This window comes from Methylobacterium sp. 275MFSha3.1 (assembly GCF_900108435.1).
Lineage (GTDB): Bacteria > Pseudomonadota > Alphaproteobacteria > Rhizobiales > Beijerinckiaceae > Methylobacterium.
Genome location: NZ_FNWP01000004.1, coordinates 1 through 225819, shown reverse-complemented (window position 1 = coordinate 225819; position 225819 = coordinate 1). Strand labels below are relative to the sequence as shown.

The window sequence follows — 225819 nt, the reverse complement described above, 5'->3', positions numbered from 1 at the left end:
ATGGACGCGGCGCTCCCGGACGGCTCCCTCGCGGCGATCGAGGCCGCGGCGATCCACGCCGACTGGCTGGACAGCGCGGCCGACCGCTACGACCGGCGGGTCCATCGCCGCATCGTGGCCGGCCGGGGCGCGACGGCCGCGGGCTACATCCGCACGATGCGCCGGCGGGCCGCGCTGATCGCCGCCTTCGACCGGCACCTCGCCCCGCTCGACGTGCTGGCGCTCCCGGCGACCGCCGCGACGGCGCCGCTCACCGCCCCGCTGGCGGCGGACGACGCGGCCTTCCTGGCGGCCAATCGCCTGATGCTGCGCAACACCGCCTTCGGCAACTTCTTCGATCTCACCGGCCTGTCCCTGCCGATGCCGGGCCTGCCCCGGCCGGCGGGCCTGATGCTGCTGGCCCGGCACGGACAGGACCGCCGGCTCCTGGCAATCGGGGCCGGGATCGAGGCCGCGCTGGCGGGGTGAGCGCCCCGCGCGGCCCGGGCCCGCTCAGCGGATCTGGCGGGACAGCGCCACGCCGAGGCGCTCCGCGCCGATCTTCGGCTGGCCGCCGGCCACGAAGACGACGAGATCCTTGCCCGGATTGACGACGACCACGCTGTTGAAGCCGTCGGTCCCCCCGACCTTCAGGAAGACCGGCCGCTGGCCCGCGTCCGGGTCGCCGATCTCCTCGATCCAGGCCATGCCCTGCCGGAAGGTCTGTCCCTCCGGCTGGTAGAGCGGCGTCATCGCCTTGCGCAGCGCCCGGGTGAGCGCTGGCGGCACGGGCGCGCCGTTCACCGCCTCGTGCCCGAGCGCCGCCTCGCCGAAGGCGAGCATGTCGGTGGCGGTCGAGCGAAGCGCTCCCGCGGCGTACCACGCGAAGACCGGCCAGGGCATGACCGGCTGGCCCTCCATCCCGTAGCCCTGCGCGAGACGCGCGCGGTCGGCCGGCTTCACGGTGACCGCCGTGCTGGTCATCCCGAGCGGCCCGGTGATCCGCTCGTGCACGAGGCTCTCCCACGGCGCGCCGAGACGTTCGGAGAGAACGTAGCCGAGCAGGCCGATGCCGGCATTCGAGTACCGGTAGGGGGCGGGCAGGGCGCAGCCGCCCGCCTCGGATCCCTCCGGGCTCCAGCGCGACACCCAGGCCAGGAACGCTTCCGGCGGGTAGGTCCGGACGCTGCGCTCCGCCAGGGCACGCGGCAGGTCGCCCGGCAGCGTCGGCATCCCCGAGGTGAAGTTGGCGAGCTGCAGCGGCGTGATCTGGGCCGTGCAGGGCCGGAGTCGCAGGTTCGGCAACAGCTCCTGCAGCGGCGTGTCGGGACGCAGGCGGCCCGCATCGACGGCCTCGGCGAACAGCGCGGTCGTGAACACCTTGGTGATCGAGCCGATCTCCACGATCGTGTCGGACCGGTAGGGCGCGCCGCCGGCCCCGTTGAACCCGAAGTAGCTGCGCCGCCCCCGGTGGCTCACGCCCACGATCAGGCCCGGGATCGCCCCGCGCGCGACCCAGGCGCCGGCCAAGCGCTCGACGACCGGCCGCAGCGCGTCCACCTCCGCGCCGGCCGCGAGGTCGGCCGGGCGCCCGGCCCCCTCACCGAAGCCGTCCTGCGCGCCGCCGGGACCGGCGGCGAGCGCGAGGACGAGGGCGGCGAGGCCGGCCGTCACGATGGGTCGAGACCGTCCGCCGGCCCGACGATCCATGCTGTTCATGGTCCTCCTCCCGATCCGTCACCGGCGCGCCGGGTGCGTCAGATTGGAACGGATGCATTGACGAACACTGAATACAGAACGGAAATCGCGCGGCTCATAAATGATGATGCGTAGTTGATACAGTTATTGACTGAATGCGGGCCATTGACATTAATCTTGGCTCGCAAGCAGCATGATGCACGATCCGGACGCGGACAGCGCGCCGGTCGCGGGAGGATCACGCCGTGCATTTCATGCGGATGATGGGGCTCGTGGCCCTTGTGTTGAGCGGCCTGGGCCTGGCGGGCCCGGCGTCGGCGGCCCCGCTCTCACCGGCGCCGCTGGCCGGCGACGCGAGCGGGCTGACCCGGGTCGGCTACTGGTGCGGGCCCGGATTCCACCTCAACCCGTGGGGCCGGTGCGTCCCGAACGCCCGCCGGTTCTACGGCCCGGGCCCGGCCTTCTACGGAGCCCGCTACTACGGAGGCCGGCGCTTCTACCGGACCTACAACTATCGCTGGCACCGCAATTACCGCTGGCATCGCAACTATCGCTGGCACCGCAACTATCATTGGCATCGCAGCTACCACTGGCGTCGCCGCTGACGAACGCGCCGGCGGCGCTCCGGACGGTCTCGCCCGGAGCGCCGCCGGCCCCACATACCGCTTCCCAGATCCGCGGCCGGCCGGACAGCGGCCACCGCGGCGCCGTATTCGGAGACCTGTGACGATGCGCCTCCCGCTGATTGCCTTCGCGACCGCGATTGCCCTGACCACGGGGGCGGCGGCGCAATCCGTGCCGGAGCCACCCATCCAGAGCCCGCAGGACGCCGCCTGCCGCGAGCAGGCGCGGGCCCAGATCTTCAGCTACCCCAACCCGAACAACCTCAGCCTCTACGACCTCGGTTCGCAGATCTGGCACCTGTGCATGGCGTCCTATCACGGCCGCGGCCCCAACCCCGGCCGCACCGATCAGCGCTTCTAGGCAGCGCTTCCAGGCAGCGCTTCCAGGACGGCCCCGGGCCGCGGTCGCGGCCGCCGGGATGGCCTCTCGAGACAGCTCAGCGGAACCGATCATGACGAGCAAGCTCCGCGGCACCGGGCAGCACGGCCACGCACCGCCCGTCGCGCCCGATGCGGGCCGGCGCGCGTTCCTCGGGGCCGCGGCGCTCGGCGTGGCGCTGTCGACCGGCGCGCGCCCCGCGTCGGCGACCACCGCCGCGCCGGCCACGGCCGCGGACGAGACCTTCATGCGGGCGGCCATCGCCGAGGCGCGCCGCGCCGACTTCCCGTTCGGCGCCGTCATCGTCGCGGAGGGCGAGATCCGCGCCCGGGGCCTGAATCTCGGGAAGCAGCAGCGCGATCCCACGGCGCACGGCGAGATGGTGGCGATCCGCCGCTTCCTCGCGGAGCACGGGCCGGAGGCGCTGCGGGGGACGACCCTCTACACGTCCGGCGAACCCTGCGCGATGTGCATGGGCGCGATCGTCTGGTGCGGGATCTCGCGCGTCGTATTCGCCGCCTCGCTGCAGCAGCTCGCCACGAAGATCGACCAGATCATGATCACCTGCACGGAGGTCGCGGACCGGTCGGCGTTCCGCCCGATCGCGATCACGGGCGGCGTCCTGGCGGAGGAGGCGCTCGCGCTCTTTCCGCCCGGCGACCGCCCGTCCAAGTAAGGGACTGGAAGACGGCTCGGGCGACCGCCCGCGCGGCCCGGCAATCCGGTGGGACGCGGCCGTCGCTCCCCCGGAGGTCCCGCCGCATCCCACCGGATTGCCGGGCCGCCCGCCCTGGTGCACCCTGCCGGCGATTCCCGGACCTCGCCCCGAGCCCCCGCCTCGGGCGCCCGGGGATCGCGGGACCGCCTGCGCCGGGCGGCGATCCCGGAGGGCCGACAGGGCCGACCGGCAGGGAGCCGTCGCATGAGCGCAGCCACACCGTCGACCGTCGCGGACCGGGATACGGACCCCGCCGATCGCGCCGCGATCCGCGCGATGCGCGTCGACCTCGCGGCCGCCTACCGGCTGATCCACCGGCTGGGCCTCGACGACAGCATCTACACCCACATCTCGGCGCGGCTGCCGGGCGCCGGGCACCGGTTCCTGATCAACCCCTACGGGATGCGCTTCGAGGAGGTGTCGCCGGAGAACCTCGTCACCGTCGACATCGACGGGAAGGTGCTCGAGGATCCGATGGGGCTCGGCATCAACCCGGCCGGGTTCACGATCCACAGCGCCATCCACGCCGCGCGCCACGACGCGATCTGCGTGCTGCACACCCACACGGTCGCGGGCGTGGCGGTCTCCTGCCAGGAGGAGGGGCTCCTGCCCCTGAACCAGTGGTCGATGCAGTTCACGGGGCGCGTCGCCTACCACGCCTACGAGGGCATCGCCCTCGACCTCGACGAGCGGGAGCGGCTGGTGGCCGATCTCGGCGACAAGCCCGTGATGGTGCTGCGCAACCACGGCCTGCTGACCTGCGGCCGCACGGTCGGCGAGGCGTTCCGGCTGATGCACAACATGGAGCGCTCGTGCCGGGCGCAGCTGGCGATCCAGGCGGCGGGCGCGCCGGTGATCCGGCCCTCCTCCGCCATCGCCACCAAGACCGCCGGGCAGTACGCCGCCGGCTACGACCGCGTCGTGGTCCAGGGGGCGCCCGACAACGAGTGGGCGGCATTCAAGCGGATGCTGGCGCGGACGGATCCGGATTTCTTCGCGAACGGCTGAGGGCGGCACGGCCGCCGGCTGAGCCGTTCGGTCGATGCGCCGCTCTCCGTCATCGCGAGCGCGGCGAAGCGACCCAGGGCAGCGCGACGTCCGACCTCGTCACGCCGACCGGACTGCTTCGCTCCACCCGCAACGACGGCGGTGCCGCGATCGGCGACGGCGTGAGACGTCGAGCGGGCGTCTCCCGCTCAGCAGGAGCGAGACGCCGCAGCACGGGCCTCACCCGTCTGCCCAGGCCCCGCTCGACCGGTAGGTCTGCTTGAGGAACGCGATGAAGGCCCGGGTCTTGGCCGGCACGAAGGCCCGGCTCGGGTAGACCGCGAAGATGCCGGCCGAGGCCGCCGCCGCGTAGGCCGGCAGCACCACCTCCAGCAGGCCGTCGCGCAGCTCCGCGTGCACGTCCCAGGTGGAGCGCAGCGCGATTCCGAGGCCGCCGATCACGGCCTCGCGCACCACCTCGTTGGAATGGGTGCGCAGCGGCCCCGACGCGCCGACCGTGCAGGGGCCCTCCGGCCCGACCAGCCGCCAGGGATTCTGGTTCTCGGTGGCGAGGCAGACATGGCCGCGCAGGTCGTCGAGGCTACGCGGCCGCCCGGCCGCGTCGAGGTAGCTCGGCCGCGCGCAAAGGACCCGCTGCACCGGCGCGAGGCGCACCGCCGTCAGCCCGGAACTCTCCAGCGCGCCGACCCGGATCGCGAGGTCGTAGCCGCGCTCGACGATCGACTCGAAATCGTCGCTCAGCTCCAAGTTGAGCACGATGCCGGGATGGAGGGCGAAGAAGGCCCGCAGGTGCGGGACGATGTGCAGGCGCCCGAAGGAGCTCGGCGCCGTGACCCGGAGCGTCCCCCGCGCCCGCGTCGCCGTCTGCGACACGAGGCTCTCGGCCTCCGCGATGGCGTCGACGATCGGGGCGATCCGCTCGAAGAAGGCCGCCCCGACATCCGTGGGCGCCACCCGCCGCGTGGTGCGATGCAGCAGGCGCACGGCGAGCCGTTCTTCCAGCCGCTTCAGCCGCTTCGACACCACCGCGACCGACAGGCCGAGCTCCGAGCCGGCCTGGGTGAGGCTGCCGGTGCGGACCACCCGGGCGAAGATCTCCAAGTCGCTCTGGTCGTGCATTGTCAACGCTGCGGAAAAAATCAAATCCCTTTTGCCGCCTTTCTCGCGGATGCCAAGCGATCTATCGAGGGGACATCAAAAATTTTTCACGGCGTGTTCGATTTTTTCTGACGCGCGTCGCCACGCATCCCCGAGGATCGCCATGTCGAAGCTCGTCGTCGCCGAGGATCTCCGCACCTTCGTCTCCGAGGAAGCGCTGCCCGGGACCGGTCTCTCGGCCGACCAGTTCTGGTCGGGCTTCGCCGCGATCGTCCGCGATCTCGCACCGCACAACCGGGCGCTGCTCGACCAGCGCGACGGCCTCCAGGCGGACATCGATTCCTGGCACCGCGACCATCGCGGCCAGCCGCACGATCCGGCGGCCTACGCGGCCTACCTGACGCGGATCGGCTACCTGCAGCCGGAGCCCGAGACCGTGCGGGTGACCACCGAGAACGTGGACGCGGAGATCGCCGCCATCGCCGGGCCGCAGCTCGTGGTGCCGATCTCCAACGCCCGCTACGCGCTGAACGCCGCCAATGCCCGCTGGGGCAGCCTCTACGACGCTCTCTACGGCACCGACGCGATCCCGCAGGACGGCGAGCTCGCGCCCGGCGCCGGGTTCAACCCGGCCCGCGGCGCCGCGGTGGTGGCCAGGACCAAGGCGTTCCTCGACGCGACCGCGCCGCTGAGCGTCGGCTCCTGGGCGGATGCCGTGGGCTTCTCGGTGACGGACGGCCGCCTGGCCGCCGATCTCGGCGCCGGTCGCAGCGCCGGCCTGACCGGATCGTCCGCCTTCGCGGGCTACACCGGCGACGCCGCGGCGCCGACCGCGCTCCTGCTGCGCCACAACGGCCTGCACATCGAGGTCGTCATCGACCGCGCGAGCCCGATCGGCCGCACCGACCCGGCCGGCATCGCCGACGTGGTGCTGGAGGCCGCCCTCTCGACCATCATGGACATGGAGGATTCGGTGGCGGCCGTGGACTCGGCCGACAAGGTCGCGGTCTACCGGAGCTGGCTCGGCCTGATGCGCGGTGATCTGACCGCCACCCTGTCCAAGGGCGGCCGCACGGTCGAGCGGCGGCTCGCCGAGGACCGGACCTTCACGGCCCCCGACGGCGGGCGCCTGACCCTGCCGGGCCGGTCGCTGATGCTGGTCCGGCATGTCGGCCACCACATGTACACCGACGCCGTGACCCTCGACGGCGCCGAGATCCCGGAGACGATCCTCGACGCGGCCGTCACCGCGCTGATCGCCCTGCACGACCTGAAGGGCACCGGTCCGCTCCGCAACAGCCGGACCGGCTCGGTCTACATGGTCAAGCCCAAGCTGCACGGTCCCGACGAGGTCGCCTTCGCGGTGGCGCTGTTCGGGCGGGTCGAGGCGCTGGTCGGCCTCGCGCCGCGGACGCTCAAGATCGGCGTCATGGACGAGGAGCGGCGCACGACGCTCAACCTCAAGGCGGCGATCGCCGCGGCGTCGGACCGGCTGTTCTTCATCAACACCGGCTTCCTCGACCGGACCGGCGACGAGATCCACACCTCGCTGGAAGCGGGTCCGGTGGTCCGCAAGGACGCCATGAAGGCGACCGCCTGGATCCAGGCCTATGAGGACGGCAACGTCGATGCCGGCCTCGCCTGCGGCCTGCCCGGCCACGCGCAGATCGGCAAGGGCATGTGGGCCGCCCCCGACCGGATGGCGGCGATGCTCGACGCCAAGGGCGCCCACCCGGAGGCGGGCGCCAACACCGCCTGGGTGCCGTCGCCGACCGCCGCGACGCTCCACGCGCTCCACTACCATCAGGTGGATGTCCGCGCCCGCCAGGCGGCGCTCGCCGGCCGGGCGCCCGCGACCCGCGCCGCCATGCTGACCCTGCCCCTCGCCGAGGGCGCGTTCGCGCCGGAGGCGGTGCGGGAGGAGCTCGACAACAATTGCCAGGGGATCCTGGGCTACGTGGTCCGCTGGGTCGACCAGGGCGTCGGCTGCTCCAAGGTGCCGGACATCCACGAGGTCGGGCTGATGGAGGACCGCGCCACCCTGCGGATCTCCAGCCAGCACATCGCCAACTGGCTGCGCCACGGGATCGTGGATCGCGACGAGGTCGCCGCGGCCCTGCGGCGCATGGCCGAGGTCGTCGATCGCCAGAACGCCGGCGACCCGGCCTACCGGCCGATGGCCCCGGGCTTCGACGGGCCGGCCTTCCGCGCCGCCGAGGCCCTGGTCTTCGAGGGCGCCGGCCAGCCGAACGGCTACACCGAGTTCGTGCTGCACCGGTTCCGCCGGGAGGCGAAGCGCCTGGACGCCCGCGTTCGGGCGGCCTGAGGCCGCTCCCGGATCCCGGACGCGCAGCGCCCCGAGACCGCCCCGGGCCCGCCCCAAGACCGCCCCGGGCCCGCCGACGGCCTGCGCGGCCTGAAACGCCGCGCCGCGGATCTGCCAGGGTTCGCGGCCTCTGCCGGTCGGGACGGGCCGACCGGTCAACGCCGCTGCCACGCCTCGGCCACGCCGCGCCGGTCAGCGGCGCTTGCGGGTCATCACGTAGACCAGCAGGTTCGCCACCGCCCGGTAGAATTCCGCCGGGATCGCCTGGTTGACCTCGACATGGTCGTACATCGCCCGGGTGAGCGCCTTGTCGACGACGACCTCGATCCGGTGCTTCTCGGCGATCTCGCGGATGCGGAGGGCGATCAGGTCCGCGCCCTTGGCCAGAACCGTCGGAGCGTCGTTCTCGCTCTGGTCGTAGCGCAGCGCGATCGCGTAGTGCGTCGGGTTCGCCAGGATCATGGTGGCGCGGGGCACCGCCGCCATCATCTGCTTGCGCAGCCGGTCCTGCGCCAGCGAGCGCATCTTCGCCTTCACGAGCGGGTCGCCCTCGAGCTGCTTGAACTCGTCCTTCACCTCCTGCCGCGACATCCGCAGGTCGCGCTGCCAGCGCACGCGGGTCCAGACCAGGTCGCCGGCGACCAGCGCGATCGTCGCGACGCTCACGGCCGAGACGAGGCGCACCGACAGGGTCAGCAGGAATTCGGGCAACCCGACTGGATCCACGAACATGACATTGACGATCTCGTGGCGATCCGCGTGCAGGACCATGTAGGACATGCCGCCGATCGCGAAGAACTTGAACAGATTTTTCCCGAACTCGATGAACCCCTGCAGACTGAAGAGCCGATTCCAGCCGGCGACGGGGGAGATGCGGGACCATTTCGGCTGGATCCGATCGAACACCACGCGCGGCGCGTTCTGGAAGATCGAGGCGGCGATGCCGGCCACGAGCAGGATGACCAGGACCGGCAGCAGGAAGCGGCCCATCTCCAGGGCGAGGGCGTGGACGAGGCGCATCGCGTCGTGGCTCGTCTCCACGCTGAAGTTGCGCGGCTGCTCCAAGATCAGCGCGAGCCTCTGCACCAGCGGCAGCCCCTGATCCCGCGCCACGAAGACCAGGAAGATCAGCAGTCCCAGGATGGAGGCGAAGACGGGCGCTTCCCGCGAGAACGGCGTGTTTCCTTCCGCGATCGCGTCGCTGATCTTCTTCTCGCTCGCCGCCTCGGTCTTGCTCTCCCTGTCCTCAGACATCGCGGCGCCCCGAACTCGGGCCGCCGACGGCACCGCGCCGGTCGGCTCGGCGGGACGCGTCCGCCGGAGCGGCGCCCCGGAGCCGTCCCCGACCGGGGACGGTGCTAGCGGAAGTAGGTCTCATCCGAGTCGGCCGGGGTGAGTTCGATCTCGCCGCGCGACGCCATCTCGAGCGCTTGGTCGGTGATCGCGCGGCGCGCGTCGAGCACGTCCCGCTGGGCGGCGGGCTCGCCTCCCTCCAGCTCGTGCTCGACGAGGCGCCGGGCGCGGGCGGTCAGCGCGCTGAGCACGACGTTCCGCAACGGCCCGTTCGTGCCCTTCAGGGCGAGGATGACCTTCTCGTGCGGGACCTGATCGAAGAGCGTCGTCCGCGCCCGCGGCGTCATGTGGATGATGTCGTCGAAGGTGAAGAGCAGGCTCTTCAGGATCTCGGCCGATTTCGGGCGCGTCTGCGTGAGGTTGTCCAGGACCTCCTCCATGCTCTGGCGCTCCATCTTGTTGACGATGTCGGCCATGCGCGAGTGGGTATCCGCCGCGGCATTGCGCGCCAGGTTGATCATGAAGTCCTCGTGGATGGTCTGCTCGATCATCTTCATGGTCGCGTCGACGATCGGCTTGAACGTCAGCATCCGCCGCATGACGCCGTTGCGCAGCGGCGCCGGCAACTGCGCCATCACCTTGGCGGCGCAGGCCGGCTTGACCTTGGACAGCACGAGCGCCGCGGTCTGAGGATGCTCCTTGATCAGGTAGCCCGCCAGGGCGGTCTCGGACCCGTTGGAGATGCGGTCCCAGATCGAGCGGCGTACATGCTCACCCGGGCCGGGATCGACGAAGCGCGGATCTGGCGCGTCGAGGGCGCCGCGGACCGGACGCCGCGCAACGCCGCGGATCCGAAGGCTCCGGAGAACCGGCGGATCGAGATTCTCCTGCAGGGATCTCCAGGATGAAGGTGTCCCGGACCGGGCGGATCGTGGCGGCCGCCCTCGGCCTGCTCATCGCGGGGAGGGCCGCCCCCGTCGCCGCGGAACCGGCGGGCGGCCCTCCCGCCGCCCCGGCCGCCGACCCGCAGGCGCCGACGGGCGATCCGGTGCAGTGGGTGCGCACGCTCCAGTTGCTGCAGGATCGGGTCGCCGCCGGCTCCCGGGCCGCCCACGAGAGCCAGCCGCTGCTGATCGCCCGGATCAACGCGGATCTCCTGGCCGCCCCGCCCGAGATCTGGGGCCGCCGGAGCAATCTCCGGGCCGCGATCACCTTCGCCCTCAGCGGCGGCGGTCCTTCCGTCCTGCGCCGGCTGACGGCTCAGGACGGCCTCGGCGAGCCCGAAGCGACGCTCGCGCGCGGGGCGCTCGCCTATGTCGAGGGGCGGGAGGCCGAGGCGCGGCGCCTGCTCCAGGACGTCGACACGACGGATCTGCCGCCGACGCTCGCGGGCGCCATCGGCCTGACGCAGGCGTCGCTCGCCGTGCCCGACCAGCCGATCCGGGCGATCGCCCTGCTCGACCGCGTCCGGGTGCTGCTGCCGGGCACTCTGACCGAGGAGGGCGCCCTGCGCCGCGAGATCTTCACCCTCGGTCAGATCGGCGACCTGAAGACGTTCGAGGCGCTGGCGATCCAGTACCTGCGCCGCTTCCCGCACTCGATCTACGCGGGCAACTTCCGGCAGCGACTGGCCTATCAGCTGACGCAGTTCGATATCGGCCACGACGCGGAGCGCTTCGCGACCCTCAACAGGATCCTGGACGAGCTCGGTCCCGAGAGCCGGCGCGACCTGTATCTGGTGGTCGCCCAGACGGCGATCCAGGCGGGTCAGACGGCCGCCGCGCTCCGCGCCAGCGAGAAGGCCCTCGCGCTGTGCGCGCCCGGAAGCGCGGAGGCGACCCGGGGCCAGCTCTACCGGGCTGCCGCCGAGATCGTGAGCCTGGCGACCTTCGAGTCCGGGTCGCGGACGCTGAGATCGCTCGACAGGGCCAAGCTCACGGCCCGCGACATGCCCCTCCTCGAGACGGCCCTCTCGACCACCGAGGCGATCGGACGCGGGCTCGCCGGCCGGCCCGGCCTGCCGGAGGCCGACGCCGCCGCGAAGCCGGCGCGGGCGGCGCCGGATCCCGCCGACGGGCCCGCGAGCCTGATCCCGAAGGCGCAGGCCACGATCGACCGGATCGATCTGATGCTCAGCAAGGCGACCCCGTGAACACGATCTCCACCGCGGTCCAGAAACCCGTCCCCAAACCCGATCGGGATGTCGCACCGTCCCCGCATCCGGCGGCCGACCTTCAGGCGCTGCCGGATCCGGCGGTGCGGGGCGCCTTCGACCTCGTCCTGCGCGCGGTCTCAGGGGGAACTCCCGCGGCCCGACCCGAGACCGACGGGGGTGAGATGGACGAACCGGAGGGCGCGACCGGGGAGGATCGGCGGCCCGAAGCCGGCGCATCGCCCGCGCCGCCGCCGTCACCGGGCGATCCCGGCAGCGCCGCCGCGGCGCTCGCCGAGATCCTGAGCGCGGCCGTCCTGTCGGCCCGTCCGGAACTGCCCGCGGGACACGGAACCGGTGCTCCGGGACCGGCCCCATCCGCCGCATCCCCGGCGGGCCCCGACGCGGCCCCGGAGACCAGCCTCGTGGGAAATCTCGAGGCAGCCCGCGCGGACGCGTCGCCGCGCGCCGGGCCGAGCCCGGGCACCCTGCTGCAGGGCGGCCCCCCGCAGGTCGAGGTTCTCGACCGGGCGGTTCACTTCAAGCCCGTCCTGCCCGAGGCGGCCCGCCACGCCCTCCCGGCCGCCGCAGCGGCAACGTCCCCGTTGCCGACCGTCCCGGACGCGGCGGACGCTCAGCCTCGACCCGTCCGCCCCGGACCGGTGGCTCCGGCCGTCGCCGGGCCCGATCCTGCTCCGATCGCGCCGGCCGCCCAGATCGCCGCCCAGATTGCCGCGCAAGTCGCCACCCAGATCGCCGGGACGGTCGCCGGGAAGGTGAACGCAGCGCCGCCGAAGGCGACGGTCGCCCTCGCGACCGATCCCGAGCCTCGAGCCGGCGATGCGTCGGCCCGCGCCGATGCGTCGGCCCGCACCGCGACGGGGATCGATGGGCCGGGGGGGCTCACGGCACGCGAGGACAACCGTTCCCGCTCCGGCATCGCCGGACTCCTCCTCGCCCCCACCGGCCGGCAGGGGCCGCCGGGCGTCCCCATCCCGGGTCCCGGCAACGGATCCGGGACCGAGCCGGCCCGACTCGCCGCCGTCCTGCCGACGATCGCGGCGGCCATCACGGAGGAGATCGAGCGCGCGACCGCAGCCGGACCGGAGCGTCGCGTCGGCGCCGATCCGGCGATCCCCGCGGCTCAGGACGGGCCGCTCCGGGTGCTCAAGATCCAGCTCCGGCCGGAGAGCCTCGGGATCGTCACGGTGGAATTGCGGCTCGTCGACGGTCAGCTCGAGACCCATCTGCGCGCCGCGCGTCCCGAGACGGCGGCGATGCTGCAGCGGGATTCGGCGATCCTCACCGAACTGCTCAAGCACGCGCATTACCGGCCCGAGATCATTGTCGAGCCGGTTCGCCCCGGCGACGCCGGGTTCTCCGCGGGCGGATCACCGTCCCAGGGCCAATCCGGGCTCACCGACGGCGGCGCCCGGCCGGGTCACGGCGGGGACGGGCAGCGGCAGGCAGACCAGCGCGCGGCGCAGCGGCCGACGCTCGGCAGGCGCGACGGGGAGCGGACAGATGAGACGGTACGTCCTCGCGACGGCGGCGTTTATCTGTAGCGCCGCCCCGGTCGCCGGGACCGTGTGCGAGGCCGAGATGGGCCGTGCCGCGGCCCGTTACGGCGTGCCCCTCGGCGTGCTCTACGCGGTCGGCCTCACGGAGACGGGTAAGCGCGGCTCGCTCCAGCCCTACGCCATGAACATCGAAGGGGCGGCCTATTTCGCGACCGGGCCCCAGGACGTGCTGGCCCACTTCGCCGCGGCGCGCCGCCGGGGCGCGCGCCTGATCGATCTCGGCTGCATGCAGATCAACCACCACTATCACGGCGAGAAGTTCGCCTCGGTCGAGGCCATGATCGACCCGCGCACGAACGTGGACTACGCGACGCAATTTCTCCGGGATCTGAAGCGGCGGGAGGGCAGCTGGACGATGGCCGTGGCGCGCTATCATGCCGGCCCGCACAACAACGCCGCGCAGAAGATCTACATCTGCCGGGTCGTGGCCAACATGGTCGCCACGGGCTTCGGCCAGTGGACGCCGGCCGCGGCGCATTTCTGCCGGTGATCGTCCCGGCCGGGGCGGAAGAATGCGGACCGGGCCCCGCCAGGGAACCAACCGAAGGACCGGGCCCTTTCGGCAGAGGCCCCGTCACCGGCCCGGAGGAGCCGCATGACCAACGCCCCAGACCCGCCGGAAGGACCGCCCGGGAAGACGGCGCTGCTGGTTGTCCTCACCCTCACGGCCGTTGCCGCCGCCGCGTACGTTCTGATCCACATGGACTAGGTTGCCCGGCGACGCCCCTACAGGGTCCGACAATTCCCGTAGCTGACCTTGACGTCGTTGCGCTCCTCGGGATTGAGCTGCGCCTCGACGAAGTTCATCTTGTTGAGGTCGATCAGAAGGAAGTAGACGCCGTTCTGACACTTGATCGCGTTGCGCGGCGTGCGCTCGTTCAGCCGCGGCGAGGCCGTCTGGCACTCGTAATAGTCGGAGCGCCCGGCCGAGATCACGGTCAGCAGGCCGCCGCTGGAGACCAGCGAGAATGTCCGGGCCTTCTGGGATTGCGGTTTGGCGCCTTCGGGTGCGGCGACATCGAGACTGGTCGACGCCTCCACCGTACACGTCATCGGACGGCGCAGCTGGGGGACCGCGGGCGTGATGCTCAGCAGGAGGAGCGCACCAGCGAGCGCTACCCGTTCGGCGATCATCGGCGAGGGATCCGTGATTCGTGGGTAGTTTCTACCCAGAAGCTAGACCGTTATCCGTCCTTGTAAATGCCGCCTGCTCGGATCGGTGGGCCGATCAACAGATTTGCCGCCCGCTCCATTGCATCGCGCCAAGGATTACGGGCCAGGCCGGTTCTTCCGCCGGGACCCGATCCGACCGGAATGCCGGCGAAGCGCGCTCTAATCCTCCAGGGCGTCCGGATTGTCGTTGGCGGCCGGATCGGGATCGCGCCGCGCCGCGATCTCCGTACCGATCTCCATGAGCAGCAATCGGGACAGGAGCTGCATCGTCGCCGTGCCGTGCGCGGCCACGAGTTGATGGGCTAGGATCGTCGCCTCCACCATGCGGTCAAAACCGTCGTCGTCGGACATGGCGGTGCAGTAACCTGGTTGAATGCCGAGCATACAACTTAAAGGTAAGGATCCGGTTCGACCGCCCGCGCAGAAACAGGATTTCCCATGATCCCGACCGTCCAGGCCGACGCGCTCCTGGGGAGACTGGCCGAGGCCCTGGGGAGCCCGGTCGCGATCTTCTTCGCCGGATGCGCGCCCGCGGCCGGGCGCGCATCCGGGGACGCGTCGCCGGATTGCGACGCGCTGCCGACGCTGGAACTGCTCCGTCTGTGGGAATCGCTGCGGGAGCCGGTGAGCCGGCAGCGGGTGCTGGCCACCGCCCGGCAGGAGGCCCGAACCCTGCGGGCGAGCCGCGCCGAGGACGCGGCGGCCGGCTGACCGGAACTCGGCGCGCAGATCCGGGACGCGGCTGTCGGATCGGGCCGCCTGGATCAGGGGCCCGCGGCGGGCGGCGCGGGTACGGCCGCGAAGGTCAGGGCCGTCGCGGGCAGGGCGGGCGTGGCCGGCCTGTCCTGCTGAGCCGGCTTCTCCGGCTTCTCCAGCTTGGCCGTGCGCCTGTCGCGCTTCTCGTAGAAGGCGTTGCCGCCGGCGACGGCCACGTAGTGCATGTTCGTGTAGGGGAAGCGGTGGCCCGCGGTGTGGAAGAACATCGCCTTCCCGACCTTCGGGTGCCGCTCGCCGGCCAGGACGGCGTCGGCGGCGTCGGCGACCTTCTGCAGGTCCTTCTCCTGCATCGGCTTGGTGAGGACGCCCGGCGCGAACTGGCCCGGCTGCCCGACCACCGCGCAGATGCCGCCCGGGAAGATCGCGTTCTCGAGCCGGTTCATCACGACCGTGCCGACGGCGACCAGCCCGTCGCTGTCGCTCCTGTTCGACTCGAAGTACATGGCGCGGCCCAGACAATCGCGCTCGGCGTCGCTGACGACCATCGGCGGCTTGCGGTCGGGGATCGATCCCGTCGTGAGCACCGGCGACGCGGTGTTGCAGGCCCCCAGGCCGCCGGCCGCCGCCAGAACGATCAGTGCAGGACCGACCTTCGTCCTCTCGCTACCCCGCATGCATCCGCGCTCCGTGCTCCTCCAGCCTGACCAGCCGGGCGGTGTTCCGCTCCAACCGGACGAAGGCCAAGCTTGACGGCACGTTCGCGGCGAGGATGTGGCGAGGCTGTCCCGTTTCGGGACCGGACCGGGAGCCTCAGTGCTGGCCCTGACCCGCGGCCAGGACGGTCACGCCCAGGGCGATCACCCCGATGCCCACCAGCATCGTCGGGTTGAGCGCCTCGCCGTACAGCCACGCGCCGCCGAGCGCCGCGCCGATCATGCCGATCCCCGACCAGATCGCGTAGACCACGCCGATCGGCAGCATGTCCATGCTGGTCGACATCAGCCACAGGGCGGTGCCGTAACCGAGCGCCACGATCACCGTCGGCCCCGGGCGGGTGAGGCCGTCGGCGGCCTTCAGCGCCAGGGTGGCGGTCACCTCCGCGCCGATGGCGAGCCCGAGGATCAGGTACGGATTCATGGCACGGCGGACTTTCGGGCTGCGCGGGCTGGGTGAGTCGGGCGGTCGAGGCGTGTAGAACCAGGTTCGAATCGGACGCCCGCGCGGACGGGGCGGCGCTGGGCCGGCCCGGATCCGCGTCGAAACGGCCGCGGACGTCGGCGGTCGCCGGACACAAGGCCACAGATCCGTGAACATTTCCGAACCGGCGGCTCGCCGCTTCGCGGGCGACGGACCGGCCCGGCGCCGGGGCCGATTGGGGCTTTCGTTAAGGCCTGCTGATCATGGTGACCGCGCGCCGTCCCGCCCCGGGGCCGGCCGCGCGACAGCGACGATCCAGAGCGACACAGATCCAGCATGACCGCGTCCTTGGCGATCCCGGATTCTCCGGCCCGCGCGCGCCGGGGCCGCCGCTGGGGCGCGATCGCCGCGGCGGGCGGCGCCGCGATCGCGGGCTGCGCCTGGACCGCGGCCGCGCTGATCAACGTCCCCGATCCCGTCACCCTGACGGCGCTCGCGGTCATCGAGCCGTCGTCGGTGGGCACGTGGTTCCCGAGCCGGATCGTCCAGGCCCCGGCCCGGGCGAGCGACCTGCCGGCGCGGCCGCGCCCGATCCTCGACCGCGTCCCCTGGAAGGGCAAGACAGTCCCGCTGATGACGGTGCTGGAGGCGACCCACACCAACGCGTTCCTGGTGCTGCAGGACGGCGTCCTGATCCACGAGTGGCAGCGCGCAGGCACCGGACCGGAGACGCTGTTCCCCTCGTGGTCGGTGGCGAAGTCCATCGTCTCGCTGCTTGTCGGCGCCGCGGTGGCGCGGGGTCAGCTCGCCGAGACCGACCGGGTCTCCACCCTCCTGCCCGAGCTGCGGAACGGCGCGGTCTTCGGCCAGATCACCGTGCGCAACCTCCTCGACATGGCGAGCGGCATCGCCGTGCCGGAGAACTACGACCCCCGGCATCCCCTGACCGGCACCGCCGGCATGTACCTGACGCGCGATCTCACGGCCTTCGTGCGCGACAACGCCCACCTGGCGTTCAAGCCCGGCACCAAGGGCCGCTACCGCAGCATCGACACCGAGCTGCTCGGCCTGATCCTCGCCCGGGTCGAGGGCAAGCCGCTGGCCGACATCCTCTCGGAGCGGATCTGGAAGCCGATGGGCGCCCAGGCCGATGCCACCTGGAACCTCGACCGGCCCGGCGGCATCGAGAAGGCGTTCTGCTGCATCAACGCGACGGCCCGCGACTTCGCCCGCCTCGGCCTTCTGGTGGCCGACCAGGGCCGGTCGGGCGATCACCGCATCATCCCGGGCCGCTGGATCGAGCGGATCATGACGCCGGCCCGGCGCGACGTCGACGGCTGGCAGTACTCGGCCCAGTGGTGGCACGCCCCGGGCGGCGAGGACGACGACATCTCGGCGATCGGCGTCTACGGCCAGTACATCTACGTGAACCGCGCGACCGGCACGGTGATCGTGAAGCTCAGCGACCACGGCGCCGAGCAGGACGAGGTCGACACGCTGGCGGTGATGCAGGCCATCGCGGGCGACCTCGCCGCCGGCCGCCCCGCCGCCCGCAAGGACCCCTGAGCGGGCGACCGCGGTCCCGAGTCCCGATCGGGCCGGGATCGGGCCGGGATCAGGCTTCTGTCGGGCCAGCTCCCGGCACGGAGGGCTGCCGGGCGATCGGGCTCAGGGGCGCGAGGTCCCGCGCCCGCCAGTTGCGCAGGAGCCGCCAGCCGACCCGCTTCCAGGCGATCGACGGCACCGGCGAGGCCGGATCCACGAGGGCGCTCAGCGCCCGCGTGTAATCGAGCACGAGGCCCGGGGTCCAGGTCATGGACCGCGCCCCGTTGCGCAGGAAGGCCGCCGCCCAGAACTCCGGCGTGGTCAGCGCCGCCGCGAGCCGCCGCCAGGGATGCCCGCCGCGGCTGAACGCGCCCTCCACGGCGATGTCCAGCGCCCGCGCCACCGTGGTGGAGCAGTTGCGGCTGATGAAGTTGTAGGTGGTGTCGCGGCTGTACTGCGCCCAGAACGCCCGCAGCCGGGCGGCGTCGATGCCGTTCAGCGTCACCGCCACCGTCGCGGGGCACCAGTCCGCCACCTCCGCGGCGTGCGAGGGCAGGAAGCGCCCGGGCACGTCGTTCTCCGGGCCCGCGCGCAGGCTCGAGCGCAGGTTGGCGGGGGAGCGGTCGATCTCCACCGCGGGGTAGTGGCTGACGTAGAGGTCGTCGCCCTGCTGCAGGGCCGCGTGGCCGGTGGAGAAGCGCCCGGCCTTGTCGACGGAGGCGACGTAGCGCCGGATCAGCCGCTGGCCGGCGGGGGTGGTCGCCTGCCCGGTGGGCGTCCAGACATAGACCGTCAGGCTGCCGGGCTCGTCGCCGCCGACCGACACGACCGACACGGCCGGCTCGGCGGTGCCCAAGCGCCGGGTGCGCAGCCCGACCAGCGCGAGGTTGGCGCCGTTCAGGATCAGGAACATGCCGATGCAGTAGCCGACCGTGCCGGCGTACCAGGTCGGCCAGGGCTGGAGATGGAACAGGCCGAAGGCGATGCTGAGGCCGCCGAGGGCGACCGACATCCGCCAGCCAGCGAATTTCAGCAGGCCGGCGATCGTGATCCGGACGAGGCCGTCGACCACGAAGGCGACGCCGAAGATCATGGCGAGCAGGAAGGTGCTGTGCTTCGTGGCCATCATGATCAGCACGGCCATGACCGACAGCAGCGCGCCCTTGGCGAGGCGCAGGCGGCGCGCGGCGCCGATCGCGGACGCGCCGACGAGGAGGGAACTCACGCCCTCGGCCAGGAGGATCAGGCCGAACCACCGGTCCGGGACGTGGAGCGCACCGTCGAGGGAATCGATCACCACCAGGAGGCCGAGCGACGACCACAGCAGGCCGGTGGCGGCGATGAGGTGCCAGTGACGGCGGACCGCGGCCCGGCCGACGAGCAGCATCCAGAGGGGCGGCATCCGGCCGCCGACCGCGTCCGCGGCGCCCGGTCCGGGCGCTTCGAGCGCGGAGAGCGCGCGCGGGATAGTGGTCGCACAGGGTCCGGACATAGGGGTCGCCCTCGATAGCGCGCGTCGACGGGCCTCTCGCACGGATGCCGCCGTGCCGTCACGGCCGGAACGAGGCTCCCGACGCGCGAGCGTTTCGCGACGCGCCCGGCGCGCACGATCCACGCCTTGCCTGAGAACTTTGTTAATCGCGGCCCGGTCGCGGCGCCAGCGCCCGCGGAGAGGCCGTGGAGAAGCGCCACGGCCCCCGGGATCCCGTCGCGCGCCGCCCGACCGATGGTCAGCAGGGACGCGGGCCGCGGTCCGATCGACCCGTAACCGGGCGGCATCCGCGATCCGTCCCTGTCTCCGCCGCTGATTCGCGCCCCTGCAGCCCGTCATCGCGCGGCCGTTCGCAGTCATCGCGGACAGCCTCACGGACCGGAGGCCGAAACTGCGCACTGTTTGCGAGACGCCGCAGGCCTGGCAACTTCATGTTGCCTCGCAAGAACAGAAAATGTTCAAAGAACATCCTAAGATAAAGTATAGACAAAATAGACAGTTTTTGTATAGTTACGCGCCAATCTTGGCACACTCGAAGCAATTCGGCGCATGCTTGGGCGGTAAAATCTGATCCTAGCCTCAGCTTTATCGATGCGCCGGTTTTCATGCCTCGAATTTCGGTACTGGGGGATTCATGAATACCATCGATCTGAACGAAAAGACCTCGGACCTGAACACAGACCTGATCAAGTGCACGGCATCACTGGTCGCGGCCTACGTGTCTCGGAATGCGGTGGGCGTGGGCGACCTGCCGGTTCTGATCGACCAGGTGCACACGGCCATATCGGTGCTGCAGGGCGGCGGCTCGGGATCCGGTCCCGGCTGGACCGGCCCGACGGCGGCGCAGATCGAGGCTTCGATCCAGCAGGACGGCCTGATCAGCTTCATCGACGGCCGGTCCTACAAGACCCTGAAGCGTCACCTCACGGCGCACGGCCTCACGCCGGAGCGTTACCGGGCGAAGTACGGCCTGCCGGCCGACTACCCGATGGTGGCCCCGGGCTACGCCGCCAAGCGCTCGGAGATCGCCAAGGCGATCCAGCTCGGACACAAGGCGGCCTGAGGCGGCCAGGCCCGCACCGCCCTGGATCGGCGGCCCCGTCCGGGCCGCCGCGGGACACGGGCGCGGGAATGCCTGACGGCGGATCGCCCGATCCGCCCGTCCCGGTCTCCGCGCTGGGGTCGGGGGGCCCCCGGGGGGGGCCAGCGCGGAGACCGACCCCGATGACCCGGTGGGGCGGGGCAGGGCGGATCCCGCGAGCGCCCGTCGGCCGCGCGGGCCGCTCAGACCCGGGCGACCGCCAGGGTCCCGTCATCGATGGGGACGAACCGGACGCCCGCCCGGCGCAGCGCCTCGACCGCGTGCAGGCGGGACCGGCTTCCCCGATGCTCGCTGTCCTCTTCCAGACGCCGCACGGTGGAATGCGACAGGCCGCTCGCCTGAGCGAGCTCCATCATCGACCAGTCGAGGAGCGCCCGCGCGGCCCGCAGGTGGTGGCCGCTCACGGAATGCTCCAGCCCCTCGTGCAGGCCGCCGGGGGGCGGGGCGTGGTTGCGGACGGGGTATTTGAGCCCGCAGCGCCCCAGATAGGTCCCGTCCGGATCCCAGACGGGCATCGTGAGGATCCGGAAGTGCCAGAGCTCGCCGTTGGCGAGGCGCTCGTGGGCGCCCCCCTGGAAGAACGCCCGCCGCTCGATCTGCTCCAGGGCCGCCGCCCGGAAGCCCGCGCGCTCCTCGGGAACGATCAGGATATACGGCTCGGCGCAGATCTCCTCCAGCGGGAGCCCGTGGACCTGGGCGACGGCGAACGGGATGTCCCGGACGCGGTCGAGCCCCATCGAGAAGGTCGTGATGTGCTCCGTGAGGTAGAGCGCGCTCTGCCGGCGGCGCTCTTCCTGCCGCAGGCGCGCCAGCTGCTCGCGGTCGCTCACGTCGAGCGCCGTGCCGCTGAGGGCGACGGGCCGCCCCTCCGCCGAGACGCGCACCTCCATCGTCAGCGAGAGCGTGCGCACCGTGCCGTTCGTCCGGATCACCCGGACGATGACCTCGCGGGGCACGTGCCCCTGCCGGATGTCCGCCAGCGCCGGCATGAGAGACCGGTCCTCGGGATGGATCAGGCTCAGCAACAGGTCGTAGCGCGCCTTCGCGGCGTTCGGAACGAGCCCGAGCAGCCGGTAGAACCCGGGCGACCAGACCTGCTCCTCGCCCGCGAAGATCCAGCTCCAGGCCCCACTCACGCCCCGACTTTCCGTGAGAGTCAGGAACTCTCCCGACGAGAAAGTCAGAGCGCTTAAAGCAGTATGGAACATCTCAGCACCGTTCGAACCGTATCACCGTTCCCGCCGCTCGGCCACGAGAATTTTTTCGGCACAACACTTCACCATTCATCCGGAATGTCTTCAGATCCGGCACGTATCTCCATCGAGATGGCGCCCGCGATCGACAAACATCTTGCATCGACATTCCAGCCCGAGGCGGTTTGTTCCCGATCGAACGGATTCGTTCCTGCCGCGCTGTGAACGGAGGTTTCCGGGATCCTCGACCGCATCCCGCCCCTCCGCGCGTTCGGCACACACCGTCACGACAGCAACGCGACCGGATCTCGCTCGATAATGACCGCTGTCGCGAAGGATGTTCTCTGACCTTCGGTGTTTAAGAATGGTGATTTTCCGCTCCGGCATTGAATCGAACTTTAGAAAAGCGCAACCTCGAGATTATATGACGATTCATGCACGCATATTACAGATTTTATTGCGAATTCTATTGATTGCATAGAACACATAATCGGTCATGGTGCGTATATTACAATACGTTTGCCAAATTATCGATATGCAAATCCCACGAAATCGAGCGACTGGCGCGCTGATCCTTGGATCGTCGAGGCTCCTCAGACGGGCGCGCGACGGGGCCACGCGAGCGCGGCCGGCGCGGCGAGGTCGGGACCGGTGGCGATTGACAGGCCGGGCCGTACAATGCGGGGACACGGGGTCGCGCACCGGGAGGAACCGCATGAGGGTCGCCTGCATCGGCGAGTGCATGGTCGAACTGTCCGAACGCCCGGACGGGAATCTGGTCCGGGGCTTCGGCGGCGACACGCTGAACACCGCGCTCTACCTCGCGCGCCTCGGCGTCGCGGTGGACTACGTGACCGCGCTGGGCGACGACATCTGGAGCGACGAGATGGCGGCGGCCTGGGGCCGCGAGGGCATCGGCCTCGACCGGGTCCGGCGCCTGCAGGGCCGGATGCCGGGCCTCTACATCATCCGCACGGATGCCGACGGCGAGCGCAGCTTCCACTACTGGCGCGACCGGGCCGCCGCCCGGGACCTCTTCACCGAGCCGGGCGCCGCCGAGACGGAGGCGGAGCTGGAGCGCTACGACCTCGTCTACCTGTCCGGCATCAGCCTCTCGCTCTACGGCGAGACCGGGCGCGCCGTGCTGTTCGAGACGCTGTCGCGCCTGCGGGAGCGGGGCGGGCAGGTCGCCTTCGACACCAATTACCGTCCCCGCGGCTGGCCCGACCGGGACGAGGCCTGGGCGGCCTTCCGCGCGGCCCTGGACCTCGCCGACGTGATCTTCGCCTCGGCCGAGGATCTGGACTGGCTGTTCGGCGCGGCGGGCGAGGACGAGGTGCTGCGCCACCGCGACCGGGCCGAGATCGTGCTCAAGACCTCGGACGGATCCGGCCCCGTCGCCCGGGTGCTGCACGGCCGGGCCGACACCGCGGTGTCGGCCGGGCGGGCCGCGCGGGTCGTCGACACGACGGCGGCGGGCGACAGTTTCGCGGCGGGCTACCTCGCGGCGCGCATCGCCGGGCTGGCACCGGAAGCCGCCGCCGCCGAGGCGCACCGCCTGGCCGGGGCGGTGATCGGGCATCGCGGCGCCGTGATTCCCCGGGACGCGATGCCGGTCCCCGCCGCCCGACCGCCGGGTGCGGACGCCTGAGGGAGGCGGGGCCGCCCTTGAGGCGGACAAGCGCAACCGCTACCTCTCTGCCAGCGGGGGACGGCTCCCGCAGCGTCATCGCCGCGCGTGGTGCGGCCGAGAGGGCACCCGTGGCGCCGATTCCCCCGCCGATCCAGGTTCCCGAACCCGACGCCGCGGCGGGCGGCGGCGCGCCGAAGACGCGGGTCAGCGCGCGCGGCCGGCTGCGCACCTATTTCCTCACCGGAATCATCGTCGCCGGCCCGCTCGCCATCACGGCCTACATCACGTGGTGGTTCATCGCGCTGATCGACTCGTTCGTGAAGCCGCTGGTGCCGGCGAGCTACCTGCCGGACCATTACCTGCCGTTCTCGATCCCGGGCCTCGGCCTCGTGATCGCGTTCCTGGCGGTGACGCTGCTGGGCTTCCTCACGGCGAACCTCGTCGGACGCTCGGTGATCGAGTTCGGCGAGGTCCTGCTGGCGCGGACCCCCGTGATCTCCGGCCTCTACAAGGGCCTGCGGCAGATCTTCGAGACGCTGTTCTCGGCCAACGGCACCTCGTTCCGCACGGTGGGGCTCGTGGAGTTCCCCGTGAAGGGCACGTGGTCAGTGGTGTTCCTGTCCGCCCCGGCGGCCCACGAGGTCGAGGGGGCGCTGCGGGCCCGGGGGGCGCCGGCGGACGACCTCGTCGGCGTCTTCCTGCCCTGCGCGCCCAACCCGACCACGGGCTTCTTCTTCTACCTGCCGCGCGCGGAGGTGGTGGAGCTCGCCATCAGCGTCGACGACGCCGCCAAGCTGGTGATGTCGGCCGGGGTGATCCAGCCGGAGGACCCGCAGGGCCGCCTCAACGCCATGGCGGCCACCTTGCGGACGGCCCAGCAGGCCGGCGGACCGCTGCCCCGCCGGGAGCCGCAGGACGCGTGATGCGGCGCCCGGTCGCCGGCTTCGTCGCCGTCTCGGCGGCCTGAGCCACCCCGTCTCGCGCCACGGTGCAGGACGTCCCGCTGCCCCGGGTCGCTGCGCTGCGCTCGCGATGACGGCAGCGTCGACCGGAACCGTCGAAGCGGGGACGACCTCCGGGTCCGCTCAAGGGGCCGTCCCCGAGGCGCCGGCGCGCGATCCAGGCCTCCTGCGCGCCGAGCTCACCGCTCCTCGGCTTGCGGGAGACCGTGGGATTGGCGGCCATCGTCCACGAGAAAGGCCGCCCCGCGCGCGCGGGACGGCCCTGAAATGATCAGACTGCTATCGGCTCAGCGCTGCAGCGAGGCGGTCTGCGGCGCGATGGTCGGCGGCGTCGCCTGCGCGACCGTCACGGCGCTGCGGGGCGCCGTCGGGCCCCAGCCGGAGGCGCATTGCAGGGTGAGGGCGAGGCCCAGCGCGATGCAGAGCCCGTTAGCGGCCAGCCAGAAGGGCCGGGACGCCCGACGCACGGCGGCCTGCAGCTCGTCCGCGGTCTTGCCCGCCGCCTCGGCGGCGCGATCCGAGATCGGCAGGAGCCAGGGCTCGGTCGGCAGGGCGTGGGCACCGGCCATCTCGTGGGAGCCCGGCAGGCCTTGGAACAGTCCGTTCGACATGTCCGTCCTCCAGATTCGTCCGTGATGTCCCGGCTTACCGGGCCATTCGTTCATCTCCAGTTAAGGGAAGAATATGGCTGATGCAAGGTCACGAGGCCTGTCCGGAGCCTCCCGGACCGCCCGTACGGCGCCGCCAAGCTTCCGCGCGATCCCGTCAAACCTCTGAAACGAAACACTTTTCCAGAGAGCCTGTGACATCGGCGCATCGGAGTACCGATCCGGTCGCGCGGCGGCGATTCCGGATCCGGCCGTTCAGGAAGGCCGGACTTTCCTGAACGAATCCGTTCAGGAAACCGTTCATCCGGCCCCGATCAGCCGGATCGCGGCCTCCCGCTCGAACAGGTAGAGCAGCACCCGCAGCGCCTGTCCCCGCGGACTCTTGAGGCCGGGATCGCGCTCCACGATCATCCGCGCGTCGTCGCGGGCGGCCTCCAGCAGGGCGGCGTCGCTCTCCAGCCGCGCCAGCCGGAACGCCGCCATGCCGGATTGGCGGGTTCCGAGCACCTCGCCCTCGCCGCGCAGCTTCAGATCGGCCTCGGCGATGCGGAAGCCGTCCTCGCTCGCGCGCATCATCTCCAGCCGGGCCCGGGACACCTGCCCGAGGGGCCCCCGGTAGAGCAGCAGGCACGAGGAGGCCTTCGAGCCGCGCCCGACCCGGCCGCGGAGCTGGTGCAGCTGCGCCAGCCCGAAGCGCTCCGCGTGCTCGATCACCATGATGGTGGCCTCGGGCACGTCGACCCCGACCTCCACCACCGTGGTCGAGACCAGGAGCTCGGTCTCCCCGGCGGCGAACCGCGCCATGGCGGCGTCCTTCTCGGGGCCGGGCATCTTGCCGTGGATCAGCCCGACCGCGTCGCCGAAGTGCTTCCGCAGATCGTCGAAGCGCTCGGCCGCGGCGGCGAGGTCGACGAACTCCGATTCCTCCACCAGGGGGCAGATCCAGTAGACCCGCTCGCCCCCGGCGATCGCGCGCGCCAGCCCGGCCACGACCTCGTCGATCCGCTCGGTCGGCAGGGTGATCGTCCGGATCGGCTGGCGGCCGGCGGGCTTCTCGTCGAGGATCGAGACGTCCATGTCGCCGAAGAAGGTCAGCGCCAGGGTGCGGGGGATCGGCGTCGCGGTCATGACCAGGAAGTCCACCGCCTCGCCCTTGGCGCCGAGCGCGAGGCGCTGGTGGACGCCGAACCGGTGCTGCTCGTCCACCACCGCGAGGCCGAGGTCGCGGAACGTCACCGCCTCCTGGAACAGGGCGTGGGTGCCGACGAGGATATCGATCTCGCCCGCGGCGAGGTCGGCGAGCGTGCTTTTCCGCTCCGCGGCCCGGTCGCGGCCGGTCATCAGGCGCAGGCGCAGGGGACCGGCCAGCGGTCTCAGCCGCTCGAAATGCTGCCGCGCCAGGATCTCGGTGGGCGCCATCAGGGCGGCCTGACGCCCGGCCTCGACCGCCGAGGCCATGGCGAGCAGGGCCACCGCGGTCTTGCCCGCGCCGACATCGCCCTGGAGCAGGCGCAGCATCCGCCGGGGCGCCGCGAGGTCGGCGCGGATCTCCGCCACCGCCCGGCTTTGCGCGCCGGTCAGCGCGAAGGGGAGGGCGGCCTCGAGGCGCCCGCTCAGGGCGCCGTCGCCGGCATTGACCCGGCCGGCCTTGCGCCGCTGGCGGGCGCGCAAGAGGGCAAGCGCCAGCTGCGAGGCGAGGAGCTCGTCGTAGGCGAGCCGCTTCCGGGACGGCGTCGCGGGCGGCGGCTGGAGCGGGTCCTCGGCCTTCGGGGGCGCCTCCTCGGGGCGGTGCTCGAGGCGGAGCGCGTCCGCGAAGGCGGGCAGGCGGTTCCGCTCCAGCCAGGCCGCGTCCTGCCATTCCGGCAGGACCGGCAGCCGGTCGAGGGCCGCGACCGCGAGCTTGTTGATCGCCCGGGAGGTCAGCCCCTCGGTGGCGCCGTAGACCGGCTCGACGGCGGGGAGTTCCGCGAGGCCCGCCTCGTCCACGATCCGCGACGGGTGGACCATCTGGCGGGTGCCGTCCCAGAGGTCGATCCGGCCGGTGATGTAGCGGTGCGACCCGAGCGGCAGCATCTTCTCCACCCGGGCGCGGGGCATGCCGAAGAAGACCAGGGAGATGTCGCCGGAGGCATCCTCCACCAGCACCCGGTGCGGGCGCCGGCCGGGCCCGGCCTGGGCCGGGCGGTGCGCCACCACGGTGACGCCGATCGTCACCGGCTCGCCGGTGGGGGCCTCGCTGATCGAGCCCATGAGCTTCCGCGCCACGCCGCCCTGGGGCAGGTGGAACAGCAGGTCCACGACCCGGGCCTCGCGCTCGGGGGTGCCGAGCAGCTTCTCGATGAGCGGCGCCATCTTCGGCCCGATCCCCGGCAGGGCGCGGGCCGGCGCGAAGAGCGGGTCGAGGATGCTCGGCCGCAGGGGCGGGGCGACGGCAGGCGCGGGGGCGGCCTCCGCCGCCGGCGCCTCGGCCGCGTCGGAATCCTTCAAGGCCGGGTCCTGAGTCGCGCGTGCATCTGTCATGGCGGTTCGGCGGACATGGTGCCGGAGGCGCCTTATCATCCGGTGCATCCCGGCGCGCCAGTGCGGCAGGATGGAGACCGAACCCGGAGACCGAATCCATGGCCCGCGACTTCCTGCCGGGTTTCGACCGGCACCGGATCGAGACCGCGCCCGGCGTGACGATCAACGCCCGCTCGGCCGGGTCCGGGCCGCCGGTGCTGCTCCTGCACGGCCATCCGCAGACCCTGTCGACCTGGCTCCACGTCGCGCCGCGCCTCGCCGAGCGGCACGCCGTGGTGGCGATGGACCTGCGCGGCTACGGCGATTCGGCCAAACCCCCGGGCGGCGAGCGCCACGTCGCCTATTCCAAGCGCGCCATGGCGGCCGACGCGGTGGCGGTGATGCGGGCGCTCGGCCACGAAAGGTTCGCGGTGGTCGGCCACGATCGGGGCGGGCGCGTCGCCCACCGCCTCGCCCTGGATCATGCGCAGGCCGTGGAGCGGATCGCCGTGTTCGACATCGCGCCGACCGCGACCATGTACGCGCGCACCGACAAGGATTTCGCCACACGCTATTTCTGGTGGTTCTTCTTCATCCAGCCCTATCCCCTCCCGGAGACGCTGATCGGGGCCGATCCGGAATACTTCCTGCGCCACCACGTCGAGGGCCAGTCGAAGACCCCCGGCTCGACCCCGCCGGAGCTCTTCGCCGAGTACTTGCGCTGCTATTCCGACCCGGCGTGCCGCCACGCGATCTGCGAGGATTACCGGGCGGCCGCCGGGATCGACCTGGAGCACGACGCGGCCGATGCCGAGGCCCGGATCACCGCGCCGCTGCTGGCGCTCTGGGGCGCGAAGGGCGTGGTCGGCCGGACCTACGACGTGCTGGAGACGTGGCGCGAGAAGGCGACCGACGTCTCGGGCCGGGCGCTGGATTGCGGCCACACCCTCCAGGAGGAGCGGCCGGACGCGGTTCTCTCGGAGCTTGCGGCGTTCCTGGGTTGACGGGCTGCGGCGCCGTGGCCCCGCGTCGCCGGTCTTGGCAGATCCGCTGAAAAGCGCAGATACGAGACGTGCCGGGCTCGCGAACAGCGTCCCCGGTTGATGACTTCGACACCGCCGTCATCGCGAGCGGAGCGAAGCGACCCAGGGTGGCACCACGCTTCCTGACGTCCCGCTGCCCCGGGTCGCTCCGCTCGCGATGACGGGGCCGCGCATCAACCGGAACCTTGGGAAGCCCGACGCCACACTGTCCCGAGTGGGACGCGTCGATCGTGCAGGACACCATGCCGGAGGACACAAACACCGTCTTCGAGGTCGCCGTGGTCGGGGCCGGGGCCGCGGGGCTCGCCGCCGCCCTGGCGGTCGCCCGCGAAGGGATCCCCACGGCGCTGGTCGGGCGCCACGCCCCGGTGGCGGACGGACGGACCGTCGCGCTCCTCGACGGGTCGGTGCGCTTCCTGGACGCGCTCGGCGCCTGGGAGGCGGCGGCGCCGCACGCGAGCCCGCTCTGCACGCTGCAGATCGTCGACGACACCGGCAGCCTGTTCCGGCCGCCGCCGGCGCGGTTCCGCGCCGCCGAGATCGGCCTCGACGCCTTCGGGTGGAACGTCGAGAGCGCCCGCTTGGTCGAGAGCCTGCGCGCCCGCGCCCGGGCGCAGGACAACCTCACCCTGGTCGAGGCGGACGCCGCCGGCGCCGTGCCCGGCGAGGCGGCGGCCCGCGTCGCGCTGGCGGACGGGCGTGCCGTCGAGGCCCGGCTCGTGGTGGGGGCCGATGGGGCCCGCTCGCCGCTGCGGGCCGCCAGCGGCGTCCGCGTGCGCGACTGGACCTACCCGCAGAGCGCCATCACCACGATCCTGGCCCACGCGCGCCCGCACCGCGACGTCTCCACCGAGTTCCACACCCGGTCGGGGCCCTTCACCCTGGTGCCGCTGCCCGGCGGCCACCGGTCCAGCCTCGTCTGGGTGACCGGGGAGGGGGCGGCCCGGCGGCTCGCCGCCCTCGACGACGCGGCGCTGGGGCAGGCGGTGGAGCGGCAGGCCCGGGCGATGCTCGGCGCCATGCGGGTCGACGGCCCCCGCGGCCTCGTGCCGATGCGCGGCCTCGCGGTGGCGACCCCCGTGGCCCCGCGGCTGGCGCTGATCGGGGAGGCGGCCCACGTCTTCCCGCCGATCGGCGCGCAGGGGCTCAATCTCGGCCTGCGCGACGCCGCGACCCTGCGCGACGCGGTGCTGGCCGCCGCCCGCGACCGCCGCGATCCCGGCGCGCGCGCCGTGCTCGACGGCTACGCGCGGGCGCGCCGCGTCGACACGGCCGCGCGCACCGCCGCGGTCGATCTCCTCAACCGCAGCCTGCTCACCGACCTGCTGCCGGTCGACGCGCTGCGCGGTCTCGGCCTGCTGGCGATGACGCAGCTCGGACCGCTGCGGCGCCTGGTGATGCGGGAGGGCGTGCTGCCCCGGATCGGCGCACCGGAGCTGATGCGCGCGGCGCGCTAGGACCGTTCCCGATCGTCTCGCGCCAGCGGCGCCCCCTTTCCCGCGCGGGAGAGGGGATCCGCGCCTCGTGCGGCACCGGCAGTGACAGGGAGCAGTGGGACGGCGTTTCCCGGAGGCGGACTCAGTCCCGACGCGAGCGCCCGGACGCCGCGACCTCGGCGCGCGCCGGAGGGGGCCTCAGAGATCCGGCTGGGCGGCGACGTAGGCGCCGAGCCGGGTCGCGAGATCGACCGGGCCGCCGCCTCGGGCCTCGCCCGAATCACCGATGAGGATCACCGGGATGCCGCGCTCGCGCAGCTGGCCGCGGAGGCGGGCCGCGCGGCGGGCGTAGGCGGGATTCCGGCGGGTGGGCGCCTGGAGCAGCACGGCCGCCGGACGGGCGATCACGGTCAGGACGTCGTCGGCCGCCTCCATCGAGGCGGTCACGCTCGCGTATCCGAGGCTGGCCAGCTCGCCCGAGAGGGACCGGTCCACGGCGCGGACGCCGTCGTCGACCACGAGCACTTGTTGCAGCGCACCCATAAGCTTGAGCGGTACTCCATCCCGGACGGCTTGGAAAGATAGCCGTCACGACAATCCGATGCAGAACCCGCGAAGAGGCGGATCGGATCCGTCGGTTCGTGTGCAGATGCGAGATTATCCGCGCCGCCTGAGTGCCGGATGAACCGGCGATCGTCCGCCGTTCAGGCGGAGGGGACGGTCGCGACGGTGGCGGCGATCACCGCGACCGCCCCGTTCGCGCCCCCGTCCGCGCGCCCGTCCGCGCGGAGCGGGCGGAAGCCCGTGCTTCGCCACGCCAGGGGGTCCGTCGCCGGGATCGCGCCGCGGGTGAGCGGGGAGGCCGCGCAGGCCGCCCCCCGGCAGGCGAGGTCGCCGTCGGCGCCGGCGGCGAGGTCCAGGAGGTCGCGGGGCAGGAAGGCCTGCCCGGGCTCGGCCAGGGTCGCGGCGAGGTCGTCCGGGCCGGGGCGGGTCAGCACGAGCGCCTCACCCAGGACCAGCGAATCGAGGCGCTGCGGGCCCGCGGGCCCGGCGCCCCGCGGGGTCAGCCGGGCGGGCGCGCGGTGGACCACGTCGAGGACCCGGACGGTCCAGGGCAGCGGCAGGGCGGCGAGGGCCGATTCGACCCGCGCCGGGACCACCAGCCGGGTCGGAACCGGCCGCAGCAGGGCGGCGCGGAACCCGGTCTCGTCGAAGGGCAGAACGGTCTCCAGGCCGGCGCCGGCCGCCAGGGCGGTGCCCAGGCCGGTCACGAGGCCGCGCAGGTCGTGGCCGGGCAGGAGCGTCAGGACCCGCTCGTCCGCGGTCAGGGGCAGCGCGTCGAGATGGGCGGCGACCGCCGCCGCCAGCGCCGCGGCGGTGCGGTAGACCGGCCGGCCGGGATCGCCGCCCGCGAAGGTGACGAGGCCGCGGCCCGGCGCCGGCTCGACCACGCCCCGCTCCAGGGCCATCGCGTCGAGGCTGATCACGCCGTCCGGCACGCTCGGGCCGAAGGCCGCGAGGTAGCGCAGGGCGAAATGGCGCATGGCCGCGCGGGTGAGGTCCTCGGCGGGCCGGCGCGCGCCGCGGCGGCCCTCCGTCAGCACGGCCACGAGGCCCGCGGCCTCGATCCCGGCGGAGAGCTCCGCCTCGTCCCAGAGGGCGGGCATCGCGCAGGGCAGGTGGCCGGCCGCCTCGACGGCGAGGTGGGCGAGGGCCGATTCGGCACCGCCCGAATACCACAGCCCGATCCGGCTGCCGGCCGGGAGCCGCCACGCGGCGATCCCGCGGGCGAGCCGCCCGACGATCTCGGCGGCGGCCGCGTAGGTCCAGGTGATGGACGGGCGCCCGCACCACGCGACCCGGTCCCCCGAATCACGCAGGAGGGTGCGCTGCGGGCCCGCCAGGGCGGCGGCGAACAGGCGGGTCGCGAGACCGTCGGACAGGCGTCCGGACAGGACTCCGGACAGGCCGTCGGGCGCGTCCTCGGATCGCGCGGACGCGTCCGGTGCGGCGTCTTCCGCCCACTCCGCCACCGCCAACGCGCTCAAACCCGCCGCCCCCGCCGATCCTGCAGAACGCCTATCATCTCGGCCCGACAGGGTTAACCGACCGCTAAGAGCGGCCGCGCCGCCGATCGCTGCCGGAGGGCGTCCGGAAGGCCTTCGGCGGCGTCCGGCGGCGCGGCCCGATCACGCGCTCGTGCCTCGCGGCCGCGCAACGTCGCGCTTGCGGCCGGGCGGATGGGAGCCTATCGGGGGCCGGGCGCGGTCGGGACGGTTCCGACAGCTTCCCCGGCCGCGGTGTCATGCCTTCGCCTCATTCGAGGGGAAAGGCAGGCCGCCCGGTCGCCGGGGAGAGGGATGCGCGCAGACGGCGCCCGTCCCGCCCGATGGCCGGACCGATTCATCCGGAGTTCCGGGCGGCGCGCCAACGCGGCGGGCAGCCGGACGCTCCGGCGGACCTGCCGCCAGGCCGGCTCCGCATCCTGCCAGCCACACCACGTCTCTTCCAAGGGGTCAGAGCCGATGTCCTTCACCCGCACCGCGACGCTCGCCCGCGCCGCCCTCCTCGGCCTCGCGGGCCTCGGTCTCGCGGCCGCGCCGGCCCTGGCGCAGCCGAAGAAGCCCGCCGCGCCCGCGCCGGCCGCCCCGGCGCCGACCGCCCCGGGCACCCCCGCGGCCAACACCCCGGCCGCCCAGACGGGCCCGCAGATCGTCGCGGTGAAGTCCGAGCCGAGCCAGGCCGACTGGACCAAGGTCTGCGGCAAGGACCAGGGTTCGGGCACCGACATCTGCTACACGACCCGCGACTTCGTGTCCGACCAGGGCCAGCCGGTGCTGGCCGTGGCGGTCTACGAGATGAAGAACGCCGCCCAGAAGCAGGAGGTGCGCGTGGTGCGCTACCTGCTGCCGCTCGGCCTGCTGCTGCAGCCGGGCATCCGCTTCAGCGTCGACGGCCAGGCGGCGACCGCCGGCCGCTTCGCGGTCTGCTTCCCGAACGGCTGCTTCGCCGAGGCCGGCGGCGTCGATGCCGGCGTGATCGCCGCGATGAAGAAGGGCACGACCCTGAACGTCTCGGTTCAGAACCAGACCCAGCGCGAGGTCACCTTCGCGGTGCCGCTGGCCGGCTTCGGCAAGGCCTTCGACGGCCCGGCCATCGACCCGAAGGTCCTCGAGGAACAGCAGAAGAAGCTCCAGGCGGAGCTGGAGAAGCGCTCCGAGGATATGCGCAAGAAGCTCGAGCAGCAGCAGGGCGCCGCCCCGGCCGCCGGCGCGGCTCCGGCGCCGGCCCCGGCCGCCAAGTAAGCGCCATCGACCCGCCGCGCGGCGGGTCCGTACCGGGGGCCGGGCCGCGAGGTCCGGCCCTTCGCGTTAGAGCCGCCCGGCGACGGGACCTAACGCGTCCCCGGGGTCGCCGAAGCCGGCTGGACGATCAGCACGCGCAGGTCCTGGTCGGGCACGTAGTCCCGGGCCTCCCAGCGGAACGTGGTCGGCCCGGTCTTCCGGATGTCCGTGCGGCAGAAGCTGACGACCGCCTCCGGGCTGCCCTTGTCGACCGTCAGGGTGAAGCGCCCGATCGGCGCGGCCCAGTTGCGCGCCGTGGTGACGATGTAGGGCACCACGGTCGCCCGCAGGGTGCCGCCGGGATCCGGCGCCTTCGCGTGCAGGCGCCGGATCGCCGCGAGCCCCGCCTCGTCCAGGCAGTAGGTCGCCCGGTAGGCCGCCCGGGATGCCGCCTTCGGGTCGAGCAGGTGGAAACCGGTCACCGGCGCGTAGCTGTGCGCGATGCGGACCTCCTGCCCGGGCGGGAAGGTCTGGAGCCAGTGGAACTTGGCCTCGCCGCGCCACAGCCCCTCGGTCATCCGGTCCGGCGTGTCGGGGACGTCGGGGAAGAGCCCGGCCTTGACCAGCGCGGCCCATTCGGGCGCGCCGATCCGCTTGGCCGCCGCGCTGATCGCCTCGAAGCGCAGCGGGTTCAGCGGCAGGCCGTGACGGCGCAGCAGGTCCGTCACCTCGCGCTCGCCCACGAAGGCGCGCTCCTCCAGCTCGGGCTCGAGGGGCTTGTCGTCCACCGTGACGGTGAAGCCGACGAAGTTCGGGCTGTCGGGCCGGGGCAGCGCCAGGGCCGAGAAGCTGAGTTCCCGCCCGTCGATCGGCGGCAGCGGGAAGGCGATCCGGACCGTGCGCGCCTCCTGAACCTGATTGCGGAACAGGTAGGACACGTTGATCCGGTCGCGGGCGATCGACAGGTCCTCGCTCACCAGCGCGATCCCGGGCTCGCGCCGCAGGACGAGGCCGCCGGCATCGAGTTCGGCCGCGCTGTCGTTGGCGCGCGCCGTGCCCGTGAGCAGGCCAGCGAGCAGGCCAGCGCGCAGGAACGCGGCGGCGAAGCGGGGTTTGGCGACTATCGGGCGGGCTCGTCCGACGGCACGGGCCGTCGCGGCAGACGAGCGCCCGCCGCTTGCCAGGACCTTCACGGACCGGGCGCCTCAGTTCGTGGCGCGGTCGCGCATCCGGTACGCGCCGGCGGCGTCGCGCTCGAACATCTCGGCGATGCCGGCGTGGCGCAGGGCCTCGCCCGACGTGTCGGGCAGGAGGTTCTGTTCCGACACGTAGGCCACGTACTCGGTCTCGGCGTTCTCGGCGAGCAGGTGGTAGAACGGCTGGTCCTTGCGCGGCCGGACCTCCTCGGGGATCGACAGCCACCATTCCTCGGTGTTGTCGAACACCGGGTCGACGTCGAACACGACGCCCCGGAACGGGTAGATCCGGTGGCGCACCACGGCGCCGATCGCGAATTTCGCGGTTCTCAGTGTTACGTCCGACATGGTTCAACCCGTCCAGATCGGACAGATAGGTCCGATGACGGATCGTGTCACCCGGTCGCCGCGGAAGTCGGCGTTTCCGCGGCGCGGGCCAAGCGGTCCCGGACGGCGATCGCCTCCGGCAGCGGTTGCCACGGGACGGTCATCTCGGCGATGCGCCCGGCCGCGTCGAGGCGCCGCTCATCCATCCCGTCGAGCCGGTGCGGGCCGGCCGCCGCGTCGAAGAAGGCGGCGGCGTGCGCGGGGCCTTCCAGGATCGCGCGGCTCTCGAAGGCGTCGACCACCGGCCGGATCGCCGCCGTCCCGCGTACGGGCTCGGCGGCGAGCGGGGTGTTGAGCACGCCCCCCTCGGCCATCTGCGCCAGCACGGCGTCCCGGTCCTTCGCCGCCAGGGCGGCCGCGAAGGCGCGAACGCGGGTGAGGTCCATCGGAGGTCCCTACGGGATCCGGATGCCGAGCTCGGTCGCGATCGCCCGGGCGGTGGCCTCGCGCCGGGCCGTGATGTCGGCCGCCGCCGCCCGCACCCGCGCCACGGTGTCCGGGGAGGCCGTGTGGGGCGTGCCGCTGTCGAAAGGGGGCTCGGGGGCGTACTGGATGCCGAGCTGGATGGTCCGGGCGGCCTCCTCGCCGCGCAGCGCGGCGGCGAGCTGCAGCGCCCCGTCGATGCCCGCGGTGACGCCGGCCGCGAACACCCAGGTGCGCCCGTCCGCGTCGCGGTCGATCACCACGCGCGCGTCCACCGGCTCGGCGCCGAAGAACGGCAGCAGGTGCACGGCGTTCCAGTAGGTCGTGGCCCGCCGCCCGACCAGCAGGCCGGCCGCGCCGAGGATCAGGGCGCCGGTGCAGACCGAGAGGACGTGGCCGGCCCCGGCCGCCTGGTCGCGGATCCAGCCGAGCACGGCCGGGTCCCGCATCAGGGCCTCCTGGCCCGTGCCGCCCGGGACGTGCAGCACGTCGAGCCGCGGGGCTTCCGCGAGCGTGGCATCCGGCAGCATCCGGAGGCCGCGGACGTCGCGGACGGGCTCCGGGCCCGGCGCGTAGACCCGGTAGGTGCTGTTGGGCACCCGGGACAGGACCTCGAACGGGCCGGTGAGGTCGATCTGGTCCAGCCCCTCGAACAGGAGCGAGCCGATCTGCAGGTGGGTGTCGGGCGGGATCATGCCGGGCCTCCGTGGTGGACAGGGTGATCCTAACGCGTCAGGATCTGGCCGAAATGCCAAAGAGCCCTCGTTTCTCGCCAGATCCGCCGCGCCCGGTCGAGGTGCTGGCCTTCCCGTCGGTGCAGCTCCTCGACGTGGCCGGGCCGCTCCAGGTCTTCGCCACCGCCAACGAGCACGGCGGCGCCGGGATGCCCTACGCGCCGCGGGTGATTGCGGCCGGCGACCCGGGGCTCACCGCCTCGGCGGGCCTGCGGCTGGTCGCCGACCCATTGCCGGAACCCGAAGCGCCGGTGGACACGCTGGTGATCGCGGGCGGCCCCGGCGTCGTCGCGGCCTGCGACGACGCCGCCCTGGTGGCCTGGGTGCGGGCCCGGGCGGGCCGGGCCCGCCGGGTCGCTTCGGTCTGCACCGGCGCGTTCCTGCTCGGGGCGGCGGGGCTCCTCGACGGGCGGCGGGCCGTGACCCACTGGAAGCATTGCGGGGCGCTCGCCGCCCGCTACCGGCGCGCCCGGATCGAGCCCGACCCGATCTTCGTGCGCGACGGCCCGGTCTGGTCCTCGGCGGGGGTGACGGCGGGCATCGACCTGGCCCTGGCGCTGGTCGAGGAGGATCTCGGCCGCGCGACCGCGCTGACGGTGGCGCGCCACCTCGTGATGTTCCTCAAGCGCCCCGGCGGGCAGGCGCAGTTCAGCGCGGCGCTGGCGCTGCAGGCGGGCGAGGAGCGGTTCGGGCGGCTCCACGCCTACATCGCCGACAACCTGTCCGGCGACCTGTCGCTGCCGGCGCTCGCCGCGGCGGCCGGGATGAGCGCGCGCAGCCTGAGCCGGCACTATCACGCGGCGACCGGTCTGACCCCGGCCAGGGCCGTGGAGCGCCTGCGGGTGGAGGCGGCGCGGCGCGCGCTGGCCGAGACGGCGCAACCGGTCAAGCGCGTCGCCCGGACCTGCGGCTTCGGCTCCGAGGAGACGATGCGGCGCAGCTTCCTGCGGCACGTCGCGGCGACACCGCAGGAGTACCGGGCGCGGTTCGGCGGGTGATCACACGGTCTCGCGGCGTTCAAGAGCCGCCAGGATGGTCTCGCGCACGCCTTCAAGATGTTTGTGGATGTCCGCATTCGGGATGCGGAGGAGGGCGAAGCCGAGCGACTCAAGGATTTCGGTCCGCGCGGCATCCCGAGCGATCTCGGCGTCCGTCGAATGCGTCGCCCCGTCCACCTCGACGATGAGTCCGGCCTCGATGCAGGCGAAGTCGATGATGAATCGGTCGATCGGGTGCTGTCGGCGAAACTTCCATTCGTTCAGGGCGCGGTTTCGCAGGACGCGCCAGAGCTTGGCTTCGGCCGAGGTTTGAGTGCGGCGCAGGTTGCGGGCCTGCGGGATTGACTTATTCACCGCCCGGCTCCGGCAGTTCGGCCGCTCATTCAGCGAATGATTTGGCCGTTCCGCTTGCGTGGGCCTGTCTCGACGAACCTCTCGGATCGGACGTCGACGCTGGCGGCAAAGCGCGACGCGCCCCCTCTCCCGTGCGGGAGAGGGTTGGGGTGAGGGTCGAGAAAGTCCAGGATAGGGCACGCCGTCGACGCGCGTGTAGGCACACGCCTTCTTCGGACAGACTTGATCCCTCACCCTGTCCCTCTCCCGCACGGGAGAGGGGACCCGCGCTTCATCCTGCCGCTGCTGTGCCGCACACGATGCGCCAATCGAGTAGTCCGCACGGGAAAGGCGTATCGCGGGCTCGGTAACCCTCACCCCAGCTTGTACACTGCCGCCAGCTCCGGGTCCTTCGCGGCCACGAGCTTCGCCAGGTCCACGATGACCTTGGCCTGCTTCCAGGTGGCGTCGTCCTGCATCTTGCCGTCGAGCATCACGGCGCCGGTGCCGTCCGGCATGGCCTCGACGATCCGGGCCGCGAAGGCGACCTCGGCCGGGTCCGGCGCGAAGACCCGCTTGGCGATCGCCACCTGGCTCGGGTGCAGCGTCCAGGCGCCGGCGCAGCCCATCAGGAAGGCGTTGCGGAACTGCGCCTCGCAGGCGTCGCCGTCGGAGAAGTCGCCGAACGGGCCGTAGAAGGCCTTGATGCCGTTGGCCATGCAGGCGTCCACCATCCTGGCGATGGTGTAGTGCCAGAGATCCTGCTGGGCGGTGGCGCGGGGGGCATCGCCGGAGAGATCGCTGAGCACCCGGTAATCCGGGTGGCCGCCACCGACCCGGGTGGTCTTCATGCCGCGCGACGCCGCGAGGTCCGCCGGCCCGAGGCTCATGCCGTGCATCCGCGGCGAGGCCGACGCGATCGCGTCGACGTTGGCGACGCCCTCGGCGGTCTCCAGGATCGCGTGGACCAGGATCGGCTTCGTCACCCCGTGGCGCGCCTCGAGCTGGGCGAGCAGCTGGTCGACGTAGTGGATGTCCCACGGTCCCTCGACCTTGGGCACCATCACGACGTCGAGCTTGTCGCCGACCTCGGCCACGATCGTGAACAGGTCGTCCAAGATCCAGGGCGAGTTGAGGGCGTTGATCCGGGTCCAGAGGCCGGTGCCGGTGGCGGCGAAATCGGTGGCCTGGGCCATGGCGACGAAGCCCTTGCGGGCCGCCTCCTTCTGGTCGGCCGGGACCGCGTCCTCCAGGTTGCCCAGCACCACGTCGACGGTCCCGGCGAGGTCCGGCACGCGGGCGCGGACCTTGTCGTTGTGGGGCGGCACGAAGTGGATCATCCGCTCCAGCCGCACCGGCAGTTCGCGGAACGGGGCCGGCGCGCCGGTGGCGAGGGGCTGGAAGAAGCGGCGGGGCAGTTTCATCGGGTGCCTCTTGTCAGGGCTGGCGTCTGAGCCCCGTTAAGGCAGCTTGGGCGGGCGCGTAAAGCCGCGCCGCGCGGAAGTGATCTCGGACTTTCGTGACGCTCGGGCTTCCGGCCCGGCGCGCCGCAGGGCCCGCGGAGCCTCAGCCCCGGCCGCCCCGGCGCCCGGCGAGGCCGATCCGGTTGAGGATGCCGCCGCCGTCGCCGCTGCCGGCCACCACCACGAGGCGCCGGACCTCGCCCCGCAGGAAGGCCTGCAGGAAGCGGTTGTAGTCGCGGAACGAGACGCAGCCGTTCGAGGCGCCGGGCTGCCGCAGCATGTAGGTGTGGGCCAGCAGGCCGTCGCGGCCGTGGATCGCGGCGCTGCCGCCCACCGGGTTGAGCCGGATCGCCCGGACCCCGTGGAACAGGCGCTCGCGCTCGGTCAGCGTGTAGGTGCCGGGCGGGGTCGAGCCGCGCATGCGCAGGTGGACGTAGCGCGGGTTGTCCATGTGCTCGCCGAGGCCGGAATGGGCCTCCAGCACCTCGCCGGAGGGCAGCGTCACCGTGCGGGCGGTGATGTCGTAGACGGCCGTTCCGGCCACCGAATCGGGCTCCGGGCTGATCCGGGTGCGCGGCGCCTCCTGCGGCAGGGCGTCCGGGCTGGCATAGGCCAGTGCCTGACGGGGCTCCTGGCGGCTGTCCTGAGACGGCGCCGCGGCGCCGACGCCGAACAGCTTCTCGAAGAAGGACGGCTCCTCGGCCATCGCAGCGCGGAACACGTCGCGGGTCCGGGGCAGGGCGCGGCTCGCCACCCGCGCGGGCGGCGCCGGTGCGCGCCGCAACTCGGGCGGGCGGCCCACCGGCAGCGGCACGAGGGCGGGAACGGGGGCGGGTGCGAGGGCGGCGGGCGTGGGCTCGGCCGCGGCCATCCGGACCGGCGCCCCCGTCCCCTTCTCGCCGGTCCTGTCCGCGACTCTCTCGGCGACTTTCTCTGCAGCTTTGGCCTGGGCCATCCGGACCTGGGCGGCCCGCGCCCGCTCCGCCTGCGCGACCTGCCGGGCGATCTCCCGGACCGCCGGGGACGGGGCGGCGGCGACCTGGAAGCCGGCGACCGGCGGGGTTTCGCCCCCGAAGGCCGTGGCGGTGCCGGCGCCCAGCGCCGGGCTCCGGTCGAGCATCCAGGCGAGGCTCGGCCGCGGCGCCGCCGCGGCCTGCGGGACCGCGACGGCGGCCGGCCCGGCCGCCGCGACGGACTCCGCCTCGGGGCGGGCCGGCCCCTGCGGGTGGCTGAACACGGCCCAGCCGGCGAGGCTCACGCCGGTGAGGGCGATGAGCGTCGTCAGCCGGGCGCGGCGACGGGCGCGCCGCATGGCGCTCGGGTAGGGCGCCCGGGTGCGGACGACCGGGTCGTAGGCGGTCTCGACGTAGCTGGGGCGCGGGGGCGCCGGTCGCCGGGATTCCGCGCTCGGATACGCGGTCTGGAACGCGGCGAGGGACAACGCAGCCTGGGCCATTCGGGAACTCGCGTACGCGCTTCCCCTGGGCAGCCGCCGCCGTTCGCCCGCGAGAGCCGTTCTCGCGCACGTGGCCCGGGTCACCCGTCTGGGGAGGACATCAACCGTCCACCCCATTAAGCCGTGCTGTGGTTAATCCCCGCTAAAGAGACAGTTTCCGCGGGCGTTCCCGTGTTGGGACACAGCCTCAGGTGGCCCGATTCGGCGCGTCCCCGGCCGCGTCGGCCGCCGGCTCCATCGGCCCGTGCCGGCGCGCGACCAGCAGGCAGAGCAGGGCCACCGGCACGCCGATGAGGGACGTGCCGACGAAGAACCACGCGAACCCGGTCCACTCGATCACGAAGCCCGAGAACCCCGCGAGCAGGCTGCCGGGCAGGGCGCAGAGCGAGGTCAGCAGGGCGTACTGGCTCGCCGCGTGGGCGGTGGCCGAGAGCCGCGACATGTAGGTGATCAGCACGATCGACGCGAAGGCGTAGGCGAAGCCGTCGATCCCGACGGTCAGCGCGAAGGTCCAGAACGCCGCGCCGCCGTGGCCGCCGTGCCAGGCGAGGTAGGCCAGCGCGAGGTGGGAGGCCGAGGCCGTCACGGTGCCGATGAGCAGGCTCGCCATCATGCCGATCCGCGGGATGATGGCGCTCGCCAGGAAGGTGCCCCCGAGCGCGATCCAGAAGCCGAACAGCTTCGTCACCGTCGCGATGTCGGTGTTGGTGTAGCCGAGCGTCTTGAACAGCGGGATCGCCATGGCGTTCGAGACGTAGCCGGGCATCCGGAAGCCCGCGACCAGCGCCAGCACCGGCAGGGCGAGCGGCCCGAGCCGGGCGAGGAGGTCGCGGATCGGCGCCCAGACGGTCTCGACGAAGCCGCCGGTGGCGGGGGTCTCGGGGACGGGGGGTTCGGGCGCCAGCAGGGCCGCGACCGTGCCGGGCGCCATGAGCGCGGCCATGCACAGGTAGGCCACGCGCCAGCCATACGCGTCGGACAGGTAGAGCGCGCCGGCGCCGGCCGCGAGGTTGCCGATCCGGAAGCCGATCTCGGCCCAGGACGACATCAGCGCCTGCTGCTCGGGCGGCGCGGCGGTGATGCGCCAGCCGTCGATCACCACGTCCTGGGTGGCGCCCGCGACGCCGAGCGCCAGGGAGAACGCCACCGTCCAGGCGAGCCAGTGGGCCGGGTCGCCGAAGGCGACGCCCGCCAGCGCCAGGGCGACGAGGATCTGCGTGGCGACGATCCAGCCGCGGCGCCGCCCGAGCCAGCGGCCGATGAGCGGCGCGTCGTGGCGGTCGAGGAAGGGGGCCCAGAGGAACTTGAGCTTGTAGGCGATGGTGAGCTCGCTCATCAGCCCGATCGTGGCGAGCGGCACCTTCGCCTGGACGAGCCACGCCGACTGCGTCGCGTAGACGAGCAGGAACGGGATACCCTGCGCGAAGCCGAGCCCCAGCACCGCGGCGACGCGCCGGTCGGTGAACAGGGGCGTGAGGAAGGCGCCCGGCGCGGCCTTCACCGGCTCGGGCGCGCCGGTGATCGGCGCCGGGTCTGCCATCCACGCGTCTCCTCAAGCCGCCCCGCAGGATGAGGGGTCTCGCCGGGGCGCGACGCCCCCGCCCCTCACGCCGCCTTCTTCCCCCGCTCGGCGATCTTCACGAGACTGCGCAGCACCTCGGTGGCGGTCTTGAGCCGGGCCGGGACCGTGTTCAGCTCGCGCACGAACACCACGCTCATGTCGGGCCGCACCTTCGCGAACGACGCCTGCTCGGCGACGAAGGCCACGAGCCCCTGCGGGTTGGCGTAGGAGCGGTCGCGGAAATGGACCACCACACCCTTCGGCCCGGCCTCGACCTTCTCGACGTTCGCCTTGAGGCAGAGGATCTTGATCGTGCCGATCTTGAGGAGCTGCTCCACCTCCGGCGGCAGCGGCCCGAACCGGTCGATCAGCTCGGCGCCGAAGCTCTCCATCTCGGCATCGTCCTGGATGGTTGCGAGCCGCCGGTAGAGCGCCAGCCGGACGCCCAGATCCTCGACGTAATCCTCCGGGATCGTCACGGGCGCGCCCAGCGCGATGGTCGGCGACCACGCCTCCTCGGGCACGTCCTCGATGCCGGCCTTGAGCGCGGTGACCGCGTCCTCCAGCATCTGCTGGTAGAGCTCGTAGCCGACCTCCTTGATGTGGCCCGACTGCGCGTCGCCGAGCAGGTTGCCGGCGCCGCGGATGTCGAGGTCGTGGGAGGCGAGCTGGAAGCCCGCGCCCAACGTGTCGAGGCTCTGGAGCACCTTGAGGCGCTGCTCGGCCTGGGCGGTGAGCTGGCGGTTCGCCGGGGTCGTGAACAGCGCGTAGGCGCGCGCCTTCGAGCGCCCGACCCGGCCGCGCAGCTGGTAGAGCTGCGCGAGGCCGAACATGTCGGCCCGGTGGACGATCAGCGTGTTGGCGGTGGGGATGTCGAGGCCGGATTCCACGATCGTGGTCGAGAGCAGGACGTCGAACTTGCCCTCGTAGAAGGCCGTCATCACGTCCTCGAGCTGGCCGGCCGCCATCTGGCCGTGGGCGACCGCGACCTTGATCTCGGGCATCTCGGCGTCGAGGAATTTCTTGACCTCGGCTAGATCCTCGATCCGCGGCACGACGTAGAAGGACTGGCCGCCGCGGTAGCGCTCGCGCAGCAGGGCCTCGCGGATGGTCAGCGGGTCGAACGGCGTCACGAAGGTGCGCACCACCAGCCGGTCGACCGGCGGGGTGGCGATGATCGAGAGCTCGCGAACCCCCGTCATGGCGAGCTGCAGCGTGCGCGGGATCGGCGTCGCCGAGAGCGTCAGCACGTGGACGTCCGCCTGGAGCGCCTTCAGCCGCTCCTTGTGGGCGACGCCGAAATGCTGCTCCTCGTCCACGATGATCAGGCCGAGATCCTTGAAGGCGATGTTCTTCGCCAAGAGGGCGTGGGTGCCGACCACGATGTCGACCGTGCCGGCGATGAGCCCGGCGCGGGTCTGCTTCATCTCCCCCGCCGAGACGAAGCGGGAGAGCTGCGCCACCTGGACCGGCAGCCCTTTGAAGCGCTCGGCGAAGGTCCGGTAGTGCTGGCGGGCCAGCAGCGTGGTCGGAACGATCACCGCCACCTGCTTGCCGGAGATCGCCGCCGCGAAGGCGGCGCGGAGCGCCACCTCGGTCTTGCCGAAGCCGACATCGCCGCAGACCAGCCGGTCCATCGGACGCCCGGCATTGAGGTCGTCCAGCACCGCGTCGATGGCGTTGGCCTGATCCTCGGTCTCCTCGAACGGGAAGCGGGCGGCGAACTCGCCGTAGAGCCCCTCGGGCGCCTGCAGGGACGGGGCCTTCCGGACGAAGCGCTGGGCCGCGACCTTGATCAGCTCGCCCGCCATCTCGAGGATGCGGCGCTTCATCTTGGCCTTGCGGGCCTGCCACGCGCCGCCGCCGAGCCGGTCGAGGGCGACCTCGGAATCCTCCGAGCCGTAGCGGGTCAGGAGCTCGATATTCTCCACCGGCAGGAGCAGCAGGCCGCCGGTGTATTGCAGTTCCAGGCAATCGTGCGGGGCGCCGGCGGCGTGGATCGTCTTGAGGCCGACGAACCGGCCGATGCCGTGGTCGGCGTGGACCACGAGGTCGCCGGGCTGGAGCGCCTGCACCTCCAGGATCACGTCCTGGGGCCGCTTGGCCTTGCGCTTCTGGCGGACCAGCCTGTCGCCCAGGATATCGCCCTCGGAGACGACGGCGAGTTCGCCCGCGGTGAAGCCCGCCTCCAGGCCCCAGACAGCCACGGCCGCGTCGGTTCCGCGCTTGAGCGCGTAGACGTCGGTGAGCCGGGTGATCGCCACGGGCTTCCTCAGGCCGTGGTCGGTGAGCACGCCGCAGAGCCGGTCGCGGGACCCGTCGGACCAGGCTCCCAGGATCACGTGATGACCGGATCCCTGGAGATCGCGGATATGCGCCACCGCGGCGTCGAACACGCTGGCATTCTCGTCGGCCCGCTCGGGGGCGAAGCTCCGTCCGGCCTTGGCGCCGCAATCGATCACCGCGCGCTCGGACGATTCGGGCTGCGCGAACGGGGTCAGCCGCGCCACGGTGGCGGTGCCGATCCGCTCCTTCAGCTCGTTCGGCGTCAGGTAGAGGGCGCGGGGCGGCAGGGGCTTGTAGGGGGCGACGCCGGGCTGCGGCGTCTTCATCGCGCCCTCGCGGGCCTGGTAATAGTCCTGGACGAGCGCGATCCGCTCGGCGGCAGCGTCCTCCACCTGCGGGTCGAAGACCAGCGGCACGCCGCCGAGGTAGTCGAACAGCGTGTCGAGGTGGTCGTAGAACAGCGGCATCCAGTGCTCGAGGCCGGCGTAGCGCCGCCCCTCGCTCACCGTCTCGTAGAGCCGGTCGTCCCGGGTCGCCGCCCCGAAGCTCTGGATGTAGTTCTGGCGGAAGCGGCGGATGGTCTCCGTGGTGAGCTGGACCTCGCTCATCGGCATCAGGTCGAGCGAGCGGAGCTGCCCGGTGGTGCGCTGCGTCTCCGGGTCGAAGGCGCGGATCGATTCCAGCGTGTCGCCGAAGAAGTCGAGGCGGATCGGGGCCGGCAGGCCGGGGGGCGACAGGTCGAGGATGCCGCCGCGGACCGCGTACTCGCCGGTGTCGCGCACCGTCCCGGTGCGCAGGAAGCCGTTGGCCTCGACCCAGGCCACCACGTCGTCCATCGACACGACGTTGCCGATCGCCGCCGAGAACGCCTCCTTGGCGATGTGGGCGCGGGGCGGGACCCGCTGCACCAGGGCGTTGACCGTGGTGCAGAGGATGCGCGGGCGGTCCTCGGCCGAGCGGGTGCGGGCGAGGCGGGCGAGCGCCGTCATCCGGGCGGCGGCGACCGCCGTCGTCGGCGAGACCCGGTCGTAGGGCTGGCAGTCCCAGGCCGGCAGGCTCATCACGTCCATCTCGGGCGCGACGAAGCCGAGGGCCGCCTGGAAGGCCGCCGAGCGCCCGGAATCGCGCGCCACGTGGACCAGCACCGCCGGCGCGTCGACGGTGGGCGCCAGGGCGCGGGCGAGGTCGGCGAGCGCCAGCGCGTCGAAGCCCTCCGGGGCGTTCGCCAGGACCGGGCTGTCGCCGCGCTTGAGGGCGTCGATCGCCCGGGCTAGCGCGGAGGATTTCGGCAGCGCGAAGCGCGCGACCTGCGGCTTGGCGGCGGGGGCGGGGGGCTTCGGCTGAGGCTTGGCCATCGGGTCTTTCGCGGGAAATCCCGCCGGGCGCGTCAGGGGAGGAGGTCGGGTGGCGTTAGCCGATCGGGCCGCCGCGATAAAGCGTCCCCGGGGTCACGGCCGAAGGCCCTATAGGGCGGTCCCGCTGCGGCAGGGAACAGTGGTCGTCCTCGCGAGCGCAGCGAAGCGATCCAGCAGCGCCACGCTGACCAAGGACGCGCTGCCCTGGGTCACTTCGCTGCGCTCGTGATCACGGAGCGGGCCGCATCGGCCGAGAGCTTCGATCGAAGGCGATGGCGATCCTCGTCGCCGCCCCTCAGGCGTCCGGCCCGACGATCTCCGCCAGCGCCGCCTCGACCCGGCCGCGGAAGAAGTCCGCGTTGGGCATGGACTCGGTCATCGCGGCGGCGCGCGCCGTCGCCTGCCGGAGGATCTCTCCGCGCAGCGCCGGATCGGAGCGCTCCATCATCTCCAGCATGATCCGCACCACCAGCTCGGTGGCGATCGACCGGGCCGGGTGGTCGTAGTTGGGCTTGGGCTCGTTCATCGCGGGCTCTCTCGACCGGTCGCTCTCAGGAATGGATCGGCGCGTCGTGCCGGTGGAACGCGCGCACGCGCTGCCAGACCGACGTGTCGTAATTCGAGGGCGTCTCGACCTCGCCGGTCAGCCACTTGAACAGGTCCCGGTCCGGCACCTCGATCAGCGCCTCGAACTGGTCGAGCTCCGCCTCCGACAGCTCGCAGATCTCGGCATCGGCGAAGCGGCCCATGATCAGGTCCATCTCGCGGATGCCCCGGTGCCAGGCGCGGTAGAGGAGGCGGCGGCGGCGCGGATCGAGATCGGCGCTCGTGCGGGTGGTGCCGGACATGCGGTCGGACCTCGGCTCGGACAACGGGCAGGGCCTAGATAGGCGCCCGGGTCCGGCGGATCCAGAACGGGGCGGCCGCCGGGCGGGTTACAACCGGAGCGCGAGAGAACAAAAACAAATTGCCTCCGGCGGGCGCTCCGTTATCTCGGGCTGCAACGCCCCCGAGTGGGGCGGCGAGCGGGAGTACGACGATGCCGAAGGCGATCCGGGTCTACGAGTACGGCGGCCCCGAGGTGATGCGCTTCGAGGACGTGCCCCTGGCCGAGCCGGGCCCCGGGCAGATCCGGGTCAAGCAGGCCGCCATCGGCGTCAACTTCATCGACATCTACTTCCGCACCGGCGCCTACAAGTCCCCGCACATGCCCTACACCCCCGGCAAGGAGGGCGCCGGCACCGTCACGGCGGTGGGCGAGGGCGTCACCCAGTTCAAGCCGGGCGACCGGGTCGCGTACGGCTCGGTGGCGGACGGCTGCTACGCCGAGGAGCCGGTGATCCCGGCCTCCGCGGCCGTGCCGATCCCCGACGGCGTCGACGAGACGACCGCCGCCGCCATGATGCTCAAGGGCCTGACCGTCGAGTACCTGCTGCACCGGACCTACGCGGTGAAGCCCGGCGACACGATCCTGTGGCAGGCGGCCGCCGGCGGCGTCGGCCTGATCGCCTGCCAGTGGGCCAAGCACCTCGGCGCCACCGTGATCGGCACCGCCGGCAGCCCCGAGAAGGCGGAGCTCGCCAAGCGGAACGGCTGCGACCACGTCATCCTCTACCGCGAGGAGGACGTGGCCAAGCGCGTGCGCGAGATCACCGGCGGCAAAGGCGTGCCGGTGGTCTACGACGGCGTCGGGCAGGCGACCCTGATGGGCTCGCTGGACAGCCTCGCGCCGCTCGGCCTGCTGGCGAGCTTCGGCTCGGCCTCCGGGGCGATCACCGGGCTCGACCTCGGCCTGCTGGCCCCGCGCGGGTCGCTCTACGTGACGCGCCCGACGCTCGCGACCTTCTCGTCGAACCGCGCCACCCTGGAGGAGGCGGCCGCCCGCCTGTTCAAGGTGGTCCGCGACGGCGCGGTGAAGATCGCGGTCAACGCCACCTACCCGCTGGCCGAGGCGCAGCAGGTCCACCGCGACCTCGCGGGCCGGGAGACCACCGGCTCGATCGTGATGCTGCCGTAGGGAGCGGCCGTGACGCCCGGCAACGCCGACCTGCTTCTCGTCGTCGATGTGCAGGTCGACTTCCTGCCGGGCGGGGCGCTCCCCGTCCCGGGGGGCGACGCGGTGATCGGCCCGATCAACGACCTCCAGCACCGCTTCCGGCACGTGGTGCTGATGCAGGACTGGCATCCGGCCGATCACGTCTCCTTCGCCGAGACCCATCCGGGGCGGGCCCCGTTCGAGACCGTGACGCTGCCCTACGGGCCGCAGGTGCTGTGGCCGCGCCACTGCGTCCAGGGCAGCCCCGGGGCCGCCTTCGCGCCGGACCTCGCCACCGACCGGGCGAGCCTGGTGGTGCGCAAGGGGCTGGATCCGCGGGTCGACAGCTACTCGGCCTTCCTGGAAGCCGACCGGGCCACGCGCACCGGCCTCGCCGGGGCGCTCCGGGAGCGCGGCATCACCCGCGTCGCGGTGTGCGGCCTCGCCACCGATTTCTGCGTCGCCTGGAGCGCGCTCGACGCGCGCGACGCGGGGTTCGACGTCCTCGTGGTGGCGGACGCGGTGCGCGGGATCGACGTGGACGGGTCGCTCGCGCGGGCCTGGGCGCGGATGGAGGCGGCGGGCGTCCGCCGGATCGCGGCGGCGGAGATCGGCTGATGGCGTGCGGGGACCGGGAGGCGAACCGCCGCACGCCGCGCGGGAGACCGGCCCCGCGCCGACGCGTTGGCCCGACATCAGCATCCGACAGGAGCCTGCATGTCATCCAAGCACCCGAAGACCGACACGCCCACGGACGCCGACCTCAAGGGCAATCCCGGGATCGGCACCTCGAAGGGGATGAGCGGCGCCGACCCTGCGGATCTGCAGGCGGATTCGACCTTCGAGGGCGACGTCGACAACGAGACGAAGCTCGATGGCGGCATCGACCCCGACCACCGGCCGCGCAAGAACGCGTGACCGGATGCCCGGGCCGGTGCGGCCCGGGTCGATCTCAGCGACTGCGCGCCGGCGCCTTCGGCCGCTGCGGTGCGGGGGCTGCGGGCCTGGCGCTCGGGCCGCCTGCCGGAACGTAGACCTGGGCCGGGCTCGCGGTGTAGCCCCGGAGCTGGGCCGCGTTGGCGGCCCCGAAAGCGGATGTGCCGTCCGCGCGGGCGGCGCCCGCCGCGATGGCCGATAGAAGCGCGGAGGCCAGGGCCAGGCGGGCGTGCTTCGGCATCGACAGGGTCCTTGTGTTCGCGCGGGCTCGAGAAACCCTGATCCGGATCGCTCCGCTCTGCGATCGACCCGGCCTTCCCGACGTGCGGAACCGCACAGGCGCCGTGTCGTGCATGACGGCGGCGGCTCTATCGCTTTCCGGTTGATCGCTTCCCCACCGTCGTCGTTGCGAGTGGAGCGAGGCGATCCAGGGCCAGAGCCACGCTGACCGATGTCCTGCTGCCCGGGGTCACTTCCCTGCGCCCGTGATGACGGAGCGTGGGCCTGCCCCGGAGGCCGTGTCAGAGCGCCAGCCCGAGCTGGAGCGGCGCCTCGGGCGCGTCCTGCGCGAAGCCCGACAGCGACACCCCGATCAGCCGCGCGCTGCGGCGCAGGGGGAACAGGCCGGCGAGCAGGTCGAGGCCGATCCGCTCCAGGGCGGCCCGGTCGGCCACCGGCACGGCGAGGGACTTCGCCCGGGTGACCTGCGCGAAATCCGAGAACTTGAGCTTCAGGGTCACGGTCCGGGCGCGCATGCCCTTGGCGTCGGCACCCGCCCAGACCTTGTCGAACAGCGGCGCCAGCCGGGCGGCCAGGACCTCGAAGGCGGCGGTGTCGTCCGAGAAGGTGGTCTCGGCCCCGATCGACTTGCGCACCCGGTGGGCGCGGACCGGCCGCGCGTCGATCCCGCGGGCGACCGCGTGGTAGTAGGCGCCCGCGGAGCCGAAGGTCTCGCGCAGGCGCTCCGGCGTCCAGGCGCGCAGATCCGCCCCGGTCTCGATCCCGAGCCGCTTCATCTTCGCCTCGGTGACCGGGCCGACGCCGTGGAACCGGCCGATCGGCAGCGCCGCCACGAAGTCCGGCCCCATGGCGGGGGTGATGACGAACAGGGCGTCGGGCTTGCGGTGGTCGGACGCCACCTTGGCGAGGAACTTGTTGTACGAGACCCCGGCCGAGGCGATGAGTCCGGTCCGTTCCAGGATCTCGGCCCGGATCGCCTTCGCCACGGCCGTCGCCGTCGGGAGGCCCTGGAGGTTCTCGGTGACGTCGAGATAGGCCTCGTCGAGGGCCACCGGCTCGATGATGGCCGTGTGCCGGGCGAAGACCGCCCGGATCTCCTCGGAGACCGCCCGGTAGACCTCGAAGCGCGGCTTCACGAACAGCAGGTCCGGGCACAGCCGCCGCGCGGTGGCCGACGGCATGGCGGAGCGGACACCGAATTTTCGGGCCTCGTAGCTCGCAGCGGCCACCACCCCGCGCTCCCGGGAGCCGCCGACCGCCAGCGGCCGGCCGCGCAGCGACGGGTCGTCGCGCTGCTCCACGGAGGCGTAGAACGCGTCCATGTCGATGTGGATGATCTTTCGGAGCGCGACCTCCGGATCCATCGCCGCCTCGGGTCCCGACCAAGTTCCTGATCTGTTCCGAAAGACCGCGCGGGGCGGGCGGGGTCAAGCCGCGCCGGACGCGGCGTCAACAGGAGTCCGGTCCGCGCCCGTCATCGCGAGCGTAGCGCGACGTCCCCGAGCGCAGCGCATCCCTGGATTGCTTCGCTGCGCTCGCAAAGACGGGGTCTGCCGTCAGGCGACGCTGCCGTAGAGGTCGTAGGCCTCGGCCCGGTCGATCTTCACCGTGACGATGTCGCCGACCCGCACCGGGCGCCGGAACGCGGCGTGGACGGTCCCGTCGATCTCCGGTGCGTCGGCCTTGGACCGGCCCCGCGCCACCCCGCCCTCGACGGAATCGACGATGACGGGCAGCCGCTTGCCGACCTTGGCCCGCTGCAGCCGGAGCGCGATGCCGTTCTGGGTCTCCATGAACCGGCGCTTGCGCTCGGCCTTCACCGCCGGCGGCACGAGGTCGCCCAGCGCGTTGGCGGTGGCGCCGGCCACCGGCTCGTACTCGAAGCAGCCGACCCGATCGAGCTTGGCCTCCTGCAGCCAAGCGAGCAGCTCCTCGAACTCGGCCTCGGTCTCGCCGGGGAAGCCGACGATGAAGGTCGAGCGGATCGCGAGGTCCGGGCAGGTCTGCCGCCAGCTGCGGATCCGGTCGAGCTGGCGCTCCTGGTTGCCGGGGCGGCGCATGCGCTTGAGCACGGAGGGGCTCGCGTGCTGGAGCGGCATGTCGAGGTAGGGCAGCACCTTGCCCTCGGCCATCAGCGGGATGACCTCGTCCACGTGCGGGTAGGGGTAGACGTAGTGCAGCCGCACCCAGGCGCCGAGCTCGCCGAGTTCCTTGGTGAGGTCGTAGAACTTGGCGCGGACCTGGCGGTCGCGCCACGGGCTCTCACTGTAACGGATATCGACGCCGTAGGCGCTGGTGTCCTGGCTGACGACCAGCAGCTCCTTCACGCCGGCCTTCACCAGCTTCTCGGCCTCGCGCAGCACGTCGGCGGCGGGGCGGCTGACGAGGTTCCCGCGCAAGCTCGGGATGATGCAGAAGCTGCAGCGGTTGCTGCACCCCTCCGAGATCTTCAGGTAGGCGTAGTGGCGCGGGGTGAGCTTGATCCCCTGCGGCGGCACGAGGTCGAGGAACGGGTCGTGGGCCGGCGGCACCGCCTCGTGGACGGCCGCCACCACCGACTCGTAGGCCTGGGGCCCGGTCACCGCCAGGAGGTCGGGGTACTTCTCGCGGATCTCCTCCGGCTGCGCGCCCATGCAGCCGGTGACGATGACGCGGCCGTTCTCCGCCATGGCCTCGCCGATGGCCGAGAGCGACTCTGCCTTGGCGGAATCGAGGAAGCCGCAGGTGTTGACGATCACCACGTCGGCGCCGTCGTGCCGCCGGGCCAGCTCGTAGCCCTCGGCGCGCAGATGGGTGAGGATCCGCTCGGAATCGACCAGCGCCTTCGGGCAGCCCAGCGAGACGAACGAGATTTTCGGGGCGGCGCCGGGAGCGGGGCCGCGGGGAGCGGGCGTGGCGGTCATGGCATTCGGGTCGGACAGTCCGGCGGGGCGATCGGCCGCCCGGCGCGCGGGACCAGGAATTCGGGGTCGCGCTCCTATACAGGCTCCCGCGCCTCCGCGCGAGGCCGGCCGCCGCAGGGGTGCCCGGCCCTGCGCGCGAGCCTGAGCTTAGGCGCAGATCCTATCGTTACGGCAGAGCTTTACGGCGGTCTTCTCAGATCCCACATCAGGATTGGACGGCGCGGCCCTGCGCCCCGGACACGGCCCGCCCGCGCGCGGCGGCGGGGCCTGCGTGGAACTGCCGCTTCCCCCGCGGCATCGCCTGTGCGACGGCAGCGGATGACGCACAGCCCGAGGATAACGGCCCCGAACCCGGTCATGTGGACCCGAGAGATCCCCTTCATCGATCCCGTCGCGGCGGCGGCCCGGCTGCGCGCCCTGCCCGGGCTCGCCTTCCTCGACAGCGCCATGCGGCACGACCCGCTGGGGCGGCACTCGATCGTGGCCGCCGACCCGTTCGCGCGGTTCCGCTACCGCGACGGGCGCGCGACCCTCGACGGGAGGCCGGTGGCGGGCGGCCCGATGGCCGCGCTCCGGGCCTGCCTCGAACCCTACCGGCTCGAGGCAGGCCCGGAGCCGTTCCCCGGCGGGGCGATCGGGTACCTCGCCTACGATCTCGGCGCGGCGCTGGAGCGGGTGGCGCCGCCCGCCCGGCGGGCGGGGCTCACCGACGACATCGCGCTGAACTTCTACGACACCGCGCTGGTCGTCGACCACGCCGCCGGCACGGGCCGGCTCGTCGCCACGGGTTTCCCCGAGACCGCGCCGGACGCGCGGCGGGCCCGCGCGGAGGCGCGGCTCACCCGCTTCGCCGACCTGCTCGGCGGCGTGGAGCCGCCGGTCCCGGCCCCCGCCCGGCCGGCCCAGCCGCTCGCGTGGCGCTCGAACTTCGACCGCCAAAGCTATGAAGAAGCAGTCGAAAAGGTCCGCGCCTACATCCGGGCCGGCGACATCTACCAGGCCAACATCGCCCAGCGCTTCGTCGCCGACCTGCCGGCCGGCTTCGACCCGTTCGCCCTCTACCGGCGGCTGCGCGAGACCAACCCGGCGACCTTTGGGGCCTACCTGGAACAGGAGGGCCTGACCGTCGCCTCGTCCTCGCCGGAGCGGTTCATCCGCCTCGACGGGCGGCACGTGGAGACGCGCCCGATCAAGGGCACCGCCCGCCGCCTCGACGACCCGGCGGCCGACCGGGCGGCGGCCGAGGCGCTCCAGGCCAGCGTCAAGGAGCGGGCCGAGAACGTCATGATCGTCGACCTGTTGCGCAACGACCTGTCGCGGGTCTGCCGGCCGGGCACCGTCGCCGTGCCGACCCTGTGCGGCCTGGAGACCTACGCCAACGTCCACCATCTGGTGTCGGTGGTGACCGGCGACCTCCGCGACGGGCTCGACGCCCTCGACCTCCTGGAAGGGACCTTCCCGGGCGGCTCGATCACGGGCGCGCCGAAGATCCGCGCCATGGACATCATCACGGAGATCGAGGGCGACGCGCGGGAACTCTACTGCGGCGCCATCGGCCGGATCGGCTTCGACGGGGCGCTCGACACGTCGATCGCGATCCGCACCGTGTTCATGGACGACCGGCAGGCGGTCCTGCAGGCCGGGGGCGGGGTGACGCTGCTGTCGGAGCCCGGCCCGGAATACGACGAGACCCTGGCCAAGGCCGCCCGCGTGTTCGAGGCCTTCGCATGATCCTCGTCCTCGACAATTACGACTCGTTCGTCTTCAATGTCGTCCGTTACCTGGAGGAGCTCGGCGAGACGGTCCGGGTCGTGCGCAACAACGCGCTGGACGTCCCCGGCATCCGGGCGCTGGAGCCGGAGGCCCTGGTGGTCTCGCCCGGGCCCTGCACCCCCGCGGAGGCCGGGATCTCCCTGCCGGCGATCCGCGACCTGTCGGGCGCGGTGCCGATCCTCGGCGTCTGCCTCGGCCATCAGGCGATCGGCGCGGCCTTCGGCGGCACGGTCGCGCGGGCACAGCGCCCCCTCCACGGGCAGATGACGCCGATCGCCCATACCGGCGAGCGCCTGTTTTCCGGAATCCCGGCGCCGATGCGGGTCGGGCGCTACCACTCGCTGGTCGTGAATCCCGGCCCCGACATGGAAAGACACCTCTCGGTCGACGCGGTCTCGCAGGAGGGGGAGGTGATGGCGCTGTCGCACCGGACTCACCCGACCTACGGCATCCAGTTCCACCCGGAATCGGTCCTGACCGAGGGCGGCCACGCCCTGTTCGCCAATTTCCTGGATCTCGCCCGCGCGTGGCGGGAGAGGCCGGAGGGGCGCCGCGATGCTGTGGCGTGACGGGGCGCTTCTGCCCGGAACCACGGCTCCGCTCGACCACACCGACCGCGGCCTGACGCTCGGCGACGGCCTGTTCGACACCGCACTGGCGCTCGGCGGCCGCGTCGCCTTCGAGGACGCCCATATCGCCCGGCTCGTGGCCTCCGCGGAGACGCTGGGGATCCCCGCCGAACCCGAGCGGATCCGTGCGGCCATGCGGGATCTCGCGGGTCAGGGGGAGCGGCTCGCGATCCGGACCACGCTGACGCGCGGCTCCGGCCCGCGCGGCCTGAGGCCGCCGGACGCGCCGAACCCGACCCTGTTCGCCACCGCGGCCGCGAGCGCCAGGGCCGCGTCCTTCGCGCCCCTGCGCCTGTGGCCGACGGCCATCGCCCGCAACGACACCTCCCCCGCCGCCCGCCTGAAGACGCTGGGCTATCTCGACGCGGTGCTGGCCGCCCGCGAGGCCGCCGCCGCGGGGTTCGACGAGGCGCTGTTCCGCAACACCCGGGGCCGCGTCGCCTGCGCGGGCACCGGCAATCTCTTCGCCCTGTTCGGCGCCAATCTGGTGACGCCCCCGCTCGGGGACGGCGTGCTCGCCGGCATCGTGCGGGCGGAGGTGCTGGGTCTCGCCGCCGGATGCGGGCTGCGGGCCGAGGAACGGTCGCTCGGCCTGCCCGATCTCCTCGGCGCGGAGGCCGTGTTCCTGACCAACTCCCTGCGGCTCCTGGCCCCCGTGACGGCCATCGGCGGCACGGCCTTCCCGAGCGCCGGCCATCCGGCGGTGACCCGCCTCGTGGCGGCCCTGCGCGCCCGCCTGGCGCAGGCCTGCGGCGTCACGGAGGACGCGGTCGCGTGACCGAGGGGGCGATCGAGGCGTCAATCGAGACTTGGCGGCGCCGGCTGCGCTACGCGCTCGCGGCGATCTACGGGTTCATCGGCGTGGTCCACCTCGTGGCGACCGACGCGATGCTGCCGCTCATGCCCGACTGGGTGCCGCAGCCGCGGCTCGTCATCCTGGCGACCGGCCTGTGCGAGATCGCGGGCGCGGTCGGCCTCCTCACCGGGCGGTTCCGCCGGGCGGCCGCGCTCGGCCTCGCCCTCTACGCGGTCTGCGTCTACCCGGCGAACCTCAAGCACGCGTTCGAGCACGTCCACGTCGAGGGCATCCCGGATTCCTGGTGGTACCACGGGCCGCGGCTCGCGTTTCAGCCGGTCTTCGTCTGGGCGGCGCTCTGGGCCGGCGGCCTGATCGACTGGCCGTTCGGCGGCCGCCGCGGGTCCGGACAGGGCGCGACCGAGATCTCCGGTGATCCGGCACGGCCGCCGAAAGGTCCGGATCCCGACGCGCCGGCAACCATCCGCGAACCTTGATCACAGGATCCCGGGATCCCCGGATCCCGGCAGGCTTTGATCCCAGGATCCTGGCCGATCGACCGGCCGGAAGCCGCCGCGCGGGCCGGAAGACCGGTCGGCCCGGCGGCGATACGGGCGGACGACATGCCGAAGCGCCGCGACCCGGGCCGATCGCCCCCGCCTCCGCCGGACGCGGTGCCGGAGACCGTGCCGGACCGCGACGCGGTGGAGCGCGCCCTGGAAACGGTCCTCGACCGCCTGCGCCCGAAGCCGGGCGGCGCGCCGCGGGGCAGCCGGAAGCCGCGCCCGGACGGGGCGGGCGGCTGAGCCCCGAAAGGTTCCTCCACAGGGCGAAGATATCGCCCGGATACGGCCGGCCGGACCGGAGTTCCCCGGAGGACGCCGCCGAACACGGCGCGTGGACCCCAGCGGAGACAGACCGAATGGCCAAGCAGAAGACGCTGCAGGACGCCTTCTACGAGACCCTGAAGGACGTCTACTACGCCGAGAAGCAGTCGGTGAAAGCCCTCAAGAAATCCGCCAAGGCGGCGGAGCACGACGAGCTGCGCCAGGCCTTCGAGACCCACGCCGAGGAGAGCGCCCAGCAGGTGGAGCGCCTGACGCAGGTCTTCGAGATCATCGGCAAGCCGGCCCGGGCCAAGACCTGCGAGGCGATGCAGGGCATCGTCTCGGAGATGGAGGAGGACCTCGACGACTTCGCCGACAGCCCGGCCGCCGACGCGGTGCTGGCCGCCTGCGCCCAGGCGGTGGAGCACTACGAGATCGCCCGCTACGGCACCCTGAAGACCTGGGCAGCCCAGCTCGGCTACGCGGACGCCGCCGAGCTCCTGGACGAGACCCTGCAGGAGGAGAAGCGGACCGACGCGCTGCTCTCGAAGATCGCCGAGTCGATCAACGCCGCGGGCGAGCCCGGCGGGGCGGAGCCGGACGCGGAGCCGTCGAAGGGCCGGGGGAAGAAGGCCGCCTGACCGCGCACCGGCCGCGCGGGCGGGCCGGCGCCCCCGGGCGCCGGTTCGCCGCGGCCCCGGGGGCGACGTCAGTTCGCCGTCAGTTCGTCTTCTCGATGGCGCTCAGCGGCGTCCAGTAGCAGCGATCCTGCGTGTCCTTCAGGGCGAGGCAGCCGTAGCTCATCGTCCGGGACTCGAGCCGGACCTCCTCGCCGGGCTTGAACGACCGGCACTCGCCGCTGGCGAGGCTGCCCTGCAGCAGCTGGCCGAACCCGGACTCGTCGCCCGCCATGACCAGCTTGAACAGGCGGTCCGTGACCTCCTGGGTGTGGCAGCCGAACCGCTCCTGGAGGATCGTCTCGGCCGCGGCGGGCCGGGACAGGGCGGCGGTGACGGCGAGGGCGGCGAGGACGGGCAGGGTGAAGCGCATGCGCGGAACATATCCGCGCGCCGCGACGTGTCGAGCCCTCGCCGCGCGGGGGCGCCGCGGAGGATCGCCGCGGGGATCGCCGCGAAGGCAGCCGGCCCGGTCGGGCGGCGCGTCCGGGCGAGGGCCGATCCGCGCTACCCGGCGACGGGCCTGACCACGACGTCCTCGGCGTAGACGAGGGTTGCCATGACGCCGGACCGGATCCGATCGAAGACCGCGTCGAGATCCCCGACGCTCTGCATCAGCACGGCGCACGAGAGGGCGACGATCTGCGGGGTGCGCTCCGTCCCTTCGGCGAGGAACTCGCGGATCGCGTCGACGAGGGACGCGGTGGCGTCCGCCTCCGCGGAGACGTCGAGGACGTGCAGGCAATCCTGCCGCAGGGACACGAGATCGCCGTCCACGACCGAGACCCATTGCCGGTTGTGATCGTAGATGAGCCAGCGCACCGACCCCGCCGCCACGGGGGCCAGTCCCGCGAGGTAGCGCCGAGCGGCCGCGTCGTCGAACATGGCACGGGTTTAACGCCCGCCCGCCGGAACGCCAACGCGTCGGATCACCGTTTCGGAGCCCGACGGATCCGCCGCGACGAGCCGGCATCTCGGGCCGCGAGCGAGCGGGCAGGGCGGGGCGGGGCGGGGCGGCCTGACAGCGCCGCTACGCCTGTCCCGCCGCCTCGTCGCGCTTGGCCGCCTGCCACGCCGCCTCCATGGCGGCGAGGTCGGAGCGGCCGAGGGCGCCCCCGGACGCCGCGAGATGCCGCGCCATGGCGGCGAAGCGCCGCTCGAACTTGGCGGTGCCGTCGCGCAGGGCGGTCTCCGGGTCGATCCCGGCGTGCCGCGCGAGGTTCGCCACCGAGAACAGGAGGTCGCCGATCTCCTCGGACAGGGCCTCCGGGTCGCCCGCCGCCAGGGCCTCGGCGACCTCGTCGGTCTCCTCGCGGACCTTGTCGACGACCTGGGCGGCGTCGTCCCAGTCGAAGCCGTAGGCGGCCGCCCGCCGGGAGATCTTCTCCGCCCGGGCGAGGGCCGGCAGCGCCCGCGCGACGCCGCCGAGGGGGTCGGGCGCCGGGTCCGGCGCGAGCCCCGCGTCCCGCCGCTCCGCCTGCCGGGCCGCCCGCTCCTGCGCCTTGATCGCCGCCCACTGGGCCTCGACCGCCGCGGGGTCGCGCAGGGGCGAGCCGGCAGGCAGGGGCGCGCCGTCCGGGGTGAAGACGTGGGGGTGGCGCCGGACCAGCTTGTCACCGATAGCGCGGGCCACGTCGTCGAACGCGAAGGCGCCCCGCTCCTCGGCCATGCGGGCGTGGAACACCACCTGGAGCAGCAGGTCGCCGAGCTCGTCGCGCAGGTCGCCGAGGTCCCCCCGCGCCACCGCGTCGGCGACCTCGTAGGCCTCCTCGATCGTGTAGGGCACGATGGTGGCGAAGCTCTGCGCCACGTCCCAGGGGCAGCCGGCGACGGGATCGCGCAGGGTCGCCATCAGGCGCAGGAGCCGGCCCAGGGGCGCCTCCGCGGCGGGATCGGCGTCCCGCCCCCCGCTCGCCCCGGACCGGCCCGCGTCGCGTGTCTCGCTCATGCGGACGGGGTTAGCGCACGGCGCGGCGCAGGGAAATGCGTCTCGCGGATCGCCGGGCCTCAGCGCAGGGCCTCAGACCCGGCTCGGGTCGCGCTCGCGCACCTGCTCGGCCTGCAGGCCGTTCAGGTAGCCGGTGAGGCGGCCGCTGACCGCCGGGTCGGCGCACTGCACCCAGAGCGGCGCCGGGAGGGCGCGGACGGGCAGGCGTAGCAGGAAGGCCTCGGCCGAGAGGGCCGCCTCCCGCTCGGAGGCGGCGGCCAGGAGGCGCGCGCCCGCCTGCGTGCCGATCAGGATCGCGATCGTGCTCATGGCAGCTCTCCCGGCAGCTCGCTCGGCCGCGCTCTCGGCCTCTCCGGGCCGCGCCCGTGCGGGACAACGGCGCGCGGGCCGCGGGCGTTGCACGGCGCGCCAATCTGCGTGGCCCTCAGCTCGTCGGTCGGACGCAGAGCGGCTCCCGGGCCAGCGCCAGGGTGAACGACCACAGGATCCGGCCGAGGGAATCGGTCAGCACCGCCCCGGTCAGGAGCATGTTGGCGGCGGTCCGGCACAGGTCGCGGGCGCGGCGGATCGCCGTCTCCGCGTCGTCCGCCTCCAGGCGGTCGCTGGCGAAGGCGAGGCCGCAGCGGCCGTCCGCGTGCTCGAGGGTGCGTCGGAGGTGATAGGCCGGCATCGCTTGGACCCACGCGAGGCGAATCACCGGCCGCCCGCGGCGCGGGCGGGAGCGGCTGGCCAAGCTAGCGGCCCGGCGCGGGCCCGCGACTGATCCAGATCAAGCCGACGCGCATCCGCCGCCGTCCGGTCACGTCCCGGTGTCGCAGGCTGTCGCAGGGTACGCCCGCCGCCGCCGGCCGCTGCGGGAGGTCCGCGCGAGGCCGTGCCGGGTCTTGTTCCAGCGCAGCGGCGCCCGGACCAGCTCGATCAGCGCCAGCCACGCGGCGAGGCTGACCAGCAGGAAGTAGACCGGCATCCACGGGACCGACCGGGCGAGGTCCCCCCAGCCGCGCCGGGCGCAGCCGACGAGGGCGGGCAGGACCAGGGCGGCGAGCCCCGTCCCGAACAGCGTGATGGCGAGCCCCGTGGAGAGGTTGTCCAGGAAGACGGGGGCGGCCGGGATGTCCCGGACCAGGAAGGACCACGCCGCCGCGGCGAGGCAGGCCGGGTAGGCGAGCGCAGAGACCACCGTCCCGGGGACCAGGGCGGCGGCGCAGAGCGTCTCCAGGCCGCCGAGCCTGCGGGCGTTGGCCAGCGGGTGCCGCCCGTGGGTGAGGCTCGTCTGGACCAGGCCCTTCAGCCAGCGGGTGCGCTGGCCGAGCCAGGGCCCGAGGCGGGCCGGCGCCTCCTCGAAGGTAGGGCTGGGAAGGTCGCCGACGGTGTAGCCCGCCAGCGCGAGGCGCAGGCCGAGATCCGCGTCCTCGGTGACGTTGTGGGCGTCCCAGCCGTGCAGAGCCCGCACCACGACGGTGCGCAGGTGCATCGAGGTGCCGCCCAGCGGGACCGGCAGGCCGCAGCGGGCGAAGGCCGGGTTCAGCACGTCGAACAGCCCGGCATATTCGAGGGCGAAGGCACGGGCGAGGCGCGAATCGCCGGCATTGTCGATCACGAGCCGCCCCTGGAGGCAGGCGGTCCGCGCGGGCAGGCGCGCGAACAGGGCGGCCGCCAGCCGCAGTTGCCCGGGATCGGGCACGTCCTCGGCGTCGTAGACCGTGATCAGGGTGCCGCGGGCCAGCGGCAGCGCGGCGTTGAGCGCCCGCGGCTTGGTGCGCGGGCCGCCCGGCGGCACCGTGATCACCTCGAACCGGGCCGGGAGGGTGTCGCGGGGGAGGGCCGCGGCGGTCTCCGCGTCGTCCGCCTCGAGCAGCAGCTTGATGTCGAGCTTGGCGGCCGGATAGTCGAGGGCGGAGAGCGCCCTGAGCAGGTCCGGCACCACCGCCGCCTCGCGGTGGAGGGGGACGAGGATCGTGTAGACCGGCAGGTCGGCCTCGGCGAGGGGCACCACCGCCTCCGCGGCGACCGGAGCCGCGATGGCGAGGGCCGCGATCCGCAGGGTCGCCATGGCCAGGAACAGGACCTGCCCGGCCGTCATCACCGCGCGCGCCAGCGGGGCCGGCAGCGCCGCACACAGGCAGAGCGCGGCGGTCCCGCCGAGGGCGAGGACCAGCAGCCAGCGGAAGGCCGGCTCGGGGGCGGCCGCCCACTCGGGGCCGTGCCGCCGCAGGTCGTGCGCCGCGTGATCCGCCACCTGCCCGGGCACGGACGCGAACACGGCCTCGCGCAGGCGGGTAGGGCTGGTGATCGCCGGCACGGCGGCGTGGCCAGCGGCGTGGCCAGCGGCGCGGCCGGCGGCGTCGAGGAGGTCCGCGATCGCCCGCCCGCGGGGCGCCAGGACCCAGGGCGCCACCGCGCCCGGCGCCAGCGGCGCGAGGCCGGCCACGAGGCTGTCGGGGAAGCGCAGGCCCAGGCCGAACGGGATCGGGCCGTCGAGGTAGGGGGCGCCGAGCGCCCGGGCCAGGGCCGCGTAGTAGGCCGATTCCGCGATCAGGCCGGCATTCATCAGCGCGGTCGCCGCGTCGGTCCCGGCCGCGGTCGCCGCGGCGGCGGCCCGGGCCAGCAGCCGCGCGTCGACGCCCTCGTCCAGCAGGAAGGCGATCTCCGGCGGCAGGCCCTCCGGCCCCGCGGGCGGGCGCTGGAACGACACGCCGCGCGCTCCCCCGGCGGCCCGAGGACGTGGTAGAGGAGGGGGGTGAGCCAGTCCCCGCCCCCGCGCTCCGAGAGGAGCACCGCCCCGTCCCCGTCGTCAAGAGGCGATAGGACAGCCATCCCATCCCGGATCGCGGCGGCCGCGGTCGCGGCGCTCCTCGCGGGGCCGGCCGCCGCCGCGGCGCTCCTCGCGGGGCCGGCCGCCGCCGCGGCGCCCCCGGCCGCGCCGGCCACGGGCGTCACCGCCACCCCCGCCGTCACGATCCCGGATTTCTGGAACCCGCGCAGCCGGGGCGAGCGCGTGGAGGCGCCGCAGACCGGCCGGGCGGTCCGCTTCCTCACGGACGACGAGTTCCCGCCGCTGCACTTCGCCGGCCCCGACGGCAACCCGACGGGCTTCGTGGTCGAGCTCGCCCGGGCGGTCTGCGAGAAGCTGACGATCACCTGCACGGTGCAGGCGCGCCGCTTCGACACCCTGCTCGACGCCCTCGACGGCAAGCAGGGCGACGTGGTCGCGGCCGCCATCCCGCTGACCGCGTCCCTGCGGTCGCGATTCCTGGCGACGCGGCCGTATTTCCGCTGGCCGGCGCGCTTCGCGGCCCGGGCCGACAAGGGCCTGCCGGTCCCCTCCGCGGCGGCGCTCGCCGGCCGCAGCGTCGGGGTCATCGCCGGCAGCGCCCACGCGGCCTACCTCAAGGCGTTCTTCCCGAAGGCCGTGCCGAAGGACTTCACCGATCTCACGGCGGCCGAGAGCGCGCTCAAGCGCGGCGAGATCGACTACCTGTTCGCCGACGGCCTCAACCTCGCCCTGTTCGTCGGCGGCCAGGACGCGGAGAGTTGCTGCGCGCTCACCGGCGGCGACTACCTCGAGAACCGCTATTTCGGGGAGGGGATCGGCCTGATCACCCGCCAGGAGGACGCCGCCCTCTCCCGGGCGCTGGACGACGCGCTCCAGCGGGTCTGGGACGACGGCAAGTACACCGAGCTGTACCTGCGGTTCTTCCCCGTCAGCCCGTTCTGAGGGCTTTCGTCGCCACCAGGAATGGGTATCCTGCTGCCGGCTTCGGTTGTCGGACGGCACGCGGACGGCACCGTGGCGGATCTGCTCGAGCAGGGGGTGGCGAAGGCGCGACCCGTCCCCGGACCCTCAGGACGAGAGCGCCCGGCTCATGCTGGCCTTCGCGGGGGACGAGGCCCCGGTTTACCGGTTCACCCCGGAGGAAGAGGCGGAACTCGACGAATCCGGGGCCGCCGAGGCGCGCGGCGATCGCGCCACCGATGCGGAGATCCGCGCCATCTGGGCCAAGATTCGGCGCCGAGAGCCTGTTCGACTCGGGACTTCCCCTCCTCGCCCTCATCCTGAGGTGCCGCGCAGCGGCCTCGAAGGAGAGCTCCAGCCAGCGCAGCGGTCACTGGAGGGCTCCTTCGAGGCCTCCGCTGCGCTGCGGCACCTCAGGATGAGGGCGAGATTCGGAGATCCGGGATTCGCGATTCAGCCTGGCACGCGTAGGAAGCCGAGCGGATCGGGCGTGCGTCTGCCAAGCCGAAACCGGCCCACGCTGTCATAGGCCGCACGCACAGGCCTCACGCGCGAGCCCGCGATGGAACCCCGCATTGCACCTCCGGGCGTTCCGCTCCGATGCGAACCGCTCTAGGGTGCGCGCTCCCCAACGCGTTCAGCCCTGAAGATCGTCTCCAACGACATGCCCGCCGCTCCCCCAGCCCTGACCCTCGACGCCGACGTGATCGAGGCCGCCGCCAACGCCGCCGCCTGGCCCTTCGAGGAGGCGCGCAAGCTCGTGGCGCGGCTGGAGAAATCCGGCAAGACCGAGGTGCTGTTCGAGACCGGCTACGGCCCGTCGGGCCTGCCGCATATCGGCACGTTCGGCGAGGTCGCCCGCACCTCCATGGTGCGCCACGCCTTCCGGGTGCTCACCCGCGACGCGGTGCCGACCCGGCTGATCGCCTTCTCGGACGACATGGACGGGCTGCGCAAGGTTCCCGACAACGTCCCGAACCGGGAGATGCTGGCCGCGCACCTCAACCAGCCGCTCACCCGCGTGCCGGACCCGTTCGGCACCCACGACAGCTTCGGCGCGCACAACAACGCCGAGTTGCGCCGCTTCCTCGACGCCTTCGGCTTCAGTTACGAGTTCCGCTCGGCGACCGAGTGCTACCGCGCGGGCGTGTTCGACGCGACGCTGCTGCGCGTGCTGGAGCGCTACGATTCCGTGATGGAGATCATGCTGCCGTCGCTGCGGGCCGAGCGCTCGGCGAGCTACTCGCCGTTCCTGCCGCTCCACCCGGTCACCGGCCACGTGATGCAGGTGCCGATCGACGAGGTGAGGGCGGAGAGCGGCACGATCGTGTGGCGCGATCCCGCCACGGGCGAGCGCTACGAGACTCCGGTGACCGGCGGCCACGCCAAGCTGCAGTGGAAGCCCGACTGGGCGATGCGCTGGGTGGCGCTCGGCGTCGATTACGAGATGGCCGGCAAGGACCTGATCGATTCGGTCAAGCTCTCGGCCAAGATCGCCCGGGCGCTCGGCGGCGAGCCGCCGGAGGGCTTCAACTACGAGCTGTTCCTCGACGAGAAGGGCCAGAAGATCTCCAAGTCGAAGGGCAACGGCCTGACGATTGACGCGTGGCTCACCTACGGCACGCCGGAATCGCTCGCCCTGTTCATGTACAACAAGCCGCGCGAGGCCAAGCGCCTGTTCTTCGACGTGATCCCCCGGCACGTCGACGAGTATATCGGCTTCCTCGACCGCTACGCCGGCCAGGACGCGAAGCTGCGGCTGGGCAACCCGGTCTGGCACCTCCACGCCGGCAACCCGCCGGAGCCCGAGAAGGTCGAAGGCGCGAGCCTGACCCTCGCGATGCTGCTCAACCTCGCCGCGGTGGCCAACACCGAGGACCCGGCGGTGCTGTGGGGCTTCATCCGCCGCTACGCGCCGCAGACCGGGCCGGAGACCCATCCGGGCCTCGACCGGCTGGTGAAGCACGCCCTGAAGTTCTTCTCGGACTTCGTGCGGCCGGCCAAGACCTACCGGGCGCCGACGCCCGAGGAGCGGGCCGCCCTGGAGGACCTGTCGGAGACGCTCGGGGACCATGCCGGCTCGACCGACCCGGAGGCCCTGCAGGCGGCGGTCTACGAGGTCGGCCGGCGCCACTTCCCCGACACGTCCGGCAAGGCCAAGAGCCCGGACGGGCGGCCCGGCGTGTCGCAGGCGTGGTTCACGAGCCTCTACAACGTGCTGTTCGGCGAGGCGCGCGGACCCCGGTTCGGCTCCTTCGTGGCCCTCTACGGCGTCGACGAGACCCGGGGCCTGATCGCCTCGGCGCTGTCGGGGGCGCTGGTCGCCGAGCACGAAGCCTTCGCGGCCGGCAAGGCCGCCCCGGTCGCGTGAGGGCGCAATGATCGTCGACGAGCTCGCCGCGCTGGAGGCGCTCTACAGCGCGCCCCTGGCACCCGCCTCGACGGTGAAGGTGGCGGCCGCGATCACGCCGGACTACGCGGCGCTGATCGCGGCCTCGCCCTTCGCGGTGCTGGCGACCGCCGGTCCCGAGGGGCTCGATTGCAGCCCGCGCGGGGACCGGCCGGGCTTCGTGCGGGTCGCCGACCCGCGCACGCTGATCCTGCCCGACCGGCGGGGCAACAACCGGATCGACTCGCTCCGCAACGTCGTGCGCGACCCGCGGGTGGCGCTGCTGTTCCTGATCCCGGGATCCGGCACGACGCTGCGGGTGAACGGCCGGGCGGTGATCTCGGCCGACCCGGACCTGCTCGCCTCGTTCCGGGTCGACGGCCACGCGCCGCGCACCGCCCTCGTGATCACCGTCGCGGAGGTGTACTTCCAGTGCGCCCGGGCGATCATCCGGGCCGGACTGTGGGATCCGGAAGCCCGCGTCGACCCGGGAAGCCTGCCGACGCCGGGGGCGATCCTGGCGGCGCTGACCGCGGGCGAGGTCGGCGGCCAGCGCTACGACGCGGAATGGCCGGAGCGGGCGGCCAAGTCGATGTGGTGAGGGTGGCGTCCGCGACATCCCCGTCCTTGCGGGCGGAGCGGAGCGATCCGGTGTCGCGCCACCTTCGGGGATGTCGCGCCGCCCTGGGTCGCTTCGCTGCGCTCGCGATGACGGAGCGTCACCTCATCCCACCAGCGCGAGATCCCGCGTCTCGGTGTCGGGGATGACGTCGACCTCGACCTTGAGGCGCTGCTTGCCCGAGCCGCTGACGATGCCGTCGACCGGCGCCACGTCGCCGTAATCGCGGCCGCGGGCCACCACGATGTGGTCGTCCCGCACCGCGACGCCGTTGGTCGGGTCGAGGCCGAGCCAGCCGGTGCCGCACCAGACCGCCACCCAGGCGTGGCTCGCATCCGCCCCGCGCAGGCGCGGGCGGCCGGGCGGCGGCACCGTGCGCAGGTAGCCGCTGACATAGGCCGCGGGCAGGCCCATGCCGCGCAGGGCCGCGATCATCACGTGGGCGAAGTCCTGGCAGACCCCGGCCCGGAGCGCGAAGGAGTCGGCGAGCGGCGTCGAGACGGTGGTGGCCTTGGAATCAAAGCGGAAATCCCGGCCGATCCGCAGCATCAGGTCGTGGGCCGCCCCGTAGGCGCTGCGGCCGGCGGCGAAGCTCGGCCGCGCGTAGTCGGTGATCGCGGGCAGCAGCGGCACCCGGCCGCTCGGGAACAGGAAATGCACCGGCGCCCGGCCGCCGAGGTCGCGCCCGGCGAGAACGGCGTCGCGGACCCGCTCCCAGGCCATCCCGGATTCGGGCGGCGGCGGGGCCGGGCGCTCGACCCGCACGGTGGAGAGCGCCTCGACGCTGAAGGTGGTGTGGGGCGTCTCCAGGGTGATCGCCACCGCGTCGATCCCGAGATAGTCGCGCCGCATCACCGCGCGGGCGGGGCTCGGGTCGATCGTGACCGCGCTCGCCAGCACGCTCTGGCCCTCGCAATCCTGCGGTTTGAGCCGCAGGGTGCAGCGGGCGAAGTGCACCGGCCGGCCGTAGCGGTAGGCGGTGCGGTGGCGCAGCGTGTAGATCATCCCGGCCACCGCCCATCGCGACGTCCGTCGCCTGCGGTCGCCGGCAAGCGCGAAGGCGCGCCGCAGCCCGTGCTGCGGATCGTCCTTGAGGCGGCAGCGTCAAGGACACACAGCATCAAGCCAGCCCCGTCAGCTTCTCGGGGCGCAGCGCGTTCGGCCCGGTGGGGAAATAGCGGGCCGCGATGCCGTCGGCGAGGCGCTCGAGGTCGGTCGCGAGCGCGGTCAGGCGCACGGCGTCGAAATCCGCGGCCTCGCCGCTGCGCAACTCCGCCAGGATCCGGGTCGCGAGGCGGCAATGGGGCTCGGGGATCCCGTCCGCGGCGAGCGCCGGCAGGTCGGCGAGGTGCCGGGTGATCGCCTCCGCCTGGAAGGCGATCGAGCGCGGGTTGTAGGGGTCGAGCAGCACCATGTCGCGCACGGGGTCGAGGGCCGCCCCCTGCAGGTAGCGCCGCCCGTAGCTGATCTGCGAATCGCACAGGGACAGCATCACCCCGAGGCAGCCGGGGGTCGCCTCGTCGTTGGCGAAGGCCAGCGCGAAGGCGCCGGTGTTGATCGCCCGCTCGATCCGCCGCCCGAGCTCGATGAAGTGCCAGCCCTCGGCGCGGCTCATGTTCTCGTGGGTGAGGCCGGCGAGCGCCGCGAGCTGGCTCAGGGCCCGCTCGGCCCGGCCCGCGAGCTGCGACTCGGTGAAGGCCCGCTCGGTGTTGAGGGACAGGAACTCGTTCAGGTCGGCGAGCACCCGCCACGCCTCGCCCGACAGGCGGGCGCGGAGCGCGGCGGCGTTGCGGCGGGCCGCGATGACGTGGGACCGGGCCGAGCCCGGCCGGTCGCGCCCGGCCAGCGCCTCCTGGGCGAGGCGGGCGGTCGGCAGGTCGGCGGCCGCGATGGCGCCCCACTCGTGCAGCAGCGCCCGGAGCGCCAGGGCCGCCGGCGTGTCGAGGGCGCCCGAGATGTCGGTCCCGACGGCGTCGCCGACGCTGCGCAGGTGGGCGAGCACCAGCCGGATCACCGCCTCGCCGCGCTCCAGGTAGCGGCCGAGCCAGAACAGGCCGTCGGCGGCCCGGGCGGGTAGGTGCCCGCCGACCCGCCGCACCCGCGGCGCCGCCTGCGTGCCGATCAGGGGCGCGGCGACCGGCTCCTCGGACAGGACCCAGACGTCGGCGGAGCGGATGCCGAGCCGCAGCTCGATCGGGTCGACGTCCTCGCGCTCCGAGACCCGGCAGAAGCCGCCGGGCATGACCTGCCAGCCGAGGGGCGTCCGCGCGGCGAAGACGCGGACCACGAAGGGGCGGGGCGTCAGGAACAGGCCGTCCGGGCCGCGCTCCCAGCCCGGCATCGTCGAGAGCGGCGCCGCCTCCTGGGCGACGTAGTCGAAGGGCCGGTCGCGCAGGGCCGCCACGACCCGCTCGCGCTCGGCTGCCAGGACCGGGCCCGCCAGGATCGCGTCGCGCCCCGCCCCGCGCTGGGGCGTGGCGGCCGGGCGCAGGATCAGGCTGTCGAGGTTGGCCCGCGCGTGCGCCAGGCCCTCGAGGTCGCCGCACCACCACGCGCGCGGATGGCCGAGCCGCAGGGGCTCGCCGAGGACGCGCCGGGCGATGCCGTCGAGGTAGGGGGCGAGGGCGGCCGACTCGACGAGCCCCGCGCCCGGCATGTTGGCCATCACCAGGGAGCCGTTGCGCAGGGCGTCGAGGATGCCGGGCACGCCGAGGCGCGAGGCCGGGTTCAGCTCCAGGGGGTCGAGGAAGTCGGCGTCGATCCGCCGCCACAGGGCGTCGGCCCGCTTCAGGCCCGAGACGGTGCGCACGTGCAGGCGCCCGTCGCGCATGACGAGGTCGTCGCCCTCCACCAGCATCAGGCCGAGGTAGCGGGCGAGCGCCGCCTGCTCGACGTAGGTGCTGCTGTAGGGGCCGGAGGTCAGCAGGCAGATCCGCGGGTCGGCGCGCTCCGCCCCCAGCGCCAGCCCGTCGCGGAACGCCTGGAAGAAGGCCGGCAGGCGCTCGACGTGGAGGTCCTGGAAGAAGTCCGGGAAGGTCCGGGCCAGGACCATGCGGTTCTCCAGCGCCCAGCCGAGGCCCGAGGGCGCCTGGGTCCGGTCGGCGAGCACCTGCCAGCGCCCGTCCGGTCCCCGGCCGAGATCGGCCGCGTAGAGCTTGAGGTAGTGGCCGCCGGGGGGCGCGACCCCGTGGAGCGGGTGCAGGAACTCGGGCGTGCCGGCCACGATCGCGGCGGGGAGGAGCCCCTCGGCGACCAGCCGGCCCTCGCCGTAGGCGTCGGCGAGGATCGCCTCCATCAGCTCCGCGCGCTGGACGATGCCGGCGCTGAGCGCCGCCCATTCCGGCCCCTCGATCACCAGGGGCAGGCAGCCCAGCGGCCAGGGGTGCTCGCGCTGGTCGCCGGCGATGCGGAACGAGATGCCCGCGTCCCGGATGTGCCGCTCCGCCGCGACGAACCGGGCCATGATCTCCGGCTCGGTGAGGCCGCCGAGACGGTCGAGCAGGCGCGGCCACGCCCCGCGGGGCGCGCCGTCGGCGCCCAGGAACTCGTCCGGCCGGCCGGGGGCGGGGCGGTAGCCCGCGCTCCAGCGGGCGACGCGCTCGCGCGCGCCCTCCGGCCGCTCGGCCCGGCCGCGGCTGCCCGCGAGCGCCGCCTCCATCACGGATCCCGGGTCATCGCGGCTCGCGGATCCACGCAGCGTGGACGACGACGCGGCCGCAGAGCGGAGCGCGGGTCCCTCTCCCGCACGGGAGCGGGGGCGGGGGCGGGGGCGCGTCGCGCTCTGTCGACCGCGCCGGTGTCCGCCCCGGATGTCCGAACATCGCGGGTCATTGCGGGGCCGGCGTCCGCAGGTCGAGGGTCAGCGGGAACTCGGCGCTCGATTCCGGGCGGGGCATCTCCAGCCGGCCCGGCGTGTGGCCGTTCGGCTGGAACCGGGCGAGGCGCCGCCCCTCCGCCTCGTAGGCGTTGACCGGGTGGGTCTCGTAGTTGCGCCCGCCCGGATGGGCGACGTGGTAGCGGCAGCCGCCGAGGGAGCGGCCGCTCCAGGCGTCGAGGATGTCGAAGGTCAGCGGCGAGTGCGCGGGGATCGTCGGATGCAGGGAGGAGGCCGGCTGCCACGCCTTGAAGCGCAGGCCCGCCACGGCCTCGCCGCCGCGGCCGGTGGAGGTCATGGGCAGGCGGCGGCCGTTGCAGGCGATGACGTGCCGCTCGGGCACGAAGCCCTCGACCCTGACCTGCAGCCGCTCGACCGAGCTGTCCACGAAGCGCACGGTGCCCCCGCTGGTCCCTTCCTCGCCCATCACGTGCCAGGGCTCCAGCGCCTGGCGGAGTTCCATCCGGACCCCGCCCTGCTCGACCGTGCCGAAGACCGGGAACCGGAACAGGGCCTGCGCCTCGAAGGCGACCGGATCGAAATCGTACCCCGCCGCCCGGAGATCCTCCAGCACCGCGAGGAAGTCGGACCAGAGGAAATGCGGCAGCATGAACCGATCGTGGAGGTTCGTGCCCCAGCGGACACAGCCGCCGGTCTGCGGCTCGCGCCACAGCCACGCCACGAGGGCGCGGAGCAGGAGCTGCTGCGCGAGGCTCATCCGCGCGTCCGGCGGCATCTCGAAGGCGCGGAACTCCAGGAGGCCGAGGCGCCCGGTCGGGCCGTCCGGCGAGTACAGCTTGTCGATGCAGATCTCGGCCCGGTGGGTATTGCCGGTGACGTCGACGAGGATGTTGCGGAAGATCCGGTCGACGAGCCAGCGCGGGATGTTGGGCGCGTCCGGGGCCGGCACCTGGGCCAGCGCGATCTCCAGCTCGTAGAGCCCGTCGTGGCGGGCCTCGTCCATGCGCGGCGCCTGGCTCGTGGGCCCGATATAGAGGCCCGAGAACAGGTACGAGAGCGCGGGGTGGCGCTGCCAGTAGAGCACGAGGCTCTTGAGCAGGTCGGGCCGGCGCAGGAACGGGGAATCGTCCGGCGTGACGCCGCCCATGACCACGTGGTTGCCGCCGCCGGTGCCGGTGTGGCGCCCGTCGGTCATGAACTTTTCCGCGCCGAGCCGGGTCTGGCGGGCCTCGGCGTAGAGGTCGGCGGTGATGGCGACCGCCTCCCGCCACGAGGCGGCCGGGTGGACGTTCACCTCGATCACGCCGGGATCGGGCGTCACCTTGATGACGCCGATCCGCGGGTCGTAGGGCGGCTCGTAGCCCTCGAGGTGGATCGGCAGCTTCAGCGCGGCGGCGGCCGCCTCCAGGTGGCCGGCGAGTTCGAGATACTCGTCGGCGCGCTGCACCGGCGGCATGAACACCCGCACCACCCCGTCCCGGGGCTCGAACGACAGGGCCGTGCGCACCGCCACGCCGGTGACGCCGGCGCCGTTGACCACCGCGGCGCCGGGGTGTCCGTCGGGGAGGGCGGCGCGGGGGTCCAGGGGATCCTGCGGCTGGTAGTAAGGATAGTGCTCCGGCGGCACGTAGGGCAGGGACGACAGCGGCAGGCGGAAGCCCACCGGCGAGTCCCCCGGCACCAGGAAGGCGGCGCCGCGCCGGAAGTCCCACTTCTCCGAGATCCAGACGCGGTCGGCCTCGCCGCCCTTGCCGGTGGGCAGGCTCGCCAGCGGCAGGACGTAGCCGGCCGCCTCCCCGAGGCCCCGCGCGTAGACCCGCCTGATCCGGGCGTCGAACTCCACCGAGCCCGACTTGGCGTCGGCCGGCGTGACGTTGACCGGCAGCGCCGCGGTCTTCCGCTCCCAGAGCTCCCCGTCCTCGAAGGCCGGGAAGACGTAGTCGGCGAGGCCGAGGCGGCGGGCCAGCGCGTCGGCGAGCGCCTCGGCCTGCGCGATGGTGGCGTGCCCCGCCTCCCCGGCGGCCACCTCCGGCGCGATCAGGTCCGGGTCGCGCCAGATCGGCTTGCCGTCCTTGCGCCAGTAGAGCGCGAAGGCCCAGCGGGGCAGGCTCTCGCCGGGATACCACTTGCCCTGACCGTAATGGAGCAGCCCCCCCGGGCCGAACCGGTCGCGCAGGCGCCGGATCAGCTGGTCGGCGAGCCCGCGCTTGGTCGGGCCGACGGCCGCGATGTTCCACTCGGGCGATTCGAAATCGTCCACCGACACGAAGGTCGGCTCGCCGCCCATGGTCAGCCGCACGTCCTGCGCGGCGAGGTCGGCGTCGACCCGCTCGCCCAGCGCGTCCATGGCGGTCCAGACGTCCTCCGAGAACGGCTTGGTGATCCGCGGCGTCTCGGCGACGCGGGTGATCGTCATCGCGAAGTCGAAGGTGGTCTCGGCCGGCTCCATCGCCCCCGAGATCGGCGCGGCCGAGTGGTAGTGCGGCGTCGCGGCGAGCGGGATGTGGCCCTCGCCGGTGAGCAGGCCCGACGTGGCGTCCATGCCGACCCAGCCGGCGCCCGGCAGGTAGACCTCGGCCCAGGCGTGCAGGTCGGTGAAGTCCGCCGACGCGCCGGTCGGCCCGTCGACCGCGGTCGTGTCGGGCACGAGCTGGATCAGGTAGCCGGAGACGAACCGGGCGGCGAGGCCGATCCGGCGCAGCACCTGCACGAGCAGCCACGCCGAGTCGCGGCAGGAGCCGCTCTTCAGCCGCAGGGTCTCGGCGGGGGTCTGCACGCCCGGCTCCATGCGGACGCCGTAGGCGGTCTCCCGGGCGATCAGGCCGTTCAGCGCCACCAGGAACTGGACCGTGCTGGTCTCCTCCGGGAGACGGGCCAGCAGCGCCTCCATCTCGGGACAATCCGCGTCGACGGGCGTGAGATACGGGGCCAGCTCCCCAGCGAGGGCGGGGTCGTACGCGAAGGGCCGGACCTGGGCGTAATCCTCCACGAAGAAGTCGAACGGGTTGATCACCGCCATGTCGGCCGTGAGGTCGACCTCGATCCTCAGCTCGTCGGTCTTCTCGGGGAAGACCAGGCGGGCGAGCCAGTTGCCGCTCGGATCCTGTTGCCAGTTCAGGAAGTGGTTGGCGGGCGTCACCGTGAGCGCGTAGGCCGGGACCTTGGTACGGGCGTGGGGGGCCGGGCGCAGGCGGATCACCTGGGGGCCCAGGCTGATCGGCCGGTCGTAGCGGTAATGCGTGACGTGGTGCAGGGCGGCTCTGATCGACACGATGGCTCCGTCGAAAGGATCGAACGCGGTCGCGCTGCCGGTCCCTGGCGCCGGCGCCCACCGCACGGTTATGCGACACGGATCGCGCAACAAGCAATTTCCGTGCGTCGCCCGGCCGTCCGGGCCGCTGGCAGGAACTTTGCCGCCCGGCCCCGCTTGACCGGCAGGTGGGCCGGCCGCCGGCCCGGGACTGCGCGATGAAGATCTTCCAGTGCCAGGCCTGCGACCAGCCGGTCACCTTCGAGGCGACCGCCTGCGAGAGCTGCGCGCGGCCGCTGGGCTACGCCTGCGCGGTCCACGAGGTCTCGGCGCTGGAGCCGCAGGGGCTCTCGGCCCACCCGCTGATGGGCGGCGCGCAGATCTTCCACGCCTACGCGGATCCCGGCCGGCGCTACCGGCTGTGCAACAACGCCCTCGCGCAGGCCTGCAACTGGCTGGTGCCGGAGGACAGCCCCGACATCTACTGCACCGCCTGCCGCCACAACCGCGTGGTGCCGGACCTGTCGCAGCCTTGGAACCTCGCCCGCTGGCGCCAGATCGAGGCGGCCAAGCACCGGCTGTTCTACTCGCTGCTGCGCCTGGAACTGCCGCTCGCCACCCGCGCCCAGTACACGGACGGGCTGGCCTTCGACTTCCTGGTCGACCCGTCCGAGAGCGTCTCCGGCGGGCCGCCGGTGCTGACGGGCCACATCAACGGCCTGATCACCATGAACATCGCCGAGGCCGACGACGTCGAGCGGGAGCGCCGCCGGATCCTGTTCGGCGAGCATTACCGCACGCTGCTCGGCCATTTCCGGCATGAGATCGGGCATTACTTCTGGTACCTGCTGGTGCTGAACAGCCCCGACTGGGACGCCTTCCGGGCGCTGTTCGGCGACGAGCGCCGCGACTACGTCCAGGCCCTGCAGGACCACTACGCGAGGGGCGCCCCCGCCGACTGGGACGAGGCCTACGTCTCGGCCTACGCTACGGCCCATCCGTGGGAGGATTTCGCCGAGACCTTCGCGCATTACCTGCACATCGTCGACACGGTGGAGACCGCCTCGACCTTCGAGCTGCACGTGCGCCCGCGCCTGCGCCAGCGGGGGCCTTCCGGGCCGCAGGCGCCGACCGTGATCGACTTCGACCCGTACAACACGGCCGACCTCGACCGGCTGATCGCCGCGTGGCTGCCGCTCACCTACGCGATCAACTCGCTGTCCCACAGCATGGGCCAGCCGGCGCTCTACCCGTTCAAGCTGACACCCGCGGTGATCGCCAAGCTCGCCTTCGTGCACGAGCGGGTCTACGCCTCCCGCACCGGCACCCTGCCGGATGCCGGCGCGGCGGGCGCCGAGATGCTCCGCGCGGTGATCCTGGGCCTGCGCCAGAAGGTGGCGGCGCCGACGGCGTGAGGGTGGCGGTCGCGGCAGACACAACGTCTCTGCGAGCGTCTCCGCGAGCGGCGCGAGGCGACGACGGTCGGAGGGGCGCCTCACGCCCCCCCGTGCCGCTCCGCGAAGGCGCGGAACGCCGCGAGCGTCTCGGCGCTGACGTGGTGCTCGATCCCCTCCGCGTCCCGCCGCGCGGTCTCGGGGCTCACCCCCAGCGCGCACAGGAAGCGCTCGACGATGCGGTGGCGCTCCCGGGCCTGGGCGGCGAGCCGGCGGCCGGCCTCGGTCAGGAACACGCCGCGATAGGGCCGCTGCTGGACGAACCCGTCCTCGCACAGGCGTTTCAGCATCTTGGCGACGGTCGGCTGCGCCACGCCGAGCCGGGCCGCGATGTCCACCTGCCGCGCCTCGCCGCCGTCGCCGATCAGGTCGTCGATCAGCTCGACGTAATCCTCCACGAGTTCCGAGCGCCGGGCCTCGCGGGCCTGGCGGAAGCTCTCCACGTGGCGCTCGGGATCGACCAGCGCGGTCTCGGGCGAGCCCGGCTCGGACGGTTCCTGCATCGGCTCTCCCCCACCGCGGCTCGCGCGGGCCGCCCCGACCCCTGTCTAGCAAACACCGCCACCTCGAGGGGAGTCCCGCGGGGCCGATACCGGCGGCCGCTGCCGGCCCCTTGAATCCTGGCCGCGAACCCTGAATATAGCCTCCGCTATATCTTTGAGGAGAGGGTTGAGCATGGTGGCGCCGAACGCCGCGACGGCCCCCGGGCGCGCCGCGCCCGGGGCGATGAGCCGGCGGACCGAGGGCGCCATCCGCGACGTCCTCGACGGCCGTCCCGGCGGCCGGGCCCGGTTCCTGCTGTTCGCCGGCCCCGCCGTGACGGCGTCGATCGCCTACATGGACCCGGGCAATTTCGCGACCAACATCCAGGCCGGCGCCCGCTACGGCTACGGCCTGCTCTGGGTGGTGCTGCTCGCGAACCTGACGGCGATGCTGTTCCAGGCCCTGTCGGCCAAGCTCGGCATCGTCACGGGCAAGAACCTCGCCGAGCACTGCCGGGACGCGACAACGCGGCCGGTGCGCCTCGCCCTGTGGGGCATCAGCGAGGTCGCCGCCATGGCGACCGACCTCGCGGAGTTCCTCGGCGGCGCGATCGGCCTGTCGCTGCTCACCGGCATGCCGCTCATGGCCGGCATGGCGATCACCGCGGTGGTCACCTACGCGATCCTGCTCCTGGAGCACGAGGGCTTCCGGCCGCTGGAGATCGCCATCGGCGCGATGGTCGGCACGATCGGCCTCTGCTACGCGGTCGAGCTCCTGATCGCGCCCGTGGCCTGGGGCGAGGCCGCCAAGGGCCTCGTCACCCCGCGGATCCCGGACGCGCAGGCGCTCACCATCGCGGTCGGGATCATCGGCGCCACCGTGATGCCGCACGCGCTGTTCCTGCATTCGGGCCTGACCCAGGGCCGGGGCAATCCCCGCACCGAGGCCGACCGGCGCCTGCTGGTCCGCTACTCGAACCGCGAGGTGGTGGTGGCGCTGCTGCTGGCGGGCCTCGTCAACATGGCGATGGTGATCATGGCGGCGGCCGCCTTCCACGTCGGCCACAGCGAGGTGGCGGAGATCGGCGAGGCCTACCGCACCCTGACGCCGCTCCTCGGGCCCGCCGCGGGGGCGGCCTTCCTGGTGTCGCTGCTCGCATCCGGGATCTCCTCCTCGGTGGTGGGCACGCTCGCCGGGCAATTGGTGATGCAGGGCTTCACCGGCTGGCGCATCCCGCTCCTCGTCCGCCGGCTCGTGACCATGCTGCCGGCCTTCGCGGTGGTGGCGATCGGCGTCGACCCGACGCAGGCGCTGGTCCTGTCGCAGGTGGTGCTGTCACTCGCCCTGCCGGTGCCGATGGTGGCCCTGGTGGTGTTCACCCGGCGCCGCAGCGTGATGGGCCCCTTCGCCAACGGGCCGCTCACCCAGGCCGCGGCCGTGGCGGGGGCCGCCCTGGTGCTCGCCCTCAACATGGTGCTGCTGGCGGTCGCCTTCGGGGTGCCGGTGCCGGGGCTGGAGTGAGAGCTTCGCCGGCAGATCCACCGGCAGCCCTGACGACGGCCCCGCTCAGGTCGCCCGCACCACCACCTCCACGAGGTTGGCGCCCCCCGACCGGATCCCGGCCTCGATCGCCGGGGCGATGTCGGCCGCCCGGGTCACCCGCCGGGCGGGCACGCCCATCGAGGCGGCCAGCGCCGGGAAGTCGATCCGCGGGTCGGTGAGGTCCATGGCGATGAAGCGGTTGGCGCGCACCGAGGCGTAGTGCGCCTGGCCCTTCATGAAGGTCTTGAGGATGTTGTACTCGGCGTTGTTGATCACCACGAAGGTGACCGGCAGCTTCTCGTGCGCCGCCGTCCAGAGGGCCTGCGGCGAGTACAGCGCGGCCCCGTCGCCGACCACGCAGACCACGGGCGCCCGGTCGAGCCCGAGGGAGAAGCCGACCGCGGCCGGCATGCCCCAGCCGAGCACGCCGCCGCGCATCGCCGCGTACTGGTGCGCGGAGGGGCTGTCGAGGAAGGTGCGCAGGTGGGTGAGCGTCGCGGGCGCCTCGTCCACGATGGTGGTCTCGGCCCCGACCGCGCGGGCGACCTCCCGGGCGGCGACCAGCGGCGCGATCACCGGATCCTCGAAGGCCGCGTCGGCGGCGGCGGCGAGCTTCGCCCGGCGCTCGGCCCGGGCGGTCACCGCCTGGGCGCGCAGGCCCGCGAAGGCGTCGGCCCGGTCGGCGAGGCGGGGCGCGAGCAGCGGCAGCAGGGCGTCGAGGGAGGCGCGGATGTCGCCCACCGTCGACAGGCAGGTGGCGTAGGTGCGCCCGAGGTCGCGCACGTCCGCCGAGAGCTGGAACACCTGCACCCCCGGCGGCACCGCCGAGACCTCCGAGTAGAGCACGGTGATCAGCGACTTGCCGCCGAGCGCGAACACCGCGTCGTAGCGCCCGAGGATGTCGGCGATGGCGTCGGCCCGGGTCGGCAGGTTCCCGGCCCAGAGCGGGTGCGCGGTGGGGAAGGGGATGTGGGCCGGCCAGGACGAGCCGTAGACCGGCGCCGCCAGCAGGTCGGCGAGCGCCACCATCTGCGCCGAGGCGTCCGAGGCGTCGATCTCGTCGCCCGCGATCAGCGCGAGGCGGCCCGGCGCGATGGCGGCGAGCTTCTCCGCGAGGCGGTCGAGGGAGCCCGCCACGGCCCGCTGGTCGATGGTCGAGGTCTCGCCGGCCGGCACCGCCGACAGCGCCTCCATCACGTCCATGGGCAGGGACAGGAAGACCGGCCCGGAGGGGGCGGCCCCCGCGTCGTGGAAGGCCCGGCGCAGCAGGATCGGGATCTGGTCCGGGCTCGTCACCTCGCGGGCCCACTTCATCACCGGGTCGGCGATGGCGACGAGGTCGCCCATCAGCAGCGGGTCGGTCAGGGCGTGGCGGAGATCCTGCTGCCCGGCGGTGACCACCAGCGGCGTGCCGGAGACCTGGGAATTCACCAGCCCGCCCATGGCGTGGCCGAGGCCGCCCGCCGTGTGCAGGTTGAGGAAGGCGGGCCGGCGGGCGCCCTGCGCGTAGCCGTCCGCCATCGCCACGGCGGTCGCCTCCTGCAAGGCGAGGATGTAGGCGATGTCCGGCGCCTCGGTGAGCGCGTCGATGAGCGGCAACTCGGTGGTGCCGGGATTGCCGAAGATGTAGCGCACGCCCTCCGAGCGCAGCACCTCCACCAAGAGGTCGGCGCCCCGGCGGCGGCCGGCGGTCTCCACGGTCTCGATCGGCATGCCCTGTCCTCTCCGACGGAATCAGCCGGAGGCTACCCCATGGGCGGACCGGGGCAATGCCGGCACCGCCCCCCCCCGCCGCCCCGCGCCGGGCGGCGACCGATCGGCAACCGATCGGCAGGCTTTTCGGCGTAGCCTCCGGCCGGGACGCGCCCGCGCCCCCGGGCGCAGGCCTGCCGATCCACGCCACCGACCAGGACGACACATCATGCGGATCGCGGCGCCCCTCGCGCTCCTCGCCACCCTGGTGGCTCCCCCGATAGCCCTCCTGGGCCTCGCCGCGGACGCGCGGGCGCAGGGGCTCGAGCGCGGGGCCCAGGAGGGCGCCTCGCGCGGCGAGGAGATGGCGGGCCCCCTCGGGGCGATCGTCGGCGGCGCGATCGGGGCGGCCGTGGGCACCGCCAACGGCATCCTCGGCGTCGACCGGCGGGAGCGGTTCCGCATCTACGCCCGCGGCGAGCGCCGCCCCTCCATCGCGCTCGCGGGACCCGTGCGGGTCGGCACGGTGCTCCCGGAGGACGGCATCGTGTACTACGATGTCCCGCGGGAGTTCGCTCTGCCGGATTACAGCTACACGATCGTCAACGACCACCCGGTCCTCGTCGACCCGCGCTCGCGCCGGATCGTGGAGGTGATCGACTGACGGCCCGGGCGGCCGGCCGGGGATCCGGCGCGAGGGAGAGGGCGAGCCGATGCCGAGAAGGATGGGGATCCGGGCGGTGCTCCCGTCGGCGCTCCCGGTGACGGGCCTGGTGACGGGCCTGGTGACGGGATGAGCGCGCGCGACGCCGCGGATGCCGGACGGCGGCACTGGTTCTACGACAGCCGGATCCTGGTCTGCATCTTCTGCCTGCTCGCGGTCATGGTCATCTTCTGGCAGGTGAGCCGGTTCGAGGGTTTCCAGCCGATCTTCACCTGCGCGCGCAATCAGGACGTCGATCGCGACCTGCTCTCCGTCGGGATGCGCGCCTGCATGGGCGACGCGCCCTCGCAGGCCGCCCAGGCGCGCTGCATGCACGTCGTCTACCTGCTGGCCTGCACGGACGAGCGGTGGCGCTGACGTCGCCGCGCGCGGGCCCGTCCGCGGCGGGGCGGGTTCCGCTCAGGCGCGCAGCTCCGCCACGAAGGCCCGGATGAACGGCGGCAACCCGTCGAGGTCGCGCAGGCACAGGGTCAGGTCGCGCCGCGCCCAGGCGTCGGCGAGGGGCACCACCGCGAGGGCGAGGCCCTGCGCGGCGCGGGCGGCGGCGCTCTCCGGCAGGATCGCCAGCCCGACCCGCGCCTCGACGAGCCGGCAGACGGCGTCGAAGTCCCGGAGCTGGACCCGCAGGCGCATCGGCCGCCCCTCGCGCACCGCCTGGGCGACGAGGAAGCGGCTGATGGCGCTGCGCCGGTCGAGGCCGACGAGGTCGTGGCCGAGCACCTCGGCGAACGGGATGGTCCCGCGCGCGGCCAGGGGATGGTCCCGGGCCGCCACCAGCACGAACCGGTCCTCCCGGAACGGGAAGGTCTGCAGCGAGCCGGTATCCACCGTGCCGGACAGGATGCCGAGATCGGCCGCCCCCTCGGCCACCAGACCGACGATCTCCTCGGAGGTGCGCTCGTCGATCTCGACGCCGATCCCGGGGTGATCGGCCAGGAAGGCCGAGAGCGCCTCCGGCAGGAATTCGGTGAGCGCGTTGGTGTTGGCCAGCACCCGGATCTGCCCGAAGGCGCTCCCCGAGAAGGCCGCCATCTCCTCGCGCAGGCGCTCCACCCCGGCCAGGACCTCCCGGGCATGGACGAGGAGCGCGCGCCCGGCCGGGGTCGGGCTGACGCCCTGCCGGCCCCGGGTCAGCAGGGCGGCGCCGAGGGATTCCTCCATCAGCCGGATCCGCGTCGAGGCGGCCGCCAGGGCGAGGTTCGCCCGCGCGGCCCCGTGGGTGATCGAGCCGGCCTCGACCACGTGCCGGAACAGGCCGAGATCGACGAGATCGAACCGCATCATCGCGAAGGCGCCTCCCGCCGCGCCGTCCGGCCGGCGCGTCCCGGGCCGCCCGGGACCCGTCCTGATCCGCGTCTCCGTCGGGGGGCTTGGCGACCGCGTCAACCCCGCCATCCCGGGGCCGCGCCGGGGCCGCCGCGGCGATCCCGGTTACAGACACGCCGATCCCTCAGGCGCCCCGGAGCGGGCGAAGCCAACTCTCCGCGGGTCGATCGTCGCGGCCCCACCGGTCTCCGACAAACGAAGACCCGAATTCGCACCCGCCAAGGCTCCGAGTAAAGTAAATCTCCTCAATATAGCCGAGAACGACGATTTACCGCCCGTTAATGCCGCATCCTTCAATGCTGCTCGACAGTCTTGCGAGGCGTCGCGGCGATGGTTCCTGTGTCGACATACCCGGTCCGGCGGCCGCCCCGGGATCGCCTGCGCCGGCCCGGGAGCCGCTGATGGACGCGCTCCTCGTCGACGACAGCGCCACCATGCGGATGCGGCTGCGCCTGCTGCTGGAGGCCAAGCCCGACGTGTCCGTCACCGATCACGGCGACCCGGTCGCCGCCATGGTCGAGGCGCGGACGCGGGCCTTCGACCTCGTCCTGGTCGACTGCCACATGCCCGACATCGACGGGATCGCCTTCATCCGGCAGATGCGGACCATCCCGCACTACGCCCAGGTGCCCATCGTGATGGTCACCAGCGACATCTCGGACGCGGTGCGGCTCGCCGCCCTGGAGGCCGGGGCGACCGATTTCCTCGACAAGTCCATGCAGGGCGTCGAGCTCACCGTCCGCCTGCGCAACCTGATCCGGCTCGCCCGGGCGGTGCGGCGGCTGGCCGAGCAGGCCGCTTGGCTCGACGGCGAGGTGGAGGCCGCCCTGCGCCACATGCGCGAGCGCGAGGAGGAGATCATCTTCCGCCTCGCGCTGGCGGTCGAGTACCGCGACAACGACACCGGCGATCACACGTGGCGGGTGGCCCGCTACAGCCAGATCGTGGCCGAGGGGCTCGGGCTGGCGCCGGAGATCTGCCGCAACCTCTACCTCGCGGCGCCGCTGCACGATGTCGGCAAGGTCGGCATCCCGGACGGCGTCCTGCTGAAGCCCGGCCGGCTCGACCGGGACGAGTTCGACCTCGTCAAGACGCACCCCGCGATCGGCCGGCGCATCCTGGGCGGGAGCGCCTCCGAGCTGATCCGGCTGGCCGCGGAGATCGCCGAGTTCCACCACGAGAAGTGGGACGGCGGCGGCTACCCGCACGGGCTCGCCGGCGCCGCCATTCCCCTCTCGGCCCGGATCGTCGCGGTGGCGGACGTGTTCGACGCCCTGACCACGGCGCGGCCCTACAAGGACGCGATGCCCTTCGAGGCGGCCCTGGACTGCATCCGCGCCGAGAGCGGCCGCCATTTCGACCCCGACTGCGTGGCGGCGTTCTGCGCGCGCTTCCCGGACATCCGCGTCGCCGGCGGGCGGACCCGGGCGGGCATGCGGCCGAGCGCCGGGCCGGTCACGGAACCCTGGGCCCGGGTCCCGACCCTCCTGCGCGAGGTCGCCCCCGCGGCGCCCGACCCGACGGGGTGGCGCGCCGACACCCTCGACAGGATCCTGGAGCCGTCATCGGCCCTGTCGGCGAACCCGGAGGCGTTTGCGCCGTTGATCCCCGACCCGCACGGATCACGGACGGAGCCGGACCATGACCCCGACCTGGAAGACGCTGCCGGAGATCGCCCTGGCGCACGGGATCTCCCTGGAGGATGCCCAGCGCCTCGTGGACGGGGCGAACTGCCCGAAGGTCTTCCGCGCGGACGGCACCGTCTACCTCATCTGAGCCCGTCCCATCCGGGCGCGTCCCATGCGGGCGCGTCCCATGCGGGTGCATCCCATGCGGGTGCATCCCATGCGGGCGCGCCCCGCGAGGCCGTCCCGGGCGGATGACGCGCGGCCCGGCGGGCCCTAACCTGCCGGCATGCGCATCGTCCACACGCCCGATTCGAGCCGGCACGATCCCGAGCGCTACATGCGCCGCGGCGCGCCGATCCCGCATCCCGAGCAGGCGGCCCGCTACGCGATCCTGCGGGACGCGGCCGTCCGGGGCGGCCACGACCTCGCCGAGCCGGCCGATCACGGCCTCGACCCGATCCGGGCGGTGCACGATCCCGACTACGTGGCGTTCCTGGCCGAGGCCTGGGCGCGCCGGGACGCGATCCCCGGCATCGGCGACGAGATCCTGACCGGGGCCTTCGCCCGGCCGCAGATGCACCGGAAGCCCGCCGGCCTCCTCGGGCGCCTGGGCCTCTACACCGCCGACACCTCGACGCCGATCCGCGCCGGCACCTGGGCGGCGGTCTACGGATCGGCGCAGTGCGCGGTCGCGGCCGCCGACGCTGCGCTGGCGGCGGGGCACGCCTACGCCCTGTGCCGCCCGCCCGGCCACCACGCCTACGCGGATTCCGCCGGCGGCTTCTGCTTCCTCAACAACAGCGCCATCGCGGCCGAGCGGATGCGCGCCGCGACCGGCGGCCCGGTGGCGATCCTCGACATCGACGTCCATCACGGCAACGGCACGCAGGGGATCTTCTACGCCCGCGCCGACGTGCTGACCGTCTCGGTCCACGCCGACCCGTCCGACTACTTCCCGTTCTTCGCCGGCTACGCCGACGAGACCGGCGCCGGGGCGGGGGCGGGGTTCAACCGCAACCTGCCGCTGCCGCCGGGCTCGGGGGACGCGCCCTGGCTCGAGGCCGTCGAGGCGGGCCTCGCGGTGATCGCCGCGCACCGGCCCCGGGCGCTCGTGGTGGCGCTCGGCCTCGACGCCGCCGCGGACGACCCGATCGGCGCCCTCGCGGTCTCCCGGGGGGGCTTCGTCGGGGCGGCGGAGCGGATCGCCCGGGCCGGGCTGCCCACGGCCCTGGTCCAGGAGGGCGGCTACCTCTGCGCGGCCCTGCCGGACAACCTCGCGGCCTTCCTCGCCGCCTTCGACGCTGCGCGCTGACCCGCGCGCCGCGGGCGCCGATGTGAAGGCGCGATGGGAAGGCGTGATGCGATCGTGATCGCCGGGGCGCCGGATCGGCCGCCCAGATATGGTCGACCCGATGCCACAACCGACCTATCAGGGCGGGGCGGGCGCCGCAGACGCGTCCCGGGCGGGAGGAGCGGGCGATGGACGCGGGCGACGTGGGCATGCGCGAGGCGGCCGGCGCACCGTGGCACGCGGGTCTCACCCGGCGCCACTGGCGGATCCTGTGGGGCAGCTATCTCGGCTGGATCTTCGACGGCTACGAGGCGGTGGCCCTGGTCTACGCCCTGCGCCCGGCGCTGGCCTCGATCCTCACCCCCGAGCAGGCCCAGGCGCCGGCCTTCTACGTGGGCCTCGCCATCGGCATCACGCTGCTCGGCTGGGGGATCGGCGGCCTGATCGGCGGGATCGCGGCCGACTACATCGGCCGCAAGCGCATGATGATGGTGTCGATCCTGGGCTACGCGCTGTTCACGGGGCTCACCGCCTTCGCGGAGAGCTTCACGCAGCTCGCCGTCCTGCGCTTCATCACCGGGCTCGCCATCGGCTCGGAATGGTCCACCGGCATCGCCCTCGTGGCCGAGACCTGGCCGAACCGGGCCCGCCCGAAGGGCTGCGGCTTCCTGCAATCGGGCTTCGGCGGCGGCGCGGTGCTCGCCGCCATCGTGTGGGCCGTGCTCGCCGCCACCGAGCCCCTGGGCGCGGAATCCTGGCGGATCCTGTTCGCGCTGGGCGCGCTGCCGGCCTTCGTGTGCCTGTACCTGCGCCGGGCGCTGGAGGAATCCGAGCAGTGGATGCGGGCGCTCAAGGCGCAGCGCTGGGCGGCCACCGCGGAGGACGCGGACCGGGCCCCGCGGAGCGCGCGGCGCCCGTTCTCCCTGACGGAGATCTTCCGCGAGCCCGAGAGCCGGCGGCGGGTCCTCCTCGCCACGCTCCTGTCCTTCGCCACCACGGTGGGCTGGTGGGCGGTCTCGTCCTGGCTGCCGGTCTACACGGAGGGGCTCGCCAAGGCCGCGGGCGCGCCGGCCAATGTCTGGGGCCCGCGCATGGGCATCGTCTACAATATCGGGGCGATCACCGCCTACGTGATCTCGGGCTTCGTGGCCGACGCGATCGGGCGCCGCGCCTTCCTGCTCGTGACCTATACCGGCTGCATCGCCACGTCGCTCGCCTGCTACCTCTGGACCGGCGGGCTGGTGCCGTTCATGGCGCTCGCCTTCCTGAACGGGTTCTTCACCCTGGGCTTCGCCTTCTCGTGGATGGCGATCTACCTCGCGGAGCTGTTCACCCCGGCGGTCCGGGCGACGGCGTCGAGCGCGGTCTTCAACGGCGCGCGGCTGATCGCCTGGATCTTCCCGATCCTGGCCGGCCAGATCGTGACCGCCTTCGGGGGCGTCGCCGCGGCGGCGCTGACCCTGTCGAGCGTCTACGTGATCGGCCTCGTCGTGCCGTGGTTCATGCCGGAGACGCGGGGCCGGCCGCTGCCGGAATAGGTCGGACCGGCCCCCGCTCGGTCGGAGCGGGGGCCGGTCCTGGTCCTAGTCCTCGTCGTCCTCGTCCTGGTGCCGGCCCTTGAGCTTGGCGAAGACCGAATCGGCGTCGAGCCGCTCCTCGCGGCCGCCGTGATCGTCCTCGTGGTCCCGCTCGTCGGCGTCGCGGGCCGTGGAGACCTCGGTCGGCAGCAGCGAGGCGCCGGATTCGGCCGCCACCGCGGCCGGGCGGTCGGCCGCCGCGCGCTGGACCTCGAAATCGAGGTTGATCTGGGTGGTCAGGCCGAGGGTGACCGGGTCCATCGGCTGGAGCGAGCCCGAGTTCCAGTGGGTGCGCTCGCGGATCTGCTGGATCGTCGACTTGGTGGTGCCCACGAGCCGGATGATCTGCGAATCCTTCAGCTCGGGGTGGTTGCGCAGCAGCCACAGGATGGCGTTCGGCCGGTCCTGGCGGCGGGAGAGGGGGGTGTAGCGCGGGCCCTTGGTGGTGCGCTTCACCTCCGGCAGCTTCACCTTCGAGACGGCGGGCTTGAGCTTGTAGTGCGGCGCCTTCTGGGCCTTCTCGATCTCGTCGCGGGTGAGCTGGCCGGTGGAGACCGGGTCGAGCCCCTTGATGCCGGCCGCGACCTCGCCGTCGGCGATGCCCTTCACCTCCAGCGGGTGCAGCTTGCAGAAATCGGCGATCTGCTCGAAGGCGAGCGAGGTGTTCTCGACCAGCCAGACGGCGGTCGCCTTCGGCATCAGCGGACCCTGGGACATGCTTCTCGTGCTCCGGCCTGGCGGGACGGGGGCCGGGCATCGGGCCGCGGGCTCCGGATGACCGATCCGGATGTCCCGTCTCACGCTGTCGAATGGGGATGACGCACTATAGGCCCGGGCGGGGAGGGGCGCAATCGCGGGTTGGACCCGTTCGGAGCCCGGCGTGCCGATTCTACCGGCGGCCGGATCACCGGCGCCGACTGGTCGCCCTCAGCGCGGGCGCACCCCGTCGAGGAACAGCCGCACCGCCGCCTGCCGCCGCCGCTCCTGCGCCTCCGGGTCGGTGGCGATGCCGTAGAGGGTCGCTTGGGATGACCGGCCGAGGACGAGGCTGAGGAACAGGTCGGCCGCGATCTCGGGATCCGCCACGGCGATCCGCCCGCGCCGGGCGAAGGCGTCGAGCAGCTGCGCCACGGCGCGCACGCCGCGCAGCCAGCCCTCCTCATGGGCGAGGCGGGCGAGCTCGGGGAACTGCAGCGCCTGGGCCACGAGGTTGCGCTTGAGCATCGCCGCGCCCGGCGACTGCCCGTGGGCCAGCAGGGTGCGGCTTAGATCCTCCAGGGCGGTCTCGACGTCGTCGCTCCCGCCCTGCGCGGCCTGGGCCTCGGCCGCGGCGGAGAGCGGCGCCAGCCACGCGGCGATCCGCTCGCGCAGGACCGCCTCGAACAGGGCCCGCTTGTCGCGGTAGCGCGCGTAGACCGTCGGCTTGCTCATCCCGGCGGCCTCGGCCACCGCGTCGATGGAGGTGGCGTCGAAGCCGCGCTCCAGGAACAGGGTCGTGGCGACGGCGATCAGGTGCGCCTCGCGCCGGGCCGCCTCCGCGCGGGTCGGCCGGCCGCCGCGCCGCGGTCCCGCCTCCACCCGCTCGATCTCCGTGACCGTCACCCCGCGATCCTCCTTGCTCACCACCGCCGTTCGTCTTATTAAAACGATACCGTACCGTTTTGATTCTGGCCAGACCCGATGGACGCACGTCGCAGCGACAGCTTCAAGAGCGCCGACCCGGTCGCGGGTGCGCCGGTCACCGCCCCGACCACCGCGGCTGTCACGCCCCCGGTCTCCGCGCCGGTCCCGGCCACCGTCTCCGCACCGGCGCCGCGCCGCCGCCGCGCGCGGATCGTGCTGCCCCTCCTCGGCCTGCTCGCGCTGGGCGGGACCGGGACCTACGGCTGGCACTGGTGGAGTGTCGGGCGCTTCCTCGAGGTGACCGACGACGCCTATCTCCAGTCCGACAAGGTCACGGTGGCGCCGCGCATCGCCGGCACCGTCGCGGCGGTGCTGGTCGGCGACAACCAGCCGGTGAAGGCCGGGGACGTCATCGCCCGCCTGGACGACCGGTCCTACCGGGTCCAGCTCAGGCAGGCCGAGGCCGAGGTCGAGAAGGACCGGGCGCAGATCCTGGGCGTCGCCTCGGCGATCGTCCAGCAGCGGGCGCAGGTCGCCTCGTCGCGGGCCGACCTCGCCAACGCCGAGGCCGCCCTCACCTTCGCGCAGCAGGAATACACCCGCTACCAGAACCTGCTGCAGACCGGGTCCGGCACGGTGCAGCGCCAGCAGCAGGCGGAGTCCGACCTGCGCCAGCGCCACGCCGCCCGCGACAAGGCCGCCGCCTCGCTCGACGCCGCGCAGAAGCAGATCGACAGCCTGAAGGCGCTCGAGGCCAGCACCCGCGCGAGCCTGGAGGGCGCGCAGGCCAAGGTCGAGGGGGTGAGGCTCGACCTGAGCTACACCACCATCGTGGCGCCGATCGACGGCGTGGCCGGCGACCGGGCGCTGCGGATCGGGCAGGTCGTCTCGGCCGGCACCGGGCTCCTGACCCTCGTGCCGATGGGCCGCGACATCTACCTCGTGGCGAACTTCAAGGAGACCCAGACCGGCCGCATGGTCGAGGGCCAGCGCGTCACCTTCACGGTCGACGCCTTCGGCGACCACGCGTTCCGGGGCCGGATCGAGAGCTTCTCCCCGGGCACCGGCTCGCAATTCGCGCTGCTGCCGCCGGAGAACGCCACCGGCAACTTCACCAAGGTGGTGCAGCGCGTGCCGGTGCGCGTCGCCCTCGACCCGTCGGATCCGCTCATCGCCCGCCTGCGCCCGGGCCTGTCGGTGGAGGCCACGGTCCACACCCAGGATCCGGTCGAGCCGGTGCGGCCCGCCCGGCCGAGGCCCGCTCCGGCCCTCGTCAGCGAGGCCCTGCCCCGATGAGTCCGGCCCCGATGAGTCCGGCCCCGACGAGCCCCGTGCCGGCCGTGGCCGTGCCCGAGGCGAAGGCGAGCGCCCGGGACTGGCTCGCCGTGTTCGGCGCGATCCTCGGCGCCTTCACGGCGATCCTCGACATCCAGATCACCAACGCGTCGCTCGCCGACATCCAGGGGGCGCTCGGCGCCTCCACCGAGGAGGGCAGCTGGATCTCCACCGCCTACCTGATGGCCGAGATCATCGTGATCCCGCTCACCGGCTGGCTGTCCTCGGTGATCGGCCTGCGCCGCTACCTCGCGGTGAACACCATGCTGTTCACCGCCTTCTCGCTGGCCTGCGCGCTGTCGACGACCTTGGGCCAGATGATCCTGTTCCGGGCCGGCCAGGGTTTTACCGGCGGCGTGCTGATCCCCACCGCCATCGTGATCGTGCGCACCCGGCTCTCGAAGGCGCAGCAGCCCATCGGCATCGCGCTGTTCGGGCTGACCGCGACCTTCGCGCCCGCGATCGGCCCGACGGTCGGCGGCTGGCTCACCGACAACCTGTCGTGGCACTACATCTTCTACCTGAACCTGATCTTCGGACCCGTGGCGGCGGCGATCCAGCTCGGCGCCTTCGACAGCGTGCCGGCGCGCTGGGGCGAGCTGCTCAAGGGCGACTGGATCGGCATCGGCCTGATGGCGATCGGCCTGCCGGCCCTGACCTACGTGCTGGAGGAGGGCCAGCGCAAGGACTGGTTCGGCTCGCAGGTCATCGTGAACATGTCGCTGCTGGCGGTGGCCGGCATCGCCGGCTTCATCGTCCGCGAGCTCACGACCGAGCGCCCGTTCATCAACCTGCGGGTCCTGGCCAACCGCTCGGTCGGCGGCGCCTGCGTGCTGATGACCGTGCTGGGCGCGGTCTCGTTCGGGTCGATCTACATCATCCCGGTCTACTGCGCGCAGATCCAGGGCTACAACGCCCAGCAGATCGGCTACGTGGTGATGTGGTCGGGCCTGCCGCAGCTCGTCCTCTTCCCGATGATGCCGCTGCTGATGCGGACCTTCGACGCCCGGGTGCTGGTGGTCACCGGCACGCTGTTCTTCATCGCGAGCTGCTGGATCAACGTCGGCCTGACCCACGATGTCGGCGCCGACCAGCTGATCCTGCCGCAGCTGATGCGGGCCGTCGGCCAGCCGCTCTTCACCATCCCGCTGTCGCAGCTCTCCACCGTCGGCCTCGCCCCGCGCGACACCGCGGACGCCTCCGCCCTGTCGAACATGATGCGCAACCTCGGCGGCTCGATCGGCATCGCCATGCTGTCGACGATGATCGACCGGCGGGAGCACTTCCACTTCTCGATGCTGGCCGAAGCGATCACCGTCAACGCCACCCGCACCCAGGACCGGCTCGCGGCGCTCGCCGCCGGGATGCACGCCCGCATCGCCGACCCGCTGGCCGCCAAGGGCGTCGCGCTGGGCCAGCTCGCCGCCCAGGTCCGCCGCGAGGCCTACGTGATGGCCTACGCGGACGGGTTCTGGCTGGTGGGCGTGAGCCTCGTGGCGAGCCTCGCCGTGGTGGCCATCCTCAAGAAGCCGCAGCGCGCCGCCGGGCCTGTGGAGGCGCACTGAGCGGCCGGGGTCCTACCGCCCCGGCAGGTTGTGGACGATCGGGAAGAACGTGTCCTTCCAGTCCTTGGGCTCGGTCTTGATGGTCTTCATCGCGTGGAAGTGCCGGGCCTGGAGCATGATGCCGTAGGGCGTGGTGGAGAAGTTCGTCCCGGGCTCCTTCATGATCTCGACCAGGGTCTCGGGGGGCGTCTTCTCGTTGGTGGCCGCGACGTAGTCCTTGGCGGCCTTCAGCGGATCCCGGGCGATCTCGGCATTGGCCTCGTCGATGGCGGCCACGATGGCGGCGGCGAGCTTCGGGTTGCGGTTGTACCAGCCGGTCCGGGCGTAGAAGATCGCGTTGCTCACCGGCTCGCCGACCATCTCGTAGGAGTTGAGCACCTTGTGGATCGCCGGGTCCTGCAGCTCGCGCTGCTGGAACGGCGGCAGCGAGAAGTGGCTGTTGACCTCGTTGTGCGGGCTCGCCAGCGCCGCCACGGCGTCGGGATGGCCGAGCTGGACGGTGAGCGGGTCGAGCTTGGTGGCGTTCTCGGGCCCGAACGCCTTCTTGGCGGCGATCTGCAGCAGCACAGCCTGGGACGAGACCTTCACGGAGGGCAGGGCGATCTTGTCCTTGGACGAGAAGTCCTTGAGTTCCTTCACGTCCGGATTGCGGGTGAGCAGCATCATCGGCGTGGTGCCGACCCCGCACAGGCCCTTCACGTCGCCCTTGGTGCGGTCGTTGAGCAGCAGCATGTTGGTCGAGCCACTGTCGACGATGTCGATGTTGCCCGAGAGCAGCGCGTCGTTGCCGGCGGCGCCGCTCGTCAGGTTGACCCACTCCACCGTGACGTCCCCGAGGCCCGCGGCCTTGGCGTGCTTCTCGATCAGCTTGTGCTGCTCGGCCAGCACCGCGGGCAGGTAGACGAAGCCCGGCTGCCGGCTGATCCGGACCTTGGCATCGTCGGCCCGGGCGGGGGTGGCGAGCGCCAGCCCGGCCAGTAGGAGGACCGATCCCGCCCGCAGGAGCCGACGCCGGCCCGGCAGCAGCGAGCCCGTCCGAGACGTACGCACCATGACGCTTCTCCCTGTGGCCCGGCGCGATCCTGAGCGGCGCCGGGCTTTCGTTGGACGGGGAGTGGACAGGCTCGGGCCGGCGCGCGCAAGGCCGTCTTCACGCTCCGCTAACGCAGAAGCTGCAAAATATCGCAGGTTGAAATCATCTTCTTGCAATCATCATCGCGGGGGCGCGGGTGAAGATCGGGCTCGGAGCGAAGCTCCACACCATCACGGCCACCGCGCTGGTCGGCATCGTCGCGGTCTCGGGCATCGGGCTCGTCAGCCTGAAATCCCAGGTCGAGCAGGACCGGATGGCCAAGACGCGGAACCTCACGGACGTCGCCTACGGGGTCGCGGCCTATTTCGAGGGCGAGGAGCGGGCCGGGCGCCTGTCCCGGGCGGACGCGCAAGGCGCCGCGATCCGGGCCCTCAAGGCCCTGCGCTACGACGACAAGGAGTACTTCTGGGTCAACGACATGCAGCCCCGCATGGTCGCCCACCCGATCAAGCCCGAACTGGAGGGCAAGGATCTCGCCGCCGTGCAGGATCCCACCGGCAAGCGCCTGTTCGTCGACTTCGTCGAGACGGTGAAGCGGCAGGGGCAGGGCTTCGTCGACTATTACTGGCCGAAGCCCGGCGCCGACGCCCCCGTGCCGAAGCTCTCCTACGTGCGCGGCTTCGCCCCCTGGGGCTGGGTGATCGGCACCGGCATCTACGCCGACGACACCGCGGCGATCCTGCGGGACGCGGCCTGGAAGGCGGCGGCCGGCATGCTCGTGGTGGTGGCGCTGATCGGCCTGCTCGCGGCGCTGATCGGCCGGCGGCTGACGCGGCCGCTGCGCGCGCTGAACGGCGCCATGCACCGCCTCGCGGCCGGCGAGACCGCCGTGCCGGTGCCGGCACGGGAGCGCCGGGACGAGATCGGCGCCATGGCGGGCGCCGTGCAGGTGTTCAAGGACGCGCTGATCGCCAAGGCCGAGACCGACGCCCGCGCCGCCGCCAGCGCCGACGGGGATGCCCGGCGGGCCGCCGCCCTCGACCGGCTGACCCGGTCCTTCGAGACCCGGGCCGGGACCCTGAGCCGCGGCCTCGCGACGGCGGCCGCCGACCTCGAGGCGACGGCGCGGACGCTGACCGTCACGGCCGCCCACACCACCGAGCGCACCGGCGCGGTGGCCGCGCAGGCGGCCGGCACCTCCGCCGACGTCCAGACCGCCGCGGCGGCCACCGAGGAGATGTCGGCCTCGGTCCAGGAGATTGCCGGGCAGGTGAACCGCGCCTCGGAGATCGCCGGGCAGGCCGCGATCAGCACGCGCCAGGGCGAGGCGACCGTGCGGGCGCTCGCCGCCGGCACCGAGAAGATCGGCGACGTGGTCGGGCTGATCGCCTCGATCGCCGGCCAGACCAACCTGCTGGCGCTCAACGCCACGATCGAAGCGGCCCGCGCGGGCGCGGCCGGGCGCGGCTTCGCGGTCGTCGCCTCCGAGGTGAAGGCGCTGGCCGAGCAGACCGCCAAGGCGACCGAGGAGATCTCCGGTCAGATCGGCCGGATCCAGGGCGAGACCCGGGACGCGGTCGCGGCGATCGGCGCGGTCGGCCGGACCATCGAGGAGATGCGCGGCATCGCGGTCGGGGTCGCGGCCGCCATGGAGGAGCAGAACGCCGCCATCCAGGAGATCGTCCGCGGCGTGGCGAGCGCCGCCACCGGGGCGCAGGGCGTGTCCGAGAACGTCGTCGACCTGCGCCGCGGCGCCGACGAGACCGGCAGCGCCTCCGAGCAGGTGCTGGCGGCCGCACGCGACCTCACCCGCGGCTCGGACGAGCTCGACCACGCCGTGAAGGCCTTCCTGGCGGAGGTCCAGGCTGCCTGAGGGCGCGGCCTGAGGGTGGCCTGAGGAGCGGGGCCCCGCGGGCGGGCAGGGCGGCGCTCAGCCCGCGGAGAAGCCCCGGACCGCGGCCCGCACCAGCGCGTCGATCATCGGCCGCACGTCGCTGACCCCGAGGGGACCCAGGCTGCCGAGATCGGCGAGATAGGTCATGCCGTGGACGCTGGACCACAGCGCCCGCGCCATCACGGGGATCGCCGCCTCGCCGAGGCGGCCGCCGTCGCGCAGCACCCCCTCCAGGATCCCGAACAGGGCCGCGATGTCGGCCTGCACCGAGTCCGGCGCCGCCACCGTGCGACGCTCGAAGATCGCCGCCCAGGCGGCGTGGTGCTCGGCCGCGAAGGCGAGATACGCGTCGGCCAGGCACAGGAGCCGCGCCTCTGTCTCCCGCGACGGACAGGCCGCCAGCGCCCCCGCGAGGGTGTCCCGGAGCCGGCGCATGGTGACGGCGTTCGCCTCCAGGCGCAGCACTTCCAGGCTGTCGAACTGCGTGTAGACCGAGCCGACCGCCGTGCCGGCCCGCTCCGCGACGCCGCGGGCGGTCAGCGCCGCCGCGCCGCCCGCGTTCAGGATCGCCACCGCGGCCGCGATCAGGGCCTGGCGATCGGCCGCCCGATCGCCGGGCTCCTTCCGCGGCCGCCCCCTCACTTTTTTATGAACCTCGTTCATTTTATCCCTTGCGGCCCGGCACGTCCCGTGTTTACTTGTTTCATGAACGACGTTCAATCAAATCCGGACGCGGTCCGGCCCGTCGTTCCCGCGAGGTGAACCGTGATGAGGACCCTCTCCTTCCTGATGCGCGGCGTGATCGCCGACAACGCCCAGGCGATCCACGACGCCCATGCCGTGACGATCCTGCGCCAGCAGATCCGGGACGCCGCCGGCGCCCTGGCGACCGCCCGGCGGGAACTCGCCGTCGCCATGGCCTACCACGCCGCCGAGGCGCGCGCCCTCGACGCCATCGGCACCCGCATCGACACCCTGTCGGACGGGGCGCGGCGGGCGCTCAGCGACGGGCGCGAGGATCTCGGGACCGAGGCGGCGATCCACATCGCCGCCCTGGAGGACGAGCGGGCCGACCGCCGGGCCGCCGCCGAGCGCTTCGCCGCGGAGGTCGAGCGGCTGAAGCGCCTGGTCGCGCAGGGCGGCGAACGCCTGCGGGACCTCGACCGCGGGCTCCAGACCGCCCGCACCACCGAGGCGCTGCGGCGGGCCGGACTGGAGGGCCGCCGGGTGACGACCCTGTCGGCGGGGGCGCTCGGGGAGGCCGAGCGGACGCTGGCGCGCCTGCGCGAGCGGCAGGCGGCCGAGGCGGACGTCGCCGCCGCGCTGACCGAGCTCGAGGCCGAGGCCGCGGGCGGGATCGAGGCCGATCTCGAGGCGGCGGGCTACGGCCGCCCCCGCACCGACCCGCGGGCCGTGCTCGACCGCCTCAGGGCCGGCGCCTGACCGGCGCCGCACCGCTTCCCCTTCGATCCTTCCTCAGGAGACCGCACCATGACACCGCAGATGCCCCATACCGGCGCCTGGAAGACCTTCACGCTGGTCAGCTTCGCCGTCGCCGCCGCCATGCTGACGTTCGGCATCTTCTTCCTGCCCGCCGACATCTGGATCAAGGGCTACCTCGCCATGGCGTCGCTGTTCCTCACGGGCACGACCTTCACCCTGGCCAAGACCCTGCGCGACGAGCACGAGGCGAAGCGGCTGATCAACAAGATCGAGGACGCCGCCACGGAGCGCGTCCTGCGCGAGGTGGTGCCGGGTCGGCTCTGAGGCCCGGCAGGCCCGCGCCCCGACCCGGGCGGCGCGCGTCCCGGGTCGGGGAGGCGGCGCGCGGCGGAGCGCGGCACCTCCCCCGGATCGCTCACGTCGCGGCGTCCAGGAACCCGGCCACGACCCTGGCGAATTCCGGGGTCCGCAGGTAGCCGTAGGATTTGTGCCGGTTCTCGGCGCCGTCCGGCCTCCGGTAGGCGTTGATCACCGGTACGTCCCGCACCCGCACCCCGGCGGCGTTCGGCGCGTAGAGGGCCGCGAGGTCGTCGCCCACCGTGGCGATGTCCTGGCGATCCATCAGGTTGGTCCATGCGGCGAGCGCCGCAGGCACCCGGAGATCGCCGTGCTCGTCGGCGAGCTTCAGCTTCAATTCGGCGAGCCCGAGGGGCGCGCCAAGGGTGACGAGGTCGCAGCGGGGCATCGGCGTCCCGTCCGCCTCGGCGGCGCGCAGCACGTCGTAGGCGATCAGGCCGCCCATCGAGTGCGCGGCGATCAGCACGGTGTCGGATGCGGCCGCCGCCAGGGCATCGCGCAGGCGCGCCCGCGCCGCCGCCCGGAAGTCCGCGTCCTCGTAGTAGCCCCAGAGGTCGTCGAGGCGGTATTCCAGGATCAGGTCGTCCACCGGCGTCAGCCCGGCGGCCTCCTGCAGGTGCGACAGGCCGCGGTAGATCCGGTCGGTGAGGGTCGGCTCGGCGCGCTCCGGCTCCCCCGCCGGGGAGGGGAACGGCCCGAGGCCGTGATCGGGGCGGTAGGGCTCGCGGTTGCGGTCGCCCGCGAGCGGCTGCGGGTAGCGCAGGTCGGCCCAGTAGACGAAGGTGAAGGGCAGATCGGGCTCCGCGACCCGGAGCCCGAGATTGCGGTCGAGCCCCTCGCGGATCGCGGCGCGCCACCAGGCGGCCTTCTCGTCCCGGGGCGGCTTGTTGGCGAGCCCGTGGATGCCGATGATGTGCGTCCGACCCAGTGTCCGCTCCCAGACCGACGAGAGTGCCGGCCGGGCAAGATAGGGCCGCCCCGCGCGGACGGAACTGCGGCTTAGTTTCCGCGCGGCCCGCCGTCACGCCGCTGCCCTCCGCCGTCACCTGGCCGTCACCTCGCCGTCACGCCCGCCGATACCCCATTGCCACGCGGCCGCTCCGCCATAGCTGCGCTGCGGGAACCGGATCGGGCCCGGGGCCTTCTCCCACGACAGATGATCCTGCCGCGCTTGCGTCCCGGTCGCGCGGCCAATGACGAGGACGGTGGCCCGATGCGGCGCGCCCACAGCATGGATTTCGGGGCCGAGATGGTCGGGGGCGGCGTCCGCTTCGCCCTCTGGGCGCCCACCGCCCGGAGCGTCGACCTCGTCGTCGACGGCGTCGACCACCCGCTGCCCGAATCCGGCGGCGGCTGGCGCCGCACGGCCCTGCCGGGGGTGAAGCCCGGCGCCCGCTACGGCTTCCGCGTCGACGGCGACCTCGTCGTGCCCGATCCCGCCTCCCGCTTCCAGCCGGACGACGTCTCGGGCCTCAGCGAGGTGATCGACCCGCGGAGCTTCGAGTGGTCCGACGCGGGCTGGACCGGGCGGCCCTTCGAGGAGGCGGTGATCTACGAGTGCCATGTCGGCACCGCGACGCCGGAGGGCACCTATGCCGGCCTGCAGGCCCGGCTTCCCGACCTCAAGGCGCTCGGCGTCACCGCCCTCGAGCTGCTGCCGCTCGCCGACTTCAAGGGCTCGCGCAACTGGGGCTACGACGGCGTCCAGCCCTACGCGCCGGACGGCGCCTACGGTCGACCGGACGACCTCAAGCGCCTGATCGACGCCGCCCACGGGCTCGGCCTGATGGTCTATCTCGACGCGGTCTACAACCACTTCGGGCCGGCCGGGAACTACCTCCACGCCTATGCCGGGACGTTCTTCACCGAGCGCCACCAGACCCCCTGGGGCGCGGGCATCAACTTCGACGGCAAGGAGAGCGGCGCCACGGTGCGGCAGTTCTTCATCCAGAACGCCCTGTACTGGCTGGAGGAGTACCATTTCGACGGCCTGCGCTTCGACGCCGTCCACGCCATCCTCGACGATTCGCCCCGCCACTTCCTGGCCGAGCTCGGCGAGACGGTCCGGAGGATCTTCCCGAACCGGCAGATCCACCTGATGCTGGAGAACGAGGCCAACCAGGCCCGCTGGCTGGAGCGCGACGCCGCCGGGCGCCCGAAGATGCACGACGCCCAGTGGGCCGACGACCTGCACCATTGCTGGCACGTCCTGCTGACGGGCGAGGACGCCGGCTACTATAAAAGTTTTGCCGACAAACCGGTCGCCCACCTGGCCCGCTGCCTCGCCGAGGGCTTCGCCTACCAGGGCGAGCCCTTCCCGACGCTCGACAACCACCCGCGCGGCGAGCCCTCCGGGCACCTGCCACCCTCCGCCTTCGTGACCTTCCTGCAGAACCACGATCAGGTCGGCAACCGGGCGCTCGGCGAGCGGCTCAACCACCTCGCGGATCCCAAGAAACTCGACCTCGCCCGGGCCGGGCTCCTCCTGGCACCGCAGATCCCGATGCTCTGGATGGGCGAGGAATGGTCGGCCTCGGCGCCGTTCCTGTTCTTCGTCGACTTCGCGCCCGACGCGGACCTGAACAAGGCGGTGCGCGACGGACGCCGCCGGGAGTTCAAGAGCTTCGCGGCCTTCGCGGACGACACCTCCAAGATCCCGGACCCGACCGAGGCCGAGACCTTCGCGGCCTCGAAGCTCGACTGGTCCGAGCGGGAGCGCTCGCCCCACCGCGAGGTGCTGGCCGAGACGACGCGGCTCCTGGGGCTGCGCCGCGACGTGGTCGTGCCCCTGGCGAAGTCCGGCTACGACGGCGCCGCCGCCGCGATGCCGCGCCCGGACGTGGTCGACTGCACGTGGCGCTTCGGCACCGGCACCCTGCGCTTCGTCGCCAATGTCGGGACCGAACCCTTCGCGCTGGATCCGGGCGGTGCCCGGCCGGTCTGGACCAACGCCCCGGACGGGGCCGGACGCGATCTCCCGTCCTGGACGGGCGTGTTCCTGACGGAGTCCCGCGCGTGAGCCGCCTCGAGACACTCGCCGACCTCGTCGGCGTCGCCCCCGGCTACACCGACGCCTTCGGCCAGCCCGTCGAGACGTCGCTGGAGGTGCGCCGCGGCCTGCTGGCGGCCCTCGGCTTCGCGGTGGAGGACGAGGCGGCGATCGCCGCGAGCCTCGCGGAGGTCGAGCGCCTGCGCCGCGGCCTGATCCCGCCGCTCCTGCCGGTGGAGGCCCGCCGGGCCGCCCGGGTGCCGGTGCGCCCGCCGGACGGCGCGCCCCACACCCTGGTCTGGCGCCTCGTCGACGAGCGCGGCGCCGCTCGTGAGGGCCGGGCCAACCCGCAGGGGTCGGAGCCCGGCTTCGAGCTGCCGCCGCTGACCCCGGGCTATCACCGCCTCACCGTCCAGGCCGGGCAGACCCGCACCGAATCCTGGGTGATCGCCGCGCCGCAGCGCTGCTGGCGCCCGCGGCCCTACACGGAGGAGGGCGCCTCCGACTGGGGCATGGCCGCCCAACTCTACGGACTGCGCTCGGCCACCAATATCGGCATCGGCACCTACGCGGATGCCGGCGAGGCCGCCCGCGAGGCCGCCCTGCGCGGGGCGGCGTTCTTGGGGCTCAGCCCGGTCCACGCCCTGTTCGGCTCCGACCGGACCAAGATCTCGCCCTACTCGCCCTCCTCGCGGCTGTTCCTGGAGACGCTGTTCATCGCCCCGCGCAGCCTGCCGGGGCTCGCGGGCTCCCGGGCCGAGGCGCTGCTCGCCGAGCGCGCGGACGCGATCACGGCTCTGCGCGAGGCTGCCCTCGTCGACCACCAGGGCGTCCACGACGTGCTCGACCCGGTGCTCCGGGTGCTCTGGGCCGAGTCGCCGGCCCGGGCCGGCACCGACGCGGGCTTCGAGCAGTTCCGCCAGGAGGGCGGGGAGGATCTCGAAGCGCACGCCCTGTTCGAGGCGCTGTCCGAGCATTTCCGGGGGCAGGGGGCGCACTGGCTGGGCGACTGGCCGGAGGCGTATCGCCGCGCCGGCACGGAGGCGGTCCGAGCCTTCGCGGCGGAGAACGCGGACCTCGTCGGCTACCACGCATGGCTGCAGTACCTCGCCGACCGGCAGCTCGCCGAGGCCTCAGCGGCGGCGCTCGGGGCCGGCATGCGGGTCGGGCTCTACCGCGACCTCGCGGTCGGCGCCGACCGGGGCGGCTCCGAGATCTGGTCGCATCCCGAGCGCTTCGCCGACAAGGTGTCGATCGGCGCGCCGCCGGACCTGCTCGCACCGAAGGGCCAGAACTGGGGCCTGCCGGCCTTCGATCCGCTGGCGATGGAGCGCGACGGGCTCGCGGCCTTCCGGGCCCTGGTCCAGGCCAACATGCGCCACGCCGGCGCGATCCGGATCGACCACGCCTTCCAGCTCGCCCGCCTGTTCCTGATCCCGCTGGGGGCGGGGGCCCAGGCCGGCGCCTACGTGGCCATGCCGTTCGAGCCGATGCTGGCGGTGCTGCGGCTGGAGAGCCACCGCAACAAGTGCCTCGTCATCGCGGAGGATCTCGGCACGGCGCCGGAAGGCTTCTCCGACGCGCTGATGCGGGCCGGGGTGCTGAGCTACCGGATCCTCGCCTTCGAGCGCGAGGCCGACGGACGCTTCAAGCCGCCCTCGGCCTACCCGCGGGACGCGCTCACCGCCATCACCACCCACGACCTGCCGACCTTCGTCGGCTGGTGGCGCGGGGTCGACACCGACACCCGCCAGTCGCTCGGCCTCTACGATCAGGAGCGGGCCGAGGTCGAGCGGGGCGAGCGCGTCGTCGAGCGCCGCCGCCTCGCCGAGGCGCTGGCGGCCGAGCAGCTGCTGCCCTCCGCCGAGCCGCCGGATTCCGCGCCCTTCGAGGCCGCCGCCCGCTACCTCGCCCGCGCGCCCGCGATGCTCACCGCCGTCCAGTACGAGGACGTGGTCTCGGAACTCGCCCAGGCCAACGTGCCCGGCTCGACCGAGGGCTACCCGAACTGGCGGCGCAAGCTCGACCGGGATCTCGTGGACATCGCCGCCCCCGGCGGGCCGCTGGCGAAGCTCGCGGCGTCCCTCTCGGCCGAGGCGCGGGGCCCGCGCTCGGGCGCCGCGCGGCTCGCCGCGCCGCCGCCGCGCGCGACCTACCGGCTGCAGTTCCACAAGGACTTCACCTTCGCGGATGCGGGCCGGATCGTCCCCTACCTGCACCGGCTCGGGATCAGCCACGTCTACGCCTCGCCGCTCCAGAAGGCGCGGCCCGGCTCGACCCACGGCTACGACATCGTCGATCACGGCGCGATCAACCCGGAGCTCGGCGGCGAGGAGGGCTTCATCGCGCTCTCCGAGACGCTCCACGCCCACGGGATCAAGCTCCTGCTCGACATCGTCCCGAACCACATGGGCGTCGGCGGCTCCGACAATCCGTGGTGGCTCTCGGTGCTCGAATGGGGTTCCCTGTCGCCCTTCGCCGACGCCTTCGACATCGACTGGCAGCGGCTCGGGGCCGGGCGCAACCTCGTGATCCCATTCCTCGGCGACCGCTACGGTGAGGCCCTGGAGAAGGGCACGCTGGAGCTGAAGTTCGACCCCGAGACCGGCGCCTTCAGCGTCTGGCACTACGAGCACCAGCTGCCGATCCGCCCCTTGAGCTACCCGACCATCCTCAACCGGGTGATCGCCGCGATCGGGGCGGTGGACGACGACACCACCGCGGAACTGCTCGCCATCTCCGAGCGGCTGCGGGCGATGTCGATCGATACCGACGAGACCCGCCGCAAAGGCTTCCCCGAGGAGGCCGAGGGGCTGAAGCGCCGGCTCGCCGAGATCTACGGCGTGTCGCCGCTGATCCAGGAGGCCACCGCCAGCACGCTGGCGCTGCTCAACGGCTTCAAAGGCCGCCCGGACAGTTTCGGGCCGTTGCACCGGCTGCTGGAGGCGCAGGCCTACCGGCTGGCCCACTGGCGGGTGGCGTCGAGCGACATCAACTACCGCCGCTTCTTCGACGTGAACTCGCTCGCCGGCCTGCGGGTCGAGCTGTCCGACATCTTCCACCGCTCGCACGAGACCGTGTTCCGGCACGTCCGCGAGGGCCGGATCGACGGCCTGCGCATCGACCATATCGACGGCCTCGCCGACCCGCTGGGCTACGCAAGGGCGCTCCAGGCGGCTGTCGGACCGGGCTTCTACGTCGTCGTCGAGAAGATCCTGGAGCCGGGCGAGCGGCTGCGGCCCTGGCCGGTGGCCGGGACCACGGGCTACGACGTGCTCAACCAGCTCGACGGGATCCTGGTCGACAAGAGCCGGCGCGGGAAAATCGAGCGGCTCTACACCTGGGCCACGGGGTTCGACGAGCCCTACGGCTTCCAGCTCCGCGCCGCCAAGGCCGAGATCCTCGAGATCAGCTTCGCGAGCGAGCTGGAGGTGCTGACCACCGACCTCAAGGAGGTCGCCGACGCCGACCGGCGCACCCGCGACTTCACCGTCAACGCGCTCCGCCGGGCGCTGATCGAGATCATCGCGCGCTTCCCGACCTACCGGAGCTACCTGCCGTCGGATCTGGAGGAGGGCGAGGTCGAGCCCGAGGATGTCCGCCTGATCGAGGGCGCCGTCGCCAAGGCCAAGCGCTGGTCGAGCCTGCCGGACCGCTCGGTCCACGACTTCGCCGCCGACGTCCTGCTCGGTCGGGTCGAGACGGCGGGCCCCGGCCGGCCGGACCCGCGGGTGGTGCTGCGCTTCCGCCGCCGGTTCCAGCAGCTCACCGGCCCGGTCATGGCCAAGAGCCTGGAGGACACGCTGTTCTACCGCTACGCCTGTCTCCTCGGCCTCAACGAGGTCGGCGGCGATCCGGGCGAGTACGGGATCGACGCGGAGCACTTCCACGATCTGCAGATCGCCCGCGCCCGGGACTGGCCGAGCGCCATGATCACCACCGCGACCCACGACACCAAGCGGGGCGAGGATGCCCGCACGCGGCTGCTCGCCCTCTCGGAGATCCCCGAGGAATGGGCCAGGGCCTGGGACTTGTGGCAGCGGGTCGCCGGCCCGCACCTCGCCCGGATCGACGGCGAGCCGGCCCCGGACGCCAACGACCAGTGGATGTTCTTCCAGGCGATCCTGGGCGCCTGGCCGCTGGAGCTTCTGGAGCGGGACGAGGCCGGGGCGATCGCGGATTTCCGGGACCGGCTGATCGCCTACGGCGAGAAGGCCATGCGGGAGGGCAAGCGCCGGTCGAGCTGGGTCAACGTCGACGAGGTCTACGAGGGCGCGGTCAAGCGGCTGTTCACGGCGCTGATCGCCCCGGGCTCGGATTTCCTGAGCGCGCTCAGGCCCTTCGCCCGGCGTCTCGCCCATCTCGGCATGCTGGCGAGCCTCGGCCGGACGGTTCTGAAATGCACCCTGCCGGGCCTGCCCGACACCTACCAGGGCACCGAGATCTGGGACTTCTCCTTCGTCGACCCCGACAACCGCCGCCCGGTGGACTACCCGGCGCTGGAACGGATGCTGGAGGAGGGCGGGGCGCCCGCGGAGCTGCTGGGCCACTGGCCGGACGGGCGGGTCAAGCAGGCGACGCTGACGCGGCTCCTCGCCGAGCGGGCCGAGCGCCCGGACTTCTACGCCAGCGCCGCCTACGAGCCCGTCGCGGCCACCGGCGCCCGGGCCGACCACGTCATCGCCTACCGGCGGACCGACCCCGTCCAAGAGGGCGGCGACCTGTTCGTGGCGGTGCCGCGGCTGGTGGCGGGCTTCGTCGGGGACGCCGTCTGGTCGGGCGAGGCCTTCGCGGGCACCCGGGTCGACCTCGGGGCCGGCACCCGCTGGCGGGACCTCGCATCGGGGCGGGTGGTCCAGGGGGAGGGGGCCGATCTCGGCGCTCTCCTGCGCGACCTCCCCTACGCGGTGCTGCGGCGGGAACCGTGACCGCGCCGTCATCGCGAGCGGAGCGAGGCGACCCAGGGCAGCGCGACCTGGATCAGCGTGGCGCCGCTCGCAGAGACGGCGGCGGTCCGGGCGCGTCTTCCGGTGGCTCCTCCGCAGCCCTGTCACGCGACTCTGCTGAGACACGTCGGACCGGATCGCGCGGCACAGCCCGGCGGTTCGGGCGTTACGACACTGGGAACGGGAGCCGAGAGGCAGCATGAACGCACCGACCAAAGCCGCTGCGACGTCCGGGGCCGCGGCCGTCCTGCCGGCCGCGCTGGCCCCCCGGGCCGAGGGGCCGCGGATCTACAACCTGTTCCCGCTCCTGGTCGGGCGCGTCTCGGACTGGACGGCCGAGTTGCCGCGGATCGCCGCCCTCGGCTTCGACTGGGTCTACCTCAACCCGTTCCACCAGACCGGCGGCTCGCGGAGCCTCTACGCGGTCGCCGATCCCGAGCGCCTCGACGAGCGGTTCCGCGACCCCGACGGCACGCCCGACGACGAGCAGATCCGCCGCTTCTGCACCGCCGCCGCGGCGCTGGGCCTGTCGGTGATGACCGACCTCGTGATCAACCACACCGCCGACAACGCCCGGCTCGCCACCGAGCGGCCCGACCTGTTCATGAAGGAGCCCGACGGCTCGATCATGCACCCGGCCGCCGTCGACCCGGACGACCCGTCGATCCGCACCGTCTGGGGCGACCTGGCCGAGCTCGACTACCACACCCCCTCCGTCCGGGACGAACTCACCCGGATCTGGGGCGCCTACGTGGCGCATCTCCAGGGCCTCGGCGTGAAGGGCTTCCGGTGCGACGCCGCCTACAAGGTGCCACCGGAGACCTGGCGGGTGCTGATCGGGCAGGCCAAGAGCCAAGACCCCGCATGCCTGTTCGCCGCCGAGACCCTGGGCTGCACCTTCGAGGAGGCCCGGGCCACGGCCGGCGCCGGCTTCGACTACCTGTTCAACTCCTTCGCGTGGTGGGACCTGAGGAAGCCCTGGGCGCTCGAGCAGTACGAGCGCCTGCGGGTGCTGGCGCCCTCGATCGCCTTCCCCGAGAACCACGACATGACGCGGCTCGCCGCCGAGATCGGCGGCGGCCCGGAGGCGGTGGCGGCGCATCTGCGCACCCGCTACGCGCTCGCGGCCTTCTTCTCGGCCGGCGTCCTCATGCCGATCGGCTACGAGTGGGGCTACCGGCGGGCGCTGCACGTGGTCGAGACCACCCCGCGCGACCGCGAGAACGAGACCGGCATCGACATCTCCGGCTCCATTCGGGCGATCAACGCCCTGCGGGCGGAGCTGCCGGCCGCCAATGTCGAGGGCGCGCAGATCCGGATCTCGGCCCCCGACAGCGATCTGGTGGCGCTCGCCCGCTTCGACACCGGCCACCCGGCCTCGGCGCGGCACGGGTTGATCGTGCTCTACAACCCGACCGACCGGCCGGTGCCGGTCGAGGCCGGCGCGCTCGTCGCCCGCACCGGCGGGATGCTCGGCGCCTTCGTCGACCGGACCCCGGAGGCCGAGCCGATCGCGTTCCATCCCGGCAGCGCCATCGACCTGATGCCGGGCGAGTTGCGCATCCTCGCGGCCAGCGCCCAGGAGCTCGCCCGCCAGCCGGCGCGCGGCACCCCGGACGGGGAGGGAAGGGTGGTGATCGAGGCGGTCAGCCCCGAGATCGACGGCGGTCGCTCGGCGGTGAAGCGGATCGTCGGCGAGTCCCTGCGGGTCGAGGCCGACATCTTCTCCGACGGCCACGAGATCATCGACGCCGCGATCCTGTCGCGGGTCGCCGGCACCGAGGCGTCTGGAGGCGAGACTTGGCGCGAGGACCCGATGGTCTTCGTCGACAACGACCGCTGGGCCGGGCACTTCCCCCTGGAGCGGAACGCCCGCTACGAGTTCACCCTGATCGCGTGGCGCGACGCGTTCTCGTCCTGGGTGCGCGACACCCTGAAGAAGCGCGCCGCCGGCGTCGACGTCCGCTTGGAAACGATCGAGGGCGTGGCGCTCGTCGGGACCGCGGCCTCGCTCGCCCGGACCCGCGGCGGCCGCGACGCCGAGCGCCTCGCCGCGCTCGTGGCCGCGCTCGCCGCCGAGGAGACCGGCTCGGCCGCCCAGCTCGACCGGATCCTCGCCCCCGACGCGTCGAGCCTCGTGCGCCGGAACGCCGAGCGGGTGAACCTGACCCGCTATCCGGTGACCCTGCCGGTGATCGCCGACCGCCTCGCGGCCCGGTTCTCCGCCTGGTACGAGATCTTCCCGCGCTCCCAGTCGATGGACGTGAACCGCCACGGCACCTTCGACGACGTCATCCGGCGCCTGCCCGAGATCCGCGAGCTCGGCTTCGACGTTCTCTACTTCACGCCGATCCACCCCGTGGGTCGGACCAACCGCAAGGGGAAGAACAACACCCTCAAGGCCGAGCCCGGCGATGTCGGCTCGGTCTACGCGGTGGGCGCCGAGGAGGGCGGCCACGAGGCCGTGCATCCCGACCTCGGCACGCTCGCGGATTTCGAGCGGCTGGTCGCGGCGAGCCACGCCTACGGCATGGAGATCGCCCTCGACTTCGCGATCCAGTGCTCGCCGGACCATCCCTGGATCAAGAACCACCCGGAATGGTTCGAGTGGCGCCCCGACGGCACCCTGAAATTCGCCGAGAACCCGCCGAAGAAGTACGAGGACATCTCGAACGTCCACTTCTACGGGGGCGCCCTGCCCTCGCTCTGGATCGAGCTGCGCGACATCCTGCTCGGCTGGTGCGCGCGCGGTGTGCGCATCTTCCGGGTCGACAACCCGCACACCAAGCCGATCCCGTTCTGGGAATGGGTGATCGGCGAGGTCAACGGCCGCTACCCGGACGCGATCTTCCTCGCCGAGGCCTTCACCCGGCCGAAGATGATGAAGAAGCTCGCCAAGGCCGGCTACCAGCAGAGCTACACCTACTTCACGTGGCGCAACACCAAGCAGGAGCTCACCGACTACGCCCTGGAGCTGGCCGGCGAGATGGGCGAGTACTACCGCCCGAACTTCTTCGCCAACACGCCCGACATCAACCCGTACTTCCTCCAGACCAGCGGGCGGGCGGGGTTCGTCATCCGCGGCACGCTCGCCGCGACCCTGTCGTCGGTCTACGGCATCTACAACGGCTTCGAGCTGTGCGAGGCCGCGCCGTACCCGGGCAAGGAGGAGTATCTCAACTCCGAGAAATACGAGCTGAAGGCCTGGGACTACGACCGGCCGGGCAACATCCGCGAGCACATCGTCAAGCTCAACAGGATCCGGCGCGAGAATCCCGCTCTCTGGGATTTCCGCAACGTGACCTTCACGGGCGCCTGGAACGACAACATCATCGCCTACGCCAAGGCGACGCCGGAGCGCGACAACTGCGTCTTCACCATGGTCAACCTCGACCCGAAGAACCGCCAGGAATGCACCTACGAGGTGCCGCTCTGGCTGTTCGGCCTGCCCGACGACGGCGCCGTCGAGGTCGAGGACCTGCTCCAGGGCTACACGTTCGAGTTGCGCGGCAAGACCCACCGCATCGCCCTCGATCCGGCCGAGCGATCCTGCGTGATCTGGCGCCTCCGGGCGCCGCGGCGGGTTGCGGGCTGAGGCCGCGCGTGGCACTCGGCCATGGCCCTTGAATGCGGCGGCGGGAATTCCCGCCGCCGACCCTCGCACCCGCGCGGCGGCCCGCCGCCCGCGCCCCGGCCGGGTCCCCCGCCGGTCCCGTCAGACTCGACCGATGAGGCAGCGACGCGATGATCGATCGCAGCGACCCGCAATGGTACCGTGACGCCATCATCTACCAGATCCACGTCAAGTCGTTCTTCGACTCGAACAACGACGGGATCGGGGATTTCGAGGGCCTGACCCAGCGCCTCGACTACGTGCGCGATCTCGGCGTGACGGCGATCTGGCTGATGCCGTTCTATCCCTCGCCGCTGCGCGACGACGGCTACGACATCGCCGATTACCGGGACATCAACCCGTCCTACGGGACCATGGAGGACTTCAAGGCCTTCGTGGAGGCGGCGCACGAGCGCGGTCTGCGGGTCATCACCGAGCTCGTCATCAACCACACCTCGGACCAGCACCCCTGGTTCCAGGCCGCCCGCGAGGCCCCTCCCGGCTCGCCCGAGCGCGACTTCTACGTCTGGTCGGACACCGACGAGCCGTACAAGGACACGCGGATCATCTTCCTCGACACCGAGGCGTCGAACTGGACCTGGGACCCGGTCGCCAAGCAGTATTTCTGGCACCGGTTCTACAGTCACCAGCCGGATCTCAACTTCGACAACCCGAAGGTGCTGGAAGCGGTCATCGACGTGATGCGCTACTGGCTCGACATGGGCGTCGACGGCCTGCGGCTCGACGCGATCCCCTACCTGATCGAGCGCGACGGCACGAACTGCGAGAACCTCGCCGAGACCCACGACGTCATCAAGGCGATCCGCGCCGCGCTGGACGCGAGCTACCCCGACCGGATGCTGCTCGCCGAGGCCAACCAGTGGCCCGAGGAGACCGCGCAGTATTTCGGCGACGGCGACGAGTGCCACATGGCGTTCCATTTCCCGCTGATGCCGCGGATGTACATGGCGATCGCCCGGGAGGACCGGCACCCGATCACCGACATCATGCGCCAGACCCCGGAAATCCCGGAGGGCTGCCAGTGGGCGATCTTCCTGCGCAACCACGACGAGCTGACGCTCGAGATGGTCACGGCCGAGGAGCGTGACTACCTCTGGTCGTTCTACGCCGCCGAGCGGCGCGCCCGGATCAACCTCGGCATCCGCCGACGCCTCGCGCCGCTCCTCGAGAACGACCGGCGCAAGATCGAGCTGATGAAGTCCCTCGTCCTGTCGATGCCCGGCACGCCGGTGCTCTACTACGGCGACGAGGTCGGCATGGGCGACAACATCTACCTCGGCGACCGCGACGGCGTGCGCACGCCGATGCAGTGGTCGCCCGACCGCAACGGCGGCTTCTCGCGGGCGAATCCCCAGAAGCTGTTCCTGCCGGCGATCCAGGACCCGATCTACGGGTTCGACGCGATCAACGTCGAGGCGCAGACCCAGGCCCAGACGAGCCTGCTGAACTGGACGCGGCGCATGATCGCGATCCGCAACAACAGCGTCGCGCTGGGGCGCGGCACCATCCAGTTCCTGTACCCGTCGAACCGGAAGGTGCTCGCCTGGATCCGCGAGCACGAGGACGAGCGGATCCTGTGCGTGGCGAACCTGTCGCGCGCGCCGCAGGCGGTGCAGCTCGACCTGTCGGAGCTGCGCACCGCGGTGCCGATCGAGCTGACCGGTGGCACCGAGTTCCCGCCGATCGGCGACCTGCCCTACCTGCTGACCCTGCCGTCCTACGGCTTCTACTGGTTCTCCTTGAGCGCCGCCCGGTCGGGGGTGATCGGCCCGCAGCAGGAGCCGCCCGAGCTGTTCACCCTCGTGCTCACCGGCGGGATCGAGACCCTGATGAGCGGGCGCGAGCGCGTCGCCTTCGAGCGCACCGTGGTGCCGCCGTTCCTGACGAGCCGGCGCTGGTTCGGCGCCAAGGGCTCGCGGATCAAGGCCACGAAGGTCGTCGACTGCGCCGCCCTGAAGGACGTCGACGGCAGCGCGCGCTTCCTGCTGCCGCGGCTGCAGGTGCAGCTCGCCAGCGGCGAGACCCAGGAATACTTCGTGCCCGTGGGCGTCGAGGAGGGCCGCGAGGACGAGACCCTCATGCCCTTCGCGGTGGCGCGGGTGCGCCGGGGGCCGCGCACCGGCCTGCTCTACGGGGCGGCCGGCTCCAACGACTTCGCCGCCTGCCTGATCGACGACATGCGGCAGGCCCGCGAGATCCCCACGGAGACCGGGCGGCTCGTCTTCGCCGTCACCTCGGCCTTCGACCCGGACGTCACGGTCGACGTGGCCGACATCCGCCGGCTCTCGGGCGAGCAGAGCAACACCTCGATCGCCATCGGCTCGAAGATGATGCTCAAGCTGCTGCGCCGCCTGCAGCCGGGCCTGCATCCCGAGATCGAGGTCGGCCGCTTCCTCACCGAGCAGGCGGGGTTCTCGAACACCCCCGCCCTGCTCGGCACCCTGGAGCACGTCGCCGAGGACGGCACCCGGACCGCCCTGGCGGTCCTGCAGAAGTTCGTGATGAACCAGGGCGACGCCTGGACCCTGATGCTGGAGGGCCTGCGCCGGGACTTCGAGACCGTGGTGCTCACGCCCGAGAGCGAGGCCGCGACCCCCGAGGAGGCGTTCCAGGCCCACCGGCCCTGGGCCGACCTGCTCGGCCGGCGCACCGCCGAGCTGCACGCGGCGCTCGCCATCGAGACCGACGACCCGGCCTTCGCGGCCGAGCCGTTCACCGGGGACGACCTCGCCGTGCTGGCGCGCGACGCCCGCCACCAGGCCGAGCGCGCCTTCCGGGCGCTCAAGGGCCTCGCCGACCGCGGCCTCGACGCCGGCAAGCCGGCCTGCGCGGAGCTCGGCCAGCGCCGGGGCGAGGTCGAGGCGCTGATCGCCGCGCTCACCGAAGCGCCGGTCCGGGGCGCCCACAAGACCCGCATCCACGGCGACTACCACCTGGGCCAGGTGCTGGTCGCCGAGAACGACCTGATCATCGTCGACTTCGAGGGCGAGCCCTCGCGCCCGGCCGACGAGCGCCGGGCCAAGTCGATGCCCCTGCGGGACGTCGCCGGGCTGATGCGCTCCTTCGCGTACGGCGCCGAGACGGTGATCCGGGAGATCACCGCACGGTTCGCCGATTCGGAGGAGCGGGCGCGGGACGCGGCGACCGCGTGGCGCGGCATGATCGAGGCGGCGTTCCTCGCCGGCTACGAGACCGCGGTCGAGGGCTCCCGGGCGGCGGTGACCGATCCGGAGAGCCGGACCCGTCTGCTGCGCCTCTGCCTGCTGACCAAGGCGCTCTACGAGGTCGACTACGAGGCCAACAACCGGCCGGACTGGATCGAAATCCCCGCCCGTGGGGTTCTCACCATTCTGGACACGGACGGACACGAGCCCGGAGCATCTGAATGACGGCGATCGACGAGACCTTCGCACGACGGGCCGACCCGGGCGCGGGGACGGCGCGGACCGCGGATGTCCCGGGCTCCGGCGCCGCGCAGCCGCCGAGCGTCCACCCGGACGCGATCGCCGCGCTGATGGCCGCCAACCACGGCGACCCCTTCGCGGTGCTCGGGCCCCACCGGGTCGGGCCGAAGGCCTGGGAGGTGCGCGCCGTGCTGCCCGAGGCGCGGGCCGCCACCCTGGTGATGGACGGCCGCACCGCGCCCTTCGAGAAGCGCCATCCGGACGGGTTCTGGGTCGCGAAGGCCGAGGGCGAGCACCGGCCCCTCTACGAGATCGAGGTCGAGTCCTGGGACGGGACGAAGCGCCGCCGCTACGACCCCTACGGCTTCGGCTCCTCGATCGAGCAGTACGACGTGGCGGCGCTCCGCGAGGTCGGCACCAACCTCGTCTACCGGATGCTCGGCGCGCAGTCGGGGCAGCTCGACGGCATCGACGGCTTCCGCTTCGCCGTCTGGGCGCCCAACGCCCGCAAGGTCAGCGTCGTCGGCGACTTCAACGACTGGGACGGGCGGCGCCACCCGATGCGCCTCTGGCAGGACGGCGGCATCTGGGAGCTGTTCGTGCCGGGCCTCAAGTCCGGCGTGCGCTACAAGTTCGAGATCCGCGGCCCCGACGGATCCCTGGTCCCGCTCAAGGCCGACCCGGTCGCCTTCGCGGCCCAGCACCCGCCGGAGACCGCCTCGGTCACCCACGGGACGGGCGACTTCGACTGGCGCGATTCCGGCTGGATGAGCACCCGCGGCGCCAAGGACCCGCGCCACGCGGCGATCTCGATCTACGAGGTCCATCTCGGCTCCTGGGCGCGGGTGCCCGAGGAGGGCAACCGCTACCTCACCTACAAGGAACTCGGCGACCGGCTGATCCCCTACGTCAAGGATCTGGGCTTCACCCATATCGAGATGCTGCCGATCACCGAGTTCCCGTTCGACGGGTCCTGGGGCTACCAGCCGGTCTCGCTCTTCGCGCCGACGAGCCGCTTCGGAAGCCCTGAGGACTTCGCGGCCTTCGTGGACGCGGCCCACGAGGCCGGCATCGGCGTGCTGCTCGACTGGGTGCCGGGCCACTTCCCGCTCGACGCCCACGGGCTCGGCCTGTTCGACGGCACCCACCTCTACGAGCACGCCGACCCGCGCCAGGGCTTCCACCAGGACTGGGGCACCTACATTTACAATTTCGGGCGGACCGAGGTCGCGACGTTCCTCGCCGCCAACGCCCGGTTCTGGCTGGAGCACTACCACCTCGACGGCCTGCGCGTGGACGCCGTGGCGTCGATGCTCTACCTCGACTACTCGCGCCGCCAGGGCGAGTGGATCCCGAACCGCTACGGCGGCAACGAGAACCTCGACGCCATCGACTTCCTGCGCAAGACCAACGAGGCGACCTACAGCCACGCCCCGGGGACGATCACGGTGGCGGAGGAATCGACCTCCTGGCCGGGCGTCTCGCACCCGACCTACACGGGCGGCCTCGGCTTCGGCTTCAAGTGGAACATGGGCTGGATGCACGACACCCTGCATTTCATGCAGGAGGATCCGATCCATCGCCGCTACCACCACCACAACCTGACCTTCGGGCTGCTCTACGCCTTCTCGGAGAATTTCATTCTGCCGCTCTCCCACGACGAGGTCGTGCACGGGAAGGGCTCGCTGCTCGGCAAGATGCCGGGCGACCGCTGGCAGAAATTCGCGAATCTCCGGGCCTATTACGGCTTCATGTGGGGGCATCCCGGCAAGAAGCTGCTGTTCATGGGCGGCGAGTTCGGCCAGGAGCGGGAGTGGAACCACGACAACAGCCTGGACTGGCACCTCCTGGACGATCCCCTGCACAAGGGCGTCCAGAGCGTGATCCGCGACCTGAACCGGCTCTACGTCTCGACCCCGGCCCTCTACGGCCGCGACGTCGAGCATACCGGCTTCCAGTGGCTGGTGGCGGACGACCAGGACAACAGCGTCATCGCCTGGGCCCGCAAGGGTGCCAAGCCCGGCGAGGTGGCGATCGTGGTGTCGAACTTCACGCCGGTGCCGCGCGAGGGCTACCGGATCGGCGTGCCGCAGGCGGGTTTCTATCGCGAGGCGTTCAACTCGGATGCCGGGGTCTACGGTGGGTCCAACCTGGGCAACCAGGGCGGCCGCCACACCGACGATCAGGCGAGCCACGGCCAGGGTCAGAGCCTGTCGCTGACCCTGCCGCCGCTCGCCACGATGATCTTCCTGCTGGAGGGGTGAGGAGACTTTCGCCTTCGCCCAGGCGTCACCGCGTCGTCCCGGGGCCGCGCAGCGGAGCCCGGGATCCAGGCCCGCCGGCGGTCAAGGTCCGCACCGACGGCGGTCCGGGTTGCCCCCCTCCGGCATATCCGTCCGGGTCCGGCTGCGACGCCCCGGGACGACGGGCGCGGTGAAGCGGCGCGAGGGGAAGCGCCCGCGCCGTTGGCAGAGATGATCTGACCCGACCGGACCTCCCCGCCCCGCAGGGGGGCCCGCGAGAAATCCCTACGCCGCCCGCCAGCGCAGCCCGACGCTGTTGCCGATGGCCCGGCCGTAGAGCCCGGCATAGTCCTCGGCGGCCCGGTCCCAGCCGAAATGGGCCGCCATGGCCCGCCGCCGCATGGCGTTGAGGCGCTTCTTCTGGCCGAAGGCCTCCAGCGCCCGCCGCACCGCCGCCCCGAAGGAGGCGGCCGAGGCCTCCCCGAAGGTGAAGCCCGTCACGCCGTCCTCGACCGTGTCGGCGAGGCCGCCGGTCCGGCGCACGATCGGCAGGGAGCCGAAGCGCTGCGCGTACATCTGGGCGAGGCCGCAAGGCTCGAAGCGCGAGGGCATCAGCAGGAAGTCGCTGCCGGCGAACATCCGCCGGGCCTGCGCCTCCTCGAAGCCGACATGCACGCCGACCGCGTCGGGATGGCGCTGGGCGAGGCCGCGGAGCGCCTGCTCGAACCGGCCCTCGCCCTGGCCGATCACCACGAGCTGGCCGCCCCCGGCCACGATGGTCTCGGCCGCCTGCAGGCTCAGGTCGATGCCCTTCTGGTGCACGAGGCGCGACACGATGGCGAAGAGCGGCCCGCGGGAGACCGCGAGGCCGAATTGCTGGCGCACCGCCTCGGTGTTGGCGCGCTTGCCCTTCCAGTCGTCGATCTCGAAGCGCGTGGCGAGGTGCGGGTCGGTGGTCGGATCCCAGGTCTCGTCGATGCCGTTCAGGATGCCGGCGAGCCGGCCCTGGCCGGCACGGGTGCGCAGCAGCCCGTCGAGGCCGCAGCCCAGCTCGGGCGTCTGGATCTCCCGGGCGTAGGTCTCGCTCACCGTGGTGACCTGCGAGGCGTAGAAGATGCCGGCCTTCAGGAAGGAGAGCTGTCCGTAGAACTCGGCGCCGTCGACCTGGAAGGCCGAGTCCGGCACGCCGAGCCGGGGCAGGGCGTCCCGGGGAAACAGGCCCTGGTAGGCGAGGTTGTGGATGGTCAGCACGCTCGGGACCCGCCGGCCGCGCCACGCGAGATAGGCCGGCGCCAGGGCCGCCTGCCAGTCGTTGAGGTGCAGGATGTCGGCCGCCCAGTCGGGATCGGCGCCGGTGGCGAGGTCCGCCGCCGCGAGGCTGAGGCGGGCGAAGCGCAGGTCGTTGTCGCCGAAATCGCCGTGCTGGTCGCCGTAGGGCGTGCCGTCGCGCTCGTAGAGGTCGGGGCTGAGCAGGACGTAGATCCGCAGGCCGTCGGCCGCCTCGACCAGGCCGAGGTCGCAGGCGGGAATGCCCGCGAAGCCCTCGAGGCGGGCGACGACCGGGATCTCCGGGAAGGCGGCCCGGACCTGCCGGTAGCCCGGGATCAGGACGCGGATGTCGTAGTGCGGGACCAGGGCCCGGGGCAGGGCGGCCGAGACCTCGCCGAGGCCACCGGTCTTCACGAAATCCGCCATCTCGGGCGTCGCGTAGAGGATGCGGCGGCGCAGCGAGGCCGGCCGGGCCGGAACCGGTACGGGACCGACGCCGTTCCCCTCGCCGGACGACCACTCGGCGAAGGGACCACCACGGCGCGCATCGAGCATCAGCATTGATCCTGGCCGGGCGGAATGCCCCGGTCTGGCAGTCGACCGGGCAGGCACGGCTGTCACGATCTCAACCACGGCCAATGCTCCTTCGCCGCGACGGTTCCGTTGCGACGCACAAAATAGGCCACCGTGGTGATTAAGCGTCACTTACCTATGTGGCATCGCAGCGAGAAATCGCGCCGCCACGGCGGATTTCTGCCGCTGGATACAGATCTTCGGACCGGAACGACGGTGCCCGGCGTAACCGGACGGGTCCCGCTCGTCCGTCTTCGCCCGATCGGCGGTGCCCGCCGAGCCCCTGATTCGGTCCCCGGCCTGACGGGTGCCGGAGCCGAGGCGGCCTCGCGTCACCCGGCGCGGTGCAGAATCACCCCCTCGGCGGGCTCCAGTGCGAGGGTGAGGCCGGCCGGCTCGCCCGCGCGCCCCGGACGGGTCGAGAGCAGCACGGTCCAGGCCCCCTCGGGCAGCGGCAGGTCCTGCGACGCCGCGCCGAAATTCAGGAGCACGCGCAGGACGGCCCCGTCGGCGAAGCGCTCGTAGGCGAACACCTCGGCGTTGCCCAGCGGCACTTCCCGGTAGCCGCCCACGGCGAGCGCCGCGTGGTCGCGGCGCAGAGCGAGCAGCCGCCGGTGCAGGGTGAGCATCGAGCCCGGGTCCGAGCGCTGGCCCTCGACGTTGCAGGCGGCCCAATCCGCCGCCAGCGGCAGCCAGGGCTCGGCGGTGGAGAAGCCGGCCTGGGGACTGTCGTCCCACTGCATCGGCGTGCGCTCCGGGTCGCGGCCGTGCCCGGGCTCGTTGTGCTCCCAGGGATCCCGGGCGCGGTCCGGGGGAATTGGCACGTGGCCGAGGCCGATCTCGTCGCCGTAGTAGAGGGTCGGCGTGCCCCGAAGGGTCAGCAGCAGCATCGCGGCGATGCGGGCCTGCGCCGACCCGACCCGCGCGGCGATGCGCGGCTGGTCGTGGTTGCCCAGCACCCAGTTCGGCCAGCCGCCCTCGGGCAGGGCCGCCTCGTACTGCGCCACGAGGTCGGCCACCGCGTCGGCCCGCCACGGGGTCTGGATCAGCTGGAAATTGAACGGCAGGTCGGCCCCGGTCAGGTCCGGGCCGTAATAGGCGACGAGCCGCTCCACCGGCAGGTAGATCTCGCCGATCAGCACCCGCTCGCCGTACTGGCGCAGCACCGCCCGCATCCCGGCGATCACGTCGAAGATCTCGGGCCGGTCGGCGGAGTAGACCTGGGTGAAGCGGTTGATCTCGGGCGAGCCCGGCGCGTAGTCGGGATTGGCCGGGTTGTCGCGGAATCCCGCATCCTTCATCAGGTGCCAGATCACGTCGACCCGGAACCCGTCGACTCCGCGCTCCAGCCAGAAGCGGAGCACGTCGTGCATGGCCGCCCGCACCGCGGGGTTGCGCCAGTTCAGGTCCGGCTGCTCCGCCAGGAAGGCGTGGTAGTAGTACTGGCCGGTGGTCTCATCCAGCGTCCAGGCCGGGCCGCCGAAATTCGACAGCCAGTTGTTGGGCGGGCCGCCGCCGGGCGCCGGGTCGCGCCAGATGTACCAGTCCCGCTTCGGGCTCGCGCGCGACGACCGGCTCTCGGAGAACCAGGGATGCGCAATCGAGGAGTGGTTCGGCACGAAGTCGAGGATCACCTTCAGCCGACGCCGATGGGCCTCCGCCACGAGGGCGTCGAAATCGGCCAGCGTGCCGAACAGCGGGTCGATCCCGCAGTAATCCGCCACGTCGTAGCCGAAATCGGCCATGGGCGAGGGGTAGACCGGCGAGATCCACACGGCGTCGACCCCTAGCCATGCGAGGTAGTCCAGCCGCGCCGTGATGCCCGGCAGGTCGCCGACACCGTCGCCGTTCGTGTCCTGAAAGGAGCGCGGATAGACTTGGTAGACGGTCCCGCGCTTCCACCAGACGGTGTCGGTCATGCTGCGCCCCTCGCATCGGCGGCCCACGCTTAACCGCTGACCCGCGCGCTGGCGACCGGTGACGGATGCGCCGAGAGCGCGCGCCGCGCGCGAAACGCCCCGACGCGGCGTCGCCCAGGGAATGGCTGCGGCCCCCAAAACCTGTGCGCATGCCCCTCACGCAGGGCGACGCCGCGCGGCTGTGCCTGGAATGTCACGCCGCCCTGCCATATCTCCTCCGGCGTGTCCGTGCGCTCCGCCGGAGCGGCGCTGCCACGACTTCGCCGGAAGCCGACCGCATCGTCGGACGCTTCGGGGCACGGATCGCCCGTCCGTTCATGCGGCGGCAATCCATCAAAAGAGATAATCCGCCCACGATACCCCCGGCGCTAGAATCCGGGGCGACGACTTTGGGGGACCCGCACGTGTTGAACGATGTTCTGACCCGGCCTGTGCCACAAGATGTCTCGCGCGACGAGCGCGCAACCGAGGCGTCCGCCCCGGCCGCCTGGACCGCCCCGGTGCTGTCCGGCAGCGGCGACGCGGTGGTGGACCTGCGCGAGGCGATCCGCGCCAAGCTCACCTTCACGCTCGGCCGCACGCCCGAGACCGCCCGCCCGCGCGACTGGTTCGCCGCGACGGCGCTGGCCCTGCGCGAGCGGATCGTGGCCGCCGCGCTGGCCTCCGAGCGGAGCGTGCCGAACAAGCGCGTCTACTACCTGTCGCTGGAATTCCTGATCGGCCGGCTGATGTCGGACGCGCTGAACAATCTCGGCCTCACCGAGACGACCCGCGGCGCGCTCCGGGAGCTCGGGATCGATCTCGATGCCGTGCAGGACGCCGAGCCCGACGCGGCCCTGGGCAATGGCGGCCTCGGGCGGCTCGCCGCCTGCTTCATGGAGAGCATGGCCAGCATCGGCATCCCGGCCATGGGCTACGGCATCCGCTACGACCACGGCCTGTTCCGCCAGTCCTTCGAGGACGGCTGGCAGCGCGAGGCGCCGGAGACCTGGCTGGCCGAGGGCAACCCCTGGGAATTCGCCCGGCCCGAGGCGACCTACGCGATCGGCTTCGGCGGCACCGTCACGCTGTCCTCGCCGGAGGAGGGCGTGATCCGGCGCCACTGGCAGCCGGCCGAGACCGTGCGGGCGGTGGCCCACGACGTGCCGGTGGTCGGCTGGCGCGGCCGCCACGTCAACGGCCTGCGCCTCTGGAAGGCCGAGGCCGGCGAGCCCGTCGACCTCGCCCGCTTCAACGGCGGCGACCACGTCGGCGCGGTCGCGGCGCGGATGCGCGCCGAGGCGATCTCGCGGGTGCTCTACCCGAGCGATTCCTCGGCCGAGGGCCAGGAGCTGCGCCTGCGCCAGGAATACTTCTTCACCGCGGCCTCGATCCAGGATCTCGTGGCCCGCCACGTGGCCGAGCGCGGTGACGTCCGGTCCCTGCCGGACCACGCGGCGATCCAGCTCAACGACACGCACCCGGCCATCGCGGTGCCGGAGCTGATGCGCGTCCTGCTCGACGTCTACGGCCTCTCCTGGGAGGATGCGTGGCACGTCACCACGCACACGCTGCACTACACGAACCACACCCTCCTGCCCGAGGCCCTGGAGACCTGGCCGGTGGAGCTGATGGAGCGGCTGCTGCCGCGCCACATGCAGATCATCTACCTGATCAACTGGATGCACCTGGAGGAGCAGGCCAAGCACGGCCGGCAGGAATCGGCGGATGCCGCGGCCTACCTCGCGTCGATCTCGCTGATCGACGAGTCGCACGGGCGGCGGGTGCGGATGGGGCACCTCGCCTTCCACGGCGCGCGCCGGGTCAACGGCGTCTCGGCCCTGCACACGGACCTGATGCGCTCGACGGTCTTCTCCGACCTGCACGCGCTGGATCCGGACAAGATCGTCAACAAGACCAACGGCATCACCTTCCGCCGCTGGTTCCACAACGCCAATCCCGGCCTCACCCGGCTCGCCGTGGAGACGGTGGGCGCCGGCGTGCTGGACAATCCCGAGCTGCTCCGGGGCCTCGAGGCCCATGCCGAGGACCCGGCCTTCGTGGCGCGCTACGCGGCCGTGCGCCGGGAGCGCAAGGAGGCCCTGGCGGCGATCATCGCCGAGCGCACCGGCATCGACGTCGATCCGGCCGCGCTGTTCGACATCCAGGTCAAGCGCATCCACGAGTACAAGCGCCAACTCCTCAACGTGGTCGAGACCGTGGCGCTCTACCAGGCGATCAAGGCCGAGCCGCACCGGGACTGGACGCCCCGGGTGAAGATCTTCGCCGGCAAGGCGGCGCCGAGCTACGTCCAGGCCAAGCTGATCATCAAGCTCGCCTGCGACGTCGCCAAGGCGGTGAACGACGATCCCGAGGTCGCGGACCGGCTGAAGGTGGTGTTCCTGCCGAACTACTCGGTGAGCCTCGCCGAATCGATCATCCCGGCCGCCGACCTGTCCGAGCAGATCTCCACCGCCGGCATGGAGGCCTCGGGCACCGGCAATATGAAGTTCGCCCTCAACGGCGCGCTCACGGTGGGGACCCTCGACGGCGCCAACATCGAGATCCGCGACCATGTCGGGGCGGACAACATCTTCATCTTCGGCCTGGAGGCCGACGGCGTCCGCGCCCGGCAGGCCGAGCCGGACTACGCGGCCCGGGCGATCCAGGCCTCGCCGCGGCTGGCCGCCGCCCTCGACATGATCGCCTCGGGACGGTTCTCGCCGGAGGAGCCGGGCCGGTTCCGGCCGCTCACCGACGACCTGCGCCGGCGCGACCAGTACCTGCTCACCGCCGATTTCGACGATTACTGGCGGGTGCAGCGGTCGATCGACGCCGCGTGGCGCGATCCCCGCGGCTGGTGGGCGAAGGCGATCCGCAACACCGCCCGCATGGCGTGGTTCTCCTCCGATCGCGCCATGCGCGAGTACGCCGAGGAGATCTGGCGGGTCCGCCTGGGCTGAGTCGCCACCGGCCCGCTCCCGCGCGGGAGCGGGCCGCGCCGCCCTCAGGCCGCGCGCACGTTGGCCAGGAACCGCCCGACCTCCGCCGCGAGCCCCTCGGACTGACGGGACAGGGCGGTGGCGGCCGTGAGCACGCGGTCGGCCGCGACCCCCGTCCGATCGGAGGCCTCGGCCACCCCGGCGATGGTGCCGGTGACCTCCGCGGCGCCCCGCGTCGCCTCGGCGACGGTGCGCACGATCTCCCGGGTCGCGGCGCCCTGCTCCTCCACGGCCGCGGCGATCGCGATCGCCACCCCGTTGATCTCGCGGATCCGGTCGATGATCGCGCCGATGGCGCCGACCGCGGATCCGGTGACGCCCTGGATCCGGCCGATCTGCGCGGCGATCCCGTCGGTCGCCCGCGCGGTCTTCTCGGCCAGGGCCTTCACCTCGCCCGCCACGACCGCGAAGCCGCGGCCTGCTTCGCCGGCCCGCGCCGCCTCGATGGTGGCGTTGAGGGCCAGCAGGTTGGTCTGCTCGGCGATGGACGCGATCAGCCGCACCACCTCGCCGATCTCGGAGGCCGCCTGCCGCAGCTCGGCCACGAGCCCGGCGGTCTGGTCGGCCTCGCCGACCGCCTGCTGGGCGAGCGCGGACGAGCCGCCCGCCTGACGGCCGATCGCCCGGATGGCGCTGCCGAGCCGCTCGGTCGCGGCCGCCACCGTGCCGATGTTGACCGCCGCCGCCTCGGCCGCCAGCGCCACCGCGCCGGACTGGCTGGCCGTCTCCTGGGCGGTCGCGGTCATCTGGTGGGCGGTGCCCTCGAGTTCGCCCGCGGCGGTCGAGACCCGGTCCACGATCCTGGCCACAGCCGCCTCGAAGGTCCGGGCGAGGCCCATCGTGGCGTCCTTGCGGGCCGCGGCCGCGGCGGCGTCCGCGCGCCGCCGGCCCTCGGCTTCCGCCTCGGCGTTGCGGATGATCAAGCTCCGGATCGCCTCGACCGCCCGGCCGACCGCTCCGATCTCGTCGCCGCGCCGCGCCTCCGCGATCGTGGCGGCGCCGTCGCCCTGCGCCACGCGCCGCAGCGCGGCGACGAGGCGGTGGAGCGGCCGCGTGACACCGACCACGACGATGGCCGCGGAGAGTCCCAGGGCGACGAGCAGGCCCGCCACCGTGGCGCCGATCAGGACCGTCCGGGCCTGCTCGGCCCCCTGCTGCGTGGCGATCTTCGCCTCGCCGAGGCGGGCCGCCGCCGCCGCCTCGTACGCCTGGGCCGCGCGGTCGAACTGCGCCCGGACCTCCCGGCTGGCGACCACGCCGACCTGGATCGCCGCCGGCCGGTCATTCCGGAGCGCGAGGTAGTTGGAGCGGTCGAGCAGGTCGAAATAGTCCCGGGCGACGGTGCCGATCTGGCGCTGCAGCGCCGCGATCTCAGCGCGCCGCGAGCCCTGTTCCAGCGTCTCGATGCCGTCGGCCACGGCCTTGACGGAGGCGTCGTAGCGCTTGCGGAAGAGGGGGATGTCGCCTTTCGGCTCGCCGATGATGAGATTGCGGTTCATGAGCGCCGCATCGACGAATTTTTCGCGGACACGTGAGAAGATCTCGAGCCTCGCGAAATAGTAATCCACCAAAAATCTATCTCTCTCCTCGATCGCTCTGAGTTCTCTGAGCGAGTACGCGGCAGAGGCGGCGCACACGATCACCATGAACAAGAGCGGCGCGGACATTTTTACATGCAGGTTCGCATCGCGCAGGATCCGCATTCCGTTCGATCTCCGCCGGCGTCACCGGCACAGCTTATCACACGCCGCGAAGAGGAATCCACGATCGATCACATCACTCTTCGCCCGCACGAGGACACGAACCGATACAGAAACTGAATTGATAAGTATAGAAATCGAGAAATTGAATGCCATAAAGGTGCGTTATTCAAACGCTCGTGCCTGCATGACTATGCCCGAACGGGGCCGGGGTCAGGCGCCTCGGACGAGCCCGAGCCGCAATCCGACGCGGCGCAGGCCGCGCCGCAGCCGGTGAAGCTGGCGCGCGGCGCGCGGCGCGAGGCCGAGTCTGCGCCGGCAGACGACGTGCGACACGCGCCCGATCCGCGGGCCCGGATCCGGCGCGCCCTTGCGCAGGACGATGTCCGGGCGCTCCGCCGACTGCGCGATCGTCAGCGCGCGCGCCGCCGGGAGAGTCATGCTGCGGAACATCGCGCGCGTGTAGTAGGAGAACGCGTCGTAGGCGACGAGGGTCCGCGCCCGCCCGGTCGCCGGGTCCTCGACCGTCAGCGTGCCCGCCCGCGGCCCGTAGGTCACGAGGAGCCCGATCACGTCGCGGGGGCGCCCCAGGGGAACGGCGACGCGCGTGCCCTCCGGGATCTCCAGGAAGTCCAGCGGGATGCCGTTGCGGCGCAGGGCGAACCCGCAGGTCAGGCCGGGCAGGGCGCGCAGCGGCAGGGCCTCGAACCGGCCCGGCAGGGTCCGGAACCGCTCGATATAGGCCCGCCCCGGCGGCGGTGCGCGCAGGAAGCTGTAGACCAGGGTGCCGTAGAGGTCGGCGCCCGCCGGCGTGACGTGGGTCGCGTCCTTCAGCAGGTAGGTGATGTCGCCCGCGCCCGCGGCCGCCACCGGAGCGGCGATGTCGAGATAGGGGATCCCGTAGAGGGCGCGGTACTCCGCCAGCAGGCCGGCGACGGGCTCGGCCGCGTAGTCGACGCCGCCCTGGTGGAGGTTGAGGAAAGCGACGGGCAGGTCCCGCCGGGCGGTCGCCGCGAGGATGTCGTCGAGATAGGCCCGCATCGTCGCGCCGTCGAAGTAGCGGACGTTGCCGGTGAACAGCTCGAGGAGGACGCGGTCGCAGGGGATCGCGTCCAGGATCTCGTCGATCAGCGCGGCGATGGAGGGCAGGGAATGGCCGCCCCAGCCGCTGCGGAGGAACGTGACCGGGCGCCCCTCGGCCTCGGCCAGGGCGTTGGCCCGCTCGACGTAGCCCGGCAGCTCCGTGACGCTGTAGCCGAGGCAGAGGACGCGGACCATCGGGGCTCGGATCGGGCTCAGGATCGGCCCCGTGCGGCCGGCCCGGCGCCGGTAGCAGCCGGGCGCCGCCGCGTCGAGGCGACGCCGGTCAGTCGATCACGATCGGGTAGCAGCGGGCGCCCACCGCGGCGGCGAGCACCTGCACGGCGCCGACCGTCGAGTGGTCGCCCGCCACGTGGACCACGTCGGTGGCGCGCAGGCTCGGCAGGTGGGCGCTGAGCGGGCCGGAGCGCACGTCCGGCGGCCGCTGGCGGCCGCGATCGGCGCAGAGCACGATCCGGCCGACGCCGGTGCGGCGCAGCCAGTCCAGGCTCTCGCGCATGTAGAGGTCCAGGGCGTCGCGGGCGCCGACGGCCAGGGCCATCTCGCGGGCGGGCTCGACGTAGCGGGCCGCCCGGGCGATCGCCCAGATCGCGCCGAAGCCGGCGCCGGCCGCCACCAGCACGAGCCGGCCGCCCCCGGGGCGGTACTGCCCCCGGCCGACGGGGCCCTTGAGACGCACCGGCTGGTCGAGGCGGAGCCCGTCGAGGGGATCGCCCTCGGGGTCGCGGGCGACGTGAAACACCACGTCGTTGATCTCGGTCGTGCCGTCGAGCCGCAGGGTCGGGGACAGCGTCCGCGTCGGCAGACCCGCGAAGGTCACCAGCGCCTGGTGGCCGGGCTCGCCGGTCGGGCGCCGGGTCAGGGTCGCGACGATCTCGAGGATGCCGGGACTGAGCCGGCGGATCTCCGTGACCGTGCCCTTGCGGACGGCGACCGGCGGCGGCGGCGCCTCCTCCTGACCCTGGATCGGGGCGCCGGGCAGGGCCGGGCGCAGGGCCTCGGCCCGGGCCCGCCGGGCCGGGTGCCGGCGGCCGGACGGCGCCGCGCTGCCCTGAGCGATCCCCTGAGCGATCCCCTGGCCGGCGAGCAGGTTGCCGGACTGCGCCTGCAGCGGCGCGATCATGCCCTCGGCCAGCGCCGCCTCCAGCGGCGTGTCGCCGGTCGAGACGCGGACCGACCGACCGTTGACGACGAGCGAGCAGCGCGCGCCCATGGCTCTCCCCCGCATGCCCTGGTGACGGATCAGCGGGCGCGGATCAGGAGCGAGTCGACCAGGGCCGCCCAGCGCTCGCGGGTCGCGCGGACATCGTCGGTCGGGGCCGATTCGGTGAGGAGCTGGCGCTGCGCCCGCAGCGACTCGACCTCCTGCCGCTGGGCCCGGAGTACCGCCTTCATCACCTGCAGCTCGGTCTCGAGGCGGGCGATCTCGTCGGCCTCGTCCCGCGCCTCCGCGTCGTCCGCGGCCTCGTCGGCGTAGGCGTCGGCGAACGCGTCGACGCGGCGCGGGTCGCGGAGGGGCATCCTAGTCCGGACCTGCTGCTCCAGCCGGACCGGCCGGGCCATCAGGCGGCGCACGAGGTCAGAGCCGCCTGCCTGCTGGTAACGCCGTGCCGCCTCGGCCATCCGACCCATCCCCTGCGCGGGCGCTGAAGGACCCGTCTATCAACAGGAGCTTGATCCGACATGGTTAAGGCGGACTTAACAATGCGCTTAAGATTTTATTTACCGATCAGCACCTTACGGGCGACATTCCCGGCACGTTCCTCGTGACGTTCCCGGAGCGTTCAGCCCTCTGATTTCGGGGTGCGTCGGCCGAGCCGAGCGGTCGCGAAGCGGCGGTGCGCCTCCAGACGCTCCCGATCATACACGTCTGCCGTGGTGCGCGACTTGGTGTGGCCGGCGACCTTCGCGGCATCGTCCGTCAGCGCGCCACCGCCGCGGCCCTCGGTGATCGCCGAAGCGCGCAGATCCCGGCTCCACAGCTCCGCTGGCAGGCCGGCGGCCGTTCGGACCCGCTTCCAGGCCGAGAGGAACTGCTGATCTCTGTAGGGCAGCCCGCTCACCTCGTTGACGATCAGCGGCCCGGAGCGCGCCTCGTCCGGCACGCATGCCAACTCCTCGAGCACCATCGGGCACAGCCGCAGGTCGATCAGCACCTCGGCGCCGCTGCTCGCCCGCGTCTTCGACGGCGTGTAGCGCAGCACCAGGTCCTCGCCGATGTGCCGCCATTCGAGGCCGGCCCATTTGCTCTGCCCGTGGACGATTGAGCAGATCGTCGGGTCCTGCAGCGGGTACCACTGTCCGGACACGTCCCACTGCCGAAGCGCGGTCTCGAACTGGACGGCGTAGCAGAGCGCCAGCGAGGGCCGCTCCAGCGCGTGCGCGGCGGCGATCGCGCGCCGCACCTGGTCGACGGTGGCGTACATGCTGCGCGGCCGCGGCACCGGCACCCGCAGCTCGCGGATGTCGTCGCGCAGGGTCCGGCAGGATCGATGCCCGGCCACGATGCAGAAGGTGAGGGCGGACTTCAGCACCGCGAGGCGCGTCTGTCCCGCCGCCGGCTTGCTGCCCGCCTCAGACCAGCCGGCATGCCAGCGCTTCACGTGGAGGCCGGTCACGGCGTCGACGCGCACGTCGCCGACCTCCGCCTCCAGGCGGCGCAGGTAGTGCAGATACGGGCGACGCGACGCCGGCCGGAGCCCGTGAAACGGCGACTCCTCGTGCTGCTGGTAGATGCGCAGCACGCTGCCGATCGTGCCGTCGAAGGCAAGGGGATCGCGCCGCAGGCCGTCCAGCCACGCGAGCATGTCGTTCTGCAGGCGCTGGCATTGGTCGACGAGCAGCTCGGGCGTGTCGAGGTAGCGCGTCAGCGGGACGGTGCCGCTCGGGTAGCCGCGGCTCACGGCCTCGGGGGAGGGGATCCAGTACGCTGCCCAGCCGCCGCGGCGCGGCCGGAATTTCAGGCCCGGCGCCTTGATCGAGGGCTTGTCCATCTCGATGGCTCCTGCTGCCCAGATGAGTCGGTGGGCGCGCGGCCTGCGGGACCATACTGGCGATCGTAGAAGTCCCGAACGGCCGGGACGTAGCGCTTGCCGTAGAGGCTGGTTTGGCGCGGGAATCCGTGCGCCTCCAGGCTCGCCACGCTCGCGCACCACGCGCGCTTGTCGGCATCGTCGGGCCCGACCACCGCCTCGGCGATGTCCCGGTCGGTCGCGAACAGCGGCAGGTCGTCGAAGGTGAGGGCGGGGCGGCCGGCGCGGGTGCTGCGGGCTCGATCGGTCACGGTGCGTCCCCCTCGCCTGCCGGCCACAGATTGCCGGCCTGGGACACCGCCTCTTGGAAGGTCGACCACGTCAGGTCCGGGTAGAGCCGGCCGATCCGGCGCATGGCCGCCGGCAGGTCCTCGATGTCGACCATCTCGGACAGGATCGTCGCGACGCCGGCAGCGATCTCCGCGCGGCGCTCCGGGCCCGGCTCCGGCCTGGGCGGCAGCGCCTCGGCGCGCAGCTCGGCGAGCCGCAGGTCGAGCAGCTCCAGCGCGATCAGGGCGCCGCGCTCGATCTCCTCGCCGGTGGCCCTGGGCCAGGCCGCGCGGACCGAGGCGGCATAGGACTCGCCGGGCGCGCCCGGCATCTCGGCGCGCTCAGCCAGGAACGCCGCGATCGCGGGTGCATGGTCGACGGCGATCATGCTGCGCTCCCGTGGTCGTCGAGACCGGCATTGTATCGGTGCGCGCCGGCGCCCACCCACTCGACCACCGTCGCTTCGCCGTCGGCATCCGGCTCCAGATCCGGATCGCCGTCCAAGGCGTCGAGGCGGGCGACCAAGCCGTCGACGACGTCGAGGGCCGCCTCAAGCGCACGCGACAGCTCGCGGCGCAGCGCGGTCACCGGATCCGGCCGCGGACCGGGGAAGGGGAGGACGGCGGCGCTCACGCGGCAGCCACCGGCTGGCCGAGACGATCGACGCCGGCCAACGCGAGCCCGGTGTCCACGACGGTGCGGACGAGCAGGTCATCCCACTCCAGCCAGAAGGGCTCCCGGTCCCACGCTCCGACGTGCCATGTGGCCATCGCCCGGAGCATGACAGCAAAGCCTTCGAGCGTCTGTGGCCGCAAGCGAGTGATCTGCTCGCACAGAGCGTCGGACTCGTCGGCAAGGCGGTTGCCACGCCGGATCACTGGCTCGTGCCGCCCGCCGAGCCGCTCGGCGAGCTCGTCGGCCGCAGCGTTTCCGCGCAAACGTGCTGCCTTCATCGCGTCCGCGTTCTTCTCGAACGCTCGATCGCGCGCAGCGCTGGCGGCCTCGTAGTCGGGCCGGAAGGCGAACCAGGTCGCGTTGTTGGCATCGAGCTCGCGGCCGAGCCGCAGCAGTTCGGCGTCGGGATGCGTCCCGCCGGCCATCGCCGGGAACGCCGCAGTGAGCGCCGGCGCGGACAAGCCTGCCAGTACGGTGCGCCGGCAGGGCCCGCCGCCGACCATCCGGGCGATCGCCGCCTCGGCGTGTGCGGGTTCGGGCTTGAGGGGAGGGGCTACACGATCAGGAACGCGGACGGACGATGCGGGCATGGGAGGGCTCCACCGCTGAGGCGATGTCGCAAGCTAAACTTGCATGCCGCGCTTGGCAAGTGATACTTGCGTCAGTCGGTCCGAACGACTTTGTGGATCGACATCGCCTGCTGCGAGGCGATGCGGATCACGCTTCTGGGGTTCGTGTGCGCGATTGTGAGATGCTCAGGATCGTATTTTTCTAGACGCCCAAAATAACATTTCTGCATATCGAACGCATTGAGGTTAGATCCAGAAAATCTGTCAAAATCTGCGGCTCGTATAATCACATCATCACCGATGCGAGGAACTCCGCGCGCATCAACATATACCATCGACAATTTCTTATAATCTGGCTCCATCTTACTGTCCATAATTGCCAACATATAAATACTTTCGCTCTTCGGCGCGTCGGCTGGGCGCCCTAGCATCAGTGATGGTCGCTCAGTGATGAAAAAGTAGTCCATCTCTGGGGCAGCCACCGTCATGTACAATGGAACAACGTCATCATCAGCGATCAGGCCATGCTGCGAGCCCACTTCGCTGCGTTTTCGATCAACGGTCTCAGAAAAAGCGCCATCCAATGTGGCGTGGTAATCGTCGTATCCGTTAACAAACTTCAACTCACCGCGAGAGGCGGCTTCTAAATCAATGTGATATAGCTGACATATACTGATAAGATTTTCAGTCGACGGTGCATTCCGGTCGGTTTCCCATAGACCGACCGCCGTCCTTGTTACGCTCAGTCTATCAGCGATAGCTTGCTGGCTGATTTTCCAGCGAAGCCGCGCAGCTCTGAGCACCATTCCGAGTGTGTTCGCCATCATGCAATTAGAAGGGAAGCCCCGCTAGCATCCATGCAAGAATAGCTTGCGTACGCAAGCGGAACCTGCCATCAGAGCCACATGAACGCATCTGAGATTCGGATGGCCGCGTCCGCAGTTGGCGGCTTGAACGAGCTGGCTAAGCGGCTCGGCGTTTCGCGTCAGGCTCTGCAGCAATGGGAGCAGGTCCCATCCAAGCGAGTGATCGAGCTTGAGCGCATCCTTGGGGTTCACCGCTCGCGCATCCGCCCGGACCTTTATCCTGTCGAAGAGGGTCAGATCGAGGCACGGGCTTGATGCCGGCCTCACCCCTCCAGCCGCATCAGCGCCTCAGCGACGCTGCTGAGCAGCGCAGCTGTCTCCCGTCCGCCCGGCGTCCGGCTCTGATCGTCCAACCGGTTTGCCAGCCGCTCCAGCGTCGCCGCCCGGTCGCTGACCGGCAGCACGCCGATCAGGTCGACCACCAGGATAGCCAGCACCTCGGCAACCGCCCTAGCGCTGACCAATCCATCTCTCCCGTCCGGTCCTGCCGACCACCCATGCCCGCCAAGACTACGGCGGCCGGCAGATCCCGGATCGCTGTTCCTGTTCGCCTGTCGGACCTCCATCGCTGTGCTCCCTTGCTGCGATCAGCATCGAAGCACGGGAGAGCGTCGGAATGTCCGAATACCCTTCGGAGTGTCGCCGCATGAGCGCCGTGGCCCTCGACCCGCATGCCGAGATGAGCGGCCTGCTGCGGGAGATCGCCGGGCCGGCCGGGCTGGTGAAGGCCCGGATCCGCGCCGCAGCGCGCGCGCTGGGCTGGTCCTACAGCCGCACGAAAGACCTCTGGTACGCCGATCCGCGCACCCGCGTGGATCCGCCCGAACTCCTCCAGGCCCGGGCCACCGTCTCGGCCTTCGCCAGCACGCCCGTGGAGATGGACCTTGAGCGACTCCGATCCCTGGAAAGCGAGGTCGCCGAACTCCGCGCCTTCATGGCAGCGACGCTTCGCCGAATGGAGGGCGCGTCGGCTGATCCGGCGCAGCATCACGGTGCTGGATCAGGCCCGAGCCCAGGCGGCCGCGCTGAAGGCGCGAGCCTTCGCGATCGCGCCGTGGCTGAGGGCGCCTGAGGACCCTCGCTGAACCCACCCCTGAAACGCGAACCGCCGCCCCGGTTGGCCCCGGAAGCGGCGGAGGAGGTGTCCATGCATTCTCGCAACGCAGAACGTAGCGCGCGGCCCGGTGCGTCGGCAAGGGTCCGGCCCGATTATGCCAATGGCGGCATAGGCTTCGACGGCTACATCCCGCGCGCCCGGCTCGCGGAGCTCTCGCGTACCGGTAGCGCTCATCTGCGTCCGATCTACGCCGCGATGCTGAACCCCGGCATCGGCTTCCTCGTGGTTGGACAGAACTGCGGCCCGTTCGCCGTCGAGAGACGAGGCAGTTTGGTCGGGCTCATCGCCGACGACACGGACCGCTCGCTCGGGCCGGCAGGCTTCCATCGCAAGTCGATCCGGCGGCTGGCCGCGCAGGCGCGCAGCATCACGCTGATCTCCTCGGACATCGTGCCCGACCTCTACGCCGCCGCGGCCGCCCTGGCGGTCGCGGGCTTCTGCACCCTCATCGTCGAGACCAGGCCGGAGCAAGAGGCCGCGTGGCTGGACCTGCTGAAGGTCGCGGCGCCGCAGGCCAACATGCTGGTCTGCACCGTGGCGGCTGGCAACGCTTGATCGACCTCGGCACCATAGCTCGAGCCACGAGCGGCCGGATCAGCGGCAGGGACGTGCTGGTGCGCGCGCCCGGTCACTCGGCGCGAGATGCCTCGCTCTCGATCACGGTCGACCCCAACGCGCCGGACGGCTTCGTGGTGCACAGCTTCGCCGGCGACGATCCGCTCGCCGCCAAGGACTGGGTCCGCGAGCGCCTAGGCCTGCCGGCTGCCACCCGACGCGAACGGCGGCCGTCACGCGGAAACGGGCAGAGCCGGCCGGCCGCCCGGCGGCCGCCGGTGAAACTCGCCGCTGCACCGATTCCCGTCATGACGCCGCTGGAGCCGGGTGTCCGCTGGGGACTGCAGGCGGTCGGCGAGCCGGAGCCGCCGCCCGTGGCCGGCGAGATCCCCGGTCGGCGCCACGCCTACCGCCGGGCCGGGCAGATCGTCCGGATGAAGATCAAGAAGACCCGGGGCGCGCCCTTCATCGACTTCTACCTCGTGCGGGACGTCGAGGCCCGGGTGACAGGCTGGCAGGCCCAGAAGCCCGAGGGATACGAGCCGGTCCCGTACGTCGCAGCGCTCGACCCCTTCGACCCCGAACTCGCGGCCGACACGGTGTTCTGGCCAGAGGGTGAGAAGGACGTCGACACGCTCGCCCGGCTCGGCCTCCCGGCCTTCACCTTTGGCGGCGCCCAGGACGTGCCCGACGGTTGCGCCGAGCTGCTCGCGGGCCGGGACGTCGTGATCCTGGCCGACAACGATGCCGCCGGACGCAGCTGCGCCGAGAAGAAGATCGAGGCCTGTGCAGCGTCGGCGGCCCGGGTGCGGATCGTGCACTTCACCGACGTCCCCGAGAAGGGCGACGTCTCGGACTGGATCGAGGCCGGCGGCACCCCCGAGGAACTGTGGGAGCGGATCGAGGCGGCCGAGACGATCGAGGGGGCGAGCACCGAGGCGCTGCTGATGGGCTTCGCCTTCGACGGGGATGCCGCGCCCGAGCCGCCGCGCTACCTCGTCAAGAACCTGCTGCCGGCCGAAGGCGTCGCGATCCTCGGCGGGCAGTCCGGGGCCGGCAAGACGTTCACCGGCATCGACCTCGCCGTGTCGCTGGGGACGGGCGAGCCGTTCTTCGGGCGCCGGATCCTCGAGCGGGTCGGCACGCTGGTCCTCGCCGCCGAGGGTGCCGGCACAATGGCCGGGCGGATCAGCGCCGCGCGCCTACACCGGTCGGATCGGAATCGGCTGCCGATCGCATGGCTGGGTGCGGTCCCGAACCTCGCCGACGCGAAGGAGGTGCAGGCGCTGCAGCCGAAGATACACGCCGTGAACGAGAGGATGCTCGAGCAGTTCGGCGTGCGTCTCGGCCTGATCGTGATCGACACCCTCGCCGCGGCGTTCGCACTGGCCGACGAGAACGATGCGGCCGAGGCTCAGCAAGCGCTCCGCCACATGCGCATGCTCGGCGAGCCGATCGGGGCCCTGGTGCTGCCGATCCACCACTACGGCAAGAGCGAGGACACCGGCCTGCGCGGCTCCTCGGCCTACCGCGGCGGCGCCGACGCCGTGCTGAGCGTGCTCGCCAACCGCAACCACGTCACGGGCGAGGTCGCGGAGCGCTCCCTCAACCTCGCGAAGAACCGGCATGGAGAGGAGGGACCGATCGCCGGGTTTGATCTCCGGTTCGTCGAGCTCGGCATCGACGACGACGGAGAACCGTTCGGCGCCTGCGTCGTCGAACCCGCGCTGGACCAGCCGCTCACCACGACGCGCCAGCGTCCGCAGAAAGATCCTCTGCCGATCGTCGCCCTAAAGGGCGCCTTCGCCGAGGTGCTGCAGACCCATGGCCGGGACGTGCAGGTGCGGGGCGACGGGGAGCTGGTGCGGGCGATCACCGTCGAGGAGCTGCGGCCAGAATTCCGGCGCCGCTACGCGACCGGCGAGACTGACGGCGACAAGGCCGCGAACACGGTCCGCCAAGCGCTCAAGAGAGCGCTGGCGGCATGCCCGAAGCACGGGTTCCGGACCGCGGTCTGGGCCGGGGAGGAGTGGCTATGGAAAGCCTGACCGTGACAGGCGTGACACGCGTGACAAGCGGCAAATGTCACGCCTGTCACGCCCCCCGACACTGTGACAGGAAGCGTGACATCGAGGGGGTCCCCCACGTAGTGGGGCCCCCTCCGTGTCACGCCTGTCACGCGGGGCTGAGTTTCGACCGGGCAGGGAAAACCCTGAAGGTTCAGATCCTCAGCTCGCGGAACGGGGTGAGGGCGGTCGAGGAGGCGAGGATCGGGATGAACCGCGCCACGGGTCCGTGTCGAGGCAAACCGCAAGAGCGGTTCGACCAATCACCCGCCAGCGTCGAGGGCCCCGTCGCCCGCCTGCTCGTCGATCGCGGCCTTCGCGGCGGTCAGGACCTTCCGGAGCTGGTGGCTCACGGCGTTGCGGATCGCCGCGTCCCGGCCGATCGCGTCCAGTGCCTCTCCTCCGCCTGGGCCGACCCCGAGACGGTCCTGCACGGCGGCCTCTGCCGCTGCGAACGCCGCCGCGGCGAGCTGCGGGTCCCGGTTGGCGACCTCTCGGGCGAAGGTCACCATAGCGGTGCGGAACACGCCGACGGCGGTCGCGAACGGCGCTTCGGTCTGCCCGTGATCAGCCTCGAAGATCATGGTCCGTCTCCTCCGGATCAGGCCATCACAACCCGGCGGAGAGGCCGCCGGTGCCGCGACCGCGCGACACCGCCGGTGGAGTGTTCTGCGCGCGGTCGCCGTCGCCGAGGCTATGCGAGCGCCTGCGGGTGAGGGGAGGGCGTGCCGGAATACCTATCGGGCTGCAACGGGCAGCCGTTGTGCGACTTCCTGTGCGCCAGGCTCCGCCGGACGGCGGGACCGCTGTAGGTCCCGAGGATCAGGATCCGCCCGTGGCACGCTGGGCAACGCTTCACCGCTGACGCGTGCTGGACTGCTGCTTCATCCAAGCTGACAGCGCGCCAACCGTCCTCGATCTTCACTTCGCAGGTCGCTGGCTTCGTCATCGACCGGGGGTGCCATGTCGAGGCGGCCGCTACCAGGGTGGTGATGCCACACCTGAAGCCTTCGTCCGCTTCTCGCCTTCACCCAGAGCCACCATTGCCCGTGAGCCGATCCTAATAGTCCTCGACCGGAGCGAATCACCAAGCACCAGCCCATCGAGGAACAACCACCGGCGACTCGTGACTCTGATTTTGGATCACTCCTGCGGCGACCTGATTCAAGTTTTGAACAAGGTGGCTTAGATCCCGTGCGATCAAGCACGTAAAATACTACTAATTGAGCATTTGAAGGCTTCGCTTGCCTGGCTTTATGCCATAGGGCAACGGAAATGTGCTTCTCGGAATCGGTACGGACTAAGATTTATTCAGGCACAGACCTCCAGAAGAAAATTCCGTCAAATACTTCGCCGCCACGGTGTGATTTTAGGATGTTAGAAGTGAATCCCGTTGCTATGGCCATAAATTTCCGGAAAAAATCAATTTCACGCCCCGCTCTGCCCCTCGTCATTGCAGCAGTCGTAGCAGCTATCACCATCTGGATACCGATTTATCTGTACTCCGGGCGGATAATCTGGCTTTGGTAGAATGTTCCGACGCACTAATTATTGCGGCCGTAGCTCAAGTAAGAACCAACAAGAAAACCAGCTTGGTGGGCGAGAAGATAGGCAAACAAGAGCATTAATTGCAAAACGCCGAAGCCGGTGGTTTGTACGGCAAGAAGGATTACACCGAAAAAAATTGTAGCTGATGACATTAAAAGAGTGAATATGTTGAAACCCCACCCGAGAATCAACCCAGCGAGAAACAACAAAGCTGCGATTAGCATTTTACTCGCCCGACACCGCCTAAATAACTAAAATTTTATGCTTTCGGCGCTAGCTAGGTTGCTGAGTTATTAACTCGCCAGGCCGGTCATCGATCGCTCGCCTTTTTGAGACAAGCGGTCATTTTCTCGAAACTATAACCTTGGTTAACAAATAATTACGAGCGTTTAGGGGATTTGAACCATCGCTCGCTTCGAACGCCCCTCTGGTCAGGCAGTCGGCCTATCCCGGAGACCTGCCCAAGCAGGGAACGAATTATCTTGACCATGCTCAAGAGCGCGGGGGAGGACAGATAACGTCGCCCGCGTCGGACCCTGGGCGGCAGAAAGGCTGGCCCTTGTCCGCAGAGCCCTTGAACCCCGACACCATGCCGCGCGCGCCGTCCCCCGATCGAGGCCGCGAGGCGGTCGGTCCCCGGAAAGCCACTGCCGCTCGCCGCACCGCGGTTGCCCCGGTACCGCTGGCGAGCCCCGCCGTCGTCCAGCCGGGCGGCGGCGCGACACGCCGCGTCGACCTCCTGGCCGCAGAGCGTGGCAACGACCGGATCACCGAGGCGCAGTACCTCGTTGGCCGGATGATCCAGGCCGCGTTCGAGCGCGGCTCCGGCGCGCGCCTCGGTTCGGGTACCTGGAACGATGCGCCGGCCTCCGGCACCAGCGCGGCGCAGGACCTCGCGATGATCCTGAAGATGGAGGATGCCGAGCGCATCCGCCGGTTCATGGCGCGCCTGGAGCAGGAGATCGGCCGCTCGGGCGCGCGCTTCCTCCGCGCGATCCTCGCAGACGGCCACACCTTCAAGAGCTACGCGGCGGCGCGCGGCCGGACGGGCGAGATGGGCGTGCGCTCGATCGCCGAGCACTTCCGGCTCCTCCTCGAGGCGCTGACCGAGGCGCAGCACACCGCCACGGGGCCAAATCGATCTCCGATCCGCGGCGGCCCGTGCTGAGCAGGCGCATCACGCCCATTGCCAGAAGTCGCGCACTTGCCGAGCTGTCGTTGCCGTAGGAGTCCATTGGGAATTCGGAACGGCAGCAAATGGCACCCCGTATCCTGGGGCCCATATGACGTTGTCCTGTCCGAGCGTAACTATCGACTCGATACTTGCGCCGGCCTTGTCTAATTCTTCGACATAATCTTGCGCATTAAATCCTGGACGTATTGTGAGGCGGAAGCATAGCAAGAGATTACGACGACCTCTGGTCGCAAGCTGCATCTGCTGCTGCACCCAAGCTTGCGGTTGAGGTGGATTGGTCCCCTCGTTCACTGAGCTGACTGTGGCGTGGGCAAGATGAAGCCATTGGCCGTTTCGGAGCTCAACTCGCGCATCCCGACCGTTCCCCACACCGGTCAGCGCTCTTACCACGGAGCCTTTGCGGACCTCCTTTTCTCCGACAAGGACCCAGCAGTGCAGCTTCGGCATCAGGAACACTCCCCTTTGATCCATCGTCGCAGTTGACAGTCGGGGGGTAAACCGCCGAAAATCATCACTGTCACGAAACGTGTGCCCGGAACCTCGCGGTTGCCGGGCCTTTTCGTATCCGCAGGCACGTCACCGCCCGCTTGGGACGGGACCGACGCAAGACGCGATCAGCGCCCGCCTGCCGTCACCGCCAGAACCGAGCCGTCCGCCGTCGCCACCTCCGGTGACGATCGCGCGCGGCCGGGCGGCGGCACCTCCCCCAGTACCGTCGACGCCGCTACTCGCGCCCCGAGCCGGAGCTCCGGTTTCGGGGCGCTCCTTTTCGTAGCCGAGGCCGCGGCAGAGAAGTGGCCTTATCTTCCCCGGAGCTTTCACCGTGTCCGACGACGCCCCCTTGATCGAGAGCTGGGCGGCTCGTTCGGCGAGCCCGCACACCCGTCGGAAGTACCGCGCGACCGCTCAGCGCTTCCTCGCCCATCTCGGCCGGCCGCTCGACACCGCGACGCTGGCCGACCTGCAGGCCTACCTCGCCACGCTCGACGGGAAGGCCTCCGCGACCCGGGCGAACGCCGCCGCAGCGCTGAAGTCCCTCTTCAGCTTCGCGCAGGAGACCGGGGCGCTGGTCGTGAACGTCGGCAAGGCGCTCAAGGCCCCGCCGGTCAAGAACACGCTCGCCGAGCGGATCCTCGCCGAGCCGGACGCCATGTGCATGATCGCGCTGGAGCGGGACCCGCGGAACCGGGCCTTCCTGACGCTGCTCTACGGCGCAGGCCTGCGGATCTCGGAGGGAATCGGGCTCCGCTGGCGCGACCTCGCCGCCCGCGACGGATCCGGGCAGGCGACGGTCTACGGCAAGGGCGGCAAGACGCGAATCGTGCTCCTGTCCGCCAACACGTGGAAGCTCGTCCAGGCGCTGCAGGATGCACCCGAGCCGGACGCCTTCGTGTTCCGGGCGCAGCCGAGCGGGCGCGGCCTCAGCCTGACCCAGGCGCATCGCATCGTGAAGCGGGCCGCGGCGCGCGCCGGCCTCTCGGCCGATGTGTCAGCGCACTGGCTTCGGCACGCCCACGCCAGCCACGCGCTCGATCGAGGCGCGCCGATTCACCTGGTGCAGGCCACGCTCGGGCACGCGAGCGTCAGCACCACAGGCAGATACCTGCACGCCCGACCGTCCGAGAGCTCGGCGAAGTTCCTGGGCGTGTAGCAGCGGATCCGGCCTGAGCGGGTCGGCAGAGATGGCGCGAGGCGCTCTCTGACGGGGCAAGCGGCCCCCTCGAACAACGGAAAGCACGGCTCCCCGCCTCGCGTCGACATTCGTCACGGGGGGTCAAGCCGTGCGCGGGCCGCATCATCACAGCCAGAGAGAACACCATGCCGAAGAAGCGCATCACCGCAGGCGTCACCGTCGCCGTGCCAGATGAGGAGCACGGCCCTGCTGTCGCGTTCCACGCCCCGCCTGGGACGGAGATTATCCTGGAGGCGGACGAAGCGGATCGGATCATCGCCCGCTGGGGTGGCGAAGTTCTGGAGGTGATCCCGGACGAGCCCGGCGCATCGCCGAATGCCCGCCTTGCCCGCTCGTGAGACCCGGAGCCGCCCCATGAAGTCCCAATCGAAGATCGCGGCCGTACGCACGGCCACCACCGTCCGTGCCGATATCGAGGCCCTGGACGAAGCCGCTCGCCCCCGTGTCGCCATGCTCGCCGAGCTGGAGGGCGAGCGCCCCGGGCTTGTCGAGGCCGGCAAGGTTGACGCGATCGTTGCGCTGGACGCCCGGATCAGCCGCGCCCGCATCGAGGGCGAGGTGGACGCCACCCGCCGAGGCAAGCTCGTGGCCGAGCACGAAGCCCTCGACGCGGCCGAGCGGTACGCCTCCGAGCAGGGTGTCCGCCGGCAGGCCTACAAGGCCGCGCGCGAGGCGGCCGAGGAAGCCGCGCGCCTCTACCGCGAGGAGTATCCGCGTCTCGCCCGCGAGCTGGCCGAGCTGCTGGCCCGCACGACGGAGATCGGCAAGCAGATCGAGGCGGCCAACGCCCGCCGGCCGGACGGCGCGGGGCTGATCTCCATGGAGTTCGAGCCGTTCCGCGGGCGTGCCGAAATCCGGCCGAAGACCCGCAAGATCAAGCGGCACGTCTGGGTCAACAAGAAGACCGGCGAGGAAGCGCTCATCCGCCAGGATGGCGAGCAGTACGACCGCTGCGTGAAGGAGGAGGAGATCACCTCCCCCGGTGCCATGGCGATCCCGCACGTGCCGCTGCGCAACCTCGTGTCGCTGCCGGGCCTCGGCTTCGGCGATGCGCCGTTCTGGGCTCCGCATGGCGGCTTCCTGGCACCGCCCGGCTCCGGCGTTCACGGTGCCGACTTCCTCAGCGCTCACCAGTACTCGGCCGCGCCGGCCAACCCGCCCCTCGGCGGCGGCGCGCCGCGCTCCATGGCGCATCTCGGCGGGAGGTCCTGACCATGGCAGAGCATCAGACCCGCCACCGGAAGGCCCGGCTGCGCTCCGCCTCGTTCGATGCCGACGCCTACACGATCGAGGTCGTGTGGACGACTGGTGCGCGCGCGCCGATGTACGACGCCTGGACCGGGGAGGGCTTCCTGGAGGAGCTGTCCCTGAAGTCGGGCCACGTGCGGCTTGAGCGGCTGAACGCCGGCGCGCCGTTCATCGACACCCACGACAGCTCCGAATGCTCGCGCGTGGTCGGGAGCGTGGTCCGCGGTTCGGCGCGCGTCGAGGGCGGAAAGGGCATCTGCACGGTGCAGCTCTCCCGGGCCCGCGGCGTCGCCGACACGGTGCAGAAGATCCGCGAGGGCGTGATCCGCAACGTCAGCGTCGGCTACTGGGTCCACAGGCACGAGAACCTGCCGGACGAGGGCGACGAGCAGGTGAAGATCGCCGTCGACTGGGAGCCGCTAGAGATCTCCGCGGTGCCCGTGCCGGCCGACGCCGGCGCGCAGATCCGCTCGGCCCGGGGCGGCCGACGCGCCGCGCCCAAGCCGATGTCCGAGATCGAGCAAGGCCAGGCACACTTCGCCCGCCTCCTCGGCAAGCCGATCCCGAAGCGCACGCCCAGCTCGCAGGAGCGGGCGTTGGCCGTGATGCAGCGCATGCGCGGATCGACGCCGGCCAGCGAGCAGAGGGCGGCACGCGACGCCAAGGCGCGCGAGGCGGCCGAGCGCGCGGCCGGTGCGAAGATGGCGCGGAGCATGAAGCGCAAGGGCTACCTGCTCGGCCGATGAGAGAGACGCCCCCCGCCCTGTACGCCGCGATCTGCGCAGTCGTGGAGGCGGCCGAGCCGCTGCACGAAGCGATCGAGAACCCCGGCTTCGCCAAGATGGCCCGCGACGGCATCGCCGTCTGGGCGCTCAACAAGGGCTTCGAGCTGACCCACGACCAGGTCGTGACGCTGGCCGGTGCCCTCGACCTCATCATGTTCGCGCTTCAGCCGGTCGCGAGCGAGGCGAGACACTGAGCCCCATCTGTACCGGACGTCTCAGTCAGACGTCCGGTACAATCAACTTTTCAGACTACCTCGACGATAATGTAATCGAAGACCTGCATCTGGCTCCTGACCCCGCCTCTACAAAAATGATTAGCCGGAGCGGGCTCGATGATCAGCTTGCCATGATCCTTCACATCAACAGTAACGCGTGGTCCGTTGCGCGCGCTGACGACGCCGCTGGCGCGCTTTCCCGCCATATACTCGATCCGGAATACGTGGCCGACCTCAGGAATCGTCGGATGCCCGGGCTGTGGGGTGGGGATGAGATAGAGGCAACTCCCTGCGGTGAGGGGCGAGACAGATTGAACATCCCAATTCTCTGGCATGAGCCACGTCCTTTCCGCGACGCACGACAACGTCGCCTGGCGCCATAGCGGCCTCACCGGAAAAGGTCACGGCTGCCCCATACCGCGGGTCCTTCCGGGAGGGGGGTGCCGGTGAGGGGAATTCGGACCCCATCGGTTCACCCTCTGAGAAATTTTCAAACCCGAGGCAGCATCAGCACCCCCCGAGCAATCGCGGGAAGGATTTCGCATGCAGACACATAGCCTTAGCCAAGCCGCGACCCTGCTGGGGGTGCACAGGAACACGCTATCCCAATGGCTGCGGGAAGGCTGCCCGGCCATCGAGAAAGCCGATCGCGAGCGCGGTGTCGAGTGGCAGCTCTCGCTTCCCGACATCGTCGATTGGCGGATCGAGCGCGCCGTCGCCAGCGTGGCCGCGGCAAGCGGCGGAGACGGCACGGCCGTCACGAAGGAAGAGGCGGATCGCCGCCGGTCCGTCGCACTCGCGACCATGGCGGAGATCGATCTGGACGAGCGCCTGAAGAGCGTGGTGTCGCGTGAGGATGCTGTCGCCGACATGAGCGTCTTCTGCCAAGCCCTGCGCGGGCAGATCGACAGCGCGTTCAGCAAGATAGCGGCGCGGTGCAGCACGATGCAGTCGCCCACCGAGATCGAGACCATGTGCCGCGCTGAATGGAATCGAGCGATGAAGGTCGCCCAGGAGGAGCTGCGCCGCCGCTGGGACCTCCGGATGGCGGGTGAAGCGGTGACCGACTTCCCGACCGAATAGGCCCCCGGCGCCTGAGCGCCTCGCCCACCCCTTCCACCCCTGCCGGCGGCCTCGGCGTCGCCTCCCGCCATCCGGGCCGCTCACGGCTTCGGAGCGGCATCCCCATGCCCAGAGACCGCCCGTGCCGAATCCCAATCTAATCTGCGAAGTCCGCGCCAACGGCGGAGTGTTCCGCGACTGGCTGACCATTGAGGCGAGCCAGTCGGTCGACAAGAGCTGGATGCGCACCTTCAGCCTGACGTGCGCCGAACCGGACAGCCCGGGCAGCAAGCGGAAGACTGCCTCGGGGCAGTCCTGGGCCTCGGCGGCCAAGTCGGTGTCCGACGTCCTGGTGCCGGGTACGCGTGTCGACATCACCCTCGCGGGACAGCCGTTCATCACGCAGGGCCTGATTGGCCAGCGCCAGGCGGCGTACGATGCGAACCGCCACGCGGTGCGGGTCACCGGTTTCTCCAAGTCCGAGATCACGAACCTCGCCTCGGCCGACGCCGGCACGGGGCAGTTCCGCGGCTACAAGCTCGACGCAATCGCTAACCGGCTGCTCAAGCCCTACGGCCTCAAGTTCCGGGTAGAGAGCGGGCCCCCCGGCTGGGACACACCGTTCCCGAACGTCGTCATCCGCCATGGCGAGACGGCCTTCTCCGCGATCTCCCGCCTGTGCCGTCAGCGCGGCATGTGGTTCTGGTCCGACCCGAACGGCGACCTCGTGGCGGGGATCGGGCAGCAGGAAGCGGCCGGGATCGTGTTCGAGGAAGGCGTCAACATCCTCTCGGCCAACTGCTCGCTGGACTGGCAGGGGGCCGAGACCGCCATCCTGGACGCGCAGCAGTGGGGCTCGGACCATCTGAGCGGCCGTCAGGCCGCCGAGATCTCAGCGCAGTCGAAGTTCGGCGGCGGCAATCCCATGCCCGGCACGTTCCGTCAGGTCCTGGCCGAGATGCCCCTGTCGCAGCAGGAGTTGCAGCTGCGGACCAAGATGGAGGTGATGGCCATGCAGACCGCCCTCATGCGGGTGAAGCTGGCCTACCAGGGGTGGCTCAACCCGGCCGGGGCGCTGTGGGACATGGCCGACATGGTGACGGTGAAGTCGCCGATGCTGTTCCCGGTCCAGGACGCCAAGCTCGACCTCAAGCTGTTCGGCGTGACCCATACCCAGACCCCGGATGGACAGACCACGAGCGCGATCGACCTCGTGAACCTGGCCGCCTTCCAGCAGCGGTATCCCGACGCCACGAAGTCGGACGGGTTCTTCAACGTGCCGTCGTCCGATCCGAAGCCGTCGCCGGCCGCGTGAAACGTCAATTCCCTTGAATGGAATTACGAATGACCTGAAATCAAACGACTACGCTTGAACATGAAATACTATTGCAATTCAATACTATCCAACGTTGTCATGCTAAAGTAAATCGAGTTCTCGATCAGATTCATCGCTTGTTCCACAAATGGGGCCGCAAATGTCAATAATTGAAACACTCGGTTCAGCGGACGCACAAAAAATTTTAGATGAAAAAGAGATTGTAAAGCGAGTTCTTTCCGGAGACACGCCGAACAAAATTGCATATGATTTATGCGTAAAGATTAGCGTCGTCTACTTAGCGCTTAGATTGGCATTCCCACCGACCGAATTGAGTATCAGCTCAGAACGCGCTACAGCTAGGTTCAGCTCAGCTTAGCCCCATTCGCGACATGTACCTCACCAACTTAGTAATAATAAATAACGGCGCAATTAGTCGCCTTGAACTAGAGCCGCAGATTAAAGAAGATGGATCACCGAAGCCGATTGTGCTTGTAGGAACAAATGGATCAGGCAAAACAAGCGTTCTATCTACAATCGCCGATGCTTTGGTTGAATACGCATCTCTACACTACCAGCGGGTTACTCCTCTCGAAGGAGCGGGTCATAAATATTTTAAAGTCCTGGGCGGAAGATCTATAAAAGAGGGGTGCAATCACATCGTAGAATTAGCTCGGTTTAGCAGCGGCGAAAACCACATATACTATAAAGCCAAAGCCGGGAATATTGAGCCGGCCGCATTAGGTTTAGACGCCGCAACTTTCGGACCGGCATTAATTTGGCCCCCGTCTGGCAACACGAAAGAGGTAGTCGGAGATCCTGGCGGTGTTGCGACCAACATCGAGAGCGGCACGTATATCTATTTTCCCTCATCCAGAAATGAGATTCCACATTGGATTAACAGCGAGATCTTGGAAGACGACCCAGATCAAGACTTACAAGTTAGATTTAGTACTCGCCTCAAGAATCCTCTTGTGGTGACGTCCGCACTTCAACGGCTGAAGCCTTGGATTGTGGACCTGCTCCTGGATGGGTCTTTCGACTTAAATACAATTTTGTCCCTTCAGGGGGCAGCTATGCCTGCGGAATTCCTACAGAGCAAAATAGCCTCTAATATCACTCTACAAACTCTAAATAATCTGTTGCGGACCATTATGCGAGATCCGGAGGTCTTTATAGCGCGAACAAACCGCGCTTCCGGAGACAGGCGACTTGCGGTTGGAAAGCAAGGCGCGGTTCATATTCCGACCTTGGACAATCTTTCGACCGGACAATCAACATTACTTTCGATATTCGGGAGCATATTGGCTCATTCGGAAACGAGACGAATCGACATCAATCCCCAAGATATAAGCGGCATAATATTAATTGACGAGGTTGATGCGCATCTACATGCCGAATTGCAATATGAGGTCCTCCCCTCACTAATTGCGACGTTTCCTCGCATACAATTCATTATGACATCTCATGCGCCATTATTCCCCCTGGGGATGGAACGTCAATTTGGAAAAGACGGCTTTCAACTCATCGAAATGCCTACCGGTGTAACAATAGAAGCTGAACGCTTCCGGGAATTTGAAGATTCGTATAACTACTTTGCGCAGACAAAATCATTCGAAGCCGACATACGATCAAAACTTTCAGCTGCGGCACGTCCGATTGTGCTATGCGAAGGAGAGACTGATCCACTGTACATTCGGACCGCTGCAGAACTCCTAGGATATACTGATCTTGTGACGAATGTTGATTTCGAATATATAGGAGTCCGAACAGGGCGGGGTAGCGTTGGATCCGGAAAAGACAATCTCACCGCGGCCTTCAACTTTCTGCGCAATAATCCGCAGTTTGTTAAGTCGAAAACCGTCCTCCTTTATGATCGAGACGCCAAGAAACTTAATGAAAGTTTTGGAGATATACACGTTCGATCGCTGCCAAAAAACTACTCAAACACTGAAAGATCGGATGGCATCGAGAATATGCTACCCGCCGGAGCAATCGATGAAATCTTCTATAGGCAACGCGTCATCGACAAAGGGGGCGATACAACTACAATCAGATCGCTCGACAAAGCAGCACTTGCAGAGCATCTATGCACAGTCACACGGGACAAAAACAATTTCGAATTTTTCAGATCGACTCTTCAGGATCTCCGAGGCCTCCTACTTTAGGTGGAGTTCTGTAGGAAGAGAAAGCCCACGCTTTGCGAATGCACGCCAGCGCGCTCCTGCGAGCGCGTCAGAGGAACGTACCTCAATGATTGCAGCAACTTATCCTTGAGGCGAACTTAAACCGATCCGCGACTTTCGCCGGATCGGAGCCCTGCGGCGGCCCTCAGGCCATCCGCACGCGCGCTCGCGCGCCGCTCACGCGGCGTCCGCGGCCGCCGCCTTCATCACTTGGGCAACCAGCGCGTAGGTCTGGGTCCAGGCCTCCCGGACCTCCGGGGTGAAGTCCGCGCCGAGGCCCTGCTCCAGGGTCCACAGCAGGGCCGCCCCCACAGGCGCGTAGTGGGCGTCCTGCGTGCCGTAGGCCACGTGCTTGCGCCCGAGATCCTGGAGCGCGGGCACCACGGTCTCCGGATGGTTCAGGTTGGCCACCGCCAGCCCGAGCATGGCCATCAGCTTCTGCTTCTGCTCCGTCATGTCCGCGGGGAAGAGGGGGCGCACCTGCGGGGCGACCGCGAACAGGCGGCCGTAGAACAGGTCGGCCGCCGTCCCGGCGATCGGCCGCACCTTCGCGAAGCTGTCCTGCACGAGCCTGATCTGGTCCGGAGTCATTGCGTCACCTGCCGCCGCGTGGATCGTTGGTCGGCAGGATACCGGACTGGCCCGTCGGGACCGAATCTCAGGCCGCTTCCGGGGCGGCCCCGACGATCTGGCGGGCCTGCAGCATGGTCATCGGCTCGCCGAAGGCCGGGCCGAGGGCGTACTCGCAGCCGAGACCGGCGAGCGCCTGGGCGTCGGCCTCGGACTCGCAGCCCTCCGCCACAATGGCGAGGTTCAGCTCGCTCGCCATGCGCACGATGGAGCGCAGGATCGCGGTCTGCCCGGTGCCGATCTGGCGCACGAAGGTCGCGTCGACCTTGATCGTGTCGAACGGGAAGCGCTGGAGATAGGAGAGGGCCGAGTAGCCGGTGCCGAAATCCGACAGGCACAGGCCGGCGCCGAGGTCGTGGATCCGCGCCAGCATCTGGGCGGCGTATTCCGGGTTCTCCATCACGAGGCTCTCGCTGAATTCCAGCTTGAGCGAGCCGGGCAGGGCCCCGGAGCGGGCCAGAACGGTCTTCACGTCGTGCAGGAGGTCGTGGCGCAGGAGCTGGCGCGAGGACAGGTTGCAGGCCGCGAAGATCGGCGGCTCGACCTCCAGGGAGCGCTGCCACGCCGCGAGTTCGAGAGCCGTGCGCTCCAGGGCGAAGATGCCGAGATTGACCACGTAGCCGCTCTCCTCGGCGAGCGGCAGGAAGGTCGAGGCGGGGATGCGCCCGAGCTTCGGGTGGTCCCAGCGCAGCACGGTCTCGAACCCCGCCACGGTGCGGTCCTCGAGCCGCACCACCGGCAGGAACAGCACCCGCAGCTCGTTGCGCTCGATCGCCTTGCGCAGGTCGCTCTCCAGCATCAGCCGGTCCGAGCGGTCGGTGCGCATGTGGGCGCGGAACACCTCGATCCGGTCGCCGCCGTTGCGCTTGGCCTGGATCATGGCGATCTCGGCGCTCTTGAACACCTCGTCGCGCTTCAGGTTGGCGCCGGCCTCGTAGAGGGCGAGGCCGATCGAGACGGTCAGGAAGATCTCGCGGTCCGCGTAGGTGATCGGCGTGGCGATCGCCCGGCGGATCATCTCGGCGAAGGCCAGGATCCGGTCCGGGTCGCGCTCGGAGAGGAGGATCACCGCGAACTCGTCGCCGGCGACCCGGGCCAGCGTGTCCTGCGGGCGCAGCAGGCGGCCGAGGCGGCGCGACAGGGTCAGCAGGATCGAGTCGCCCGCCGACAGGCCGATCGCGTCGTTGATGCCCTTGAACCGGTCGACGTCGAGGACGATCACGGTGGGCTTGAGGCGCTGGTCCTGGCCGGCGAAGGCCAGCGCCGCGTCGAGGCGGTCGCCGAACAATTCGCGGTTCGGCAGGCCGGTCAGGCTGTCGTGCACGGCGTCGTGGAGCAGGCGCTCCTCGGCGGTCTTGATCTCGGTGACGTCCGCGATGGTGCCGACCACCCGGATCACCTCGCCGTCGGCGCCGATCACCGGCCGCGCCTTCAGCCGGTACCAGAAGAACGTGCCGGCCTCCGAGCGCAGTCGGAAATCGTGGACGATGCGGCCGCGCCGCTCCTCGATCACCGTGTCGAGGGCCGCCGAGTAGCGCTCCACGTCGAAGGGGTGGAGCGCGCCCAGCCAGTTGGTGGCCGGCCCCTCCAGGGTGCCGCGGGCGAGGCCGAGCTGGCCCTCGATCTCCGGGCCGACGAAGACCCGGTCGGCGGGCACGTCCCAGTCGAACACCACGTCGCCGGCGCCGGTCAGCGCCAGCGCCCGCCGCTCCGTGTCGGAGACCAAGCTGTGGCTGAGGCCGCCGCCCGCGAAGGCGTGCTGGAGCACCGTGAAGCCGATCAGCATCACGATCAGCACGAGGCCGCCGATCAGGGCCGGCTGCACGAGGTCGCTGCCGATCTGGCCGGTAACCGCGAAGCCCGCCGCCGTCACCCAGACGACGAGCAGGAGCCAGGTCGGCACCAGCAGGATCGCCCGGTCGTAGCCGTTATGGGCGGCGAGGTAGACGATCAGCAGCAGGCCGATCCCGGCCACCGCGGCGATCGAGATCCGCGCCACGCCCGCCGCCACCGGCGGGTCGAACACCGCGAGCCCGACGAGGCCTGCCAGGAAGGCGAGCCAGAAGAACGCCACGTGGCTGTAGCGCACGTGCCAGCGGGCGAGGTTGAGATAGGCGAACAGGAAGACCAGCAGCGTCGCCCCGAGCACCGCCTCCGCGGAGGCCCGATAGACCCGCTCGGCGAGCTCGGTGACCGGGAACACCCGCTGCAGGAAGCCGAAATCGATGCAGGCATAGGCCAGCACCGACCACGCGAGCGCGGCGGCGGCCGGGAAGATGATCGCGCCCTTGACCACGAACACGATGGTCAGGAACAGGGCCAGCAGGCCACTGATCCCGATGATGATGCCCTTGTAGAGGGTCAGGCCGGCGGTCTTGCGGCGGTAGGCGTCCTGGTCCCAGAGGCGCAGCTGGGGGACGTTGGAGCCGCGCAGCTCGGCCACGTAGGTGACGGTGGCGCCGGGATCGAGCGTGATGGTGAACTGGTCGGCCTCCGGGTTCTCGTCCCGCTCGGGCCGGATGCCCTGGCTCGCCGTGATGGCGGCGATGCGCGAGCCGCCGAGATCGGGCCAGATCACCCCGGAATCGACCAGCCGGAAATGCGGGGCGACCAGGATGCGGTCGATCTGCTCGTCGGTGTCGTTGGTGAGCGCGAACACGATCCAGTCGGGCCGGGCGCCGGCGTCGCGCGCCTTCACGACGATGCGCCGAACGATGCCGTCCTTGCCGGGCGCCGTGGAGATCTGGATCAGGTCGCCGTCGGAGCGGTAGCGCTCGATCGCGGTGGTCAGGTCGATCACCGGCGCGTCGAGGGTGACGCGGACCGCCTCCACGGCCTGGGCGGGCGCGCTCGCGGCGAGCGTGAGCGCGAGGGCACCGACGAGACCGCCGACCAGGGTCAGGAGGAGGGCGAGGATGCGCAAGGGTGTCTTGACTTCCGGCCGTGCGAGCTTCGGCATCGGCCGCCCGGGCGGCCTCGATCGATAGGCGCGGACCTGACCTGGGGCAAGGTCGCCCCGGGGCCGGTCCACCGCCCGCGGATCGCGCCCCTTTGCGGCCAAATCAAGTTGGGCGGGGCGGGGGCCGGCCGTTGCGGGGGGGCTCCGCTCGCAAAGACGGTGGCGCGGCGACCGACCGAAACTACCCTACGCCCCCCGGAGCGCGCCCGCGATCCTGTCGAGGGCGGGCAGCTTGCGGATCGGGCCGATCGCCGCCAGCGTCGGCGTGCCCTGCAGCATCGCGGCCGCCGCGGCGCGGACGTCCTCGACCGTGACGGCGTCGACCTTGTCGATCACCTCCCCGGCGGGAATCACCCGGCCCCAGGCCAGGATCTGGCGGGCGTTGCGCTCGATGCGCCCGCCCGGCGTCTCCAGGGCCGAGAGCAGCGAGACCTTCAGCTGCGCCTTGGCGCGGGCGATCTCGGTGGCGTCGAGGTCGCGGGCCGCCCGGGCGGTGGCCGCCAGGGTCACGTCGACGAGCTCGGGCAGGTCCGCCCCGGCGGTGCCGGCGCCGATTCCGAACAGGCCGCAATCGGAGAAGGGCCAGTGGAAGGCCTGGATCTCGTAGGCGAGGCCGCGGGTCTCGCGCACCTCCTGCCAGAGCCGCGAGGTCAGGCCGCCGCCCAGCACCTGCGCGAACATGTGGAGTGCGTAGTAGCGGTCGTCCCGGAAGGAGAGGCCCGGCAGGCCGATCACCACGTTGGCCTGCTCGAGCTTGCGCGGCATCCGCCGCTCGCCGCCGCCGTAAACGCCCGGCACCGCCGTGGGGGCGGACTTGGCGGGGAGGGCGCCGAAATGGCGCTCGGCCGCCGCCACGATCGCCTCGTGGGTCACGGCCCCGGCGCCCGCCACGACGATGCGGTCGGGCGTGTATTCCCGGTCGAGATAGGCGCGGATCCCGGCCTCGTCGAAGCTCCGGATCGTCTCGGGCCGCCCGAGGATCGGCCGGCCGACCGGCTGGTCCGGGAAGGCCGCCTCCGTGAAGGCGTCGTAGACCACGTCGTCCGGCGTGTCCTCGACGGCGGCGTATTCCTGCAGGATGACGCCTTTCTCCCGGGCGAGCTCGCCCGCGTCGAACACCGAGTCGGTGAGGATGTCGCCGATTACGTCGAGGGCGAGGCCGGCATCCTCGCCGAGCACCCGGGCGGTGTAGCTGGTGCCCTCCGTGGAGGTGGCGGCGTTGATCTCGCCGCCGACATTCTCGATCTCTTCCGCGATCTTCTGCGCCGACCGGGTGCGGGTGCCCTTGAAGGCCATGTGCTCGATGAGGTGGGACAGGCCCGCCTCGTCGGCGCGCTCGTTGCGCGAGCCGGCGCCGACCCAGACGCCAAGGCTCGCGGTGGCGACCCCGGGCATCGGCTCGGTCACCACCGTCACGCCGTTGTCGAGCCGCGTGGTGCGCAGGGACGGCGAGGCGGCGTGGGTGGAGAAATGCTGGTTCATCGACGCCTCGTCGCGGAGGGGGCCGGATGCGGCGCGGGTCCCCGCTCCCGCACGGGAGAGGGGGCGCGTCGCGTGACGCGCGCCGGGCTCACGCACCCCTCGTGATGCGGGCGCGCTCGCGGATGAGCGCCTCCAGGGCGGCCTGGTCGTTGGCGACCCGGGTCAGGCGCTCGGGCCGGTCCATCAGATCGGCGAGGTGCGGGGGCAGGGCGGGGCGCAGGCCGCCGGTCGCCCGGGCGACCGCGTCCGGGAACTTTGCCGGATGCGCGGTGGCGAGGGCGACGACCGGGGTCGCCGGGTCCCGCTCCAGGAGCCGCCGCCCGGCCCGGACGCCGATGGCGCTGTGGGGATCGAGCACCACGCCGGTGGCGGCCTGGGTCAGGGCGATCTCCGCCATGACGTCGGGCTCCGGCACCGCCACGGCGTCGAACTCCGCCCGCACCGTCGCCAGCACCTCGGGGTTCAGCGAGAACCCGCCGGACTGCTTCAGACCGGCCATCAGCCGCGACAGGGACGCGGCGTCGCGCCCCAGCGCCTCAAACAGCAGCCGCTCGAAGTTCGACGAGATCTGGATGTCCATGGAGGGCGAGGTGGTGGGGACCACGCCGCGCAGCTCGTAGGCGCCGTGCTCCAGGGTCCGCACCAGGATGTCGTTGGCGTTGGTGCCGATCATCAGCCGCTCGACCGGCAGGCCCATCTGCTTGGCGACCCAGCCGGCGAGCACGTCGCCGAAATTGCCGGTCGGCACCGCGAAGGAGACCGGGCGGTGGGGGGAGCCCAGCGCCACAGCGCTGGTGAAGTAGTAGACCGCCTGCGCCGCGACCCGGGCCCAGTTGATCGAGTTGACGCCGGACAGCCGCACCGCGTCGGCGAAATCGGCGTGCTGGAACAGGGCTTTGACGAGGTTCTGGCAATCGTCGAACGTGCCGTCGACGGCCAGCGCGTGGACGTTCTGCGCCGGCACCGAGGTCATCTGCCGCCGCTGCACCTCCGAGACCCGCCCGTGCGGGTAGAGGATGAACACGTCGACCCGGTCGAGGCCGCCGAAGGCCTCCACGGCGGCGGAGCCCGTGTCGCCCGAGGTCGCGCCCACGATGGTGGCGCGGGCGCCACGCTCGGCCAGGACGTGGTCCATCAGCCGCCCGAGCAGCTGCATCGCCACGTCCTTGAAGGCGAGCGTCGGCCCGTGGAAGAGTTCCAGCAGGAACAGGTTGTCGTCGAGCTGGGTCAGCGGGCAGACCGCCGGGTGGCGGAACGTCGCGTAGGCCGCGTCGATCATCCGGTCGAGGTCCGGCCCGGCGACGTCGCCGTCGATCAGCGGGCGCAGCACCCTTTTGGCGGCCTCCGCGTAGGGCCGGCCCGCCAGGGCGGCGATCTCCGAACGGCCGATCTGCGGCCAGGTCTGCGGCACGTAGAGCCCGCCGTCGCGGGCGAGGCCCGCCAGGAGCGCGTCCGAGAACGAGAGCGGCGCGGCCGCGCCGCGAGTCGAGACGTGGAGCACGGGGTCCTCCGAGGGAAGGCGCCCCCTCTACACGATGCCGGCGGACCTGTCGAAAGCCGAGCGCCGCCGCCCTGGCTGCCGGGCGCGCACGGGGCGGGGCCGGCGGTTTAACCGGGGCTGAACGGGCCGGTTCAGGGCCGGTTGCCCGGCCGCGTCCTAGAGCCGGACCGCCCCGCGGCCCCTGAGCCGCCGGGGCGGATCCCGTCTCGGAGAGAGCCGACATGACCCGAATCATCGCCCTCGCGGGCGTCGCGGCACTGCTGTCCGGCACCGTCGCCTTCGCGCAGGCCCCGCCGCCGCCGCCCGGCGGCCCGAGGCCCGGCCCCGAGGCCGGCGCGCCACCCCCGCCCCCCGGCGACCCGCGCCGCGGTCCCGGCCCGGACGGCCCCCCGCCGCCTCCGCCTCCGCCTCCGCCGTCGCGGGCTGCCCACATCGTGCTGGAGCGCGGCGACGTGCGGGTCGACGTGAAGTGCGCCGACGACGACACGACCAAGGCCTGCGCCGACGTCACCCTGCAGATGCTCGAGAAGCTCGGGACGTTCCGGCCCTGAGCTCGGCCTCCGCGCCCGCCGTGCCGGCGGCGGGCGCCCCTCGGGGGCGCGCTCTCCTGCGCGCTCTCCTGCGCGCGTCCTCAGGCGCGCGTGCCGGGCGCCTTGATGAGGCGGCAGCCGGTGATGCGCCACTGCCCGTCCGCGTCGCGGGCGAGGCTGTACTCGGCCGTCCAGTCGACGCCGTACTCGTCCTGGATCGCCACAGACTGGACCACGCCCGCCGGGTCCGTGTCCCGCGCCTCGCCGAACACGAAGCTGCGGTGGCGGTAGACCGGACGGTACTGGTTCCGGACCATGCCGATGAACAGGTCGGCATTCGGGAACAGCTCCCGGATCCCGGGCGCGGCCTGCTCGTAGGCGGTCTGCGCGTCGTCGCGGCCGAGCGCCTGCTCCTGCTTGGCGATGACCGCCCGGGCCGCCGCGCGCCCCGCCTCGTCGGCCGCCACCGGCCCCGCGAGACCGAGGACGAGGAGCAGGGCGGGCCACGCGCGCATCGCTGTCACTCCGGCAAGGTCAGGCAAGGTCCGGCAGGGTCGGACCGAGATCCGTCATCGTCACGGGAAGATGGTCTTCGCCACGCCCACGACAATGTTTGTGACCCTGCCGACAGTGATCGCCGCACCGTCACCGCATCGTGACCGATCATCGCGCCGCGCGGAAGCGCGGGCCGGCGGGAAGGCGCGGCCGGACGGGAAGCGCGCATGGGTTGGGCAGGCATCGCGCCCTGGTTGTGCAAGTCGCTGGAAAGATAGGCATTTTCGCGCCCGACGGGCGCCGCGGGTTTGACCCTCCGCGGCGGTTTTGCGAGCCTCCGCTTGCCGACTCGGTTCCGGCGGGGGACCGACCGGGCGGAGCGCGGGACGACGATGCAGAGCCACGCGGACGACAGCGCCGATGCCCGTCCGGCACAGGCCATGAGTGTCGGGGTGTTCATCCCCATCGGCAACAACGGCTGGCTGCTGTCGGAGAACGCCCCGCAGTACCGCCCGAGCTTCGCGCTCAACAAGGCGATCACCCTGAAGGCGGAGGGCTACGGGCTCGACTTCGCCCTGTCGATGATCAAGCTCCGCGGCTTCGGCGGCAAGACCGAGTTCTGGGACCACAACCTCGAATCCTTCACCCTGATGGCGGGGCTCGCCGCCGTCACCACCCGGATCCGGCTGTTCGCCACCGCGGCGACCCTGTGCCTGCCGCCCGCCATCGTGGCGCGCATGGCCGCGACCATCGATTCGATCTCCGACGGGCGCTTCGGCCTGAACCTCGTCACCGGCTGGCAGAAGCCGGAATACGACCAGATGGGCCTGTGGCCGGGCGACGACTACTTTGCCAAACGCTACGACTACCTGGCCGAGTACGCCCAGATCCTGCGCGACCTGTGGGAGACGGGCGCCAGCGACCGCAAGGGCACGTATTTCCAGATGAACGATTGCCGGCTGAGCCCCCGGCCGCAGGCGCCGGTGAAGATCATCTGCGCCGGCCAGAGCGGCGCCGGACTGGCCTTCACGGCGCAGTACGCCGACTACAATTTCTGTCTGGGCAAGGGGCTCAACACGCCGACCGCCTTCGCGCCCGTGGTGGAGACGCTCGCCGAGGCCGGCGCGCGGACCGGGCGGCGGGTGACCGCCTTCGCGCTGTTCATGATCATCGCCGACGAGACCGACGACGCCGCCATGGCGACCTGGGCGCACTACAAGGCGGGCGCGGATGCCGAGGCGATCGCGTGGCTCGGCGTCCAGGGCGCGGCCGACACCAAGTCCGGCAGCGACACCAACGTGCGCCAGCTCGCCGACCCGACCTCGGCGGTGAACCTCAACATGGGCACCCTGGTGGGCAGCTACGCCAGCGTGGCCGCGATGCTCGACGCCGTCATGACCATCGACGGCGTCGAGGGCGTGCTGCTCGTCTTCGACGATTTCCTCAAGGGCCTCGACGATTTCGGGACCCGGATCCAGCCCCTGATGCGGTCGCGCCGGCACGTGACGGCGGCGGCACTGCCCGAGGTCGCCTGATGGACCGCCCGATGGACCGCCCGATGGATTGCCAGATGGATCGCCCCGCCGGATTCCGCGACGCCCAGGGCCGGCACGGCGGCGTCGTCCTGCCGGCCCGCCCGGAGCCGATCGCCCTCGATCCCGCGACCACGGTCCTCATCGTGGTGGACGTCCAGAACGCCTACGCGAGCCCGGGCGGCTACCTCGACCGGGCCGGCTTCGACGTCTCGGGCACCGGCCCGGTGATCGCCCGGATCGCCCGGGCGGTGGCGGCGGCGCGATCCGCCGGCATCCCGGTCCTGTGGTTCCAGAACGGCTGGGACCCGGCCTATGTCGAGGCCGGTGGCCCGGGCTCGCCGAACTGGCACAAATCCAACGCCCTCAAGACGATGCGGCGGAATCCTGAAGCGAACGCGCAGCTGCTCGCCAAGGGATCCTGGGACTACGCGCTGGTGGACGCCCTGAGGCCGGAGCCCGGCGACATCGTGATGGGCAAGCCGCGCTACAGCGGCTTCTACAACACGCCCCTCGACAGCACCCTGCGGGCCCGGGGCGTGACCACGCTGGTCTTCACCGGCATCGCCACCAACGTCTGCGTCGAGTCGACGCTGCGGGACGGGTTCCACCGGGAGTATTTCGGGATCGTGCTGGCCGACGCCACGCACCAGGCGGGGCCGGAGAGCCTGCAGCACGCGGCGCTCGCCAACATCGAGACCTTCTTCGGCTGGGTCTCGGACGTCGCCGCCTTCGAGGCCGCCCTCGGGGCGTCCTCACACGCCGGGATCGATACATATGGCGGTACATCCGGCGGCGATCTGGCCGGATAAGTGCATCGCGCGCCCGGCCGGTGACCGGCAGGGTGCGCGAAGACCGCCGCGACGCGGCCTCCCGCGCGGCCTGCCCGGCCCGGCCGACAGGTCGCGCGCGGGAGGCGCAGGGAATGCCCAAGCAGGTCGTGATACCGCCGGGGACCGGCAAGCCGCTGGCCCCCTACGTGCCGGGCACCCTGGCCGACGGGATCCTGTACGTCTCGGGCACGCTGCCGCTCGATGCGGAGGCCAACGTGGTCCATGCCGGCGACGCGGCGGCCCAGACCCGCCACGTGCTGGAGACCATCCGGGGCGTGGTCGAGGCCGCGGGCGGCACGATGGACGACGTCACCTTCAACCACGTCTTCCTGGCGGACTGGGCCGACTACGCGGCGATCAACGCCGTCTACGCCGAGTATTTCCCGGGCGAGAAGCCCGCGCGCTACTGCATCCAGTGCGGCCTCGTGAAGCCCGAGGCCCGCGTGGAGATCGCCGCGATCGCCCATATCGGCCGCTGATGGGCCCGCTCCCCCACGCGGTGGCCGGCCCGGCGGGCGGGCGGCCGGTGCTGCTCTCGCCGGGCCTCGGCGGCGCGGCGAGCTACTTCGCGCCGCAGATGGCGGCCCTGACCGCGCGGTTCCGGGTCGTCACCTACGACCACCGCGGCACCGGGCGCTCGCCCGGCCGGCTCGCGCCGGACCACGACGTTCCCGCCATGGCGCGGGACGCGCTCGGGGTGCTGGACGCGGCCGGGATCGACCGGGCCGACGTGGTCGGCCACGCGCTCGGCGGCCTGATCGCCCTCCAGATGGCGCTGGACGCCCCCGGGCGGGTCGGGCGCCTCGTCGTGATCAACGGCTGGAACGCGATGGACCCGGCCACGCGCCGCTGCTTCGCGGCCCGCCGGGCGATCCTGGCCGGCGGCGGGCCGGAGGCCTACGTGCGGGCCCAGGCGATCTTCCTGTACCCGGCCCCCTGGCTCTCCGCGGAGGCCGACCGGGTCGAAGCCGACGCGGCGCAGGCCCTGGCGCATTTCCCCGGCGCCGAGACCGTGCTGACCCGCATCGCCGCCCTGGAGCGCTTCACCATCGCGGACCATCTCGGGGCGATCGGCCACGAGACCCTGGTCATGGCCGCCCGGGACGACGTGCTGGTGCCCTACACCCGGTCCGAGCGGCTGGCGGCGGCGCTGCCCAAGGCCCGGCTCGCCCTCGCCCCGGAGGGCGGCCACGCCCACAGCGTCACCCGGCCCGAGGCCTTCAACCGGGCGCTCCTGGAGTTCCTGGACCGGGACTGAGCGCCCGCTACGCCCGCAGCGCGATCATCGGCAGCACTACCGCGTCGAGGGCGGCGGCCAGCACCGGGAGCAGGGCCGGCCAGCGCAGGGCCGCCGCGGTGCCGATCCGCCCCCGGGCGAAGGCCAGGATCAGCATCGGCGCCAGCGGCAGCAGGTCCCGGGCCTGCATCCCCCCGAGGCCGCCCGCCGGGGCGAGGGCCTGCGGCAGCACCGCCAGCCAGAGGCCGAGCAGCGCGCAGCCCGAGAGCCACAGCCGCTCCGCGCGCGGGGGCAGGGGGCCGCGCCGCAGCGCGACGGGCGGCACCAGCAGCGCGGCGGCCCAGACCCCGGTGAGGAACCCGGGCAGCGGGACGGGCAGGGACACCAATCCGCCCCCCGCCGCGCCGGGGGGCGGAAGCCCGGGGCTCGCGGCCGGCAGCAGGGCCGGCAGGAAGGCCGGCAGGAGAGCCGGCAGCAGGGCGAGCGCGGCGAGCGGCAGCCGCTCCCGCCAGGCGCGGACGCGTCGCCCCGGGGGCGGGAACGGCACCAGCAGCATCCCCACGAGGGGCGCGCAGGCCGGCCGCGCCAGCACCACCAGGGCGATCGCCAGCGCCGCGCCGGCGCGGCGCGCCGATCCGTGCCGGCCCGTCATCGGCCGGGGGCTGAGCAGCGCGGCCGCGAGCGCCGCCAGCGCCAGGACGGGCCCGTCCGGTCCGGAGGCGGCCGCGAGCGAGGCCGGGAAGCACAGCAGCGCGAACAGCGCGGCCCGGCCCCGGGTCGCCAGGGCCAGGGCGGCGAGCCCCAGGCCCAGGAACGCCGCGATGCCGGCGAGCCGGCCGCCCACGGCGAGAGCGGAGGTGGACGGGGACTCGCCGGGCAGGCCGATCCAGGCCAGCGCGAGGCAGGCCGGGAAGCCGAGGCCCAGGAAGGCAAGGGCCCAGAACCGGCCGTCGCCGGTGATCGGCAGGCTCACGGCCCCGTCCGGGTCGCGCGGGCGGCCGGCCCCTGCGCGGACGGCGCGCGGAGGGCGCGCGGCATCGCCGGCCCGCTCAAGCGGCGGGCCGCGCGCGCGCGGCCCGCAGGAGGTCCGGCACGAGCCCCGGCAGCGCCGCGGCGAGGAGCCCCGCCGCCCGCAGGACCTCCGCGGCCTCCCGGGGGGAGCGGCGGGCGAGGGCCAGGGCGAGCCGCAGGGGCACCTGCGCGCCGAAGCTCGCCGCCGCCAGGGCGAGGGCCGTCGCGGCGCCGTGGTGCTTGCCGGCGTAGAGGATCTGGCTGCGCAGGAAGTAGAACAGCCGCCGCGCCCGCACCTGCCGGGTCGTGCCCTGGCCGACATGGCGGGCGACCGCCCCGGCCACGTGCCGCACCGCGAAGCCCGCCGCCCGGGCCCGTTCGCAGAGGTCGGCATCCTCCCAGTAGACGAAGAAGCGCGGGTCGAACCCGCCGAGGCTCCGGAACAGGTCGCGGCGGATCATCAGGAAGGCGCCCATCACCTGGTCGACGGCGCGGTCCTCCGCGTGGTCCCACTCCAGCAGGAAGTGCGGCCGCACGAGGCCGAGGCGGTCCAGCGCCAGGGCGCGGCCGAGGAGGCCCAGCGCCGAGGGCGCCCGGGCGCAGGAGCGCGCGGTCCGCCCGTCCGGGTCGACGAGCCGCGCGCCGACGATCCCGGTCCGCGGGTCGGCCGCCAGGGCGGCCAGGGCCACGCCGAGCGCGTCGGGCGCGACCTGCGTGTCCGGGTTCAGGAACAGGATCGCGGGGGCGTCGCCGGCGGAGGCGCCCTGGTCGCAGGCCCGGCCGAAGCCGAGATTCGCGGTGTTCTGGATCAGCCGCAGCGGGCGGGGCAGGGCGGGCAGGGTCTCGGTGGAGCCGTCCGTCGAGGCGTTGTCCACCACGGTGACCTGCACGGCCGCGGCGTCCCGCGCGGCCGCGAGGCTCGCGAGGCAGGCGCGCAGCAGGCCGCCGCCGTTCCAGTTGACGATCACGACGTCGAGGGCAGGGCGGTCGGTCACGGCAGGTCCCGGGGCAGGTCCCGGGGCAGGTCCCGGGGCAGGTCCCGGGGCGGCCCGAGGCGCCCGAGGGCGCCGTCGCGCGCGGCCGCGAGGAGCCTGAGCAGCACGGCGGGCCGGAAGCCCGAATCCGCCCAGTACAGCCCGGCCTGGAGCGGCAGATAGGCGGCCTGGGCGAGTTTCCAGCGCGGCGGCACGTGCGGCAGCCGCCACGCGTAGATCGCGTTGCGCAGGTAGGTCGCCATGCGGAACAGGGGCTGGCGCGGCATCGTGATCCCGAAGGCCCGGATCGTCCCGCCGCCGACGCGGTGCGGGATCGCGACGGCGTCGGCTCGGTAGCAGCCGTAGCCGAGGCTCCAGGCACGGAAGCACCATTCGAGCTCGACCCCGTCGATGAAGAAGTCGCCGCGGAACGGCCCGACCCGCGCGAAGGCGTCGAGGTCGACGAGCGAGCCCGAGGTCGCCAGGAACTGCACGGGAGCGAGGCCGTCGCGTGCCGGCGCGCCGGGACGGGGCGGGTAGGCCGGCGCCTTGTGGCCCGGTGCCGGCGCCGGGACCGGGCCCACCACCGCCGCCGGGATCCCGGCCTCCCGCAGCCGGTCCCGCGCCGCCAGCAGCGCGGCGGCGAGATCCGCGGGCGGCTCGGCGTCCTGGTCGAGGAGGAGGAGGGTCCCGCCCCCCGCGGCACGGGCGGCCGCCGCGATCCGGTTGAGCGCCTCGGCGATGCCGAGATTCGTGCCCGCCGACAGCAGGGTCACGCCGGCCCGGGCGAGCTGGTCGGCCGTCCCGACCGGGAGGCCGCCATTGTCGAAGGCGATCACCGCGGCGTCGCCGGCCGAGGCCAGGGCCCGGACGCGCGCCACCTGGTCCGGCCGCGGCCGGAACAGGGTGATCCCGAGGACGAGGCTGCCGAGCCGCGGGTCGGGCACCGGCCGCGTCCCGGTGACGGGTCCGGTGATGGGTCCGGTGACGGGCGCGGGACGGCCCGTCACGCCCGCTCCACCGCGGCGGTCGCCGCCTCCAGGGCCGCCGTGATGGCGGCGGCCTGCTCGGCGCTGAGCGGGCCGCGGGCGAGCCGCATCTGCAGGGCGAGCTTCAGCCCCTCCTTGGCGCGCACGACCGAGGGCGGGGGACCGTCGCCCCGGGCGGCCTCGGCCTCCGCCATCCGGGCGAGGATCGCCTCGAGGGTCGAGCGGTTGCCGTCCAGGAAGGCCTGCCCCTCGGGCGTGATCGCGTGCAGCCGCTTGGTGCCCTCCCCGGGGGTCACCGTGACGTGGCCGAGTTCCTCCAGGAGGGTCAGCGTCGGGTAGACGGTCCCGGGGCTCGGGCTGTAGGCGCCGCCGACCCGCTCCTCGATCGCCTTGATGATCTCGTAGCCATGGCGCGGCTTCTCGGCGATCAGGTGGAGGATGACGAGGCGCAGGTCGCCGTGGGCGAAGAAGCGCGCGAGGTCGCCGCGGCCGCCGCGGCCGAACATCCGGCGGTCGCCGGGACCGCGACCCGGGTGGCCGTGGGGCCCGTGCCGTCCGCGGGGGTCGCCGCCCATCGGCCCGCGATGGGCGCGGACGCGGAAGGCGTCGAAGGGATCGGTGTGCAGGCCGTCCGAGACATAGGGATGCATGGAGACGACTCGATTTCGATATGACGAATTTTCAGATATATCGAAATACGGTCGACAGCAAGGCCCCTCCGCCGGTCCGCGGCGTGGCCCGCGGCGCGGACGCCGGCGGCGCCCCGCGGTTTACGGATTCGGCCGGTTCCGCTAGTGCGACTTGTGTCCGACAGGACGATCGCTCCCGCGCCGCCTCGCGCCTCCGACGCTGCCCGCCAGCTGCCGCCCATGACCCGATCAGAGCCCCGCGCCTCGACGGCGCCCGCCCGGCGGGCGGCCGATGGATCCCGCGCCCCGTGACGGCCCGCGGCGAACGCCCCTCCGCAGAGTCCTGAGATGCGCCGCGACTCCGACGGGACCGGCCGGATCTCGGCCCTGACGCGGATGCGACGCCGCCTCGGCCGGCTGCGCGACCCGCTGGCCACGCCGGCGGCGCTGCACCGACGCTGGGCGGGCGCCGCGACCGGCGCGGATCTCGAGGCGCGCCTGATCGCCGCCCTGGCCCCGCACTTTGACACGGGGTTCTACGCGAGCTGGTACGGGATCACGGCCGACCCAGTGCGCGACTACCTCGTCCACGGCTGGCGCGCGGGCCGCGACCCGCGCCCCGACTTCGACTCCGCCGCCTACCTCGCCGCCCATCCCCACCTCGCCCGCGCCGGCATCAACCCGCTCCTGCACGCCCTCGCGCGCCGCCGCGCCGGACGTGGCGGGGCCGGCGGGGAGGGGGAGGCGGCCGCCCTGCCGAAGCCCGACACGGCCGAGGCCCACCGCCTCGCCCGCCGCCTCGTCGACGGCGCCTTCTACCTCGCCGGCAACCCCGACCTCGCCGCCGCCGGCGTCGACCCGGTCGACCACTACATGGCCTCCGGCTGGCGCGAGGGCCGCGAGCCGGCGCCGCACTTCGACACCCTGGCCTACTGCCTCAGCCGCGGGATCACCTTCGCCACCCGGAACCCGCTGGTCCACTACGTCCTCCACGGCGGACCGGCCCGCCCCGACCCGGAGGCCGCGCTCGCGCTGCGGATCGAGACCCTCGCCCCCTACTTCGACGCCGCCCATTACCGGCAGCGCCTGCCCGGACCGCAGGCCGAGGCGCTGGCCGATGCCTCGGACACGGCGCTGCTGCGCCACTACGTGGCGGAGGGCTGGCGGGCGCGGATCGGCCCGCGGCCGGACTTCGACCCGGCCGGCTACGTGCAGGCGCGGGCCGGCAGCCGGGCGGTCGCGGACGACCCGTTCTTCCGCTACGTCGCCGAGACCCGGCTGACGGGGGCCGAGCCGTTCGCGGAGCCGCACCGGCTGAACCTGCCGGCGGTGGACGCGGCGTGGTACCGGGCGACCTATCCGGACGTGGGCGGGCGCGAGCCGTTCCTGCACTTCGCCGAGGCGGGCTGGCGGGAGCTGCGCGATCCCGGCCCGGGGCGCTCGACGCTGGCGGCGCTGCTGCGGGTCTGCGGGCTGCGGCCGGCGCGGGCGCCGGTCGAGGACCCGGGCTGGCTCGGGGCGATCGGGCAGGAGACCCTCGAGCGGGACGCGTTCCTGGACCTGCAGGCGCGGCTGGTGGCGGGGCATTTCGACCACGGCTTCTACCGGGCGCGCTACGGCCTGTCGGAGGCGGAGGACGCGGTGCGCGACTACTGCGACACCGGCTGGCGCGCGGGCCGCAACCCCAGGCCCGACTTCGACGGGCAGGCCTACGCCGACGCGCATCCCGGGATGCGCGAGACGGGCCTCGCGCCCCTCGTCCACCGCCTCGCCACGGCGCTGATGCACGGGACCGACATCGCGGCCGGTGCCTTCCACCCCCGCTACGGCACGCCGGATTCGCGGGAGGCGGCGCTGGCCGACGAGGCCCGGACGGTCGCGCCGTTCTTCGACGCCGCCTTCTACGCCAAGCGCAACCCCGACGCCGCCGACGCCCCGCTCGCCCACTTCGTCGCCTACGGGCAGCACGAGGGCCGGGACCCGAGCAAGGCCTTCTCGATCGCGTTCTACCGGGAGACCTACGGGCACCTGCTGGGTCCCGGGGAGTCGCCGTTCCTGCACTACGTGCGCACCGGCCGGGCCGCCGGGCTGATGGGCTGCCCCGAGGATCTCGGCACCTACCCGCCCATGGAGGCCCCGGCCGCCGACGAATGGGACCGCCTGCCCCGGGCCCTGCCCATCGCGCAGGCCCAAGTCGTCGTCATCGTCCCCGTCTACAAGGGCCGCGGCGAGACCCTGCGCGCCCTCCACGCCTGCCTGTCGGCGCCCCAGGCCACCCCCTTCACCCTGCTCGCCGTCAACGACCGCTCCCCCGACCCGCAGCTCACCGCAGACCTCGCCGCCCTCGCCGGCCGCGGCCTGTTCCACCTCGTCGAGAACGAGCACAACCTCGGCTTCGTCCGCTCGGTCAACCGCGCCCTCGGCCTGCGCCAGGGCCGCGCCGTCGTCCTGCTCAACTCCGACGCTGAAGTCTTCGGCAACTGGCTCGACCGCCTCGTCGCCCACGCCGAACCGCAGGCAGACCCTCAGGCCGGGTCCGGCGGGGAGGCAGAGGCTGGGGCAGAGGCCGGGGCAGGGATGGGCGCGGGGCTGCCCGTGGGCAGCGTCACGCCCCTGTCCAACAACGCCACGATCTGCTCCTACCCGCGCTTCAACGCCAACAACACCATGCCGCTCGAGATCGCCCGGCCCAACCTCGACCGCGTGGCCGCGCAGGTCAACCGCGGCCGCGCCGTGCCCGTGCCCACCGGCGTCGGCTTCTGCATGTACATGACCGCCGCCGCCCTCGACGCCGTCGGCGACCTCGACGCCGAGGCCTTCGGCAAGGGCTACGGCGAGGAGAACGACTGGTGCCTGCGCGCCACCAAGGCCGGCTTCGTCAACCTGCTCGCCGAGGACGTGTTCGTCCACCATGCCGGCCAGATCTCGTTCGGGCTCGACGCGGGCGGCGAGTACGACCAGGGCCAGGCGGCGCTGCTCGCCAAGCACCCCGACTACCCGGCGCGCGTCGGCCAGTTCGTCCAGGCCGATCCCGGCCGGCGCGGGCGGGCGCGGCTCGACCGGGCGCGGCTGGCCCGGCACTTCGCCGGCCGGGCGCTGCTCTACGTGACGCACAGCTGGGGCGGGGGCATCCAGCGGCACATCGACGACATGGTCGCGCAGGCCCGGGCCGAGAGCCTGAGCGTGGTGCTGCTGCAGATCGACCGGACCCGCAACCTCGAGGTCCACGTCTCGTATCGCGGCCCCGAGTTCCTGTACCTGCCCAACCTCGACAGCCTGTACCTGCCGCGCGACGCGGCCGAGCTCGCGGAGTTCGTCGGGCAGCTGGCGCCGGTTCTGATCCACGTGCACTCGCTGGCGGGGCTGCGCTGGGCGGCGGCGCGGGCGCTGATGGCGGTGGTGGCGGGCTCGGGGCGGCCCTACGCGTGGACGCTGCACGACTACTCGCCGGTGTGCCACCGCAACCATCTGGTGCAGCCGGACGGGCGCTACTGCGGCCTGGCGCCGGTCAGCGAGTGCCGGTCGTGCCTGGCGGTGGACGCGGACGGGTTCGAGGAGCCGGATCCGGGCGAGCGGCGGGCGGCGTTCGGGGCGTTCCTGGCGGGCGCCGCGCGGGTGTTCGCGCCGTCCTCCGACACGGCGGCCCGGATCCGGACGGTGTACCCGGATCTGTCGGTCACGGTGCGGCCGCACGTCGAGCCGGAGCGGTCGGTGCGCTCGACCGCCCTCCAGCGGCCCGGCCGAATCCGCCGCGTCGCCGTGCTCGGCGCGATCAGCGCCACGAAGGGCGGCCTGTTCCTGCAGGCGCTCGCCACCGACGCGCGGGACCGCGACCTGCCGCTGCACTTCGCGATCGTGGGCTACTCGGACCCGGCCCTGGCGATCGGCCTGGAGCGCGTCGGGGTCGCCCAGACCGGGCGCTATTCCGGGGACCACGAGGCCCTGGACCTGGTCTGGCGGCTCTCGGCCGACCTCGTGCTGCTGCCGGCGATCTGGCCCGAGACCTACTCGTACGCGCTGACCCTGGCGCTGCGCACCGGCCTGCCGGTGGCGGCCTTCGACCTCGGCGCGCCGGCCGAGCGGCTGCGCGCCTACCCGAACGGGCACCTGCTCCCCGGCGCGCTGGCCACCGATCCGGCCGCCTTCAACGACCGCCTGCTCGCCATCGACGTCTCGGCCGCGGGCCGGCTCACCGTGCCGATCCGGGCCGCCACCTACGGCGACCTGATGGGCGACTATTACGGCCTGGACCCGGCGCCGGCCGGGACCGGGCACCCCAGCGACGAGGACGCCGCATGATCTCCGTCAACGAGGACATGAAGCAGGAGATGCTGCGCCGCGGCATCTCGGTGCTGCACCCGGCCCCGTTCGGCCTACCGGAGGATTGCGTCTTCGAGCCGCCGTGCAGCATCAAGTGGATGGGCGTCGATTACTGCCTCACCATGGGGGCGTTCTCGTACGCGGTCAGCGGCTACTATTTCGGGGCCGACATCGCCCGCTACTGCTCGATCGGCGAGAGCGTCCAGGTCGGGCGCGGCAGCCACCCGGTCCAGTGCGGCTCGACCTCGCCGCTGTTCTACACGCACCACTCGGCCGTGTTCGACCGCATCGACCCGCGGGCGGAGGATTACGAGATCTCCGGCCCGTATCTCTGGCCCAAGCGCGTGCGCATCGGCAACGACGTCTATATCGGCCACGGCGCCTTCCTGATGCCCGACATCACGATCGGCGACGGGGCGGTGATCGGCGCCATGGCGGTGGTGACCAAGGACGTGCCGCCCTACGCGATCGTGGCCGGCAGCCCCGCCCGGATCGTGAAGATGCGCTTCCCGGACGCGCTGATCGAGCGCTACCTGAAGGTGCAATGGTGGCGCTACGCCTTCTGGGACCTGCGCCAGTGCTCGATCACCGACCCGGAGCGGTTCATCGACGCCGTCGAGGAGCGGATCGCCGGGGGCATGCAGGAATACCGGCCGGAGCTGATCCCGATCCGGTCGCTGGTGCCGGGCGCCTGAGCCCAGGCACCTGAGCCCAGGCACCTGAGGCCGGGCGCCCGCCGCGCGCCCGGCGCGCCGGGGCGGCACGCTCAGCCCGCCAGCACCCGCGCCGCCGCGTCGCCCAGCGCCCGCACGCCGAGGGCGAGGTCGGCGTCGCTGGTATCCTCCGCCCAGTGGTGGCTGATGCCGCCGATCGAGGGCACGAACAGCATCGCGGCCGGCAGGATCCGGGCGACGTTCTGGGCGTCGTGCCCGGCCCCCGACGGCATCACCTGCCACCCGCCGGGGCAGACGCTCTCGGCCGCCTCCGAGAGGGCGCGCATCAGGGCCGGGTCGCAGGGGGCGGGGATCGCCTTGGCCAGGGCCGTCAGCGTGGCCGGGCAGCGCTCGCGCCGGTTCGAGTCCCGCACCAGCGCCTCCAGGCAGGCCTCCATCCGCTCCAGCACGGGCATCGCCACGTCGCGGAACTGGAAATACACCTCGGCCCGCCCCGGGATGATGCTGAAGCCGCCGGGATCCAGGGTGATCCGTCCCGTGGTCCAGGTGCTGCGCGGCCCGCAGACCTTCGGGAATTCCCGGTCGATCGCCGCGAGCAGCCGCACCGCCGAGAGACCCGCGTCCCGGCGCTCCGCCATGGTGGTGCCGCCCGCGTGGTCCTGGTTGCCGGCGAAGTCGATCCGGAACTGCCAGATCGCCACGATGCCGCTCACCACGCCGAGATGCAGGCCTGCGGATTCGAGCTGCGTGCCCTGCTCGATGTGCATCTCGAGGAAGCCGCGGTAGCGGTCCGGGTCGAGCCGCGTCCGGGGCAGGCCGGCGAGGCCGGCGCTCGCGAGCGCGGCGCGGAGCGGCGTGCCGTCGGTGCGGTTGCGGGCCTCGTCGATCTCGGCCTCGGTCAGGTCGCCGATCGCCGAGCGGCTGCCCAGGAAGCCCCCCGAGAAGTGCCCCTCCTCGTCCGCGAAGGCGACGACGTCGACGGGCAGCCCGGCGCGGGCCAGCGCGACCCCGGCCACGACGCCCAGCGCCCCGTCGAGCCAGCCGGCCTCGTTCTGCGTCTCGATGTGGCTGCCGACCAGCAGGTGCGGGCCCGGCCCGCGGTGGCGCCCGAGCACGTTGCCGATCCCGTCGATGGAGGCCTCCAGGCCGCAGGCCTCGAGCCGGGCCATCAGCCAGCGCCGGGATTCCATGTCGTCGGCCGAGAAGGTCGGCCGGTGGACGCCGGTGCGGAACCGGCCGATCTCGCGCAGTTCGTACAGGTCGGCCAGGAAGGCCCGGGTGTCGATCGCGGTCATGGTGAGCCCAGGCGGTGAGGCCAAGTGTTGAGGCCGAGTGAGGCGGCCACGTGAGGAGGCCTCCGGCGGTGCAAGCCCCGTGCGGCCCGCTATTCCGCCGCCGCAGGTCTCGAGGCCGCGCCCTGCGCGCCACCCCGCGCATCGCCCGCCGCGCCCTCCGCCGCGCCCTCCAGCCAGGCGGCGAGATCGGCCCGGGCCCGGTCGGTGAGCGCGCGCTTCTTCAGCGCCGCCTTCTCGGGTCCGCGCAGGCGCCGGCCGGTCTCGTTGCGGGGGGCCCGCTCGAGCGGCGGGAACAGGCCGAAATTCACGTTCATCGGCTGGAACGAGCGCGGGGCGTTGGCCTCCCCGTCCGCCATCAGGTGGCCGCCGGTGATGTGGGCGATGAGCGCGCCGAGGGCCGTGCTCTGGGGCAGGGGGGCGAGGGGGGCGCCGGCCGCCTCCGCGACGGCGAAGCGGCCGGCCATCAGCCCGACCGCGGCGCTCTCGACGTAGCCCTCGCAGCCGGTGATCTGCCCGGCGAAGCGCAAGGTCGGACGGGCCCGCAGCCGGAGGGTGGCGTCGAGGAGGCGCGGGCTGTCGAGGTAGGTGTTGCGGTGCAGGCCGCCGAGGCGGGCGAACTCGGCCCGCTCCAGGCCGGGGATCATGCGGAAGACCCGCACCTGCTCGGCGTAGGTCAGCTTCGTCTGGAAGCCGACCATGTTGTACAGGGTGCCCAGCGCGTTGTCCTGGCGCAGCTGCACGATCGCGCAGGGCTTGACCAGCGGGTCGCGGGGATTGGTGAGCCCCACGGGCTTCATCGGCCCGTGGCGCAGCGTCTCGGGGCCGCGCTCGGCCATGACCTCGACGGGCAGGCAGCCGTCGAAATAGGGCGTGCCCTCCCACTGCTTGAACCCGATCTTCTCGCCCGCCACGAGGGCGGCCACGAAGGCGTCGTACTGCTCCCGGGTCATCGGGCAGTTGAGGTAGTCCGCGCCCGTGCCGCCGGGTCCCGGCTTGTCGTAGCGGGACTGGAACCACGCCACGTCCATGTCGATCGAGTCGCGGTGGACGATCGGCGCGATCGCGTCGAAGAAGGCCAGCGACTCGGCGCCGGTGAGCCCGCGGATGCCCTCGGCCAGCGCCGGCGCGGTGAGCGGGCCGGTGGCGACGATGCAGGGCCCCCATTCCTCCGGCGGCAGGCCCTCGACCTCCCCGCGGACGAGGGTGACGTTCGGGTGCTGCTCCAGGGCCCGGGTCACCGCGGCGGAGAAGCCCTCGCGGTCGACCGCCAGCGCCCCGCCCGCCGGCACCTGGTTGGCGTCGGCCGCCCGCATGATCAGCGAGCTCAAGGAGCGCATCTCCTGGTGCAGCAGCCCGACGGCGTTGCCCTCCGGGTCGTCCGACCGGAACGAGTTGGAGCAGACGAGCTCGGCCAGCCCGTCGGTCCGGTGCGCCTCGGTGCCGCGCACCGGGCGCATCTCGTGGATCACGGCGCGATGCCCGGCTTCGGCTACCTGCCAGGCGGCCTCGGATCCGGCGAGGCCGCCGCCGACGATGTGGATGGTCTGTGTCATGTCCGAGAATAGCGAAGGACCGCCGTCCGGATCAACGGGCGGCGGTCCTTCGAGGCGTTCGTCTCGGGCGCTGTGACGCGGACGCGGGGATCAGACGCGGGCGACGCCGCGGATCTCGCTGCGGTTGATGCCGAGATCGGCAAGATCGCGGTCCGACAGGCGGGACAGCTGGGTGACGGTGTCGCGGTACCGGAGATAGGCGCGGACGCGGCTCAGGACGCTACGGGCGGCGGACATGGTGTGCTGTGACCTCTGCTCGGGCAGACGATGGCGCCCCATTGCGCATCGCTGCCTCTTGTTGGTGCAACGCACATATAATCGCGCCGCAGCGCAGCAGGAGTCGCAAGGTCAAGCACCAGACCTGCGAAAATCGCATAACCGGCTTAAGAAACCGGCAAGGTTTCCGGATGGTCATTCTTTGTGCGCATGCAGGGCGAAGAAGGGCCTTCCGCACGCGCGAAGGGCGCCCCGCCGGTCGGCGGGACGCCCTGCATGCCGTCTGACGAACTCGGACGGGGGCTCAGTAGAACGGGCGCGGCCCGTAGAAGCCGTAGGGCCGGTAGAAGGGCCGCGGCCGGTAGTAACCGCCGTACCCGCCGTAATAGACCGGGCGCCGCCAGTAGCCGTAGGGCCGAGGGCCCCAGTTCGGCCGGCAGATGCCCCACGGATTGGGATGGAAGCCGGGGCCGCAGCCCCCGGCCGCCTCGGCAGACCCCGCGAGCCCGAGGCCGCCGGCGATCGCGGCGGCCATCACGAGTGCCTTCGCGCGCGGTGCGCTCAGAATCGTCATGACTGGATCTCCTCAACGTTTCCGGCGGATCGGGAGCCGGTCGTTCGAGATTCGGTCCCGCCACCTGAACCGTCGCTGAGCCGTAGGTTGTGTCCGGTACAGGCCCGCGACGGCGCCGCGGCAACGCCGCTCGGAGCGCGAAGGTTGCACGCTCCGGGTCGCGGGCTCAGTGCAGCGAGGGCGTGCGCAGGAACCGCTCCCGATCCCCGGAGACGAGGGCGAGCTTCACGCCGCGCCCCTCCCGGCGGATCGTGAGGGGGACCCGCACCCCGGCCTCGCCCAGGGCCCAGACGCTCCGGAACAGGGCGGCGAGGTCGGCCACCGGCTCGCCGGCCACCGCCTCGATCACGTCGCCGGCCTGGAGGCCGCCGGTCTCGGCCGGGCCGTTATCGGCGAGGCCCATCACGACGATGCCCTCCTCGCTCTCGGTGGCGTAGAGGCCGAGCCAGGGGCGGGGCGGCCGGTCGGCCCGCCCGCGCGTGGCGAGGTCCTCGAGGATCGGCGTCAGCAGATCGATGGGCACGACCATGTTGATCGGCCGCGCCGCGCCGCCGCCGCCCTGCTGCAGCTGCAGCGAGCCGATGCCCAGCAGGTCGCCCTGGGGGCCGATCAGCGCGGTCCCGCCCCAGTGCGGGTGCGCGGGGGCGGTGAACAGGGCCTCGTCGAGGACGTACTCCCAGTAGCCGGCGAATTCCTGCCGGGCCACGACCTCGACGGCGACGCAGCGCTGGCGCCCGCCCGCCCCGGCCAGCACGGCCCGGTCGCCGGTCTTGAGTCCGGCCGAGTGGCCGAGCGGGAGGGCCGGCACGCCGAGATCGCCGAGCGCCTGGACCAGGCCGAAGCCCGTGGCGGCGTCGAAGCCGAGGACGTGGCCGGGCACCGAGCGGCCGTCCCGGGTGGTGAGCCAGACGCTCTCGGCCTCGGTGACGAGGTAGCCGATGGTGAGCACCAGCCCGTCCTCGCGGATCACCACGCCGTTGCCGGCGCGCTCGGTGCCGAGCGTCTCGGCCGTGAACGCGCTGTCCGGGATCCGCGCCGACAGGGCCAGGACCGCGGAGAGCGCCCGGTCGAGGTCGTAGCCGTAATCCGCGGGCCTGGGCTGGGCCTGCGCGGGGATCTTCCACTCGCCCTGCGTCGCCATGACAATCCTTCGGCTCGTCCGCCTGCGCTCCGGTCGGCCCCGGAGCCGCGCCATCGGCACACCATAGGATGTCCGCGCCGCCCGCGTCACCCGCGGCCGGCTGCGACCCGTGGCACGGGCCCGCCCGGGGCGGCCGGCTGCGGCCCGCCGCGGCACCGGCACAAAGAAAAACCGCCCGGCGGAGCCGGGCGGCGCGCCGTCCCGGAGGACGGCCTGTCGGAGATCCGGGAGCCCCCGCCGCGCGGCGGCGGGGAGCCCGGTGTCTCGGAAGGATCTCAGTACTTGCGGACCAGCGGCGCCGGGACCGGCGCGGCGGCCGGGGTCGGCGAGTAGAGCGGCACGATGAACCGGATCCAGCCGTCGGTGGAGTAGTTGTCGCGGGTGCGGCCGAACGCGTTGGTGTACTGCGCGCCGGTCACGACGTCGCGGGCAACGTAGGCCTGGACGGTGAAGATCTTGAAGTCGTAGCCGATGAGACCGCCGAGGGCGAACCGGCCACGGTTCCCGGCCGCGGCGCTGGCCTGGCTGATGTCGAAGTTGTAGGTGCCGTAGGCGATCGGGCCGATCTCGAAGTTGCCGAACTTCTTGGTCGCCGTGAGGTCGAAGTTCAGGGCGTCCGACAGGCGGATCGGGCCGATGGCGGCGCCGACCTGGCCGGGGAAGCGGCCGGGCGAGTCGTAGATGTTGGCGGTCAGGTTGGCGGTGATGTTCCAGCCGTCACCCGTGTAGCTGCCGGCGATGCCGAAGCGGTAGGTGTTGGAGGAGAGCTGCGGCAGGACCGGGGTGGCCGTCGTGCCGTTCGCGGTGATGATCGAGCCGCGGTCGCCGTTCAGGTCGTTCAGGTAGGCGCCGCCGAGCAAGCTGACGCCGAAGTTGTTGCCGAGGTCGAAGGCCCAGATGCCGCCGACGAAGGTGCCGACGTTGATCGAGATGTCCTTGTTGCGCACGCCCGCCGGGTTGCGGGTGAAGGCGAACACGGTCGGGGGCGCCACGAGCAGCTCGACGCGGCCGCCGAACGGCACGAACGGGGTCGACCAGACCAGGACCGGGATGTTGACGGCCGTGTCGGGCGAGTTCGGCGCGTCGGTGCGGCGATAGGTGAACGTGTTGATCGCGTAGAGGCCTTCCGGCAGCGGCGCGCCGACGGCGAGGCCGACCTGCTCACCGGGAACCGTCGTGGTCTGCGCCTGCGCGATCGTCGAGGTCATGCCGACCGTGAGCGCGACCGTGCCGGCCGCGAGCCAGTTCTTCATCATTTTCTCATTCCTTCCCAAGGTCATACGGCGTCCGTCCCGCATTCGGCACTTCCCTGCCGGTCTGCTCGCCTATCGCGGCTGCCGGCTTCGGACCTGCCGAGCGCCCCCACGGAGCCTGCCCGTCTCAACGTCTGCGACTATTCTACAGAGACCTGCGGAAAGACAGTGGAATGCTCGCCGAAACGCCACAACCGGCCGAACCGTTGCGCAAAAGCCGCATTTTTGCGGCGATGCAACACTGTCCACAGACCCTGCTCGGATCGCGGTTTCGGCAAAATATCGTTGAACGGTCAAGCTGTTGCCGGCCCGGGCCGCGGGAGAATCCGGCAAAGGCGGGAAGGTGATCGGGCAGGCCGCCGGTCCGGACGCGCGGGCCGGGATCCGGCTCCGAGCCGGTCGGCGGCGGGTCCGGAGCCGGATCCGGCCGCTCGAATCACCGTCCGCGGGCGCGGGGTCCGGCCGAGACCCGGCAGAAACTGCCGCGCCGGCCCGGGAGCGGGTGATCCGTCGCGTCGGACCCGCGCCCGCACTGCAGGGGCGGGGGCGCGTCCGGCACGGTCGCCGGTGCGTGCGATGCCCGCCCCCGGACGGTCCGCCCCCCTCCGCCGCCGCGCTACTCCGCGGCGCGACCGCGGCTCGCGGGTGAGGCGGGCCGCCGCTCCAGCACCTCGCGCAGGAACCGGCCGGTATGGCTGGCCTTGGCGCGGGCGATCTCTTCCGGCGTGCCCTGCGCCACCACCCGGCCGCCGCCGTCGCCGCCCTCGGGACCCATGTCGATCACCCAGTCGGCGGTCTTGATCACTTCGAGGTTGTGCTCGATCACCACCACGGTGTTGCCCTGGTCGACCAGCTCGTGGAGCACCTCCATGAGCTTGGCGACGTCGTGGAAGTGCAGGCCGGTGGTCGGCTCGTCGAGGATGTAGAGGGTGCGGCCGGTGGCGCGCTTCGACAGCTCCTTGGAGAGCTTCACGCGCTGCGCCTCGCCCCCCGACAGGGTGGTGGCCTGCTGGCCGACATGGACGTAGTGCAGGCCGACCCGCTTCAGGGTCTCGAGCTTGTCGCGGATCGCCGGCACCGCCTTGAACAGCTCGGCCGCCTCCTCGACGGTGGAGTCGAGCACGTCGGCGATGGACTTGCCCCGGTACTTCACCTCCAGGGTCTCGCGGTCGTAGCGCTTGCCCTTGCAGACGTCGCAGGTGACGTAGACGTCCGGCAGGAAGTGCATCTCGATCTTGATGACGCCGTCGCCCGAGCAGGCCTCGCAGCGCCCGCCCTTGACGTTGAACGAGAAGCGCCCGGGCTGGTAGCCCCGCGCCTTGGCCTCGGGCAGGCCCGCGAACCAGTCGCGGATCGGCGTGAAGGCGCCGATATAGGTGGCGGGGTTCGAGCGCGGCGTGCGGCCGATCGGCGACTGGTCGATGTCGATGACCTTGTCGAGGTGCTCCAGCCCCTCCAGCCGCCCGTAGGGGGCCGGGTGCTCCAGGGCACCGTTCAGCTTCTTGGCGATGGCCTTGTAGAGGGTGTCGATCACCAGGGTGGACTTGCCGCCCCCCGAGACGCCGGTGATGCACGTGAAGGTGCCGAGCGGGATCTCGACGTCCACGTCCTTGAGATTGTTGCCCCGCGCGCCGAACAGGCCGAGCTTGCCCTTCCGGCCCTTGCGGCGGGCGGTCGGGGTGCGCACCGCCATCGCGCCCGTGAGATACTTGGCGGTGAGCGAGGCGGGGTTCGCCAGCACCTCCGCGGGGGTGCCCTGCGCGATGATCTCGCCGCCGTGGATGCCGGCGCCCGGGCCGACATCGACCACGTAATCGGCCTGCAGGATCGCGTCCTCGTCGTGCTCGACCACGATCACCGAGTTGCCGAGGTCGCGCAGGCGCTTGAGCGTGCCGAGCAGCCGCTCGTTGTCGCGCTGGTGCAGGCCGATCGAGGGCTCGTCCAGCACGTAGAGCACGCCGGTCAGGCCGGAGCCGATCTGCGAGGCGAGGCGGATGCGCTGGCTCTCGCCGCCCGAGAGCGAGCCGGAGCCGCGGGCGAGCGTCAGGTATTCCAGGCCGACATCCACCAGGAAGCTCAGCCGGTCGCGGATCTCTTTCAGGATCCGGACCGCGATCTCGTTCTGCTTCGCGGTCAGCTTCCCGGGCAGGTCCGAGAACCACCGGTGCGCCTCGGAGACCGAGAGGGCGGTCACGTCGGCGATGTCCGCCATGGCGACCTTCACGGCCAGAGCCTCGGGCTTCAGCCGCTTGCCGCCGCAGGCGGCGCAGGGCGTCTCGCTCATGAAGCGCCCGATCTCCTCGCGCACGGCGTCCGAGTCGCTCTCCTTGTAGCGGCGCTCCAGGTTCGGGATCACGCCCTCGAAGGGCTTGTTGACCGTGTACTTGCGCAAGCCGTCGTCGTAGGCGAAGCGCACCGCCTGCTTGCCCGAGCCGTAGAGCACGATGGCGCGGGCCGTCTCCGACAGGCTCTGCCAGGGGACGCCCGTCTTGAAGCCGAAATGCTCGGCGAGCGCCTCGAGCGTCTGGCCGTAATAGGGCGAGGTCGACTTCGCCCAGGGGCCGACCGCGCCGCGCTTCAGGCTTAAGCCAGGGTCGGAGATCACCAGCTCGGGATCGATCCGCATCTCGTGGCCGATGCCGCTGCAGGTCGGGCAGGCGCCGAACGGGTTGTTGAACGAGAACAGCCGCGGCTCGATCTCCGCGATGGTGAAGCCCGAGACCGGGCAGGCGAAGCGCGACGAGAAGGTGACGGTCCGCGGCGCCTCGCCCTCGGGGGCGTCGGCGAACACGATCTCGGCGACGCCGTCGGCGAGTTCCAGCGCGGTCTCGAAGGACTCGGCCAGCCGCGAGCCGATATCGGCCCGGACCACGATCCGGTCCACCACCACGTCGATGTCGTGCTTGAACTTCTTGTCGAGCTTCGGGACATCGTCGATGGCGTAGTATTCGCCGTTCACGCGCAGCCGCTGGAAGCCTTTCTTCTGATATTCGGCGATCTCCTTGCGGTACTCGCCCTTCCGCCCGCGGACCACGGGCGCCAGCAGGTAGAGCCGGGTCTTCTCCGGCAGCTCCAGCACCCGGTCGACCATCTGCTGGACGGTCTGGCTCTCGATCGGCAGGCCGGTGGCCGGCGAGTAGGGGATGCCGACCCGCGCCCAGAGCAGGCGCATGTAGTCGTAGATCTCGGTCACCGTCCCCACGGTCGAGCGGGGGTTCTTCGAGGTGGTCTTCTGCTCGATCGAGATCGCCGGCGACAGCCCGTCGATCTGGTCGACGTCGGGCTTGGACATCATCTCCAGGAACTGGCGGGCATAGGCCGAGAGCGACTCGACGTAGCGGCGCTGCCCCTCCGCGTAGATCGTGTCGAAGGCGAGCGACGACTTGCCCGAGCCCGAGAGCCCGGTGAAGACCACGAGCTTGTCCCGCGGGATGGTCAGGTCGACGTTCTTGAGATTGTGCTCCCGGGCGCCGCGGATCGCGATGACCCGCCGGTCCTCGACGGGGGCCGGCGCGGCGTCGAACAGGGCCTCCAGCTTGGCGTCGATGGCGGCTTCGTTCCGCGCGCCGGGGGGGCTGGATTTCGCGCGAACCGGCTTGGACTCGGGCGCCTTGGACTGGGGCGCCTTGGCCGTCGCCGGGGCTTTCGGAGCCGTCTTGGAAGGCGCTTTGGCGGCAGCTTTCGGTGCGGCTTGGGCAGCACCGACGCGGCTTGCGGCACGACTTCCAGCTTGGGCTTTGGCCATGAGGGCGGCGGTCTTTCGAGGCGTCGACCGAGGCATCGACGAAGTCGGACGGATTCGCGCGCGGGCCAGCCGCCGCTCCGGCTCATGTCGAGCCCGAGGGGGCCCGCGGCAAGATGCGGCCGGCGGGACGCAGGCCCGTCATGCGCCGCCCTTGCTAGAACGAAACGCGTACGTCGGCAACCGCTCGGTGAACGCGCGACCGTCTTCGCGAGCGCAGCGAAGCGATGACGCGGTGGAGCCAGCGGCCGCGATCGGAGTCCGGTGGCCCCAGCTTCGCCGTAGCTCGATTCGCCAAACCTTGGCCCACCTTCGGTGTTGCACCGCGGGCGCCGAGATCCACGTCGCCGTATCCCGCCCTCAGATCCACATCCCGACAGGTATCGATGCCAGCATGCGACGCGACCGATCCGGCCGCCCTCCGCGGTTCCGACGACCGCACGGCCCCCCAGCAGCGCCTGTCCACCCGGCTGCTGTTCCTGATCGTCGGCCTCGCCAACGCCACCTGGGCGCCCCTGGTGCCGCTGGTGAAGGACCGCGCCGGCCTCGACGCGGCGGGGCTCGGCCTGCTGCTCCTCACCTTCGGCGTCGGCTCGATCCTGGCGATGCCGAGCGCCGGGGCCGCGGCCGCGCGGCTCGGCTTCCGGCCGGTCCTGCTCGCCGGCACGCTCGCGATCGGCCTCGCCCTGCCGGTGCTGGCCGTGGGCTCCGGGCTCGTGCCGCTCACCGGGGCGCTGCTGCTGTTCGGGGCCGGGATGGGGGCGGTGGACTGCGTCATGAACCTGCAGGCCGTCGCGGTGGAGCGCGCCGCCGGGCGCCCGATGATGTCGGGCTTCCACGGTCTCTACAGCCTCGGCTGCATCCTGGGGGCGCTGCTGGCCAGCGTCCTGATGGGCACCGGCCTGGGCGCCGGCTGGAGCGTGCTGATCCTGGTCGCCGGCATCGTGGCCCTGTTCGCGGCCGCCTGGCCGGGCATCCTTCCGGCCGGCGGGACAGGGGGAAGCGGCGGGCCCGCCTTCGCGCTGCCCCGCGGCCCGGTGCTGGTGCTGGGCCTGCTCTGCTTCGTGGTGTTCCTGACCGAGGGCTCGGCCCTCGACTGGAGCGCGGTGTTCCTGATCCAGCAGCGCGGGCTCGATCCGGCCTGGGCGGCGCTCGGCTACGCTTCCTTCTCGGTCACCATGACGGCCGGCCGGCTCGGCGGGGATGCGATCGTGGCCCGCCTCGGCCGGCGGCCCGTGGTGATCCTCGGCGGCCTGCTGGCGGCGGCCGGCCTCGCGCTCTCGGTCGTCATCCCGGCCTGGGAGGCGGCGCTCGCCGGCTACGCCCTGGTCGGGGCGGGCTGCGCCAACATCGTCCCGGTCCTGTTCACGGCGGCGGGGCGCCAGACCGCGATGCCCGCGCGCGTGGCGGTGCCGGCGGTGACGACGCTGGGCTATGCCGGGGTGCTGGCGGGGCCCGCGCTGATCGGCTTCGCCGCGCAGGCGCTCGGCCTGCCCGCGTCCCTGCTGATCGTGGCGGCGCTGCTCCTCGGCGTGGCGGCGGCCGGCCGGTCCCTGCGGGTGTGACCCCTCACGCCTCGGCGTTGCGCGCCATGAAGGTGGCGGGCGTTCCGTCCTCCGGGTTCACGAAGACGATGTCGGTCGGCGCCCGCCGGGGCGTGTCGATCGACAGGAACACCACCGGGTCCCCGGGCTCGAGCGCCGGCATCGCGTGGACCGTGCCCTTCTCGAAGAACAGGAGCTGGCCCGGGCCGAACGCCGTCTCGGCGGCCGGATCGCCCAGCCAGACCCGGCCGCGGCCCGAGAGGCAGTAGAGGTACTCGTCGCAGGTGGCGTGATAGTGCGGCGGGGTCGGCCGGTAGACCCGGAACACCCGGGCGCTCGCCGCCTCCCGGTCGGTCAGGTAGGTGTCGACCAGGAGGGTCTCGGCGCTGTCGGGCAGACCCGCCGCCAGCGCCGTCACGTCGAAGAGGCCGGTCCCCGCCGCGTCCGCCATCACGTCCTCCTCAATCGGAAAACCCTTCGAGCACGATCTTCCCCCTGGCGCGCCCGCTCTCGACCAGCGCGTGGGCGCGCCGCAGGTTCGCGGCGTCGATCCGCCCGTAATGCTCCCCCAGGGTGGTGCGCAGGCGCCCGGAATCAACGAGGCGGGATATCTCGTCGAGGAGCGCCCCCTGGGCGGCGATGTCGGCGGTGGCGAACATCGAGCGAGTGAACATGAACTCCCAGTGCAGCGACAGGCTCTTGCGCTTGAGGAGCCCGACGTCGAGGCGCTCCGGATCGTCGATCAGGGCGAGGCGGCCCTGCGGGGCGATCAGCTCCACGATCGCGGCGAGGTGGGCGTCGGTGCTGGTCGTGGAGAAGACGAGGCCCGGCGCGCCGATCCCCAGGGCCGCCACCTCCGCCGCCAGGGATCTGGAATGGTCGACCACGTGGTGGGCGCCGAGGTCCCGGCACCAGGCCGCCGTCTCAGGCCGCGACGCGGTGGCGATCACGGTGAGGTCGGTGAGTTCCCGGGCGAGCTGGATCGCCACCGAGCCGACGCCGCCCGCGCCGCCGACGATCAGGAGCGCCGGGGCCGCGCCCGGCACCCGCTTGCCCACGTCGAGCCGGTCGAACAGGGTCTCCCAGGCGGTGATGGCGGTGAGCGGCAGGGCGGCGGCCTGCGCCCAGTCGAGGCTCTTCGGCTTGTGCCCGACGATGCGGGCATCGACGCAATGGTATTCGGCGTTCGTCCCCGGCCGGGTGAGGTCGCCCGCGTAGAACACCGCGTCGCCCGCGGCGAAACCCTGGACCTCCGCGCCGGCGGCGACGACGGTGCCGGCCGCGTCCCAGCCGAGCACCTTGGTGCCGCCTTCCTCCGGCTCGGCCCGCCGCCGGACCTTGGTGTCGACCGGGTTCACCGAGACCGCCTCGACCTTCACCAGCAGGTCGCGCGGGCCGGGCTCGGGCTGGGGCAGGTCGAAGTCGACCAGGGCCTCGGGATCGGTGATCGGCAGGGACTTGCGGTAGCCGACGGCGCGCATGGTGATCTCCTCGGAGTGTCGCCGCAGGAGATGCCGCCCGCCTTCACGGGCCGCAAGTACGCACATAAAACGCCACTAGTGCCGGAAATGATACCGTCGGAGACAGCCCATGCCCCGCACCCGCCGCCACACGGGCGCCTGCAGCCCCGGCTGCGCCGTCGAGGCGACGCTCCGGCTCATCGACGGCAAGTGGAAGGGCGTGATCCTCTACCATCTGCTGGAGGGGACCCTGCGCTTCAACGAGATCCGGCGGCGCCTCGCCAGCGTGACCCAGCGCATGCTCACCAACCAGCTGCGCGAAATGGAAGCCGACGGCCTGATCACCCGGACGGTCTACGCCGAGGTTCCTCCGAAGGTGGAATACAGCCTGACCGAGCGGGGGCGGTCCCTCGATCCGGTCATCCGCGCGCTGAAGACCTGGGGTGATCTGCACGCGGAATTGGCAGATACGACTCAAAACGCCGCCTGATTGGGCAAACCGGTGCCGAATATGGGCGCGACCACATAACCGGATCTTTATGACTTGGCCGGAAGGTGGCGCATCTCCCGCCGGACGGTTCCAGAACTTCCGATGCCGATCCTCGCCTCGCTCCGCGCCCGCATCCTGGCGGTGGCGCTCGCCCCGTGCCTCGCCTTCGCGGGGGCGGCGGGCCTCGCCGTGTCGGACCAGTGGGCGCGCCGCGCCGAGATGGGCCGGGTGGAGGGCCTGGTCGGCCTCGCCTCCCGGATCAGCGCCTTCGTGCACGAGGCCCAGCGGGAGCGCGGCGCCTCGAGCCTGTTCCTGGGCGCGAAGGGCGCGCAGTTCGGCCCGGAACTGGCGGCCCAGCGCGTGCGCACCGACGCGGCCCTCGCCGGGCTTCCCGAGGCCATGAAGGCCGCGACGGGCTTCGGGCCGGTCTTCCAGGCGCGCGGTGAGGGCTTCGCGCGGGCGCTCACCGGGCTGGCCGCGCAGCGCCGGGCGGTCGACGCCCTGACGGCGGCCCCGCCGCAGGCCGTGGCCTACTACACGGGCCTGATCGGGGAGGGGCTCGGCTTGGTGCGGGCCATGGGCGGCGCGATCGACGAGGCCGGCCTCGCCGCCCGGGCGAACGCCTACGCGGCCTTCCTGGCGCTGAAGGAGGCCGCCGGCCAGGAGCGGGCCGCCGCCTCGGCGGTCTTCGCCTCCGGCACCCTCGACCTCGCGGCCGCCCGCCGCCTCGCGACCCTCGCGGCCGACCAGGCGACCTATGCCGGCCTGTTCCGGGCCGGCGCCGAAGCGGGGCAGGCGAGCCTGCTCGACGCCGCGGAGGCGACCGAGCCGTCCCGCGCGGTCGCCCGCCTGCGCGCGGGCGTGCAGGAGACGATGCCGGGGACGCCCCCGGCCTTCCGCGACGCGCCGGGGTGGTTCCGCCTCGCCACGCAGCGGATCGACGCCCTCAAGGGCGTGGAGGATCGGCTCACCGCCGACCTGGTGGCGGCCGCGGGGGCGGCGCACGCCCGCGCCGAGCGGATGCTGGCCCTCTGGGCCGCCGGCGGGCTCGCCCTGTTCGCCCTCTCGGCCGGCCTCGCGGTCTGGCTCGGCACGGCCATCGCCCGGCCGCTCTCCCGGATGGCCGGGGTGCTGACCGCGATCGGCCGGGACGCGGGCACGGCCGACCTGACCATCCCGACCGGCGGGCCGCGCGAGGTCCGGGCGATCGCCGCGGCCGCCCTGGCGTTCCGCGACAGCGTCGCCGAGCGCCGGGCGGCCCGGGCCGCGCAGGAGCGGCTCGCCGCCGAGACCGCGGCGGCCCAGCGCGCGGCCGCCCTCGGCCTCGCCGACAGCTTCGAACGCCAGGTCGGCGGGATCGTCGAGGCCGTCTCGGCGGCGGCGGCCCAGCTGGAGACCTCCGCGCACGGGATGGCGCGGGCCGCCCAGGACACGACCGATCTGAGTCGGGCGGTGGCGGTGTCGGCCGATTCGGCCGCCCGCTCGGCCGACACGGTGGCGGCGGCCACCGAGGAGCTCACCGCCTCGGTCCGGGAGATCGGCGTGCAGGTCGGGTCCTCGGCGGACCTCGCGGCGAACGCCACGCGGAGCGCCGACGGCATGGCCGGGGAAGTCCACCGCCTCGCTCAGGCGGCCGGCAGCATCGGGGAGATCGTCGCGATCATCTCGCAGATCGCCGGCCAGACCAACCTGCTGGCGCTCAACGCCACCATCGAGGCGGCCCGCGCCGGGGAGGCCGGCCGCGGCTTCGCGGTGGTGGCCGCCGAGGTCAAGACGCTCGCGGAGCAGACCGCCAGGGCCACCGAGGAGATCGCCGGCAAGGTCGCGGAGATCACCGGATCGACCGAGGCCTCGGTCCGGTCGATCGGCGGCATCACGGCGGTGATCCGCGACCTCGCGCGGATCGGCGCCGAGATCGCCGCCATGGTCGAGCAGCAGGGCGCGGCCACCGCGGAGATCGCCCGGACCACCGCGCAGACCTCGCAGGACACACGCGGCGTCTCGGGCCACATGGCGGGTGTCGGCGCGGCGGCCGGCACGGCGAGCCAGGGCTCCGCCCAGGTGCTGCGGGCGGCGGCCGACCTGTCCCGGCAGGCGGGCGACCTGCGCGGCGCCGTCGAAGGCTTCCTGGCCCGGGTCCGCGCGGCCTGAAGAGAGGCTTCCGGCGGGTCGAGACCCCTGGCGGCGTCGGGAACCGTCTCGGCGCGAGGCGGCCCGGGAATCCGATGACGGGCTTGCGGCCGCCACGACACGCCGCGCTCCCTGGGCGGCACGGCGATCCAGGACTTCGAGGCCGAACGCGCCGACCGCCACGAAGGCCCCGCGCCGGCCGCGAGAGGGCACGGGGACGGTGCACGCCCGGAACCCCGGGGCTTCAGCGCGGGATCCGGGCCCGATCGCCTCCGGGTTTCCGGCCCCGTCGGGAATCAGTCGGGAATCGCGAAGCCGATCGACAGACACAGGGCCGCGACGGCCGTCAGGGCCATGGCGGCCTGACGGACCTGACGCCAGCGCGCGCTGCGCGCGCGCTCCTCCGGGCTGGCGCCGAGCTGGAGCTCGTCGTCGAAGCCCGTCACGAAGGATTCGAAACTCGGGAAGGCGCGCCGCGCGAGCCAGATCCACACGCCGACGGCGATCAGGCCGAGGACCCAACCGCCGTAGGTAAACGCATCGTCCAACATCCGGCGCAGCCCTCGAGACGACGCCCCCCTCGCGACTTATTCTACGGGAAGTTGCGAAGATTGCCTAGGCGGAAGAAGGGCTTCCGGTGGCGGTTCCGTGTTTCCGAACGTGTCTCGCCGGGACCGATCGGGTGCCGGTCCGGCCGCGTCCCCGTCGCGCGTCCGTCACGGCCCCGGCGGGTTCCTGTCGCTCCCCTGTCAGTCTCTCGCGCGGCCGAGGGCGTAGAGGGTGATGGCGGCGGCGTTCGAGACGTTGAGGCTGCGGATCGCGCCCGAGAAGGGGATCCGGGCCAGGACGTCGCAGCAGCCCCGGGTCCGCTCGCGCAGGCCCTTGCCCTCGGCACCCAGCACGATCACCAGCGGCCGCGCGATCGTCAGCGCGTCGAGGCTCTCGGGCGCGTCCGAATCGAGGCCGACCCGGGTGAAGCCGCGCTCGCCCAGGGCGATCAGGGCCTCGGCGAGGTTCCGGACGGTCACGAAGGGCACGTGCTCCAGGCCGCCGGAGGCGGACTTCGCCAGGACCCCGGTGGCGCCCGGCGCGTGGCGCGCCGTGGTGACGATCCCGGCGACCCCGAAGGCCGCGGCGGTGCGCACGATCGCCCCGACATTGTGCGGGTCCGTGATCTGGTCGAGCGCCAGCAGCAGCGCGTCGGCGGGCAGGTCGTCGAGGCCGGGCGCGGGCAGGGGCTCGGCCTCCAGGTACAGGCCCTGGTGGACGGCGTCCGGGCCGAGCAGGCGGCCGATGTCGCTCGGCCGCACCAGCTCCGGGGTGATCCGCACGGCGCCGCCGAACTCGGCTTCCAGGCGCGCGGCCGCGTTCTCGGTGGCGAGCAGCCGGTGCAGGCCGCGCTGGGCGTTGCCCAGGGCCTGCACCACGGGATGCCACCCGTAGAGCACGGTCGGCCCGTCGCCGCCCTCCTCCCACGGGCGGGACGCCCCGCCCGGGCGACCTCCGGACCGGGGAGCGGGGCGCCGGGGCCCGTGCGGGCGGGGCCGGGCGGGGCGTCCGCCGGGCGGCCGGGCGTCGTCGCGGCGATCCGTCATCGGGCCGCGATCGGCGAAGGGGCCCTGGGTCGGGCGAGGCTGGGCCAGACGAATTCGGGCAAGGGGGGCATCGGCGCGCTCTTCTCTGAGGGCCCTGTCGGAAGGAGCCGAGAAACCGGGCGGCATCGCGCGCGTCAAGCCGGCATCACACCGGGAACTGCCGGCAGCCCTCGGGGATCCAGGGCCAGGACGATCGATGGAGCGCGCCGGCACGGCCCCGGATTCCGTCGCCGACCCGTCAAGTCGGGACAGTCTTCCCGCGTAGGAATGTGGAAAACGAACTCATATTCCCTTTGTGACCTGTGCATGTGCGGGCGCGACACGGTCGTTCGTCAGAACGAACGGCCTGGTCCGCAGTAGGAAGATTATCTGGACGAATCTCTCAGAGAGTCAGTTCAGCAAGTTATATGGGGTTGCGAATTCCGCATCTGTGCCAGGGCCTTGGCCTGCATTCGCGCATTCGACTCTGCGCCGGCCCGCATCGGACTCTGCGTCGCGGCGTATCCGATTCTGCGCCCGGAGGGCCGGTCGGCGTATCGGAATCTGCGCGGCGGCGTATCCGATTCGGCGCGAATCCGGGCCCGGAGCGGTGAATAACGGGGACGGACACCGAGCGGTCCCGCGTATCGGACTCTGCGTGGGATCGCCGGGGGAGCGGGGCCCGTATCGAACTCTGCGCGTGCCGGCCCGGGAGCCGGCCGTGAAGGGAGCAGTGTCGGCCCGCTTTCGGGCGCGTCCCCGCGACCGGGGAAGCGTGGATAGCCGGGACAAGGCCGATGGGACGGGGGCCGCGGCGGGCGAATCGTGGCATGGCAGGATCGGGCCGTCCGTCCGCCTGGCGGATCGACGGCCCGTGTACCGCGGGCCGAGGGGCGATGAGCATCGAGGAGAAGATCGCCGGGATCCACGACCCGGACCTGCGGGCCGAGATCGAGGCGGCGCGCGGCGGCTTCCTGTTCGCGCAGATCGTCGAGCACGTGCTGCACCGTCAGCGCGAGCGCGACGCCCAGGCCGCCCTCCTGGGGGAGGAGGAGAGCCGCCGGGCCGGGCTGTCCCGCGACCAGCGCCGCCGCGACGCGGTGCGCCTCGTGATCGAGAACGAGCCGGCCGTCCCGTCGAGCCTCCAGCACATCCACTCGGTCCTGGCGCTGTGCGGCCTGCCCTACCGGGACCCCGGGCCGGTGCGGGAATTCTCCCGCAGCTACGGCCGCAACTCGCTCAACCTGATCGCCGGCCGGATCAAGGACCCGGAGACCGGCGCCTTCGAGCCCCAGGGGCTGCCCTACGGCCCGAAGGCCCGGCTGGTGCTGCTGCACCTCTGCACCGAGGCCGTGCGCCAGCGCAGCCCCACCGTGAAGGTGGCCGAGACCCTGTCGGGCTTCATGCGGGAGATGGGCTTCGCGGTCACGGGGGGCGAGCGGGGCACCATCCGCCAGTTCAAGGAGCAGCTGAACCGGCTGGCCGCCTGCTCCATGCAGATCGGCCTCTGGGACGGGCGCGACAGCGCGACCACCCTCAACGTCCCGCCGTTCCGCAGCCTGGAATTGTGGCGCCCCCGCGCCGGGGAGGGGGACGACGAGGCCGGCCGCACGGTGCGCTTCGATCCCGAATTCTACGAAACCCTGATCCGGCACGCCCTGCCGGTGGACCTGCGGGCGGCCCGGGCCTTCTCGGGCTCGGCGCGCAAGCTCGACCTGCTGTTCTGGACCGGCTACCGCCTGCGGTCCCTGCAGCGGCCGCTCCGCCTGACCTGGGCCAACCTCCACGCGCAGTTCGGGGCCGAGAACGCCTCGATCCGCAGCTTCCGCCAGGCGTTCAAGGCCGATCTCGCGCATCTGCGCGAGGTGTTTCCGCGGCTGCCGCTGGTGCTCGACGACGGCGGGCTGACCCTGCACCCGGCCGATCCCAGCACGCTGCTCGTGCCGCCTCGCCCTGCGGCTAAGGGAATACGGAAACGCCTCAAGGAATAGAACAGGGATCGCTGACTCTCATTCCCTCAGGGAATGTCTGCCTGACGGAATATGTGAGGGCGGCTATTCCCTGAATGGCGCGGAATGAGATATGTGTTCCGTCCGCCTGGAAGGAACATCACGTGGCCCTGTCGGATTCCGAGATCGCGGCGCGGCTCGCCGCGCTGCGACGCCAGCGCGAGGCGCTCGACCGGGAGATCGCCGATCTCGTCCTCTACCAGGAGCTCGGTCGCCGGTTGGCGGCCGGTGGAGCGGACGCGCGGCCGGACCCGGCCCCGAAGCCCGAACCGCCGGCAGGGCCACGCCGAGACCCGGCCGACGAGCCGCCGCGGGGGCGGGACGTACGGGACGTCCTAGAGGCCCGGTCCGGATCGCTTGCCGACGCGGCGGGCGCGGCCCCCGGGCACTGGGGCGCGCGGGCCGGTCCGGCGGCGCGGTCCGCGGGGGCGCCCGGTCCCGTCGGCGCCGCCGGACCGATCCCGCCGGCGATCGCCTTCACGGAGGACGCCGCCGGCGCCCGCCGCTACGGCCGGGCCGTGGTGCAGGCGGCCTGCGCGGCGATCGCGCGGGCGGGCCGGCCGCTGCACGCGGCCGAGATCCTGGAGGTGCTCGCCGGGCAGGGCTTCACCCTTCCCGGCCGGGATCCGGTGGCGGCCCTGAACACGCGCCTGTGGAAGCGGTCCGGGCCGGGCGGCCCCCTGAACCGGGTCGCCGAGGCCACCTACGCCCTGGCATCGACCCCCGCATCCAGTCCGGGATCCACTCCGGACTGGCCGGGGCCGGGCCCCGCCTGAGGGGCGTCGGTCACGAAGCGTGGGCCGGACCCCGCCGCCGTCTCCCCCCTATCGGGCGCGCGCGGTGCCCGCCGAGCCGCGCGGCTGCGCGCCGGCGGGCCGTGAGACGGCGTCCCGGCCGGGGAGGGCGTGCATGCACAGGACCGGACGTGATCGGATGATCGGGCGGGCGCGATGACGGCGGCGCTCGCCGCGCCGGTCACGCAGGTCTGCGCCTTCGTGCTCGGATGCGCGCTGATCCACGCCGCCCGCGCCCACGCCGATCGGATCACGCGGCTCCTCGCCGTCACGGCGGTCGGCGCGGCCGTGCTGGTGCTTCTCGTCGCGTCCCTCGACGACGCGCCCGAGGGCGGAACCTTCGACGAGGTCACGGTCTACGCGGCCTCCTGATCCCGTCGCCGGGCCCCGCAGGGGCCGCTCAGTTGACCAGGCAGAAGCCCTGACCGGTGCCGATCCGGCGCTCCTGCGCGCACCAGGGCTTGGACGCGCCGGGGCCGGTCGCCGGAACCTTCAGGCTGGCGGTCGTCTGCGCGGGGTCGGCGGCGGTGCCGCGGAGGGTGAGGCTGCCGACGGGCACCCGGCCGGGCGCGGGCCGGAGCGCGACCGGATCGGAGCCGGCCTCCGCTCGCGATCCCGGCGCGACCGCGCCGTCCGGTGCCGGGAGCGCGGGGCTCGCCGCCACCGGTTGCACCGGGTCGGGCGGGCTCAGGGTCGCGAGGCCGGGCATGTCCTGCGCCGCCGCGGCGCCGCACAGGACCAGGCAGGCGGCCGAGGCCGCGAGGAACCTGATCATCGACGAAGCTCCTGACGAGAACCATTCCGCCGGCCGGTCCCGCGGGCCGGACCTGCCGTGAGGCTGAGTCTGGCCTCCCGCTCGTTAAAGGGGCGCGAAGATTCAGGATTAACCGGTTTTGAAGATCGCCGTCTCCCCGGAGGCGGACAGCCTTGACGGCCCGCGCGGCGGGCCGCCGTCGTCCGGGAATGGAGGCCCGGCGACCGGGTGCGGACGCGGCGCGGAGCCGCTCCCGATCGCGCCGGGAACGGCTCCGCGCCGTCGTTTCGGGCCGTCGGTTCGGGCCGTGTCGCCGCGAACCGCCCCGGGTGGGCGGCGCGCCCTCCGCCCGACGGGTCTCGCCGCCGGCGGAGGGCGCCAGGGTCCTCAGTGCGCCGGGGCCGCCACCGCGGCGGCGAGCCGGTCGTGCGGGACACCCGACCCGCCCACCACGGCGATCCGGCTGCCGCCGGCGCTGCGCCGGCTCGCCCAGTCGCCGATCATCTCCAGGCAGGTGTGGTCGATGGCCGCGAGGTTGTCGGTGGCGAGGCGGACCTCGCCGCCCGCGGGGGTCCGCTCCAGGGCCGCCGTGAGGCTCGGCAGCTGCAGGAAGGTCGCCGCCCCCGACAGGCGCAGCTCCGGCACGCCGGGCACTTCGGGGGCCGCCGCGTGCTCGATCCGGAGCCGTCCCTTGCGCAGGCTCGGCAGGGCCTGGATCAGGCTCAGGGCGAGGCCGGTGAGCACCCCGGTGAGCAGGTCCACCGCCACCACGGTGGCCATCGTGGCGAGCCAGATCGCCGCGGTCAGCCAGCCGTAGCGGGCCTGCAGGTGCAGGGCGTGGGCCGGGCTCGCCAGCCGCCAGCCGGTGACCACCAGGATGCCGGCGAGGCTCGCGGTCGGCACCAGGGCCAGCAGCCAGGGCAGCACCAGCAGGAACGCCAGGATCCAGGTCCCGTGCATCACCGTGGCGGCGCGGCTCACGGCGCCCGCCTGGACGTTGGCCGAGGAGCGCACGATCACCCCGGTCATCGGCAGCGCGCCGACGAGCCCGCAGATCAGGTTGCCGATGCCCTGCGCGCCGAGTTCGCGGTTGAACTGGGTGCGGGGGCCGTCGTGCATCCGGTCGACGGCGGCCGCCGAGAGCAGGCTCTCGGCGCTGGCGATCACGGCGATCACCAGGGCCATGATCAGGATCTCGGCCTCGGCGAGGCGCGCCCAGGATTCGGCCGCCGGCAGGGCGAGGCCGGAGAACAGGGCCTCCGGCACCGCCACGCGCTTGACGGCGAGATCCCCGAATCCCGCCACGAGGCTGCCCGCCAGCACGCCGACGAGCGCCCCGGGCAGGAGCCGGAGCCGCGCCGGGCGCAGCCGCTCCCAGGCGATCATCGCCGCGATGGTGATCCCGCCGACGATCACGGCCCCGGTGCGGTCGCCCGTGCCGCTGACGAAGTTGAAGAACGCGGCCGGGATCGCCACGAGGTTGTCGAGGCCGCTCGCCCGGGGGAGGGCGTCGGTCAGGACGTGGATCTGGGCCAGCACGATCAGGATCCCGATGCCGGCCAGCATGCCGTGCACCACGGCCGGCGAGATCGCCCGGAACCAGCCGCCGACCCGCAGGGCGCCGGCGACGAGCTGGACGAGGCCCGCCACCACCAGGACGGGACCCAGGGCGTCGAGACCGTGCGACTGCACGAACCCGTAGACGATCACGGCGAGCCCGGCGGCGGGCCCGCTGACCTGGAGCGGCGAGCCGGCGAGGAGGCCGACCACGATGCCGCCGACGATGCCGGTGATGAGGCCGCGCTCCGGCGGCACGCCGGACGCGATAGCGATGCCCATGCACAGGGGCAGCGCCACCAGGAAGACCACCACGGAGGCGGGCAGGTCCCGGGCGAGGCTCGCCCGGACGGCGCCGTCCGGGGCGAGGGCGCTCTGCAGGCTCGTGGTCAGGCGGCCGGAGGCGCGCATGGTCAGGCCGCCTGCAGGCGGCTGCTGGCGGAGGAATCCTGCGCCACGGGCATGTCGGCCCCGGCGATCGGCCGGAATTGCCCGCTCGCGCCGTCGTAGGCCAGGAGGGCACCGGTCTCGATCTCGAAGAACCAGCCGTGCAGCCGCAGGGAGCCCTTGGCCAGGGCGGCGGCGACGCTCGGATGGGTGCGCAGGTTGGCGAGCTGGACCACCACGTTCTCCAGGGCCAGGGCGTGGTGGCGGGCCTGGGCGTCCATCCCCTCGGGATAGGCCTCGCAGACGATCCGCTCGGCGGCCTCGGCGTGGCGCAGCCAGGCCGCGACGCTGGGCATCCGCTTGAGCAGGTCCCGGTTCATCAGCCCCTTCATGGCGCCGCAATCCGAGTGGCCGCAGACCACGATGTCGCGCACGCCGAGGGCCACCACGGCGTACTCGATCGCCGAGGAGACGCCGCCGACCACGTCGGAGGCCGGGGGCACGATGTTGCCGGCGTTGCGGCAGACGAACAGGTCTCCGGGTCCCGCCTGGGTGATGTGCTCGGGCGAGACCCTGGAATCCGCGCAGGCGATGATCAGCGCGCTCGGGTGCTGACCGTCGCGCACCAGCTGCTGGTACATCTGCCGCTGGCCGGGGAAGACGCTGCCCTGGAAGCTGGCGATGCCCTGGATGAGGTTGTTCATGAAGGGTCCCTGAGGCCGGGAGAATCGGAAGGCGAGAGTGGGGAAGGGCGATGCGCCGGAGCGCGCCTGCCGGACGGCGGCGCGGGACGGGAGCGCGGAGCGGTCTCCCGTCGGCTCCGCCCGGCCGGAGGGGCCGGGCGGCGGGTGTCGGTGTCGGGGTGTCGTGTCCGAGCGTCGCGTCGGAGGCCCGGCTTCCGAAGTCTCAGGGTCCGACGTCTCAGCGACGGACTCGGCGGCGCTCCGCGGTTCCGGAGGCCCAGTGCGGGTCGACGACCTGGCCGCGCGCCACGGTGGCCCCAGCCCTGTCGTGAACCATCGGCGCCCCGAGGAGCTGCCCGGACCCGGAGCGCTGCGAGTGCAGCGAGCGCGGGTCGTGGTGCGGGTCGTTGATGTAGGAGCTCATGTGGCCGCCGCCGGCAGCCTGCCGGCTCCCGCCGCCGCCTTCGCCCGCCTGCGCCGCCAGGGGCGCTCCGAGGATTCCGACCACGAGGCCGAGGGCGAGGCCGAAGGCGGGACCGGCCGCGTGGCCGCGAACCGGGAGATGTCGGGACTGGGTGCGGGACTGGATCATGACGTTTCCTCGCTGTTCGACTTGTGGCGAGGGACACCGCATCCCTGCCGATAAGTCGACCCTAGTCTACATTTTCGGAATAGCGTGTGCGCATCGGCACATTGTATCGACGAAAGCTTTAATCCGTGGCGTAAGTACTATCGTGTGCGTCCGCGCACGTCTTTGTCCATCTTGAGAGAGCGGCCGGGATTAAGGACAGATCTGGCGCCGACGGCGCGGCGCGTGTCCTTCCGGCGCGTGTCCTTCCGGCGCGTGTCCTTCCGGCGCGTGTCCGCGGCGCGCAGGGCCGCGCGGCCGCCCTCGCACCGCGGACGCGCGCGCTGTCGGGTGCGGTCGGGACGACGGTCGCCCGGGCCGGAGCGGGGTCAGGCCCGTCCGGTGTGGAGACGCGCCGCGGGCAGGGGATTGGCCGCCACGTAGACGAGGCCGCCGGCCTCGTAGGTGAGGCTGGCGGTCCTGCCTCCGGCGAGGCCCCGCTCGAGCAGGCGGGTGCCGAACCCCTTCCGCGACGGCGAGACGACCGGCGGGCCGCCGCACTCGCGCCAGGTCAGCCGCAGGGTCTCGGTGTCCGGACCCGCCTCCACCGTCCAGGCCAGCGCGGCCCGCCCGCCCGGAACCGACAGGGCGCCGTGCTTGACCGCGTTGGTGCACAATTCGTGCAGGATCATCGTGAGCGCGAGGGCGCCCTCGGGCGGCAGCCGCAGGTCGGGGCCGTCCAGGGTGATGCGCGGGGTGTTCGCACCCGGAGCGTCCCGGTCCGCAGGGTCACGATCCGAAGTCTCCCGACCGGAGGAATCCCGGTTCGACGGATCGCCGCCCGCGGGGTCCGGACCCAGGAAGGGCCGCACCGCCTGGGCGGCGATGCCGCGCAGATCCGCGCTCGCCCAGCTCTCGCGGGTCAGGATGTCGTGGGCGCGCGACAGGGCGAGGAGCCGCGCCTCGAAGGCGTCGCGCCCGGCCGCCGCGCCGGCGCCCAGATTCTTCAGGCTCTGCGCCGCCATCGCCTGCACGGTGGCGAGGGTATTCTTCACCCGGTGATTGAGTTCGTCGATCAGCAGCCGGTGGGTCTCGGCGCGCCGGGCCCGCTCGTCCGCCGCCGCCGCGAGGGCGTCGGCGATCGTCGCGCCCTCGCGCACGAGGGAGCGGGGCAGCGTCGGCAGGGGCTGGTCGCGGCCCAGGGTCTCGGCGGCGGCCGCCAGATCCAGCAGGGGGCGGGCGATCAGGCCGGCGAGCAGCCACGCGAGCAGCGCCGCCGCGAGGGCCACCGCGCTGCCCGCCGCCAGGATGCCCCCGCGCAGGGCCGCCACCGAGGTCAGGGCCCGGTCGGCCGTCTGCCGCACCACCACCTGCCAGCCGAGGCCCGGATAGTCGCGGTGGCCGGCCGTGGACGCGCGGGCGCTGAGATACGCGGCGTCGTCCGGCCAGGGGCCGACCCGGCTCGTGCCCTCCGGATCGAGGGGCCGGCCGCCCGCCAGGACCGAGCGGGGCAGGGGGGCGCCCTGCAGGGCGGGCGGCCCGAGGAGCACGGTGCCGTCGCGGGACAGGATCAGGATCTCGGCGCCCTGGCGGTGGCCCCGGAGGCCAGCCTCGAGGATGCGGGCCATGTCGCGCGCCCAGGTCCAGTCGAGATGGGCGGCCAGCACCCCGAGGACGCGGCCGTCCGTCGCCCGCACCGGCGCCGCGACGTCGAGGAGCCGCAGGGGCTCGCGCGACGCCGCGCGCGCGGCGGCCTCGTCCGGGGGCATCAGCGCCTCGAGGAGCTTGGCCGGGTGCACGTCGCCCACGTAGGGGCCCGCGCGGCCGCCGCGGAAATAGTCACGGCCGGAGACGTCGGCGCCCTCCAGGGCGCCGGTGCTGGTGACGGAGAAGCGCCCGTCGGCGCCGATCAGCCCGATGATCGAGTAGGCCGGGTAGGTCGCCTGGAGCCGCTCCATCACGGCGCGCTTGGCGGCCGTTCCGGTCCCGGGATCGCGCAGACTGTCCGAGGCGGCGGCGATCTGGATGTCGCGCCAGCGCTCGAACATCCCGATATCGAGGCCCCGGGCCATCTGACCGGCGATCTCGGCGAGCTGGCCGCCGACCTCCGCCTCGAGCCGTCGGGTCGCCTCGCGGCTCACCAGGGCGGCGAGCGTCAGGGTCGTCAGGAAGCCGAGCGTGCCGAAACCCAGGGCCAGCACGACGCGCAGCCGCGGCGCGCGCCACCGGTCACGCCATCCGCCGCGGCGGCCGGTCCGGTCCGCGGGGCCGGCGCAGGGCGCCGCAAGGGATTCCGATCGCGCGACCGCTTGCATCCGATCTCCCTGGGATCGGCCGGCTCCCGGTGGAGGGAGATCGTGCCCGCGATCCCGTCTCAGCACGCGGGGCAGGCCTCAGCAAGGCGGAAACGGGCCTCGGCGATGCAGAATTTCTATCGGGAGTTGCAAATCTGCACGCCGTCGTCCCCCCGGCTCGTCCGGGTGCGGTCCGGGCTGCCGGCCGGGGCCTCAATCCTCGAGAAGGGCGTGGGCCGCCCGGACCAGGAGCCCGCCCGGCCGGCGCAGGGCGTCGAGCACCGAGAAGTGCTCGGCCCCGGGGACCGGCAGCAGGGAGCCGGGGGCGTGGGCCGCCGCCCGCAGGGCGTGCAGGTTGCGGGCGTCGTGGATCAGCGCCGGCAGTTCGCGGGAGCCGTAGGCGATGCAGAGCGGCTTCGCGATCACCGGGAGCCGCAGGGGCGACAGGGTCTCGATCTCGCCGTCGGTGAGGCTCAGCTTGGCGTCCAGGGAGGTCTGGCGGATCGGCGCGAGGTCGTAGACGCCGGAGATCGCCAGACCCGCCGCCACCGCCGGATGGCCGAGCTGCATCGCGGTGAGCAGCCCGCCCGCCGACCAGCCCGACAGGATCAGGGGACCGCGGATCCCGCGCGCGGCCCCGTGGGCGGCCAGCCAGTCGAGGGCCGCGCCGATCTCCGCCACGATCCGGGAAAGGCCCGCCTCCGGCGCCAGGGTGTAGCCGACCATCGCCACCGACCAGCCGGCGGCGTTCGGGCCCTCCGCGAAGCAGGCGAACAGCTCCCGGGCGCCCCGCTGCCAATAGCCGCCGTGGATGAAGACCAGGCAGGGCGCCGCCGCGTCCCGCGCCGGGTAGAGGTCGAGGGCGTTGCGGGCGCCGGGGCCGTAGGGCACGTCGAGGCCGGCCGGATGCGCCGCCCGATAGGCGGCCGAGGCCGCGTCCCGGGCGGCCACCTGGGCGGCGCTGTCGGCCACCGCGCGGGTGTTGTCGTAGCAGGCGTCCCGCGCCTCCTGCGCGAGGGTGTCCCAGCGGCGGCGCGGATCCGCGGGGGTCGGATCGTCCAGGCGGAACTCCAGCACCATCGTGTCCGTCTCGGGCCGCTGCGGTCGCCCGCACCATGGCAGGCGGCCGGGCCCGGGTCGAGGCGGTTCAGAAGCCGGGCGCGGCACCCGGGACGGTGCCGCCGTAGCCCCAGCCCGTGAGCGGCGGCGCCGCGACCCGCTCGCGCGTCGCCGGCGCGACCGTGCGGGCGAGGGGCCGGGGCCGCTGCCAGACCCGCCAGAGCGGACGGTCGCGCGCCGCCATGCGGGCGAGGGTCAGGTCCATGTCGGAGGCCGCGCGGTGATGCGGTCGCCCGGCGGGGGGCGCGGCCTGCCGGCGGGCCTCGGCCGGGGCGGCCAGCAGCAGGGCCGTCGGCAAGAGGAGCGTCGACAAGAGGAGCGTCGACAGGAGGACGGCGAGGATCGGGGCGGGACCGGGACGCATGGTCGGGGCTCCGGGACGAGCGGGCCGAAGGGGCCCTACCCGGCGGCTACGCCCGAACGTCGTCCCGGTTCCGGAGCGGCGCCGGCCGGGCCGGGCATTGCCCTGGATCCCCGGAAGGCCGAGAACTCCGGCGGACTCCGCGCCCCTCCGAAACCGATTCGGGAGGGTCGGTGTGCCGGCCGCGGCCCGGCCAAGACCTGGCCAAGACCTAGCCAAGACCCAGCCAAGACCTCCCCACGGCCTCCCCACGACATGGGATCCATGACAGAGTCCGCACAGACCGCCACGCCGCGCCCCGGCACGCCCGATCCGGCGGCGCTGCTCGCCGCGCTCGTCGCCTTCGACACGGTGAGCGCCCGCTCGAACCTGCCTCTGATCGACTGGGCGGAGGCCTATTGCCGCGACCTCGGCGCCGCGGTCGAGCGGGTGCCGGATCCGACGGGCCGGAAGGCGGCGCTGCTGGTCAGCGTCGGGCCGTACGAGACGCGCCCCGGCTACGTGCTCTCCGGCCACAGCGACGTGGTGCCGACCGACGGCCAGCCCTGGTCGTCGGACCCGTTCGTCCTGCGGGAGGAGGGCGGGCGGCTCTACGGGCGCGGCACCTCCGACATGAAGGGGTTCCTCGCGGTCTGCCTCGCGCTCCTGCCCGAGATGGTCGCGGCGGAACTCGCCACCCCGATCCACATCGCGATCTCGTACGACGAGGAGATCGGGTGCCTCGGCGTGCGCCCGCTGATTGCCCGGATGCTCGAGCGCGTGCCGCGGCCGCTCGGCTGCTTCGTGGGCGAGCCGACCGGAATGGACGTGGTGGTCGGCCACAAGGGCAAATCGGCCGCCCGCCTCACCTTCCGCGGCAAGGCCAGCCACTCGGCCCTGGCGCCCCAGGGGGTCAACGCGGTCGAGTACGCCGCCCGCTTCATCGAGCATGTCCGCCTGTCGGCGGAGGCCATCGCCCGGGACGGCGCCCGCGACGCGCTCTACGACGTGCCCCACACCACCGGCCTGTCGAGCGTGGTCCGGGGCGGATCGGCGCTGAACATCGTGCCCGACAGCTGCAGCGTCGAGTTCGAGTACCGGGCGATCGGCGCGGACGATGCCGCCGCGCTGGCGGCGTCCGCGATCGCCTACGCCACCGGGACGCTGGCGCCGCTGATGCGGGCCGGCGATCCGGCCTGCGGCGTCGCGGTCGAGCCGCTGATCGATTATCCGGGCCTCGACACCGATCCGGAGGCGGCGATCGTGACCCTGGCCAAGCGCCTCGCGGGCCGCAACGGCCACGCCAAGGTCTCGTACGGCACGGAGGGCGGGCTGTTCGAGCGGCTCGGCGGCGTGCCGGCCGTGGTGATCGGGCCGGGCTCGATCGCGCGCGCCCACCGGGCGGACGAGTACGTCACCCGGGACGAACTCGCGGCCTGCGCGGGCTTCGTGCGGCGGCTGATCGGCGCCTGCGTGACCGGCTCCGCGGCGGCGTCCCAGGGTGCGCTCCCGGGTTGAACCGGCCTCCGCGCCGGTCGGGCGCGCCGCCGGTCCGCGGAGCCTCCGCCGCGCGGCGCGATCTCACCAGGGCGATCTCACCAGGGGATGCGGCCGAAGCGGTCGACCAGCCGCCGGTACTCGGCCTCGCTCTCGGCCCTCGACGTCCCGCCCTGGCCGACATCCGAGCTTCCGGAGCCCGGATGCACGAGGCGGCACACCAGCGGCAGGACGAAGCCGTGGCGCGCGAGCTGCACGTTGGGGCCGCCGAGCTGGAGGACGTTGGCGAGCCACGGGCGGACCAGGGAAGCGTGCTGCAGCGTGACGGGCGCCGTCGCCTCGACGAGGTGGGCGCGGCGCAGGCCGGTCTCGGCGAGGCGGCCGAGCCACTCGTTGTCGTAGTGCCACTTCGCGGCCGGGCTGATCGCGCCGACCTGCGCGAAGGTGGTCCGCCGCATCAGCCAGCCCGACGGCGTCGCGAAGTCGTTGATCCGCACCACCTCGCCGGCCTCGTCGGTCTCGAGCTGCGTCGAGGAGACGAAATCGAAGCGGTCCAGGGCGCGGACGGCGACGCCCAGATAGGGCGGCAGCCAGCGATCGTCGTCCTCGAGGAAGCCGACGAGGTCCCAGCTGTCGTCGACGGCGGCGATGGCGGCGTTCAGCGCGGGGATCTGGCCCTTGCGCGCGCCGCGCGCGAAGGTGACCTGCGGGTGCGCGGCGAGCCGTGCCGGGATCTCGGTCCCGGGATCGGTTCCGACGAAGAAGTGGATCGTCGCCGGCCGGTCGAGCTCCTGGGCGTTGGCGCTCGCGATCGCGTGCTCCAGGAAGTACGGGCCGGCCTCTCCGGCCAGGGTCGAGGGTTTGAGCCGCGACGGCGTGATGATCGCGATTCGCATGGTCAAGGCTCGCCGGTTCTGCGGATACGGTTTGCGGTCCGGTTCCCCCGATCTGCGCGCCGTCACGCGTGATCACCGCGCGTCGACCGAGAGAGACTTGCAGAACTGGAGCCGAGACGGGACCGTGCCTGTCAAGTCTCGGACGATCGGTTCGGGTAGAGTTCAATAATGATCGAAAAAGTTTCGAGTTACTGTATACATCGCGATCGATCGGTCGGCCGAGAATCGATCCGAAATTCTGAAAATTTCCGGTGTTCCATTATTTTCGCGAAACGGCTTGAATCATTGTTGCCGCGATGCCACCCTCGCTCGAAGAAGCGCGGCATGCCGGGCGGCAGAGTCACTCCCGGCCGGCACCGGCCCGTCGCGGAGGAAACCTTCGCGCCGCTCGCGGCTTGGATCAGCGCCTTGGATCACCGCCTTGGATCAGCGGTCCGCACCGGGCCGGGTTGAGGGAGACCCTTCAGAGCATGGCCAGCCTCAGCGTCGCGATCGCGTTCGGCGTCCGCCTGCTCCTCGTGCTGCTGTTCCTGCCGTTCAGCGCCCTCGACAAGATCCTGAACTTCAGGGGCGCGGTCGGGCAGGCGCGGCAGGCCGTGCACGCCACCGCGCCCGCGGCGGCGCTGATCCTGATCGGGCTCTGCGTCGAGATCGGGATGTCGCTGTGCATCCTGACCGGGACCGCCGACCGGGCCGCCGCCTTCGTGCTCGCCGGCTATTGCGGGGTGACGGCGCTGCTGTGGAAGCAGTTCTGGGTGCCGGGGGATTTCTGGGCCGGGGGCAGGGGCCGCGAGCTGTTCTGGGACTTCCTGAAGAACTTCGCGCTGGCGGGCGGCTTCCTGCTCATCACCTTCGGCACCGGCGCCGGGACGGTCCAGGACTTCCTCGCCGATCCGCTCGGATCGACCCATCCCTACGCGATCGCCGACCGGGCCCGGCCGTAGCGGGGCGCGGTCTGCGGGGCTTGGCGCGGCGGGGCTTGGCGCGGCGGGGCCCTCAGCCCCTCAGAGCCCCTCAGCCCTTCGGCACGGTGGCTTCCATGGACGGGCGGCGCTCGAACTCCGCGTACCAGGCGGCGACCGCCGGGCGGCCCTCCCGCCACGCGAGATCGGGGAAGCGCAGGTCCAGGTAGCCGAGCGCGCAGCCCAGCGCGACCGTGCCGATATCCAGCGCCGGCATCCCGCCGACCAGGCTCTCGAACCGGTCCAGCGCCGCGCGGATCTTGCCGACCTGACCGGCTTCCCAGGCGTCCCAGCGCCGGGGCTCGGGACGCAGCACCCGCTCGTAGCGGGTGAGCAGCGCCGCATCGAGCAGGCCGTCGGCGAGCGCCTGCCGGGTCAGCGCGTCCCAGCGGGCGGCGCCCTCGGGGAACAGGCGCGGGCCGGCGGAGAGGTTGTCGAGATACTCGCAGATCACCCGGCTGTCGTAGAGGGCTGTGCCGTCCTCCAGCACCAGGGCGGGGATCTTGCCCAGCGGATTGTGGGCGGCGACCTCCGCGGAGGGGCCGGTCGGCGAGGCCCCCGCGACGGTGACGGTGATCCGGTCGATCAGTCCCGTCTCGTGGGCGAGGACCAGCACCTTGCGGGCGTAGGGAGAGGCGGGGGAGTAGAGGAGCTTCATCGGACCGTCCCGGTTTGGTCTCAGGCGCCGTGATCGCGGCGCCGGGACCTTGCACCGATACCGCGGGGAATCCAGTCCCCGGCGCCCCGCCGGAGGCTCAGACCTTCCGGGTCACCCTGGAGCCGGCATGGACCACCCGGCTGCGGCTCCGGCCCGAACTCGGGCGTCGCACCCGCACCCGCTGGCGCCAGACGAGGATGGCGCTCGCCACCCGATCGAGGACGAGCATGCACAGGCTGCCGACGATGGCGAGCACGCAGGCGGCCCCGATCAGGACGCCCCAGATCCCGGGGGCCGGGATGATCATCAGGCACAGGAGACCGAAGACGGCCGCGCCAGGTATCCACTTCGCCATCGCGCCGTCCGCCTGAACCAAGGGTGTCGCTCGGGCACAAGCTGCACCGAGACCCTTAAGAGGGTTGGTTCGACTGGTGTGTAGGCGAATAGTTTCGTCTCTAGAAGATATGAATCTGTCAGTCTCGGTTTATGTACGGTAAATACGGCGGTGAATATGGTCGGTCATCGGCGTCCCGGGACCTGATCTCAATCCACCAGCGACAAGGTCCGTCCGGCGCTGACCAGATGGTAGAAGCGGCCGTCGAACATCTGCATCACCGCCTCGGTGGCGGCGTGCGATTCCGGGCGGATCGACGAGGCGAGGCAGGCGTCCAGGGCCGCCTGGTCGGGGAAGTCCATCTCCAGGATCATGGCGATCGGCCGCGCGTCGTCGTCCTTGGAGACGAGGCGCTGGACCCGCACGGCGGTGACGCCCGGGAACCGCCGCCAGAACGGCTCCAGCTCGTCCCGGACCCGGCGGAAGAACTCCTCCTCCCGCCCGTCGCGCACCGTGCCCTCGTAGATCGCGGTCCTGGTCAGCATCGGCCGTCCCCCGGAAGTCCCCGTCAAACCCCCGGGTCAACCGCCGGCGGCGGGGATCGCTCCCCGCGATGATCCGGCAGCGCTCCGGCAGCGCTCCGGCGGTGACAACGCGCACCGGCTGTCGGCGGAATCGGCCGCCGGCGGGACGGACGGGCTTCTCCCCCGCGGCCGGTCGGCGTATCCAGGGACAGCCCATCGTGACGATGCGGGAGAGACCGGGATCTTCCCAGCAGAGGGGACCCGGCGCCGACGGAGCAACCGCCCCGGAAACTCTCAGGCACCGGAACCGTGTCGTCAGGGCGATCTGGAGAGTGGTGCAGCGGGCTGAAACCGTGGGCACCCGCCGAAGGGGACGTCCGTGCCTCGCCTCGCCAGGGCAGGTCGGATCAAGCTCTCAGGCACCGGGACAGATGGGGCGCGCAACCGGCCGACCGCTCGAGGGCGGCCTCCACGCGTCCAGTCCCGGAGTCCAAGCTCATGACCCACATCGCCGTGATCGGCGCCGGCATCACCGGCGTGACGACCGCCTACGCGCTCGCCCAGCGCGGCTACCGCGTCACCGTCCTCGACCGGCAGCGCTACGCCGCCATGGAGACCTCCTTCGCCAATGGCGGCCAGCTCTCGGCCTGCAACGCCGAGGTCTGGAACAAGCTCTCCACGGTGATGCAGGGCCTGCGCTGGATGCTGCGCCGGGACGCGCCGCTGCTGATGAATCCCAAGCCCTCCTGGCACAAGCTGTCGTGGATGGCCGAGTTCGTCCGCGAGATCGCCCATTACCGGGAGAACACCGTGGAGACGGTGCGGCTGGCGCTGAAGGCCCGGGAGGCCCTGTTCGCCATGGCCGAGGCCGAGGGGATCGACTTCGACCTGAAGACCCGCGGCATCCTGCACTTCTACCGGGACCGGGCGAGCTTCGAGAAGGCGACCGCCGTCAACGCCCTGCTGCGGGAGGGCGGCCTGGAGCGCTACGCCGTGACCCCCGAGGAGATCCGGGCGATCGAGCCGACGCTGGCCGGGCGCTACCACGGCGGCTTCTTCACGCCCTCGGACGCCACCGGCGACATCCACAAATTCACCCGCGGCCTCGCGGCCGCCTGCGCGCGCAAGGGCGTCCGCTTCGTCCAGGACGCCAGCGTCGAGACGATCGCGCCCGGGGAGGGGGGCTACGCCGTCGGCTGGCGCGAAGCGGGCCGGCCGGCCGGCGACGCGCGGGTCCTGCGGGCCGACGCGGTGGTGGTCTGCGCGGGCTGCGCCAGCCGGCACTTCGCGGCGATGCTGGGCGACCGGGTCAACGTCTACCCGGTGAAGGGCTACTCGATCACCGTGAACCTGCTGACCCCGGAGGCGCAGGCGGCGGCCCCGGAGGTGAGCATCCTCGACGAGGCGGCCAAGATCGTCACCAGCCGCCTCGGCGACGAGCGCCTGCGGGTCGCCGGCACCGCCGAGTTCAACGGCTTCAACCGCGACATCCGCCACGACCGGATCGAGCCGCTGGTCGACTGGACCCGCGAGCAGTTCCCGCGCGTCGACACCGACCGGGTGGTGGCCTGGAGCGGGCTGCGACCGATGCTGCCGACCATGCTGCCCAAGGTCGGCCGCGGCCGACTGCCCGGACTCTTCTACAACACCGGGCACGGCCATCTCGGATGGACCCTCTCGGGCGCCACCGCCGAGCTCGTCGCCGGGGCGGTCGCCGCCGAGCACGCCCCGGAGCCGACGATCCTGCCGCTCGCGGCCTGACCCGGGTCTCCGAAGGGCCCGAGGCCCTTCGGCAGGTCGTCAGGGGGAGCCCTGACGCGCAGCGCGGCGCGCCGTCCCATCCTCGAACAGGGGGCGCGCCGTCGAAGATTATTTTGTATTCTCTTTCCGAACCACCCCGGAACCCGAGCCGCGATGCCCTCGTCTCCCGCCTATCTCGACCCCGCGACCGGGGCGACCTACCCGATCGAGACGCCGCGCTGGCGCTCCGAGACGGGCGGTCCGCTGATGATCACCGACCTGCCGGGAATCGGGCGGGCGGAGATCGACACGGGCCGGCGCTCCCTCTGGCGCTACGCCGCCGCCCTGCCGGTGGCGGTGGCCGACCCGGTCACGCTGGGCGAGGGCTGCACCCCGCTGGTGCGCCGGCCCTGGCGGGGCGGCCACGCCCATTTCAAGCTCGAGTGGTTCGCGCCCTCCGGCAGCTTCAAGGACCGGGGCGCCGCCGTGATGCTGTCGATCCTGCGCCAGCAGGGGATCGACGCGGTGCTGGAGGATTCCTCCGGGAACGGCGGCGCCGCGGTGGCGACCTACGCGGCGGCCGCCGGGATGCGGGCCAAGATCCTGGTCCCGGCCTCGACCTCGCCGGCCAAGACCGTCCAGATGCGGGCCGCCGGTGCCGAGGTCGAGCTGGTGCCCGGCACCCGCCAGGACACCGCCGACGCGGCCGTCGCCCAAGCGGAGTCGATCTTCTACGCCAGCCACAACTGGCAGGCCCATTTCCTCCAGGGCACCAAGACGCTGGCCTACGAGCTGTGGGAGGATCTGGGTTTCACCGCGCCCGACGCCGTGATCATCCCGTGCGGGGCCGGCAGCAACATCCTCGGCTGCGATATCGGCTTCTCGGAGCTGCTGCGCCGGGGGGCGATCGCCCGCCTGCCGCGGCTCTACGCGGTCCAGCCGGCCCATTGCGCCCCCCTGCACGCGGGTTTCGAGGCCGGCGCCGCGGATTTCGTGCCGGTCACCCCGCGCCCGACGCTGGCCGAGGGCGCCTCGATCGCCCAGCCGGTCCGCGGCCGGGAGGTGCTGGCGGCGCTCCGCCGGTCCGGCGGCGGCACCGTGGCGGTCTCCGAGGAGGCCATCGAGGCCGCCCTGATGGAGCTCGCCCGCTCGGGCCTCTACGTCGAGCCGACCTGCGCCATGGCGGCGGCGGCGCTCACCGACCTCACCGCGCGCGGCGCGATCCGGCCCGGGGAGACCACCGTGGTGGTGCTCACCGGCACCGGCATCAAGGCGACGCCGCGCATTGCCGAGCTTCTGGGCCTCGCCCCGTAATCCCGGCCCCCACGAGATCCGCACGCGTTCAGGAGGACACACCATGCGCAACAACATCCCCGCCACCGTCGGGATGCCGGTCGAGGAGGTGGACACCCCCTGCCTGCTGGTCGACCTCGACGCCCTCGAGCGCAACGTCGACACGCTCGGACGCTTCATGAAGGCGCACGGCCTGCGCCACCGGGCGCACGCCAAGACCCACAAGTCGTCCGACATCACGGTCCTGCAGATGGAGCGGGGCGGGGCCTGCGGCGTCTGCTGCCAGAAGGTCAGCGAGGCCGAGGCGCTGGTGAGCGCGGGCATCCGCGACGTGCTGGTCTCCAACCAGGTGGTGGCGCCGAAGAAGATCGAGCGCCTCGCGGCGCTCGCCACCCGGGCGCGGGTGCTGGTCTGCGTCGACGACCTCGGCAATGTCGACGACCTCTCGGCGGCGGCGGTCCGGTACGGCGTCACCCTCGAGTGCCTCGTCGAGATCGACGTCGGCGCCGGCCGCTGCGGCGTCGCGCCGGGCGAGCCCGCCGTGGCGATCGCGAAGAAGATCGCGGCGGCGCCGGGCCTGCGCTTCGCGGGCCTGCAGGCCTACCAGGGCAAGGCCCAGCACGTGCGCGATTTCGGCGAGCGGAAGGCCCTGATCCAGACGGCGATCGACGAGACGAAGCGCACCGTCGACCTGCTCAAGGCCGAAGGGCTCGACTGCGCCATCGTGGCGGGGGCCGGCACCGGCAGCTTCGCCATGGAGGGCGGCAGCGGCGTCTACAACGAGCTGCAATGCGGCTCCTACGTCTTCATGGACGCGGACTACCAGCGGGTGAAGGACGCGGACGGGCGGCCGATCGCGGAGTTCGAGAACAGCCTGTTCATCTACACGGCGATCATGAGCAAGGCGAAGGCGGACGTCGCGATCTGCGATGCCGGCCTGAAGGCGCAGAGCATCGACAGCGGCCTGCCGGTGGTCTTCGGCCGGGACGACGTCGAGTACGTCAAGTGCTCGGACGAGCACGGGGTGATCAGCGATCCCGGCAACGTGCTGAAGCTCAACGAGCGCCTGAAGTTGATCCCCGGCCATTGCGACCCGACGGTCAACGTCTACGACTGGTATGTCGGCGTGCGTAACGGCCGCGTCGAGGCGATCTGGCCGGTCACCGCCCGCGGCATGACGTTGTAACGGGATTCCGAAGGGCCGAGGCCCTTCGGCGGGGCGTCGGGGCGGCGCCCCGACATCGGGCTCCGCCCGATACCCGCGAAAGGTCTCGACCTTTCGAAACCATGACTTGGGAGGTCCCTGAATCCATGCGCTTCATCTCCGAGGAGGACTCCGCCGCCCTGGTCGATCACGCCATGGCGTTCGACGCGGCCCGCGCGGCGCTGATCGCCGCGGTGGCGCCGGGGACCACCCTGTTCCCGGCGGTGCTCGGCCACGGCTCGGAGCCGACCAACCGGTTCTCGATCAAGTCGGGCTCCACGGCGGACTATGCCGGCCTGAAGGTCGGCTCGTTCTGGCCCGGCAACCCGGACCGGGGCCTGCCCCGGCACAATTCGGTGATCCTGCTGTTCGACCAGGCCGTCGGCCGGGTCGACACGGTGATCGAGGCCGGCCGGGTGAACGCCTACCGGACCGCCGCCGCCGACGCGGTGGCGGCGAGCGTCCTGGCGCGGCCGGACTCGGCGGTGCTGGCGGTGTTCGGGGCCGGCAACCAGGCCGAGTTCGAGTGCGCGGCGCTCGCCCGGATCCTGCCGATCCGGACGGTGCTGGTCGTCGCCCGGGACGCCGCCAAGGTCGCGGGCTTTGCCGAGCGCCTGGCGGGGCAGGGGGCCTCGGGGATCGACGTGCGGGCGGCCGCACCCCGGGAGGCCTGCGCGGCGGCCGACGTGATCGTCACGGCGACGCCGGCCCGCGCGCCGCTGTTCGAGGCCGACTGGGTCCGCCCCGGCACGCACGTCGCCGCCATGGGCGCGGACGCGAAGGGCAAGCAGGAGCTGCCCCCCGCCCTGCTGGAGCGGGCCGCCCTGTTCTGCGACCTGCCGGAGCAGTCGCGCACCATCGGCGAGTTCCAGCACGCCTCCGCGGACGCCCAGGCCGGAATGCGGGCGCTCGGCGACGTGCTCCGGAGCGGGGAGGGGGGCCGGACGGATCCGGAGGCGATCACCGTGTTCGATTCCTCCGGCATCGCCCTGCAGGACCTGACCATCGCCCGGGCGATCCTCGCCAAAGCCGACGCGCGCCTGTAGGGGGAGGCCGGCGCCGGCCCTCCCCGCCCCGGCGGAGGACGGCATGCAGGACAGGCAGATCCGGGTCATCGGCATCGGCACGGGCGATCCCGAGCACCTGACTCTCCAGGCGGTGCGGGCGCTCGCCGACGTCGACGCGGTGTTCGTCCTCGACAAGCGCGCCGAGACCGCCGACCTCGTCGCGATCCGCCGCCGGATCTGCGCGGCCCATATCGCCAAGCCACACCGGTTCGTCACCGTCGAGGACCCGCCCCGGGAGCGCCGCCCGGCCGATTACGGGCGCACGGTCGAGGCCTGGCACGCGGCCCGGGCCGAGCGGCTGGAGGCGGCCTTCGCGGCCCATCTCGGGGCCGGGGAGGTGGGGGCGATCCTGGCCTGGGGGGACCCGGCCCTCTACGACAGCGTCCTGCGCATCCTCGACTACATCCTGGCCCGCGGGCGCGTACCGTTCCGGCGCCTCGTCGTGCCCGGGCTGTCCAGCGTGCAGGTCCTCGCCGCCCGCCACGGCGTCCCGCTGAACGGCATCGGCGGGTCGGTGCTGATCACCACCGGCCGGCGCCTCGCCGCGGGGTGGCCGGCGGAGGCGGAGAGCGTCGTGGTGATGCTCGACGGCGACCCGGCCTTCGCGCATCTCGACCCGGACCTGACGATCCACTGGGGCGCCTATCTCGGCAGCCCGGACGAGATCCTGGTCTCGGGCCGGCTGGGCGACGCGGGCGAGGAGATCCGCCGGGTCCGCGCCGAGGCCCGGGCCCGGCACGGCTGGATCATGGACATCTACCTGCTGCGCCGTGACCGCGCCGCCACGGACAGGGCCGGCGCGGCCGGCTAGACCGCCGCCATGCTGCGCCTGCGGGACTACCAGCGCGCCAGCCTCGACGCGCTCTCGGCCGCCTGGGCGCGGGGAGGGGCGGACGACGCGGCGCCCGGCCACCTGATCGTGCTGCCCACCGGGGCGGGCAAGGCGCTCGTGATCGCGGCGCTGGCCCGGGAAACCCTGGAGGAGAACCCCCTCGCCCGGGTGGCGATCGTCACTCACAGCCGCGAGCTGGTCGCCCAGAATTTCTCCGAGCTGACCCGGTCCTGGCCGGGGGCGCCGGCCGGGATCTTCTCGGCCGGGCTCCGGCGGCGGGAGGCCGGGGCGCAGGTGCTGGTCTGCGGCATCCAGTCGGTGGCCGACCGGCTCGACACGGTGGGCCCGCGCGACCTCGTGATCGTCGACGAGGCCCACCTGATCCCCCGCGCCGCCGATACCCGCTACGGCCGCTTCCTGGCTGGCCTGCGCGCGCGGACCCCCGGGCTGCGGGTGGCGGGCTTCACGGCCACGCCCTACCGGCTCGATTCGGGCCGGCTCGACGAAGGCGAGCACCGGCTGTTCTCCGGCATCGCCTACGAGGCCGACACGTTCACGCTGATCCGGCGCGGCTTCCTGGCGCCCCTCGTCTCCAAGGCGACCCTCACCCAGCTCGACGTCTCGGGCGTCGGCCGGCGCGGGGGCGACTACATCCCGGGCGAGCTGGAAGCGGCGGTCAACCGCGACTGGATCACCCGGGCGGCGGTCGCGGAGCTCGCGGAGTACGGGCGTGCCCGCCGGGCCTGGCTCGCCTTCTGCGCCGGCCTCGCCCACGCGGAAGCCGTGCGCGACGCGGTGCGGGCGGAGGGGTATTCCTGCGAGAGCGTCTCGGGCGAGACACCCCGCCGGGAGCGCGACCGGATCGTGGCGGCGTTCCGGGCAGGAAAAATCCGCTGCCTGACCTCGGTGGGCGTGCTCGGGACCGGTTTCAACGTGCCCGAGGTCGATCTCGTGGCGCTGCTGCGCCCGACCCGCAGCACCGGCCTCTACGTGCAGCAGGTCGGCCGGGCGCTGCGCTGCGCGCCCGGCAAGGCCGACGCGCTGATCCTCGATTACGCCGGTCTGGTGCGGATGCACGGGCCCGTGGACGCCGTGACGGTCCGGAGCGCCACCCAGGGACTGGGCGGGGCAGGGGCCCCGCGCGCCAAGCCCTGCCCCGGCTGCGGCGCCCTGATCGCGCTGAACGCCTCCACCTGCGAGGCGTGCTGGACCGAGCCGGAGGCGGACCCGGACGCCGAGGCCCCGCACGAGGCCGCCGCAGACGACGAGCTGGCGATCCTCTCGGCGGATCCCGGGCTGCCCGGTCCCGAGCCGGCGGGCCCTGCCCCGGTGGCGGAGGTCGGCGGGCAGGAGGCTGCTCGGCAGGAGGCCGCCTGGCATCCGGTCACGGCCCTGAAGCTCGAGGCCGCACCCGACGGGCTCGACCTCGTCCTCGGCTGGCGGGACGGCCCCGCCGAGGCGGCGTGGCGCGTCCGCCTGCGGCCCGAACGCAGCGGCTACGAGCGGGAGAAGGCGGTGTCCTGGTGGCGCGGCCTCGGCGGCGGCCGGGACGCGCCGATGAGCGCCGCGGAATTCCTGGAGCGCGCCGCGCTCCTGGCCCGGCCGGCCTCGATCCGGATCCGGCCGGGCCGGCTGTCGGAGCATATCGACTGTCGGACCCGGGATGGCCGGATCCTCGGCGACGTGCGCCGCCTGGGCGGGCGCGCCGCGTGAGGCGGCGCGAGTCGCGGCGGGGAGGGGGCTCGGACCGCCCTCGCCCGATCCGGATGCCGCCGAGCCGAGCGGGCCTCGACGCCGGGCCGCACCGCCCGGATCCGGAGGCGGCCGGAGACGAGCTCCCATCCGGGCTCGCAGCCGGCCACTCACAGTGGCTCAGCCGGCGGACCACCCCTCACCCGGCCCGATCTGCTCGTTGCATTCCATAATATATCTTATGCGAACAACGGGGCAGGTGTGGGGGCAGGTGTGGGGGCAGGTGTGGGGGCTGGGTTGTCGGGTGCTGGGCGCCTCGGCCTGGAGGCCGCGCGGTTGGATCAGGGCTGCTGATCGGACGTCAGGTCGAGGCCGCAGGGTTGAAAGGCCGCGGGCCGCCGCCGGGCATGTTCGGCTCCGACCCGGGCCGCGACGCGCCCGTCGTCGCGCGCGACGCGGCGTGATCGCCACGGCGGGCGCGGGGACGAAGGGGCCGACGGGCGCCGAAGTCCGACGCTCCCGGGCAGGGCGGTCGGGTCAGGGGCCGGAGGCCCCTCCCCGCGGCGGACGGACTGGAACGACGCACGGCCGAGCGCTGCCGCGGCGCTCCGGCTAGCTCAGCGTCGCGCGCGGTGGCTGCCCGGCTCTTCGGGCGTGGCCGCCCGCGCACCCGGCGGCGGCGATCTCCGACGCGCCCGGCGCGGTCCTGTCAGCGCGGGCGAGGGCACCTGCGCGTCCGGCCGGGCTCACCGGTCCCCTGCCCTGCCTGTCGGACCTGCCTGTCTGACGGCTCCCGAGCCGGATGGCCAACCCGGCGGGGCCATCCAGGCCGGCGGTGCGCGCACCGCGTCAGCGCATCACCGACACGCTGGTCAGCCAGAGCCGGCAGAGCCGCGGACAGAGGGCGACCGGCGCCTCCGACCGGCCGATCCCGAAACCGTGGCCGCCGACCGCGAAGCGGTGGTACTCGACCGGCACGCCCGCTGTGCGGCAGGCCGCGTCCAGGATGCGGCTGTGCTCCGGGCTGATGACCGCGTCGTCGTCCGCCTGCACGAGGAACAGTGTCGGGCAACCGGACCGGATATGGGTCTGGAGCGACCAGTCCCGGCTCGCCGCCGGGCTCGGGGTCTCGCCGACGAGGGAGCGCCGGGTGGTCGTGCGGTCGTAGGGCGGCTCCAGGCTCACCACGGGGTAGATCAGCGTCGCGAAGTCGGGCCGCGCCGACAGGTCGTCGGCCGCGTCGACGGGGTCGTAGGCCCGGAACGCGGAGCGCGCGGCGATGAGGCCGCCGAGGTGCCCGCCGGCGGAGAAGCCGAGTACGCCGACGCGGGCCGGGTCGATCCGGAAGCGCGCGGCCGCGGCGCGGATCAGGCGCAGGGCCCGCTGCCCGTCCTGGAGCGGCGCCAGGGGGCCCGCCGCCCAGCCCTCACCCGGGGCAGGCGGTAGGTGAGCACGAAGGCCGTGATGCCCTGCGCGGCGAGCCAGAGCGCGGCGGGGAGCGCCTCCTTGACCATCCCGATCCGGGCGTAGCCGCCGCCGCCGGCGACGACGACCGCCACGCCGGTCGGCGTCTCCGGGGCGTACACCTCCAGGACCGGCACGGCGACGTTCTTCACGGCGCCGCTGTCGTCGCGGACCGGCGGACCCTGCGGACCGCCGCCGCCCGGCGGCTCGCCCGGCCAGAGCGGGATCCGCTCCGGTGCCCCGACGGCGTCGGCCCCCCGCGCCGACAGGACGGCCGAACCCGCGGCCAGGGTGAGGAGCAGAGAGCGGCGGTCGGGCACGAAACCGGGCATGGGCCCCCTCGCGACGGGCGCGGTCCCGTGCGGCCCGGTAGGCAAGACCGCCGTGCCGGATCGGTTCCCGGTCGGGCGCCGGTCCGGGGCTACAGGACCCGCGGCAGCAGCCGGCCGAGGAGATCCCGCCCCGGGAACCGGACCGGCGGCATCCGCAGGTCCGGCGCCGGCTCATCGCCGGGGATCGGCCCCTCGGCGAAGCGGGCCCCGGCGGACCAGAACCCGTCCCGCCGCGTGCCGATCATGCCGAGCCCGACGGGCTCCCGCGTCGCGTCGGGGCGCAGCCGTCCCGCCGCCCAGACGCGCTGCCAGCACCGGCGCCGCGACAGGTCGGCGTCCCGCCAGCCCAGCCGCGCGTAGCCGGCCGCCGCGAAGACCCGGTCCCCGGCGAAGTCCTCCGGAATCCAAACCCAGCTCGAGAACACGTGGACCGTGTCGGCGCGGAAGCCGGCCGGGTCCACCGCCCGCGTGTAGGCGCTCAGAGCCGTCGCCCGGTGCCGGCCGACATGCCGGCGCAGGCGCCCCGGGAGCGCCAGCGCCTCCGGGAAGGCGGCGGCGTCGAGGCGGGTCGGTGCCGCGCCGCGCTCCAGCGCGTAGACGCTGTCCACGAGGTGCATCCAGGGTTCGAGATCGACCTCCCACGCCTGCTCCACCGGCGCGAACCGGCGGACCCGTCCCGCGATCAGCCGGTCGGCGACGCGCCGGGCGGGCTCGGGAACCCAGTCCGGCCCGGCCTCGGTCACGCGGAGCAGCGTCGCGGGCCCGTGCGCACGGACCGCCTCGGCCAGGCGGGCGAAATCGGCCTCGGGCTCGTCGCGGCCGACCTTGCGCACCAGGATCTTCGACCCGTCGGCGAGCTCGTCCAGCAGCTTGCGCTTGAGATGGGCCAGCCGGCCGTACTCCCGCTCCAGCAGCACCTCCGGCTCGATCGAGCCGGCCGGGTGCCCGGTATTCGCCCAGATGTTGTAGGCGACGCTGTGGCAGTAATAGGTGCCGCCGGAACTCACGGAGAGCCGCAGGTCGCCCGGCACGCCGAAATCCGCGAAGCCGCAGCGCAGGCCGCGGATCAGGTCCTCCATGGGCGTGTAGGAGAAGCGCAGCAGGCCGGAAGGCTCGACCCCGCCGTAGCGCTGCACGAACCCGAACTCGCAATTGTCGCCGAGGCTCCGAAAGGCGTGGAGCCGTTCGGCGAGGAGCGCCGCCGTCGTCCTGTTCTCGGTCACTGCATCCGCTCTGTCTCGCCGCGCCCGTCGCACCTCGATCGCGGCGGGGTAGGGCCATTGTCCAGTCCCCGCCCCGTCGTCGGGGCGCGCCCCACACTCAGCCGGCCGGGGGCGCCTCCGGGGTTACCTCCAGGGGCACTTCCAGGCGGAAGCAGGCCCCCTTCTCTCGGGCCGGGATCGTCAGGCTGCCGCCGAGCTGGCGCGTGAGGCTGCCGACCACCCGCATGCCCAGGCTCTTCGAGCTGCGCCCGATCTCGAACCCCGCCGGAAGGCCGATCCCGTCGTCGGCAACCTCGACCACGAGCCCCTCCGGCCGCCGCTCGGCGCGGACCCGGATCTCGCCGCCCGCCGGGTGCGTCTCGGTCGGGTAGGCGTATTTCAGCGCGTTGGTGACGAGTTCGTTGACCAGGAGGCCGATGGGAATCGCCCGGTCGGCCGAGATCCGCTGCGGGCAGGCCGTGCAGGTAAGCCGCTGACCCGGCACGCCGCTGGCGAGGTTGGCCACCAGCTTCTCCAGGAAGGGCGCGAGGTCGAGCTCGCCCGGCACCCCCTCCCCTTCACCCTCTACCTTGTCACCTTGCCGCCAGAGCTGGTCGTGCACGCCCGCGATCGCCTCGACGCGGCTGCGCGCGTCCGACAGAGCCGCCTGAACGGCGGGTTCCTCGGCGGCCCGGGCCTGCAGGGCCAGGAGGCTCGCCACGATGGCGAGGCTGTTCTTGACCCGGTGGCTCATCTCGCGGGCGAGCAGGTCCTGCCGGGCGAGGGCGGCCCGCAGCAGGCTCTCGGTGCGCTGGCGCTCGATGGCGCCGCCGAGCAGGTTGGCGAAGCCCTGCATGAAGGCGATGTCGGCCTCCGCGAACATGCCCTCGCGGGTATCGTCCACCTCCAGCACCCCGAAGGCGCCGTCTCGGTTCTCGATCAGCACGTTGATCGCCCGGCGGATGCCGTGCTCGGCCATGAGCTGCGGCGTGCGGAACCGGGTCTCGTCGGCGAGGTGGTTGGAGATCACAGGCCGGCCGGTCTTGAGGGCGAATCCGGCCGGGGAGGCGAGATCGGCCCCGATCCGGGCCTTGCCGATCACGTCGGGCCCCCAGCCGACACCGGCCCGGACCAGCAGGGTGTCGGCGCCGCGCCGATATTCCAGGGCCTTGCAGAACTCGGCGCCCATGCCCTGCGCGCACAGTTCCGCGGCCCGCTGCAGCAGGTGGTCGACGTCGGTGCCGCGCAAGGCCTCGACACCGAACTCCGACAGGATCGCCTGCTGGCGCAGGCGATAGTCGAGATCGGGCGGCGCGGGCGCGCGGCGCGGCTCGGGGCTCGGTTCCACTTCGGTCTGGTCGGTCTGCGGAGTCATGGAGGGCGGCAGGGTAGCAGGAAGGTGGCCCCGGCGCGAAGCGTCGTCGCCCGGAGGAGCGCACCCGTCCTCGCACCCGTCGCCGCGAGTGTCGTCGTACGTGTCGTCGCACGTGTCGTCGCACGTGTCGTCGCACCCCGGCGGCCGCCCGGACCCCCCGGCCCCGTACGGCGTTCGTCCGTCGAGCACGCTTCGACGAACGCGTGGAGAAACGCGCGGAGGAACGCACGCATGGCCGACGACCTGAACGGACTCTCCGACAAGGCCCTCTCGATCCTCGCCTTCGCGGCCTATCACCGGCTCGTCAGCGGCGAGACGGTCACCTCGGTGATCCGCCGTGACGGCGCCGGCCACGAGGCCGACCCGGAGGGCGTGAAGGAGCTGGAGGGGCGCGGCCTCGTCACCGCCGGCGAGAGCGCCATCGACCTCGGCGAGACCGCGCAGGCGGCGGTCGAGACGATGGTCACCGCCCTGCGCCGGGAGGTCGGCCGCTGAGTGCGGCATCCCGGCCGTGGAAACCCGGGAACGCGCCCGCCGCCGGGCGCCTTTCCCCGCATCCACGCCCTCATTCACGCTCATATCCACGATGGAGACGCGCATGACCGCCAAGGCGAAGGTGAAGACCGGGGACGACGTCACCTACAAATGGGGCAAGGGCACCGTCTCGGGTGAGGTGACCAAGGTCCACACGCGGGACGTGGAGAAGACCATCAAGGGCAACACGGTGAAGCGCGAAGCCTCGAAGGCCGAGCCCGCCCTCGAGATCAAGACCGCCAAGAGCAAGACCGTGCTGAAATCGGCCTCTGAGGTCCGGGTCAAGTCGGCGTAAGCGCGCAACCTTCGCGTGCCGTGATCTTGCGCACATCGCTTTCTGCTTAAGGTCTCGCCGGAAGCGGGGCGGCAGCTATCTGTAACGGTTCCAGCCTCGGTAGCCGGGACCCCCGCATGACCATTCCCCTCAGGCTCACCCTGAACGGGCAGCCGCGCGAGATCGCCCTCGACGATCCGCGCGTCACCCTCCTCGATCTCCTGCGCGAGCGCCTCGGTCTGACGGGCGCCAAGAAGGGCTGCGACCGCGGCCAGTGCGGCGCCTGCACGGTCCTGGTGGACGGGCGCCGGATCAACAGCTGCCTGACCCTTGCCGCGAGCCTCGACGGCGCCGAGATCCTGACCATCGAGGGGCTCGCCGAGGGTGACCGGCTGCACCCGGTCCAGGCGGCCTTCATCGCCCATGACGGCTTCCAGTGCGGCTTCTGCACGCCGGGCCAGATCATGAGCGCGGTCGGCCTGATCCGCGAGGGCCACGCCGGCACCGATCCGGAGCGCATCCGCGAGGGCATGAGCGGCAATCTCTGCCGCTGCGGCGCCTACGCGGGGATCCTGGACGCCGTGCAGGACGCGGCCGCCCGGACCTCGGAGCAGCGGGAGGACGCGGCGTGAGGACCTTCGACTACATCCGCCCCGCGAGCGTGCCCGAGGCCGTGGCGGCCGGCCAGCAGCCGGGCACCGCCTTCCTCGCCGCCGGCACCAATCTCGTCGACCTGATGAAGGGCGGTGTCGCCACCCCGGAGCGGGTCGTCGACATCACCCGCCTCCCCGGCCTCTCGGCCATCGAGCGGCTGCCGGACGGCACCGCCCGGGTCGGGGCCCTGGTCCGCAACAGCGACCTCGCCCACGACCCGGCCTTCGCCAAGGCCTACCCGATGGTGGCCGAGGCCCTGCTGGCCGGCGCCTCGGCGCAGCTGCGCAACGCCGCCACGGTCGGCGGCAACCTGATGCAGCGCACCCGCTGCCAGTACTTCACCGACGCGGTCTCGCCCTGCAACAAGCGCGCGCCCGGCTCCGGCTGCGCGGCCCTGGGGCACGCCACCCGCATCCACGCGGTCCAGGGTTGGAGCGAGCACTGCATCGCCACCCACCCGTCCGATTTCTGCGTGCCGCTCGCTGCCCTCGACGCGGTGGTCGAGATCGCCGGGCCGGACGGCGCCCGGGAGGTGCCGCTCACCGCGTTCCACCACCTCCCCGGCGACCACCCGGAGCGGGAGACCGAGCTGCGGCCCGGCGAGCTGATCACCGCCCTGCGCCTGCCCCCCGAGGCGGCCGCGTTCCGGGGCAACGCCCGCTACCTCAAGGTCCGCGACCGCACCTCCTACGCCTTCGCGGTGGTCTCGGCGGCGGCCGCCCTCACCCTGGAGGCCGGAGGCCGGATCGGCCAGGCCCGGCTCGCCCTGGGCGGGCTGGCGCTCAAGCCCTGGCGGGTGGCGGAGGCTGAAGCCGCGCTCGCCGGGCAGGCACCCTCCCCCGAGGCCTTCGCGAAGGCCGCCGAGGCCGCGCTCGCCGGCGCCAAGCCCACCGGTGAGGCCAACGCCTTCAAGGTCGAGCTCGCCCGCCGGGTGGCGATCCGCGCGCTGACCCAGGCCGCCGCGGGCACGCCCGCCCGGATCCCGGCCCTCCCCGCTTCCCCGTTCGGCATCGTCTGACCCTGCCCCCGGTCGGCGGCTCCAGGGCCGTCTTTGCGAGCGGAGCGAAGCAACCCAGGCGGCGCCACGATGCCCGGTGTCGCGCTGCCCTGGGTCACTTCGCTGCGCTCGTGATGACGGAGCGGGTCACCGCAACCGAAGGCTTCAACCGGAACCCTTTGAGGAGACCCGCATGACCGCGACCTCCACGCCTGCATCGAACCTTCCCGCCGGCGCGATCCGGCACGGCTCCAGCATCGGCCAGCCGCTGACCCGGCGCGACGGCCCGCTCAAGGTGACGGGCCAGGCCCGCTTCTCCGCCGACAACCTGCCGCCCGGAACCCTCCACGCGGCGCTCTGCGTCGCCCGGATCGCCCGCGGACGCGTCACCGGCCTCGACGTGGCCGCCGCGGAGGCGCATCCCGGCGTCGTCGCGGTGATGCGGCCGGGGCACGCCCCGACGCTCGCCAAGGACCCGGACGCCAAGGACGGGCCGTTCACGTTCCGCCTCGACCTCCTGCAGAACGACCGCGTCCGCTACGCCAACCAGCCCATCGCCGTGGTGATCGCCGAGACCCTGGAGGCGGCCACCGAGGGCGCCCGGCTGCTCGCCCCGACCTACGCGGCCGAGACGCCGCGGATCGGGCTCGATTCCGGCGAGGCCTTCACGCCGGATTCGGTCGGCGTCGGCGCGCCGCCCGTCGAGACGGACGGCGACGTCGAGGCCGGACTCGCGGCCGCGTCCAAGGCGATCGCCGCCACCTACGAGACGCCGGCCCAGTATCACAACGCCATGGAGCCCCACGCGGCGGTGGCGAGCTGGGACGGGGACCGGCTGACGCTGTTCATGCCGACCCAGGCGCTCGCCATGTCGCAGGCAAGGCTCGCCGGGCTGTTCGGCATCGGCCCCGACGACATCCACATCGAGAGCCCCTATCTCGGCGGCGGCTTCGGCTCGAAGGGCGTCCCCGCCGGGCCGCAGGTGCTCGCCTGCATGGCGGCGAAGCTCGTCGGCCGGCCGGTGAAGCTCGTCCCGACCCGGACCCAGATGTACGGCCCGATGGGCCATCGCGGACCGACCCGGCAGACCCTCCGGCTCGGCGCCGACGCCTCCGGCAAGCTGACGGCCCTCGACCACCACATCCGCACCGCCTCGTCGAGCTTCGACGACTTCTTCGAGCCGGCGGGCCGGGCGACCAGCACCCTGTACGCGAGCCCGGCCATCGCCATCCGGCACGAGGCCGTGCGCCTCGACACCGGCACGCCGCTGTTCATGCGCGCGCCCGGCGAGGCGTCCGGCAGCGTCGCCCTGGAGAGCGCGCTGGACGAGATGGCCCACGAGCTCGGCATGGACCCGCTGGAGTTTCGGCTCGCCAACTACGCCGAGGTCGAGCCAATCACCGGCAAGCCGTTCTCCTCGAAGGCCCTGCGGGACTGCTACCGGCGCGGCGCCGAGGCCTTCGGCTGGGCCGGTCGCCCGCTGCAGCCCCGCCAGACCCGCGACCGGGACGGGTTCCTGGTCGGCACCGGCATGGGCACCGCCACCTTCCCGGCGCTGATCTTCGAGGGGATGGCCCGGGCCGAGATCCGCGCCGACGGCACCGGCACGGTGGAGCTCGGGGCGATCGACATGGGCCAGGGCTCGTGGACGGCGCTCGCCCAGATCGCCGCCGACGGGCTCGGGATCGGGATGGACGCCCTCATCTTCCGGATGGGCTCGTCAGACCTGCCGAATGCCGGCATCGCGGGCGGCTCGGGCCACACCGCCACGGCGGGCGGCGCGGTCCACGCGGCGGCCGGCGACGTGATCCGGCAACTCGCGGAGCTCGCCACCAACGACCCCGCCTCCCCGCTCTACGGCGCCGGCAATGCCGGCGTGACCGCCGCGGGCGGGCGGCTGACCCGGCGCGACGACCCGGGCCGGAGCGAGTCCTTCACCGACATCCTCCGGCGGGCCGGCCGGTCGCGCATCGAGGGCCAGGGCAAGGCCGGCGCCGACCCGGCCGCGCAGGCCTCCTACGCCATGCACGCCCACGGCGCGGTCTTCGCCGAGGTGAAGGTCGATCCCGATCTCGGCCAGATCCGCGTGAGCCGCCTCGTCGGCGCCTTCGCGGCCGGCCGGGTGATCAACCCGCGCCTCGTCCAGAGCCAGTATTACGGCGGGATGATCTGGGGCCTGTCCTTCGCCCTGCACGAGCGGGCCGAGATGGATCCGCGCACCGGCCGCTTCCTCAACGACAACCTCGCCGAGTACCACGTGCCGGTGAACGCCGACGTGCCCGCCATGGAGGCGATCCTGGTCCACGAGGACGACGCGGTGGTGAACAACCTGGGCGTGAAGGGGGTCGGCGAGATCGGCATCACCGGCACGGTGGGCGCCATCGCCAACGCGGTCTGGCACGCCACCGGCGTGCGGGTCCGCGAGATGCCGATCACCCTCGACAAGCTGCTGGGCTGATCGAGCGCGTCGGTCGCGTGGAACTGGTCCCGGGCGCGTCGCGCCGCCCGGGTTTTTTTAGTATGGGGCATGCCACCCGGCGGCCGGCGGCCGCCGCAGCAGCGCGGAGACCGGCATGCCCCTCACCAGCGATATCGGCGGCGTCGTCCCGATCGCGCCGACCCCGTTCCATCCGGACGGCCGGATCGACGAGGTCTCCCTCGACCGGATGACCGACTTCTTCGGGGCGGCCGGCGTCGACGGCCTGACGATCCTCGGCCAGCTCGGCGAGGCCGGCAAGCTCGACCACGCGGAGGGAATCGCGGTGGCGCGGCGCGTCCTCGGGCGCACCCGGCTGCCGGTGATCGTCGGGGTCACGGCGCCGGGCTTCGCGGCCATGCGGTCGCTCGCCCGGGAGGTGATGGAGCTGGGCGCGGCCGGGGTGATGATCGCGCCGCCCAACACGCTCCGCACCGACGACCAGGTGGTCGGCTATTTTCGGAATGCCGCCGAGGCCGTGGGCCCGGACGTGCCCTTCGTGCTTCAGGACTATCCCCTCACCTTCTCGGTCCAGATGACCCCCGGCGTGATCCGCCGGATCGTGTCGGAGAACCCCTCCTGCGTGATGCTCAAGCACGAGGACTGGCCGGGGCTGGAGAAGATCTCGACGCTGCGCGGCTTCGAGGCGGACGGCTCGATGCGCCACATCTCGATCCTGGTCGGCAACGGCGGTCTGTTCCTCGATTTCGAGACCGAGCGCGGCGCCGACGGGGCCAATACCGGCTACGCCTTCCCGGAGATGCTGGTCGACGTGGTCCGCCTCGGCCGGGCCGGCGAGCGCGACGCCGCCCACGACCTGTTCGATGCCCACCTCCCCTATCTCCGCTACGAGCAGCAGCAGGGCCCGCTGGGGCTCGCGGTCCGCAAATACGTTTTCATGCGCCGGGGGATCTTCGCGTCCGACGCGCAGCGCAAGCCGTCGCTGGCGCTGACCGCGCAGGCGAAGGCCGAGGTCGAGTACCTGCTGGGCCGCCTCGCCCGCACCGACGCGCGGGCCCGGCTCGCGGCCTAGAACGCCCTGCCCTGCCCTGGCCTGCCCTGGCCGGAAGGCCGGGGCTTCGCCGAAGCCGCCTCGCCCGCTCCGGCGGGCGGGGCGCCACGGCTCACTCGAGCCTGAAGGCGATGACCGAGTCCCCCGGCGTGGTTCCGAGCGAGCCGTGCCCGCCCGCTGCGATCACCACGTACTGCCGGCCGTCCCTGCCGCGATAGGTCATCGGGGTGGCCTGGCCGCCGGCCGGCAACGTCGTGGACCACAGGATCTCCCCGGTCTGCATGTCGTAGCCGCGGATGCGGTCATCGAGCGTGGCGGCCGTGAACGCGACGCCGCCCGCCGTGGTCAGGGTGCCGCCGTGGGCCAGCATGCCCATCTCCAGGGGAAGCGGGACGGCCAGACCGCCGACCTTCTGCCCCGCGACCGTGCCGTTGCGGCGCTTCCAGGCGACGGTGCCGTCGGCGAGATTCACGCCGACGCGCATGCCCCAGGGCGGCGCGCTGCAGGGGATGCCGAGGGCGGAGCGCATGTGCGCGATCGAGATCGCGTAGCGGCCGCCGAGATTCTCGTTGACCGGGCTCGCCTCGGGATCGGCACCGAGGAGGCGCCTCTCCGGCTCGCCCGGCGGGCGCGGGAGCAGGCGGTAGATGTAGGGCAGGTATTGCGGCGTCGCGATCATCCAGTGATGGACCGGATCGACCGCCACCGACCCCCAGTTGAACACCCCGATATTGCCGGGCCAGACGATCGCGCCCTCCGACGCCTGGGGCGGCGTGAACGGGTTGCCGTCGTAGCGATTCGACCGGAAGGCGAGGCGGCACTGGATCTGGTCGAAGGGCGTGACGCCCCACATGCCGGCCTCCGTCAGCGGCGCCGGCGTGAAGCGGAGGGACGACATCGGCTGGACCGGGGACGGCGTCTCCCCCGGGATGTCGGTCCGGGTCGAGACCGGAACCTCGGAGACCGGTCGGACCGGAGCGCCGGTGCGGCGGTCGAGGACCCAGACGTTGCCGACCTTGGTGGGGATCAGGATCGCCGGCACCGTCCCCTCGCCCTGCGGCAGGGTGAGGAGGACCGGCTGGGACGGGTTATCGCGGTCCCACAGGTCGTGATACGCGGTCCGGAACGCCCAGCGCAGCGCGCCCGTTTCCAGATCCAGCGCCGCCAGGGCGTCGATGAGGGCCTCGTCCGCCTTCGACCGGGCCACGCCCACCTGATCGGGCGCCCGGTTGCCGAACGGCACGTAGACGAGCCCCAGCGCCTCGTCGGCCGAGAACTGCGTCCAGGCCACCGCCGAGTTGGGCTCGTACGACTCGCCGGGCCGCAGCGGCGCGGTCGCGTCGGGCTTGCCGGCGTCGAACTTCCAGACGATCGCGCCGGTGCGCACGTCGAAGGCGCGGATCACGCCCGAGGGGTTGTCCGCGTAGTAGTTGTCGGCGATCGCGCTGCCGAGGACGATGAGGTTCCGGGTCACCAGCGGCGCCGAGGTCTGCTGATAGGCGGCGCGCCGGAGGTTCGGCATCTGCGCCTTCAGGTCGACGAACCCGTCCGCCCCGAAGGTCCTGCACGGGGCGCCGGTCTCGGCGTTCAGCGCGTAGAGGCGGGCGTCGACCGAGGCCGCGATGATCCGGCGCGGGCACTCGGCGACCGCGGCCGCGACGGCGGCGGCCCGGTCGGCGTCGGTCTCGGCGGGCGGCGCGTAGCCGGCCGAGTCGTTGTAGGACACGCCGCGGCAGGTCTGGTGCTGGTACTGGCCGTCCCGCGCCATCTTCGGGTCGAAGGCCCAGACCAGCCGGCCGGTCTCGGGCTCCAGGGCCTGGACGATGTTGTGCGGCGTGCAGAGGTAGAGCAGCCCGTTCACCTTGATCGGCGTGGCCTCGAAGGTGAATTCCTTCGAATCCGCCCGGCTGTCGCCGCGCAGGTCGCCGGTATGGTGCTCCCAGGCCACGGCGAGGCCCCGGACATTGGTGGTGCCGATATCCGCCAGCGCCGAGTAGCGCTGGCCGAGATTGGTGCCGCCATAGGCGACCCAGTCGTCGGCCGGAAAGGGAACGCCGCTCGGATCGACGGCGGCCGGCCCCGCCCCCGCGACCTCCGGCAGGCTGCCCCGCGTCTCGACCGGGTCGACGAACCAGGACGCGGCGCCCGAGGCCGCGATCAGCAGCACGACGACCCGGAGGGCGAGCGGGCCGTTCCCGGGGCCGGGCCTCCAGGGCCGCGCCGGCGCGTCGCGCAGGCGCCGCACCACGGAGGGCAGGCAGAGCACGAGCCCGACGAGGAGGAGCAGGCCCCCGCGCGGGATCCATTGCCACTTGTCGAATCCGACCTCGCCGAGCGTCCACACGAAGGCCGCCGCCAGCACCAGGGCGTAGATCCGGAGGCCGTTCTGGCGTCGCCGGACCAGCTCGACGCCGGAGACCAGCACGCCCAAGCCCAGGGCGACGTAGAACCAGGACCCGCCCGCGAGGGCCAGTGTCAGACCGAAGCTCGCGAGGGCGAGCCCGAGCAGCGCGATCGACAGCGCTATCGTTCCGAGTGCCACGGCGGTGGTATCCGCTTCCTGAGCCGGCCGGTCACGGCGGCGCCGGAAGCTGAGCCCCCACGGCGCCGCCGCATGCCCGACGGCTTATCGCCGCCGTAGCTGTCCCAAGGCTGGACAAGGCTGCCGGGCGCTGCCGCTCACGCTCCGGCCCGGTCCTCCGGACGCAGGGTGACCCGGTCGCCGTCGCGCAGAGAGGCCGGCGGGCCCACGACGACGCGCTCGCCGCCGTTCAGACCGTCGCGCAGCTCCAGGAGCATGCGGGTCTGGCGGAAGATCGTGACGGGGCGCATCCGCACCACGCCCCCCCCGTCCCCGGCCGCCTCGACCACGGCCACGCGGGTCCCGTGCTGGTCGAAGATCAGCGCGTCGTTCGGCACCGTCACGGCGGGCGAGACCCGCGGGATCTCCAGCGTGATCGTGATGTAGAGTCCCGGCCGCAGCGCCCCGTCGGGGTTGGGGATGTCGACCTGCGTGACCAGCGTGCGCGCGGCCGAGAGCAGCGTCGTCGACGAGCGCGAGACCGTGCCGGGGAAGACCCGGCCCGGGATCTGCGCCACCTCGACCGAGGCGGCCAGCCCGTCGCGGACGCCGTCGGCGGCGTAGAGCGGCACGTTCACCGCCATGCGCAGCACGTCGTCCCGGTTCAGCGTGAGGAGCGGCGCCCCCGTATTCGTGTCCGCCGTGACCGCGTCGCCGACGTCGTTGTTGCGGGCCGTCACCACCCCGTCGAAGGGCGCGCGGATCTCCTCGAAGCCGGTCAGGACCTTGAGCCGGGCGACCTGCGCCTCCTGGGCGGCGATGTTGGCCTCCGCGACTTTCACGGCGGCCCTGGCGGCGTCGACGTTGGCGGTCTGCGCCAGCACCCCGGCCTGGGAGGTGTCGGCGTTCTGCCGGGTCTCGACCCCGGTGCCGGCCAGCGTCGAGGTCCGCCGGTTGGTCACGTCGGCGAGGTGGCGGTTGGCCTCGGCCTGATCCACCATCGCCCGCGCCTGGATCAGCGCCGCCTGGAGCTGCAGCACCTGCGACTGGGCCTGGACCAGCTGCTGGTCGAGGTCGGGCGCGCTGATCCGGAACAGCAGGTCGCCCGCCTTCACGTGCGAGCCGATATCGACCTTGCGCTCGACGATGTAGCCGGTCGCCCGCGGGTAGAGGTTCGCGATGTCGAACGCCTGGGTGGTGCCCGTCTGGGTCAGGCTCAGGGTGTCGGAGGCCCGGGCCGCGGCGACGACCCGCACGGTCGGCGGCTTCGCCTCGGCGGCGGGCGGACTCGCCGCGCGCGACGCGTCCGGCCACAGGCGGTATCCGAGGGCAGAGAGGCCCGCCAGCGCCAGCAGGGCGAGCCACCGGCGGCCGCCGCGGGCGGGCGGGACGGTTCCGTCCGTGGCTGAACTGTCCCGGTCCGCCATCCTCGCCCTCGGGTCGCGCCGCGCCTGAACCGCCGCCTCGGCGCCCGGCCGGGACGCGTGCGGTGCCGTATTCAATGCGCCGTCTTCAATGCATAGACCGCGCGCGGGCTCCGGGCGAGATGCCGCAGCGCACAGCCCGGCCCGCCCGCGGATCCTCCGAGCACGCGACCGGTTTCCCTGCCACCGACTCAGGGACCGATCCACGATGACCGAGATCTCCAGGCGCGCCGTCATCGCAGCCGCCGGCGGCGCGATGGCGGCATCCTCCGCCGCGGCGCAATCCGCCGGGCCGGCCGCGCCCCGCCCCGAGCGCGGCGGCAAGGGCGCCGACATCCTGGGCCCGCAGAACCGGCCCCGCGCCGCCGAGGAGCCGTTCACCCTGGCGCCGCCCGCCACCGACCACGGCACCATGCCGAACCTGAAATGGTCCTTCGCGGACAGCCACATGCGGCTGGAGGAGGGCGGCTGGGCGCGCCAGACCACGATCCGCGAGCTGCCGGTCTCCAAGGCCATGGCCGGGGTCAACATGCGGCTCAAGGCCGGCGCGGTCCGCGAGATGCACTGGCACAAGGAATCCGAGTGGGCCTACATGATCAAGGGCAAGGCCCGGATCACCGCGGTCGACCAGGACGGGCGCACCTTCGCGGACGATGTCGGCGCGGGCGACCTCTGGTACTTCCCGGGCGGCATCCCGCACTCCATCCAGGGACTCGCCGCCGACGGGATCGACGGGTGCGAGTTCCTGCTCGTCTTCGACGACGGCGGTTTCTCGGAGGATTCCACCTTCCTGCTGACCGACTGGCTGGCCCACACGCCCCGGGACGTGCTCGCCAAGAATTTCGGCCTGCCCGAGAGCGCCTTCGCCAGGATCCCCGAGAAGGAGCTCTACATCTTCCCCGGCCCGAAACCCGGCCCGCTCGCGGCCGACAGGATGGGCGGCTCCGGGCCGGTGCCGAAGACCTTCAGCCACCGTATGCTGGCACAGGAGCCGGTCCGCACCCGGGGCGGCAGCGTGCGCATCACCGATTCCACGGTGTTCCCGGCTTCCGTGACGATCGCGGCGGCCCTGGTCGAGGTCGAGCCCGGGGGGCTGCGCGAGCTGCACTGGCACCCGAACAGCGACGAGTGGCAGTACTACCTCTCCGGCCAGGGCCGGATGACGGTGTTCGGCTCGGAATCGAAGGCCCGCACCTTCGACTACCGGGCCGGCGACGTCGGCTACGTGCCCTTCGCCATGGGGCACTACATCGAGAATACCGGCGACACGACCCTGACATTCCTGGAGATGTTCAAGAGCCCGCGCTACGCCGACATCTCCCTGACGCAGTGGCTGGCCCTGACCCCGCACCCCCTGGTTCAGGCCCATACCGGGCTGGATCCCGAGCGCCTTGAGGCCCTGCCGGAGACGAAGTCCCCCGTTGTGCCGGGTTGACGCGCCCGGGAACCCGGACCGATCCTGGCGCGTCGACTCGCACAAGCGTTTCCGAAAGCCGCTCGACTCTCGCACGGAGGGACCCATGCGTGCCGCGTCCCGCGCGCTCCTCGCCCTGGCGCTCGCCCTCCCGGCGGGCTCCGCCTCGGCGCAGGTGCAGCAGAACGACCCGAATGCCGCCAACGCCTCATTCGCCCTGCAGGGCCAGATCCGGTCGCTCAACCAGCAGCGGGTCTCGGACTTCAACACGCTGAACCAGACGTTCCAGCGCAACGTCCAGGCCGATTCCTTCGGGCCCTACCTGCCCTATCGGGGCGTCCGCGGGGATGTGTACCGGGGCCGCCATATCGGTCGCAACGGGATCGTGCGGCGGGGCGGCGGCCTCAACACGAGCGTCTGCACCGGCTGCTGACATCGGCCTCCGCGCCGCCGGGATATCCGCGCAGAGCGGGGAAAGCCCGAAAAAAACCTTTTCCCGCGGGCACGCTTCCCCCAGAAGCTGGGCCCATGGTGGCGTGCGCATGAATATCCTGCTGATCGGCTCCGGCGGCCGCGAGCACGCCCTGGCCTGGCGACTGGCCCAGAGCCCGCTCTGCACCCGCCTGTTCACGGCGCCGGGCAATCCCGGCACGGCCCGCCACGGGACCAACCGGCCGGACCTCAAGGTCACGGACCACGCGGCCGTCGCCGCCTTCTGCGCGGCGGAGTCGATCGGCCTCGTGGTGGTCGGGCCCGAGGCGCCCCTCGTCGCCGGCCTGGTGGACGACCTGAAGGCCGCCGGGATCCGCGCCTTCGGGCCGACCCGCGACGCCGCCCGGCTCGAGGGCTCGAAGGGGTTCACCAAGGATCTCTGCGCCGCCTGCAACATCCCGACCGCCGCCTTCGCGCGCTTCTCCGACCTGGAGCCGGCGCTGGCCTATGTCCGCCAGCAGGGCGCCCCGATCGTCGTGAAGGCCGACGGCCTCGCCGCCGGCAAGGGCGTCACCGTGGCCGAGACGGTCGACCAGGCCGAGGACGCGCTGACCGGCCTCTTCGCCGAGCCCGGCGCCGAGGTCGTGGTCGAGGAGTGCCTGTTCGGCGAGGAGGCGAGTTTCTTCGCCCTGTGCGACGGCACGCGGGCGATCTCCCTCGGCACCGCCCAGGACCATAAGCGGGTCTTCGACGGGGACCGGGGGCCCAATACCGGCGGCATGGGCGCCTATTCCCCGGCCCGGGTGGTCACCCCGGAGATCGAGGCCCGGGTCATGGCCGAGATCATCGCGCCGACGCTTGCCGGCATGCGGGCCCGCGGCTGCCCGTTCACCGGCATCCTGTACGCCGGCCTGATGCTCACCGCCGACGGACCCAAGCTGATCGAGTACAACACCCGCTTCGGCGACCCGGAGGCGCAGGTGCTGATGCCGCGCCTCGCCTCCGACCTCGTGCCGGCCCTGCTCTCGGCCTGCGAGGGCGACCTCTCCGGCGTGAGCCTGGAATTCGATCCGCACCGGGCGGCCCTCACCGTGGTGATGGCGGCGGCCGGCTATCCGGGCGCCGTGGTCCGGGGCTCGGTGATCCGGGGCGTCGACGCCGCCGAGGGCGACGGGGTCCACGTGTTCCAGGCCGGCACCCGCGCCGAGGACGGGCAGCTGCTGGCCGATGGCGGCCGGGTCCTCGCGGTCACGGCGCTCGGCGACAGCGTCACCGACGCCCAGGCCCGCGCCTACGCGGCGGTGGCCCGGATCGACTGGCCGGAGGGTTTCTGCCGGCGCGACATCGGGTTCCGCGCCGTGGCGCGGGAGGTGGGAGAGGGCTGAGCGGCGCCCGCGTTCGACGCCGCGGCGGGCCGTGCGCCTCCCTGCCCCCGACGCCCGGGACGCCGCGGAGGCTGATCCGGGACCCGAGCCCGCGCGGTGCCGCGCAGCGTCCGGAAACCTCCCCTACTCCCCAACCGCCGCGCCGGCCGGCCGGCGATTGTCGTTGGCGCCGTAGAGCAGGCCCGGCCGCATCCGCTCCGTGCGCGAGGCGTCGTTGCCCGACGACGCGGCCTCCGGCAGGGCGGGCGCCGCGGCCCGGACCGCGATGAGTTCCTGCGCCCCCCAGGGCCTCTGCTCGACGATCGTGTGGCCCATGCCACTGAGGATGGACTGGGTGTCCGCCGAGAGCGCGAAGGGCTCGGCGTAGACCGTGTCGGGCAGCCACTGGTGATGGATGCGCGGGGCGTCCACCGCCTCCTGCGGCTCCATGCCGAAATCGAGCACGTTGATCAGCGTCTGCGCGTTGATCGTGATGATCCGCGAGCCCCCCGGCGAGCCCGCCACCAGCGCGACCTTGCCGTCGCGCAGCACGATCGTGGGCGCCATGGACGAGAGCGGGCGCTTGCCCGGCTGGATCGCGTTCCTGGTCCCCTGCACGAGGCCGAACAGGTTCGGCACCCCGGTCTTGACCGTGAAATCGTCCATCTCGTCGTTGAGGAAGAACCCCGTGTCGCCGGCGATCACCCCGGCGCCGAAATAGCCGTTGATCGTGTAGGTCAGCGCGACCGCGTTGCCGGCCTTGTCCATCACCGAGATGTGGGTGGTCTCGGGCCGCTCCCGCGGCTCCGGGCCGGGATCCGGACGGATCTCCGCCGACGGGGTCGCCCGGTCCGGGCGGATCGAGGCCCGGAGCGTCTCCGCGTAGGCCTGCGACAGCAGCCGGTCGACCGGGTTCTCCACGAAGGCCGGATCGCCGAGCAGCAGGTTGCGGTCCGCGTAGGCGCGCCGCATCGCCTCGACCATCAGGTGCACGGTCCGGGCCGCGTTGAATCCGGCGGCCCGCAGGTCGTAGCCGTCGAGGATGCTGAGGATCTCGCAGAGCGTGGTGCCGCCGGACGAGGGCGGGGGCGCCGACAGGATCCTGGCGCCCCGGTAGCGGCAGGTGAGCGGCTCGGACTGCGTCACCGTGTAGGCGGCGAAGTCGGAGGCCGTCAGCAGGCCGCCGCCCGCCCGGGAGGCCGCCTCCACGGCCTCCGGGATCGCGCCCTTGTAGAACGCGTCCGCGCCGTGGTCGGCGATGGCCTGGAGGGTGCGGGCGAGGTCGGACTGGACCAGCCGGTCCCCGGGCCGCCAGGGGCTGCCGTCCGGGCGCAGGAAGATCCGGGCGACGTTCGCTTGGCCCGCGAACAGCTTCGTGCCGGATTCGAGGATGTCGGTGTCGCCCCGGGTCAGCACGAACCCGTCCCGGGCGAGCGCGATCGCCGGCGCCATCACCCGCGCCAGCGGCAGGGTCCCGTACGCGGCGAGGGCGGTGTTGAGGCCGAGCACCGTCCCGGGCACGCCGGCCGCCTTCCAGCCGCGCAGGCTCGCGCCCTTCACGACGTTGCCGGCAGCGTCGAGATACATGTCCCGGGTGGCGGCCGCCGGGGCGGTCTCGCGGAAATTGATGAAGCGGCTGCGCCCGTCAGCGCTGTGGAGCACCAGGAAGCCGCCGCCGCCGATGTTGCCGCAGCAGGGGTTCACCACCGCCTCGGCGTAAGCGACTGCCACCGCGGCGTCGACGGCGTTGCCGCCGGCCCTCAGGATGTCGGCGCCCACCTGCGAGGCGAGGCGCTGGGACGAGACCACCATCCCGTTCTCGGCCTCGACGGCCGGTCCCGAGGCGGAGCGCGCAGCGGGCGCGCCCAGGGCGAGCAGGGCCGTGAGGAGCAGCGCGCGTGCCGGTGCGATCATCCCTGCCCTCTCCGGTGCGGGTCCCGCGCCGTCATATAGGGGACCATGCGCTGGAGTCGCTGGACCCGTCCGATCACCGCATCCCGAGGGGCGGCGAAGCCGCCGCGAAGGAGCCTCCGAGGGCTCGCGAGACTTCCGGAGCCCCTCCGAGCCCCTCCGAGCCCGCTGCACAGCACCGCAGGATGAGAGGGGCGAAGGGCGGTGAGGGATCGGGCCGATCCGCCTCACTCGGTTTCGCTGGAACGGTTCGGTTGAGGTGCCCCTCTCCGTCATCACGAGCGCAGCGAAGTGACCCAGGGTCGCGCCACGTCAGGAAGCGTGGCGCTGCTGGATTGCTTCGCTCCGCTCGCAAGGACGGCGCCGCCGAAGGCCTCAGCCGTTGCGGAACGTGTAGCTGTAGCCGTTCAGCGCCGGCGCGCCGCCGAGATGGGCGTAGAGCACCTTCGAGCCCTTCGGGAAGAAGCCCTTCTTCACGAGGTCGATCATGCCCTGCATCGACTTCCCCTCGTAGACCGGGTCGGTGATCATCCCCTCGAGCCGGGCCGAGAGGCGGATCGCCTCCACGGTCTCCTTGGAGGGCACGCCGTAGACCGGGTAGGCGTAATCCTCGTTGAGCACCACGTCGTCGGCCACGATGTCGCCCGCGCCGACCAGGGCGGCGGTGTTCTGGGCGATGTCGAGGACCTGGGCCTTGGTCTGGGCCGGGGTGCAGGAGGCGTCGATGCCGATGACGTTGCGGGCGCGCCCGTCGGCCGAGAAGCCCACCAGCATGCCGGCATGGGTCGAGCCCGTCACCGTGCAGACCACCACGTAGTCGAAGCGCAGGCCCATCTCGGCCTCCTGCTTGCGCACCTCCTCCGCGAAGCCGACGTAGCCGAGCCCGCCGTACTTGTGCACGGAGGCGCCGGCCGGGATGGCGTAGGGCTTGCCGCCCTCGGCCTCGACCTCGGCGAGCGCCCGCTTCCACGAATCGCGGATGCCGATGTCGAACCCGTCATCCACGAGCTGCGTCTGCGCGCCCATGATCCGCGACAGGAGGATGTTGCCGACCCGGTCGTAGACGGCGTCCTCGTGGGGCACCCAGGCCTCCTGGATCAGCCGGCACTTCATCCCGATCTTGGCGGCTACCGCCGCGACCATGCGGGTGTGATTCGACTGCACGCCGCCGATCGACACCAGCGTGTCGGCGCCGCTCTTGATCGCGTCCGGCACGATGTACTCGAGCTTGCGCAGCTTGTTGCCGCCGTAGGCGAGCCCGGAATTGCAATCCTCGCGCTTGGCGTACAACTCGACCTCGCCGCCGAGATGGGCCGTCAGGCGCTTGAGCGGCTCGATCGGCGTCGGGCCGAAGGTCAGGGGATAGCGCTCGAACTTGTCCAGCATCGGGTCTCTCCGGGTCTCGGGGCGCCCCCGGGGCAGCAGCGGTCTCGGTCCGCCCGGGCGCGTCGAAGCGAGGCCTCGGCGACGGCCCGGCGCGAGGCCCGGCTCCGTCTTCGAGGCGCGGGGAGAAACTACTCGATCCGGGATGAAAGGTGCTCTCGATCTTCGAGCGCGAACAGATCTTGACTTGCGCTGCTGACCAGGCTGGCTACGGAGTATTCCGGATTTCGCGTCGCATCCGGAAGAATCATCCATGTCCGCAGGGCTCGACCGGATCGACCAGAAGATCCTCCGCCTCCTCCAGACGGACGGGCGCATGGCGAATGCCGAGATCGCCGAGCGGGTCGGCACTAGCGCGGCCACCTGCCATCGCCGGATCCAGCGCCTGTTCGCGGACGGGTTCGTGCGGGCGGTCCGGGCGCTGATCGATCCGATGCGGGTCGGGCGCGGCACCCTGGTCTTCGTCGGCGTCGTGCTCGACCGCTCGACGCCCGAGAGCTTCTCGGAGTTCGAGGCGGCCGTGCGCGCGATCCCCGCGCTCCTCGACTGCCACCTCGTGGCCGGAGACTTCGACTACATGCTGAAGATCCGGGTCTCCGACATGGCCGACTTCAACCGCCTCCACAGCGCCACGCTGATCGGCCTGCCGGGGGTGCGCCAGACCCGGACCTTCTTCGTGATGAAGGAGGTGATCGACAACGCGCCGCTCGATCTGTGAGGGCCCCCTACCCCTCCCCGCGCCGCGCCTTGCGCAGCGCCTCCCACCGGTCGAGGCGCTCGGCGAGCCGGGTCTCGTAGCCCCGCTCGGTCGGCTGGTAGAGGTGCTGGCGCCCGAGCGCGTCGGGCCAGTAATCCTGGCCCGAGAAGGCGTCGGGCTCGTCGTGGTCGTAGCGGTAGCCCTCGCCGTAGCCGATCCGCTTCATCAGCTTCGTCGGCGCGTTGAGGATGGTCCGCGGCGGCGGCAGGGATCCCGCCTCCTTGGCCAGCCGCGTCGCGGCCTTGTAGGCCTCGTAGACGGCGTTCGATTTCGGCGCGCAGGCGAGGTAGATCGCCGCCTGGGCGAGGGCCAGCTCGCCCTCGGGGCTGCCGAGGAAGTCGAACGCGTCCTTGGCGGCGTTGGCCACCACCAGCGCCTGCGGGTCGGCGAGCCCGATATCCTCCACCGCCATGCGCACGAGCCGGCGGGCGATGAACAGTCGGTCCTCCCCGGCATCGAGCATCCGGCAGAGATAGTAGAGCGCCGCGTCCGGATCCGAGCCGCGCACGGTCTTGTGGAGCGCCGAGATCAGGTTGTAGTGGCCCTCCTGCGCCTTGTCGTAGATGGGCGCGCGCCGCTGCACGATCGCTTGCAGCGCCTCGGCGTCGAGGGTCTCGCCGGGGCGGGCCGAGCGCCAGACCTCTTCCGCCAGGGTCAGGGCCGCGCGGCCGTCGCCGTCGGCCATGCGGACCAGAACGCCGCGCGCCTCCTCGGTAAGCGGCAGGGCTTGGCCCGTCAGCGCCTCGGCCCGGACCAGCAGCCGCGCGACGGCGCCCGGATCGAGGGCCCGGAACAGCAGCACCCGGGCGCGGGACAGGAGCGCGGCGTTCAGCTCGAAGGACGGGTTCTCCGTCGTCGCGCCCACCAGCGTGACGGTCCCGTCCTCCATCACCGGCAGGAAGGCGTCGAGCTGGGCCCGGTTGAACCGGTGGATCTCGTCGACGAACAGCAGGGTCCCCTGCCCGGTCGCCCGCCGCTTGCGCGCCGCCTCGAACACCTTCCGCAGGTCGGGCACGCCGGAGAAGATCGCCGAGATCTGCTCGAAATGCAGGTCGGTGCCCTGGGCGAGCAGCCGCGCCACCGTGGTCTTGCCGGTGCCGGGCGGCCCCCAGAAGATCAGCGAGCCGAGCGTCCGTCCCCGCAGCAGGCGCGTGAGCGCCCCGCCCTCCCCGGTCAGGTGTTCCTGGCCGACGACCTCGGCGAGGGTCTGCGGGCGCAGCCGGTCCGCCAGCGGGCGGGCGGCCTCGGCGCCGGGGGGGCGGCCGGGATCCGGCGCGGCGGGTGTCTCCGCGGAGGCGAACAGGTCGGACATCCGCGCATCAACACCGGGCGCGGCCGGGGGCGCAAGCCGGGAGCCGGGGCTTGCCCACGGCCACGGACCTGGCGCCCCGCGACGGGATCAGCCGCCGAACACCGAGGTCAGGATCTCGCCGTTGCGGTTGATCGCGACCTCCCAGGAATTGAGGCTGTTGCGGGTGACCCGGTCGAGATCCTTCGTGGTCGCCATCGGCACGCCGTTGACCGCCACGATCACGTCGCCCTTCTGCAGCCCGACCCGGGCCGCGATGGAGTTCTCGTCCACCGCCTGCACGGCCACGCCCTCGGCCGGGAAGTCCACCTGCATCTCCTCGGCCACCGCCGGCGAGGTGTTGACGAGGGTCGCGCCGAGGAAGGGCGAGCGGGTCTTCACCTTGAGCGCGTCCCGGGGACGCGTCTCGGGAGCCGGGGCGAGCTTGACCGGGACCGTCTGACGGGTCGTGCCGCGCAGGATCCCGAACCGGGCGTGGCCCTGCACGCCCTTCAGGGCGAAGCGGTAGCCGAAGGCCTCCGGATCGGCGACCTCCTGGCCGTCGACCGTGAGGATCAGGTCGCCGCGCTTCAGGCCCGCCTCCTCGGCCGGGCTCTTGGGCTGGAGGCTCGCCACCAGCACGCCGGTCGGGTGGTCGAGGCCCATGCTGTCGGCGATGTCGGGCGTCACGCTCTGGATGCGCGCCCCGAGCCAGGGCCGGCGCACGACGTTCGCCCCGTCCCGGGCGGCGTCGACCACCGCCTTGACCATGCCCACCGGGATCGCGAAGCCGATGCCGTGGCTGCCGCCCGACTGCGAGTAGATCGCGGTGTTGATGCCGACGAGTTGGCCGCGCAGGTCCACCAGCGCGCCGCCGGAATTGCCTGGGTTGATCGCCGCGTCGGTCTGGATGAAGTACTGGTAGTCCGCGGAGCCGACCTGCGTGCGCGCCAGCGCCGAGACGATGCCCTGCGTCACCGTCTGGCCGACGCCGAACGGGTTGCCGATCGCCATCACGAAGTCGCCGACCTCCAGGGCGTCGGCATCGCCGAACGGCATCGGCACGAGGCCCTTCGGCGGTTCCTTGATCTTGAGCACCGCGAGGTCGGTGCGGGTGTCGCGCATCACGATCGTGGCCTCGAACTCGCGGCGATCCGCCAGGGCGATCCGCACCTCGTTCATGTTGTCGATGACGTGGTTGTTGGTGATCACGAGCCCGTCGGCATCGACCAGCACGCCCGAGCCCAGGGAGCGCTGCGCCCGGTCACCCCGGGGGCCGCGGCCGCCCTCCGGCTCGCCGAAGAAGCGGCGCATGAACTCCTCCATGGCGCTGGTGCGCGCGCTGGAGCGCTTGTCCACGTGGGAGGCGTAGACGTTCACCACCGAGGGCGCGGCCCGCTTCACCACGGGGGCGAAGGAGAGCTGCACGTCGGCCTTGCTCAGCGGCACGACCTTCGCGGTGCCGTCCTTCGCGGGCTCCCGGGTCTCCGTCCGCGCCATCTGCGCCGCGGCCGGGCTGGCGGCCAGCAGGGCTGCGACGAGGGCGGGCAGGGTGAGGCGGGTCAGCATGCAGGGCTCCGGCGTCTGGGCGGGCGCGCCGTCCAGGCCGAGACAAGGCAGGCGCACCGTGCGGCCCCACGCTATCGAGGCCGATTGCGGCAGGTCGACGACACCTTCGCCGCAGGCGGGGCGTGTCGCCGTCAGACGGCTTCCTTGCTGCGCGCCCGCCGCTTCCCGGCGGGCTGCGGCGCGGGCTCGGCTTCGGGTTCCGGCGCCGCGGCGCGCGGCTGCCCGAGGCCCAGGGAGCGGGCGAGCTGCGAGCGCTGCTCGGAATAGCTCTGGGCCGTCATCGGGTAGTCCGAGGCGAGACCCCACTTGGCGCGGTAGGCCTCCGGCGTCAGGCCGCGCAGGGTGAGGTGCCGGCGCAGCGTCTTGTAGGGCTTCCCGTCCTCGAACGAGATCAGGAAGTCCGGATTGATCGAGCGCCGGATCTCCTGCGCGGTCGCCTTGGCGATCGGCGGGCTCTGGCCGGCGTCGCAGACCCCCCGAATCGCCGCGTGCACCTCGTTGAGGAGGCCGGGCAGATCCGCGCTCTGCACGTGATTGTGGCTCACATAGGCCGAGACGATCTCGGAGGCGAGCGTGACGAGGCGGAGAGAGCCGCCGTTCGACTGGGCCATGTCTCGTGCGTTGCCTTCTCGTGATGACGAAACTCGCCAGAACGCAAGCACTGCGTCGCGATTCGGACGCCTGATACAATCGCATTCGCAAGAAGCGTCAAGTCTTAAATTCGGAACTGGGGTATACGGTCCCAAATAGCGTAATAAGAGCGATCTTGATCGCTCAACCTCAAGGAGTAATGCCTGTCAGGGTCTCGCTTGTGCGCAATCGATATTGCCGATTTATCCCTGCGACCTGACGCGGCCTGCACTCTACAGCCGAAGGTGCGATGCGGTGCCGGCTATAGAGCTTACGAGGCCGTTTCTGCCCATCGATTGTGCATTCGCAGAGCGTCGCTGGCCGATACCTCAAAGCCAATAGGACAACCTCAACGACGCTTTGTGGCGACCGCACCTCGGCGGTGAGCGACGGAGGGTCTGGAAGCGGACCGACGGTGCGCCAGTGGCGCAACCTGATCGCGAACTCGCTCGGGCGTTCGGGCTCCGTCCGTGGCCGGACAAACGCAGAACCCGCCGCGCTGTTAAGCGCGGCGGGTTCTGTGTGTCGGATTTGGTTGCGGGGACAGGATTTGAACCTGTGACCTTCAGGTTATGAGCCTGACGAGCTACCGGGCTGCTCCACCCCGCGCCAAGTCTGTACGGCTGGTCCGGGTGCGCGGGCTCTGTGTGAGCGTGCGCCGTGTCCGGGGGCCGGATCGGTGTTCGTGTCGAGGGAAGGTGTGTGTATTGCGATGGGCGGGTCTGGCGGCGACCGACTCTCCCGTGTCTTGAGACACAGTACCATAGGCGCTGGCGTGTTTAACGGCCGAGTTCGAGATGGGATCGGGTTCTGGGCACGCCGCTCAGGCCACCAGACCGGCGCATCGCAATTTTTTTGGCACTGGGCGTCGCAGGGTGCTGCGACGGCGAGTGCTCAGTTCGGCAAGCATGCAGCGTCTGGCGCTGCGGGTCTTTCTGCAACCGTGCCTCGCGGACACGGATCACGAGAGCGATCAAGCCAATCGGGCGATTAGTACCGGTCGGCTCAACGCGTCGCCGCGCTTGCACCCCCGGCCTATCGACGTGGTCGTCTTCCACGGCCCTCAAGGGAGGTCTCGTTTTAAGGGGGGTTTCCCGCTTAGATGCCTTCAGCGGTTATCCCGTCCGTACATAGCTATGCTGCACTGCCGCTGGCGCGACAACAGCTCCACCAGAGGTACGTTCATCCCGGTCCTCTCGTACTAGGGACAAAGCCTCTCAAACCTCCTACACCCACGGCAGATAGGGA

General features: G+C 72.3%; 193 protein-coding genes, 1 tRNA gene, 2 rRNA genes, 3 pseudogenes and 2 riboswitches (1 of these 201 only partly in view). Of the genes and pseudogenes, 95 read left to right on the top strand and 104 right to left on the bottom strand.

Annotated elements, in window-relative coordinates:
* On the top strand, positions 1 to 468 hold the 3' portion of the coding sequence (locus BLW78_RS06030; protein WP_091677573.1) for an amidase. Its footprint begins 816 nt before the window's first position; only the last 468 of its 1284 coding nucleotides appear in the window; its start codon lies off the left edge, out of view; it ends in the stop codon at positions 466 to 468.
* Positions 469 to 492: 24 nt separating this feature from the next.
* Here the strand turns inward: BLW78_RS06030 and BLW78_RS06025 are convergent, their stop codons facing one another.
* Positions 493 to 1698: a serine hydrolase domain-containing protein gene (locus tag BLW78_RS06025; protein WP_091677570.1), complete on the bottom strand. Its 1206-nt coding sequence runs from the start codon at positions 1696 to 1698 to the stop codon at positions 493 to 495.
* Between the two features lie 233 nt (positions 1699 to 1931).
* On the opposite strand from BLW78_RS06025, the gene BLW78_RS06020 reads away from it, so the two are divergent.
* From BLW78_RS06020 to BLW78_RS06005, 4 genes are all read left to right on the top strand, one after another.
* On the top strand, positions 1932 to 2282 hold the full coding sequence (locus BLW78_RS06020; protein ID WP_234082999.1) for a GCG_CRPN prefix-to-repeats domain-containing protein: 351 nt from the start codon (positions 1932 to 1934) through the stop codon (positions 2280 to 2282).
* A gap of 124 nt (positions 2283 to 2406) precedes the next feature.
* Positions 2407 to 2661: a hypothetical protein gene (locus BLW78_RS06015; RefSeq protein WP_042670699.1), complete on the top strand. Its 255-nt coding sequence runs from the start codon at positions 2407 to 2409 to the stop codon at positions 2659 to 2661.
* Between the two features lie 91 nt (positions 2662 to 2752).
* A complete protein-coding gene (locus tag BLW78_RS06010) occupies positions 2753 to 3355 on the top strand; it encodes a nucleoside deaminase (protein ID WP_091677567.1) in 603 nt (200 codons plus the stop codon).
* Positions 3356 to 3601: 246 nt separating this feature from the next.
* Positions 3602 to 4405, top strand: a complete 804-nt coding sequence (locus BLW78_RS06005; protein ID WP_091677564.1) for a class II aldolase/adducin family protein — start codon at positions 3602 to 3604, stop codon at positions 4403 to 4405.
* Positions 4406 to 4624: 219 nt separating this feature from the next.
* On the opposite strand, the gene BLW78_RS06000 is transcribed toward BLW78_RS06005, so the two are convergent.
* Entirely contained in the window at positions 4625 to 5524 is a 900-nt protein-coding gene (locus tag BLW78_RS06000; protein WP_042670683.1) for a LysR family transcriptional regulator, read from the bottom strand.
* A gap of 142 nt (positions 5525 to 5666) precedes the next feature.
* On the opposite strand from BLW78_RS06000, the gene BLW78_RS05995 reads away from it, so the two are divergent.
* Positions 5667 to 7829: a malate synthase G gene (locus tag BLW78_RS05995; RefSeq protein ID WP_091677561.1), complete on the top strand. Its 2163-nt coding sequence runs from the start codon at positions 5667 to 5669 to the stop codon at positions 7827 to 7829.
* 192 nt (positions 7830 to 8021) lie between these two features.
* On the opposite strand, the gene flhB is transcribed toward BLW78_RS05995, so the two are convergent.
* Positions 8022 to 9083 carry a flagellar biosynthesis protein FlhB gene (gene flhB, locus BLW78_RS05990; protein WP_091677558.1) on the bottom strand — a complete coding sequence of 354 codons (1062 nt, stop codon included), beginning with the start codon at positions 9081 to 9083 and terminating at the stop codon, positions 8022 to 8024.
* Positions 9084 to 9187: 104 nt separating this feature from the next.
* Positions 9188 to 9883, bottom strand: a pseudogene (locus BLW78_RS05985) (FliG C-terminal domain-containing protein); the annotation flags it as partial.
* 6 nt (positions 9884 to 9889) lie between these two features.
* Here BLW78_RS05985 and BLW78_RS05980 point away from each other — a divergent pair.
* Genes BLW78_RS05980 through BLW78_RS05965 form a run of 4 tightly spaced genes read left to right on the top strand, consistent with a single transcriptional unit; the run spans position 9890 to position 13344 of the window.
* Positions 9890 to 10030: a hypothetical protein gene (locus BLW78_RS05980; protein WP_020093256.1), complete on the top strand. Its 141-nt coding sequence runs from the start codon at positions 9890 to 9892 to the stop codon at positions 10028 to 10030.
* Positions 10027 to 11274, top strand: a complete 1248-nt coding sequence (locus tag BLW78_RS05975) for a chemotaxis protein (RefSeq protein WP_091677556.1) — start codon at positions 10027 to 10029, stop codon at positions 11272 to 11274. The genes BLW78_RS05980 and BLW78_RS05975 overlap by 4 nt, the downstream gene beginning before the upstream one ends.
* Positions 11271 to 12839 (top strand): flagellar hook-length control protein FliK, encoded by a 1569-nt coding sequence (locus BLW78_RS05970; RefSeq protein ID WP_091677551.1) that lies wholly within the window; start codon positions 11271 to 11273, stop codon positions 12837 to 12839. The genes BLW78_RS05975 and BLW78_RS05970 overlap by 4 nt, the downstream gene beginning before the upstream one ends.
* Complete coding sequence (locus BLW78_RS05965) at positions 12799 to 13344, top strand: transglycosylase SLT domain-containing protein (RefSeq protein WP_091677548.1); 546 nt, start codon at positions 12799 to 12801, stop codon at positions 13342 to 13344. Before BLW78_RS05970 ends, BLW78_RS05965 begins: the two co-directional genes overlap by 41 nt.
* A 236-nt stretch (positions 13345 to 13580) precedes the next feature.
* Here the strand turns inward: BLW78_RS05965 and BLW78_RS05960 are convergent, their stop codons facing one another.
* Positions 13581 to 13988: a hypothetical protein gene (locus BLW78_RS05960; RefSeq protein WP_042670689.1), complete on the bottom strand. Its 408-nt coding sequence runs from the start codon at positions 13986 to 13988 to the stop codon at positions 13581 to 13583.
* Between the two features lie 198 nt (positions 13989 to 14186).
* A complete protein-coding gene (locus BLW78_RS05955; protein ID WP_091677546.1) occupies positions 14187 to 14378 on the bottom strand; it encodes a hypothetical protein in 192 nt (63 codons plus the stop codon).
* An 87-nt stretch (positions 14379 to 14465) separates the two neighbouring features.
* Between BLW78_RS05955 and BLW78_RS05950 the strand changes: the two genes are divergently transcribed.
* Positions 14466 to 14738 (top strand): hypothetical protein, encoded by a 273-nt coding sequence (locus BLW78_RS05950; protein WP_091677542.1) that lies wholly within the window; start codon positions 14466 to 14468, stop codon positions 14736 to 14738.
* Between the two features lie 53 nt (positions 14739 to 14791).
* Here BLW78_RS05950 and BLW78_RS05945 read toward each other — a convergent pair whose 3' ends face one another.
* On the bottom strand, positions 14792 to 15418 hold the full coding sequence (locus BLW78_RS05945) for a cell wall hydrolase (RefSeq protein ID WP_056523258.1): 627 nt from the start codon (positions 15416 to 15418) through the stop codon (positions 14792 to 14794).
* A 136-nt stretch (positions 15419 to 15554) separates the two neighbouring features.
* Positions 15555 to 15881 (bottom strand): DMT family transporter, encoded by a 327-nt coding sequence (locus BLW78_RS05940; RefSeq protein WP_020093265.1) that lies wholly within the window; start codon positions 15879 to 15881, stop codon positions 15555 to 15557.
* A 336-nt stretch (positions 15882 to 16217) separates the two neighbouring features.
* On the opposite strand from BLW78_RS05940, the gene BLW78_RS05935 reads away from it, so the two are divergent.
* Positions 16218 to 17447 (top strand): serine hydrolase domain-containing protein, encoded by a 1230-nt coding sequence (locus BLW78_RS05935; RefSeq protein ID WP_020093266.1) that lies wholly within the window; start codon positions 16218 to 16220, stop codon positions 17445 to 17447.
* Between the two features lie 49 nt (positions 17448 to 17496).
* Here the strand turns inward: BLW78_RS05935 and BLW78_RS05930 are convergent, their stop codons facing one another.
* Positions 17497 to 18918: a DUF4105 domain-containing protein gene (locus tag BLW78_RS05930; protein WP_020093267.1), complete on the bottom strand. Its 1422-nt coding sequence runs from the start codon at positions 18916 to 18918 to the stop codon at positions 17497 to 17499.
* Between the two features lie 634 nt (positions 18919 to 19552).
* Between BLW78_RS05930 and BLW78_RS05925 the strand changes: the two genes are divergently transcribed.
* A complete protein-coding gene (locus BLW78_RS05925; protein WP_020093268.1) occupies positions 19553 to 19981 on the top strand; it encodes a Ros/MucR family transcriptional regulator in 429 nt (142 codons plus the stop codon).
* Between the two features lie 221 nt (positions 19982 to 20202).
* Here the strand turns inward: BLW78_RS05925 and BLW78_RS05920 are convergent, their stop codons facing one another.
* Positions 20203 to 21156 carry a PAS domain-containing protein gene (locus BLW78_RS05920; RefSeq protein WP_244526800.1) on the bottom strand — a complete coding sequence of 318 codons (954 nt, stop codon included), beginning with the start codon at positions 21154 to 21156 and terminating at the stop codon, positions 20203 to 20205.
* Between the two features lie 63 nt (positions 21157 to 21219).
* On the opposite strand from BLW78_RS05920, the gene BLW78_RS31285 reads away from it, so the two are divergent.
* From BLW78_RS31285 to BLW78_RS05910, 3 genes are all read left to right on the top strand, one after another.
* A complete protein-coding gene (locus tag BLW78_RS31285; protein ID WP_170855092.1) occupies positions 21220 to 21438 on the top strand; it encodes a hypothetical protein in 219 nt (72 codons plus the stop codon).
* A 490-nt stretch (positions 21439 to 21928) separates the two neighbouring features.
* Positions 21929 to 22864 (top strand): sugar kinase, encoded by a 936-nt coding sequence (locus tag BLW78_RS05915; protein ID WP_091677536.1) that lies wholly within the window; start codon positions 21929 to 21931, stop codon positions 22862 to 22864.
* 119 nt (positions 22865 to 22983) lie between these two features.
* On the top strand, positions 22984 to 23769 hold the full coding sequence (locus tag BLW78_RS05910) for a DUF502 domain-containing protein (RefSeq protein WP_234083002.1): 786 nt from the start codon (positions 22984 to 22986) through the stop codon (positions 23767 to 23769).
* 326 nt (positions 23770 to 24095) lie between these two features.
* On the opposite strand, the gene BLW78_RS05905 is transcribed toward BLW78_RS05910, so the two are convergent.
* Positions 24096 to 24419 carry a hypothetical protein gene (locus BLW78_RS05905; protein WP_012318646.1) on the bottom strand — a complete coding sequence of 108 codons (324 nt, stop codon included), beginning with the start codon at positions 24417 to 24419 and terminating at the stop codon, positions 24096 to 24098.
* A 297-nt stretch (positions 24420 to 24716) separates the two neighbouring features.
* Positions 24717 to 26936: an ATP-dependent DNA helicase RecG gene (gene recG / locus BLW78_RS05900; protein ID WP_244526793.1), complete on the bottom strand. Its 2220-nt coding sequence runs from the start codon at positions 26934 to 26936 to the stop codon at positions 24717 to 24719.
* Between the two features lie 98 nt (positions 26937 to 27034).
* On the opposite strand from recG, the gene BLW78_RS05895 reads away from it, so the two are divergent.
* Both BLW78_RS05895 and BLW78_RS05890 read left to right on the top strand, forming a co-directional pair.
* The gene (locus BLW78_RS05895; protein ID WP_091677531.1) at positions 27035 to 27919 is read left to right on the top strand and encodes an alpha/beta fold hydrolase; all 885 of its coding nucleotides are present in this window, start codon (positions 27035 to 27037) and stop codon (positions 27917 to 27919) included.
* A gap of 281 nt (positions 27920 to 28200) precedes the next feature.
* Complete coding sequence (locus BLW78_RS05890; RefSeq protein WP_091677528.1) at positions 28201 to 29415, top strand: UbiH/UbiF family hydroxylase; 1215 nt, start codon at positions 28201 to 28203, stop codon at positions 29413 to 29415.
* 177 nt (positions 29416 to 29592) lie between these two features.
* Here BLW78_RS05890 and BLW78_RS05885 read toward each other — a convergent pair whose 3' ends face one another.
* Positions 29593 to 29937 (bottom strand): hypothetical protein, encoded by a 345-nt coding sequence (locus BLW78_RS05885; RefSeq protein WP_020093275.1) that lies wholly within the window; start codon positions 29935 to 29937, stop codon positions 29593 to 29595.
* Positions 29938 to 30098: 161 nt separating this feature from the next.
* Complete coding sequence (locus tag BLW78_RS05880; protein ID WP_244526792.1) at positions 30099 to 31442, bottom strand: AMP-binding protein; 1344 nt, start codon at positions 31440 to 31442, stop codon at positions 30099 to 30101.
* Between the two features lie 477 nt (positions 31443 to 31919).
* On the opposite strand from BLW78_RS05880, the gene BLW78_RS05875 reads away from it, so the two are divergent.
* Complete coding sequence (locus BLW78_RS05875; RefSeq protein WP_020093277.1) at positions 31920 to 32699, top strand: invasion associated locus B family protein; 780 nt, start codon at positions 31920 to 31922, stop codon at positions 32697 to 32699.
* 89 nt (positions 32700 to 32788) lie between these two features.
* Here BLW78_RS05875 and BLW78_RS05870 read toward each other — a convergent pair whose 3' ends face one another.
* Genes BLW78_RS05870 through BLW78_RS05855 form a run of 4 tightly spaced genes read right to left on the bottom strand, consistent with a single transcriptional unit; the run spans position 32789 to position 35379 of the window.
* Positions 32789 to 33871, bottom strand: coding sequence for a DUF4424 domain-containing protein (locus BLW78_RS05870; protein WP_091677525.1), 1083 nt, complete (start codon positions 33869 to 33871; stop codon positions 32789 to 32791).
* Positions 33872 to 33883: 12 nt separating this feature from the next.
* Complete coding sequence (gene hspQ, locus BLW78_RS05865) at positions 33884 to 34222, bottom strand: heat shock protein HspQ (protein ID WP_012318638.1); 339 nt, start codon at positions 34220 to 34222, stop codon at positions 33884 to 33886.
* Positions 34223 to 34269: 47 nt separating this feature from the next.
* A complete protein-coding gene (locus tag BLW78_RS05860) occupies positions 34270 to 34647 on the bottom strand; it encodes a nuclear transport factor 2 family protein (RefSeq protein WP_091677523.1) in 378 nt (125 codons plus the stop codon).
* A 9-nt stretch (positions 34648 to 34656) separates the two neighbouring features.
* Positions 34657 to 35379 (bottom strand): DJ-1/PfpI family protein, encoded by a 723-nt coding sequence (locus BLW78_RS05855; protein ID WP_020093280.1) that lies wholly within the window; start codon positions 35377 to 35379, stop codon positions 34657 to 34659.
* Positions 35380 to 35432: 53 nt separating this feature from the next.
* Here BLW78_RS05855 and BLW78_RS05850 point away from each other — a divergent pair, with 53 nt between their 5' ends.
* Complete coding sequence (locus BLW78_RS05850; protein ID WP_091677520.1) at positions 35433 to 36416, top strand: GlxA family transcriptional regulator; 984 nt, start codon at positions 35433 to 35435, stop codon at positions 36414 to 36416.
* Here BLW78_RS05850 and BLW78_RS05845 read toward each other — a convergent pair whose 3' ends face one another.
* The 7 genes from BLW78_RS05845 to BLW78_RS05815 form a co-directional block, all read right to left on the bottom strand.
* Complete coding sequence (locus BLW78_RS05845) at positions 36417 to 36770, bottom strand: endonuclease domain-containing protein (RefSeq protein WP_091677517.1); 354 nt, start codon at positions 36768 to 36770, stop codon at positions 36417 to 36419.
* Between the two features lie 353 nt (positions 36771 to 37123).
* Positions 37124 to 38173: an HpcH/HpaI aldolase/citrate lyase family protein gene (locus BLW78_RS05840; protein WP_091677513.1), complete on the bottom strand. Its 1050-nt coding sequence runs from the start codon at positions 38171 to 38173 to the stop codon at positions 37124 to 37126.
* Between the two features lie 142 nt (positions 38174 to 38315).
* Positions 38316 to 39668 (bottom strand): tlde1 domain-containing protein, encoded by a 1353-nt coding sequence (locus tag BLW78_RS05835; RefSeq protein ID WP_091677510.1) that lies wholly within the window; start codon positions 39666 to 39668, stop codon positions 38316 to 38318.
* Positions 39669 to 39855: 187 nt separating this feature from the next.
* Entirely contained in the window at positions 39856 to 41208 is a 1353-nt protein-coding gene (locus BLW78_RS05830; RefSeq protein WP_020093285.1) for an AmpG family muropeptide MFS transporter, read from the bottom strand.
* Between the two features lie 65 nt (positions 41209 to 41273).
* The gene (mfd, locus tag BLW78_RS05825) at positions 41274 to 44870 is read right to left on the bottom strand and encodes a transcription-repair coupling factor (RefSeq protein ID WP_091677506.1); all 3597 of its coding nucleotides are present in this window, start codon (positions 44868 to 44870) and stop codon (positions 41274 to 41276) included.
* A 295-nt stretch (positions 44871 to 45165) separates the two neighbouring features.
* A complete protein-coding gene (locus BLW78_RS05820) occupies positions 45166 to 45396 on the bottom strand; it encodes a hypothetical protein (protein WP_091677504.1) in 231 nt (76 codons plus the stop codon).
* 25 nt (positions 45397 to 45421) lie between these two features.
* The gene (locus BLW78_RS05815) at positions 45422 to 45718 is read right to left on the bottom strand and encodes an FAD assembly factor SdhE (RefSeq protein ID WP_091677501.1); all 297 of its coding nucleotides are present in this window, start codon (positions 45716 to 45718) and stop codon (positions 45422 to 45424) included.
* A 191-nt stretch (positions 45719 to 45909) separates the two neighbouring features.
* Between BLW78_RS05815 and BLW78_RS05810 the strand changes: the two genes are divergently transcribed.
* The 3 genes from BLW78_RS05810 to BLW78_RS05800 all read left to right on the top strand — a co-directional run bounded on the left by BLW78_RS05810 (position 45910) and on the right by BLW78_RS05800 (position 47823).
* Positions 45910 to 46887, top strand: coding sequence for a quinone oxidoreductase family protein (locus BLW78_RS05810; RefSeq protein ID WP_091677498.1), 978 nt, complete (start codon positions 45910 to 45912; stop codon positions 46885 to 46887).
* 9 nt (positions 46888 to 46896) lie between these two features.
* The gene (gene pncA, locus BLW78_RS05805; protein WP_042672749.1) at positions 46897 to 47523 is read left to right on the top strand and encodes a bifunctional nicotinamidase/pyrazinamidase; all 627 of its coding nucleotides are present in this window, start codon (positions 46897 to 46899) and stop codon (positions 47521 to 47523) included.
* 99 nt (positions 47524 to 47622) lie between these two features.
* On the top strand, positions 47623 to 47823 hold the full coding sequence (locus BLW78_RS05800; RefSeq protein WP_020093291.1) for a hypothetical protein: 201 nt from the start codon (positions 47623 to 47625) through the stop codon (positions 47821 to 47823).
* 34 nt (positions 47824 to 47857) lie between these two features.
* Here the strand turns inward: BLW78_RS05800 and BLW78_RS05795 are convergent, their stop codons facing one another.
* The 3 genes from BLW78_RS05795 to rimO all read right to left on the bottom strand — a co-directional run bounded on the left by BLW78_RS05795 (position 47858) and on the right by rimO (position 50984).
* A complete protein-coding gene (locus BLW78_RS05795) occupies positions 47858 to 48082 on the bottom strand; it encodes a hypothetical protein (protein ID WP_091677496.1) in 225 nt (74 codons plus the stop codon).
* A 280-nt stretch (positions 48083 to 48362) separates the two neighbouring features.
* Entirely contained in the window at positions 48363 to 49445 is a 1083-nt protein-coding gene (gene dinB / locus BLW78_RS05790; protein ID WP_042672746.1) for a DNA polymerase IV, read from the bottom strand.
* A gap of 192 nt (positions 49446 to 49637) precedes the next feature.
* A complete protein-coding gene (gene rimO / locus BLW78_RS05785) occupies positions 49638 to 50984 on the bottom strand; it encodes a 30S ribosomal protein S12 methylthiotransferase RimO (protein WP_091677493.1) in 1347 nt (448 codons plus the stop codon).
* A 357-nt stretch (positions 50985 to 51341) separates the two neighbouring features.
* On the opposite strand from rimO, the gene pabB reads away from it, so the two are divergent.
* The 6 genes from pabB to BLW78_RS05755 all read left to right on the top strand — a co-directional run bounded on the left by pabB (position 51342) and on the right by BLW78_RS05755 (position 55650).
* Positions 51342 to 52715, top strand: a complete 1374-nt coding sequence (gene pabB / locus BLW78_RS05780; RefSeq protein ID WP_091677490.1) for an aminodeoxychorismate synthase component I — start codon at positions 51342 to 51344, stop codon at positions 52713 to 52715.
* Positions 52712 to 53326 (top strand): anthranilate synthase component II, encoded by a 615-nt coding sequence (locus BLW78_RS05775; RefSeq protein WP_091677488.1) that lies wholly within the window; start codon positions 52712 to 52714, stop codon positions 53324 to 53326. The genes pabB and BLW78_RS05775 overlap by 4 nt, the downstream gene beginning before the upstream one ends.
* The gene (locus BLW78_RS05770) at positions 53313 to 54164 is read left to right on the top strand and encodes an aminotransferase class IV (protein WP_091677485.1); all 852 of its coding nucleotides are present in this window, start codon (positions 53313 to 53315) and stop codon (positions 54162 to 54164) included. The genes BLW78_RS05775 and BLW78_RS05770 overlap by 14 nt, the downstream gene beginning before the upstream one ends.
* Before the next feature lie 23 nt (positions 54165 to 54187).
* Positions 54188 to 54679 carry a DoxX family protein gene (locus BLW78_RS05765; RefSeq protein WP_091677711.1) on the top strand — a complete coding sequence of 164 codons (492 nt, stop codon included), beginning with the start codon at positions 54188 to 54190 and terminating at the stop codon, positions 54677 to 54679.
* 126 nt (positions 54680 to 54805) lie between these two features.
* On the top strand, positions 54806 to 54988 hold the full coding sequence (locus tag BLW78_RS05760; RefSeq protein ID WP_026604943.1) for a hypothetical protein: 183 nt from the start codon (positions 54806 to 54808) through the stop codon (positions 54986 to 54988).
* Positions 54989 to 55104: 116 nt separating this feature from the next.
* Positions 55105 to 55650: a YciE/YciF ferroxidase family protein gene (locus BLW78_RS05755; protein WP_091677482.1), complete on the top strand. Its 546-nt coding sequence runs from the start codon at positions 55105 to 55107 to the stop codon at positions 55648 to 55650.
* Between the two features lie 79 nt (positions 55651 to 55729).
* On the opposite strand, the gene BLW78_RS05750 is transcribed toward BLW78_RS05755, so the two are convergent.
* The 6 genes from BLW78_RS05750 to BLW78_RS05725 form a co-directional block, all read right to left on the bottom strand.
* Entirely contained in the window at positions 55730 to 56059 is a 330-nt protein-coding gene (locus tag BLW78_RS05750) for a hypothetical protein (RefSeq protein WP_091677480.1), read from the bottom strand.
* 134 nt (positions 56060 to 56193) lie between these two features.
* Positions 56194 to 56571 carry a hypothetical protein gene (locus BLW78_RS05745; protein WP_091677477.1) on the bottom strand — a complete coding sequence of 126 codons (378 nt, stop codon included), beginning with the start codon at positions 56569 to 56571 and terminating at the stop codon, positions 56194 to 56196.
* Positions 56572 to 56716: 145 nt separating this feature from the next.
* Entirely contained in the window at positions 56717 to 57634 is a 918-nt protein-coding gene (gene mazG / locus BLW78_RS05740) for a nucleoside triphosphate pyrophosphohydrolase (protein WP_091677476.1), read from the bottom strand.
* 72 nt (positions 57635 to 57706) lie between these two features.
* On the bottom strand, positions 57707 to 57943 hold the full coding sequence (locus BLW78_RS05735; protein ID WP_020093304.1) for a hypothetical protein: 237 nt from the start codon (positions 57941 to 57943) through the stop codon (positions 57707 to 57709).
* Positions 57944 to 58058: 115 nt separating this feature from the next.
* Entirely contained in the window at positions 58059 to 58304 is a 246-nt protein-coding gene (locus BLW78_RS05730) for a hypothetical protein (protein ID WP_091677473.1), read from the bottom strand.
* A gap of 129 nt (positions 58305 to 58433) precedes the next feature.
* Positions 58434 to 60329: a glycosyltransferase family 2 protein gene (locus BLW78_RS05725; protein ID WP_091677470.1), complete on the bottom strand. Its 1896-nt coding sequence runs from the start codon at positions 60327 to 60329 to the stop codon at positions 58434 to 58436.
* Positions 60330 to 60374: 45 nt separating this feature from the next.
* On the opposite strand from BLW78_RS05725, the gene BLW78_RS05720 reads away from it, so the two are divergent.
* The 4 genes and pseudogenes from BLW78_RS05720 to BLW78_RS05705 all read left to right on the top strand — a co-directional run bounded on the left by BLW78_RS05720 (position 60375) and on the right by BLW78_RS05705 (position 64360).
* Positions 60375 to 61352, top strand: a complete 978-nt coding sequence (locus BLW78_RS05720; protein ID WP_091677468.1) for a transporter substrate-binding domain-containing protein — start codon at positions 60375 to 60377, stop codon at positions 61350 to 61352.
* A gap of 72 nt (positions 61353 to 61424) precedes the next feature.
* A pseudogene (locus BLW78_RS31700) lies at positions 61425 to 61638 on the top strand (hypothetical protein); the annotation flags it as partial.
* Between the two features lie 396 nt (positions 61639 to 62034).
* On the top strand, positions 62035 to 63741 hold the full coding sequence (locus BLW78_RS05710; protein WP_020093308.1) for a lysine--tRNA ligase: 1707 nt from the start codon (positions 62035 to 62037) through the stop codon (positions 63739 to 63741).
* Between the two features lie 7 nt (positions 63742 to 63748).
* On the top strand, positions 63749 to 64360 hold the full coding sequence (locus tag BLW78_RS05705; RefSeq protein ID WP_091677465.1) for a pyridoxamine 5'-phosphate oxidase family protein: 612 nt from the start codon (positions 63749 to 63751) through the stop codon (positions 64358 to 64360).
* 123 nt (positions 64361 to 64483) lie between these two features.
* Here the strand turns inward: BLW78_RS05705 and BLW78_RS05700 are convergent, their stop codons facing one another.
* The 3 genes from BLW78_RS05700 to BLW78_RS05690 form a co-directional block, all read right to left on the bottom strand.
* Positions 64484 to 65383: a transglutaminase family protein gene (locus BLW78_RS05700; protein WP_091677708.1), complete on the bottom strand. Its 900-nt coding sequence runs from the start codon at positions 65381 to 65383 to the stop codon at positions 64484 to 64486.
* A 115-nt stretch (positions 65384 to 65498) separates the two neighbouring features.
* Positions 65499 to 68036 carry a circularly permuted type 2 ATP-grasp protein gene (locus BLW78_RS05695; RefSeq protein WP_091677462.1) on the bottom strand — a complete coding sequence of 846 codons (2538 nt, stop codon included), beginning with the start codon at positions 68034 to 68036 and terminating at the stop codon, positions 65499 to 65501.
* Between the two features lie 169 nt (positions 68037 to 68205).
* Positions 68206 to 71484 (bottom strand): transglutaminase family protein, encoded by a 3279-nt coding sequence (locus BLW78_RS05690; RefSeq protein ID WP_091677705.1) that lies wholly within the window; start codon positions 71482 to 71484, stop codon positions 68206 to 68208.
* A gap of 197 nt (positions 71485 to 71681) precedes the next feature.
* On the opposite strand from BLW78_RS05690, the gene BLW78_RS05685 reads away from it, so the two are divergent.
* The gene (locus BLW78_RS05685) at positions 71682 to 72878 is read left to right on the top strand and encodes a zinc-binding metallopeptidase family protein (RefSeq protein WP_026604947.1); all 1197 of its coding nucleotides are present in this window, start codon (positions 71682 to 71684) and stop codon (positions 72876 to 72878) included.
* A gap of 80 nt (positions 72879 to 72958) precedes the next feature.
* On the opposite strand, the gene mntR is transcribed toward BLW78_RS05685, so the two are convergent.
* Complete coding sequence (mntR, locus tag BLW78_RS05680; RefSeq protein WP_020093314.1) at positions 72959 to 73420, bottom strand: manganese-binding transcriptional regulator MntR; 462 nt, start codon at positions 73418 to 73420, stop codon at positions 72959 to 72961.
* Positions 73421 to 73592: 172 nt separating this feature from the next.
* Between mntR and BLW78_RS05675 the strand changes: the two genes are divergently transcribed.
* The gene (locus BLW78_RS05675) at positions 73593 to 74921 is read left to right on the top strand and encodes an Nramp family divalent metal transporter (protein WP_020093315.1); all 1329 of its coding nucleotides are present in this window, start codon (positions 73593 to 73595) and stop codon (positions 74919 to 74921) included.
* 45 nt (positions 74922 to 74966) lie between these two features.
* Here the strand turns inward: BLW78_RS05675 and BLW78_RS05670 are convergent, their stop codons facing one another.
* Positions 74967 to 76655 carry a thiamine pyrophosphate-binding protein gene (locus tag BLW78_RS05670; RefSeq protein WP_091677460.1) on the bottom strand — a complete coding sequence of 563 codons (1689 nt, stop codon included), beginning with the start codon at positions 76653 to 76655 and terminating at the stop codon, positions 74967 to 74969.
* 208 nt (positions 76656 to 76863) lie between these two features.
* Here BLW78_RS05670 and BLW78_RS05665 point away from each other — a divergent pair, with 208 nt between their 5' ends.
* Both BLW78_RS05665 and BLW78_RS05660 read left to right on the top strand, forming a co-directional pair.
* Positions 76864 to 77298: a DUF1236 domain-containing protein gene (locus BLW78_RS05665; RefSeq protein ID WP_091677457.1), complete on the top strand. Its 435-nt coding sequence runs from the start codon at positions 76864 to 76866 to the stop codon at positions 77296 to 77298.
* A 129-nt stretch (positions 77299 to 77427) separates the two neighbouring features.
* Positions 77428 to 77715, top strand: coding sequence for a hypothetical protein (locus tag BLW78_RS05660; RefSeq protein ID WP_091677455.1), 288 nt, complete (start codon positions 77428 to 77430; stop codon positions 77713 to 77715).
* A gap of 42 nt (positions 77716 to 77757) precedes the next feature.
* Here BLW78_RS05660 and BLW78_RS05655 read toward each other — a convergent pair whose 3' ends face one another.
* On the bottom strand, positions 77758 to 78642 hold the full coding sequence (locus BLW78_RS05655) for a LysR family transcriptional regulator (protein WP_091677452.1): 885 nt from the start codon (positions 78640 to 78642) through the stop codon (positions 77758 to 77760).
* Positions 78643 to 79085: 443 nt separating this feature from the next.
* Between BLW78_RS05655 and BLW78_RS05650 the strand changes: the two genes are divergently transcribed.
* The 3 genes from BLW78_RS05650 to BLW78_RS05640 all read left to right on the top strand — a co-directional run bounded on the left by BLW78_RS05650 (position 79086) and on the right by BLW78_RS05640 (position 83141).
* Positions 79086 to 80567 carry an HD domain-containing phosphohydrolase gene (locus BLW78_RS05650; RefSeq protein ID WP_091677450.1) on the top strand — a complete coding sequence of 494 codons (1482 nt, stop codon included), beginning with the start codon at positions 79086 to 79088 and terminating at the stop codon, positions 80565 to 80567.
* A 31-nt stretch (positions 80568 to 80598) separates the two neighbouring features.
* Positions 80599 to 81624 (top strand): histone deacetylase family protein, encoded by a 1026-nt coding sequence (locus BLW78_RS05645; protein WP_091677447.1) that lies wholly within the window; start codon positions 80599 to 80601, stop codon positions 81622 to 81624.
* A 167-nt stretch (positions 81625 to 81791) separates the two neighbouring features.
* Positions 81792 to 83141 (top strand): MFS transporter, encoded by a 1350-nt coding sequence (locus tag BLW78_RS05640; RefSeq protein ID WP_091677444.1) that lies wholly within the window; start codon positions 81792 to 81794, stop codon positions 83139 to 83141.
* A gap of 45 nt (positions 83142 to 83186) precedes the next feature.
* Here the strand turns inward: BLW78_RS05640 and BLW78_RS05635 are convergent, their stop codons facing one another.
* Positions 83187 to 83897 carry a DUF1013 domain-containing protein gene (locus BLW78_RS05635; RefSeq protein ID WP_020093323.1) on the bottom strand — a complete coding sequence of 237 codons (711 nt, stop codon included), beginning with the start codon at positions 83895 to 83897 and terminating at the stop codon, positions 83187 to 83189.
* Between the two features lie 210 nt (positions 83898 to 84107).
* The gene (locus tag BLW78_RS05630) at positions 84108 to 84803 is read right to left on the bottom strand and encodes a TetR/AcrR family transcriptional regulator (protein WP_234080757.1); all 696 of its coding nucleotides are present in this window, start codon (positions 84801 to 84803) and stop codon (positions 84108 to 84110) included.
* Between the two features lie 57 nt (positions 84804 to 84860).
* Here BLW78_RS05630 and BLW78_RS05625 point away from each other — a divergent pair, with 57 nt between their 5' ends.
* The gene (locus BLW78_RS05625) at positions 84861 to 86099 is read left to right on the top strand and encodes an HlyD family secretion protein (RefSeq protein WP_091677441.1); all 1239 of its coding nucleotides are present in this window, start codon (positions 84861 to 84863) and stop codon (positions 86097 to 86099) included.
* 11 nt (positions 86100 to 86110) lie between these two features.
* Positions 86111 to 87703 (top strand): DHA2 family efflux MFS transporter permease subunit, encoded by a 1593-nt coding sequence (locus BLW78_RS05620; protein WP_042669795.1) that lies wholly within the window; start codon positions 86111 to 86113, stop codon positions 87701 to 87703.
* Positions 87704 to 87715: 12 nt separating this feature from the next.
* Here the strand turns inward: BLW78_RS05620 and BLW78_RS05615 are convergent, their stop codons facing one another.
* The gene (locus BLW78_RS05615; protein ID WP_091677438.1) at positions 87716 to 88756 is read right to left on the bottom strand and encodes an ABC transporter substrate-binding protein; all 1041 of its coding nucleotides are present in this window, start codon (positions 88754 to 88756) and stop codon (positions 87716 to 87718) included.
* A 176-nt stretch (positions 88757 to 88932) separates the two neighbouring features.
* On the opposite strand from BLW78_RS05615, the gene BLW78_RS05610 reads away from it, so the two are divergent.
* Positions 88933 to 90609 carry a cache domain-containing protein gene (locus tag BLW78_RS05610; RefSeq protein ID WP_020093328.1) on the top strand — a complete coding sequence of 559 codons (1677 nt, stop codon included), beginning with the start codon at positions 88933 to 88935 and terminating at the stop codon, positions 90607 to 90609.
* Positions 90610 to 90666: 57 nt separating this feature from the next.
* Here BLW78_RS05610 and BLW78_RS05605 read toward each other — a convergent pair whose 3' ends face one another.
* Positions 90667 to 91293, bottom strand: a complete 627-nt coding sequence (locus BLW78_RS05605) for a TetR/AcrR family transcriptional regulator (protein ID WP_026604950.1) — start codon at positions 91291 to 91293, stop codon at positions 90667 to 90669.
* Between the two features lie 105 nt (positions 91294 to 91398).
* Here BLW78_RS05605 and BLW78_RS05600 point away from each other — a divergent pair, with 105 nt between their 5' ends.
* The gene (locus BLW78_RS05600) at positions 91399 to 92073 is read left to right on the top strand and encodes a PspA/IM30 family protein (protein WP_091677436.1); all 675 of its coding nucleotides are present in this window, start codon (positions 91399 to 91401) and stop codon (positions 92071 to 92073) included.
* 48 nt (positions 92074 to 92121) lie between these two features.
* Positions 92122 to 92397, top strand: a complete 276-nt coding sequence (locus BLW78_RS05595) for a YiaA/YiaB family inner membrane protein (RefSeq protein WP_020093331.1) — start codon at positions 92122 to 92124, stop codon at positions 92395 to 92397.
* Between the two features lie 91 nt (positions 92398 to 92488).
* Here the strand turns inward: BLW78_RS05595 and BLW78_RS05590 are convergent, their stop codons facing one another.
* Complete coding sequence (locus tag BLW78_RS05590; RefSeq protein ID WP_091677432.1) at positions 92489 to 93358, bottom strand: hypothetical protein; 870 nt, start codon at positions 93356 to 93358, stop codon at positions 92489 to 92491.
* A gap of 285 nt (positions 93359 to 93643) precedes the next feature.
* Between BLW78_RS05590 and treZ the strand changes: the two genes are divergently transcribed.
* The 5 genes from treZ to glgB all read left to right on the top strand — a co-directional run bounded on the left by treZ (position 93644) and on the right by glgB (position 109667).
* Positions 93644 to 95449: a malto-oligosyltrehalose trehalohydrolase gene (gene treZ / locus BLW78_RS05585; RefSeq protein ID WP_091677702.1), complete on the top strand. Its 1806-nt coding sequence runs from the start codon at positions 93644 to 93646 to the stop codon at positions 95447 to 95449.
* Complete coding sequence (locus BLW78_RS05580) at positions 95446 to 100347, top strand: malto-oligosyltrehalose synthase (protein WP_091677429.1); 4902 nt, start codon at positions 95446 to 95448, stop codon at positions 100345 to 100347. Before treZ ends, BLW78_RS05580 begins: the two co-directional genes overlap by 4 nt.
* A 217-nt stretch (positions 100348 to 100564) precedes the next feature.
* Positions 100565 to 103960, top strand: coding sequence for a maltotransferase domain-containing protein (locus BLW78_RS05575; protein WP_091677427.1), 3396 nt, complete (start codon positions 100565 to 100567; stop codon positions 103958 to 103960).
* A 149-nt stretch (positions 103961 to 104109) separates the two neighbouring features.
* Positions 104110 to 107388: a maltose alpha-D-glucosyltransferase gene (gene treS, locus BLW78_RS05570; RefSeq protein WP_091677424.1), complete on the top strand. Its 3279-nt coding sequence runs from the start codon at positions 104110 to 104112 to the stop codon at positions 107386 to 107388.
* Positions 107385 to 109667 (top strand): 1,4-alpha-glucan branching protein GlgB, encoded by a 2283-nt coding sequence (glgB, locus tag BLW78_RS05565; protein ID WP_091677421.1) that lies wholly within the window; start codon positions 107385 to 107387, stop codon positions 109665 to 109667. The genes treS and glgB overlap by 4 nt, the downstream gene beginning before the upstream one ends.
* A 264-nt stretch (positions 109668 to 109931) precedes the next feature.
* On the opposite strand, the gene glgA is transcribed toward glgB, so the two are convergent.
* Positions 109932 to 111470 carry a glycogen synthase GlgA gene (gene glgA / locus BLW78_RS05560; protein ID WP_091677700.1) on the bottom strand — a complete coding sequence of 513 codons (1539 nt, stop codon included), beginning with the start codon at positions 111468 to 111470 and terminating at the stop codon, positions 109932 to 109934.
* A 350-nt stretch (positions 111471 to 111820) separates the two neighbouring features.
* Entirely contained in the window at positions 111821 to 113407 is a 1587-nt protein-coding gene (locus BLW78_RS05555; protein ID WP_091677418.1) for an alpha-amylase family glycosyl hydrolase, read from the bottom strand.
* Between the two features lie 431 nt (positions 113408 to 113838).
* On the opposite strand from BLW78_RS05555, the gene BLW78_RS05550 reads away from it, so the two are divergent.
* Entirely contained in the window at positions 113839 to 116349 is a 2511-nt protein-coding gene (locus BLW78_RS05550) for a glycogen/starch/alpha-glucan phosphorylase (RefSeq protein ID WP_091677415.1), read from the top strand.
* Positions 116350 to 116393: 44 nt separating this feature from the next.
* Here the strand turns inward: BLW78_RS05550 and BLW78_RS05545 are convergent, their stop codons facing one another.
* From BLW78_RS05545 to BLW78_RS05500, 10 genes are all read right to left on the bottom strand, one after another.
* Positions 116394 to 118091, bottom strand: coding sequence for a methyl-accepting chemotaxis protein (locus tag BLW78_RS05545; protein ID WP_170855099.1), 1698 nt, complete (start codon positions 118089 to 118091; stop codon positions 116394 to 116396).
* A 210-nt stretch (positions 118092 to 118301) separates the two neighbouring features.
* Complete coding sequence (locus BLW78_RS05540; RefSeq protein ID WP_091677410.1) at positions 118302 to 119366, bottom strand: SGNH/GDSL hydrolase family protein; 1065 nt, start codon at positions 119364 to 119366, stop codon at positions 118302 to 118304.
* Between the two features lie 88 nt (positions 119367 to 119454).
* Positions 119455 to 120402: a ferredoxin reductase domain-containing protein gene (locus BLW78_RS05535; RefSeq protein WP_020093343.1), complete on the bottom strand. Its 948-nt coding sequence runs from the start codon at positions 120400 to 120402 to the stop codon at positions 119455 to 119457.
* 29 nt (positions 120403 to 120431) lie between these two features.
* A complete protein-coding gene (locus BLW78_RS05530; RefSeq protein ID WP_091677407.1) occupies positions 120432 to 120812 on the bottom strand; it encodes a hypothetical protein in 381 nt (126 codons plus the stop codon).
* Between the two features lie 161 nt (positions 120813 to 120973).
* Positions 120974 to 122182, bottom strand: a complete 1209-nt coding sequence (locus BLW78_RS05525; RefSeq protein WP_091677405.1) for a tyrosine-type recombinase/integrase — start codon at positions 122180 to 122182, stop codon at positions 120974 to 120976.
* Positions 122149 to 122472 carry a hypothetical protein gene (locus tag BLW78_RS05520; RefSeq protein ID WP_091677402.1) on the bottom strand — a complete coding sequence of 108 codons (324 nt, stop codon included), beginning with the start codon at positions 122470 to 122472 and terminating at the stop codon, positions 122149 to 122151. The genes BLW78_RS05525 and BLW78_RS05520 overlap by 34 nt, the downstream gene beginning before the upstream one ends.
* Positions 122469 to 122879 (bottom strand): hypothetical protein, encoded by a 411-nt coding sequence (locus BLW78_RS05515; RefSeq protein ID WP_091677400.1) that lies wholly within the window; start codon positions 122877 to 122879, stop codon positions 122469 to 122471. The genes BLW78_RS05520 and BLW78_RS05515 overlap by 4 nt, the downstream gene beginning before the upstream one ends.
* A complete protein-coding gene (locus BLW78_RS05510; RefSeq protein WP_091677398.1) occupies positions 122876 to 123124 on the bottom strand; it encodes a hypothetical protein in 249 nt (82 codons plus the stop codon). The genes BLW78_RS05515 and BLW78_RS05510 overlap by 4 nt, the downstream gene beginning before the upstream one ends.
* On the bottom strand, positions 123121 to 123756 hold the full coding sequence (locus BLW78_RS05505; RefSeq protein WP_139307678.1) for a hypothetical protein: 636 nt from the start codon (positions 123754 to 123756) through the stop codon (positions 123121 to 123123). The genes BLW78_RS05510 and BLW78_RS05505 overlap by 4 nt, the downstream gene beginning before the upstream one ends.
* 71 nt (positions 123757 to 123827) lie before the next feature.
* Positions 123828 to 124541: a helix-turn-helix transcriptional regulator gene (locus tag BLW78_RS05500; protein ID WP_170855097.1), complete on the bottom strand. Its 714-nt coding sequence runs from the start codon at positions 124539 to 124541 to the stop codon at positions 123828 to 123830.
* A 99-nt stretch (positions 124542 to 124640) separates the two neighbouring features.
* On the opposite strand from BLW78_RS05500, the gene BLW78_RS05495 reads away from it, so the two are divergent.
* Positions 124641 to 124856, top strand: coding sequence for a transcriptional regulator (locus BLW78_RS05495; protein ID WP_244526790.1), 216 nt, complete (start codon positions 124641 to 124643; stop codon positions 124854 to 124856).
* A gap of 8 nt (positions 124857 to 124864) precedes the next feature.
* Here the strand turns inward: BLW78_RS05495 and BLW78_RS05490 are convergent, their stop codons facing one another.
* Positions 124865 to 125065 (bottom strand): hypothetical protein, encoded by a 201-nt coding sequence (locus tag BLW78_RS05490; RefSeq protein ID WP_091677389.1) that lies wholly within the window; start codon positions 125063 to 125065, stop codon positions 124865 to 124867.
* Positions 125066 to 125247: 182 nt separating this feature from the next.
* Between BLW78_RS05490 and BLW78_RS05485 the strand changes: the two genes are divergently transcribed.
* The 3 genes from BLW78_RS05485 (at position 125248) to BLW78_RS05475 (ending at position 128321) form a co-directional block, all read left to right on the top strand.
* Positions 125248 to 125673 (top strand): hypothetical protein, encoded by a 426-nt coding sequence (locus tag BLW78_RS05485; RefSeq protein WP_091677387.1) that lies wholly within the window; start codon positions 125248 to 125250, stop codon positions 125671 to 125673.
* A 75-nt stretch (positions 125674 to 125748) separates the two neighbouring features.
* Entirely contained in the window at positions 125749 to 126273 is a 525-nt protein-coding gene (locus BLW78_RS05480) for a hypothetical protein (RefSeq protein WP_139307677.1), read from the top strand.
* Positions 126274 to 126332: 59 nt separating this feature from the next.
* A complete protein-coding gene (locus tag BLW78_RS05475; RefSeq protein WP_139307676.1) occupies positions 126333 to 128321 on the top strand; it encodes an ATP-binding protein in 1989 nt (662 codons plus the stop codon).
* A 281-nt stretch (positions 128322 to 128602) separates the two neighbouring features.
* Here BLW78_RS05475 and BLW78_RS05470 read toward each other — a convergent pair whose 3' ends face one another.
* Positions 128603 to 128923 carry a hypothetical protein gene (locus tag BLW78_RS05470; RefSeq protein WP_091677380.1) on the bottom strand — a complete coding sequence of 107 codons (321 nt, stop codon included), beginning with the start codon at positions 128921 to 128923 and terminating at the stop codon, positions 128603 to 128605.
* Positions 128924 to 130461: 1538 nt separating this feature from the next.
* Between BLW78_RS05470 and BLW78_RS05460 the strand changes: the two genes are divergently transcribed.
* From BLW78_RS05460 to BLW78_RS05435, 6 genes are all read left to right on the top strand, one after another.
* Entirely contained in the window at positions 130462 to 131055 is a 594-nt protein-coding gene (locus BLW78_RS05460; protein ID WP_139307675.1) for a hypothetical protein, read from the top strand.
* Positions 131056 to 131905: 850 nt separating this feature from the next.
* Positions 131906 to 132733, top strand: a complete 828-nt coding sequence (locus BLW78_RS05455) for a tyrosine-type recombinase/integrase (protein ID WP_244526781.1) — start codon at positions 131906 to 131908, stop codon at positions 132731 to 132733.
* A gap of 167 nt (positions 132734 to 132900) precedes the next feature.
* Positions 132901 to 133113 (top strand): hypothetical protein, encoded by a 213-nt coding sequence (locus tag BLW78_RS05450; RefSeq protein WP_091677370.1) that lies wholly within the window; start codon positions 132901 to 132903, stop codon positions 133111 to 133113.
* Between the two features lie 16 nt (positions 133114 to 133129).
* Complete coding sequence (locus BLW78_RS05445) at positions 133130 to 133987, top strand: hypothetical protein (protein ID WP_091677367.1); 858 nt, start codon at positions 133130 to 133132, stop codon at positions 133985 to 133987.
* A gap of 2 nt (positions 133988 to 133989) precedes the next feature.
* On the top strand, positions 133990 to 134769 hold the full coding sequence (locus BLW78_RS05440; protein ID WP_091677365.1) for an HK97 family phage prohead protease: 780 nt from the start codon (positions 133990 to 133992) through the stop codon (positions 134767 to 134769).
* Positions 134766 to 135002 carry a hypothetical protein gene (locus BLW78_RS05435; RefSeq protein WP_091677362.1) on the top strand — a complete coding sequence of 79 codons (237 nt, stop codon included), beginning with the start codon at positions 134766 to 134768 and terminating at the stop codon, positions 135000 to 135002. Before BLW78_RS05440 ends, BLW78_RS05435 begins: the two co-directional genes overlap by 4 nt.
* A 50-nt stretch (positions 135003 to 135052) precedes the next feature.
* Here BLW78_RS05435 and BLW78_RS30900 read toward each other — a convergent pair whose 3' ends face one another.
* The gene (locus tag BLW78_RS30900; RefSeq protein ID WP_139307674.1) at positions 135053 to 135358 is read right to left on the bottom strand and encodes a hypothetical protein; all 306 of its coding nucleotides are present in this window, start codon (positions 135356 to 135358) and stop codon (positions 135053 to 135055) included.
* A 208-nt stretch (positions 135359 to 135566) separates the two neighbouring features.
* Between BLW78_RS30900 and BLW78_RS05430 the strand changes: the two genes are divergently transcribed.
* The 3 genes from BLW78_RS05430 to BLW78_RS05420 all read left to right on the top strand — a co-directional run bounded on the left by BLW78_RS05430 (position 135567) and on the right by BLW78_RS05420 (position 139568).
* On the top strand, positions 135567 to 136106 hold the full coding sequence (locus tag BLW78_RS05430; protein WP_091677360.1) for a helix-turn-helix domain-containing protein: 540 nt from the start codon (positions 135567 to 135569) through the stop codon (positions 136104 to 136106).
* A 121-nt stretch (positions 136107 to 136227) separates the two neighbouring features.
* Positions 136228 to 137400, top strand: coding sequence for a hypothetical protein (locus BLW78_RS05425; RefSeq protein ID WP_139307673.1), 1173 nt, complete (start codon positions 136228 to 136230; stop codon positions 137398 to 137400).
* Positions 137401 to 137792: 392 nt separating this feature from the next.
* Positions 137793 to 139568 carry an AAA family ATPase gene (locus tag BLW78_RS05420; RefSeq protein WP_091677694.1) on the top strand — a complete coding sequence of 592 codons (1776 nt, stop codon included), beginning with the start codon at positions 137793 to 137795 and terminating at the stop codon, positions 139566 to 139568.
* Positions 139569 to 139763: 195 nt separating this feature from the next.
* Here the strand turns inward: BLW78_RS05420 and BLW78_RS05415 are convergent, their stop codons facing one another.
* The 4 genes from BLW78_RS05415 to thrC all read right to left on the bottom strand — a co-directional run bounded on the left by BLW78_RS05415 (position 139764) and on the right by thrC (position 146158).
* A complete protein-coding gene (locus BLW78_RS05415) occupies positions 139764 to 140177 on the bottom strand; it encodes a globin family protein (RefSeq protein ID WP_091677354.1) in 414 nt (137 codons plus the stop codon).
* A 67-nt stretch (positions 140178 to 140244) separates the two neighbouring features.
* On the bottom strand, positions 140245 to 143175 hold the full coding sequence (locus BLW78_RS05410; RefSeq protein ID WP_091677352.1) for an EAL domain-containing protein: 2931 nt from the start codon (positions 143173 to 143175) through the stop codon (positions 140245 to 140247).
* A gap of 186 nt (positions 143176 to 143361) precedes the next feature.
* Positions 143362 to 144657, bottom strand: coding sequence for a M16 family metallopeptidase (locus BLW78_RS05405; RefSeq protein ID WP_091677349.1), 1296 nt, complete (start codon positions 144655 to 144657; stop codon positions 143362 to 143364).
* 88 nt (positions 144658 to 144745) lie between these two features.
* The gene (gene thrC / locus BLW78_RS05400; RefSeq protein WP_020093347.1) at positions 144746 to 146158 is read right to left on the bottom strand and encodes a threonine synthase; all 1413 of its coding nucleotides are present in this window, start codon (positions 146156 to 146158) and stop codon (positions 144746 to 144748) included.
* 221 nt (positions 146159 to 146379) lie between these two features.
* Between thrC and BLW78_RS05395 the strand changes: the two genes are divergently transcribed.
* The gene (locus tag BLW78_RS05395) at positions 146380 to 146709 is read left to right on the top strand and encodes a hypothetical protein (protein WP_091677346.1); all 330 of its coding nucleotides are present in this window, start codon (positions 146380 to 146382) and stop codon (positions 146707 to 146709) included.
* An 80-nt stretch (positions 146710 to 146789) separates the two neighbouring features.
* Here BLW78_RS05395 and BLW78_RS05390 read toward each other — a convergent pair whose 3' ends face one another.
* Complete coding sequence (locus tag BLW78_RS05390; RefSeq protein WP_091677343.1) at positions 146790 to 147203, bottom strand: DUF4864 domain-containing protein; 414 nt, start codon at positions 147201 to 147203, stop codon at positions 146790 to 146792.
* A gap of 420 nt (positions 147204 to 147623) precedes the next feature.
* Here BLW78_RS05390 and rutA point away from each other — a divergent pair, with 420 nt between their 5' ends.
* From rutA to rutD, 4 genes are all read left to right on the top strand, one after another.
* A complete protein-coding gene (gene rutA, locus BLW78_RS05385) occupies positions 147624 to 148718 on the top strand; it encodes a pyrimidine utilization protein A (protein ID WP_091677692.1) in 1095 nt (364 codons plus the stop codon).
* 23 nt (positions 148719 to 148741) lie between these two features.
* On the top strand, positions 148742 to 149527 hold the full coding sequence (gene rutB, locus BLW78_RS05380; protein ID WP_280142450.1) for a pyrimidine utilization protein B: 786 nt from the start codon (positions 148742 to 148744) through the stop codon (positions 149525 to 149527).
* A 113-nt stretch (positions 149528 to 149640) separates the two neighbouring features.
* On the top strand, positions 149641 to 150027 hold the full coding sequence (rutC, locus tag BLW78_RS05375) for a pyrimidine utilization protein C (protein WP_020093352.1): 387 nt from the start codon (positions 149641 to 149643) through the stop codon (positions 150025 to 150027).
* Complete coding sequence (gene rutD / locus BLW78_RS05370) at positions 150024 to 150806, top strand: pyrimidine utilization protein D (RefSeq protein ID WP_170855103.1); 783 nt, start codon at positions 150024 to 150026, stop codon at positions 150804 to 150806. The genes rutC and rutD overlap by 4 nt, the downstream gene beginning before the upstream one ends.
* 7 nt (positions 150807 to 150813) lie before the next feature.
* Here rutD and BLW78_RS05365 read toward each other — a convergent pair whose 3' ends face one another.
* The 4 genes from BLW78_RS05365 to BLW78_RS05350 all read right to left on the bottom strand — a co-directional run bounded on the left by BLW78_RS05365 (position 150814) and on the right by BLW78_RS05350 (position 154409).
* Entirely contained in the window at positions 150814 to 151758 is a 945-nt protein-coding gene (locus BLW78_RS05365; protein ID WP_091677335.1) for a DUF2142 domain-containing protein, read from the bottom strand.
* 76 nt (positions 151759 to 151834) lie between these two features.
* The gene (locus BLW78_RS05360; RefSeq protein WP_091677332.1) at positions 151835 to 152791 is read right to left on the bottom strand and encodes a glycosyltransferase family 2 protein; all 957 of its coding nucleotides are present in this window, start codon (positions 152789 to 152791) and stop codon (positions 151835 to 151837) included.
* On the bottom strand, positions 152788 to 153780 hold the full coding sequence (locus tag BLW78_RS05355; protein WP_170855095.1) for a glycosyltransferase family protein: 993 nt from the start codon (positions 153778 to 153780) through the stop codon (positions 152788 to 152790). Before BLW78_RS05355 ends, BLW78_RS05360 begins: the two co-directional genes overlap by 4 nt.
* The gene (locus BLW78_RS05350) at positions 153777 to 154409 is read right to left on the bottom strand and encodes a PadR family transcriptional regulator (protein WP_091677330.1); all 633 of its coding nucleotides are present in this window, start codon (positions 154407 to 154409) and stop codon (positions 153777 to 153779) included. Before BLW78_RS05350 ends, BLW78_RS05355 begins: the two co-directional genes overlap by 4 nt.
* A 327-nt stretch (positions 154410 to 154736) precedes the next feature.
* Between BLW78_RS05350 and BLW78_RS05345 the strand changes: the two genes are divergently transcribed.
* Positions 154737 to 158687 (top strand): glycosyltransferase, encoded by a 3951-nt coding sequence (locus BLW78_RS05345; RefSeq protein WP_091677327.1) that lies wholly within the window; start codon positions 154737 to 154739, stop codon positions 158685 to 158687.
* Complete coding sequence (locus BLW78_RS31990) at positions 158684 to 159403, top strand: CatB-related O-acetyltransferase (protein ID WP_091677325.1); 720 nt, start codon at positions 158684 to 158686, stop codon at positions 159401 to 159403. The genes BLW78_RS05345 and BLW78_RS31990 overlap by 4 nt, the downstream gene beginning before the upstream one ends.
* 71 nt (positions 159404 to 159474) lie before the next feature.
* On the opposite strand, the gene BLW78_RS05335 is transcribed toward BLW78_RS31990, so the two are convergent.
* The 7 genes from BLW78_RS05335 to uvrA all read right to left on the bottom strand — a co-directional run bounded on the left by BLW78_RS05335 (position 159475) and on the right by uvrA (position 169159).
* The gene (locus BLW78_RS05335; RefSeq protein ID WP_091677322.1) at positions 159475 to 160677 is read right to left on the bottom strand and encodes a Zn-dependent hydrolase; all 1203 of its coding nucleotides are present in this window, start codon (positions 160675 to 160677) and stop codon (positions 159475 to 159477) included.
* A gap of 89 nt (positions 160678 to 160766) precedes the next feature.
* Positions 160767 to 162230, bottom strand: a complete 1464-nt coding sequence (gene trmFO, locus BLW78_RS05330; RefSeq protein WP_091677319.1) for a methylenetetrahydrofolate--tRNA-(uracil(54)-C(5))-methyltransferase (FADH(2)-oxidizing) TrmFO — start codon at positions 162228 to 162230, stop codon at positions 160767 to 160769.
* Between the two features lie 90 nt (positions 162231 to 162320).
* Positions 162321 to 162467 carry a DUF1127 domain-containing protein gene (locus BLW78_RS05325; RefSeq protein WP_020095497.1) on the bottom strand — a complete coding sequence of 49 codons (147 nt, stop codon included), beginning with the start codon at positions 162465 to 162467 and terminating at the stop codon, positions 162321 to 162323.
* Positions 162468 to 162750: 283 nt separating this feature from the next.
* Positions 162751 to 163020, bottom strand: coding sequence for a GCG_CRPN prefix-to-repeats domain-containing protein (locus BLW78_RS05320; protein WP_020095498.1), 270 nt, complete (start codon positions 163018 to 163020; stop codon positions 162751 to 162753).
* Positions 163021 to 163186: 166 nt separating this feature from the next.
* Complete coding sequence (locus BLW78_RS05315) at positions 163187 to 164161, bottom strand: S1C family serine protease (RefSeq protein ID WP_020095499.1); 975 nt, start codon at positions 164159 to 164161, stop codon at positions 163187 to 163189.
* 275 nt (positions 164162 to 164436) lie between these two features.
* Positions 164437 to 165417 carry a transporter gene (locus BLW78_RS05310; protein ID WP_020095500.1) on the bottom strand — a complete coding sequence of 327 codons (981 nt, stop codon included), beginning with the start codon at positions 165415 to 165417 and terminating at the stop codon, positions 164437 to 164439.
* A gap of 613 nt (positions 165418 to 166030) precedes the next feature.
* A complete protein-coding gene (gene uvrA, locus BLW78_RS05305) occupies positions 166031 to 169159 on the bottom strand; it encodes an excinuclease ABC subunit UvrA (protein WP_091677316.1) in 3129 nt (1042 codons plus the stop codon).
* A gap of 383 nt (positions 169160 to 169542) precedes the next feature.
* Here uvrA and BLW78_RS05300 point away from each other — a divergent pair, with 383 nt between their 5' ends.
* Positions 169543 to 170721 carry an MFS transporter gene (locus BLW78_RS05300; protein WP_091677314.1) on the top strand — a complete coding sequence of 393 codons (1179 nt, stop codon included), beginning with the start codon at positions 169543 to 169545 and terminating at the stop codon, positions 170719 to 170721.
* 4 nt (positions 170722 to 170725) lie between these two features.
* Here BLW78_RS05300 and BLW78_RS05295 read toward each other — a convergent pair whose 3' ends face one another.
* Both BLW78_RS05295 and BLW78_RS05290 read right to left on the bottom strand, forming a co-directional pair.
* Positions 170726 to 171151: a cupin domain-containing protein gene (locus BLW78_RS05295; protein ID WP_091677311.1), complete on the bottom strand. Its 426-nt coding sequence runs from the start codon at positions 171149 to 171151 to the stop codon at positions 170726 to 170728.
* Between the two features lie 10 nt (positions 171152 to 171161).
* The gene (locus BLW78_RS05290; RefSeq protein ID WP_091677308.1) at positions 171162 to 172181 is read right to left on the bottom strand and encodes a zinc-binding alcohol dehydrogenase family protein; all 1020 of its coding nucleotides are present in this window, start codon (positions 172179 to 172181) and stop codon (positions 171162 to 171164) included.
* A 109-nt stretch (positions 172182 to 172290) separates the two neighbouring features.
* Here BLW78_RS05290 and BLW78_RS05285 point away from each other — a divergent pair, with 109 nt between their 5' ends.
* Together BLW78_RS05285 and BLW78_RS05280 are read left to right on the top strand one after the other, a co-directional pair.
* On the top strand, positions 172291 to 172650 hold the full coding sequence (locus tag BLW78_RS05285; protein ID WP_020095505.1) for a winged helix-turn-helix transcriptional regulator: 360 nt from the start codon (positions 172291 to 172293) through the stop codon (positions 172648 to 172650).
* 102 nt (positions 172651 to 172752) lie between these two features.
* Complete coding sequence (locus BLW78_RS05280; RefSeq protein ID WP_091677306.1) at positions 172753 to 174801, top strand: methyl-accepting chemotaxis protein; 2049 nt, start codon at positions 172753 to 172755, stop codon at positions 174799 to 174801.
* Positions 174802 to 175076: 275 nt separating this feature from the next.
* Here the strand turns inward: BLW78_RS05280 and BLW78_RS05275 are convergent, their stop codons facing one another.
* The gene (locus BLW78_RS05275; RefSeq protein WP_026605300.1) at positions 175077 to 175331 is read right to left on the bottom strand and encodes a hypothetical protein; all 255 of its coding nucleotides are present in this window, start codon (positions 175329 to 175331) and stop codon (positions 175077 to 175079) included.
* A gap of 198 nt (positions 175332 to 175529) precedes the next feature.
* The gene (locus tag BLW78_RS05270; protein WP_083916122.1) at positions 175530 to 176375 is read right to left on the bottom strand and encodes a TrmH family RNA methyltransferase; all 846 of its coding nucleotides are present in this window, start codon (positions 176373 to 176375) and stop codon (positions 175530 to 175532) included.
* An 875-nt stretch (positions 176376 to 177250) separates the two neighbouring features.
* Here BLW78_RS05270 and BLW78_RS05265 point away from each other — a divergent pair.
* The 3 genes from BLW78_RS05265 (at position 177251) to BLW78_RS05255 (ending at position 179529) form a co-directional block, all read left to right on the top strand.
* Complete coding sequence (locus tag BLW78_RS05265; protein WP_091677303.1) at positions 177251 to 178345, top strand: replication protein RepA; 1095 nt, start codon at positions 177251 to 177253, stop codon at positions 178343 to 178345.
* 122 nt (positions 178346 to 178467) lie between these two features.
* A complete protein-coding gene (locus BLW78_RS05260; protein ID WP_091677299.1) occupies positions 178468 to 179139 on the top strand; it encodes a hypothetical protein in 672 nt (223 codons plus the stop codon).
* A 174-nt stretch (positions 179140 to 179313) separates the two neighbouring features.
* Positions 179314 to 179529 (top strand): hypothetical protein, encoded by a 216-nt coding sequence (locus BLW78_RS05255; protein WP_091677296.1) that lies wholly within the window; start codon positions 179314 to 179316, stop codon positions 179527 to 179529.
* A 28-nt stretch (positions 179530 to 179557) separates the two neighbouring features.
* Here the strand turns inward: BLW78_RS05255 and BLW78_RS05250 are convergent, their stop codons facing one another.
* The 7 genes from BLW78_RS05250 to BLW78_RS05220 form a co-directional block, all read right to left on the bottom strand.
* The gene (locus BLW78_RS05250; RefSeq protein ID WP_091677294.1) at positions 179558 to 179932 is read right to left on the bottom strand and encodes a hypothetical protein; all 375 of its coding nucleotides are present in this window, start codon (positions 179930 to 179932) and stop codon (positions 179558 to 179560) included.
* A 366-nt stretch (positions 179933 to 180298) separates the two neighbouring features.
* Positions 180299 to 181879: a SulP family inorganic anion transporter gene (locus BLW78_RS05245; RefSeq protein ID WP_244526779.1), complete on the bottom strand. Its 1581-nt coding sequence runs from the start codon at positions 181877 to 181879 to the stop codon at positions 180299 to 180301.
* A 2-nt stretch (positions 181880 to 181881) separates the two neighbouring features.
* On the bottom strand, positions 181882 to 182559 hold the full coding sequence (locus tag BLW78_RS05240) for a carbonic anhydrase (RefSeq protein ID WP_020095513.1): 678 nt from the start codon (positions 182557 to 182559) through the stop codon (positions 181882 to 181884).
* A 217-nt stretch (positions 182560 to 182776) separates the two neighbouring features.
* Positions 182777 to 183130: a hypothetical protein gene (locus tag BLW78_RS05235; protein WP_020095514.1), complete on the bottom strand. Its 354-nt coding sequence runs from the start codon at positions 183128 to 183130 to the stop codon at positions 182777 to 182779.
* Positions 183131 to 183495: 365 nt separating this feature from the next.
* Positions 183496 to 185421, bottom strand: a complete 1926-nt coding sequence (locus BLW78_RS05230; RefSeq protein WP_091677291.1) for a sensor histidine kinase — start codon at positions 185419 to 185421, stop codon at positions 183496 to 183498.
* 192 nt (positions 185422 to 185613) lie between these two features.
* The gene (locus tag BLW78_RS05225) at positions 185614 to 186480 is read right to left on the bottom strand and encodes an alpha/beta hydrolase (RefSeq protein ID WP_082558081.1); all 867 of its coding nucleotides are present in this window, start codon (positions 186478 to 186480) and stop codon (positions 185614 to 185616) included.
* A gap of 67 nt (positions 186481 to 186547) precedes the next feature.
* A complete protein-coding gene (locus BLW78_RS05220; protein WP_091677288.1) occupies positions 186548 to 186883 on the bottom strand; it encodes a hypothetical protein in 336 nt (111 codons plus the stop codon).
* A gap of 261 nt (positions 186884 to 187144) precedes the next feature.
* On the opposite strand from BLW78_RS05220, the gene argE reads away from it, so the two are divergent.
* Positions 187145 to 188377, top strand: coding sequence for an acetylornithine deacetylase (argE, locus tag BLW78_RS05215; RefSeq protein ID WP_056529961.1), 1233 nt, complete (start codon positions 187145 to 187147; stop codon positions 188375 to 188377).
* Positions 188378 to 188454: 77 nt separating this feature from the next.
* On the opposite strand, the gene BLW78_RS05210 is transcribed toward argE, so the two are convergent.
* Complete coding sequence (locus tag BLW78_RS05210) at positions 188455 to 189252, bottom strand: glycosyltransferase family 2 protein (protein ID WP_042673316.1); 798 nt, start codon at positions 189250 to 189252, stop codon at positions 188455 to 188457.
* Positions 189253 to 189722: 470 nt separating this feature from the next.
* On the opposite strand from BLW78_RS05210, the gene BLW78_RS05205 reads away from it, so the two are divergent.
* Positions 189723 to 190196 carry a DoxX family membrane protein gene (locus BLW78_RS05205; RefSeq protein ID WP_042673314.1) on the top strand — a complete coding sequence of 158 codons (474 nt, stop codon included), beginning with the start codon at positions 189723 to 189725 and terminating at the stop codon, positions 190194 to 190196.
* A 70-nt stretch (positions 190197 to 190266) separates the two neighbouring features.
* On the opposite strand, the gene BLW78_RS05200 is transcribed toward BLW78_RS05205, so the two are convergent.
* The 3 genes from BLW78_RS05200 to BLW78_RS05190 form a co-directional block, all read right to left on the bottom strand.
* Positions 190267 to 190872 carry a glutathione S-transferase gene (locus BLW78_RS05200; RefSeq protein ID WP_091677285.1) on the bottom strand — a complete coding sequence of 202 codons (606 nt, stop codon included), beginning with the start codon at positions 190870 to 190872 and terminating at the stop codon, positions 190267 to 190269.
* 97 nt (positions 190873 to 190969) lie between these two features.
* Positions 190970 to 191227, bottom strand: coding sequence for a hypothetical protein (locus BLW78_RS05195; RefSeq protein WP_026605306.1), 258 nt, complete (start codon positions 191225 to 191227; stop codon positions 190970 to 190972).
* 188 nt (positions 191228 to 191415) lie between these two features.
* Positions 191416 to 191751: a hypothetical protein gene (locus BLW78_RS05190; protein WP_056529955.1), complete on the bottom strand. Its 336-nt coding sequence runs from the start codon at positions 191749 to 191751 to the stop codon at positions 191416 to 191418.
* Positions 191752 to 191947: 196 nt separating this feature from the next.
* Positions 191948 to 192050: riboswitch (glycine riboswitch) on the top strand.
* 3 nt (positions 192051 to 192053) lie between these two features.
* Positions 192054 to 192163: riboswitch (glycine riboswitch) on the top strand.
* A 65-nt stretch (positions 192164 to 192228) separates the two neighbouring features.
* Between BLW78_RS05190 and BLW78_RS05185 the strand changes: the two genes are divergently transcribed.
* The 6 genes from BLW78_RS05185 to BLW78_RS05160 all read left to right on the top strand — a co-directional run bounded on the left by BLW78_RS05185 (position 192229) and on the right by BLW78_RS05160 (position 199579).
* A complete protein-coding gene (locus tag BLW78_RS05185) occupies positions 192229 to 193491 on the top strand; it encodes a D-amino acid dehydrogenase (protein WP_091677283.1) in 1263 nt (420 codons plus the stop codon).
* Positions 193492 to 193644: 153 nt separating this feature from the next.
* Complete coding sequence (locus tag BLW78_RS05180; RefSeq protein WP_091677280.1) at positions 193645 to 194784, top strand: pyridoxal-phosphate dependent enzyme; 1140 nt, start codon at positions 193645 to 193647, stop codon at positions 194782 to 194784.
* 43 nt (positions 194785 to 194827) lie between these two features.
* Positions 194828 to 195949 (top strand): DSD1 family PLP-dependent enzyme, encoded by a 1122-nt coding sequence (locus BLW78_RS05175; RefSeq protein WP_056529946.1) that lies wholly within the window; start codon positions 194828 to 194830, stop codon positions 195947 to 195949.
* Between the two features lie 125 nt (positions 195950 to 196074).
* The gene (locus BLW78_RS05170; protein ID WP_091677276.1) at positions 196075 to 197013 is read left to right on the top strand and encodes an ornithine cyclodeaminase family protein; all 939 of its coding nucleotides are present in this window, start codon (positions 196075 to 196077) and stop codon (positions 197011 to 197013) included.
* Between the two features lie 43 nt (positions 197014 to 197056).
* The gene (cobF, locus tag BLW78_RS05165; RefSeq protein WP_091677272.1) at positions 197057 to 197845 is read left to right on the top strand and encodes a precorrin-6A synthase (deacetylating); all 789 of its coding nucleotides are present in this window, start codon (positions 197057 to 197059) and stop codon (positions 197843 to 197845) included.
* A 9-nt stretch (positions 197846 to 197854) separates the two neighbouring features.
* Positions 197855 to 199579: a DEAD/DEAH box helicase gene (locus BLW78_RS05160; protein ID WP_091677270.1), complete on the top strand. Its 1725-nt coding sequence runs from the start codon at positions 197855 to 197857 to the stop codon at positions 199577 to 199579.
* A gap of 828 nt (positions 199580 to 200407) precedes the next feature.
* Here BLW78_RS05160 and BLW78_RS05155 read toward each other — a convergent pair.
* From BLW78_RS05155 to BLW78_RS05145, 3 genes and pseudogenes are all read right to left on the bottom strand, one after another.
* Positions 200408 to 201354 (bottom strand): annotated as a pseudogene (locus tag BLW78_RS05155) (alpha/beta hydrolase).
* 89 nt (positions 201355 to 201443) lie between these two features.
* Positions 201444 to 202577 (bottom strand): hypothetical protein, encoded by a 1134-nt coding sequence (locus BLW78_RS05150; RefSeq protein WP_091677267.1) that lies wholly within the window; start codon positions 202575 to 202577, stop codon positions 201444 to 201446.
* A gap of 97 nt (positions 202578 to 202674) precedes the next feature.
* Positions 202675 to 203931 (bottom strand): sensor histidine kinase, encoded by a 1257-nt coding sequence (locus tag BLW78_RS05145; RefSeq protein WP_026605307.1) that lies wholly within the window; start codon positions 203929 to 203931, stop codon positions 202675 to 202677.
* 231 nt (positions 203932 to 204162) lie between these two features.
* On the opposite strand from BLW78_RS05145, the gene BLW78_RS05140 reads away from it, so the two are divergent.
* The 6 genes from BLW78_RS05140 to BLW78_RS05115 all read left to right on the top strand — a co-directional run bounded on the left by BLW78_RS05140 (position 204163) and on the right by BLW78_RS05115 (position 209899).
* Entirely contained in the window at positions 204163 to 204426 is a 264-nt protein-coding gene (locus BLW78_RS05140) for a hypothetical protein (RefSeq protein WP_020095533.1), read from the top strand.
* 103 nt (positions 204427 to 204529) lie between these two features.
* Complete coding sequence (locus BLW78_RS05135) at positions 204530 to 204760, top strand: hypervirulence associated TUDOR domain-containing protein (RefSeq protein ID WP_091677264.1); 231 nt, start codon at positions 204530 to 204532, stop codon at positions 204758 to 204760.
* Positions 204761 to 204876: 116 nt separating this feature from the next.
* Positions 204877 to 205371 carry a (2Fe-2S)-binding protein gene (locus BLW78_RS05130; protein ID WP_091677262.1) on the top strand — a complete coding sequence of 165 codons (495 nt, stop codon included), beginning with the start codon at positions 204877 to 204879 and terminating at the stop codon, positions 205369 to 205371.
* Complete coding sequence (locus tag BLW78_RS05125) at positions 205368 to 206411, top strand: FAD binding domain-containing protein (protein ID WP_091677259.1); 1044 nt, start codon at positions 205368 to 205370, stop codon at positions 206409 to 206411. Before BLW78_RS05130 ends, BLW78_RS05125 begins: the two co-directional genes overlap by 4 nt.
* A 172-nt stretch (positions 206412 to 206583) precedes the next feature.
* Complete coding sequence (locus BLW78_RS05120) at positions 206584 to 208848, top strand: xanthine dehydrogenase family protein molybdopterin-binding subunit (protein ID WP_091677256.1); 2265 nt, start codon at positions 206584 to 206586, stop codon at positions 208846 to 208848.
* Positions 208849 to 208963: 115 nt separating this feature from the next.
* On the top strand, positions 208964 to 209899 hold the full coding sequence (locus tag BLW78_RS05115; protein WP_091677254.1) for a dihydrodipicolinate synthase family protein: 936 nt from the start codon (positions 208964 to 208966) through the stop codon (positions 209897 to 209899).
* Between the two features lie 91 nt (positions 209900 to 209990).
* On the opposite strand, the gene BLW78_RS05110 is transcribed toward BLW78_RS05115, so the two are convergent.
* Together BLW78_RS05110 and BLW78_RS05105 are read right to left on the bottom strand one after the other, a co-directional pair.
* Entirely contained in the window at positions 209991 to 212420 is a 2430-nt protein-coding gene (locus BLW78_RS05110; protein ID WP_091677251.1) for a membrane-bound PQQ-dependent dehydrogenase, glucose/quinate/shikimate family, read from the bottom strand.
* A gap of 137 nt (positions 212421 to 212557) precedes the next feature.
* On the bottom strand, positions 212558 to 213826 hold the full coding sequence (locus tag BLW78_RS05105; RefSeq protein ID WP_091677248.1) for an efflux RND transporter periplasmic adaptor subunit: 1269 nt from the start codon (positions 213824 to 213826) through the stop codon (positions 212558 to 212560).
* Between the two features lie 205 nt (positions 213827 to 214031).
* Between BLW78_RS05105 and BLW78_RS05100 the strand changes: the two genes are divergently transcribed.
* The 3 genes from BLW78_RS05100 to purD all read left to right on the top strand — a co-directional run bounded on the left by BLW78_RS05100 (position 214032) and on the right by purD (position 217054).
* On the top strand, positions 214032 to 215258 hold the full coding sequence (locus BLW78_RS05100) for an oxalate decarboxylase family bicupin (protein WP_091677245.1): 1227 nt from the start codon (positions 214032 to 214034) through the stop codon (positions 215256 to 215258).
* A gap of 85 nt (positions 215259 to 215343) precedes the next feature.
* Positions 215344 to 215670 carry a hypothetical protein gene (locus BLW78_RS05095; protein ID WP_020095542.1) on the top strand — a complete coding sequence of 109 codons (327 nt, stop codon included), beginning with the start codon at positions 215344 to 215346 and terminating at the stop codon, positions 215668 to 215670.
* A gap of 109 nt (positions 215671 to 215779) precedes the next feature.
* A complete protein-coding gene (gene purD / locus BLW78_RS05090; RefSeq protein WP_091677242.1) occupies positions 215780 to 217054 on the top strand; it encodes a phosphoribosylamine--glycine ligase in 1275 nt (424 codons plus the stop codon).
* Positions 217055 to 217177: 123 nt separating this feature from the next.
* Here purD and ggt read toward each other — a convergent pair whose 3' ends face one another.
* Positions 217178 to 218947 (bottom strand): gamma-glutamyltransferase, encoded by a 1770-nt coding sequence (gene ggt, locus BLW78_RS05085; protein WP_091677239.1) that lies wholly within the window; start codon positions 218945 to 218947, stop codon positions 217178 to 217180.
* 372 nt (positions 218948 to 219319) lie between these two features.
* Entirely contained in the window at positions 219320 to 220330 is a 1011-nt protein-coding gene (locus tag BLW78_RS05080; protein WP_020095545.1) for a 1-aminocyclopropane-1-carboxylate deaminase, read from the bottom strand.
* A gap of 250 nt (positions 220331 to 220580) precedes the next feature.
* Here BLW78_RS05080 and BLW78_RS05075 point away from each other — a divergent pair, with 250 nt between their 5' ends.
* Entirely contained in the window at positions 220581 to 221045 is a 465-nt protein-coding gene (locus BLW78_RS05075) for an Lrp/AsnC family transcriptional regulator (RefSeq protein WP_020095546.1), read from the top strand.
* A gap of 7 nt (positions 221046 to 221052) precedes the next feature.
* On the opposite strand, the gene BLW78_RS05070 is transcribed toward BLW78_RS05075, so the two are convergent.
* From BLW78_RS05070 to BLW78_RS05045, 6 genes are all read right to left on the bottom strand, one after another.
* On the bottom strand, positions 221053 to 222396 hold the full coding sequence (locus BLW78_RS05070; protein WP_056529899.1) for a replication-associated recombination protein A: 1344 nt from the start codon (positions 222394 to 222396) through the stop codon (positions 221053 to 221055).
* Positions 222397 to 222483: 87 nt separating this feature from the next.
* The gene (locus tag BLW78_RS05065) at positions 222484 to 223941 is read right to left on the bottom strand and encodes a Do family serine endopeptidase (protein ID WP_042674063.1); all 1458 of its coding nucleotides are present in this window, start codon (positions 223939 to 223941) and stop codon (positions 222484 to 222486) included.
* Between the two features lie 131 nt (positions 223942 to 224072).
* The gene (locus tag BLW78_RS05060) at positions 224073 to 224552 is read right to left on the bottom strand and encodes a Ros/MucR family transcriptional regulator (protein ID WP_020095549.1); all 480 of its coding nucleotides are present in this window, start codon (positions 224550 to 224552) and stop codon (positions 224073 to 224075) included.
* A 551-nt stretch (positions 224553 to 225103) separates the two neighbouring features.
* Positions 225104 to 225180 (bottom strand) — tRNA-Met (locus BLW78_RS05055).
* 111 nt (positions 225181 to 225291) lie between these two features.
* Positions 225292 to 225407: ribosomal RNA gene (gene rrf / locus BLW78_RS05050) — 5S ribosomal RNA — on the bottom strand.
* A 133-nt stretch (positions 225408 to 225540) separates the two neighbouring features.
* Positions 225541 to 225819: ribosomal RNA gene (locus tag BLW78_RS05045) — 23S ribosomal RNA — on the bottom strand; the annotation flags it as partial.

Excerpts from the sequence above, each read along its gene's own strand:
- BLW78_RS06025 (WP_091677570.1), bottom strand. The coding sequence starts at position 1,698 with ATGAACAGCATGGATCGTCGGGCCGGCGGACGGTCTCGACCCATCGTG.
- BLW78_RS06020 (WP_234082999.1), top strand. The coding sequence starts at position 1,932 with ATGCGGATGATGGGGCTCGTGGCCCTTGTGTTGAGCGGCCTGGGCCTG.
- BLW78_RS06015 (WP_042670699.1), top strand. The coding sequence starts at position 2,407 with ATGCGCCTCCCGCTGATTGCCTTCGCGACCGCGATTGCCCTGACCACG.
- BLW78_RS06010 (WP_091677567.1), top strand. The coding sequence starts at position 2,753 with ATGACGAGCAAGCTCCGCGGCACCGGGCAGCACGGCCACGCACCGCCC.
- BLW78_RS06005 (WP_091677564.1), top strand. The coding sequence starts at position 3,602 with ATGAGCGCAGCCACACCGTCGACCGTCGCGGACCGGGATACGGACCCC.
- BLW78_RS06000 (WP_042670683.1), bottom strand. The coding sequence starts at position 5,524 with ATGCACGACCAGAGCGACTTGGAGATCTTCGCCCGGGTGGTCCGCACC.
- BLW78_RS05995 (WP_091677561.1), top strand. The coding sequence starts at position 5,667 with ATGTCGAAGCTCGTCGTCGCCGAGGATCTCCGCACCTTCGTCTCCGAG.
- flhB (WP_091677558.1), bottom strand. The coding sequence starts at position 9,083 with ATGTCTGAGGACAGGGAGAGCAAGACCGAGGCGGCGAGCGAGAAGAAG.
- BLW78_RS05980 (WP_020093256.1), top strand. The coding sequence starts at position 9,890 with ATGCTCACCCGGGCCGGGATCGACGAAGCGCGGATCTGGCGCGTCGAG.
- BLW78_RS05975 (WP_091677556.1), top strand. The coding sequence starts at position 10,027 with ATGAAGGTGTCCCGGACCGGGCGGATCGTGGCGGCCGCCCTCGGCCTG.
- BLW78_RS05965 (WP_091677548.1), top strand. The coding sequence starts at position 12,799 with ATGAGACGGTACGTCCTCGCGACGGCGGCGTTTATCTGTAGCGCCGCC.
- BLW78_RS05960 (WP_042670689.1), bottom strand. The coding sequence starts at position 13,988 with ATGATCGCCGAACGGGTAGCGCTCGCTGGTGCGCTCCTCCTGCTGAGC.
- BLW78_RS05955 (WP_091677546.1), bottom strand. The coding sequence starts at position 14,378 with ATGTCCGACGACGACGGTTTTGACCGCATGGTGGAGGCGACGATCCTA.
- BLW78_RS05950 (WP_091677542.1), top strand. The coding sequence starts at position 14,466 with ATGATCCCGACCGTCCAGGCCGACGCGCTCCTGGGGAGACTGGCCGAG.
- BLW78_RS05945 (WP_056523258.1), bottom strand. The coding sequence starts at position 15,418 with ATGCGGGGTAGCGAGAGGACGAAGGTCGGTCCTGCACTGATCGTTCTG.
- BLW78_RS05940 (WP_020093265.1), bottom strand. The coding sequence starts at position 15,881 with ATGAATCCGTACCTGATCCTCGGGCTCGCCATCGGCGCGGAGGTGACC.
- BLW78_RS05935 (WP_020093266.1), top strand. The coding sequence starts at position 16,218 with ATGACCGCGTCCTTGGCGATCCCGGATTCTCCGGCCCGCGCGCGCCGG.
- BLW78_RS05930 (WP_020093267.1), bottom strand. The coding sequence starts at position 18,918 with ATGTCCGGACCCTGTGCGACCACTATCCCGCGCGCGCTCTCCGCGCTC.
- BLW78_RS05925 (WP_020093268.1), top strand. The coding sequence starts at position 19,553 with ATGAATACCATCGATCTGAACGAAAAGACCTCGGACCTGAACACAGAC.
- BLW78_RS31285 (WP_170855092.1), top strand. The coding sequence starts at position 21,220 with ATGGAACATCTCAGCACCGTTCGAACCGTATCACCGTTCCCGCCGCTC.
- BLW78_RS05915 (WP_091677536.1), top strand. The coding sequence starts at position 21,929 with ATGAGGGTCGCCTGCATCGGCGAGTGCATGGTCGAACTGTCCGAACGC.
- BLW78_RS05905 (WP_012318646.1), bottom strand. The coding sequence starts at position 24,419 with ATGTCGAACGGACTGTTCCAAGGCCTGCCGGGCTCCCACGAGATGGCC.
- recG (WP_244526793.1), bottom strand. The coding sequence starts at position 26,936 with ATGACAGATGCACGCGCGACTCAGGACCCGGCCTTGAAGGATTCCGAC.
- BLW78_RS05895 (WP_091677531.1), top strand. The coding sequence starts at position 27,035 with ATGGCCCGCGACTTCCTGCCGGGTTTCGACCGGCACCGGATCGAGACC.
- BLW78_RS05890 (WP_091677528.1), top strand. The coding sequence starts at position 28,201 with ATGCCGGAGGACACAAACACCGTCTTCGAGGTCGCCGTGGTCGGGGCC.
- BLW78_RS05885 (WP_020093275.1), bottom strand. The coding sequence starts at position 29,937 with ATGGGTGCGCTGCAACAAGTGCTCGTGGTCGACGACGGCGTCCGCGCC.
- BLW78_RS05875 (WP_020093277.1), top strand. The coding sequence starts at position 31,920 with ATGTCCTTCACCCGCACCGCGACGCTCGCCCGCGCCGCCCTCCTCGGC.
- hspQ (WP_012318638.1), bottom strand. The coding sequence starts at position 34,222 with ATGTCGGACGTAACACTGAGAACCGCGAAATTCGCGATCGGCGCCGTG.
- BLW78_RS05860 (WP_091677523.1), bottom strand. The coding sequence starts at position 34,647 with ATGGACCTCACCCGCGTTCGCGCCTTCGCGGCCGCCCTGGCGGCGAAG.
- BLW78_RS05855 (WP_020093280.1), bottom strand. The coding sequence starts at position 35,379 with ATGATCCCGCCCGACACCCACCTGCAGATCGGCTCGCTCCTGTTCGAG.
- BLW78_RS05850 (WP_091677520.1), top strand. The coding sequence starts at position 35,433 with ATGCCAAAGAGCCCTCGTTTCTCGCCAGATCCGCCGCGCCCGGTCGAG.
- BLW78_RS05840 (WP_091677513.1), bottom strand. The coding sequence starts at position 38,173 with ATGAAACTGCCCCGCCGCTTCTTCCAGCCCCTCGCCACCGGCGCGCCG.
- BLW78_RS05835 (WP_091677510.1), bottom strand. The coding sequence starts at position 39,668 with ATGGCCCAGGCTGCGTTGTCCCTCGCCGCGTTCCAGACCGCGTATCCG.
- BLW78_RS05830 (WP_020093285.1), bottom strand. The coding sequence starts at position 41,208 with ATGGCAGACCCGGCGCCGATCACCGGCGCGCCCGAGCCGGTGAAGGCC.
- mfd (WP_091677506.1), bottom strand. The coding sequence starts at position 44,870 with ATGGCCAAGCCTCAGCCGAAGCCCCCCGCCCCCGCCGCCAAGCCGCAG.
- BLW78_RS05820 (WP_091677504.1), bottom strand. The coding sequence starts at position 45,396 with ATGAACGAGCCCAAGCCCAACTACGACCACCCGGCCCGGTCGATCGCC.
- BLW78_RS05815 (WP_091677501.1), bottom strand. The coding sequence starts at position 45,718 with ATGTCCGGCACCACCCGCACGAGCGCCGATCTCGATCCGCGCCGCCGC.
- BLW78_RS05810 (WP_091677498.1), top strand. The coding sequence starts at position 45,910 with ATGCCGAAGGCGATCCGGGTCTACGAGTACGGCGGCCCCGAGGTGATG.
- BLW78_RS05800 (WP_020093291.1), top strand. The coding sequence starts at position 47,623 with ATGTCATCCAAGCACCCGAAGACCGACACGCCCACGGACGCCGACCTC.
- BLW78_RS05795 (WP_091677496.1), bottom strand. The coding sequence starts at position 48,082 with ATGCCGAAGCACGCCCGCCTGGCCCTGGCCTCCGCGCTTCTATCGGCC.
- dinB (WP_042672746.1), bottom strand. The coding sequence starts at position 49,445 with ATGGATCCGGAGGTCGCGCTCCGAAAGATCATCCACATCGACATGGAC.
- rimO (WP_091677493.1), bottom strand. The coding sequence starts at position 50,984 with ATGACCGCCACGCCCGCTCCCCGCGGCCCCGCTCCCGGCGCCGCCCCG.
- pabB (WP_091677490.1), top strand. The coding sequence starts at position 51,342 with ATGTGGACCCGAGAGATCCCCTTCATCGATCCCGTCGCGGCGGCGGCC.
- BLW78_RS05775 (WP_091677488.1), top strand. The coding sequence starts at position 52,712 with ATGATCCTCGTCCTCGACAATTACGACTCGTTCGTCTTCAATGTCGTC.
- BLW78_RS05770 (WP_091677485.1), top strand. The coding sequence starts at position 53,313 with ATGCTGTGGCGTGACGGGGCGCTTCTGCCCGGAACCACGGCTCCGCTC.
- BLW78_RS05760 (WP_026604943.1), top strand. The coding sequence starts at position 54,806 with ATGCCGAAGCGCCGCGACCCGGGCCGATCGCCCCCGCCTCCGCCGGAC.
- BLW78_RS05755 (WP_091677482.1), top strand. The coding sequence starts at position 55,105 with ATGGCCAAGCAGAAGACGCTGCAGGACGCCTTCTACGAGACCCTGAAG.
- BLW78_RS05750 (WP_091677480.1), bottom strand. The coding sequence starts at position 56,059 with ATGCGCTTCACCCTGCCCGTCCTCGCCGCCCTCGCCGTCACCGCCGCC.
- BLW78_RS05745 (WP_091677477.1), bottom strand. The coding sequence starts at position 56,571 with ATGTTCGACGACGCGGCCGCTCGGCGCTACCTCGCGGGACTGGCCCCC.
- mazG (WP_091677476.1), bottom strand. The coding sequence starts at position 57,634 with ATGAGCGAGACACGCGACGCGGGCCGGTCCGGGGCGAGCGGGGGGCGG.
- BLW78_RS05735 (WP_020093304.1), bottom strand. The coding sequence starts at position 57,943 with ATGAGCACGATCGCGATCCTGATCGGCACGCAGGCGGGCGCGCGCCTC.
- BLW78_RS05730 (WP_091677473.1), bottom strand. The coding sequence starts at position 58,304 with ATGCCGGCCTATCACCTCCGACGCACCCTCGAGCACGCGGACGGCCGC.
- BLW78_RS05710 (WP_020093308.1), top strand. The coding sequence starts at position 62,035 with ATGCCCGCCGCTCCCCCAGCCCTGACCCTCGACGCCGACGTGATCGAG.
- BLW78_RS05705 (WP_091677465.1), top strand. The coding sequence starts at position 63,749 with ATGATCGTCGACGAGCTCGCCGCGCTGGAGGCGCTCTACAGCGCGCCC.
- BLW78_RS05700 (WP_091677708.1), bottom strand. The coding sequence starts at position 65,383 with ATGATCTACACGCTGCGCCACCGCACCGCCTACCGCTACGGCCGGCCG.
- BLW78_RS05695 (WP_091677462.1), bottom strand. The coding sequence starts at position 68,036 with ATGGAGGCGGCGCTCGCGGGCAGCCGCGGCCGGGCCGAGCGGCCGGAG.
- BLW78_RS05685 (WP_026604947.1), top strand. The coding sequence starts at position 71,682 with ATGAAGATCTTCCAGTGCCAGGCCTGCGACCAGCCGGTCACCTTCGAG.
- mntR (WP_020093314.1), bottom strand. The coding sequence starts at position 73,420 with ATGCAGGAACCGTCCGAGCCGGGCTCGCCCGAGACCGCGCTGGTCGAT.
- BLW78_RS05675 (WP_020093315.1), top strand. The coding sequence starts at position 73,593 with ATGGTGGCGCCGAACGCCGCGACGGCCCCCGGGCGCGCCGCGCCCGGG.
- BLW78_RS05670 (WP_091677460.1), bottom strand. The coding sequence starts at position 76,655 with ATGCCGATCGAGACCGTGGAGACCGCCGGCCGCCGCCGGGGCGCCGAC.
- BLW78_RS05665 (WP_091677457.1), top strand. The coding sequence starts at position 76,864 with ATGCGGATCGCGGCGCCCCTCGCGCTCCTCGCCACCCTGGTGGCTCCC.
- BLW78_RS05660 (WP_091677455.1), top strand. The coding sequence starts at position 77,428 with ATGAGCGCGCGCGACGCCGCGGATGCCGGACGGCGGCACTGGTTCTAC.
- BLW78_RS05655 (WP_091677452.1), bottom strand. The coding sequence starts at position 78,642 with ATGATGCGGTTCGATCTCGTCGATCTCGGCCTGTTCCGGCACGTGGTC.
- BLW78_RS05650 (WP_091677450.1), top strand. The coding sequence starts at position 79,086 with ATGGACGCGCTCCTCGTCGACGACAGCGCCACCATGCGGATGCGGCTG.
- BLW78_RS05645 (WP_091677447.1), top strand. The coding sequence starts at position 80,599 with ATGCGCATCGTCCACACGCCCGATTCGAGCCGGCACGATCCCGAGCGC.
- BLW78_RS05640 (WP_091677444.1), top strand. The coding sequence starts at position 81,792 with ATGGACGCGGGCGACGTGGGCATGCGCGAGGCGGCCGGCGCACCGTGG.
- BLW78_RS05635 (WP_020093323.1), bottom strand. The coding sequence starts at position 83,897 with ATGTCCCAGGGTCCGCTGATGCCGAAGGCGACCGCCGTCTGGCTGGTC.
- BLW78_RS05625 (WP_091677441.1), top strand. The coding sequence starts at position 84,861 with ATGGACGCACGTCGCAGCGACAGCTTCAAGAGCGCCGACCCGGTCGCG.
- BLW78_RS05620 (WP_042669795.1), top strand. The coding sequence starts at position 86,111 with ATGAGTCCGGCCCCGACGAGCCCCGTGCCGGCCGTGGCCGTGCCCGAG.
- BLW78_RS05615 (WP_091677438.1), bottom strand. The coding sequence starts at position 88,756 with ATGGTGCGTACGTCTCGGACGGGCTCGCTGCTGCCGGGCCGGCGTCGG.
- BLW78_RS05605 (WP_026604950.1), bottom strand. The coding sequence starts at position 91,293 with ATGAACGAGGTTCATAAAAAAGTGAGGGGGCGGCCGCGGAAGGAGCCC.
- BLW78_RS05600 (WP_091677436.1), top strand. The coding sequence starts at position 91,399 with ATGAGGACCCTCTCCTTCCTGATGCGCGGCGTGATCGCCGACAACGCC.
- BLW78_RS05595 (WP_020093331.1), top strand. The coding sequence starts at position 92,122 with ATGACACCGCAGATGCCCCATACCGGCGCCTGGAAGACCTTCACGCTG.
- treZ (WP_091677702.1), top strand. The coding sequence starts at position 93,644 with ATGCGGCGCGCCCACAGCATGGATTTCGGGGCCGAGATGGTCGGGGGC.
- BLW78_RS05575 (WP_091677427.1), top strand. The coding sequence starts at position 100,565 with ATGAACGCACCGACCAAAGCCGCTGCGACGTCCGGGGCCGCGGCCGTC.
- treS (WP_091677424.1), top strand. The coding sequence starts at position 104,110 with ATGATCGATCGCAGCGACCCGCAATGGTACCGTGACGCCATCATCTAC.
- glgB (WP_091677421.1), top strand. The coding sequence starts at position 107,385 with ATGACGGCGATCGACGAGACCTTCGCACGACGGGCCGACCCGGGCGCG.
- glgA (WP_091677700.1), bottom strand. The coding sequence starts at position 111,470 with ATGCTCGATGCGCGCCGTGGTGGTCCCTTCGCCGAGTGGTCGTCCGGC.
- BLW78_RS05555 (WP_091677418.1), bottom strand. The coding sequence starts at position 113,407 with ATGACCGACACCGTCTGGTGGAAGCGCGGGACCGTCTACCAAGTCTAT.
- BLW78_RS05545 (WP_170855099.1), bottom strand. The coding sequence starts at position 118,091 with ATGCGGATCCTGCGCGATGCGAACCTGCATGTAAAAATGTCCGCGCCG.
- BLW78_RS05540 (WP_091677410.1), bottom strand. The coding sequence starts at position 119,366 with ATGGTCCGCGTCCTCTGCCTCGGCTACAGCGTCACGGAGCTGCCGGGC.
- BLW78_RS05535 (WP_020093343.1), bottom strand. The coding sequence starts at position 120,402 with ATGGGCGCGCGCTGCTCGCTCGTCGTCAACGGTCGGTCGGTCCGCGTC.
- BLW78_RS05530 (WP_091677407.1), bottom strand. The coding sequence starts at position 120,812 with ATGGCCGAGGCGGCACGGCGTTACCAGCAGGCAGGCGGCTCTGACCTC.
- BLW78_RS05525 (WP_091677405.1), bottom strand. The coding sequence starts at position 122,182 with ATGGACAAGCCCTCGATCAAGGCGCCGGGCCTGAAATTCCGGCCGCGC.
- BLW78_RS05515 (WP_091677400.1), bottom strand. The coding sequence starts at position 122,879 with ATGATCGCCGTCGACCATGCACCCGCGATCGCGGCGTTCCTGGCTGAG.
- BLW78_RS05505 (WP_139307678.1), bottom strand. The coding sequence starts at position 123,756 with ATGCCCGCATCGTCCGTCCGCGTTCCTGATCGTGTAGCCCCTCCCCTC.
- BLW78_RS05500 (WP_170855097.1), bottom strand. The coding sequence starts at position 124,541 with ATGGTGCTCAGAGCTGCGCGGCTTCGCTGGAAAATCAGCCAGCAAGCT.
- BLW78_RS05495 (WP_244526790.1), top strand. The coding sequence starts at position 124,641 with ATGAACGCATCTGAGATTCGGATGGCCGCGTCCGCAGTTGGCGGCTTG.
- BLW78_RS05485 (WP_091677387.1), top strand. The coding sequence starts at position 125,248 with ATGAGCGCCGTGGCCCTCGACCCGCATGCCGAGATGAGCGGCCTGCTG.
- BLW78_RS05480 (WP_139307677.1), top strand. The coding sequence starts at position 125,749 with ATGCATTCTCGCAACGCAGAACGTAGCGCGCGGCCCGGTGCGTCGGCA.
- BLW78_RS05470 (WP_091677380.1), bottom strand. The coding sequence starts at position 128,923 with ATGATCTTCGAGGCTGATCACGGGCAGACCGAAGCGCCGTTCGCGACC.
- BLW78_RS05450 (WP_091677370.1), top strand. The coding sequence starts at position 132,901 with ATGCCGAAGAAGCGCATCACCGCAGGCGTCACCGTCGCCGTGCCAGAT.
- BLW78_RS05445 (WP_091677367.1), top strand. The coding sequence starts at position 133,130 with ATGAAGTCCCAATCGAAGATCGCGGCCGTACGCACGGCCACCACCGTC.
- BLW78_RS05440 (WP_091677365.1), top strand. The coding sequence starts at position 133,990 with ATGGCAGAGCATCAGACCCGCCACCGGAAGGCCCGGCTGCGCTCCGCC.
- BLW78_RS05435 (WP_091677362.1), top strand. The coding sequence starts at position 134,766 with ATGAGAGAGACGCCCCCCGCCCTGTACGCCGCGATCTGCGCAGTCGTG.
- BLW78_RS30900 (WP_139307674.1), bottom strand. The coding sequence starts at position 135,358 with ATGCCAGAGAATTGGGATGTTCAATCTGTCTCGCCCCTCACCGCAGGG.
- BLW78_RS05430 (WP_091677360.1), top strand. The coding sequence starts at position 135,567 with ATGCAGACACATAGCCTTAGCCAAGCCGCGACCCTGCTGGGGGTGCAC.
- BLW78_RS05420 (WP_091677694.1), top strand. The coding sequence starts at position 137,793 with ATGTACCTCACCAACTTAGTAATAATAAATAACGGCGCAATTAGTCGC.
- BLW78_RS05415 (WP_091677354.1), bottom strand. The coding sequence starts at position 140,177 with ATGACTCCGGACCAGATCAGGCTCGTGCAGGACAGCTTCGCGAAGGTG.
- BLW78_RS05410 (WP_091677352.1), bottom strand. The coding sequence starts at position 143,175 with ATGCCGAAGCTCGCACGGCCGGAAGTCAAGACACCCTTGCGCATCCTC.
- BLW78_RS05405 (WP_091677349.1), bottom strand. The coding sequence starts at position 144,657 with ATGAACCAGCATTTCTCCACCCACGCCGCCTCGCCGTCCCTGCGCACC.
- BLW78_RS05395 (WP_091677346.1), top strand. The coding sequence starts at position 146,380 with ATGACCCGAATCATCGCCCTCGCGGGCGTCGCGGCACTGCTGTCCGGC.
- BLW78_RS05390 (WP_091677343.1), bottom strand. The coding sequence starts at position 147,203 with ATGCGCGCGTGGCCCGCCCTGCTCCTCGTCCTCGGTCTCGCGGGGCCG.
- rutA (WP_091677692.1), top strand. The coding sequence starts at position 147,624 with ATGAGTGTCGGGGTGTTCATCCCCATCGGCAACAACGGCTGGCTGCTG.
- rutB (WP_280142450.1), top strand. The coding sequence starts at position 148,742 with ATGGATTGCCAGATGGATCGCCCCGCCGGATTCCGCGACGCCCAGGGC.
- rutC (WP_020093352.1), top strand. The coding sequence starts at position 149,641 with ATGCCCAAGCAGGTCGTGATACCGCCGGGGACCGGCAAGCCGCTGGCC.
- BLW78_RS05350 (WP_091677330.1), bottom strand. The coding sequence starts at position 154,409 with ATGCATCCCTATGTCTCGGACGGCCTGCACACCGATCCCTTCGACGCC.
- BLW78_RS05345 (WP_091677327.1), top strand. The coding sequence starts at position 154,737 with ATGCGCCGCGACTCCGACGGGACCGGCCGGATCTCGGCCCTGACGCGG.
- BLW78_RS31990 (WP_091677325.1), top strand. The coding sequence starts at position 158,684 with ATGATCTCCGTCAACGAGGACATGAAGCAGGAGATGCTGCGCCGCGGC.
- BLW78_RS05335 (WP_091677322.1), bottom strand. The coding sequence starts at position 160,677 with ATGACCGCGATCGACACCCGGGCCTTCCTGGCCGACCTGTACGAACTG.
- trmFO (WP_091677319.1), bottom strand. The coding sequence starts at position 162,230 with ATGACACAGACCATCCACATCGTCGGCGGCGGCCTCGCCGGATCCGAG.
- BLW78_RS05325 (WP_020095497.1), bottom strand. The coding sequence starts at position 162,467 with ATGTCCGCCGCCCGTAGCGTCCTGAGCCGCGTCCGCGCCTATCTCCGG.
- BLW78_RS05320 (WP_020095498.1), bottom strand. The coding sequence starts at position 163,020 with ATGACGATTCTGAGCGCACCGCGCGCGAAGGCACTCGTGATGGCCGCC.
- BLW78_RS05315 (WP_020095499.1), bottom strand. The coding sequence starts at position 164,161 with ATGGCGACGCAGGGCGAGTGGAAGATCCCCGCGCAGGCCCAGCCCAGG.
- BLW78_RS05310 (WP_020095500.1), bottom strand. The coding sequence starts at position 165,417 with ATGATGAAGAACTGGCTCGCGGCCGGCACGGTCGCGCTCACGGTCGGC.
- uvrA (WP_091677316.1), bottom strand. The coding sequence starts at position 169,159 with ATGGCCAAAGCCCAAGCTGGAAGTCGTGCCGCAAGCCGCGTCGGTGCT.
- BLW78_RS05300 (WP_091677314.1), top strand. The coding sequence starts at position 169,543 with ATGCCAGCATGCGACGCGACCGATCCGGCCGCCCTCCGCGGTTCCGAC.
- BLW78_RS05295 (WP_091677311.1), bottom strand. The coding sequence starts at position 171,151 with ATGGCGGACGCGGCGGGGACCGGCCTCTTCGACGTGACGGCGCTGGCG.
- BLW78_RS05290 (WP_091677308.1), bottom strand. The coding sequence starts at position 172,181 with ATGCGCGCCGTCGGCTACCGCAAGTCCCTGCCGATCACCGATCCCGAG.
- BLW78_RS05285 (WP_020095505.1), top strand. The coding sequence starts at position 172,291 with ATGCCCCGCACCCGCCGCCACACGGGCGCCTGCAGCCCCGGCTGCGCC.
- BLW78_RS05280 (WP_091677306.1), top strand. The coding sequence starts at position 172,753 with ATGCCGATCCTCGCCTCGCTCCGCGCCCGCATCCTGGCGGTGGCGCTC.
- BLW78_RS05275 (WP_026605300.1), bottom strand. The coding sequence starts at position 175,331 with ATGTTGGACGATGCGTTTACCTACGGCGGTTGGGTCCTCGGCCTGATC.
- BLW78_RS05270 (WP_083916122.1), bottom strand. The coding sequence starts at position 176,375 with ATGACGGATCGCCGCGACGACGCCCGGCCGCCCGGCGGACGCCCCGCC.
- BLW78_RS05265 (WP_091677303.1), top strand. The coding sequence starts at position 177,251 with ATGAGCATCGAGGAGAAGATCGCCGGGATCCACGACCCGGACCTGCGG.
- BLW78_RS05255 (WP_091677296.1), top strand. The coding sequence starts at position 179,314 with ATGACGGCGGCGCTCGCCGCGCCGGTCACGCAGGTCTGCGCCTTCGTG.
- BLW78_RS05250 (WP_091677294.1), bottom strand. The coding sequence starts at position 179,932 with ATGATCAGGTTCCTCGCGGCCTCGGCCGCCTGCCTGGTCCTGTGCGGC.
- BLW78_RS05245 (WP_244526779.1), bottom strand. The coding sequence starts at position 181,879 with ATGCGCGCCTCCGGCCGCCTGACCACGAGCCTGCAGAGCGCCCTCGCC.
- BLW78_RS05240 (WP_020095513.1), bottom strand. The coding sequence starts at position 182,559 with ATGAACAACCTCATCCAGGGCATCGCCAGCTTCCAGGGCAGCGTCTTC.
- BLW78_RS05235 (WP_020095514.1), bottom strand. The coding sequence starts at position 183,130 with ATGATCCAGTCCCGCACCCAGTCCCGACATCTCCCGGTTCGCGGCCAC.
- BLW78_RS05230 (WP_091677291.1), bottom strand. The coding sequence starts at position 185,421 with ATGCAAGCGGTCGCGCGATCGGAATCCCTTGCGGCGCCCTGCGCCGGC.
- BLW78_RS05225 (WP_082558081.1), bottom strand. The coding sequence starts at position 186,480 with ATGGTGCTGGAGTTCCGCCTGGACGATCCGACCCCCGCGGATCCGCGC.
- BLW78_RS05220 (WP_091677288.1), bottom strand. The coding sequence starts at position 186,883 with ATGCGTCCCGGTCCCGCCCCGATCCTCGCCGTCCTCCTGTCGACGCTC.
- argE (WP_056529961.1), top strand. The coding sequence starts at position 187,145 with ATGACAGAGTCCGCACAGACCGCCACGCCGCGCCCCGGCACGCCCGAT.
- BLW78_RS05210 (WP_042673316.1), bottom strand. The coding sequence starts at position 189,252 with ATGCGAATCGCGATCATCACGCCGTCGCGGCTCAAACCCTCGACCCTG.
- BLW78_RS05205 (WP_042673314.1), top strand. The coding sequence starts at position 189,723 with ATGGCCAGCCTCAGCGTCGCGATCGCGTTCGGCGTCCGCCTGCTCCTC.
- BLW78_RS05200 (WP_091677285.1), bottom strand. The coding sequence starts at position 190,872 with ATGAAGCTCCTCTACTCCCCCGCCTCTCCCTACGCCCGCAAGGTGCTG.
- BLW78_RS05195 (WP_026605306.1), bottom strand. The coding sequence starts at position 191,227 with ATGGCGAAGTGGATACCTGGCGCGGCCGTCTTCGGTCTCCTGTGCCTG.
- BLW78_RS05190 (WP_056529955.1), bottom strand. The coding sequence starts at position 191,751 with ATGCTGACCAGGACCGCGATCTACGAGGGCACGGTGCGCGACGGGCGG.
- BLW78_RS05185 (WP_091677283.1), top strand. The coding sequence starts at position 192,229 with ATGACCCACATCGCCGTGATCGGCGCCGGCATCACCGGCGTGACGACC.
- BLW78_RS05180 (WP_091677280.1), top strand. The coding sequence starts at position 193,645 with ATGCCCTCGTCTCCCGCCTATCTCGACCCCGCGACCGGGGCGACCTAC.
- BLW78_RS05175 (WP_056529946.1), top strand. The coding sequence starts at position 194,828 with ATGCGCAACAACATCCCCGCCACCGTCGGGATGCCGGTCGAGGAGGTG.
- BLW78_RS05170 (WP_091677276.1), top strand. The coding sequence starts at position 196,075 with ATGCGCTTCATCTCCGAGGAGGACTCCGCCGCCCTGGTCGATCACGCC.
- cobF (WP_091677272.1), top strand. The coding sequence starts at position 197,057 with ATGCAGGACAGGCAGATCCGGGTCATCGGCATCGGCACGGGCGATCCC.
- BLW78_RS05160 (WP_091677270.1), top strand. The coding sequence starts at position 197,855 with ATGCTGCGCCTGCGGGACTACCAGCGCGCCAGCCTCGACGCGCTCTCG.
- BLW78_RS05145 (WP_026605307.1), bottom strand. The coding sequence starts at position 203,931 with ATGACTCCGCAGACCGACCAGACCGAAGTGGAACCGAGCCCCGAGCCG.
- BLW78_RS05140 (WP_020095533.1), top strand. The coding sequence starts at position 204,163 with ATGGCCGACGACCTGAACGGACTCTCCGACAAGGCCCTCTCGATCCTC.
- BLW78_RS05135 (WP_091677264.1), top strand. The coding sequence starts at position 204,530 with ATGACCGCCAAGGCGAAGGTGAAGACCGGGGACGACGTCACCTACAAA.
- BLW78_RS05130 (WP_091677262.1), top strand. The coding sequence starts at position 204,877 with ATGACCATTCCCCTCAGGCTCACCCTGAACGGGCAGCCGCGCGAGATC.
- BLW78_RS05120 (WP_091677256.1), top strand. The coding sequence starts at position 206,584 with ATGACCGCGACCTCCACGCCTGCATCGAACCTTCCCGCCGGCGCGATC.
- BLW78_RS05115 (WP_091677254.1), top strand. The coding sequence starts at position 208,964 with ATGCCCCTCACCAGCGATATCGGCGGCGTCGTCCCGATCGCGCCGACC.
- BLW78_RS05105 (WP_091677248.1), bottom strand. The coding sequence starts at position 213,826 with ATGGCGGACCGGGACAGTTCAGCCACGGACGGAACCGTCCCGCCCGCC.
- BLW78_RS05100 (WP_091677245.1), top strand. The coding sequence starts at position 214,032 with ATGACCGAGATCTCCAGGCGCGCCGTCATCGCAGCCGCCGGCGGCGCG.
- BLW78_RS05095 (WP_020095542.1), top strand. The coding sequence starts at position 215,344 with ATGCGTGCCGCGTCCCGCGCGCTCCTCGCCCTGGCGCTCGCCCTCCCG.
- purD (WP_091677242.1), top strand. The coding sequence starts at position 215,780 with ATGAATATCCTGCTGATCGGCTCCGGCGGCCGCGAGCACGCCCTGGCC.
- ggt (WP_091677239.1), bottom strand. The coding sequence starts at position 218,947 with ATGATCGCACCGGCACGCGCGCTGCTCCTCACGGCCCTGCTCGCCCTG.
- BLW78_RS05080 (WP_020095545.1), bottom strand. The coding sequence starts at position 220,330 with ATGCTGGACAAGTTCGAGCGCTATCCCCTGACCTTCGGCCCGACGCCG.
- BLW78_RS05075 (WP_020095546.1), top strand. The coding sequence starts at position 220,581 with ATGTCCGCAGGGCTCGACCGGATCGACCAGAAGATCCTCCGCCTCCTC.
- BLW78_RS05070 (WP_056529899.1), bottom strand. The coding sequence starts at position 222,396 with ATGTCCGACCTGTTCGCCTCCGCGGAGACACCCGCCGCGCCGGATCCC.
- BLW78_RS05065 (WP_042674063.1), bottom strand. The coding sequence starts at position 223,941 with ATGCTGACCCGCCTCACCCTGCCCGCCCTCGTCGCAGCCCTGCTGGCC.
- BLW78_RS05060 (WP_020095549.1), bottom strand. The coding sequence starts at position 224,552 with ATGGCCCAGTCGAACGGCGGCTCTCTCCGCCTCGTCACGCTCGCCTCC.